The organism is Pedobacter sp. KH_004, assembly GCF_057840755.1.
This window is the reverse complement of record NZ_CM174519.1, coordinates 748640-979325: the sequence shown is the minus strand read 5'-3', so window position 1 is coordinate 979325 and position 230686 is coordinate 748640. Positions and strand designations below refer to the sequence as shown.

The following is a 230686-nucleotide window of genomic DNA, read 5'->3' as shown; positions in this document are numbered from 1 at the left end:
GTACCGGTGTCGTTGGATTGCACAAAGGTCCGATTGCTATCTGTGAAATAGCATTGAATTTCTCCCGATGGAAGTTGCAAAAGATAAGGTTCCCAATTGACCCCCTGGTAAATCTGAAGCGGTTCACCCCAGGTATTGCCATTATCCTTGCTTCGTCTTATTACCAGCCCTGCATCTTTGGTCAGTTGGGTATAACGGTTCTCCGCGCGATAAGAAGCTATTGCTAGAATATCTCCATTGGCTAACACCAGGGCATCACAAGTCGAGAAGGCGCGTCTATTTGAAGCGCCGCCTCCGTCAACAATGGCAAATGGTTCGAAAATCTTACCCTTCGGATTCCATTTTTTAAGGTCTTCGCTTACTGCATAATCACATGAAGCTCCAACGGTGGATGATGAGTTGTGATAAAAAATAATATAACTCCCATTCGCCATCCTCTTGATCCTGGGATATCTCGGATTGTCAACTCCAAGGTCGGTTTTCCCTAATCCTATAAAGCTTCTAAAGTCCATTTTTAAGGATGAGCGTGACAGAACATCAGCGTGTGAATTAACTGATGATGACCCCTGATTGAGTTCGCCTATTGGAGTAAGCTGAAGAATAGCGGATTCCACAGGGGGTTCTTCCTTTTCCGGAATCTTTATACTTTCTTTTTTCTTGCAGGCTGAGATGATACCTATTGCCACCACCATTATCGCTATGGCTTTGGCCGCATTGTTCGTTTTCAATTTCATCTTGTAATTTTATATTTGGTTTTATCTGTATTCTTAAAAGTATATTGTTGTATCAAGGATATTTTGACTAATATTTCCTTTTTGATTTTAGCTTGATGGAACGGACTATGGGATCCACCTTCAGTTTATTATTTATTCACCAACTGAACTCAGCTATAACGTCATGAGTCGGCTGACCCTTTTCGGACATTTTTGAAGATGGTCAGCGTTCTTATTTGTGTTTGACCATATAACCAGGCTTGTCAAATCAAAAATCCCATAAATTACTGCAGAAAAGCTTTGTGAAGTCCATGTCCTGCTCAACTCAAGCTCATAAAACTTCCTTTTAACCAAAAAGGAGTACAGTTTAGATCTGGTGATACAATAAAGTAAGTTATTCTATTGATAAAAATCTGATCAACTTTTTGACTATTCGTCTCAAAAGAGTCCTTAAGGAATGTTCTGACCTTATAAAATCAAAGTGAATACTGCATGATCGAAACTGTGGCGGTTAACCAAGATGGGACGATGGATTGAATTTTGAAATGCGACAGAGGCTGTATTTGTTCTACAGCGGGCATAGTCATTAAACAGCTGTCAATGATCCTTTGGAAAACAATAAGAGTGCCTATGATAAAATCGCAACGTGCTTTGTTGGTGATTGGAGAATCGATCACCTGATATCAGAATGAGAAGGTAGTTTTTTATTTGGATTGTGCTTTTTAAAATGACTTCATATTGTAATGAGATGACGGGCTTTCCGAAGAAATGCTGGATAACTGACATTTTTTAACAGATTTATTATTCTAGCCCAATGCCGCTGACGAAATGAGTCCGCGATTACTTTTTGGTGTGTATTGAATACGACTTTTTCTCTACAACCAAACGCCCCCAGTCAACCAAATATTTCAGTAAAGGAATAAGTGTTCTGCCAAAATCTGTTAAGGAATATTCGACTTTTAAGGGAGGCTTTATATTAAAAACCTCTTTTTTTATAATCCCGTCCTCTTCTAAGCTCTTCAGTTGAATTGAAAGCATCTTTTCAGTAATATTTGGGATAAGTTTTTTTATTTCATTAAATCTTTTTTTATCTTCTATAAGGTACCAAAGCACCACGGTTTTCCATTTTCCGCCCACATAATGCATTGCCACATCCATTTCACAATGAAACTTTAATTCGCTAATTACAGAAGTTGATATGGATATTTTGTCATTCATCTTAAATTATTCTAAACTGTCAAGTTTGACAGTTATTGATCGAGTACAAATTTAGGAATAGTTTTGCAACTGTAAATTATATAGTTTAAAAATGACAACAAAAAACTCGACTACTCACGTCAACTTTTCAAATGGTTATGACAGGAAATTCTTGGTAATACTCTCGCATCCAGACTTGGAGCATTCAATAGCCAATAAAACAATCATTGAACAGATTAAAAAAACCATTCCGGAATCTCATCTAGAGGTGCGTCATCTTGAATCGTTATACCCTGATTATAAAATTGACATACAGGCAGAGCAGACCGCATTGCTCAATGCAAATTTTCTGATTTTTCAACATCCTATGTATTGGTACTCTACACCGTCTATCTTAAAAAAATATTTGGATGATGTGCTGAGTTGGGGATTCGCTCACGGTTCGGGCGGAGATAAACTTAGGGGCAAACATTTTTTACAAAGTATTACTTTAGGAGGTCCAAAAGATTCTTTTTCACCTGTTGGTTATAATCGTTTCAGTGTTGAAGATATTGTAAAACCAATGCAACAGACTGCCTATCATACAAAAATGATTTACAATCTACCATTGTATTCTTATCAAAATAATTACGTTCCTGGAGTATTCAACTCCATATCGGCAGTAAAAGAAAATGCGATTGCTCATGCAGAGAAACTCATTGAAAAAATTCAGGATTTCTCTAAAGGGAATAAGGAAAAGGTAGAAACTTTTCTTCACAAATGGTTTAGTCATTTTGACAGACTGGATGAGAACGGTTACTTTATTCAATACCTTGATAAAGATATTGAATTCACATTTCCCGAATATGGCAGCATGAAAGGACACGCCCAGTTTAATGGCTGGTATGACTCAATAAGATCAAAATTAAAAGCACCAACAAAACATAAAGTTATAAATTTGATAATTGACGAAACGGAGAGAAATCGATTTGACATACGTTTTCAGGTCCATTTTCAGGCTCAAGAAAAGGAAAGTCAAAAAGAAGTTAATGTTGTTGAAACAGAAAGCTGGAAATTAATCTGGGATGAAATTAGCGACAGACCAGTAATCACAAGGTATTTCGTAAGCAATTGAAAATCAAAACACATAAAAACAAAAAAAAGTATTGATTCTGGTATTTTGGTGTTCAAGTTTAATATTGCTCAGAGACAGAAATATTTTGCCACGGACTATAATCCACCAATATATGAAAGCAGAGAAAATTCTGCTTTCATAAAGGTTATTTTACCATTTTACTTCAAAAGAAGATTTCGTTTAATCCGGCTTAAAGTATCTTTTGTAATGCCAAGATAAGATGCGATAAAGTGCTGTGGAAACCTGAGAACGAACTTAGGATATCTGGCTGCATAGTCAACATACCGCTTTTCGGCACTTAAACTTATTGAGGAGGCAATACGCTTTTGATTGGCCACATTGTTGTTTTCATCCAACTGGCGCAGCATTTCACACCACACCGGTATTGCTCTGAGTATAAGAGAATCGGGTCTGTTTAAGGTGAGTATTTCAGTGGCTTCGAACGCCTCAATGTTGTAGATGCTTGGTGTTGACATGACATAACTCTCGCGGTCTCCCATCCACCAATCTTCAATAGCAAGCATATCAATGTGTTCCACACTTTTCTCATCTACGGTGTAGCGCCTCATGGCACCTTTGATAATGAAAGCAAAATTTTTACACTCATCTCCCGCCTGCAGAAAGTATTGTCTTTTTCTTAACCTGGAGGGTATCAGAACGGATTTAAATACCGATTTCTCCTCCTCGGTCAATGGTTCAGAATTAAATTTTTTTAAATAGTCAAAGAATGACTCGTGCATATCTCCCCCAAAGTTTAACTGATAATTGATAATTATTGTTCATGAATAATTTGATGCAAAAATAATGTTTTATGATTACATAAGCTAACAAAGAAACCAAAGCTCCAAATGCTGAACGGAACATCCCGATGCGAGGTACACACATAACACACTTATAGTTAGCAAGTTAATATTCAACACCATAAACTTGTAAAAAGGATCACAATATCTACAATGTTATATGAAGAAAGGCGATTTTAGTCTTGCTTCTCATCGTTAAACCAAGCGGTCGCTGCGCTATTTACCGTTCCAGAAGGTATAGTTTCTTCCCTTCAAAATCCCATATGGTCTTATACTGAGATAGAAAACCATGACCCAATGAAAGTATATTCTGTGTTTTAAAACCGATTACTTTTCTGATACCGGCACTTTCATTTGGAGAAAGTACGTGGATCTGGGTGCTAAAACCCTTATATCCATTTGAGAATTCAATACCGATCAAACGTGCTTCCTGTTCTTTATTTTTTTCACTCAAGATGCCTTTTCCGTTGATTTCCTTTTTAAAATCCTCTGTTGGATATAATACTCCAGGGGTGCCTGTATCGAAACTGGCCTCCAGCATAGTACCATTGATGTTCACGTCTGTAAGGGGATGGTTAGGAAGTAGACTGGCTTTGAGATCTAAGACAGTTATTACTTTTTCACCTGTCAAAAAATCCTGGCTTTCCTTTCTTTTAATGGTATTTTTGTAGAACGCTATCCTGTGATTTTTATAATCGACCTCAATCAAATATCCTTTAAAGAAATCATACCCGATGAGGCCTAGAAAATCAGGCATCAAGTTTTCTTGTATACCTTTTTGCTCATGAAGGGATACAGGGCCGACCAGTGGAAATAAAAGTTGTTTGCCTACTCGGATATCTCGAACTGTATCCAGTTTAAAGACATCAAAGTGTTCTCCCGATCCATTGAAACCTGCACCATTTTTGTTTCCACCGGAGAGATTGGTATATAAGCTATTAATTGCCAAACTATGTCTTGCACCGGTATCGAACATAAATTTACCCTTGATTTTGCCGATGCTGCCTTCTATAAAAATATAGCGGGGATCTTCAATAAATGGTATCACGCAAGAATCGCCATCCAGGTGAAATTCTGGTATTGAGTCCAGTACTTTTTCCTTCACTATTTGGGCGTGAACAGTGATATTTAAAATCAGCGCCATTATCAGTTGTGTTGATATTTGTTTATTTTTTTTCATGCTATATTTATTGTGATGGTTAACTTCATGGTCAACACGTCTTGGTATTTATTCTTCCTTAAACAAGACTCTCCTATTGTCCAGTCTCCAAACTGTTTACACCTGAATAAGAAACGGTTTGATTTGGATGCAACAAATGTCAGATTCCAGAATTCTTTTCCTGGTTAATGAAGGGTTAATGAAATGTTAATGGCGGGTACTTAACCTTTGCCCTGATTATTTATCTTTAAATTTGTATATGAAAAATAAAAGAGGGTACGGATTATTGCTATATATCTGCATAGCAATCCTCACTTGTTTAGCATCTATTCAGTGCTACCTACTTGTTAAAACCTACGAACTTAATTTGACCAACTATCAAAGTCAGGTACAGTCATCAGTTTTGAAATCCTATGGATCCCCATCAGTTCAGAAAATCAATAAAAGGTATCTGAATAATCTGGTAGAGCTTGCCGGACAATTATATGCCGGAAAGATTGATCGTTCTGAATTTAAACGCATCCTGGATCAAAAGGACAAGAAAGTTATGAATAGCCTGGATAGCATTTTAAAGATTAATTTAGCAGTAAATGGACTGGGTGGTCATGTTTCTTTTAAAACAGGATATTCGGAGATTGAGATAAGGTCTGCGAAAAAACCACCGATAATCCTAAGATTTACCGATCAGGAAAAAATACTGAGCCAACCTAAAACGAAAGGCTTTAAAGTTATTTCTTTGGGTCAGAATAACGGTATCACTGACCATATCGGCACAGATACCCTGGCAATCACCTACAACAACTTGATTTTTTTTGAAATGCCATCAACAGCGATATCAGCATTTGAGCAAATGGCTCTGGTTGGAATGCTTTCACTGACACTATTATTTGCAGTAGTGGCAGTATTTTATAGGGTATTTCGTTCAGCTCAGCGGCAGCAAAAAATCACAGAATTGCGTGAAGATCTTGTCAACAATATCACCCATGAACTCAAAACGCCTTTGACCTCTATGGCTATTGTATTTAAAACCCTCGAATTAAATACTTACGAAAATGATAGGCCTAAACAATTGGAACTGATCAATAATTTAGAAAGGCAGCACCGAAAGCTTACACTCACTGTAGAAAGAGTTTTTGAAAGTGCAGTCAAAATATCAGATCAAGAATTGGAGAGAATTGACATCACAACCTTACTTTCCGAGTATAGAATAAACATATTATCAAACAGCCATCAGATTAAAATTGTCTTCGATGATATTCCACAGTACGTACATGGCAGAAGGGATTTGATTGAGGCCGTTTTAGATAACCTCCTTGAGAATGCAAAAAAATATTCTCCTGAAGGTTCTTTGATTCAGCTCACTGGTTTAAAAGACAAGGACGGTTACCGGATCGATGTCATCGACCACGGGGTTGGAATTGATCCAGGTTATCACAAATATTTATTTGAAAAATTCTTTCGTGTACCCCAAAACCTGTTACACTCGGTCAAAGGGCTGGGGCTTGGATTATATTTAAGTAGAAAGTCGTTAAGAAGTATAGGAGGCGAACTAAAGCTTACTAATTCTAACGAATATGGTAGTATATTTTCTGTTTATTTAACGTTAGCATGAGTCAAAAAATACTTATTGTAGAAGATGATCAGGATCTGGGGCCGCTTTTGAAACAGTATCTTGAACTCAATGGGTTTTTGGTGGAGCTTAGAACCAATGGCAAGCTTGCCAGGTTAGCACTTCAAATATCAACTTTCGATATTATACTCACTGATGTAATGATGCCGGTTGAGGATGGATTTACCTTTGCAATGGAAATTGCTAAAACCCACCCGAAAATACCCTTCCTTTTCATCACCGCCCGCAAATTGAAAAGTGATATCATAACAGGCCTCGATATTGGAGCAGACGATTACATTACCAAGCCATTTGATGCAGATGAACTGGTTCTCAGGATTAGAAATATACTCAAAAGGGCGACTAATCATGTGCCGGAGACTATGTCCTATAAATTAGGAACCTACATCCTTGTCCCAAAGGAGCTTTTATTGATTGGTCCGAGTGAGCGCAAGAAACTCACCGAACGGGAATGTCAGTTGTTAACGCTATTATTAACGAATTTGGGCAAGCTCGTCCGCAAAGAGGATATCTTAAGTCAAATATGGAAGGAATCCGACTTTTTTACAGCGCGAAGTATGGATGTTTTCGTATCAAGATTGAGAAAATATCTGGCTGAAGATCCTGCAATTCAGATTGAAAGTATTCGATCTGCCGGCCTGCGGATGTTGATACACAGGCAATAGAGGGATTTATTGATGCGTTATAAAGGAGTAGAAGCTGAAACGACAATCGCAAATGGATAATACCATGCAATAAGGCGGCGAATAAGATGTCAATCAGGTCTAAAATAGAAAGCACATGCTTACCGGAACACCCTTATATATTTGTTGCGGATTAAAATTTATTTTAGTTACCTAAAATAATAACATTCGAAACCGTATCGGAATTGAAGGAAAGATAATTTAAGGCTATCCAAACCTTTCAGCGAAATAACTACCAGATATACAATACCCTGCTCCACCTGAGCACACTTCATCAACTAAGTCCGGCTTAACAATTGAAAGCTTGTAAAGATAAACTTAGGAATGGTATTAAGGGGCAACATTGGTCTGACAATCCGGTATCAAAAGGCTTAACCACCCTGAGTGGTCTTCATTGCTTTTTCAGCGCTTCCAGGTCCCGCCTCACTGGTAACTTGCATCATATTAGAGTTACACGTTCCATATTTGCAGTACAGGGAGCTATGTTTTCCGCAATCTGTTCCTCAATACGGCATAAAGCCGGTATTTGCCGATATCCAGACGGGATATTCGCTAACTGTACTGCTGTTTGAACTATTTATTAGACCTTTGCTTTTCATAATCAATGGTTCCGTACCGTCCATTGTAGTAGTCTTTATATGCCTCGGCGATTTCAAGTTTTGAGTTCATAACAAATGGCCCCTCTGCAAAAATAGGCTCCTGATAGGTGTCACCGCCAAAGACGATAAAATCGCAGGGTTCAGGGTTGTTGTTGCTGAGCTCAATGGTTCCGGCATTTCGGTCAAATTCGACGAAATCTCCAGCTTTGAATTGTTCATCGTTTATGTTTGCCGACATTATGGGCATGTAAGCGGCAACTTCGGTTTTATCCTCAAAATCCAGGGTAAACGAGGCGCCCGGCATCAAGTGAATATGATAAAGAAACTGGGTGGAGAAATTTGGAATCGATGATCGCAACTCTTGAAATTCTCCAACAATGACCTTAATCCAGCCTGCTCCCTCACCTATTTCCTTAAATGGAACTTTTTCTGCTTCAATAGCCATATACTGAGGTTTTTTAGCTTTTATTTCGGCAGGCAAATTGATCCAGAACTGAAATGCATGCATTAGTTTTGATTCTGTTCTGGAATCAAAATTAAGCGTTTCATCATGTATGATCCCATTGCCTGCATTCATCCACTGAACACCTCCTGAATGAACTTTTGCATAATTTTCAGCACTATCGAAATGTTCATCTTCTCCATTGAGAATATAGGATAGGGTGGCAATTCCTCGATGTGGGTGTGCGCCGGTTCCTTCTTTATTTATTTTTGTCTGAATCATCGGCTTGATGTGATCCAAAAAAACAAATGGGCCTACCGCATCGGCATATCTATTGGCCAGTATTCGGAATATAACCAGGTCGCCAATGTCAGCTCTTTGGCCTTGAGTGGAAAAACTGCTTTTCTTTTTCATATCGGATGTTAGTTCTCTTGAATAGATTTTATATAACAATTCATTTCTTAGTCTTGGTTTTTTTTCAAAATAGGCATCACCTCAGTTCCGATAAGCTCGATGGAACGGGTCAGCTGCTGATGGTTTAGTCCTGCAATATCCATCTGGAAGGTAAACCGGTCTACACCACCCAGAGCTCTACTATGCCGAAGGAGTTTCTTGGCTACAGTCTCAGGTCCGCCTACAATCAATACCCCCTGAGGTGCTATCATCTCATCAAACTGGTTCTTGGTAACCGGCGGCCAACCCCGTTCACGCCCAGCCTTTGTCCATGTTTCCATAAAGCCCGGGTAGTATTCCTGAATAGCTGTTTTATCGTTTTTGCTTACGTATCCCGGAGAATGTAAACCAACTTTGAGCTCCTGCGGGGCAAATCCAGCTTCTTGACCTGACTTTCTGTAGAGGTCAATAAGCGGCGCGAAGCGTTCGGTCTCCCCCCCAATCACTGCTACCATGAGTGGTAAGCCTAAGGTACCAGCTCTCACAAATGATTGTGGTGTTCCACCTACACCGACCCAAACGGGTAGCTTTTTCTGCAGGGGGCGGGGATAAACGGGTTGGTTATTCAGCTCTGGTCTGAATTTTCCAGACCAGGTAACAAATTCTTCCTCACGAATCTTTAGCAGGAGATTAAGTTTTTCTTTAAATAAAGCATCATAGTCATTAAGTTGATATCCAAACAGTGGATATGCTTCAACTGCCGAACCACGACCTACCACAATTTCTGCCCGGCCATTCGAAATAATATCAAGGGTGGCAAAGTTCTGAAATACTCTGACCGGGTCGGAAGTACTTAAAACAGTCACCGCGCTGGTTAAGCGAATCTTTTTTGTCCTGGCTGCAGCTGCTGCAAGAATAACCGCAGGAACAGAATCCAGAAACTCTTTTTTATGGTGTTCACCAATGCCAAAAACGTCAAGCCCGGCCTTGTCTGCAATTACTATCCGCTCCAGCAACTGTTCCATCGCCTGTTGACTACCCAACTCATGACTTCCATACATTGCCGAAGCAAAACTATCAATTCCTATTTCCATGTTTGCTTTGTTTGTTACTTACTATAAAACTTTTCAGAAGTACCCGTTTTTGATGAACTAAGAGAGCGTGTTGGGAGGTGGTCCTTCTGAAGGCCTCGAGTGTGTCTCGGGTAAGGGAACAAATTCGGTATTATCTGTTGGTGGTAGCGCTATACGCCCCTGCAGCCAGTCTTCCTTGGCTTGCTCGATTCGTTCTTTACGGCTAGAGACAAAATTCCACCAGATATATCGGTGTCCCAAATGTTCTCCACCCAGCATCATCAGCGTGGTTGCTTCGTCCGCCTGAATTACCGGATCTACGCCATTGTTGAAAACCAATAGCTGGCCCTGCAAGTATCTGGAACCATTGACAACAACGCTGCCCTTTACGATGTATACACCCCGCTCACTATGGCCTCTGGGAATACCGAAGCGGGATCCCTTAGCCAACTCAATATGAAGATAAAATAAAGGGGAGGTAATCTCAAGATTGCTTTTAAGCCCAAAAGCTTCTCCTGCTATCAGGCGCATCCATATCCCTTTATCTGTAAAAACGGGCAGCTCTTCTGCTTTCATATTCCTGAAAGAAGGCGCTGATTCTTCGTCTTTCTCTGGTAGGGCGACCCAAGTTTGAAGCATTTCCAATTTTCCTCCCGCTCTGAGGGCTGGATCTTCGAAACGTTCACTGTGGGAGATACCGCTGCCGGCAGTCATCCAGTTTACTTCCCCGGGTTTAATTGCTTGCTCTACGCCGAGGGAGTCACGGTGCATGATTTCACCACTAAATAAATAGCTTACCGTTGAAAGGCCTATGTGAGGATGTGGCAAAACATCCATTTTACTAGGTGCGGTTTTTGGCATATCGAGTGGTCCTCCATGATCTAAAAAAATAAAAGGTCCGACCATCCGCCTTAATTGATAGGGTAAGATCCGTCTCACGGCAAAACCATCTGAGATTTCTGCAAGTCTTGATGAAATAACAATATCCAGCATATTCTTTATAATTATAAACCATCTATTCAATAACTGGCGTTAAATACGGATTAATTAATCCATCAGAGCTTAAGGTTGTCACCCATTATTATGCCCTGATATAGATTATTCCTTTGTTGGCGCCATTTACTAAACAGTCAGGCCGGTTTTCGTTCAGCTAAACAAATAGCTTAAATTTTGATCTCTACTATAGAAGGTGTGGCCAGCGGGACCAAGGCTCGAATTTAAACAGTTTTCAAAATCAGCATCACCAATACAACCCTCCTATTTATATTCCCATCAGCATATAAAGATGATTAAAATATGAGTCCGGCAGGATCAGTGTCTAGTATCTTCTTTGAAGTTTAGTTTGCATTTCGGGCATGAGTTAGCTGATTACGAGTAGTATAACAACTTTATCTTGGCCGATTCTATCAGTAAGAAAACTACCTCCTGATAAGCATCAGGAGGCAGATTGTTGACTATACTTATTTTTGGGGTATTGGTGTATTAAGCAGTTGCAGTTCCCAGTTGAATGCGACGCCGGTTGCGCCAACATGTTCGGTCATCAGTCCGCCCATTTGGTTTGCTGTTTCGACACGGGCCCAGTCTCGTTGCCACTCGGAGTTAACAGCAAGCCAGTTAATCGGCGTAATGCCATGTTGGACCATACGGCGGACTGCCATATCGTGAGCTTCAACGGATACCCCGCCACAGGCATCGGTTACCACGAAGACATCATATCCTTCTGCGGCAGCCTGAATCGCCGGCATGGCCACGCATACTTCTGTCCACAATCCGGCAATGATTAACTGCTTACGGCCACTTGCTGCAACAAGGTCTGTAACAGCAGGATCCTGCCATGTGTTTATCCAGGTACGGTTAATGGGTTTTTGTTCTGGAAATACATCCTGAATCTGTTTGATAAGCAATCCTCCCCTTTCCTCGAGCACGGTAGTAAGAATGGTTGGCACATTGAAAATCTTTGCCGCCTTGGCCAAGCCGGTCACTGCGTTGATAATCATTGTCGGTTCGTGACTGTTCAGATTACTAAACTGAAATGGCTGATGATCGATGAGTACAAGAATACTGTCTTCAGGGCGTAACAATGCTTCCAGCCCTTTTTTTTGATTGTTTGACATGTTATTGTAGATTTAAGTGATTATTTATTAGCTTTTAAATTGGTTTTTTACAGTCTCACCGTCATACCCTAAGCCTTTGCCGATTGCAAGGCTTAAAAGAGCTCATATAGCAATCTCGCAATCGAATAAAGAATAGCTATTGGTCGTCTGCATAACGGGCTTGATGTTTAACGAATCCAAAGTTCAGCATCATCAAAAAAGCAAAAGATGATTTAGGTCTAAAAAAAAAATAGATATATATCTACATTATTAGGTGATACATTTTTTCCGGGATAATGGCCGGCATTGAATGCAAGCATTTTCCTTTCATTGTCACAGGTGCGATGAGGAAAATATGCTGGATAACAAAGTTTTCTAACACATTGTACTTTCAGGAAGAGAAACAGCTCAATGGTATAGCGCCCATTTCTACACCACCTTAGCTAGCCTTTACCTCAACAATCAATTCCAGTGCGCAGCAGCGATACGGTGAGTTTGCCGATTTTTATCGTGAACTTCTGCCAGGTTTCCAGAACATGTTATCGCTTTTTATGTCTTGTTTCCAAAGATGTCCTGGATCGCATCGGGCGACATTTATCTTATAGGTAAGTCAGTACAGCACCATACCTGTAGGTAGACTAATGTCTACTTTTTTTTTAGGCATAGATCATCCTTTGCTGTTAGGATATTAAAGACCTTTATCAAAATGAACAGAGGTATGTTTAATCGGAAGCGCATGTTTGCGCCCTTTCGACCCACTCATTTGATATGTTTGTTAAGGAAATATGGAAAAAATTAATTATTCTAACGGGGAAATCACCATTCTTTGGCAGCCCAAATTATGTATTCATTCGGCCATATGTGTAAAAACTTTACCGGCCGTTTATGATCCAACCAGACGACCCTGGGTTCAGGCACAGAATGCATCAACAAGGGAGCTCATCGAACAAGTGAATAAGTGTCCTTCCGGAGCATTGAGTATTCTAGAAAAGGTTACCAATTAAAATAATTATTCAATAATGGAAAATACAAAAGTTGTACTGAGAAAAGCCCCTTATGGGGAGGTTCAGTTGTTTTCGGACGGGATCAAAGCCGGCCGGATGACCATGGCGATCTCAACAGAAAAACTTACTGTTTACCACACCGAAGTTAAACCTGAATTCAAGGGTCACGGCTTTGCAAAATTATTGCTCGATGAACTGGTGGCTTACGCGAGGGCTAATAATTTAAAAATCGTACCGCTTTGCCCCTACGTGCATTTACAGTTCAGGCGTTATCCTGAAACATACAAAGAGATTTGGTCGAACTGATTTTGAGGATCAATTTGACAGATCCATCATCAGTCAGTTTACGGTTGTGACCGGCAAAAAGTCCACTGTTAACTTCTGGAAAATTAAGAAACGATTATAAATGAAATATATTCTCGAGCACCCTATAAAGGGAACTGCAGGAAATCAAAAATATGAGACGGTAATTGAATGGAGAAACGGTGTGCTTACTACTGACGAACCCGAAAAAATCGGCGGGAAAGATATAGGACCTGATCCTTACACTCTGCTGTTATCCTCATTGGTTACCTGCACGATAGCCACCCTACGGATGTATCTGGAACTTAAAGCTATACCACTACCTACGATAGTTGTGGAAGCTAATATGTTCCAAAGACTACTTCCTGATGGATTGGTTATGCATATTGAACGAAAGATAAATTTTGGCCAGTCATTGGACAAAGAGATGGAAGCCCGGCTGCTACGGATTGCTGAGAACTGCCCAGTGTCCAAGATCTTAAAAGGCAACATCAAAATCAACACAGCCTTTTTATAATACTTAGCGGGATTGCCGGACATTTCTCTAACACATCGAAAAGCGCGATTCCAGTTTATAATGACTTATTTTATTTATCTAAGAAGACTGCGACGGAAAATCTCTGACGCTGGTACCTATCAGAACACTGGATGGCAGAAATGAAAAGCTGACTTGAATTGTATAAAAAAAAGCCACATGTACTTGGGACATCATATCTGAGAGATGATAAAACCAATGATGTCTTAATCATCTATACAATGGTAGCTTTGTAAAAAAAAGCGTATTGCGTAACATCGTAAATTTTTCAGGATATTAATCCGTTAAACTCAACTATGTGATAAGAAGGCACTATTTTCAGTATTCCAGCACATAAATCTTCCTGTTATCATAATCCCAGACCGTTTTATATTGCGAAAAAAACCGATAACCGATAGTCATTAAATTTGCAGCAGTTAAATTACCTGCTTTCCTGATTACATTGGTATCTTGCAGGGATGAACGCTCCAGTCCTTTTAGGGAGGTATGAAGCTTGCTGTTGAATCTGATATTCCTGACAGTTAGCAGTACATCTCCTGCGCTGTCTTTTCCTGAAGCAGTGACGGTGCGGCTCTTCAACAGTCTTTGCTCGGAAATGCTGTCTAATTGTAAGAATCCATTCTGGCCTGTATCAAAAGTACCCAGCACGTTTACATTGTCTATCTTGATATTAATGATTGGCATATTGGGCATTTTTTTTATTTCGAACTCAATGACAGCCAAAATCTTTTCATTCGCTAAATAGTCCTTAGAAAGACTACGTGCTTTGCTATTTTTGTAAAAGGTCACATTTTTGTGTAAATAGTCGAGTTTAAATAAGTAGCCGCTAAAAAAATCATGACCAACAAATCCAAGGAAGTCTGTTGCGATATGTTGCTGCAGAAAGTCATAGTTCGCACTTCGAACGTTTATCAAATTTCTAAAGGTAAGTCCATTGGTAAACTTGAGTTCCTGAAGCGTGTCCGTTAAACTTGTGTTAAAGGACTGTCCGCTCCCGGCCTGGCCGCTGCCTTGTATTTTTTTGTTCGCAACCACCACGAAATTATCGTTAAGACTAATTGCAGGCTTGAGGCCTGTATCAAACATGAATTTCCCCGAAACACCGTTAACGCTTCCAGGAATGAACGGATAAACATTGATTATCATGATAGGCATGACCACAATATCCCCATGCAGTTCGGTTTTTTTTTCAAAGACCTGCGCCATAGCTGCATTCGGATGCCCCTGCAATAGAACGAGAAGCAGAAAAAAAGACAAGATCGATCTTAACATAAATTATGATTTAATGATTGTTTAATCTGTGATAACTGATTATCATCCGGCACCTGTTATTTGCCTGAGCCAGCTGCCATTGGCCTCAACACTCCAGTTTGAATCGAATCTTTGAGGGGGATAAGCGCAAAGGCTTGCTTTGGCGTTGATCAGGTAATTTGATAATATGAGTGGAATAAGTCCGGGCAAAGACGGTAATTAACATAAAAAACGGGGCTGTCAAAAATGAAATTTTCATGAGTTGATGAGTTTGGTTGTGTTTATTTGAATTCAGGCTCGCAATGTAAAGGTGAGCGCAGCAAAAAAACTTCTGTTTAAAATGTCCTGCTAGCTGAAGGATAAATTTCGTTTATTTTAGACTAAAAAATAATGATTTTTATCGCAAAAAGCAGTAGATAAAAGTCTACAGAGTAGTGAGCTTTCTAATTTAATGTGCAGAGGACTTAAATGAGGCTGGCTGTGGATGATCTGAAGGTCGGCACGATAACGTCTTGTAAATTATTCATCAGCCCATGTCAACAATAAGATTCGCTCCTAGTACTGCTGAATTATTGATGCGAAACAGAACTGAAGTCCAAAAATGCTTTAAGCGCCCTTGAAAGAAAATTTTTCCGATAAACCAAAACAGTATTCATGGTTGAAAGTTGTTTGCTCAATGGATACACGAAAAGTTTCCGGCCCGAGTAGTGTTGTAATATGACTTCCTCCGGCAGTAATGTGATCCCCAGGCCAGCTTCCACAAAATTTATAATTCCATCTATAGAATTCAATACTATGCTTTTATAGTGGATAATTCCTTTGGAGCTCAACCACGATTCCAGTCTGGCCCTAAAAACGCAACCTTCATCAAAAACGATTATTTTAAGGGGTCTTTCCGACAAGTTATCAATCAGTTTAGGATCGGCGGAAGCACTGACTAAAACCAGTTTCTCCTGTGAAAAATATTTCTGGTCCAGGCCGGCAACGTTTACCGGCGCGGGGACGAAAGCGGCATCAAGGTTGTAGTTCAGCACCTTGTTGATCAAATCACCACGCAATCCTGAACTAAATTCAAGATCGATCATCGGATACTTTTCCTCAAAAGAAATGAGCATTTGCGGTGCTTTGAGTGCCATTGTGGTTTCAACACACCCTACTTTTAGAAAACCGTTCAGTTCGTTGCTGCTTTTAATATTATTTTTTGCCTCCTCGACAAGCTGAATGATCTGCCTGGAATATTGCATCATGATCTGCCCCGCCTGGCTGAGTTCTACTTTGCGGGAGGAGCGAATAAATAACGCTGCGCCAAATTCCTCTTCAAGACTTCTTATCCTGGCTGTCACATTAGACTGAACGGTAAAAGTGGTTGCTGCCGCCTTTGTAAAACTACCTGTACAGGCAACTGCTTCAAAAATTTTCAGATCATTTAAGTTCATTTTAAGCATCATTAATAGTGATAGATAGAATCATTTTTAATCGTTTTTAATAATCAAATATCATCAGTAATTTTGATTATTCAATAGAGAAAATGAAATATTATTTCATATGCAATGAACTTGGTTGATACCCAAATTGCAGCCGGCATCGGCAATAACACTCATAATTTAATTCAACAAATGGAAAACACTACCATTCACCACCGTTATATCGAGGTGGATAATCTCAGGTTATTTTACCGGGAAGCTGGCCCAATTGATGCACCAATACTTTTACTTTTACATGGTTATCCTACATCCTCGCATATGTTTAGGACCCTGATTCCAATTTTATCCGTGAAATATCACATTATAGCACCGGACCTGCCCGGCTTCGGCTTCACAAGTGCACCGGATCATCTGCATTTCAGTTATACCTTTGACAATCTTGCAAGCACAATGCAGGGTTTCATTGATAAACTAAAAATTGATCGATTTGCAATGTACGTATTTGATTATGGTGCACCAACGGGCTATAGATTGGCGATCTCAAATCCCGAAAAAATTACAGGCATCATATCCCAGAATGGAAATGCATATGAAGAAGGCTTAAGTGAGGAATGGAATCCTATCAGGAAATATTGGGAAAGCCCATCACAAGAAAACAGGGATTCGCTGAAAGATTTTGTGTCGAAGGAAGCAACATGGTTTCAATATCACCAAGGTGTTTCGGATGATACTCTGATTGCGCCCGAGACTTACGTTTTGGATCAATTTTTTTTAGATAGACCTGGCAACATGGATATTCAATTGGATCTGGTCAAAGATTATAAAAGCAATGTGACACTCTACCCAGAATTTCAGAAATATTTCAGAACTCAACAGCCCAGATTACTGGCCGTGTGGGGAAATAAGGATCCATTCTTTTTGCCATCGGGGGCGGAGGCATACAGGAATGACATTCCGGGTGCAACCGTAAAGTTTTATGATACGGGTCACTTCGCATTGGAAACACATGTAAAAGAAATAGGTGCTGATATATTAAGCTTCCTGGACTCCCTTTCAGCATAAGCATCCGGAAGAATTCAAGGAAGCTGAGCAGTAAAGTTTTATTGTATTAATTTGTAGTCAGAGTTATGATGGTATCTTCCTGAATATGACCGGGGCTGATCCTGCTGGAACAGCGGATATTTACAGATACTGTGAAAATGGATATCCATCATCTCGCTGACTTTCTGGATTTACTTAATTATAAAAACACTGATGTGTGCTAGATATGATTTGAGAAAGGGCAATAAGCAGTCTCTATCAGGAATAATGGTTAACACTCAGCAAAAATGCCAATATTCTTTAAAAAAAACAAGGAAATGAAAATCACTATCCCTTACCTGTTATGTTTAGTCTGTTCCGTTATGGTGTTCGTGATCTTGGGCATAAATCTCTTTGCAGTGTATCAGTTGCTACCAATAGCTATTTTTCTGATCTTTCACAAAAAGGTTTTTCTTGCCTCCAAAGGAAGATACCTGCAATTTTGTTACTGGCTGACCATTCTGGGTTTCTTGCTATACCCCCTGACCATGCAGCTTGCCTGGCGTTTAGATCTTTTTCATATCGCTACGGGATCCTCGACCAGTGGTTTATTATTTGTGTATCTTCCGATATACGCTGTTTCGATTGGCCTGGTTCCTGCTTTAATCGGAGCGATATTAAAAAAGCGCCAACGATCGAAGGGCTGATATTTGCTATTGAAATCAATATATCCGAAAAGATTTATCCCTTTTCCACTTTTCCAAAAAGAAAGAAGAATCGAGATAAATCGGAACAGATCACTTAAGGGACAACTATAAAAGCAACCAAATTATCCAGGCACTCTTTTAGTTGAATAGTTTCATTTCGGCCAGATGTTGATGTATTTGACTGATGGCCATTGACCCTTCACCCACTGCAGAGGCAACCCTTTTCACAGAGCCTTTTCTCACATCCCCCACAGCAAAAAAACCAGGTATACTCGATTCAAGTGTTTGCGGTTTCCGTTGTTTGAAGATCGCGCTATCTGACAATGAAGACTCTTCAACATCACTTCCCGTAAAAATAAATCCTTTCTCATCCATCGATACAATCCCGTTCAGCCATTCGGTACATGGCTTGGCCCCTATAAATGTAAATAAATTTGATATTCCTATTGTTTGGAGCTGTCCTTCGGTTTCCAATACTACAGATTGTAAATAATGGCTCCCATTGAGTTTGATTATATTGCTGTTCTTGTGCACTGTGATATTAGCAGTAGTGTAAATCCTCTGTACCAAATAGTCACTCATTTTGTCTCCCAGGTCATTTCCACGAATGATTACATGAACCTGATGGGCATGATCGGCCAGAAATAAGGCAGCCTGCCCCGCCGAATTACCTCCCCCTACCACTCCTACCAGTTCATTTTTACAACTGGATGCATTCATTCCGGTAGCGGAATAGAACACTCCGTTGCCTTCAAATTTTTCCGTATTTTCCAGCGGCAAACGTCTATATTCTGCGCCGGTTGCCGCGATCACGGACTTAGCCCGAATGTTTTTATCATTTGAAGCACAGAGGGTAAAAAATTCACCATTATATTCCAATTTCACTGCCTTCCGCGGAATGGAGATATTACAGCCAAACTTCTGTGCTTGCATATACGCTTTATTGGCAAGATCGTTACCGGATATTCCTGTGGGGAATCCCAGGTAGTTTTCGATTTTTGAGCTTTTCCCGGCCTGTCCACCTGGAGCATTCCCATCTATTGTGACTACGGTCAGCCCTTCCGAGGCAGCATAAACACTGGCGGCAAGGCCTGCAGGTCCGGCGCCGACTACTAGGACATCATACAGTTCGTCCTCAAATCCGACAAGCACGCCAGTGAGTTTGGCCAGTTCAGTAATTGTAGGTTTTTTATATATTTCACCAGACATATTCAGAAGAATCGGTAAATCTTCTTCTGCAAGGTTGAAGCTTTGCAACAATTCTTTTGCCTTCAGGGAAGTATCGGTATTTAAGAATGAGTGCCAGATATGGTTTTTCTCCATAAAGTCGCGCAGATCATAGGTTTCCTTGGACCGTTCTGAGCCGATAACTTTTATGCCTCCTGAAAATTCCTTCAGCATCACTTCCTGCCGATGGAGAAAAGCACTCAGCAGGACATCACTTATCCCACTATGCTTTGAAATCACATCCTTTAAGACTTTGGGTTCTATTTTAAGTACGGTTGTATTCTTCGCCGCCACAGCATCGAAGGGAATGCTCCGGTTGGATAACATGCTATTGTCACCGGTAAATTCATTGATTTGATGCGTACCCATAATTTCTTTATTCATTGAATCTTTCACACATATTTCGCCTTGCAGCACAACATAGAAATCATAGTCACTATCTCCGACTTTGAACAGTTGTGTTTCCTTCTGATAAGTGATGATGGTACCAAATTCTTTGAGTGTATTAATTTGTGTCTGGGTTAAAACCGGAAATCTTGGATCAGTCATTTTTAACTTTGCTATTTTTTGAATGGATTTTATCTAAAAAGTTTCTTATCATTTGAATCAAGTTAATTTTTGCCATTAAATGTTATTGATCTTAATGTAAATACTCCATACAAAACTATGGGAATCAACAAAAAAAACAGATGATAAAACACGATATCGAACGTAGACATTTGTCGATTTTATATATACACAAAAATCGCTTTTACCCTACTCAACGCTATATTGGGACAGTTGGAAGATTATCGCTAACGAATAAGTCACTCAAGTTATCGATGGGGACATGGAAATTCCTGGGTGACTAGCAACACCCTTCTGAAAACGCTGAACTGAACATTCTGTTATAGATCAGTTCGAAACAGGGAGTTAACGGATTACCTTTCCCAGCGTCCGGAATTTAAGGGTGAAGTTTACTGCTGCCCTGAAGAAACACCAACGGAAAACAGTGGTTCAGAAGACGATTAAGTTTACTGTAGTCAAATGACTATACATTTATCCGACAAATATCATCTTTTTAAAGTTTCCCACCCCCTTAATTTGCACAAAACATACTTCCGATTATCAATGGGCTTTAGACAAATCCCGCTAAGCCGGGGAGAATTGAATAATATGGAAGGAATTGAAATGACATTTGCACTTTGAATAGGCAATCAAGTTCGTCAAAAAAAAATGATAAAATACAAAAAAAATGAAAGCAACTATTGGTATTACTGAGAACAACCTGGCAGAGGTTGCGCAATTATTAAGCAAAATACTGGCCGATGAGTATGTTTTACTCACTAAAACAAAAAGAGCACACTGGAATGTTGAGGGTACTGATTTTTACAGTAGCCATAAATTCTTTGAGCACCAATATGGTCAACTGGAAATTATAACCGATCAAACAGCAGAGCGTATCCGCAAAATTGGCCATTATGCTCCGGCAACGCTTAAGCAATTTCTGGAGCTCACTCATTTGAGCGAAGATTTCAGGGGCAAAAATGATTCAATGTCTCATTTGGGGGCGCTTCTTGCTGACCATGAAAGCATAATCATTAATCTGCGGGGAAATATCGGTAATTTTGGCGGAATCCATAAGGACGCGGGCACAAGTGATTACCTGACCCGTCTGATAGAGACACATGAGACGATGGCTTGGATGCTACGCGCTCATCTGGCTTAATCCGAATTTTTCTGTGTTTATTTGGACAACAGAGCGCCCGAGACCAGGATAGTCCAATCAGAAAAATTAAATTTAAACAGTATCTGTTAAACAGGACCTCGGTTTTGGCGAAGACAAGCACTAGTCTCAACCGGCGTTGTAACCGACTATTTGCCATGCAGGATAATAAATATACCATTATCAACAATGAATTCAATCAACAATTTGAAATAGAACTGGAAGGGGAAATTGCCTATCTCACATACCGGTTTTATAAAAAAAACATCGCATTCATGCACACGGTTGTACCGCCCACATTAACAGGGAAGGGTTTGGCAACTGCGCTGGCGATTTATGCATTTGATTATGCCAGAACCAGCCGGAAACTGGTTATGGTATATTGCCCTTTTGTCGGCAGATTTTTAAATAAAAACCCGCAATACCTTCCATTTTTGGATCCTTTGTACCTGGGGAGAAAAAATTAGCAGGCGTGATAAAGATAGCTTAAACCTCCTTGAGTGATAAATTCAGATAAAGATACAATATCATTAACTGACCACCATGGATTGTTGACGATAAAACCGTAAAAAAAAACGTAAAAAAATGGCAATAGTAAAATTAAATATTGGAGAAAATGAGGCGAGTTCATTTGAACTTTTCGATGAAGACGGAAAAGCTGGAGAGATGATTTTTGCAATAAATGAATCAGACTTAACAGTATATCATACAGAGGTTGAACCAGAGAAGGAAGGCCTTGGATATGCCAAAATGCTTTTGGAGGCAATGGTTGATTATGTAAGAATAAACAACTTGATGGTCATTCCGATGTGTCCTTATGTCCACCTTCAATTTCGCAGGCATGAGTCAATGTATCAGGATATCTGGAATAAGGTCAATGAAGACTGACGGTCAATGCGCTTATTATGATTTAATCTACAATCTGCTCTTCAGAATTAAAATGTTGTCATTGAAATTGTCTGCATTGAATGTTAAAAGGCAGCGGTTTTTCTTTGATCATCTCATTTCTGCAATAACAGAATCAAAGTCGTTTATAAAAATACTTCTGCCTTTGGCATTTGTATTTTGTGATAGCCAGGTTTATGCACAGCAAGGTGTTTATCATGTTAAGATTGACCTGCTGCATATGAAGAATGAACAGATTGATATCAGTATTGCTCCCCCAAAAAACAACTTGGATAAAGGCGTGTTCATCCTTCCAAAACTTATCCCGGGCTATTATGGGGCAATGGATTTTGGACGATACATTTCATCGTTCCAGGCCTTTGATGCAAAGGGATTTATGAAGCCTGTACATAGAATAGATGTGAATTCCTGGAGAATAGAAGACTTGAAAAATGTTGCCAAAATTACCTATAAGGTGGCTCCAGGCTGGAAATCCATGACCGAGCGCCAAGGTGGAGCGAAGTCGGCAGGGAGCCACTTCGTGAGGGATAGTGTTTTCGTGATCAACTACAATTCGCTTGTTGGCCACTTTAAAGAGTTGAGCCGGCCTGGTTTTAATGTGGAAGTTACCAGAAATAAGGGTTTCTATGCATCCTCCGCATTGCTTTATCATAAAAAAAATGATATTACAGACTTCGCGGTGGCTGAAAGCTACCGGCATCTGGTTGATGCCCCTGTAATGTACTGTATTCCTGACACCACCACTCTTCATGTGGGCGAAACTGAAGTGTTAGTTTCGTTTTACTCAAAACACGCCGGGAACTATTCTCCGGTACTTGCTGCAAAATTGAAAGACATTTTAGAAAACCAAAGAAGCTACCTTGGCGGAAAGCTGCCGGTGAGTAAGTACGCGTTTTTAATATACCACGAAAATTTTCCGGGCTCAGGACTAATCGGAGACGGCCTCGAACATGCTCAGTCCACGCTCTGCCTGTATGCCAGTCATTCTCTTGAAAGTCTGCCCAAAGCCCTTGAGGTTGTGGCTTCCCATGAATTTTTTCATATTTTGACGCCACTGAACATTCACTCCGAAGAGATTCAGCATTTTGATTTTCTCAACCCTAAACTCTCCAGACACCTATGGTTATATGAGGGCATGACCGAGTATGCAACTATTCACATGCCTGTTAAACAAGGGATGATCAGTCTGAAAGAATTCTGCCAGATCATTGAAGAGAAAATGAAAAACATGAAGGCTTTTGACAATTCACTTGCGCTGACAGAAATGAGCATTAACGCCATTGAGCGACAGGATCAGTATATGAACTTTTATCAAAAGGGCGCACTTGTAAATATGTGTCTAGATCTCTATTTAAGACAACTTTCCAAGGGGAAAACAGGGACTCAGGACCTTATGGATAAACTGGCAAAAAAGTATGGTCCAGATGCTGCGTTTGAGGATGATAAATTGTTTGATGTCATCACGGCAATGACCTTTCCGGAGCTGCGCACGTTTTTTAAACAATATGTCGAAGGAGGCGGAACACTACCTTTGGAGGAGTATCTACTTTCTGCAGGAATCAGCTTCGATAGGGTAAATGGCCACCTCAGTCCGATCGAAAATCCGACAGCAAAGCAGCTTTCGGTAAGAAAAAGCTGGATAAACCAGTAAAACTTAAATGGCAGGACTGAACCGGGTTAAGCACCACCTGTTTATGCGCTATTTCTTGCGCGCTAATATTTAAGTGAATGCGGCAGCTGAAGACCAAGACTCCTTAAAAAATTTACCATACAAGGAGAAAAAACAATTGGTCAGGATTGAAACGATAGGTTTAATCCTGACCAGTTATCATTTCACTGGGCCTTATTCAGCATATGGGCTATTCGCCTACGGGTATTGCGATATTGGTATTAACTGGCGCAGCAACGCCAAAATTTGGTGAGCCGTCTGTGTTCCAGGTAAATTTTTGCATTCTTGGCGTGCGGGTTCCTCCAGGGTTTGCTGCCGTTCCGCGTGCATGGTAAACCACCCAGTTTTCTGAGCGAAGTACTCCGTTTCCGTCTGTGTAACTGCTCGTGAAAAAACCGTTGTGACCTGGCCCATATACACCTCCGGCATCATTTCTGCTTAAAACCTGTTTTTTGTTAATCCAGTCTGCTGCCACAGTCGGGTTTCCTCCGGATTTCAGCTGAATCTGTCCGAGGCAATAATTATCACTGCCATACCGGCTACCAGAATAAATGATAAATACGGGACTGGCCGCATCTTTGCGCAACATTATAGGTCCTTCATTGACACCTAAACCTGTACCCGAAGATTCATATTTTTCCCAGGTATTTGTTGGCGAGGATATTTTCACCCTGGGTCCGTTAATTGTCCAGGGATTGGACATAGGCGCAATGTAAAGGTGCTGCTTCCATTTTGTTGCAACATCCTCCCACCCCGACCAGACGAAATAATTGGCGCCTCCAACAGTGAGCACGGTTCCATCAATGGCCCACTGGTCTGATGGGTCAGAAATCTTTCCCTTGAACGTCCATGTACCCACTGTTGGGTCAGCATTTGCATTCTCCAAAACATACATACGGTGATTGGCATCCGCACCATCATCCGCAGCAAAATAGATATACCATTTACCCGATATGAAAAAAAGTTCAGGCGCCCAGATGGCATGAGAATAAGCTGTTCCTGTTGGTGGGGTATAAACAGTGGTCACCTGATAATTATTGAGCAATGCCATTGATGGTGTTTTGATAATCGATATTTTACTGCCCTGGGTAAACAGGAAATAATAAAATCCGTCTTTTTGTGCTACGTAAGGATCCGCCCTGCTGCCGGAGGCGAGCGGATTCTGGAAGTTGAGATTGGTAAACCGGAACATATTTTGAGTTCCACTTACGCCACCTATTTGTTTTATTTTTGTACCCGAACCTGAATTCTCGGGATCAACAACCATGGTCAATCCGGTTGCTTTATTAACCAATGTATAAGCATCATGGGTGCTTGAATAATTTATTGACCAACGCTGAGCATCACTGCCATCATCGGTGCGCTGAAGGAGCTGGTCTCCAGAAGTTGTTGAAGGTGACCAAAGACACTTGTTGCTGGTTAGATTGATCACTTTATAATAAGTTGCATCCACTTTAATCAAACGCCATTTTTGGCCGTTGTTGGGAAACCATGGCCATTGCTGAATCTTTGCATTCTCGGCGGTGGTGTTTCCAGCGACTTCAACAGCCGGGCCAGCTGGAAGAGAGGATATACCTCGTATTCTGTAAATACCACTATCCACCAGTGTTCCAGCCTGGGGCGCGATGAACGCACTTATCTGATGTTTATCGGACAGGCCGAGGGTTTCGGTTGGATAAATTTCTGGAATAATTTTTTGACATGCGGCAAAAAACAGGATACAGTACGATGTTGATAAAAGATAAAAAACTTTACTTCTCATAATTTCTTCTTTGATTTCAGACTTATTTGGTTAAAATGCGCAGGATGACTCTTATTTAAGTCAGATGTTGACGCCCTGTTGCGTTCGGTAATTTTATTTCATGTGTGAGACTTTTGATCTCAGAAAAATATATTGTCCCTCCTTTCAAATTAAAGTGTTGATTTGTAAATGCCCTAAGCAGCTCCCTTGCGTTCGACTAATCAACGCACTACTGTATGTTAGTGGATTTTAGCGAATTGCCAAATTGTAAGCTTATTTGCAATTCTGTACGGGGAGTTAAATTAGAGACCATAAATAAAGTTAAACACAGAAGCTGAGCTGCGGTGCTCATTCACTTGTCTAATCGTCTCAAATGAAATGCTTTATGGTAAAAAAAACGGAATTGATAACATTACTCCATACATCCACATTATGGGTTATAAGCTTTGATTAATGTGCTGAAAACATTAATAGAAACCTTGTAAAGCGTTATAAGCGCAGCTTCAGTCCAGGACTGATAATAAGCTTGGAAGCACCAAAGTGATGAAGTAGTTAAATGTTCTTTCGGCAAACGAAATTCCAAGGGTGATAGCAAAAAAAACCACCCTGAATTTCAGCGTGCGGCGAATTCTATCGCTAGGGGCGTTAAATCCGAAGCACCCCGTATTCTTTCTGGCGAGATCTCTCCTATCGCTTGAGCTGGCGGGAAAGTTTGTGGGGCCTGGGTGGATAAATGTTCTAAATCAGAATATCTTTGGGTAACGTATCGATATATTCTACAGCACTCATCTTAAAGTATTTTTGAAAATTCCGGCTAAACAAACTTTGAGAACTATAACCTACCATCATGCTTATCTCATACAGGGAATAGCGGTTTTCGGCGATAAGGGATGCCGCTTTTTTCAATCTAGTGATGTCGATGAGTTCCTTAGGCGTTAAAGAGGATAAGGCCTTAACCTTTCGGTAGAAGGTTGGTCTGCTCATGAACATATGTTCGGCCAGGGTAATCATGTCAATGTTTGGGTTTTTAATGTTTTTCTTAATAAAGTCATCAAGTTTTTTCAGAAACAGCTCATCAGATTTAGAATGTGCCATTACCCTGGCATCCTCAAAAGGGGTACTTGCGAGATGGTCCTTGATTTTTGACCGATTTAAAAGCAGACTGGAAACCTGAATTTTCAAAAGCTCTTCTGAGAACGGTTTGGGCACATAAGCGTCGGCACCATTCTCCAGTCCCTGAATGTGCGCACGTATACCGTTCATGGAGGTGAGCAGCAAGATGGGTATATGACAATATTCAACATTTGATTTAATCATCCTACAGAGCTCAAACCCATCCATTCCCGGCATCATCACATCAGAGATAATGAGATGAACAACTTGCTGTTCCAACATCAATTTTGCTATTTCTGCATTCTGAGCAAGATGGACGGTATAATCATTGCTCAGAATTTCCCCGAGCAGGTTAAGTAAATCGGGATGGTCATCAATAACCAAGATACTATTATTCATGCGGCTAAATTTTTTTCCAGGTACTTAAATTGAATTCATACTGCTGACGGAGGGGCAAAGCCAGCACAAATACAATCTGATCTGCTTTTCCAGACGATAGTATCAGCGTTCCATGATGTAATTCTGTCAATGATCTTGCCAGAGAAAGACCAATTCCAGTTCCGGGTTTTTCTATGTTCTTAAGCCTAAAAAAAGGCTGAAATATTTTCTCCTGATACTCCTCTGGAATCGCCTTTCCATCGTTTCCGATCTGAATCGAAAACTCGCCGGGCGAGGATAAGTATAGGCTGAGTCTAACATCAGAACGGGCATATTTAACGGCATTACTTAGCAGATTGCTACAGATTTTAATAAACGCTTCGCGGTCAACAAATGCGATGATGGCTTGCTCGGGAAGCTCAAGCCTGAGGTGTATGTTACCCTCTATGGCCAGCTCCCGGTAAGAATCAACAAGGTCCATCAACAGTTGGTTAATATCTACGTTAACGAAATTCAATCCAAACTCTTCCTTTTCAGTCTGCCGAAAATCTAATAGCTGACCGGTTAACTCGACTAGGCGGGAAGTGTATTTGCCAATCATCAGAAGGCTTTTCCTGAGAGCAGGGTAATCATCTGCCTGTTTTAAAACCCGTGTGACCGGTACGCTGATTAGCGTGAGCGGAGTTTGAATCTCATGGGCAATGTGGGTAAAGAACTCTATTTTGGCCTGATATATTTCCTTTTGTTTCTGATGTTCGAAAAGTTTCAGTTCAGCCAGACTTTTCTTCTTTTGAAAAACATGATATTGTCGAAATAGTAGGCCGATGATCAGAACAAAAAGTAAAAGGTAAAGGAAATAAGCGGCTGTGGTTCTCCAGACAGGCGGCAAAACTTCGATATAAAGGCTTCTTTCCCTGCTCACCCAGGTGCCTACATTGCTGGAGGCTTTAACGGTAAAGGTATAGCGTCCGGGAGATAGGTCTGTGAAGTAAGCTTTCCGGCTGGTATTGGAGTAGGTCCAGGACCGGTCCAGCCCCTGCATGCGGTATTGGTAGCGGGTTGCCTTCGCTGAGCTAAAATTTAAGGCTGCAAATTCAATGCTGAAATTCCGTTGGTCGGGTCCCAATATCAGGGTATCCGTATGCGTGATCGATCGGATCAGGGGGCTGTTTGGATCTGCAGGACTTACCTCGGAGTTATTGATCTGCAAACTTGTGAAATAGGTTCCGGGTGCTTGCTCTTTGCGGTTCAGTGTGCTGGGGTTAAAACCGATAAGCCCTTTAACAGTACCGAAAAACAGTTTCCCCTGTGTGCTTCTACAGGCTGAGTTGAAATTGAACTGATTGGTTACAAGGCCATTGGCCTGAGTATAAACTTTAATCTTTTCTGTTTTTAAGTCCATGCACACCAGGCCATTGCTCGAACCCACCCAGAGCTGGTTATTGTCGTCCTCTAACATACCAAAAAGTACATCACTGGGCAAACCCTCTCTGACTGTAAATTTCTTAAAGGTCTTACGATCAGGCGAGAGCCTGATGAGACCTGCTCCAACGGTGGAAAACCAAAGGGCATGTGAGTTATCCTCGAGGATGTAATGTACTGAGGATTCATTGGCCGGATCGCCGAAAACAATTTTACTGTAGCGTCCTGTCCGGGGATCAATGCAGGTAACTGTCTGGGATTTGAGTCCTGCCCAAATCCGGCCCTGGTGATCTTCAAGAACATGGTAGATGGTAGATCCAAGGCGGATTTGTTTAAATCTGTTGAATATTTTCTTTTCAGGCAGGTAACGATAAAGACCTCCATGATCACCTGTAGTACCGACAATCAAATTTTTTCCGCGGGTGGAGCACATGCTCAAAACAAAATCACTTCCAGGTTCACCGGGCTCATTGATGACCTTAAAAACATCGGTTACTTTACCCTTTCTGCGGTCCATGATCTGTAGCCCATGAAAATACGATCCGATGAAAAGTTGATTGTCAAATCCGGCCAGACTATGGATATTGGAGTAAAAACCGACATTATGCTTGCGATTGGATATGTAGTTCACAATTTCATTTGTTTTTTTATCGAGGCGATTTAATCCCGCATCTTCGGTTCCAACATACAAATAGCGTTGTCGATCATCCCAAACCTCACTCACCGCATTTCCGGATAGGCTGTTTTTCAGGGGAATGGGGTAAAATTTCTCGAACCTGGCATTTTGTTTAGAATGGTAATTGAGGCCGCCGAAATATGTACCTACCCACATATCTCCATGTTTATCTTTGAAAAGTGCATAAATTGAGTTATCTGATATTGCATAGGGATCGCCTTGTCTTTTTGTAAGCCTTAGCAAAGAAGCTTTTTTCAGGTCATATATGTACAGGCCATTTTCCGTTGCTATCCAATACTCCTGGCCTTTGCTATGGCAAATGTCACGCACCAACACACCCAGATCGGTTTCGCTTTTTAGGGGAACTATATTCGTTTCTCCTGTTTTGAGGTTATAGGTCATCAGCCCCTTTTTATAACCTATAAAGGCAACATCATTATTGATGGAATGGATTTTTGTGATTGCCCGGAGGTTGGGTGCGACACTGCGGTCAATAACCCTGGTCCGGGTAATGACCTTGGTACGTGTATCACATCTAAAAAGTACACCATCATAATTTCCAAGGAGTAAATTCCCGTCGGAATGCCGGGCAATTCTGGATACATGTATCTTGAGATCCTGTAATTTACTATTGGCCTGACTGTACAGATACAAGCGGTTCTGGCCCAGCAGCCAGAGGTTGTCCCGGTCATCAATGACAAACCCGTTAATATAGACCTGCGGTCCGGCTGACAGCGGCGTAAGGATTTCATTAAGAGGATTGTACGAAAATATACCCCGACCAGTACCAATCCAGATCAGCCCTTTACTGTCCTGTGCAATGGAAGTAATAAAATTGTTCCAAAGGTTGCCGCGCTCGCTATTGTGGTTATTGATGGATTTAAAAAGGTAACCATCAAAGCGGGTCAACCCTCCCCGTGTACCTATCCAGATAAAACCGTTTTTATCCTGGGTGATGACGTTAACTGAATTGTTGATCAGCCCATCATCTGTTTCGAAGTGCTTAAAATAGTAGGGTTGTCCCTTGGCTAAAAATGGGGCAAAATAAAACCACAAGGTTATCAAAGGGAGTAATCGGGCTCGGAACATAATTGGTTAATTCAAATATAATTGGAATTTCATTTAATTGAATGCTTAAGCAGTATAAAATACACTTAAATAATGTACCGGGATTGAAGAAAGTGCCTGGGAATAACTATCCGAACGGGTCGGCCATCTACCATTGAAAAAAATGAGACGATTAGTCAAACTTTTGAGCAATTAAGCGACAAGTCTGTACTCTATATTTGGCTCCGTCAATATTTATTAGAAGTCTAGAAAATGAAATTTAAAACGGCACTGCTTATATTTACCTTATCTCTCGGTCTATTTGCATCCAAAGCCCAGACACCAGGTGAATCCTCAGCGGCATTGATAAAGAGAGTACTTCCTAAACACTTTACGTTTTTCAAGGTTGAGCTGTTAAATGAATCAAACCGGCCCGACCGATTCGAGCTTGAGAGTCTGGGTGGCAAAATCATATTGCGGGGTAATAATGGAGGTTCTATCGCTGCTGCACTATATCACTACCTAACCGAGTACGCACATTGCCAGGTAACCTGGAATGGCAGCAATTTAAACCTTCCCGCTGAGCTACCGGTTTTAAAACAAAAAATAACCAAAGAAACACCATATAAGTTTCGTTATTACCTGAATTACTGCACTTTCAATTATTCAATGAGCTGGTGGGATTGGGCCCGGTGGGAAAAGGAGATCGACTGGATGGCTTTGCACGGCATCAATATGCCTCTTGCCATCACCGGACAGGAATACACCTGGTATCTGGTCTACAAAGAACTTGGTTTCAGTGATGAGGATTTAAAAGAGTTTTTCACGGGACCTGCCTATTTTGCGTGGTTCTGGATGGGAAATATGGATGCATGGGGAGGTCCCCTTCCTATAGAATGGATGAAGAGCCATATGATTCTGCAACAAAAGATTCTTGCCCGTCAGCGTTCCCTGGGCATGACTCCTGTGCTGCCGGCATTCACCGGACACGTGCCGCCCGCTTTCAAAAAGAGATTCCCGAATTCGAAACTCAGGACGACCAACTGGAACAACGGATTTGCTGACAACTACATTCTGGATTCAGAAGACCCTCTTTTCAGCCGGATAGGTAAAATGTTTTTGGCTAAGCAGACCGAATTACTTGGCACGGACCATTATTACTCTGCTGATACATTTAATGAGAACGAGCCGCCTTCGAAGGAACCTGATTATCTTGGCAAACTGAGTGCCAGGGTATATGATGCGATGTACCAGGCCGACAGCAACGCTGTTTGGGTGATGCAGGGTTGGTTATTTTATGCAGACCGGAAATTTTGGGGGAAGCCCCAGACAGAAGCGCTACTTAAGGCTGTTCCCGACGACAGGATGATTATTTTAGATCTGGCGGCTGAGGTTGAACCCATCTGGAAGCGAACACAAGCCTTCTATGGGAAACCCTGGATATGGTCAATGGTCAACAACTTTGGGGGTAATACCAATTTGTTCGGACGGATGGACAATGCGGCCAGCGGACCCGCAGAGGCTTTGAAAAGCGAGCATTCCGGCAAGATGACCGGCATCGGTCTGACTATGGAAGGGATTGAACAAAACCCTGTCATTTATGAACTCTTTACAGCGAACACCTGGCAAAGCGATCCCATAAATCTGGATCAGTGGCTTCCCAAGTATGTTCGCAATCGATATGGCAAAACCAATAGCAAGGCATTAAGCGCCTGGGAGGTACTGCGGCGGACTGTTTACCAGGTACCTAAAGATAAATATATACGCGACGGTGCGGAATCGATCTTACAGGCCAGACCTACCCTGGATAGTACTACTCAATGGGCAAAAACAAAATTGAATTATCGTGCTGAAGAAATTTTACCGGCGTGGCAAGCTTTGGTGTCCGCGGCTGCTGAACTTAAAGACAGTAAAGGCTACCAGTTTGACCTGGTAGATGTCAGCAGACAGGTGCTCGCAAATTATGCGCTTGTGCTGCAAAGGAAATGGGTAGAAGCCTATCGGTCAAAAGATGAAAGGAAGTTCAGGATTTACAGTCAGCAGTATATTCAACTTATTGAAGACCTTGATAAACTTCTGGCATCCCACCAGGACTTCCTGCTTGGTAAATGGGTGGCTGATGCGCGGGGATGCGGCACTACCAAAGCGGAGAAGAATCTATATGAAAAGAATGCAAAAAACCTCATTACCTTATGGGGAGATCAGGATGCAATTTTACATGAATATGCTTGTAGGCAATGGAGCGGCCTGCTTATGGATTTTTACAAACCACGTTGGCAACAGTTTTTCGCCATCCTTAGCCTAGATATCCAGGGAAAAAAAACCTTTGATCCCATAGCGTTCGCTACCGATATAAAAGCCTGGGAATGGAAATGGGTGAACACCAGGAAAGATTATCCTGCAAGCCCAGATGGAGATCCGGTCGAGTCGGTCAGAAAAATATTCCTAAAGTATAATAGGGTTATCAGTCAGAGTTATAACTGACGGAATCAAAGGGGCCATCTGGATGAATTTCAGATGGCCCTTTGATTTAAATGAGACGATTAGGAAAAAGATTGAGCAAAATAAATGACTGCCACTTCCTTAATTTGATTTTATCAAACCAAATGCGCTTATGTCTGAACCTAATCTTCACTTCTGCCTTGCCTACGCAGGTCCCAATTATCTTAAACCGGGAACACCAGAAGCAACCGGAACATCATTCCCTGTCAGCTGATTCAGGAAACACAGGATTTTAACATTATCACCAACCCAAAACTGAAGGCCAATGAGATAAACATCTACTATCACTTCCAGGAGATTGCCTTTTCAGGCTCCTGCGCCCAGAAAAAGTGAAAGCGCTATGGGCACTAACCAAATAACTAACCTAAAAGAAATTAAATTATGAAGAAAGGACTTACTTATCCAGTCCATTTTGTGAAGCCGGGCCTTCATTTCCACCGATGGCCGATGGCTGTAATCATCCTGCTGAGTTTATTCTGCAGCTCATTGCCTTTGTACAGTAGCATATTAAAACCCCACTCACTTGTGGCCCTGAGCAGCAGAGAAACTTTTCCCACTAGCCCTGAGGATGAACGGGGTCACGCAAAGGCAGATATCATTGTAAAGGGGAAGGTTGTTGATGAGAAAGGCGAAGCCATTCCCGGAGTGACCATCAAGGTCAAAGGTACAGCTCGTGGAGTGATGACCGCTACGGATGGAACTTTCAGCCTTTCTGTTCCACAGGGCGCAATACTCGTCGTTTCTTATATCGGTTATTCCACTGTAGAAGTCGCCGCTGGTGCTGATATGACCATAAAAATGACGAGCCTGAACAGCAATCTGGATGAGGTGGTTGTATTGGGTTTTGGCTCAACGCAAAAGCGTAGCGAACAAACGGCAGCCTACAGCACACTTTCAGGAAAAGAGCTGGTTAAGACCCCGGTTCCCGATCTGACGAATGCGCTGATCGGCAGAATACCGGGCGTGGTCACCCGTCAGGGGAGCGGAGTGCCGGGAGAAAATGCCGCAGACATTTTCATCCGTGGACGCTCGTCAACAAATTCTGCCGCATTAATTATTGTAGACGGAGTTGAGCGGACTTCTTTCGGGAATATCGATGCTAACGAAATTGAATCCATCAGTGTTTTGAAAGATGCATCTGCAACTGCACTATATGGGATTAAAGCTGGTAATGGAGTGATTGTGGTAACAACCAAAGTGGGAAAAGAAGGCGCTTTCAGGATATCCTACTCCGGTGGAGCGGGTTTAGTCAGCTTAACAGGTTTACCCAATACGGTAAATGCTTTCGATGCCGCCAGTTACCATACTGAAGGCGAGAACAATTTAATAGCTGCCGGACTGTTCACCCAGGCGCAACGCACTTTTCAGGATGAGGAGCTTATCAAATTTAAGGATGGCTCTGACCCGCTCCGCTATCCTGATGTGAACTGGTATAAAGCGGTTACAAAAGAGAACTGGCTCAGAACACAACACAACCTCAATTTCAGTGGTGGAAGTAAGTTTGCCACCTTTTTCATCTCTCTTGGTTATCTTTTTGAAGATGGCATGTTCAAGAACTTCCAGCCCATTCATGGTTACCGGACCTCAAATTCTTTTACGCGTTATAATTTTAGAAGTAATCTCGATTTCAACTTAACCAAATCGACGGTTTTCAGTATTAAATTTGGCGGCCGCGTAGAGGATACCTTCGGAATAAGGGGAGGCACTGCGGGTACGGGGGATACTGGTGGGACAAGTGCAATAATCAGCAGACTTTTGGCCATACCAGCCTGGGGAGTTCCGTTTTTTCCCGAATATACAAGCAGAGCGACACCTGAACTGGCCGCATTGGATGATTTGTACAACAACATTGAAAATCCCAGAATCGGTGTAAATACATTCAATCCCTATTCCCAGTTAACCCGGAACGGCTATTTCAACAGGATAAACAATACGATAGAGAGTGTATTTGTGCTGAATCAGAAACTTGATTTTATCACAAAGGGTTTGTCATTTAGAGGAACTCTGGGTCTGGATGCCTTTATAATCGGTGTCAGGGCACAATCTGGAAGCTACGCAAAATATCAGGTAGACCCCTCAACGGGAACCCTCATTCCATTTTCTGGCTTTTTCAATGACAATCTTGGTGGCGTAAATACCAGCCGTGATGGTTATAACAAAACGAATATCCAGTTGGGATTCAATTATGACCGGGTTTTTGGCCAGCACAGGTTTTCTGTGCTTTCGCTTGCCCAGAGGGAAGTACGCGGTGTTCAGCGGAACGTGGCTAATGCACCTTTTGCAAATCAAGGGCTTGTGCTAAGTACTAAATATAATTACGCAGGAAAATATTTTGTTGAATTCAACGGCGCATACAATGGTTCCGAGAATTTTGCCGCAGGAAAGCGTTACGGATTTTTCCCTTCCGTTGGGGCCTCCTACAATATTAGTGAAGAAAAGTTCATGAAAGAGATCAGGTGGCTTTCATTTTTGAAAATCAGGGGTACTTGGGGAAAAATCGGATATTCCAATCCGGCGGTTACCGGAGAGACCAGATTTTTATACAACAGCAATTTTACCAATGGCGGAAATGGGGTAAATGCCAGCGGGGGAATTTCAGGAGCCAATACAATTGTATATTTTGGAAACGGAACCAGTGCGAGTGCGAACCCGGTGGTGTTTCAGAGTCAGTTTGGAAACCCAGACATTACCTGGGAGAATTCGGTGAAGCGGGATGTAGGGATCGAAGCGGCCTTTTTTAAAAGCCGCTTAAAGTTAACGGCCTCTGTTTATGACGAAGACCGTACGCTGATTGCTTTACGCCGCACAAACTCGGCACCCCTGATTTATGGCGCTACCCTGCCCATTGTAAACTATGGCGCAAACTACAACAGAGGTTTTGATTCAGAACTATCCTATAACAGCCAGAACGCTGCTTTTAATTATGGTATAAACATTCAGTATTCACGTTACCAGAATAAAATAGTCATCAATGACGAGGCCTTTAATTTACCGGCTTACCAAAGCCTTCTTGGTACACGTCTTGGGCAGTTTATTGGTTATCAGACGATCGGTTTCTACCAGGACGCTGCTGACATCGCCAGCAGTCCGGTAAATAATGCTACCGGAGTGAAGGTCATTCCGGGCGATCTAAAGTATCAGGATACAAATGGGGATGGCACAGTGGATTCCCAGGACAGGGTTGCTATTGGCGGAACGGATATTCCTCAGGGCATCTTGGGATTAGAACCTTCATTAAGTTATAAAGGGTTGTCTTTGTCTGCACTTTTCCAAGGCGCCTTTGAGGTTAACTCTGCGGTTTTACCTTATGACCCGGGACGTGCACAGGTTTACACACCTATGCTGGGCAGGTGGAAATCGCCGGCTGACAACCTTACCGCCTCCTGGCCGGTTGCAAAGCCGACAAATTATCCAAACAACCCCAGTTATGTCCTCAACTCTTTTCTGCTTCAAAATTCCAGTTATGTCAAGCTACGAAACGTAGAACTAGCCTATCAGTTCCCTGCTGTTTTTTCAAAGCGGTTGCGGGTTGCAAACATTCGGGTGGCTTTGACTGGTCAAAACCTCTACACCTGGACCAAGTTTAAAGGAGGCCTAGATCCGGAAATAGCAAATGGGGCAACTGGTGTCGGTTTATCAAATTCGAACGTCTATCCCTTATCAAAGGTTTATAACCTCAACATTAATGTACAATTCTAATTTGAAAGTGATGAATAAGAAAATATTTACCTGTTGTTTGTTCGTGGTTTTGCTCGGACAGGCAGGTTGCAAAAAAGATTTTTTACAACTGGATCTGGGCACAACGCTTCCGGAAGAAAAAGTCTTTTCAGATCCGCTTTTAACAACGCGGTTTGCGGATAATGCCTATAATTTTATGATCGATGATTATGGTCGTTTACAGGACACCTATAAAGGCACAACAGGTCAGCTTACAGATGAGGCAACGGGAGTAGTCAATAGTCTATCGGCCATCTGGGCGGGGAATTACCTTGTTGCCAATACAGAGATAGCCAATACCTACACCCGAATGTATCAGGGCATACGTATAGTAAACACGGTATTGACCAACCTCGATCAGGTGCCATGGGCGGGTAGTTTGTACAACCCAAAAATTGTCAGAGCGCAGATGCTTTTCCTGCGTGGAATGTTTTATTTTGAACTCATCAAGCGATATGGCGGCGTAATCATCGCAGAAAGGCCTTTCACCCCTACAGAAGATATTGATCTTCCCCGAAGCAGCTACGGGCAAACATTATCATTTATCTTAAAAGATCTTAAAGACGCTGAAGACATCCTGAAGGTTGAGTCTTCTCCAAACTACTCTCCTGCCACGGATTGGGATGCGGGGAACTATGGGCGCCCGACGGTTGGAGCGGTGAAAGCACTGCGGGCTAAACTTTTAATGCTTGATGCAAGCCCATTGCACAACCCATCCGGGGATCCGGCTAAATGGACGCTTGCCGCTTCAGCATCCAAGGAAATTATTGACATGAATAAATACGCGCTTCATGGAGACTACAATACGTTACTCAATGTTGACACATCTCCGGAATACATCCTTATCAAAATAAGGGCACCGCGACAGCTCACGGGCACCTCGTTTCTTGGCGATTTTGTAATGTCTCCGGGCTCGGGCGGCGCGCAGGGACTCTTAAATCCAACGCAAAACCATGTTGACCTTTATGAGGCCGTTAAAAGGCAGAATGCCAACGGACCGATTTTAAGTAGCGCGCCAATTAATACCCCAGGTTCAGGATATGATCCTCAGAATCCATATGCAAACCGGGATCCACGTTTTTACGCCAATATCATTTACAATAATATGGCATGGCAGGGTCGCCAGATTCAGATGTATGAAGGTGGTGCTGATTTTCGGATAGGTACCAACACTTTTACCAGGACCCGATATTATTGTAAAAAATTATGGCCGGAAATCTACCGGGCCGGAGCCACAGCAAGGAGTTTAATTAATTTTGTTTACTTCCGTTATGCAGAAGTGTTGCTCAATTATGCAGAAGCAGTAAATGAGGCCAATGGTCCGGGTGCAGACGTGTACCAGAATATAAATCTGGTGAGGGCGCGGGCCGGGATGCCAGCTTTGCCGGCAGGATTGAGCAAAGAGGACATGCGTACCCGGATTCAAAATGAAAGGGCGGTTGAATTTGCATTTGAGGATATTCGCTGGTGGGACATTATGAGGTGGAAAAAAGGTGCGGAGCTCGTGTCTAAACCTTTGACGGCCATGAACGTGGCCAGAAACGGCACCGGCTTTATTTACTCAATCGTACCTGTAGAAGCGGCCTATCAGCGAATGCCTTTTCAGGAACGTCAGTATCTGTATCCGATCCCACTTACCGAGGTAAATAAATCCAAGGGTATTTTAGTGCAAAATCCTGGCTGGTAAATCATGAATGGTCATTGCTTAAACAATAAACCGATTAATTTTATGAATTTTTTTTATAAGTATATATTGCTTCTTTCTTTTTTATTTCCGGTGACGTGGCAGGCTTACGCACAAGGAGGAAAGACAGACAAGCAAGCTGTTTTTGTTAATGGCACAGTCGTTAACACGGACAATAAGCCTCTTTCGGGGGTTTCAGTTTTTATTCAGGAGAAAGCCGGTAAATCCCTCTCCGGCCCGGATGGCGTATTCAGGCTAAAGGCCAGCACCGGAGATGTCCTGATCTTTCAACATGCAGGATACTTGACCGCTCAGCAGGTTTTGGGAAGCGAACAACAGGTGAAGATTACTTTGCAGGCTGAAGAAGTTGATGCCGGAGAAGAGGATAACATCACTACCCCATACGGCGTTTTTAAAAAACGGATAGTTTCCGGGGCAGTCACCAGCCTAAACAGCAGCAATATCCCACAGTTGCCGACAAACGACCTGAGAAATCTTTTTTCAGGTCGTTTATCCGGATTATATCAGTCTCAGGTAGGTACGGCGCCTGGCACAACAGTTACCAGTATTTTCATGAGAAGCATCAACTCTTTTGATGCAGCGACCGCGCGGATCTTTGTAGATGGTACCGAGCGCGATTTCGGAGATATGGACATCAGTGAAATAGAAAATATCACTGTGCTGAAAGATGCGTCTACGTTGGCCTGGTATGGTCTGAGGGGAGGAAATGGGGTGGTGTTGGTAACTACAAAAAAAGGAAATCCATTGAAGTCATATATTCATTTTGATACGCAGATCGGCATTCAGAATGCAGTCAACCTGATTCGTCCACTCAATGCATATGACTATGCTTCGCTTTATAACGAAGCATCAGTAAACGACGGAGCCGCAGCCCCGTACAACCAGGCAGCTCTTGCAGCTTACCGGGATGGATCCTCACCCTACTTATTTCCGGACAACAACTATGTTTCAGAATACCTTAGAAAAGTTGCACCAATTCAACGCTATGCATTCTCAATGGGTGGGGGAAAAAGTAGCGTGCGGTATTTTGCCTCAGTTAGCTATTTAAACCAGCAGGGGTTTCTCAAAAATACCCAGACCCCCAGTTTCGATTCCAATGTCGGGTTTAGAAAACTAAATTTCCGCGGAAATATCGATTTTGAAGCAAGCAGATACCTGACTGTGAGCCTCAATGCAGGTGTCCGTACTGAGAACAGGCGATCACCTGGGACAGGCCTGGGGGATGTGATGGGCAATATCTATAATACACCACCTAACGCCTACCCTATCTTAAATGAAGATGGAAGTCTTGGCGGAAATTCGCAGTATACCAAAAACCTGACAGGCTTACTCCAGCAGAGTGGATATATAAGCGACCAGAACAGGGTCTTGCTGGCCACCTTGAGCATCAGGCAGAAACTTGACTTTTGGGTACCCGGCCTTTCCTTTAGTGCGGTAGGTTCATATGACGGGGTGGGAAATTACATTTCCGGACTCACTCAGCAATATTCCGTTATCGACCAGACACGCACTCCTGCTGTGAGCTATCTGACTGCAAGCCCGGTAGCATACCGGACAACTACCTATGGCAACAATGCGTTACAAAATGAGTTCTGGGCGGGTTTTGATTACCAAAAGAAATTCGGAAGCCATAGTCTGGATTTATCATTAAAGGGTCAGCGCTTTGCAGATAAGGCACCTGAGCGACTTGATTATCGCAACCAGGGATTGGCCGGACGTATAGATTACAATTATAAAACCAAATATTTCCTGGGATTTACCGCCGGATATTCGGGGTCAGAAAACTTTGCCCCTGGAAGACGTTACGGATTTTTTCCCGCTGTTTCAGCTGGTTGGATTATTTCAGAGGAAGCTTTCCTGAGAAACGTTTCTGCAATTGATTACTTAAAATTCAGGGCCTCCTATGGTTCGGCTGGAAACGGCGACATAGGTGGCTCGCGTTTCCCTTTCGAAAGCTTTTACAGCAGAAATCTAAGTAGCGGAGGTTACAGTTTTGGATCAACCCCGACCGCCACTAATTCGGCATCGGAGTCCAACTTAGGCAATCCAAATATTACCTGGGAAACGGTTAGAATGCTGAATACCGGATTTGATATCCGCTTATTCAACAATGCTTTGGGCTTATCGGCAGATTTTTTCCAAACACGTAGAAGCGACATTCTAACAGGTAATGTATTTCCCAACATTATCGGTCAGGAAGCTGGGTTAGTGAATGGAGGGATCGTGGAAAGCCGGGGACTGGAAACTTCGGTATCCTACAGCAAAGCATTTGGAAAACTGCATATACAATTCAATGGTAATCTATTGTTATCCAAGAGCAAGATTTTAGCTCAAAACGGTCAGGTGGGGCTACCAGCATATCAGCAAAGCATCGGCCATATCGCAGGCGCCCAGCTTGTATTTCTCTCTGACGGACTTTTTCAGTCGCAGGCAGAAATCAACAGCAGCCCGGTACAGACCCTTGCCGGGAAGGTCGTACCCGGAGACATCAAATATAAAGATGTAGGCGGGCCTCTGGGTGTGCCTGACGGCATTATCGATAATAACGATCAGGTGCGTCTTGATAAAACCGGCGTCCCGGACACCTACTACGGGTTCGGTGGAAGCTTTCGCTATGGCTTATTAGATCTGGTCTTTCAGTTCCAGGGAGTATTCGGGCGGACGTTGAACATACAGGGTTTGGTGAACAGCGGTCCAAGTTCGTTCAATGAGCTGAGTCTAGACCGTTATACTCCGCTGAGTGCCCAAACGGCCAAGTACCCCCGTCTCGGCATTGCAGACAGGGGAAACAATACCGCCTTATCTGACTTCTGGCTGCGATCTGCGGACTATCTTCGATTAAAGTCGGTAGAAATCGGGGTCCACCTCCCTGGGTCGATGACTGGGAAATTAGGGATAAATAATGCACGGCTATACCTGGGAGGACTGAACCTGTTTACCACCAATGACCTTGGTATAGGTGTTGACCCGGAAGTAAACATTGCTGGGCGGGGGACGACCTATCCTTATTCGAAGACCTACACTTTGGGCCTAAGTGTCGGCTTTTAACTGATCATAAATAAACGAACAATGAAAAATCACAACAAATATTCAAAATGTCTGTTCATAATACTGCTGCTTTCCTTGGGTTGCAAGAAGGATTATCTGAGTTTTGATTACACAGATGGGAGTATCAGAGAAGAAGACGTATGGAACTCGGACCGAAACTCAAGAGGATTCCTGAATACAACTTACTCTGGGCTTATCAACGGTTACAATATAGACGGTGAAGGCGCACTGCTGGCATCAGCATCTGATGAGGCTGTCAATTCGAATGTCAACTCGAGGATAAATATCATCAACAATGGTACATGGGGGGCGTTGCGTACGATCGATGACCAGTATACCAATATGTACAATAACATACGAAAGACTAATCTATTTCTGGAGAAAAGTGTTACCAGTGCCATTACACCAGCGAGCGATATTCCCAGACTAAAGGGAGAAGCCTATTTCCTCAGAGCGATGTATCATTTTGAGCTTATGAAAAGATACGGACAGATTATCCTTGCAACCCGATCTTTTACTACGACAGATAACCTGGATTTACCAAGAAATTCGGTAGAAGAGGTAGTAGGACAAATCACTGCGGACTGTGATGAGGCGATAAAAGTGTTACCGGCATCCCAGTCGGATTTAGGCTCAGCCGACAAAGGCCGGGCAACAGCTGGTGCCGCCATGGCCCTGAAGTCGCGGGTTTTGCTTTATGCAGCCAGCCCGTTGTACAATACCGGGGGTGAGCCAGGTAAATGGGCTGCTGCTGCTACGGCCGCCAAGCAGCTGATCGATGTGAATAAAAATTCGCTTTTACCCCTGGCCCAGTTAGGCAATTTATGGGATTTCTCGGTTGCAGCGTCCAACTATAGTCCGGAGGTTATTTTCGCCACCAATGTTAGCGCGACAAATTCCATTGAGAGCAACAACGCGCCGATAAGCTATGAAGGAAGAGGAAGAACCAATCCTACGCAGGATTTAGTGAATGCATTTGAGATGAGGGTTAGCGGTAAACCTATTACCGACAATACTTCGGGATATTCAGCCACAGACCCTTACTCGACTACGGGCCTGACTGCACGGGACCCCAGACTTGCCTTGTTTGTGATTTACAATGGGCAATCCTTCAAATCCAGGGCGGTAGAGACCTTTACCGGCGGAAGGGATAATACCCCGATCAATACCAATAATACCAAGACCGGGTATTACCTTCGTAAGTTCCTCTCTGAAAGCGCAGCATGGGCCAGTGGGACAACAGCGGTTAACCGAAACCGGGCCTGGATACTCTTCAGATATTCTGAGATCCTTTTAAACTATGCAGAGGCTTTGAACGAAGCGAACGGTCCGGTAAATGAAGTATATCTTTACCTCAACCAGGTTCGATTGCGTGCCGGGATGCCGGCCCTTCCCCAAGGCTTAACGCAATCGCAGATGAGGGAGCGGATTCACAATGAACGCCGGATAGAGTTATGTTTTGAGGGGCACCGTTTCTTTGACGTACGACGTTGGAAAAGAGGCGTTGAATTTTTCAATAAGCCGGTATTGGGTATACAGATCACAAAAAGCGGAGCGGCATTGTCGTACGCAACATTCGTTGTAGAAAACAGGGTCTTTACAGAAAAAAACTATTTGTTTCCCATACCGCAAACTGAGCTGAACAGAACTACTGAATTGACGCAGAACCCAGGCTATTAAATTCAACTTTAGCATTCTTAAATTTGATCACAGGCAGGTGGCTTGCTTCACGTCTGATATTTGATTCAGCAAGTTAACATTCCATTTTTTCACCCCAACGGCCCCGATAAAACATCAGGGCCGTTGGGTTTAAAGGCTAGTTGTCCGGAAACCGGGCACCTGGGCAACCTGATAACATGTCCATATCAATCTGCAGGAAGGAGGCTTAGCGCTCTATCCACTTCAAAAAAGCCTGAGCCTTGGTGCGGCTAACGATGATTTTCTCCGGCGATTGAACTTTTGTAAAAAGTATAAGCTTCCGGTTGAAATAATATTCAATATTTTTGATATGCTCTCGGTTAACGATAAATTGTCGGTTGGCACGAAAAAATTGCCCGGGATCAAGCATGCCCTCCAGCTGCTCAAGGGTGTAAGGGAGAAGGAAAACGGGCTGAGCGTCCATATGCAAAGAAACTGTTCCGCCAGAAGAATAGAAAAAGCCAACTTCAACTAATTTCACCGGCAACAATTTCTCGCGGTAACTGACAAGTAAGGTCTGTTTGTAGTTGTTCTCCAATTGGTTGATAGCCATTTTAAGGTTCTGAGCACTCTTTGTAGCGGAGAGCATGTGATTCTTTAGTCCCAGGTATTTTTCCAGGCTTTTCTGTAGCATCAATTTATCGATGGGTTTCAGCAGATAGTCTATACTATTTGATTCAAATGCGCGAATGGCATATTCATCGAATGCGGTACAGAAAATTATCGGCGAGTGGACATCAATCTCCTGGAAGATTTCAAAGCTGAGTCCATCACCGAGCTCAATATCGGAGAATATCAGTTCAGGCAGCGGATTTTCGCCCAGCCATTGCCTGGCCTGGGCAACTGAGGAGAGTATTGCGCTAATTTCAATATCGAATCCGGTGTGAACGAGCATTTCCCGCAGCTCATTTGCCGTTCTGGGTTCATCTTCTATTATGATAACTTTCATGTTCTAATAATGGGATGGTTACGGAAAATTTTTCATTATCCTGAGTCACCTCAACGGATCTTCCTGCCAGCAGTTTATACCGTTCAACAATATTTTTCAGTCCTGTCCCCGGCTGTCCTGCCCTAGCCTTTTTGGGCTGAAAATTATTCACAACCATCAAGTTACCGGAGTCGGTAGTGAATATGGAAATATATAGTGGCCGTTGGGTGGAACAAATATTATGTTTGATTGCATTTTCAATCAACAGCTGCAGCGCAAGTGAAGGCAAGACGGAGTTTTTGTATTGGGGCAGGATATTGATGTTAACCTGTAAAGCATCCTGAAATCTTTCCCGCAATATATGAAGATAAGAATTGATGAATTTGATTTCATCCTCCAGAGCAGTCAGGTATCGTTCATTAAAACTAAGCACATAACGGTATACACCGGCAAGCTCCACAATATAATCTTTGGCAGCCTCGTCATTCACCATCGTTTTAAGGGTGCTTAATGAGTTAAATAGGAAGTGGGGGCTTATCTGCTGCTGCAGGGACACCAGTTGTGCTTTTAAATGTGCCTTTTCAAGCAGATCCTTTTCTGCATTTGACTTTTTTAAAGCGAAGCTGGTATGCCTGTTAGAAAAAACAATGAAAAGTAATAAGCTTAATAAGGTATTTCCAATAATATGGGCAGATATATCACTGGCTTTATCGTACCTGATTTCTTTGGAGAACAAATAATTGGGGGGCAGAATTAAATCAAGTATTAAACCAATAATCAATAAAGCTGTCAGGCCGGAGAGGATACTGAGCAATGGCTTGATGTAGGAGGGAACGCGCTCAAAATTATTGGTCAGGAAAAACCCGTGTATAAGCCAGCAAGCCGCCATTGGAAGGAAGACTTTAAGCGTATGGTTTAAGAAATACCACCACTTTGCGCTATTGAGATCGACCTGTGCTAACAGAATAGTACCTAATATCATCCCTAATGAGAGTATCAAAAGCCAATTGATCTGGTATTTTCTGTACATGTACAAAGGTAGCACAAATTCTCCCGTAGTTGAACTACCAAGCGGAATGAATATGGTTTCAATGGAATGAAAGGTTGTCATATTTTTTTAGTGCACCTTGCTAATCTTAAAATCATCCTGAATTACAGATCCAATCGAAAGGCAAAAAGATCAAAAAGTTCTGGGTAATCCGTATGCTATCAACAGCAAGTTAGTAAAGTCGTTTTTATCGGAGCTCACCTTCCAGATGGATTTGCCAATATTGATGTTCAAGTGTACAAATTAGCATTTGAAGATTGCGAGGTGCGTATATACTTGTGGATTAACGCCTTTTTTTTGCCCTCAACAGCCGGGCAACCCAATGAGCGTTGCTGCCAGATATGCTTGACCGAGTCACCTTGGTTATGGAGAGTGGTGGTCCTGTCAATTCAGGACACGGATTGTTTGTTTCACAGGCGAATATGTACAAGTGGTCTTCCCAAGTTGATTTCCATTTTGCAATGTTCTTACATTTGCAAAAAGAAATGGTTTAAAATTAAATAAGAACATTATGAAAAAGACGATTTTAATAATACTTCTTGCCGCACTGGCCTTTAACAACGGATTTGCGCAAAAGTATTTCGGCAAAAGTTATACCCCTACCCAGAATGTAGATGAATATTTCGATGCCGCAGATGTTACTAAGCCGCATACTGTAATGGGAAAAACGGATCTGGACAAAGGGTTTCGCTCGCTGGAAAAGACCCAGGCGAAAATACTGGCACTGGCCAGACAAAAAGGAGCAGACGGAGTGATATTTTCAATGGAAGAGGAAGTCTATGCGACATCTAGTTCCGGTGGAGGTACTGTCAACCAGAAAAAGGACAAACAGGCAACAGTTTCGTCCAATAGTACGACCACCGACCTGAAACAGAAGAAAATCAGGGCAACCTTTATCAAATATAAATAATTATGATTTCCAGTATTGCTGTTCGCAAGAACAGCAATACTACCTTATATGTCCTCCGTTCATAAGATCCGTCATTTAGTATTGGATTTAACCGGGATTTCTTTGGTGGGATTGTTAGAAGGAACTTTTCCAGCAGGTCAAAATATTGCCCTGCGATGGCTCCTGCCCCATGAAATGAGGTGTTCAATTAAGGGGTATATCGATTGGCAGTAGTCGGTCAATGTATATTCAACCTGCCTGGAAAAATCAGGGTCCTCTTTCCTATTCACTAATTTATTGAGTTCCATAACTTTGAGTTCTTTGGACAGCATGGCGAAAGTAATGCCTGGAACATTTTGTGCGATTTCCCGATAGCGGTGATGTCCATTATAAATCGCGATAATTACTAACATCCTCCATTTACCATTCAGCACATACAGCGCATCCTGGGCATATTTAATTTCGCTCTGATCTCTTTCGGTACAGAGGTAAGTGCTTTTTACGGTTTCCTGGTCCATGGTGATATTGTCAAGTATAGCATCTTCGATAGATAAAAATGTACAATTTAAATTTGCATAAAAATACAACGATAATTATTGACTTCAAATCAGAAATATATGAATTCTACACACAACGGCACATATTATGAACTGCTTGGCATTTCTTTGGCAAAAGGCGTGGCCAACATTACTATCAATAACCCTCCGGTAAATGTACTGAGTGGTAGCATGATAAAGGAGCTGAAGAAGCTACTTGGCGATTTAGCAACAGACCCGGTGGTGAAGGTGATTGTTTTCGATAGCTCGAACCCTGATTTTTTTATTGCGCATGTGGATATTAATATCCTTGATGAAAAAGAGACTTTGGATGAGTTGGGGCGGTCGGTTCCGAGCGGTTTGAACATTTTCCAGGCAGTTGGCGAAATGTTGAGAAAACAGCCTCAGATCACCATCGTCAAACTCAAAGGTATCGCACGCGGCGGCGGCGCGGAATTTGTTACTGCGGCCGATATGTGTTTCGCATCCAAAAATACCGGCAAACTAGGCCAGATTGAGGCCTTGATGGGGATTATCCCTGGTGGGGGTGCGACGCAATACCTTTCCGCGAAGATGAGCCGTAACCGGGTACTGGAAATTATCCTTGGTGCGGGTTTGTTCGATGCCGACACTGCCGAGCAATATGGATGGATAAACCGGGCCATACCAGATGCGCATATCGATAGTTATGTAGAGGTTTTGGCAGAACAAATTGCCGCCCTTCCAGGGGGGGTTATTGAAGCTGCAAAATCGGTATTAACACCTGAAGTAGGTTTAGAGGGTTTTAAGGCAGAGCACGATGCCTGGGCTAAACTTGCCTTTCAGCCGCGGACTGCTCAGATTATGAAGGCAGGAATGGAAAATGGGGCTCAGACCGTTGAAGGGGAAATGAATGCGGAGTTCCTCTTTAGAAATCTCCCGCTTTAAAGAAAATCAAGACTCAACCGGCAGTCTTAACTTTGACGTGCAACGCGTCACCCTGATCAGCATAGACGTGGGCGGTAAAGTCTTTGGCGGAGACCCTAAAGCTCCATATTTCGGCGTGATTATCAATAGTCTGAGGGAGTACTTTTGATCCTGAACCCCTTATGGGCGCATTTTTAACAATTAAAATTGCGCCTATTTTAAATGAGTGTTAAGAACCTATGATAATCAAATGCTTCAGCTGGCTCAGTCAGGAGAATGAATACGCATCAGCTCTGTAAATCAATGGGCGTTCCTTCTCATCTGAGGTTTACTTCGCTTGACTGATGACAGAGGTAGACTTCAACCTGGCAAACTGCCGCCTCCCAGCTGATGACATCGACTATGCAGGATTGTTGGTATCCTCAATTACAAAAGCTTTTAGTTCTGACATCTTACCATCGTGGAACTTCCAGATATCGCAATAGTCATAAGTTTTCCAGCCACCATCGGCCTGCTTAATGGATATTCTGCCTGTGGCCACCACATGATCATCCCGGTCAAGGATCTTTTGGACATCGAATTTTGGCGGCGCAATGTATTCACTTTGAATGTAGTGGCGTATCTCCTGGATACCCTTAAGGGTCTGTTCTCCGACGAAGGTCCACACTGAATCCTCAGCACAAAATGAAATAAATCCTTCATAATCCCCCTGACTGATTGCCTGGTTTGCGCTTTGAAGAATCTCTTTATTGGAAACACTCATGAGATCAATTTTTTAGGTTTGTCGTTCAGCACTATAAAGGCCGTTGGATCAATATTGTTATTTCTTAAACGAAAATGATTTAAAATGGTTTTCCAGAAGCAAACCAACTAACGCGGATATCTTACAAATCTTGTTGGTGCCTGACATACTATCCATTATAGCGAAAACGAGATAAAGCGTGTAAAACTGGATATCCCTTTTTTGCAACATATGCCTGAAATTGTGCGGGCATCTGGTTAACAGTTGTTTTTTCTATTCAAATCATCACCCGTAATGCTGGCAACGTGATAGATTTTTATCTACTTTTTTTTTAGATATAGATCATCTTAAGAAATTTCTGGGATGTTGAAATTTGTTGTATAAGCGACTGGTTATAAGCTTGAAATTATTACAAAAAAAGTGAGAGCACTAATGGGTCCATGTAAGCGCTGAGAGACCATTCTTTTTAATCTGATGGTCTCTCAGCGGCGGTCGGTACTGCAGCACATCGGCTCAGCGATGCCTGAGCTGTAGTATTTGGTTGATGGTTTATGGAGCTGAAGACTTGATTAAATAACACCTCCGGTTTATTTCCGGTACAATATCAAACAACATGAAAAAAAAGAAAGAACAAGCTAAATACCTGACAAAGAATTTTAATTCAATATTGAAAAATTTCAGCAAGCGCGGCAAAAAGGAAAAGCGTCAGGCATCCTTCGAATTTATCAGTGCGAGAATCAATGAAATCAACCGCTACTTAAGTGGAGATGGAGAAGTGAACGCCGCAGAAACAAAGCATCCGGAAGTAGTCAGCCAGCTCACTGTGGAAGACCCATCCGTTTCTGCGGTACAGCCTTCACCAGAATTATTTGAGGAACTCCGATCAGAACATCAAAATAGCCAGCACTGAAATGGAGAACGTGCTAAATATTTACGAGCGTGCAATGGGTTACCTGAGCAGCTACTATGGTTCTTTTCCTGATGGGAATTTTAATTTTGGCTTATCTTGTTGCAAACGCATCGCAAATGAATGCCTTAAAATAGCCGCTGAAGAAAAACTTACCGGTTTTGAGCTGGGAAACGCGTTACTAGCCTGCAGTTTTCGGTATGCCGGGATAACCAACATTATGGCCAATGAGGATACGGGGCGAAAATTACTTGATGATTTTACCAGGCAGGTCGAATATCCACAGGAGGAGGTCAGGATTGTGCATGAACTGATCAGCAAACATATCGCGAGGGAGGCACCGGAGCGCCTGCTTGAAAAAGTAGTCTGGGATGCACTTGACTATCGTTTGGCCATGGAGGATTTTTTCTTGCACATTCTGTACCTGAAAGATGAAATGAACAGGATTAATCACGAAAAATATGAAGAAATTGTTATCCTGAACCAACTTCATGATGAATTTTCGGGTGAACACTGCTATACGGATTATGCCAAGAAGAAATATTCGGCAGAACTCATCCGCAATCAGACTAAATTGATCAAAAGAATACAGCGTCTTACTGAAAGCAGCAGTACAGGAAAAAACAACAACACGGCAATGAGCGACAGGGAAACCGAAGATCTGTTCAAGATCGCATTCAGAAATTACGTGAAGCTGGTTGATGTTGCTGATTCCAAGGCCGGATTACTGATTCATGTCAATTCTATTCTTATTTCCGTTGTGATAGGTTTTGTGATCAGCCGCACGGAAAAATACCCGATGCTCATTGTTCCCTCATTCCTGATCCTGGGTGTTTCCTTCCTCACAATTTTATTGAGTATACTGGCCAGCCGGCCGCAACGGAATTCCTATATACAGGATAAAGCTTCCAAAAGTTATCAGACATTTTTTTTTGGAAGTTTCGATCTAATTGGCTCGGAATTCCGGGATGCAGATTTTGATAGCTATTCGGTGGAGTTGGCGAATTTTCTCAAAAGCGGAAAAGACAATGTCTACAACGAAATTTATAAAGAAGTTTTTAACGTGCGTAAAGTTCTGAGCAAGAAATTTACCTTTTTATCCTATGCATACATTGTTTTTATCGGGGGGCTGGCAGTTTCAATTATTGCTTTTTTTATTGCAACTCATTAAGTTCAGTATTGGCTGGCAATAGCTTACCTGAAACCAATACCACTGATTATTAAAACATTACAAACACTTTAATTATTTGACCAAATGAAAAAGAAAATATCTCTGAGTACTTTCCTTGCCCTTGTAGTATTCAGTGGAAATCTTTTAGCGCAAGGCCAAAATTATCTACAAGACAGCATATGGGTCAGTGTGCTTCCGAAATATGACAGCGTATCTAAATTTCACCGATGGGTATTCGGTGAAAACTACAGAAAAGAATACGCTATGAAGGCTAAGCTACCGTTGATATCAATTTCCAGGTTTGCCGGGGGGCTGAAGGTAGTTCAGTTGGGCGGTGGAAATCAGTCAAAATCTTTGAGGCTGATCGATTCAAACGGAAATGAATGGACATTGAGGAGTGTGGAGAAGTTCCCTGAAGTATTGTTGCCGAGAGCTCTCCAGGAAACATTTTTAAGAGATGTTATCAAAGACAATATGTCTGCCCAGCATCCTTTTTCTGCCTTGGTTGTCCCTACCCTTGCTCAGGCAATTGGGACGGCCCACTCCCGCCCTGTGATCGGAGTAGTTGCAGATGACATCAACTTAGGCATACACGCAAAGGAATTTGTCAACACCGTAGCGCTTCTGGAACTGCGGGAACCATGGGGCAAGACGGACAATAGTCAAAAGATGTATAAAAAACTTGTAGAAAACAGTGATAACAAGGTTGATGCCCCCGCGCTGTTACAGCTGAAATGCCTCGATGTATTGATTGGGGATTGGGACAGACACGACGATCAATGGAGGTGGTTACCGCGAAAAGAAGCAAACGGGATTCGTTATATTCCGGTACCGCGTGACCGTGACCAGGTTTTTTTCAGTTCACAAGGAAAAATTCAGCGCTTATCTCAATCTTCCTGGTCTTTACCGATGATGCAGGGCTACGAACGGGGTGTGCAAAATATTAACTGGTTTCTTTGGGAAGGCCGGGAAATCAATAGCCGATGGTTTAATGAAATGGATCTGAGTGTTTGGAATGTTATCGTTCAGGATTTCTGCAAAAAAATGACGGACAGCCTTTTCGAACAGGCGCTGCTGAATCTTCCTGAGCCGGGGTATAGTTTAAGACGTGAAAAACTTCTAAAAGAGCTGAAATCAAGGCGAACCCTCCTACCTGGTTTAATGGAAGAATATTACCGGTTTTTTAACAGGATTATAGATATCGAACTCAGTGACAAAGATGAGTGGGTAAATATAAGGGACACATTGAACGGCAGGTTGGTGGTGGATATAGCCAAGCTAAATAGATCCATGCCGGAAAAAAGGTTTTTTTTCAGGGTTTTAGATCCGGAAGTAACCAAAGAAATCCGAATTTATCTACATCGGGGTGATGACAGGATAGTTATCAACTATAAAAACCCGGGCATTCGTACACGAATTATAGGTGGAGAGGGAGACAAAGTCTATACTGCCGAAATGGTAGGCGCTAAAACAAATTTATATGATCTTCAGGGAAGAAGTATTACTGGTGAAAATGCACACAGGATCCGCAAAACACTGCAAAATGATTCCCTTAACCTCAGTTACCAGCCAAAGGAGATTTACGGCAGACACTACATCCTGCCGAACCTGGGATTTAATAATGACGATGGAATTGCTATAGGTATAATGGGCAAATTTTCCCGTCCAGGGTTCCGAAAGAAGCCGTATTCCAGTGTACATACTGTCTCGGCGTTATACTCTGCGGCAACTCACGCAGTTAATCTGACTTATAGGGGCGAATGGTTAAAAGTTTTGGGGAAAGCTGATTTTGTATTGGACATGAAAATATATGGACCCAGCAATACTCAGAATTTTTTTGGTACAGGAAACCAGACCGTTTACGATAGGGATCGCGAGCTTTCTTATTATAGGGCCCGTTTTGATTTATATGAATTCAGTCCAGGATTGAGATGGCAGAGCAAAGCCTCTTCTTTTTATGCAGGCGGGGCCGTTCAGCTTTATCAATATCATCCAGATGATAATATTGGAAGGCTGGTCAGCAATCCCGCCCTTAGACACTCTTCAGACAGTAGCAACATTGAGGCGACGAAAGCTTTCGCAGGGGTATCACTTGCTTATCAACATAATACCAGGAAGGGCAATATTTTACCTACGGCAGGGATTCTTCTAGACTTAAAGATGAATGCCTATACAGGCCTTAATGTTCACTCAAGATCGCTGATACAAATCTTGTCCGCCTTCTCGATCTATCAAAAAATTGACCGGGGAGGAAACCTTATCCTATCTGACCGGATTGGTGGAGGGGTTACGTTAGGTCAACCAGCCTTTTACCAGTCCCAGTTTCTGGGCGGACAGGGAAATCTGTCTGGCTACAGGCTTTTCCGATTTGCAGGAAACCACAGCCTATACAATAATTTTGAAGCCAGGCTCAGGCTGGGCAGATTTGCAAAATACATTTTCGCAGGTGAAGTTGGTATACTGGGCTTATACGATGTCGGGCGTGTGTGGGCGAGCAACGAAAAATCTAAACTTTTACATCATGGTTTTGGCGCGGGTGTGTATTTATCCCCTGCCTCGATGACGGTCATCCGGTTCAATGCCAATTTTTCAAGAGAAGGCTTTTTTCCCTTGTTAGCAATGGCATGGCGATATTAAATATGAAAGCTGATCTGTTTCATTATCAAAAACCACGTCCGGATCTTTTGCGAATTGTAGATCAACTCAAAAACCCTTTTTATGTGTGTTCAGTTAAACTTTCATAAACATCCGGCATTTCCTGAGCCGCTGAAAATGCCGGGAAATGAATATTGTGAGTATTGCATTCAGCTTGGGGAGCAATGGGAAAGTCTGCTCACCTGCCAGGCATGTGGCATTACGCTCTGTTGTGACTTTTCAACTAACCGGCACATGAGCAATCATGCCCATAATTGCGGTCACGCGGTTGCAATAACGGCAGCGCCCGTTGAAAATTGGGGCTGGTACTACATTGGCAAGCCGGATGTTAAACTGGTTGAATTGATAACAGATGATGCACCTTAGCCCTATATTGATGCCCAGAATGCAATTTGCAGGCGTTGAGTATAAGCACATTAATAGACCGTCCGTATTGTCTCAATTACTTAAAATCAAACTCTATAAGGATATGAATTACAGTTGTCCTAACTGGTTAAATGACTCGTTGACGAAGTTGTCTGCCCCGTCCAATCACCCCTTCGAGATACGTTGCAGCCTGAGAAATGAACTCACTCAACAGTATCTCATCTCTCAGGAACTCGCATCCATACTTGGAGACTGCTCTAATTTGATCGCGGTATACGTAAAGAAAGGTCAATATCTTCGGGAAAGACTGAATTACTACAAATCGGATAAAAGGTACCTCGCTTTGAGAGGATGGGATATATCTACACAATTATTATGTAAAATGAAGCTTATTTGCAATTCCAGTGTATTTGATCTACACTCCGAACAGGCGATGGGGCTGACTGTTGGAGTTATTTCAAGGTTACAAAAGAATGGTTTTTTTGACGTAAGGATTATTGATGAGCGCTTATACAAAGATCTTCAATTGAAATTGAGCCTCTATCACACACATGATCTTGTTCACCTTATCGCTTTAAAAGGGCTTACTGAAGACAAATAAGAAAAGTCTTAACATGACAATCCCAACGCGCTAAAACCTCAATCATTCTACTATTCTCTATTAACATCATAGCAAAGCATGGAACGGTAGCCTTTAGATTAAATACAGGCTACGATTCTGCATTTCTGATGAATAACCCAGTCAGCTCAGTAAAATAAAATTTATTGAGCTGACTTAGTTATTGGACATCTTCGGTCGGGTTATTTAAAGACAGCAGAAGGCTGAGCCTCAAAAGTTGGATTGAACTTTCAAGGCTCAGCCTTCTGCTGTTGAGATTATGGAAAAATATAAGATATACAAATAGAAGACAATCTATCTGGCTAAAGCGCTGCGGCAAAGCTTATTTTTCAAAATGATAACCTCCAAAATATTTTATTGGCGACCATGAAGGAAGCACTTCCCCAAGTTTAGGAGAAAGTTCGCTGTATTTATCGGCGCCATAAACTACTCTCCCACCAACAACGGTTAACACAGACTGAAGATACTGGATCCGGTCATCAGAGACGGAAAAATAATCCTCACTCAAAAGTGCAAAGTCTGCCAGATTGCCCGGAGCGATTCGTCCTTTATCACTTTCCTGGTTTTCAAACCAGGCAGCACCGGTTGTGTAAAGCTTAAGGGCTTCTTCCCTTGTCAGGCGGTTGTCTTCCGCCAGGATCACCTTTCCTGATACCGATCTGCCGGTCACTGCCCAGCTTATGCCTGTCCAGGGATTTGCTGGAGATACGCGAAAGGCATCCGTGGTCAACGATAAAGGAATGCCGCTATTCATCAGTGCCCTGAATCTTGGCGTGTAGAGGGCTTTCTCAATACCATACGTTTTAGCAAAGCCCTCTCCGTGTAAGGCCATTTTATTATCAAGTGCGATACCGCCCCCTAATTTTTTGATTCTGGCAATATTCTCATCACTAATTGTTTCTGCATGTTCTACAGCCCATCGCATTCCATCAAGCGGCGTTGTTTTAACCACTTCTTCAAATGCGTCCATGAAAGGTGTCAAATTCTCGTTATAGGTCATATGGACCCGAAAAGGAATGCGTTTTTGAATTAGTTTACGAGTATATTCCTCAGCATATTTATACATTTTTTCTCTTGGGATAATGATAGCCGGCTTATCAAAATTCTCATGATCATGAACCTCTGGACTGAGCACCTCACCGGTACCCTCATACTCATGGCCGTGTTCCATGTTAGGATTAAGATTTTGCCCGGGGCTAATAGGCGAAATTTTGGTGACACGCTCTATTTCGGTATCTACCCAGCTTTTGTTGGGGTCATATGTAAAACCAAGGTCAACAAAAGGAAAACGGATATTCATTTTATTGGCTTTGATGAGGGTTTCAATTGGCAGATGGCCCTGCGGGTATGGGACCACGCTTGAGTTCTCAATTACGGTGGTGAGGCCGAATCGGTTTAGATCCCGGATCAGGTATTCCATCGAACTGACTTCCTCTTCCGGGGTTGCTGTGGGCAACATTGCATCCAGCGCCACGAACACGAACGTATTTGCGTCGATCACACCTGAATAATTTCCTTTACTGTCTTTGTGAAGAACAGTCCCGGGTTCTGCTTTGAATTTTGGGGTCCCTATTCCAAAAAACTTCATCGCTGGTTTATTCAGCCATAATCTATTGTAAGCATACTGTATCCAAAGCGGTTTGTTTGGCACCGCTTTATTCAACTCTTCAATTGTAGGTTCACGGTTCTCCTTAAACTGATAGGGAGACCAGGCTCCGGTTACTTTTACCCATTGGCCTTCCGGGGTTCTGGCTGCTTGTTCAGTCAGCATTTCCAGGGCGCGTTTTAGTGTCGGCACCCCGTCCCATTTAACCTTTTGCGTGAAGTTCCTTTCATTCAAGGGATGCATATGGGAGTCTTCGAGTCCGGGAATAAGGCGTCTGCCGTCTGCATCAATAAGGCGGGTATGGCTATCTTTGAAGGCAAGAATTTCCGCGTCATTACCAACGGCATAGATCCTACCGCCACTAACAGCTAGCGCGGTAGCCTGAGGCTGCGCAGCGGTAAGGGTGGTGATTTTAGCGTGATAAACAATCAGATCAGCACCGGCTGACGGGTTTTTGGTTTGTGCCATTGATCCTAAACTGATAAACGCTGCAGTGAGCACTGTAATAGTTTTTTTCATAATTAATTTTAAGTTTATATATATGCATTCAGTGTTACCCACGCTTGTCATTGCATCACACGTGGGTTGATTGCGGGCAGCTTTTCCTTTCTTCAAATCGCCCTTTTGTTCATTTCATTGAATTTCACCGTGAAACCTGATGATCACAACCGTTGGGTAGATGATGGCATTCAGGACACTAAGAGCGTATAAATTTTTCCAGTTCCTGATTGAACTTTTCTGATTCTTCAAGAAAAAGCGCATGTCCGCTTTGCTCGAAGGGAATGAGAACTGAACCTCTAATTCCCTGATGCAATTGTTCCCCGAGTTGAAAATTGCAGATCTTATCATAGCGACCGTGAAAAATTACCGTCGGAATATCGATCTCCGATAGCTGTGCCCTCAGATCGGCATCCTTTAAAGCGATAAGACATTGCGTCGCGGCTAACGGCGAGGCTTCCCAGTTGATGGTGCCGAGCCAGGCTGCCATTCCTGATGATATAGATTTCTCGCTTATCCCAAATAGGTTACCAAAATCCTCGTACAACTTAGGCCGGTCAATACGGCTAAGGTCGATCAGCTCCTGGGCATCCTCGCGTGTCAGGTTGAAGGGAAAGTCAGGGCGTACTGTCCAGATGGGTGCCGCCGCACCAAAAAGCGCTAATTTGCTGATGCGCTCATTTTTGTAATGACTGGCAAAGTAAACGGAGATGGCGCCGCCCATTGAGAAGCCGCCAAGCACAGCGTCATTGATCTCCAGTTTTTCCAGTACAACTTTGATATCGGCAGCAAAAACGCCATAGTCATATTTACCGTAGGGTTTACTTGACTTACCAAATCCACGCAAGGTGATCCCCACCACCCTTACACCGCGATCAACGAAATACTGGTATTGGTATTCATACATTGCATCGCTGAGCGGCCAGCCGTGGATCAATACCAATGGTTTTCCCTCACCAATGTCAGTGACATGTAGGCGAACGTTCGGAGCTACTTTTATAAACTCCTTTCTGAAAGAGGGTAATGTTTCTGAATTTTCTTGTTTATCTTGCATATCTTTTGTGTATCATACTTTTGAAATACTGCCCGGGCTAACCAACACCATTACTCCGCGCCCCTAAATATAAAATGGTCGAAAATTTGGATATTGTCTATCAGATTGAGCTGATTCAAAGCCAGGACATTTGGCGTTCTGAAAAAAAACGGATCCCTTGTTACATACCGATGGTTGCCCGGTGCCTGATTCTGGATAAAAATATTCGCGAAAGCCTTGTCAGGGGTGCCCGGATAGCGACACAGTCCAGCTCTACAGCGGCATATAAGGTCTCTGAAGTTGTAATTGCATGTTTCCATATCTTTGAAATTCAATCGTCACAGTTTACAACTGTTTTCAACGAGCGGGCAGTTTGGGCTGTTGAGAACTGTGATAAGCTGCTACACAAATCTCCAAAATGGCAAGGCATGCGAAAGATGATATTTATATAAATAAAAAATAGATAAATATCTACTTCTTTCAATCTATTTTAAAGAATCTAAACCAGAGATGGCTAACCAGCGACGGGGTTCGTCGGATACGTGAAGTTAATTTGAGTATTTCAGGGTCGAGATGCGATTAACATCCAAAATCGTGAGGGTAAAAAAATCCAGATCAATATATGTCCATCTGAAATATCAACTTCAATGATATGTTCAAATACCGGCATGTCCGCTTTACATATACCGAAAAATACTTTTTATGCTGTCATAAGGATTATATACTTATGATTTTGATCTATATCGGCGTTTTACACGGCTTAATGTATCTTTGTTTATACCAAGGTAAGAAGCAAGGATATGCTGAGGAAAGCGAACTGCAAGCTGCGGGTAACACTCAATAAATTCCATATAGCGTTTCTCTGCAGTCAGACTTATTGCAGATGTGAGCCGTCGTTCATTGGCCATGTTGTTACGAGCGTCGAGCTTGGTCATCATTTGGCGAAATGCGGGAATCTTTATTTCCAGTTCCTTTGCGCTATCTAAAGTAAGGTAAAGAAGTTCGCAGCGCTCTAAAGCGTCGATATGGTATCTGCTGGGGGTATTATTCATCCAACTTTCCCGATCCCCCATCCACCAGTCTTCTATACCAAGCCTGACAATATGCTCAATCCCTTTGTCATCTACGGTATACATCCGCATCGCACCCTTGACAATAAATGCGAATTTTTTGCACACATCTCCCACTTGTAAAATATATTGTTTTCTCTTCAATCTCCCCGGCGTGAAGTTCTGCCTTATCAATTCTTTTTCGTCGTCTGTTAAGGGTCTGGAGCTAAATGTCCTCAAATAGTCTATATAAGCATCATGCATATATGCCACATTTTTTTATTAATATCAAAGAGTTTACAAGCGAAGATACGAACAATTACCTATCCCTACTGCGCATGTTCCGGATGTTTAATCAATGTTTTGAATTATGACCGATAAAAAACACCAGACGTTGATGCCTCTAATACTAAAATGCACACTATAGACAAATGTCAACGTAATTTTACTACAAATATCATCTTCTGCATTTTGAATATTAATGATATTCGTTTTAAAGAGAACTGGTAATCACGGATAAAAATTGATGATTATATGATCGAGTAAATCACCACAGGAACCCCGCGAATACCATAGCCGGGCTTGAGCAAAATATGATCTCTGGTTACGTGCAGATGGCACCTCTTTAATTTAAATAAACAAAAACTATATTTATGAAAATCGGATTTATTGGTGCCGGCCATATTGGCAAGGCACTTGCGAAAAAATTTGTAACTGCGGGATATCCTGTTATCCTTTCGAATTCAAGAGGAGTTGAATCTTTAAGACCGCTAATTGAAGAATTAGGAGACCTCGCCTCGGCTGGCACGAGCGAAGAGGCCGCGAATGCAGATCTTGTTGTGCTTGCAGTGATGTGGGATCAAACATTTGGTGCACTTGAGAAGATAAAAAAACAGCTTTCGGGAAAAATAGTCATCGACGCCACAAATAACATGAACAGCAGTCCTTTAGACAAACCGACAAGTATCGTGATTTCTGAATTAATACCAGATAGCACAGTCGTGAAATCTTTTAATACCCTTATTGCGGCAACGCTTGACGCAGATCCGGCAGTGAACAATGGTAAACGTGTGATTTTCTATTCTGGTGATCACCAGCCTGCAAAAGAAACTGTTGGAAAACTCATTACGCAACTGGGGTTTGAAGGAGTTGATTTAGGGGACCTGAAACAAGGCTCACCGATTACAGAATTCGGAAAAGCGGTTTCTGCTTTAAACCTTATTAGTTATCCAAACTAACGTTTATCATCTTCAGTTAGCAGAGAATAAAATAATAGGGTGCGGGTAGGATCTCTAATGTTGCTTGGGCAATGTAGAGATTGGCCCATAATTTCTGGTCTGAGATAGCTCAGGCCAGAAATTTTATTCACTGCACTGAACCTTAAAAATTACAGCAGAATGTTCTGCTTTTAACTGCAGGCAGTTATTCCCAGCATTAGCGCAAGATAAATTGAGGCAGCATCGGCAAGACCTCGTCCGCTGAAAATGCAAAGGATTTTTTATAAAAAACACCAAGATAAATAATTTTGCAATCATCGAAAAAGTAATGTGCTGGGATCGATAGCAGATAATAAGTTGATTACCTTATTGATGTTTGAATAAAGATTGCGGGATTATTGACTATCAGAATTATTTATGCTAGCGATCAGCGATTAGCATATTAACGAATGGCAGATTGATGCATTGCCTTTGTTAAACGAAGTTGATGTTTGCGAAGGCTGATAGCTGTTTTTCGCAAATTGCTTGTCTGTTTCGGGGACAAGGATATCCGGCTGAATCAATGCAATCAGCTACACCATAGCCCAGGCACTTGAACAGGTTATCCAACACGTCTGGATTTTGAGCTGAGCTACAGGAGAAAGGCCAGACCACCGTCAATTCACTTTTTTTGGGAAGTAATCCAAAAACCTATAAGCGTTTTGATTTTTCGCTCAGCGCAGGGACGAAACCTGATAATATCGACAAATGCCTACTATTTTTTTAGCTAAAGATCATCTTCCTTATCCTCGTGGAAAATGAAATTTGTCTTGATTTTATTTCTGCTTAAGCACCCGAAAAGAAGGAAGAATGATTGAGTGCAGGCTGTTAATTTTTACAATCAGATCAATGCAAAAGAAGATCTACTTAAATGGCGATGAATAATCACTACAGTTTACCGGTACCTGATTCGTCTACGGATGCAACGTAATGGAAGCGATGTTCTTCCTGCTGATAAATCCGTATTGATGGATGATTCGGAAGCTGGAAGAGAATTATAGAAGTAGCATCAGTCCATCATAATAAAGGGGTTTCAAACACTGCAGGAAGCTTTGCTGAAAAACGGTCACTGCAGCGAGATTAGACCAGACAATTAAACACTGAATACATTGAGTGATCATATGAGCAAGGAAACCACTGTTAATATCCCTAAGTACCTAATACCATCAAAAAACAATTTTCAAAGATGAGAACAAGATATTTTATAATTTTGCTGTTCTGCTTCTCTTGGCAGTTTTGCGAAGCACAAAACTTCAAACTGATGCGATATGATGAGGACTATTCCCATCTGAAAGATAGCGCCAGAACGTTTTATAACACTTTAAAGTTTATCCCGATATCTGCAAGCGGAAGCACTTTCCTTTCTCTGGGCGGAGAGGCAAGACTCGAAGTGGACAGGGTTCAGAATGAAGACTGGGGGGCAAGGGGCATTGGCAGAAATATCTTTATGCTTCAACGATATAATCTTCACGCGGATCTTCATATTGGAAAAAAGGTTCGGTTTTTTTCACAACTTCGAAGCGGTCTGGAAAACGGACGTAAGAACGGCCCCCGGCCAATTGACGAAGACCAGTTAAATATACAAAATCTCTTTGTAGATGTTACAGCTATCAAAACTTCCGATAAGCTGCTTAATCTGCGCCTGGGCAGACAAGAACTGCAGTATGGAAGTGGCCGCTTAATAGATGTTAGAGAAGGCCCCAACCTGCGAAATTATTTTGACGGAGTTAAACTAGCCTATTCATCACCAAAATTAACGATTGATGGTCTTCTGATGGCAGATGGCAAAACCAGACCCGGTGTAATGGATAATCTCCGGGCTAGGAAGCCAAATTTATGGGGAATTTACAGTACGATATCACCTTTGAAGTTTTTGAATGTAGACCTTTACTATTTGGGCAGCAGACGGGACCAATTCCTATATGATGAAGGATTCAGGCCTGAACGCAGGCACACCTTCGGTACCCGGCTATGGAAGAATAACAAGGGGCTAATTTATAATTTTGAAATCGGCGTACAGCGAGGGGAATTTGGCGTCGACCGGATTAAGGCCTGGGGTGGGTCTTCCGAACTGGGTTACCGGTTTGGGTCGGTCAAGGGGTTTCCGACGCTGAAGTTAAGAAGTGACTTTATTTCAGGCGATGATGAAAAGGGTGATGGAAAACTGGGAACTTTTAGTCCGCTTTATCCTAACGGAGGATATTTCGGGATGAACCCGCAGGCCGGACCGGCTAACTTGCTGTCTCTGCATCCAAGCCTGGCCTGGAGCCCACTAACAGATATTGTGGTCACCATGGAACTCGTTATGGCATGGCGCGAGTCTGCAAATGACGGCATTTATCGTCCTGATGGCTCGCTTAACCTTTCCTCATCGGGATCCGAGGAAAAGTATATCGGGACCACCTACCTGACCAGTCTTTCCTGGGGTGTGAACAGATATCTTAATGTTAACGTAGGAGTACAGTATTTTAGAACCGGAAGCTTCTTAAATGATGTAATTCCCGGACACAAGGATGGATTCTTTGCGACCACTGTCGTAGGATTCAAATTTTAACTTCACCTGCGATAATCGATTTCCCCCATGCATGAAAAACTGCTTTTAATTCTTGGACTGCTTTTTATGGTTCTGATGTTGGTTATGCTTGCACGAAAACTAGGTGTGGCATATCCGATTTTCCTTGTGATTGCTGGTTTGGCGATTGGTCTTATCCCTGGTATGCCCATACTCAAGCTTGATCCGGATATCATTTTTTTAATATTTCTGCCGCCTTTATTATACGAGGCTGCCTGGTATACCTCCTGGAAGGAATTTATAAAATGGAAATACCCAATTGCACTACTGGCATTCGGACTTGTATTTTTAACTTCCCTTGTTGTCGCTTTTGCCGCAGGATCGATCATTCCCGGCTTTACCCTTAGCCTTGGTTTTTTACTGGGTGGCATCATTTCTCCACCTGACGCAGTTGCTGCAACTACTGTGCTCAAAGGACTCAAAGTACCCCATAGAACGGTGACCATATTGGAAGGAGAAAGTTTAGTGAATGATGCCTCATCATTAATTGTATTCCGTTTTGCACTTGCCGCTATACTCACAGGAACATTTTCCCTTCAGCAGGCCGTTGGACAATTTTTTCTGGTTTCACTGATGGGTGTAGGTATTGGTTTGGCAGGTGCACACCTTATGTATGCTATTCACCGTTTTTTACCGACAACTCCCGCCATTGATGCCGCTTTAACGGTTATGACCCCGTATATCTTGTTTTTGTCGGCGGAACATTTTCATTATTCTGGGGTGATGGCGGTAGTAAGCGGGGGTTTGTTCATGTCATTCAGAGCACACGAGGTTTTTAAAACGGGCAGTACCAGGATGAATATGGTTGCAGTATGGCATACCCTGATATTCGTCATGAATGCTCTTGTTTTTATCCTCATTGGACTGGAGTTGCCAGAAATTATCCTGGGGCTGGGAGACATCTCCATCGCCCAGGCCATCATGTACGGTGTTTACGTCAGTATAATCGCAATTCTTGTCAGGATGTTATGGGTTTATTCAGCAAGCTACATTCCCCGCTGGATCAGTAAAAAATTCCGCGAGAGACCTGTACCCGATTGGAGGCACCTGCTGATTATTGGCTGGGCAGGCATGCGTGGGGTGGTATCTTTGTCCACGGCGCTATCCATTCCAGTTCTATTGAAAACAGGAGAGGCTTTTCCGAACCGGTCGCTTATCATTTTCATCACTTTCACATTGATATTCATAACCCTGGTATTTCAGGGTTTAACATTACCATTGATGATCAAAGCTACCAAAATCAGCGAAATAGACCCTATACTTCCCGATCATGAGCAACATGCAGGAATAAGGCTCCGGCTGGACATCATATCCCTTCACCAGCTTAATGTAAAACATGAGCATGCTTTAAGGAATAATAACCTGATCAAAATATTTGCTGAAAAGTTAAAAGGCGATATCGAGGGACATCAGAAGTTTCTAACCTCGAGCGAAGTATGCACAGGAAGGGCTCATGAGCGGGAGGAGTTCCAGCTGATCATGGCAAATATATATGAGCTGCAACGGCTGGAGATAGCCAGAATGAAAAGAGAAAAAACCTTTACAGATGAAGCACTCCGGAATGCAGAACAGCTGTTGGATATAAATGACCTTAAATTATCCAAGACAATGTATAAGTAACTGGTTACTGTGGGATCTAAATGGATTGTTGTTTTTTAACCTTTTATTTGAATTCTTCCTATCAGTCATCAACGATTGAATAGCTTTTGTTTCCAAGGTGCTTTACTCCAAAAAAAATGAGCAGGTAAGCTTCCCGGATAATTACATGAATCACTTATCGGAACAACGTGGGTCTCACGGACATGATCTATCCAGAATCTGATTCTAATTTCAATTATAAAGGCGCGGACCTTATTTAAGATTAGTGAAGCCTATAAAAAAAATAGCCAGATATTTATTCCTGTAACGAAGCGGGTATCTGGCTATATTCAAGATTTGAAAACATTGTTTCCTTTGCAATCTGTCGAGAGGCTAATTTTAAATCTGAAAAGACTTGCCCGACCTTTTTTGGCGGCCTTGGCCAGCCGGTGGCTTTCGTTGAATATGTTTTATTTCGGCTCGATGAGTTCACCCAAACCAAAGGCGGTCAATACATTTGCATATTCAGCTTCTACCGCACTGTTAGCTGCCTGGACTATATGACCGGTTGCCCTATCAACGTTTGTTCTCAACGGTCTCTGTCCTTTTGGCAAGTTAACCAACTTAACTATCGCATCTGCAACCTCCTGGGGGTTGGGGTCAGTAGCTTCGAACATTTTTCCAATTGCTGCGCCCATTTTATTTGGAAAATCAGCAAGCGTTTTATATTCATCAGCCACCGATGCATCGGAACCAAACTGTACTTTCTGGGACATTTCTGTCGGAAAGGCCCCTGGCTGGATAATTGCTACATCCACGCCCAGGTGACGTACTTCATAATGCAATCCTTCACTAAGTGCTTCCAAAGCAAATTTTGAGGCGGCATAGATGGCTGAAAATGGAGCTGAAAATCGCCCCCACCCACTCGATATATTGATAATTAATCCATCCGACTGTTTACGCATGTAAGGCAGGGTCAACTTCATTAATCTCCATGGCGCTACAGCATTTACCTCAAGCATACGCTGTAGATCCTCCGCGGTGGCACTTTCCGCTACCCCAAACATACCTGCACCTGCATTATTTACCAAAACGTCGATTCTACCTTCATTTTTTATGACTGTATCCACAGCATTTTTCACACTTTCTTCATCGGTTAAGGATACATCAAGTACGGTTACATTTTCTATCTGCTCCAGTTCCCTTTTTTTATCGGCGTTTTTGCCTTTGGTGTCTCTTATTGTCGCATAAACGGTATGCCCCGACTCTGCTAACGATTTAGTCGCAAGCCATCCGAATCCACTATTTGTTCCGGTAATTAAAACAATTTTCTTTTCCATATCAAAAATTTATTTGTGTTCACAAAGATTGGCATCAAATGAAAAAGAACATTTACCATTTGGTAAAAAGTAATCTACCGGATTGTTTTTCTTATTCTGCTAAATGATTGTTGGGTTATCCCTAGATAGGAAGCAATATAAGAAAGCGGGACACGGTTAACCAGGCCTGGAAACTGTTCAATAAATGACTTATAACGTGTTGTGGCATTTTCTGAAACAAGGGGGCTTCTTCGCTCTATGGTCTTGAGCAGACAGTGTTTCAAAATGAGAACAGTGATGTTGTGCCAGCCAACAATTGTATTTCCGATCTCATCCCAGTCTTTCTTTGAAAAAACAAGCAATTTACAATCTGTAACGGCTTGTATATACTCAGAAGCAACTACTTCTGCTTCAAACCTCTGCTGGTCTGAGACGAAATTATTTTCATCAATAAAGTATTGGGTGATATCTTCCCCTTTATTGTTGTAATAACAAAAGCGAACCACACCTTCAAGAATAAACCCAACAAATCTAGGGATCTTTCCGGCTTCCGAAAAATATTCATCTTTAGAAAGTTCAATGGTTTTTGCCTTACTGATGATGAGATCTATTTGTTGTTTGTTTAGATTTCCAAATTTCAATATGTAATCAATAAATTCTTTCATGGGCTTAAATTTCGTCTTTATTTGGTGCTATTTTTTTACCATATGGTAAAAAAATCGGAAAAAGGCTGCTTCCTTGATAGAAACCCCTTTGTAAACAGGTGACTAAACAAATCCCGCCTTCTTAGATTAAAACCCGGTAATGGAGTCATGAAGAAACAACTTCCTGGTAAAGATAAAAATTCGATAAAAGGTATATTATCAGGGTGTTGTCAAAAATTTACAACATATCTGAAAATTCCTGTTCTATGAAGTGATCTCTATTTTATTTATTAAATTTAAATGGCGAATAAAGATCAGAATGGGACTGGTGCAGCATAAGCTGTAAGAAAGCGAATGATAAATTAAAATTATAAGTATGCTATTAATCACTGGAGCTACGGGCCGTTTAGGCACAATAGTAATCACAGAACTTTTAAAAAATATCGATCCTTCAGAAATAGCGATCTATACCAGGGAAGAAAAGAAGGCACAAAAGTGGAAAGATTCAGGCCTTACTGTCCGGGTTGGAGATTTCAGCGATCATGACAATCTTAAAAGAGCCTATCAGGGAATAGACCGTCTACTTCTTATTCCCATTGCAACACCAAATGCTTTTAGCGAGCATAAAAATGTAATAGATACAGCTGTCGAGCACGGAGTAAGGCATTTATGGTTTGCGGGGCAGGCATTCAATCACCACATTAAAGATAGTAAATTGGGATCAGTTGGTAACAGCTATATCCTTACCGAGGATTATATCAAAAAGAGCGGACTTGAATATACTATTTTTCAGAACGGGCTATATGCCGATACGATTCCGCTTTTTATTGGTCAGCAACTTCCAATAAATGGAATAAACTTCCCTGGTGGGCAGGGCAGGTCTTCATTTGTAACAAGAGAAGATGTGGGAGAAGCAATGGCTAAAATCATGCTTCAAAAAAATAAAGGCAACGTCACCTATATGCTCAGCGGAGCAGAATCCTATTCGTTTATAGATATTGCGAATTTCTTAAGTGATCTCTCCGGGCATGAAATACCTTTTATCAATGCTGATCAGGAGTTTTTCGAGACTACATTGCAAAGAAATGGAAAAGAGGAAGATGGAATTTCATTCAGGTCACTATATGCAAAGGCTATAGAGAATGGGGAATTTGAGGTTTGTGATGGTACGATTGAAAAAGTATTAGCCAGGAAACCAACTTCACTGGAGGAATATCTTAAAGATACTTATCTTCCCTAGCGAATATCATGTCGACGCGCTGCAATTATAAAGCGTCTCCACTACAGCAGTATACAATTGTGTTTAATTTTCAACGCTATTGATGCAAGGGTATGTTGATCAGACACGAATCAGATAGCCTGATTATAAAGTTTAACCCAGGTAATCCGGCCCTACTCTTCAGCCGAAATTCCTCTGGGTTCATTCCCTTTTTTCTTAAAATTTTATTGAGGCGGCTATCCTCATTAAAACAGGATTCTTCCACAATCTCGACCAAAGGCTTATGGTTGCTGGAGAAGCGTTATTCAATCCATGTCTGCCTGTATTGAGGAGGTAAAAACTAGTCAACCCAAAATGATTCAAAATAACGAAGTTTTGAATCATTTTTCGATCATGGACTGCTTGGCAAATTGAAAAAAAGTGATTTCCAGCGCTTGCTATCCCCTATTGCTCCAATATTTACACAGGGGTAATCTCTACTCTACAGCTGACCGGCCAGATAACTCAACGTATAATTGATATATTTATGCCATGTTGAATGAGCTACCGAAAAACAATTGATTACCTGGAATAGACCACACTGAGATCGATCTTTGTTGTGCGCTAAAGGTATCGGTGTGGTTTGTGTGGGTTAGTTACCAGGAATATATTAATATCGCAGATAAATTAAAACATCTCAGCCATCTCTGAAACCCAGAAGAAGTATTCGAAGACCAGCTGTGCTGAGAAGGATCCATTTTCGGTCATGAACGGATCGGATAAGAAAAACTGGCCACTAATTACCGAACTGCCTGAAATGAAAGGTCCTCTGAAAAGATGCCTCATGATTTCAGAACGTAAGTATTTCCCAACACATAGTGGTGAAAACAATGCTTGGCAGAAGGAAGAGACAAGCCTACTGAGCCTGCATGGCATGATTGAATTCACAGATTGATCAAGAAGGGTGTTGAATTCATACGGCGCACTGGTTGGAAGCGTAATGAGTTAGGCTTCGGGGGAAATGTGTTTTTTTAGGGTCCACGAAGTCATCCTTTTTAGAAAAAAAACAAGGCCCGGGCTACTAAAGCCGTGGTTCAAGGATAAAGTTATCGTATGAAATCTATATTTTTATTTTTACTCGCAGGAATCTTTTTACAAGTTCAGCAGACCTGCGGACAACAGGATGTAAAATATCCAGTGCTGGAATCTCTCAACCGATCCCATGACATACACCTTGGAGACTGGGGACCCTATTCAAAAAAATATGCTGGCATATCCCATATTCCGGATATCACATCGGGCATGCGCTTTGATTTCTTTGTCGCACCGGGCTATTACCGCAATAAGGTTCTGATTCCAAATGTGAATTTTGAATCCGGATACTTTCCCTGGAATGCTGATTCAAGGTTAGGCATATATAGCTACCGTTATCAACTGGAATGGAAAGACCAGGTATATGTAGAGGTCAGGTATCAGGTGCTGGATAAAAACAGAGTTCTGGCTAACATAAAATGCGTAAACAAAACCCAGCTTCCACAAAGCGTCGCCCTTAACTTACTTGGCAATATAAATTACCCTGATCTTTGGCCTAGGCAGAAACTCAAAAAACCTGTGGAAAGCTATTGGGTAAATGCAGTAGACTACAAAAATATATATTATACTGATTCACAGCCCAAGGACAATCTGGTTACTGATGGATTAATGGGCGGGGAGATGAGAAGTGAAGCATTCATCGATGGTTCAGCTCTTGGAAAAAGATTTGTTCAAACCATAGGAAATCAGGTGACCTATCCTATCCCCGCTCAAATAAAGAAAGGATTTGTAAGGATATTTTTTACTGGTGCACCTGGGGCGATCGCAAGATTAGTTGCTTCGGGAAGCAAAAAGGAAATCCTGCTGAAAGGCACTGGGAAGATAAATTCCATAGCGCTAGCTTTCGAGGCTGCAACAGGTTCTGTCCTGGACCTGAAATCGCTTAAAGGTGAAGGCATTGAAATTAATGGTATGTTATTCTCCGAGCACGAAAGCGCTGATTTCTTACTGGTAGATAACGACAAATCGGTCATTCCGGAAATAAAGGCCATGCCCAAAAAGCGTCAGGTTATTTTAAAATACCGAGATGTAGCAGGGTATTATGGCATCACCTGGGAGGATGCACCGTTTAAGATCCGTGAAATCCGCAACGATGAACTGGATGTTTATTTTCGCAAGGTCGTGCATAACCATGTAGATAGTATTCTCCGGGGGAACAGCCTGGGGCATTACGAAAATATTTTCATCAGACCTATTGTTTTAGCACCTGAAACCGAAAAAAACCTCCGTTGTCTGATCACCTATCAGCCCGATTTTAGGGGCACTGAAATAAGCCTTGACAAGCTAGGTTTAATAAAATCCGATGCGGATGTGGACAGTTCAGCTTCTTCCTATCTCCCATCTGGAAATCAGTACGTCTTTAGCCAGAACATGATTCAGGCTGCATTGCAGCATAACATAGTCTATCCCATTTACACCCAAAGAAAATACATTCGTCATTATACCCCGGGTAAATGGTGGAACAGCCTTTATACCTGGGATTCGGGATTCATAGCGATGGGATTAAACGAGTCAGATATCGACCGCGCAATAGAATGTATTAACGCTTATACGACGGAAGTGGGAAGTCAGTCCGCATTCATTCATCATGGCTCTCCTGTACCTGTTCAGGTTTACGCTTTTTTGGATTTACTGAACAAAACGCAGTCTGTACAACTTAGAGATTATTTTTATCCGAGGCTCAAGCAGTACTATCTTTTTCTTGCAGGGAGGCTTGGCAGTTCATCGACCAATAAGTTTAAATCCGGAATGCTGGCTACCTGGGATTATTTTTATAATTCTGGCGGATGGGATGATTACCCTGCGCAGATGGGCGTGCATGCGCAAAGGCTCGAATCTTCGGTAGCGCCCGTTATTACAACAGCCCATTGCATTCGCTTTGCAAAAATACTGCGTATGGTAGCAAAAATGACCGGACATACGGCTGATATTAAACGATATGACAAAGACATTAAAACGTTCTCTGAGGGTCTCCAGATATATAGCTGGAATGAAACCAGTGGCTATTTCAGCTATGTCAAACATAACAGCTCAGGTATGCCGACAGGATCCTTCAGAGATCGGGACGGTAGCGAGTTCAATATGGGCATGGATGGTGCCTACCCGATCATCGCCGGAATCTGCAGCCCTAAGCAGCAGTCTGTTTTGATCGAAAAACTTTTCTCCTCTAACCATATGTGGACAGACTATGGTATGGGCGTGGTAGATCAATCAGCGCCGTATTATCTTAAAGATGGGTACTGGAACGGGGCGGTGTGGATGCCACACCAGTGGTTTATATGGAAAACTATGCTTGATTTGGGCCGGCCTGAACTTGCTATGAAAATTGTACAGACCGGACTGGAGGTATTTAAAAAGGAAACGGACAACTCCTATTATACGTTCGAACACTATCTATCTCAAAGCGGACGTGGCGCAGGGTGGCACCAGTTTTCAGGTCTTTCCACACCCCTTATCAGCTGGTACAACGCTGCTTATAAAATAGGAGCGGTCACTACCGGATTTGAAATCGTCATAAGGAAAAGCGTTTTCAACAAAGCATTTTCCAGTTACCAGGCGCAGATTAGTTTTGATGATTCTACTCCTGCGCATATACGCAGCTTATTGGTGTGCCTAAATCCTGCCTATAAATATCAGGCCTTTTTCAACAGTAAACCGGTAAAAGTTATCCATCCTTATCCCGGACATCTGCAGGTTAGCCTTCCTGCTACCAATATATCCGGAACACTTGTGATTCTTACTAAAAAGCAAAAGATCTCCAAATAATGGGCTGATGAGTTTGAAAACGGATATACCGGATGGTGGGAACTTCACGGCGTGAAACGGGAAGATCGAAAACTAGCGGGATCTCGCAACTTTGATGCTTGCGCTGCAGCGAGCAGACCTCATTAAAGGGATAAAACCCAAGTGCATGGCCTGACAAACCACCAAAACTAAAACTCAAGTAAACTTTCCAGGTCAAGGGGCTTACTGTACATATTGACTTTACCGTGGCTGTCCAACCACATCTCCCGTGGACGATCCCAATAGAGCTCAACACCATTTTTGTCGGGATCGTCTAAGTAAATTGCTTCTGATACGCCATGGTCTGAAGCACCTGTAATCGGGTACTTCGCTTTTATTATTTTACGGAAAATATCTGCCAGATCTTTTCTCTGAGGATAAAGGATAGCGGTATGATACAAACCAGGGGCGTTTAGTGGTGCAGGACCGCTGGCTTTGCTGTGCCAGGTATTTAATCCGATATGATGATGGTAACCCCCTGCGGAAATGAACGCAGCTTCCTCGCCATAGGTATTTACGAGTTCGAAGCCCAATAGGCCGCAATAGAACTCAAGGGATCGTTGTAAGTTACTGACTTTTAAATGTACATGACCTATACGGGTCTGAGGTGGTATCTTGTAATTGTCCATGAGTAATATATAAGTTTTAGCTATCTGATTTTATTTGCATAATAGTTGTCCACGTCGCTGAACGTAACAAAGTTCAATTATCCGGAAAAAGTTTAAGATGATGTAGGTCGAAAAACAACGTAGACTAAAATCTATTATTATTTCTAATTCAACTATTACCTTCAACGTATGGTCTTATTGATCAGCTATTAAAACCTCTTTCGACATGTTGCATCAAAAACGATTATAAATCGGTCCTTCTTAAAGCTGAAATCGTACGGTTGACTTCGTTGCTTAAATTCTAACAAAGACTCTATGTCAGGAAATCTGCCATTTGCTTAGTCTGCTGAGGGCATTAAAGCATCCGGAACTTTCCGTACATCATTAAAGATAAAAATGCACATAAAGGGGTCAATCTCGAAGATTGCCAATATTAGCATTTATAATCTCCTTCAATGACAGGATTTTCAAGGGGCAAAGGAAAAAGTTTTTATCAGGCGGATCAAGGAATAAAAAAAAGGGCTTGAAGTTACGATAAGCACGTTAAATCAAATGATCTGCAGACTACCCCGTTGATCGTCTGGGCTGGGATTGATCAAACCAACACTACTGCAGGCCGTTGAATTAGCATAAATACAGTAGCGTTGGATTGAATTTTTAGACCGTTACCGGGTTATGGGCACTTTAGTGCAGCACATATAAAACATAAATAGCATTATTTTTTGATGATATCGGTTAATGCCTGGTCAAAGAGTTTTGCAAACCTGCCGGCTGATAAAATATTAGGGTATTTATGGCTGTCTTTGGCGAGGTTATGTCCCCACTGCGTGGCCGCTTTGCGCTGATCAGGGGTACCGTGATGCGAATCAACTGTAAAATCGCAATCACCGGTATTAAAAAATACCTCAGCTACCTGTTGCACATCCTTTAGCTTCATTGCTGCTCCCCGGGCGTGAGATAAAAAATAGGCGGCATATGCATCTGCCATCAATTCGATCCGTCGCGATGTTTTCGGAACGAGTTTCATTCCTGTTTTCAGAATCCCCAAATCATATTGAAGTTGGTGCCCAAACTCATGGGCCAAAATTGCCTGCGGTGCATTTTCTCCATACCCAAGAACGTCGAATCCCTTCAATAGTCCGTCCCCGATAATTATTTTGGCGGGAATCGGGCCAACATTGGCAACAGTTGTATCAGGGATTGCAAATTGATTAAAAGTAAAAGCGGGGTGATCTCCTTTAACAAACTGCGGATAGGTTTTAAATAAAATCGCTATCGAATCGGCGTATTGATTGGCTTTACTATCGGTGTAGCCGAATACCTGCTTATACATTTTTAAAACTTTGCTCCTGTCCTGCATCATCGAACCGTGAGCGGCAACGTTGATAACTTTTATCGAAGGGGTATTCCAAAAGCGTTTCAGTTCTACAGATGTTTTATTGACCTGGTTGGTATATTCTCCATCCACTCCAAAATACTGGCTATCGGGATTATTTTCAAAATGTATGGCATAAAAATTAGCCATGTTCGACATTTGGAGCTCCTCACTTGCGGCGATCAGTGCAGGTTCCTTTCCCCATTTCACAAATTGCTCAAAAAGCCAGAGGCGTAGAGGGGGTGTAGTGCAGGGACCCGGTTCGACTTCAGCTAAATCAGGGACAGTGGGCTGTTCAGCTGTTTTTCTGCATCCGTAAAATAAAATAAAACAGGTTGCAACGGTTGCAGTAAGGATTTTTACTTTTTTCATAAGGCAATGGTTATTTATAAGGGTTATTGAAATACATAAGCCTGGAGAGGTTGATGGCTATTCGACATTAAAAACGAATTTCAAAAGCCTGTCCCGTGGTCATGTGATTTTGTTCGCGGGTTACCGGAATACTCCAGCAGAGCAGCTTATTTTTAATACATGTTCACCTTCTAGGTATTCTGCAAATGTAATTGCTCATTGAATTGCCGCCCTCAGCAATTCGACGAAGTGCTCAAAATCTGATCTGAAGCAGCCAAACATTACGCTGAGCACTAAATTCTGCTCGGGTCCGACCACATTTCTTTCCGTATTTTCAATGATTGATATTTAGCTTAATGTTACGTTGAATCTCTGTTGTGTTAGTGAATTTCCAGTTCAAAGACAATTTTGGACCTCTTTTGATATTACCGGAGTGCGTCCGCTGTTGACCACCGTCCAGATCAGACCAAGCGAGTGATTAATCAGTCGTTGATAGAGGATCCTCTTCAATCACACAGCTTCACTTTACAATCTAATAAATACCGGCATAAAGTTGGTACAACGAAACGGTATCAATAACCGCATGAGCCAAAATAATGGCATAGATGTTCCTGCCAGTTCGGATAAACACAATATAAAAGCAGGTTGAGATGATAAATATATTGATAACGCCCGACATCCCCTGAGTGTAGTGTGCCGATGTAAACAACAGGGAACCTACCACGACCATAATTGCCTTTGAAAATTGTGATGTTCCGATATAGGATTCAACAAGGGAACAGAAATAGCCCCTGAAGATCACCTCTTCGGCAAAAGCACCGCTAATCATTCCATAGATCCAAAGCTTGAGGACCAATGATCTATTTCCTTTTAAAGCGCCGTAAGCAGTATAATCAGTTTCGCCAAATAAGCTTTCCAAAAATGGAGTCCATAGCAATACAGCAACTGTCGCTATAAAAATAATTGAGGAGGCCCATAAAATTGTTTTAGGCAGTGAAGCCCTGGGCAAAAAACCTAACTGGTGTAAATTTTTATTCTTATAGAAAGTTACCACCATGATAAGTAATGCACTTAATGGCAGCTTAAAAGGAAATTGGATCCAGTTGGTAAAGTAAAGCAGCAGGATAACTAAAAGAAGTACTGCATCTAAAATTGCACTTTTGTTCTTGTTCAATGGTATCATCGTATGAATCTTATGGTTTGTATGAAATCAGTAGTATATTCTTTATCGAAGCTCTGCCAGGAATAGAAAAACGCTGCAATGCATTTTTATTTTCACCGGTTGATTGACATTTATAAGTTTTTAAGATTGGATTACCTCATTTTCTTTCAGCAAATTTCATTAACTGTAAGGATGATCAAGATGATATAGATCAAAAAAAAATGTAGACCTATGCCTATGGCTGGTCATAGCCAAAGCTTCGACCTCAGGTTTTGCGAGATCAGAAAGTGGCTGGATAACTGTGTTCCTTGGATAAGCTTTGAAAAAATATTCTAAACTTCCTGTTGATGGAAATATTCCATAGGAAGTGAATCACGTGTTGAGTATATATATCAGGCTCTGCTTGCAAAAAGCGCAGTGTAGTTTTGACCGGCAGAGGGTGACCTGGTTTTATTTGCAAACAGGCCGGCGAGATGGGAAGAGCCAACCCGGACGTACTGACCGAACAGAAGTAGAAACAGAGCGATCCTGAGGATGTGAAAATTGCTGTCTATGCCTGAACGGATGTGAGAGATTCCCTGTCCGGATTCCGGAGAAAAAATCGTCCAGCGCTACCTTTTCTAACAAATTCACATACTGTATTGGCTATCTACTATTAAGAAAATATTTTCCTTCATCAGTTCTTTGTTCTTTTGAGTTATAACAGTGAAGCAGGTGGTCAGCTGCCACAGTGATCGGAGAAATTACGATAGGTAAGAGCCAAACATGCCTACACATATAACATCTGTTTGCCGCATCGTAAGCTAAACTGATAATGATGGTGCGTTCTAGATGGAGATCTAAAGCGGAGCACCCCGGATATAAAAATAGAGTTATCGGTTTATTGAATACCCTTTCATCCTTGATCGGATGAAAGGATTTTAGCAATCTCCGGATATCCATAGTATTTTGCGAGCAGATAAGGGGTCATACCGGAATGGTTGGTAAGATCCAAACGCGCACCAGAAGCTATCAATGCCTTGGATGCATTTAGATGTCCGTGCCAGACCGAATCATGTAGGGCGGTAAATCCGTTGTATGGCCCCTGTGCATTCACATCGGATGGTAAGTTTTTCAACCTGGACATCTCGCAGAGTATCCCGATAACATTTGAATGACCTGCAAAAGAAGCTTCATGCAGGGGTGTTCCCCTCATAAGCCCTGTGGGTTTCCAGGGATCTGCTCCAGCTTCAAGAAGCAGGCGAACAATTTCAGCATAGCCCTCCCTGGCTGCAATCCCCAACGCACTGTAGTCATCATCCACATCACCTACAATGGGATAGCGTTCCTCAATCCATGCATCATTTGCCAGGGCATTTTTTACATTTACAATGTTTCCGGATTTTACGGCTGGAATAAGTTTCAACGCTGCAATCTTCTTTTGGCGCTTGTTTTTAAAATCCTGCAAGGCGTCCAGAAGATCAGAAATTTTTTCATGCGAGGCGAGATCCTGTGCAGTCTGGTTCCAATAATTACGGATTTCCGTCCTCGCCCCAGAGTCAAGAAGTAAATGAACAACCTCGATCTGTTTGTATAGTATCGCATCCATAAGTGCAGTATTGCCTAAAACTGCAGACTGCTGATCAATGAAAATACCATGGTCCAGGAGTATCCTTACCACTTCAGCATTACCAGATTGAGCCGCTTTGTGCAAGGCGGTTGCACCCATGACAAAATCCACGATATGAACGTTAGCGCCTTCTTCGAGCAAAATCTTCACGATTGATGAATGTCCATATCCGGAGGCGATCATGAGCGGCGTTAACCCATCGGGGTCATAATTGTTGATTTGGACTCCACCTTGCAGTGAGCGCTTCACATTCTGGGCATTCCCTTCCCGGACAGCTGCAAAAAGGGACTGGACTGAGTTTCTGTTATAATGTTCATTTCTCATAACTGCTTAAATATTATTATCATCAATAAAAAATCCGGCCAAGAAATTCAATGAGTTCATCACTGACCTGTTCGGGCGCTTCAAGATGAGGAAAATGACCTATTCTTTCAAGTTTGACAACCTTGATGAGTCCTGGATGAACGCCACTGAGCTCATCTACCGTAGGCGCTTTAGGGTGAAAGAAATTGCACAGGCCGTCACGCTCGCCCCATATATATATCGAGGGCTGGCGTATCAACGCATCTTTAAAGGCCGGCATCAGTTCAAAAGTCAGTTGTGCACCCCGATAGTGGTTTAACCCCCCAAGAAATCCGCTTTTTTCAAAAGCACGAATGGTATCTTTTATGTAATCATCATCAGCCCATTTCATTTCCGCATTGCCAATTGGACGTAACATGTGGTGGGCAGGATCTATGGGATTCCACCCGGTCCCTTCATCAGGGCTACCGGAAAGCCAGTATAATATCCTGGGTATCGATAACTCAGGAGGTAAAAAGCGGGCCTCTGCCCCTTCCCTCATCATTTCGAACGCATAATATAAACTGCCCAAGCCACGGGCACTTAGGTCATCCCATGTGCTTATTTCTTCACGTGGCGCGAAAGGAATACTCAGACTTGCTAATCCTACGAAGCGGTCCGGCCTCATGAGCATTGCTCGCTGGGCATGATCTGCGCCCCAGTCATGACCAACCAATACAGCCTTGGAAATTTCCAGGGCATCCAAAACGCCCACCAAATCACCGACAATCTGCAAGGCTGAGTATTCTGATACCTGAACGGGGGCGTAACTGCTACCAAAGCCTCTCATGTCAAGGGCAATGGTGTGGTACCCGGCTTCTGCCAGGCTGGCCATCTGGGACCGCCAGCCCCGCGCAGTGTCGGGAAAGCCGTGGCAGAAAAGAACTGCAGGGCCTTTGCCCTGTTCGAGGATACGAAATTTTTCACCATTGATGATAACATCCCTGCTCCTCAATGTCATATATAAATCTGAAGTTGTTTTCATATAAAGATACTAGCATTTATAAAAATTTCCGCACCGTTAAAATCTCACTGAATTTTGTTTGATCATATAAGTGAATGTTTCTCTGGAAGCTGATCTGTAATTAAAGGATCAACCATAGTTGTAAAATATTTGAAAGTAATGACTGCAGCTTTAAGCGATGGCGGGAAAGCTCCAATTTGCCTGAAATTATTACTCCGTTTTGTTCAGTTCGAAAATACTCCTGCTTACCTGCTGGACTTCTTACAACCTGGCCACTTCAACATCTGAAGACACAGAGTGGAGCGTTTAGAGAGGAGAAGCGCCTGCGTCTGGATAATAACCTTGTTTAATGTTATGGAAAGCATATTCGAACATTAATTATGCAACATCCCATAGCTGGTTGTCAACTGGTTTAATGAACCTCCTTTATCGCGCAAAAACGGAGCCGTTTTATGCTGTTTTAAAACTTTTTATATACCCGGTTTTTTTTATCCTTAGTTATTGAGCGTTGTCTCCAGTATATATTCCAGTTCGAGCCCACGAACGTCTGCAGCAATGATTTTTCCCCTGGGATCGATCAGAAAATTACTCGGGATAGCAGTTACTCCGTACATTTTTGCCGGCAAGTTCTCCATCGCTTTGAGATCACTCAGTTGAAGCCAGGAAAGCTTATCTTCCTTGATTGCTTTGACCCATGACGATTTGTCTGCATCGAGGGAGACACTGATAACAGTGAAGTTTTTATCCTTAAACCGGTTATAGGCGTCTTTGACATTAGGATTTTCAGTTCGGCATGGGACGCACCAGCTTGCCCAGAAATCCACGAAAACGTATTTCCCCTTAAAATCAGACAATCGATAAGCTACTCCGGAAGTGTCAGGCTGAGAAAAATCTAGAGCCGGTTTTCCCGGCTGGCGACTGAGCTTTGAATTTAAGAGGCCTCGCAGGCGCTTCGCAGTTGGATATTCCCCTGCAGGCGTTTGCTCGATAAGTTGCATTAAGCTATCGGCTTCGTTTACAGACCTCTCGCTGATCAGATTGTTCATGATATAAACCGAAACTGCACTTCCGGGATATTTCCTCAAAAAAGCCTCATAGACCTTGCTCAGGGAATCCATTAGTTTTTGACGGTTGACCTGCAATAATGCTTTCATCTCCTGGGCACCTGTCTTTGTATTGCCAGTCATAGATAAATTTAGCTTTTCCTGATAAGTGAGCAATTGCCGGTTCAAGTTATTGTATTGATCAAAAATAATCTGGTCATTGGTACCCACTGCTTTTGATTCGTTGATTTTTTTGGTGTCCCCTGTCAGGTTAATAGTGCTGTTGTCTACGAAGAAATTGTAAACTGTTGGCTGATCTGCAAATTTTAAGGCAAAAGGCTGAGGTTCTGCCACCTGCCCCCTGAACACAAAATGTCCTTTATTGTTGGTAACCGTGCTATCGCTGAATCTGGAATAATTGCTTTTGGCCTTGATAAAAACCTTAACACGGGAGGCATTTTCGAATTGGCCTATGATTAAATAATCCATTCCGGACTTTTTTTGTGCCTTCAGCGTATTAATAGACAGAAGGGTTAATAAAAACATCAGTATTTTTTTCATCATCTTGGATTTAACAGAAGCAAGGAGCTTCATCTGTGTACTTGATAGGTTAGCGGGTTTTGGTGAAAACTGCATCTTCAACTGCTTTCTGCAGTTCGGTTCCACGGAGGTTCATTCCAATAATTTTGCCCTTGGGGTCGATCAGAAAATTCATGGGCAGTCCGGTAACCCCGTAAAGCCTTGATGCTACATTCTTTGCCTTTAAATCACTTAGCTGTTTCCATGGAAGACCGTCCTGGAGCACGGCTTTGATCCACTGGTCTCTATTGACATCTATAGAGACGGCGAGAACGGTGAAGTTTTCATTCTTGTGTTGATTATAAACCTTTAAAACATTGGGATTTTCTTTTCTGCAGGGTGAACACCAGCTTGCCCAAAAATCCAGCAGTACGTATTTGCCGCGTAGCTCGGAGAGCGAAACCTGTTTACCTGATGTATCTGGCTGGGTAAACTCCGGTGCCTTTGAGCCTATAACAATATTAAAGCGGGAATTAATTAATTTTCGGATCTCTAGTGCCGATGGATAGCGGGCAACGGCAGTATTCTCTATTAACTGCATCAGGCTATCCAGGGTTGAAGTACCTACATCACTTGCGGTGAGACGCTTCATTACATAAAGAGAGACAGCGCTGGATGGATTGGAGGAGACAAATTCAATTTGCCTGGTTAAAAGCGAATCCCGCCAGAGAAGTGTGGAAGCATACACAAAAGAATTGAGCCCTGAAGTGTCTTTCTTTTTGAGATTATAATGAATAGGCGTCTGCATATCCTTATTGAACCTATCCAGTTCAGATAGTAACGCACTGTATTTGTTATAGACTGACTGTTCAGCGCCACCATTAATTTGCGTTTTACTTATGTTTTTCAAATCGCCATTGAGTGTATAAATGGTATTTTCAAGGAAAAACCTATAAATGGCGGGCTGGCGTTTTAGGATCAAAAGGGCAATTAATGGCTCGGGGACTTTTCCTCTGAAGCTGAAGTGTCCATTCTGATCTGATCTCACGCTATCTATCTGGGTTTTACCTTCAAAAGAGTATTCCAAAAAGACCATTGTATTAGACAGGTTTTCAAATTGTCCGTTGAGTTGAAAAGAATTATCTTTTTGTTGTCCCTTTCCGCTCAGCGAGAAAAGGCTGATCAATATTGCGATTAAGTATCTCATAGGATTTTAGTTATAACCTGGATTCTGATCCAGGCTACGGTTGGTGTTTATTTCATTTACGGGAACCGGAAATAATTGTTTAAAGGCATTCCAGGTTATCCCCTTTGCCGGTGCAACGACATTCATTACCTCATCAATGCGACCGGTACGTTTGAGATCAAACCAGCGGTGTCCCTGTTCACAAAACAACTCTACCTGACGCTCTTTTAGTACTGCATTCATAATTTCTGACTGTGTTGAGGCTCCGGAAGCAGACAGACCGGCTCTTGAACGGATGACATTGACATCTGACAATGCACCAGCCATGTTATTCTGCTGCAATCTGGCCTCTGCACGGATAAGGTATTGTTCCGCAAGGCGAAGTATCGTCAGGTATTCGGGTTTGGAGGCAGCCAGGGTAGCATTGTTTGCACGGTATTTATAAGGAAATAAATAGGGGGTGCCACCAATGGACACACTACCAACCCAGTTCGCACGTCTTTGATCATTGGTTTCAAAGGCCTGTGAAAGTTGTGAACTTAGCGCCATGGGAAAAGAGGCTGTACCAATAGCAGTGCTGAGTACAAAAATTCTTGCATCGAATAAGGAATAATTGATGGCGGAGACTGTTTGCAGCTGAAATATAGATTCTCTGGAGTTTTTCAAAAACACCTGGGCGGGCGGCGCAAGAGAGAACATGGCCGTATTTTCAAGAACGGTGGTAGCTTCGGCCTCTGCATTTGCCCATTTCCTGTCATAAAGATAGATTCTTGCCAAGAGCGCAGATGCCGCCCAAAAAGTAGGCCTTACCCTTTCAGCACTGGCAATAGGGTATGGCTTCGCTGCATCACCGTTCAGAAACTCCTTGCTGAGTTTGGACTTCGCATCGTTCAGGTCGCTGACCATTTGTGCGTATACCTCAGAAATCTCTGCACGGGGGGCGACACTGGTGATACGGTAATCGGAGGTGATGAGCAAGGGAACCTTTCCGTAGGTATTGACCAGGTAATAATAACACAAAGCCCTCATAAATTTCGCTTCTCCCAAAAGCTGCTGTTTAATTGCCAGGCTGAGCGTGGTACTGGCTTCAATCCCTTCAATTGCGACATTGCAGTGGTAGACGAGTGAATAAGTACTGTTCCAGTAAAAATCAGTAGTGGGAAGCAGTTCATTTCTGTAGAGCATGGAATAATTTGATGTCGAATTGGAAAAATAGTTTCTGGTTTCATCCGCTGAAGGTGCAAGGTAAGTGGTAGAATAGGTGGAGATTACATTGGCCGTTTCCATAATCCTGATATACAACCCATTGATTACCGAGGTAGCAGAAGCATTGGTAGCGTAGGCAGTTGAATAGTTGAGCCTGTCATCTGGCGGATCAAGCTGCACGAACTTTTTACAGGCGCACAGCACCGCTACACTAAACAACACGAGTGATATTGAAATTAACTTTTTCATAATAGTTCATTTATAATGTAAACTGTAAGCCAAGCACGACAACCTTCAATGGTGGAAGCGTTGAGAAGAGCTGCGTTTCAGGATCGCGTCCCTTGTAGGAGGTGATGGTGAACAGGTTCTGTGCGGAAAGGTTTATACTTGAGTTTTTCAGTTTCAGTCTATCCTTGAACTTCGCTGGCAATTGATAGGACAGCGAAATATTCTTAATGCGGATGTATGAGGCGTCAACATATGTCGCTGTGCTTTGTGACCAGGCGCGATAGGCCTGCTGTCCGGCTGCCGACTGTGTGAATCTTTGGTAAGGAGCCTGATCCCCGGGCTTTTGCCACCTGTCAAGAAACTGAACAGGAACATTGCTTGATCCGGTACCGCTGCTACCAAGCTCGAAGAAGAAGTATCCCGGGGCATTTTGAACGAGGCTTAGCCGCCCGGTCTGTTTAACAAACTGCAGGAATACATCCAGCTGAAAATTCTTGTATTGCAGCGTGTTGTTGAAGCCGCCAAAGAATTTCGGTAGTGTATTCATCCAGGTCGTCTGGTAAATAGGATCTGAAATACTGACACTGCTACCCGCTGTAGATCCGGAAGTACCGTCTCTTTTTAGTGTGGTGTAAAGGCCTGTTACCGGGTCTACTCCTGTGGATATCCAGGCGAGGGTCCTGCCATCTGTAGGCTGACCAATTTCGAGTGAATTGGCGTAGCTTGAACTGCCCAGGTTATCAAATTTTTTGAGCTTATTCGCATTAAAGGAAATATTGAATGAAGTGCTCCAGCGAAAATCTGTGGAGACTATGTTTTGAGTGTTCAGGATTCCCTCCCATCCGGAATTTTCAACTGTTGCAGGAAAGTTGTAATTGTTAATAGCTGTAAAACCCGTCATTCCCGGCAATCGGTAGCTTAATAACTGATTGGAACTGGTATTTCTATAGTAGGAGCCGGATATGCTGATCCGGTCCTTAAAAAACCCCAGATCGAGGCCAATTTCCATTTTAGCGTTTCTTTCCCAGGAGACATCGGGGTTTGCGAGTGCTGTGGGCACAAAGCCGGTAAGTCCCTGATAGGTATTTGTTCTTCTGGAATAAAGGTCATAGTATGCATAATTTGAAATCCCGTCATTACCTGTCACTCCGAAACTGGAGCGAAGTTTTCCAAAACTCAGGATCCCCAGATTTTCGCTCACAAACTTTTCCGAAGAGAATATCCAGGCAGCGCCGAGGGAATAAAAATTCCCGAACTGATTTCCTGGTCCAAATTTGGAAGAGCCATCTCTTCTACCTGTCAGGTTAAGTACATATTTATCTGCCAGATTTGCATTTAGGCGACCATAGACTGCGTTATAGTTGTATTGATAAGAACCGGCATCGGCAGTGAGGAGTGCCCCTGCGTTGGCAATATTGCCAATGAGCTGGTCACTTACAAAATTTGATCCGGCTGTATAAGTGCCCTGATTATCGGATTTTTGAAACGTTGTGCCTACGAGCGCTGATAATTTTAGTTTATTAATCGTGTAATCATAACTCAGCTGAGGTTCCACTATCCAGGTTTTCTGACGATTCTTTGTCGCTACAATATTGTAAACTGGAGCAAGCGAAAGATACAATGGAGAATAGCTTGCTGAGGGCTGAAGAATTTTAATATCAGAATTCAGGTCTGTGTAGCCGATGTTGGCAGTAGCCATGAGTCCTTTGGTGATGGTATAAGAAGGGCGCAGGCTCAGGATGGTGTTATTGGTTTTATTGTTGTAGGTCCTTAAAGTATAGCTATAAGGATTGTTCTCATTATCTGACCGTTCGCCACCAAAGTTGAGGGCACCGTCTTCTTTGAAGGATCTGGGTGCATTCGGTGCTGCAAGGGTAAAGGGCGTCAGGTCACTCTGGGCGTTGCGATTAAAATCATTGAGCATATTTGCAGAAAAATCAAGTTTAAGTTTGCGATTGGTGGAATAGGCAGTCAGACTAAAATTCAGTGCCCCTCTTTTATCATCGAAAGTCCCTGGAAAAAGGCTTCCCTGGCGGTTAAAGGTCCCTCTTAAGCTGTATTGCACGGCCTCGGTCCCGCCCGAAACTGACAGATTCAGATTCGTATAGGAGGCTGTTTGTCCAATGAGGTCCTTTTGCCAGTCGGTGTAGCGGGTAGTGTCCCATGTTCCGTTAAGATCAAAATTGGCATCACTTGGTGTGGTGATCATACTTGGAAGGGCAAGTCCGTCATTGATAAATGCTTCGCGTCTCATTTGGAGGTACTGCCGGGTATTCATCAATTCTAAAGGGGCCGGTGCCTGCATGATTCCGTGACTTAGATTAGCACTCAGGGTCATATTTCCAGCTTTCCCTTTTTTTGTGGTAATCAGTATTACCCCGTTTCCTCCCCTTGAACCATAAATTGCTGTGGCATCTGCATCTTTCAAAACATCAATGCTGGCGATATCATTTGGATTAAGATAATTAAGGGGATTGCCCTGCGGACTGGCCGCATTCGCCCCTGTGCCCCCATTGTTTCCCAGCACATCAGCTAGCAGGAGTGATTGGAAAGGAACGCCATCGATAACATAGAGCGGATTGTTGGCTACCGCAGCATTCAGAGAAGATCTTCCCCTGATGAGTATGTTCACCGAAGTATTGGCAACCCCGCTGTTCTGGGTGATCTGCAGGCCGGCAACTCTTCCCTGCAAAGCCAGCAAGGGATTGACAACCGGCTGTTTTTCGATATCCTTTGATGAGATGGAGGTAATATTGCCGGTGGAAAGCTGCTGCGATTCTTTATAATAACCCTTATTCACGATCACCTCAGACAATTCTTTGGTATTGAGCGACAACGATATGGACATGTCCGGCTGTGCCCTGAGTGTAACCGTTTTATATCCTATATAACTGATGTCGAGAACTGCATCGGATTCAAGTCCGGAAATAACAAATGTTCCGCGGTTATCGGTTATCGCGTATTTTGTTGTTCCCACGACTTTTATCGTTGCACCGAAGAGCGGGAATCCCTTTTCATCCAGGACCTTTCCCCTGATCGTAATGAACTTAAGTGCATCTGTAAGTAAGGTGAGGATAGTCTTCTTCTTTTCCTTGATAAAAATTGTTTTGTTTTCGATGGAAAACTCCAGTCCCTGATTACTGAGACAACGAATTAATGCTTGCTCAATCGTATAGTCAACAATATTGATGGTTACCGGCTTCTTGCTGTCCAATAGATCTTTATCATACAAAAAATCATAACCCGTTTGTTTGTAGATTTCCCGGAATATTTTCTCCAACGGAGCTTGCTTATGATTAAGGGTAACTTTCTGGGCAAGAGCTGCCGCACTTACCTGCAGGAATGTAACCAACAGTATTACGGTAGTTAGTCGCATAATGAGCCATATTTTAATGATATGCCGACTGGACACACCAATATTGATAATATATTTTTTATACATTTGAATGGTTTTGGTTCAGCAGTTGCCTTATTGGGTCCAAGCATCGGGCAGCTGCACAAGAAGTTGATTTTATTGACGGTACCAAATATCAACCAATCCCGATCCATATCGGGATTTGGTTTTTTAGCCTTAGCTTTTCTGTCGTAAATATCTTTTCATTTGGTTCGGTTGCTTTTTTAGTTAGTTGATTTGTTTTTTTTTATTTGCTTACATAGACTTTGCGTCCCTTCCGGCGAAAGTGTACTTTATCTGTCTTTTCCAAAAGGCTGAGTACCTCTGAGAGATTTCTGGATCTTGACAGGAAACCTCCCAGCATGAAATTGTCCGGTGCGTCGGATTCATATAAAACTTCGATATCATACCAACGCGCAATTTTGCGCATGTTGGTCCTGAAATCATCGCCCCTAAAGATGAACTCGTTGTTTTTCCATGCGACAATTTGTTCGATATCGGCTTTTCTGATGTCAACTTTACTGTTCTTTAGCACCGCCTGTTCTCCGGGAAGCAGTGTTCTGTTAATTTTCCCTGCAGTCAGCCTGACACTCCCCTCTAATAAGGTTGTCTTTAAGTCTGCCTCATCGCCGTATGAATTAAGGTTGAAATGGGTTCCAAGAACTTCCACTTTTTGCAGATCAGCTTTGACGATAAAAGGATGATTCTTATCCTTTGCAATTTCGAAATAACCTTCGCCTGAAAGTTCCACTTCTCGCCTGTCCATATTTGCAAATGATGCAGGAAACCTTAAAGATGATGCAGCATTCAAATAAACGAGGGAACCATCGGGCAAAAGGACCTTTGCCTGTTCACCCCGGGAAGTTTGGAGTGTATTGTACTCTATTCTATCAGCCCTATTTCCCGAAACCTGATAAACGATCTCCCCTTTATCCAGTTTATTGATCACGACTCCAGACTGTGCCGCTATTCTTCCGGTCAGGTTATCAGCCAGGCGTATTTTTTCTCCATTCCCCAGTGTGAGCGTTCCACCACTTCTCCCTGCTTTAATATCCCCGATCGCGGCAATATTTTGCAGGGTGCCTTTATTTTGATAAAACCAGAGTGTGGAAACAAAAATCACTATCAACACCGCAGCTGCGATGGCAATACGGGGCCAGAGCCTGTAAACTTTTGGGGAATCCTGAACTGCATCGACCTGGATTCTATTGCTGATGATCTGATATATCCTTGTTCTATGTTGTTCTTCATTTTCAATTTCAGTATCGGACAAATCCAGTTCTTTCTCTAACTGCAAATCATACCAGGCATCAAAATCTGCCCGTTCCTGGGGTGATAATGAGCCCTCTTTAAAATTATGCGCTAAATATTCTATATATTCTTGTGTAAATTTGTTGTCCATAATTTACTGTTTCAGATAATAGTCAGATAAATTAAAAAGATACCTAGTCAAAATAAAAATATTTTCAGCACCCCGGATAAAAGTGCATGTCAGGCAGTGATATGTAAAAAGAAGGATGGATTTACCAGCCCTTTTGGACGCATATCCTGACAGCAGCTTTTGCTGCAACGCACCTTCATCCAATCTGAACCTCAACACAAGAACTTTATTTTCTGAAAAAGCGGAACGTTTAAGACTGCGGGATCCACTTCATGACCGATAAACTATAGCATATTTCAGGCATTGGTTAAACGGTCGATTATTACGATAACCACATTGATTCAATGTACTGTATGGAGCAGCGGAACCAAAATTTACGACAAACAGAAATCAGGGAAGATACAGTGTAGAGTGATCTAAAGTGGAAATAAGTATCTGCTTTCAATTCTTTTCTATCATATCCCTAATGAATTCTGTAACGACTATAAATTGAAGGCCTCCCTTCAGGTTAGCAGAGATATCCTTAAGCGCTTTTGTAATGTGATTATTGACGGTTTTTTCTGATATGGTAAGTTCCTGTGCAATCTGACGATGGGTCATCCCTTCTTCTCGGCTCATTCTATAAACGATACGGCATTTCTCAGGTAAACTGGCTACAGATGCTTCGAGCTGTGCCATCAGCTCCTTTTCCAACAGGCCAACGTCCGCAGGCTCTGCAAATCCAGGAAGCTGGTGCGGTAACAGGGCAGCGATTTTCTGGCGCTTTCTGTAGCGTTTATCGAGGGCGTTGATTACGCGGTACTTGACCGCGACAGCCAGATAAGTATATAGTGAAAATTTTAGAAAAAGTGTTTCTCTCCTTTGCCATATACTACAAAAAATATCCTGAACGCATTCCTCCCCTTCCTCAACGCTGCCCAGGGAATTGGTAGCAAGGAGGAAGATCTTTTTCCAGTATCGTTGATAAATTTCATTAAATGCCGATTCATCACCCGATCGCAAAAGCGCAAGGAGCTTATCTTCGTCGTATTTATCATAAGCCGGCATAGTCAAATTTGTATGGCTAATATACGAAAATGTTATTTGATCCGAGGTCTTCAGCCTTATTCATCATCATGTGTTGCAAAGAGACAGGTTTCAATTTTGAATATCTAATTCTCACTGGTCAACTCATCCAAGTATTTCTCACCAGCATATTGCCGAGGTAAACTTGATTGAAACCATTTCTATCCTTAATAAATTTTGACATTAAAAGTTAAGATAAAATCTCACTTAATCCTGTTTGATGTTGTATGTTGTCCATACTCCAATAGCCGAAAGATGCCATGGTCATTTCCTGTCAGATGTTAAATCGTTCAAGCATTAAATCACTATTGAATAAAGTTTATTACCAACCATATTTATCCATCATGTCAGCGCAAAACCCCGGGGAGGTCAATACCTTAAAAGCCCTACCAACATTCTCTACAAGCCCTGATATCTGGAATTCCGGATCCTGCTAAGGGTCTCCTTTTGAACACCGATAAATGATGCGAGGATATGTGAGGGAAAGCGTTGGAATAACAGCGGGTATCGTTCCTCAAAAGCCTGGTACCGTTGTTCTGCATTGAGAAAATTGTAAGCGTCAAGCCTGAACTGTGCGGAGATTGCATTTTTCTCCTCCATAAGACGTAGCGTTAAGGCAAAGGCTGGCGAATTTGCGATCAGAAAGTCAGCCTGTGGCTTATTGATAATATTAAGCTCGGTGTCTTCTCTTGCATCGATATTATAGCTAGACGGTTTTTGGGATGAAAAGCTACCCAAATCTCCTATCCAATAATTCTCAACGGCTAATTTTACCGCGTGTTCCATACCTTTATCACAGACTTTGTAGGTACGCATCGATCCCTTAACGATAAATCCGCAATATCGACTGACGTCCCCGGTACGTAAAAAAATTTCCTTTTTCTTCAGTTTTTTTACTTGGAATGAGGAATTGATCAATTCAGTTTCGGAAGGGCTTAACACCAAATTAGAATATTCATTGATATAGGCCAAAAGTGCTTTAAGCATAGACTATAGGTTTTATTGTTTATCAGGTCGTTTACAAACCAGGATTCGGTATGGTGATTAGTACTGTATATCGTTCTGCGCAATCACCTCCGGGACCTGACGAGTTATTAACCAAATTTAACCCAGAAGAGACAGTTATAAAGATGATTTATACCTATAATTCGCGTAGACAAATGTATATGTAGCTGGCGCTATCAATCGATCGGAAGCAGTTGTTTGAATTTGGGCACATGAAAATAATGCTCACTGGAATTTAAGGTGGTCAATTAGCGGGACCAAATAGCATAAGAGACTCCGTGTTCAGGATTGAAATTTAGCGTAGACGGGTGATTTCTTTTACCCTTGAAAGCTTAAAGGTCTTTCATTACAACCACGCCACATCCTGTTGGTGTTGCCTTGAATGTGGCCCGCTGGTGCTGGATATAAATTTAAGCGAAGAATATACTTCGCATCAGATCCCAAAATAGACTGAAGTTATTTAAAAGGCAGATAAAAATCTTGCTATCAGACCTATCTACGGCTTCACTTTCCTTCGTATCCTTAAAGTAGCCCGGTCTCGTAATCCACAAAGGATATTCTAAAATCGTTATAAATTCATCAGGAGAAACGCAGGCAGGTGTTCCTGTCCCCTGGAATTCAGCAGTTCATCAGGTATATTATCTAAAACACACACAGCCTACCTAAAAGAAGATCGAAAGATCCGTTATCTTTGAAGCCAATTACGTTTGATCCGGCTCAAAGTGTCTTTTGTTATCCCAAGATAAGAAGCGATAATATGCTGAGGAAATCTGCGAACAAGCTCGGGGTAAGCTTGTACGAAATCATTGTAACGCTGCTCTGCAGTCAGGCTGATCGAAGAGGCAATCCTTTGCTGATTTGCTGCATTATTATTATAATTGAGCGCATTTACCATTTCCGCAAAAGGCTTTACTTTCATAAGCTCCAAATTTTCTTCCCTGTTCATAACGAGCAATTCACTATCCTCACAGGCCTCAATGTAGTAGATACTGGGTGTTGAGAGCACAAAACTTTCACGATCACAAGCCCACCAGTTTTCAACCCCCAAGCTTGCGGTAAGTTCAATTCCTTTATCGTCTACCCTGTATTGGCGCATGGCACCCTTAGTGATAAAAGCAAGATACTTGCAGTGTTCCCCTGCTAATAAAAAGTGTTGTCTCTTCCTTAATTTAAGTGGTGAAAGTGCCTTGGTGATCATTAACTTATCCCCATCTGATAATGGAGCAGAAGTGTATTTTCTCAAGTAGGCAAAAAACAACTCGTGCATAATTCCCCTCGGATTCTAAAATTTAAACTGAAACTGAAATTTAAGATAAATATTTTGCAAAATAAATGATATTTCACGTCTCAAACAAACTTAAAATGCTAACCGCCTGGTTCGCAGGAGAACAGATGATCGTGCTCAGGCGAAAATCATTCGAATTATATCCTGGAAAGAAAAAACGGCCATAAAACAATAGATATTTATCTACTTCATTTCTAGATATGCATCAACCTTAACGCGATTACATATGCTGACATTTGTTATAGATGGGTATAAAACCCATAAACAACAGACGAGAAATATTTACGGATAGCCCCAAAAGAGGGTTCAATATGAATTAAATCTGGAGTTGTCAGGAGTTGAATTGGAAATGATGACACCCGGAAAGGTAAATCTTAAAATCATTAAAATAAATGGAAATAGGCATTGATAGTTTTGCATCGGCAATGTATAGCAGCGCTGAGCTCAAGAGTGTAGAAACAATGGAACAGTTGCTGGATAGAATTGTTGCCGCTGATATTGCCGGACTAGATGTTTTTGGCATTGGTGAGCATCATAAGAAAGAATTTCTGGATTCTGCACCAACGGTGATTTTAGCAGCAGCAGCGGCGCGTACCGAAAACATTCGCTTAATGAGTGCGGTGAGCGTGTTGAGTGCATCAGATCCGGTCCGATTGTTTCAGGAATTCGCAACACTTGATATTATTTCCAAAGGACGTGCAGAGATTGTTGCCGGCCGCGGGTCTTCGGTTGAAGCCTTTCCCCTGTTTGGATATAGCCTGAATGATTATGATGCGCTGTTCAAGGAAAAATTAGACCTTTTGCTTCGGATACGCGATGAAGAGTTTGTTACCTGGTCGGGAAAGTTTCGGCCGGAACTGAAAAATCAGCCTGTTTATCCCCGACCGCTTCAAGAGAAATTACCGGTATGGGTGGGTGTAGGTGGTACAGCCAAGTCATTTATCCGTGCCGGTTCATTGGGACTTCCTTTGATGGTGGCAGTTATAGGAGGTGAAACTGATCATTTCCGTCCCTTAGTTGATCTTTACAGAAAGGCTGGAGAAGAGGCAGGGTTTAAACCGGAGGAGTTGAAGGTTGGACTACACTCACCGGGTTACGTTGGTGAGAATGATCAGTCAGCAATCGAAGATTATTATCCGGGGTACCAGGAGTCATGGACAAAAATCGGACTTGAAAGGGGATGGCCTCCTGTTACCAGAAGCCATTTTGACTCCTTGATATCCGAAAAAGGTGCACTAGTCGTTGGCAGCGCAGAAACGGTTGCTAAAAAACTCATTCGCCATAGTGAATCCCTTGGAGGTATAGACCGTTTCATGTTCCAGATGGATATTGCAGGCCTCACCCATCAGCAGTCAATGAAGGCAATTGATCTCATTGGCTCGAAGGTAATTCCGCTACTGAGAAGAAATGGCTGAAGCCCAATACATTACACACATTTTTCAAGAATCTGACCGTAAAAAATGGAAAAATGATTCCTTGAAACAGAAACTGGCGGTGAATGCTCACCTGTAAAAAGAATTTAATAAATAAAAAACGCAGTTTAGTATGCGGCATCCCGGTATTATTGAAAAAGCGCAGACTGCAGGTTTCATCCACCAAAACCAACAATTAGTGACCTTATTGCAACAGCTTATGTAACATTCATTTATCGCTTAGGCGCCTGATAGGCAGCTATTTTAAATGATCCTTTCAGCCCTATAGAAGCCCTTTGATGTGAGTACAGATTGGAAACTCCACTAACTTTGAAAGATAAGAACCGTTGGGGGGATCCCGGTACAGGGGCTAGGATTGTTAAGGGGCAAATGGGGACACCTGCTGAGGGTCGGATCAGGAGTGCTTCCTGACTGGCGGCCATGTCTGCAAAGAGAACATCGGGAAGTCTGGTGGCCGAAAGACGCTGGGCCATCCCTCATCAGCCCACCGGAGGCCTGATGAGAAATGCCTCGATTTCCCTGTTAGTATGAGTGCAGGAAGCTATCCAGACTAGAATGAGTCAGTCAGATATGCCCGGCACCGGTGATTATAACTGAACTCCGGAGGGAAGCGCCCTATTTGCAAACCGTAAACTGCTCTGGAACAGCACATATCTCCTGCTCGTTTTAGATGCTATTGATTTTGGCGAGAAATCATCAACATTATTACTGATTCTCATCAGAAATAAAGTGGGGAAATTCAGTTCTTACGGAGATGCCGCTCACCCCTTCTTCGACAAGCCGTTTATGCCAGCATAAAAACCGTCCGGAAATCTTCGCAATCACCAGGGGTGTATCACTAACCTGCAACCATTGCAGCTGTTCTAAAACAATTATGCTTCTTTTTTCTTTATAAACCTGTTTTATATAGCACTTATCGGAGAGCCTTTAAGCGTGATCGTCTTTGGCCTAAACCCTGCTGAATTTTTGGTCAGGACAAGTCGAGGATGCATTTCGCAGGCTTTTGGATACTTTGCCTGCGACCTCCAGAAATTCTCAAGCGTTAGGACACAGCAAAACAACTGATCGGCTTTTGAGTATAAAAAACGTATTTTTTCCATTCTGGGTAACTTACTGTAACTGAAGTTCAGTATCAACTATAATAGAAACTTTATCACCTACTAATTTATCAGGGAACTTATTACCGATTTGGAAATCAGAGCGGTTGATCGCACCGGTTACCTGAAAACCCGCTGTTCTTTTTTTCGTCACTGCATTATTTATTGTTCCATTGTAAACCATCGTTAAGGTTACATTTCTGGTGATGTTATGCATCGTTAACATTCCGGTTACCAAATATACATTTTTCACCCTTTTGGATATAGATTTGCTTTTAAATTGAATGGTCGGATAATTTTTCACATCAAAAAAATCCTCCCCTTTCAAATGAGTATCACGTGCTTCAACCTCGGTATCAATAGAGCCGATTTTGGCCTGTAATTCCACCTGAGCATCACTAAAATCCGGCCTGCGGGCACTAACTTTTATCTCAAAGTCTTTAAATATGCCGTTGACCTCAGAAATAAGCATATGCTTTATTTTAAAACCAAGCCTTGAATGCTCAGGGTCGCTTTTCCAGGTCTGAGCTGTCGCGCAAAGGCTTGTCATTGCAAGAAAGAAAAATATTCTCAGTGTTTTCATGTTTCAGATTTTTAGTTTTACAACAGTGCCACCTTGAGCTGGCACTGTTGTAAAAACTTAGTGAAATGTGGCTTATCATTTAATTGGAAAAGCATAAAGCTTTTCAAGTCTCAATTTTAGTTTTTCGTGTTGGTATACCCGCCAAAATATTTAAATGGGGACCAGGCAGGAAGTGTTTCAGGTAACTTTGGGGACAGGCTACTAAACTCGTCCGCACCAAAAACCACTCTACCGTCTACTACCGTCAGTGAGGACGATATTGTCTTGATTTCTTCTTCCGGTATGGTAAAATAATCCTTATTGAGTAAAACGAAATCTGCAAAGTAACCTGGAATAATTTTTCCCATTTCCCGCTCCTGATCCTCAAACCATGTAGGTGCCACTGTAAATAACCTTAGCGCTTCTTCCCTTGTTAACCGGTTATTTTTGGCCAATATTTCAGCACCTGATACTGATTTTCCAGTAGTCATCCAGCTTATGCCGATCCATGGGTTAAAGGAAGCAACCCTGAATGCGTCTGAGGTCATCACAAGCGGAACACCACTGTCGAGCAATTCACGCAGTCTCGGGGTTTGCTGCGCTTTCTGCAGGCCGTACGTTTTTATAAATCCGTCACCGTGCATGGCCATTTTAGTGTCCAGTGCAATGCCTCCACCCAGTCTTTTGACCCTAGCAGCATTTTCAAGGGATATTGTTTCTGCATGCTCGATACTCCAGCGCAGACCATCTAAAGGCGTCTTTTGATTAATAGCCTCCAGCGCATCCAGGAATGGTGAGATGTTTTCATTATAACTGATGTGCATGCGGAAAGGAATACCTTTCTCCACCAACTTGGTTACATCCTCTGTTATATAACGGCGCATCACCTCCTGATCAATTACAACTGCTGGCCGGTCGAAATTTTCATGGTCATGGAGCTCCATCCTGAGTAACTCACCAGCACCTTCATATTCATGACCATGGGCCATAGTCGGGTGCAGATTCTCTCCGGGACTGATGGGAGATTTCTTAATAACCGCGTTAATTTCCGCATCTACCAGGCTAGCGCTGTTGGCATCACCATATTGGAGGTCAATAAAGGGCATTCTAACATTTAAACGGTTTTCTTTCGTCAGCTGCCGTATTTGGGTGTGTCCGTTAGGATGGCCTACCAATGCGGCGCCATCAACAGCCGAGGTGATACCAAACCGGTTCAAACTGTTTACCACATTTGTGATGGAGCTAAGCTGCTCCTCACTTGAAGGTTGAGGAACCATGGCTTCGAGAGAAATAAAAGTAAATGTATACCCATCAACAACTCCGGTATAATTTCCCTTTTTATCTTTTTCAAATACCGTACCGGGCAGCGCTGGAAAACGGCTTGTACCTACCCCGAATGCTTTCATGGCCAAATCATTTAGAAATGCACGGTTATAGGCATACTGGACAATAGCAGGTCTGTTTGGAACCGCTTTGCGAACTTCCTCAATAGTCGGCAATCGATTTTCTTTGAACTGGTATGGCGACCACCCGCCAATAACTTTTACCCACTGTCCCTCAGGGGTTCGTTTCGCCTGTTCGGTCAACATCTCCAGTGCTTGCTTCAATGTTGGCACACCGTCCCATCTGACCGTGTAATTATAGCTCCTTTCATTTAAAATATGGATGTGGGCATCATTGATCCCGGGAATCAAGCGCTTACCGCCTGCATCGATGAGCTTCGTTCCCTGATCTTTCAATTTCAGGATCTCTGCATCAGTGCCTAATGCATAAAATCTACCCCTTTTTACCGCGAGTGCAGAAGCTTGGGGCTTGGACAGGCTTCCGGTAGTGATTTTTGCATTAAACACGATCATATCTGCACCGATAGATTGTTCAGTAGATTGGGCCCTACTGTTTAAAATGCTGATTGTAGCTGCTGCTAGAAAGATTAGTTTCTTCATAATTTACAATTAAAAATAAATTTTAGTTCTCCGTTAATTCATTAAATGGCACTTAGGATTCTCAACTCAAAATTGATTTTTAACGAAGTGTTAAACAATGATATTTGACTAAAAAATACATCCACAAATGTCTACGGATTTGAAAATTTTATGAAGTTGTCTTTTGTATTGATCAGTTCAATCTTTCCTGATATATAAGGCTTGAATGGCTCAGATCAGGTCATAACAGGATATAATTTTTCAATAAATTAGTAATCTTAAAGTGTTTTCGATTTACTAAGGGAAGCAAAAAGATTTGTTGCATCCATGGTAAATGCATCGTAATTAATCGACCTTGCGTCACCCTTTTATGAACCTGTCGATATTGAACCTGGAGAACAGCTTAAGTTCCATCTATACAAGTTTCATTTTTCTAAAAGGGACTTCTAATTTTACTTAAAGGGGATATCGCTTATTGATGCCAGAACCGTCCATCACTTTGATAGAATTGCAGAAACGCAACAGTTGTCAACTTAGCATTCATTATCCATACCGGAAACCGAAATAAAAGCTCAATATCGGGCATAGCGAGTATGCGCCATTAGAATTTCGTTTTAAAGATCGCAGATGAATTTCCTTCAGCACATTAGGGGAATGAATCGGTTTAGCATTTAAATTGGTGCAAAGGAAATCAAGGGAACTTGCTGTACATGATCACAAAAACTAAATTCGCCGAACATCCATCGTTTCTAAAACCATAGTAACCCGTGTTAGGTTACTTTGTAATGAAGTATAATATCAGATTAACATTTTGTGAATAATAAAGGCATATTTGTGTTGTAATATTTGGTTAATATTACAAGTTTAGGTTAGTTGATATAAAAGCCCTGATGTATGTCAGGGCTTTTCTCCTTTTTGGATTTTTTCAGAAAACATATCAGCAAGAAAGATCGCCGTAATTCTCATAGTGCGCTCTTCCCAGAAAAAAATATGCTTTACCTTAACAAAAAATAACCGTATAATTTTCCTATCAGCGATAAATTCTGCGTTGTCATTGCGGAAAAGGAAGCTAGCTAATCTTCGCACGCAATCTTAGGGGTAAGAACTTATTAATAATCCACACCCAATGCTCGGCAATCTTATTATCTTCAAATCTGAAAATAACCAGTAGCATGACTGGTCTACGTAATCCTTTGATCTGACTGTGAGATATTACAAGATCGTTCGATTCAATAGAGATGTCCGGAAGCCAACGGAATTTACTTTTTTTATTCCGTGTTAGCATATCTGTCAAACACTGATGTCCGTTTATACTTGAGGGACTTTGTTGAAGGTAATTCTCATTACAATATTTGTCAATTGCATGGATGTTCCCTAGTGTGAAGATTTCGTTCAGTATTTTAATTCCAATTTCCTTGTTTGTCATTAGATATGGTGTTAATTTTTGAACCTGGGTGCGACATTTGATGTCGTTCATTCAGCCAAAGCTATTTATAGTGTCATTGATTAGAGGCCTTGTAACCGTTTACTTTTCATGAAAAAGAATCAAGGAAACTTGTGATAAACATCGTTTCCATCCTGCAGATCCAACAAGACCAACTAATAACTTAATCGGGAGGCTTAAAGAGACCTGTTCATGAACGGATCCGGTCGAATGCCGGATTTTTGAGGATAATTTTTGAAAAATCTTTAATTTATGTTCCATAGACCTATTGGCTAACGTTAAATAAAGGTCGAAAAGGATTACAACAGTTTAGATGATGCAAGCCGAAAAAAAAAGTAGATAAATGTCGACGGTAGATATAATTAGACTGTTTGGTTAGGGCTTACCGGGCCACTGGACAAGGGCATAGGATTTGTGTTTCTTTATCACAATTAAAAACTGGTATTTCCGCTCCGAGGTAAGTTAGAAAGCCAGCGAGGTGAATAAATGTAAGCTCCCCCGTTTTTCAGACCATTCAAAAGTATAATTTTGTCCTCAAATTTCCTGTAATAAATCTACCGGAGATTTGAAGTCTAATGCCTGGTGTGGTCGATGGTAATTGTAATCCACCATCCATTCCTCCACTTTCTCCCTTACATCATCCAGGGAGTGAAATATGTAAGCATTTAATAATTCTCTTCTTATGCTTCCATTCAATCTTTCAATATATGCGTTCTGTGTTGGCTCTCCTGGCTGGATAAAAACTAGTTCAACATTGTTTTCCTTTGCCCATTCATCCAACTTATGCGAGATGAACTCCGGCCCATTATCCATTCTTATTTTTTTTGGAAGCTCCCTATATTGTTTTAGTTCATCCAAGGCTCTTATAACTCGCAATGCCGGAAGTGAGTAATCTATCTCCATATTAAGCATCTCTCTGTTGTAATCATCAGCGATGTTTAACAGCCTAAATTTCCGTCCATTCCAAAGTGCATCACTCATAAAATCCATAGACCATACCTCATTTATCGTCTCTGGCACGAATAAAGGTTTTTTGACTCTTTCTGGTAGCCTCTTCTTAGCCCTGCGGCGGATATTAAGCCTCATTGAGGTATAAATCCTATAAATCTTTTTATGGTTCCATTTAAGCCCTTTTCGACGCAATCGGTAGTAGCACGGCCAGAAGCCTATGGAAACGTGCTTTTCAACAAGAAGTGAAAGCGCATCAACTACTTCACTGTCATCGCGTCGTTTATGTTGATAATAATGCTTGCTTCGGTTTAATCGAACGCATTTACAGGCCTGACGATGGCTTATCATTTTTACCATTTCATCCACTAGACCCCTTTTCTCGTCAGGCGTTAAAGCTTTTTTTCTACAGCCTCCTTGAAAACTTCATGCACAAGGCTAAGATTCGCATACATTTTTTTTAAACGTGCATTTTCTTCTTCCAGCGCCTTTAATTTCGATAGTTCTTTAACTTCCATTCCGCCATACCTTTGGCGCCATTTGTAAAAGGCTGCAGTGCTAATTCCTAACTCTCTGCAGAGATCATGCACGTTTTTGCCGCTCTCATGTTCCTTGATTGCTTTTACAATCTGGGATTCCGTAAACTTGATTCTTTTCATATTACCAATTAAAATTAATAGTTTTTCTAATAGCCTCGCTGCGCTCGGTCTAGAATTCTACTTTTAAATGGTCTGAATTTTGGGAAGTGCACAAAGCTCTAATAAGCGAAACGATGTTCTTTAACGTTCAAGACATTTTGAATGGAAGAAAGAAAGAATTTGGACAACCAATTGCTACCCGACAGGAACTACTTTTAAGAGGGTTTCTAAAATGTCCCAATTGCGAAAGAACACTAAGCGGCAGCGCCTCAAAAGGCAGAAATAAATATCACACTTATTACCATTGCTCTTCATCTTGTGGCGTGCGTTTTAAATCGGAAGTAGTTAATGAAGCATTTTCGACAGAATTAATGGAGTATTTACCGCGAAACGGATTTGAAGAGATCTTTGTGGAGACAATATCAGCTTATAATAACCAGATCGGATCAATTCTGGATGAAAGGAAATTATATACTACTCAAATAAGAGATCTAAACAAAAAAATAGACCGAGCAAGAGAGTTGCTATTAGATGATGAAATTGAAGCTACTGATTTTAGAGTAATCAAGAATGATTGCAATGTTAAAATTTCAATCGTTGAATCTAAACTAAACGAAATAAACAGGATCAAGCAAAAAAGTTGGGGAGTAATCTTAAGCATAAATTTTAGATAACCTGAATAGAAAGAATTTCACATTTCTCACACCTCTGAACTGTGCTCTAAAAGCCTTTATCTTTGCATTGAAAGATTCTGCCGAGGCATTGGTTGATCTGTTATCAAAGTAGTTTAGTATCGTTTCGTAGTTGTTCTGGATTGTTCTTGAAATTGTGTTAAACGATTTAAATTCAGCGGATTCTACTTGATTATACCAAATGGCCAGCTTTTTAAAAGCAATTATCCTGTCCTTGGATGTACTGAGTAGAGTGGACAAGCCCTGACTCAGTTTATAGGCCTGTTCAAGATCGGGATACAAACCAAATAAAAGCTCAGCCCGATGTGATTGTGAAGGTGTCCAGTTGACCTCCCGCTTGAATAGCAGATATCTGCTTCTTGCCAGCAATTGTTTTACAGTGTCACCATTTTCCAGCAATTCCGGTACCCAGCGTTTTTTTACAGCCTTGGCCAGCTCCATTTCCTTATTTTCCTGTTCTATGGCCTCCCATCTATGTCTTATCCTTATTTCCTGGACGCCTTCGGTAGCCAGTTGCTGTACGTGAAAGCGATCAGAAACCAGTTTGGCCTGAGGGAAGCATCTTTTAACTATACGCGACATTGTTGGAGCAAGATCAAGAGTAACTTCTTTCACTTTTCTGCGCAGGCCCACCTTGATCTGAGAGAGGACCTGGATCACAGATTCGCTTTCAGTTCCTTTAATAATGGCAACAAGGGCACCTTTTTTACCTTTTGCAGCCTTATTGGTCAGAACGGTATACAACTCTCCCTGGGACAGGCTGGTTTCATCTATGGAAAGATATTCTCCCATATTTTCAGGAAATAGAAGCCAGTCCCCAGCATGTTCCAACTGATCCCAAACGGTAAATCCACTCAGATGGCTAGCATACTGCTCCTCAAGACGTTTGCCGTCAACACCAAAGAAATGACCTAGCGTTTTACAGCTTATTGGGCTTGAATCCAAATAGCTTTTCAAAAAAAAATGCAAACTCGGTAGTCATCTTGGTACCATCGGCAACCAGGTTCCAATCCCTGAAAACAATCTGTTTTGTATTGAGATTTTGCCACTTGCGCCGCTTTAACTTCAAAAAACAAGGTTTTCCACGCAAAGGAAAATCTCGAACGGTGATTTCATCGAAAAAGCCTTTAGAAATCAACTTCTCACCTGAATACTCTTCGGGATGAATGTTTTTCTCTAAAAGATAAATATGGTAAGAGCCTTCAGAAAGTTCGAACTTATCAAGTTCAAAGTATTCAGTTAACCCTTCTGGTAGTATAAATGATAATATTGAGCTGTCCAAAATAATAATGTTGAACAAAATTAAATAAACTTCTCAACTCCCCAACTTTTTTGCTTGATCCAATAAACACGAAGAATAAAGAAATTTTAAACATTAAACCTATAGCAGAGCGCGCTATTAACAATTTAAAGCAATTAGATCTTTTTTATGAAAATTCTAGTGTAGAAGGGAAGAGATACTTGATAAGTACACTTTTTATTGAAAAATTGGTCTACGATGGAGACCGTTTTCGAACCACTTTAGTCAACGAAACTGCCCAGCATATCTACCTGAAAAACAAACAGTTAAAGGTAAAAAAATGGGGCAAAAATTTTCGAAAAAATCTTTGCCCCATTGGGGTGGCTGATGGGGCTCGAACCCACGACCCTCGGCACCACAAACCAATACTCTAACCAACTGAGCTACAGCCACCGTGTTTTTTAGTGTCACAAAAGTACGACTTTTAATATTCCTTGCAAATATTTTTTTCAAAGATTTAACAACAAATTTTTAATTAGTTATTATTCAATTATTTGAAACGAAATATTTTTTTCAATCTTGAACTAAACAGCACTTATCAAAACCAAAAACATAACTTTACAGTCTTTATGATCGAAATTTATACAGACGGAGCAGCAAGTGGAAACCCAGGACCTGGGGGTTACGGCACCATATTACGGGCAGGCAAACATTATAAGGAGTTAAGTGGTGGTTACCGCATGACTACAAATAACCGCATGGAATTACTTGCCGTTATTAAGGGCTTAGAAGCGTTAAAAAGCCTTAACCAGGAAGTGACCGTTTACTCCGATTCGAAATATGTGGTGGATGCAGTGGAAAAAAAATGGGTTTTTGGCTGGGTAACTAAAAACTTCAAAGACAAAAAAAACAAAGATCTGTGGATTCGATTTCTCGAATTATACAAACTTCATAAAGTAAAATTCATTTGGATAAAAGGCCACAACGATCATCCAGAAAATGAACGCTGTGACAGATTAGCGGTTTTTGCTTCTCAAGACAAACAAAACTTAGCCATTGATACTTTTTTCGAAGCAGAACGAAAGAAAGCAACGCTTCTCTAAACAGCACACGGAAAAATTAATCTATTCCACCTACAACACCCATATCCTCCAATTTGGCTTCCACCTGTGTATGAGGAGTTGTAGTTTTATCGGCATAAATTAACATCATTTCCTCTGCTTTCTGTACCATTTTTACCGATCCGATAAATACCGGCACACGTTGGTGCACTTCTGTAGGCTGTATATCCAGTATTCGCTCAAAACCGGTACTCGCCTTTCCCCCAGCCTGCTCGATAATAAAGGCCATTGGGTTACATTCGTAAAGTAAGCGCAATTTCCCTTCCGGTGAACGAGCTGTTGTTGGATAAATGTAAATCCCTCCGTTTATTAAACTTCTGTGGATGTCTCCAACCATAGAACCAATATATCTTGAAGTATACGGACGATCAGAAGCTTCATCTTCTACCTGACAATATTTAATGTATTTTTTTACCCCTTCAGGAAAGTGAACATAATTTCCTTCATTAATGGAATAAGTTACACCAGTTTCCGGAATTTTCATATCCGGATGTGACAAACAAAACTCTCCAATCGATGGATCTAATGTAAAACCATTAACCCCCTTACCCGTGGTGTAAACCAACATAGTAGATGATCCATAAATAATGTATCCGGCTGCTACCTGCTCAGTACCCTTTTGTAAAACATCATCAATACCAGCTCTTCCTTCTAAAGATTTCCTGCGATAAATAGAAAAAACGGTTCCTACCGCAACATTAACATCCGTATTTGACGAACCGTCCATTGGATCGATACAAACAATATACTTTGCATTTTGTGAAACGGGAGATTCGATATGAATGATTTCCTCTTCTTCTTCACTGGCGATAATACAACACTCACCTCCACTGGTTAGTGCAGCAATAAATTGTTGATCAGCATAAACATCAAGCTTTTTTTGCTTTTCGCCCTGAATGTTTGTTGTTCCTACGTGACCGATCATGTCAACCAAACCAGCTTTGTTAATCTCTCGATTTACAATTTTTGCAGCAATCGCAATGTCCCTTAATAACCTCGAAAGTTCACCTTTGGCATAAGGGAAATCTGCTTGTTTTTCTATAATAAATTGTCCTAATGTTTTCACGCCGCAAACCATACTTAGTGTAAATTTTACATTATCTACCTGATAACTCTATAACCTCTAAGGTATGAATATTTTCGTCAGTTATGCAAAAACGAACCAATGTTCTCACTTTATGCCAACCGTGCTTTCCCGCTGCACCTGGGTTAATATGCAAACATTTGATCTTTCCATCTAACATCACTTTTAATATATGTGAGTGGCCGGTAATAAATAATTTTGGCGGGTTAGTGTATATCTCTGGCTTAACAAAGGTAGAGTAACGTCCGGGATAACCGCCGATATGTGTCATCCACACATCTACCTGTTCGCACTGAAACCTATTATGTTCCGGAAATTCATTCCGGATCACAGCATCATCTATATTGCCAAATACACCACGAAGCGGTTTAAACGAAGATAGTTCTGTTGCGACATGAGAACCAAAATCGCCAGCATGCCATATTTCATCCACCTGATCAAAGTGCTTAAATACCGCGTCATCTAAAAATCCATGTGTATCAGAAATTAAACCGATCTTTTTCATTATATAAAGTAAATTGTAAAGCAGTGTGTAAACTTTTGCTCATATCTATTGAAGATTTTTAAAAATTCAGCCTAAATTTTATTTCCGCAATCTATTAAACAACAAATTTGAATTTTATTTTTTGACACAGATATCTCTCGTCATCGACTTATTTCTTTTGTACGATATTATCATTAAATGACATCAAAATGCCAGGAAAAAATCTTTAAGTAATCTCTGATATTCCAGGGTGTGACTTCCTCGCGATTCGTAAATGTAAAAATTGCTTTCATGAAGCAAATCGCCTTCCTTACTTAAACATATGATTTGCCTAAATGGCAATTTGTCTCTATCAGAGCAAATATTAATTCGGGTTTTGAGTTTCATCTGGTATTTCATGGCCTCAACGATCACCTCTTCTGCCTGTTTCAAAGGAAGAATTAACCACAGAGAGCCCTTGGCATCTAAAAGCTGACTTGATTTTTCGACCAATAACCTAAAAAAATTATCGCTTGCGTGTCTTGCCATTCCTTTCCTTACCTCCTCATTTTTCAAATCATTAACAAAAAAGGGTGGATTAGACACAATCAGGTCGAATTTTTCGCTACTTTGATATTCTTCAATGGCCACATGATCAAGATACAATCGACTGTTAAATATGGAGTTTTTAAAATTTTTTTCAGCGGTTTCAGCAGCTTGCAAATCGATTTCTACAGCATAAACATCAGCTTCTGTGAAGCGCTGAGCTAGCATCATCGCGATCACACCTGTGCCTGCTCCTATATCTAATATTTTTTCTGGCCTGTTATGATTAGCCTTCGCAGCAACCAGAACCCCATCGGTATTGATTCGCATAGCACAGCCCGTTTGATCTACTTCGAATTGTTTGAATTTAAAAATGCTCATGGTAGAATATTACTCCTTTAGCGATTGACCCCTACAAAAAAATAAACAATGAGGTGCTTCTAATTAAGCCTCGTACAATTCTAAAGGCAAGCCATCTGGATCCGCAAAAAAGGTAAATCTTTTACCCGTAAATTCATCAATCCGGATAGCTTCGCTAACAATACCTTGATCACTCAATCTTCCAGTTTCTAGTTTAATATTATCCACTTCAAAAGCCAGGTGCCGTAAACCTTGAGCTTCTGGTCCGGAAGGACGAGCGGGCGGATTTTCAAAAGAAAAAAGCTCAATTTGATAAAAGCCGTTTACCGCTAGATCTAATTTGTAAGATTTTCGTTCCGCCCGATAAACCTCAGCCAGAATGGTAAAACCCAGTTTGTTTACATAAAAGTCTTTTGATTTTTCGTAATCAGAACAAATAATAGCAATGTGATGAATTCGGTTGAACATTTGAAGTGGTGTAGAATGAGTGAATTTTGAATGACAGAATGTAGCAAAGTTGCAGAAAATGATTGAAATTTAAATAGCTCAGGCGCTCTAAATGATTCGCAGTTTTAGCAACTATAATTATTTTACATTTAACCGTCCAAAATTCTCTCATTCAACCCTTCATTCCTTCACTCATTAAATTTAAAAAAGCTATTTTTGCACTTTCAAAAAAAAAGCATGATTCATTTCTTCCTTAGTCAATCGCAAGCGATTTTTGTACTTCAAACAGATAAAGCGCTTTCCCCAGATGATATTACTAAACTTGAATGGTTATTCGGCGGCGCCAAAATTTCGCAAGATGCAGCTTTAAGCGGCTTTTTCGTTGGACCAAGAGCTGCAATGATTACACCTTGGAGTACCAATGCTGTTGAGATTACTCAAAATATGGATATTCAAGGCATCATCCGTATAGAAGAATTTAAAGCAGTTGCTGAAGATTTTTCTGATTACGACCCCATGCTTTCTCAGAAATACGACAACCTTGATCAAAACATTTATACCATCAATATCAAGCCTGAACCTATTTTAGAAATCACTGATATTGCTGCTTACAACAAACAAGAAGGTTTATCATTAAGTGATGAGGAAGTTGAATACCTAAATAATCTGGCAAAAAACCTGGAACGACCACTTACTGATTCAGAGGTTTTCGGTTTCTCGCAGGTGAATTCGGAACATTGCCGCCACAAAATTTTCAACGGTAAATTTGTAATTGATGGTGTAGAACAACCAACTTCACTTTTTAAGTTGATTCGCAAAACTTCGGAAGAAAATCCTAACGATATTGTTTCTGCATATAAAGATAACGTGGCTTTTATCAAAGGGCCGCGAGTGCAACAATTTGCACCTAAACGTGCTGATGTCCCTGAGTATTACGCTACAAGTAATTTTGATTCGGTAATATCTCTAAAAGCCGAAACGCACAATTTCCCTACAACTGTAGAGCCTTTTAATGGTGCTGCAACAGGTTCTGGTGGCGAAATCAGAGATCGTTTAGCTGGCGGACAAGGCTCATTACCTCTAGCCGGAACTGCGGTTTACATGACAGCGCTTTCGCGTTTGGAAGCAAATCGTCCCTGGGAAAATGGTGTTGAAGAAAGACAGTGGCTGTATCAAACGCCGATGGACATTCTGATCAAAGCATCAAATGGTGCGACAGATTTTGGAAACAAATTCGGTCAGCCACTTATTACTGGCTCGGTTTTAACTTTCGAGCATGAAGAAGATTCACGCAAATTAGGTTTCGATAAAGTAATCATGCTTGCCGGTGGTATCGGTTATGGCAAGGCTAGTCAGGCACAAAAACAAAAACCACAGGAAGGAGATAACATTGTTGTTCTCGGTGGTGAAAATTATAGAATTGGAATGGGTGGTGCAGCCGTATCATCAGCTGATACCGGCCAGCATGGATCAGGCATCGAATTAAACGCCATTCAACGTTCCAACCCGGAAATGCAAAAACGTGCTGCAAACGCTGTACGTGGCATGGTAGAAAGCGGAGAGAACTTCATTGTTTCTATTCACGATCACGGTGCAGGCGGACACTTAAACTGTTTATCAGAATTGGTGGAAGAAACAGGTGGTTTGATCGATCTTGATAAATTACCTGTTGGCGACCCTACCCTATCTGCTAAAGAAATTATCGGCAACGAATCTCAGGAAAGAATGGGATTGGTAATCGGCAACGAACATATTGAAACTTTACAGAAAATTGCCGATCGCGAACGTTCTCCAATGTACAACGTTGGAAAAGTAACTGGCGATCATCGCTTTACTTTTAAATCGGAAACCACAGGTGCTAAACCAATGGATTTTGAGCTTAAGGATATGTTTGGCAGCTCCCCGAAAATTGTAATGGAAGATCAAACGATCGACCGTAAATATGAATATCTAAGTTATCAAAAAGCGGAACTGAACACTTATTTAGAGCAAGTTTTACAATTGGAGGCTGTGGCATCGAAAGATTGGTTAACCAACAAAGTTGACCGTTGTGTGGGTGGCCGCGTAGCAAAACAACAAACTGCAGGTCCATTACAATTGCCTTTAAACAACTGCGGGGTAATGGCATTGGATTTTCAGGGCAAGGAAGGAATTGCAACTTCGGTTGGTCATGCTCCACTTTCGGCTTTAATTGATCCGGCTGCTGGTAGTCGCAATGCGATCGCAGAATCACTATCAAACATCGTTTGGGCTCCATTAAAAGATGGTTTAAAAAGCGTTTCGCTTTCTGCCAACTGGATGTGGGCCTGTAAAAATGAAGGTGAGGATGCCCGTTTATATGCTGCCGTTAAGGCATGTTCGGAATTTGCTATTGATTTAGGAATCAACATCCCGACAGGGAAAGATTCACTTTCAATGAAACAGAAATACAAGGATGGTGATGTAATTGCACCAGGAACAGTAATTATTTCTGCAGGCGCAAACTGTGATGATATCACTAAAGTGGTGGAGCCAGTACTTCAAAAAGATGGCGGTTCAATTTATTATATCAACCTTTCTAATGATACTTATAAACTAGGTGGGTCATCCTTCGCACAGATATTAAACAAAATCGGCACTGAAACACCGGATATCAAAGATGCGGGTCAATTCTCAAAAGCATTTAACGCCATTCAACAGCTAATTAAAGAATGTAAAGTGCAATCCGGACATGATATTGGCAGCGGTGGTTTAATTACTACCTTACTGGAAATGTGTTTTGCAGATCGCGATTTAGGTGCATCAATTGATTTAACCGCCTTAAACGAGCAAGATATTATCAAGTTACTATTTGCGGAAAATATCGCGATTGTTTTTCAAGCGGATTCATCAGTAGAAAGCACTTTAACAACCGCCGGTGTAACTTTCCATAAAATCGGGGAAGTGAATTCATCAGCTACGCTGGAAGTAAAAAATAAAGCTGATAGTTTCAGTTTTGATATTGATCATCTACGTGATGTTTGGTTTAAAACATCTTACTTATTAGATAGCAAGCAGACAGGAAATGGATTAGCGAAAGAACGTTACGATAATTATAAAAATCACGTTTTAAAATACAGTTTTCCATTACAGTTTGATGGAAAGAAACCGGTAATTGATTCCTCTAAACCTCGTCCAAAAGCGGCGATTATCCGCGAAAAAGGAAGTAATTCTGAGCGTGAATTAGCCAATGCAATGTATTTAGCTGGTTTTGATGTAAAAGATGTGCACATGACGGATTTAATTACTGGCAGGGAAACATTAGAAGATATTCAGTTTATTGGTGCCGTTGGTGGTTTCTCTAACTCTGATGTTTTAGGATCGGCAAAGGGCTGGGCAGGCGCATTTTTATACAATGAAAAAGCGAGAGTAGCACTGGAGAAATTTTTCGCCCGCCCTGATACTTTATCTGTTGGTATTTGCAATGGTTGCCAATTATTTGTAGAGCTTGGTTTAATTAACAAAGATCATGAAGACAAGCCAAAAATGTTGCACAACAAAAGTGGCAAACACGAAAGTATTTTCACTTCATTAACGTTACAAGAAAACAATTCGGTGATGTTATCAACTTTGGCCGGCAGCACCTTAGGCGTTTGGGTATCGCATGGCGAAGGAAGATTCTCTTTACCATATGCAGAAGAAAAATATAAAATTGTAGCTAAATATGCTTACGAAACGTATCCGGCAAGCCCCAACGGTTCGGATTATAACACCGCGATGATGTGTGATGAAACAGGTCGCCATTTGGTGATGATGCCACACATTGAACGTTCTTTATTCCAATGGCATTGGGCAAACTATCCGGCTGGCAGAAAAGACGAGGTTTCGCCATGGATGGAAGCTTTCGTAAATGCCAGAAAATGGATTGAAGAAAAGGCATAGGGTTAGCCATATTTATTTATACAAAAAGCTTGGGTTTTACTCAAGCTTTTTGCGTTTATGCTATTTTGATACGGCTATTTTGTTCGTCATTCCCGCGAAGGCGGGAATCGTAAAGCGTGAGAAAGAAAAACGTAGTAAGATCCCCAGTCAAGCTGAGGATGACGACCGTTCCTGGTTATCCTAATGGTTGGTGTCCTCAACAAACATAATGCTATTACTACACTTCCCGTCATTCCCGCGAAGGCGGGAATCGTAAAGCGTGAGAAAGGAAAGCGTAGTAAGATCCCCAGTCAAGCTGAGGATGACGACCGTTTATAGTTGGTTTTCAAATTCAACGGCCACTAATTGCTATCGTTAATCTTCTGCCCTTCCCGTCATTCCCGCGAAGGCGGGAATCGTAAAGCGAAAGTAAAATCTTTAAACGCAGTATTTATACAGAACAAAGGCCTGAATCTTCATCCAGGCCTTTAACCAATCATCCATCACACCTTCCCTATTTTGAGCGTTAAATATTTAACTGATCCCACTGCCTTACATTAAATTAAAATTAATCGGCATGTTATATCTCACCCTAACTGGAATGCCCTTATTTTTGCCGGGTTTCCACATAGGTGATTTCTTGATTACTTTCATGGCTTCTTCATCGCGGCCAAAACCAATGCCTCTAAGCACCTTCACATCAGTTATCGAACCATCCTTCTCTACAACGAAACTTAAAAACACCTTACCTTGAATACCATCCTCCTGCGCTTGTGATGGATAGCGCAGATTACGCTCCATGTATTTTGTAAAAGCTTTCATACCGCCGGCAAACTCTGGATATTCATCTACCCCACCTCCTGTATAAATCTCTTTATCTTCTCCAGTTCCAGCAACCTCTTTTTCTAATCCGCTGCCATTACCATTCAAAGAAGAGGTTACCAGGGTTAAATTCGGTTTGATTTCACCATCCTGAGTTACATTGCCCACTACAGCATTCTGAATCTCTTTAATAGTTGGTGGATCTTTAATTTCAGTTTTATCAACCACAACAATGTTCGAAGTCATTTTAACTGTTTTTACTTTCACTGGCTCTGATTTCGCCGGCTCCACTTTTTTTTCTGGCTCTGGCTTCTTCATCTCATGAATCACATCACTTAAATCAATAACTTTTGGAGGGACAATAACTTCTACCACCGTTGGAAATATTTTGCTATACACTAAAGGAGCAAAGACAAGCAATAAAAAAAGACTTACGGATAGCAATAATGCCCGGGTCATGATTTTTGACGATTTAGACCTTAACTCATAAGCACCATAAGTTTTGTTTCGGTTTGCGAATACAAGATCGAGCCACTCGGTTTTGTACACATTGATTGAGGAGTTGAACATAGCTATTGATTTTTATAGCATGATGTAGCAAATTTCACAATTCCATAAACCAGCTGAAAATTCCACTTTCTTTACGAATAATGAAAAATTCCATTTGAAAAACATTTTTTTATTTCATTTTCAATAAAATTGCTCTAAAACTTACGATTGTTTTATAAAAAACAATAAAATATACTATTTTTGACAAAAAACATAACAAATTAATGAAAAGCTTAAGAACCATCGCATTAAAAGAGGCTCAAAACAGAATTTCGCCAGAAGTAAAATCACCATCTGCAAAAATTTCTGATTTTTTTGGCGCTAATGTATTTGATAAGAAAAAAATGAGAGATTTCTTATCTAAGGACGTGTATGAAAAATTAATCTCATCTATTAATCAAGGTGAATTAATTAATTCTGACGATGCTAACCAGATCGCAAATGCAATGAAAGCATGGGCTATGGCTGCTGGAGCAACGCATTACACTCACTGGTTCCAACCATTAACAGGTACAACTGCTGAAAAACACGATTCATTTTTTGAGCCAAGTGGCGAAGGTGCTATAGAAAAATTTGCTGGAAGTGCTTTGGTTCAACAAGAACCGGATGCATCAAGTTTCCCTAACGGGGGTATCCGTAATACTTTCGAAGCTCGTGGTTACACTGCATGGGATCCATCTTCTCCAGCATTCATTATGGAAAGCAAAGCAGGTAAAACACTTTGTATTCCTACCGTTTTCGTATCCTACACTGGTGAGGCTTTAGATTATAAAGCTCCATTATTAAAAGCATTAGCTGCACTTGATAAAGCCGCTGTTGATGTTTGCCAGTATTTTGATAAAAGCATCACTAAAGTAAATGCATCTTTAGGTATTGAGCAAGAATATTTCCTGGTTGATGAATCATTGTTTAATGCCCGCCCGGATTTATTGTTAACTGGTCGTGCTTTATTCGGACACATGTCTGCTAAAGGCCAACAGTTAGAAGATCATTATTTCGGATCAATTCCTGAGCGTGTTTTCACCTACATGGTCGATTTCGAAAATGAAGCCCTAAAATTAGGTATTCCTTTAAAAACCCGTCACAATGAGGTTGCACCTTCTCAATTCGAATGTGCTCCTATTTATGAAGAAATAAACCTGGCCATTGATCACAATCAATTATTGATGGATTTGATGGAAAAAGTTGCTCGTCGTCACCATTTCCGTGTTTTATTACACGAAAAACCATACGCTGGCATCAACGGTTCAGGTAAACACAACAACTGGTCGTTAATTACTGATACTGGTAAAAACTTATTGGCTCCAGGCAAAACGCCTAAAAACAACTTAATGTTTTTAACTTTCTTCGTAAACACGATTAAAGCAGTAAGCGAACATGCAGATTTATTACGTGCGAGTATTGCTTCAGTAAGTAATGATCACCGTTTAGGTGCTAACGAAGCGCCGCCAGCAATTATCTCAATCTTCTTAGGTTCTCAATTAAACGATGTTTTAGATGAAATTGAGCACTCACGCATCAGCAAAAAAATTAAAGAAGATAACGCACTTTGGTTAGGTATCCCTAAAATTCCACAAATTTTGTTGGATAATACCGACCGTAACCGTACTTCACCTTTTGCATTTACAGGTAACAAATTCGAGTTAAGAGCAGTTGGTTCTTCAGCTAACTCTTCGGCTCCAATGACGATCTTAAACGCAATTATGGCTGAGCAATTGGTTAAATTCAAAGCTGAAGTTGATAAATTGATCAAAAAAGGCGATAAAAAAGACATCGCTTTATTAACGGTAATCAAAAAATACATCAAAGAATCCAAATCAATTCGTTTTGAAGGTAATGGCTACAGCCAGGAGTGGGAAGATGAAGCTGCAACACGTGGTTTATCAAACATCAAAACTACACCGAAAGCTTTAGATGCTTATTTAACTGAGAAATCTGCAAGTTTATTTGAAAGTACCGGAATTTATAGCAAACGTGAAATCCATGCCCGTCATGAAATCATGTTAGAGAATTTCTACAAAAAACTACAAATTGAAGCTCGTGTAATGGGCGAAGTGGCAAATACTGCCATCATTCCTGCTGCAATTGCTTACCAAAATTCTTTAATCGAGAATGTAAAAGGGTTAAAAGAACTTGGTGTAGAAAGCAAATCTTCTCTTGACATCGTTAAAAAACTTTCTGAGCATTTAGACATCGTTAAAACCAATATCGACGCGATGTTAGAAGAACGTAAAGTAACCAACAAAATTGAAGACACTCGTGAGAAAGCAATTGCTTACGATGAGAAAGTTAAATCTTACTTCGATACTATCCGTTACCATGCTGATAAATTAGAGCAAATTGTTGACGATAGCGTTTGGCCTTTACCAAAATTCAGAGAATTGTTATTCATGAAATAGATTTTAAGCCGGAAGGTTTAAGGTATAGGGCGTAAGGTGTAAACTTTACGCCCTTTTTTTTGATCATGATTTTTTGGATTTAAGGATTTTATGATCGTTCTCTTTAACATTGGCGTTTTGTTTAGCCCCACGTATTGCTGAACTTGATTCAGCATCTTTCATGTCTTATGCCCAACGCTTGTTCGTGCTATCAAGTTCCTGAAACAAGTTCAGGATGACGGCCGTTTATAGTTAGTTAATATAAACGAACAAAACTAAAATTTTAACCACCAAAAACTTCTGACTCCCGACTTCTGACTCCCGACTTTTTCCCTTATCTTTGCGCCAACATGAGTGATAACAGGTACAATCAACGTGGCGTTTCTGCCTCAAAAGAAGATGTGCATAATGCCATCAAAAATATCGACAAAGGAATTTTCCCGAAAGCATTCTGCAAAATCATTCCTGACGTTTTAAGTGGCGATGAAGATTTTTGTAATATCATGCATGCCGATGGTGCCGGAACAAAATCATCTCTGGCTTATGTTTATTGGAAAGAAACAGGAGATATCTCCATCTGGAAAGGCATTGCCCAAGATGCAATCATCATGAATATTGATGATTTGATTTGCGTGGGCGCCACTGATCAGATCCTCTTATCATCTACCATCGGACGAAATAAAAATTTAATACCTGGAGAAGTAATTGCTGCTGTAATTAACGGTACAGAAGAAATTCTGGCTGATTTAAGGGAACAGGGAATTTCTATTTATTCTACCGGCGGCGAAACTGCCGATGTTGGCGATTTAGTAAGAACGATTATCGTAGATTCTACGGTAACCTGCCGCATGAAGCGTGAAGATGTAATCAGTAACGATAACATCAAACCAGGTGATGTAATTGTGGCTTTAGCTTCTTACGGACAAGCAACCTACGAAACAGAATACAATGGAGGAATGGGTTCTAACGGATTAACCTCTGCTCGTCACGATGTTTTTGAGAAATCTGTTGCCAATAAATATCCTGAAAGTTTCGATCCTGCTGTACCTTTTGATTTGGTTTTTTCAGGTCAAAAGCAGCTAACTGATGAGATTGAAATTGAAGGTTTCGGTAAAACTACTGTTGGCAAACTCGTTTTATCTCCTACACGAACTTACGCACCGGTGATTAAGAAAATATTATCACAATACCGCAAACAAATTAATGGAATTGTTCATTGCAGTGGTGGTGCTCAAACAAAAGTACTCCATTTTATCAATGATGATATCCATGTGATTAAGGACAATTTATTTCCTATTCCACCCCTATTTAAACTCATCCAAGAACAATCTGGTACAGATTGGAAAGAGATGTATAAAGTTTTTAATATGGGTCATCGCATGGAATTATATGTTCCACAAGAAATTGCAAAAGATATTATAGAGATTTCAAAAAGCTTTAACATTGATGCGCAAATTATTGGTCGCGTTGAAAAAGGTAACCAAAAACAGGTTACCATCGAAAGTGAAAAAGGAACTTTTATCTATAATTAAGAAATAGCTAACCATGGCGCTTGAAAAATCAAGCGTCATTTTTGTTTTCTTTAAAATTGTAATTTTACAGCCATTGATAAATTATAATTTTTATCAAGATTTAAATTAAACTTCGAATTCAAATCCAGCCTCAAATTTTGCATCGTAAACTTTAAAACAAATCAACCATTCGTCTTTAACAAGTTGAGGAATAAAATCACGGAAAATCTTTTCAAAGAATGAAATTCGATATTGGGTTTAGCAACAATAAGATACATAGATTCTGATTGAACAATAACCTCTTCTACCCACATTGGCCAACGATCTTTAATCAGTTTGGGTAATTTTAGAAACTGTTGTCCTTTTAAAAATTTGCCGATTGATTGTACAAATTGTTCATCAAGTTTTTGGTCGCTCAGGTTTCGCCAATATCCGTTAATCAATTCTATCTGACCCAATATTTCATCATCATTTAAAATTATAAATGATTGCTGGTTTTCTTCCTGTAGCAAGAGATAGGCACAGAAACCTAAACTTTCAGTTGGGTCTTCATGAATATAATGAAGCTTAATCATAATGAAGGGTTAATAATATTTCTAAAGGTGAGGTTAATTCTGGGTTTCATATATAGTTTAGATTTCGCAATCCGATGATCCCACTTTTGCTGTAAATCACCTTTCATCAAAAGCAATGAGCCATGTTCTAATTTAATAGAATATTTTTCTGAGTGGTTTGCTTTTAGGCGAATATCAAAAGACCTAACCTGTCCAAAAGACAAAGATGCAATCACAGGATGAGAGCCCATTACGGTTTCATTATCACTGTGCCAGGTTACAGAATCCTGCCCATCTCTATAATAATTAAGCAATACCGAATTAAAGGTGATGCCGGCAGCAGGTTCTACCATAGATTTTAGCTGCAATAGTTCATCAGTCCAACACAAAGGAATCGATTTACCTAATGCTGTATAATCCAACTGCTCTGCATCCCCATACCAGGCAGATAACCTTGGCGTAGTAATCTCTTTATCGTAATACCGCACTACTTTTTGTCTCCATGGTGTATTCTCTATTAAATGAATTAAAAGTGAATCGCTTTCCGTTTTCCCAATAAAGTTGTTTTTATAGGTTAAAATATCCGATGGCAAGCCAATGGATTGTCCTGCTTCAGCAAAAAAACTTAACTGTTCCATAACGCCTACAAAGGTGCAAAACTTTTTATAAATTACTAATATTTTTAGCATTATATTTGCCTTTACTAAATTCAAAACAGGAGGTTGATTATGGTAAAGGAATCTAAACGGCACTTAATTGAAGATTTAAAGAAACAAATTTTAGGTTTGCAGGGCTATAGCGCATTAAGCATTCAAGAAAATAGTTTACCTAAATTGAGTTTGTTTGCAAATGCATTTCCGAATAAAAATTTTCCATTGGAGGGCATTCATGAATTTATTGCTATTGAAACCGAAGATACAGCGGCAAGTGTTGGCTTTATAAACGCATTACTCTCTGCATTAATGGAAACCGGTAGTCCATCCATCTGGATTAGCAGTTCCAGAAATCTTTTTCCTCCTGCTATGCAGCGTTTTGCATTAAAACCCGATCAAATTATTTTTATCGATCTCAATCATCAAAAAGAAATATTATGGGTTTTAGAAGAAGCCTTAAAATGTGAAAATTTAAGCGCTGTGGTCGCAGAAATTTCTGAGCTTAGTTTTAGCCAATCTCGAAGGCTACAATTGGTAATTGAAAAAAGTAAAGTACCCGCTTTTATTTTACGAAATAACCCGCAGCAAGTTAGCAACACCACTTGTTTGGCCCGATGGCAAATTAAGCATTTACCCAGTTTGTTGCCCGATGGCATGCCTGGTGTAGGTCATCCTTCCTGGTCGGTAAATTTACTTAAAGTTAGAAATGCACAGCCTGCAAGTTTTGAGGTGGCCTGGAACGGTACTACATTTCAACACCTCAACCAGGTTCAAAAAGTTCTTCAACCTCTTAAAAAACTTCAGGCAAGTTAGTATGGAAAAGCGTTTTGCAAGTATATGGTTTCCGTTTTTACTAACGGACTGGCTTTGTATCCGCCGTCCGGAGCTAAAAAAATGCGCTTTCGTTTTTACGGCGCCGGTACACGGTCGCGTTATAATTACCGCCTGTAACGCTTTAGCAGCAAGACAGGGCATACAAGTGGGCATGCCTTTGGCTGATGCCCGGGCACTGGTACATGAGATTGAGGTTTTTGATGATAAACCTGACCGGAATATCAAACTTTTAAAAGGACTGGCAGAGTGGTTCATCAGGTTTACGCCCTGGGTAGCCATTGATGCTCCAGATGGAATTGTGCTTGATATTACCGGATGTGCGCATTTATGGAACAATGAAGCGCATTATCTTGCCCAGATCAGTAATCGCATGCTTGAAATTGGATACACTACCAAATTGGCCATTGCCGATACCATTGGAACTAGCTGGGCAGTTGCTCGTTTTTCGAGCCAGGAAAACATCGTTCCCGCCAGGAAACAATATTATGCTTTATTGCCACTGCCAGCGGCATCCCTCCGGCTGGAGCAACCTACCATAGAGCGTTTGAATAAACTTGGCCTGCAAAAAATAGCGCAATTTATTCAAATGCCGCGAAGTGTGTTGCGTCGCCGATTTGGAGAAAATTTATTAAATCGCATTGGCCAGGCCATTGGTGATTTACCTGAAGTTTTTGATCCTGTAATAATTATCCCTGAATATGAAGAAAGATTGCCTTGCCTTGAACCCATAAGAACTGCTACCGCAATAGAAATAGCCATTAAAAAGCTACTGGAACAAATTTGTACCCGATTAAAAAACGATGGACTCGGTTTACGCAAGGCAGAATTAAAAGGTTTCCGTATAGATGGAAAAATTATCCGTACAGCAATCGGAACCCATCAAAGCAGCAACGAAGCTGATCATTTATTTAAGCTGTTTGCTTTAAATATTGACAAACTAGCGCCAGGTTTAGGCGTAGAACTTTTTACCTTATCAGCAAGTAAAACTGAACCTGTTGAACTGCCACAGGAAAAATTATGGCTTACTAAATCCGGACTCCAAAATCCATCACTTTCTGCTTTACTCGATCGTGTAGCCGGAAAAGTGGGACCGAAAGCTATTCGCCGCTTTATTCCTGAAGCCAATTATTGGCCGGAACGTGCTATAAAAAAAGCAGATTCTCTTACTGAAAACAATGATTTACCCTGGCATAATCCATTAGGAAGACCAATCCAATTGCTGCATCAACCAGAACATATCCAGGTTACTGCACCAATTCCAGATTATCATCCTTTGTTATTTATTTACAAAGGGAAACTTCATCCCATTAAAAAAGCAGATGGACCAGAGCGGATAGAGCGTTCTTGGTGGGTTGAAAGCGGAGAGCACCGCGATTATTATATTGTAGAAGATGATCAGGGTTGCCGTTATTGGCTATTTAGGGCCGGTCATTATTCCGCCCAGAATTCGCGTTGGTTTATTCATGGTTTTTTTGCTTAAATAGTTATGGAATATGCAGAACTTCAAATCACCAGCAATTTTAGCTTTTTAAAAGGTGCTTCACATCCTGAGGAATTGGTAGAAGAGGCCGCAAAAATGGGCTATTCTAAAATTGCCATTACCGACCATAATACCCTGGCCGGTATAGTTAGAGCACATGCCGCCGCTAGAAAACATGAAATCAATATTATTCCGGCTTGCCGGTTGAACCTACAGGATGGCCCAAGTTTGCTTGCGTACCCTACAAACCAGGCAGCCTATGCTAAATTATCAGCATTGCTGAGTCTTGGCAACCTCCGTACCGAAAAAGGAAGCTGTTTGCTTTACAGGGAGGATGTATATCAACATTCATCCGGCATTTTATTTATCGCCATTCCTCCTGATACTTTATCTGCAAATTTTGATTTTGAAACCGATTTCCAAAATTCTTTGGCAGAATATAAACACAACCTTAATGATCAGCTTTATTTAGCTATTTCCAGGAATTATCAGGGCGAAGATCAAAAGCGGATGTTTCGTTTAACATCGCTTGCTAATCAATTGAGGATTCCTTTAGTGGCAACCAACGATGTGTATTACCATACGCCAGAAAGACGCGAGCTGCAGGATGTGCTAACTTGTGTTCGTGAGAAATGCACCATTCATGCCGCCGGTTTTCATTTGTTTAAAAATGCAGAACGCCATCTTAAAACTCCAGAAGAGATGTTAAGGCTTTACCGGCAATATCCACAAGCGCTTCAAAATGCCGTACATATTGCGCAAACATGTCAGTTTAGTTTAGATAGCCTCAAATACGTATATCCGGAGGAGATAACCAACGGAGAGCGCTCTCCTTTTGAAGAATTAACCCATTTAGCGTGGAAAGGTGCACATGAAATTTTCGGTGAAAATTTGCCGCAAAAAATTGTAGACAACATTAACTATGAACTGAATTTTGTAAAGGAAATGGAATATGCTTCTTATTTTCTTACCGTTTATGACATTGTGAGTTTCGCCCGAAGGCAAAAAATTCTTTGCCAGGGTCGCGGTTCTGCTGCAAATTCTACCATTTGTTATTGCCTGGGCATAACCTCGGTAGACCCAACAAAATTTGATTTACTTTTTGAACGTTTCGTTTCTTCAGCCAGGAATGAGCCACCCGATATAGATGTAGATTTTGAGCATGAACGCCGTGAGGAAGTGATTCAATACATCTATAATAAATATGGCAGAGATCGGGCCGCGATTGTTGCAACCGTTACCCAACAGCGACAAAAAGGAGCCATTAGAGATGTTGGCAAAGTGATGGGCTTATCTGTTGATACCATTAACAGGCTATCGGCATCCATTTGGGAGTTTACCGATGAATGGTTTGAGGGGAACAGGTTAACAGAGCAAGGGCTTAATCCTAATGATCCACTATTAAGAAAAGTACTTTCACTTACTGCACAAATGATGGGCTTCCCTCGTCAGCTGGGGCAACATACAGGCGGCTTTGTGATTACGCAGGGTAAACTGACCGATCTTTGCCCGATATTGAATGCCCGCATGGCTGATCGAACCAATATTGAATGTAACAAGGATGATATTGATACACTGGGTTTTTTAAAAATAGATATTTTGGCTTTAGGTATGTTAACCTGCATTAGAAAAGGTTTCGATTTAGCAAAACAACACTACAATCTCGATCTTTCTATGGCTAAAATTAACGAATATGATGATCCGGAAGTATATAAAATGATTAGCCATGCAGATACCATTGGCGTATTTCAGATAGAAAGCCGGGCCCAACAATCTATGTTACCCAGATTGAAACCAGAATGCTTTTACGATCTGGTAATTGAAGTGGCAATTGTACGTCCTGGTCCTATTCAGGGCGACATGGTTCATCCTTATTTGCGCAGAAGAAACAAAGAAGAAGTGATAGAATATCCTTCAAAAGAACTGGAAGAAATTTTAAATAAAACTTTGGGAGTTCCACTTTTTCAGGAGCAGGCGATGAAAATTGCCATCGTAGCTGCCGGTTTTACACCTACTGAAGCCGATGAATTGCGTAGAAGCATGGCAACCTTTAAACTGAAAGGTATGGTTACGCAGTTCGAGAAAAAATTAATCTCTGGAATGGTAGCTAAAGGTTACGATGAAGAATTTGCAAAACGAATTTTTAAGCAACTGGAGGGTTTTGGAAGTTATGGATTTCCAGAAAGTCATGCTGCAAGTTTTGCGCTCCTGGTGTATGTTTCCTGCTGGTTAAAATGCTATTACCCCGATGTATTTGCAGCGGCTTTATTAAATAGTATGCCCATGGGATTTTATCAGCCAGCGCAAATAGTAATCGATGCCCGAAAGCACAATGTTGAGGTTCGCCCGATTGATATCAACTACTCTTATTTCGATAATACCTTGGAAGAACTGGTTGGGAAATATCACGCTTTGCGTTTAGGTTTCAGACAAATTAAAGGCATTAGAACAGAAGATATTGAAGCGCTAACCACGTATCGGATAAAGCATTATCAGAATATTCATGAACTATTGGATGTGGGTGTATCATTAGCCACAATGGAACGTTTGGCAGACGCTGATGCTTTTCGTTCTTTAGGTTTTGATCGGCGCCAGGCTTTATGGGAAGTTTCTGCCCTGGCCGATAGACCAATTGCACTCTTTAAAGATCAGGCAGCAGAAAGTCAGCTAGAAAAACAAACGTCCCTCCCGCTCATGTCTACCTCCGAACATGTGATTCAAGATTATGCTTCTACTTCACTTTCATTAAAAGCACATCCGGTAAGCTTTGTACGGGAGCAATTGAATTTGTTGAGGGTATCAGCCAATAAAGATTTAACAGAAATTAAGGATGGAACAACATTAAAGGTAGCCGGACTCGTATTGGTGAGGCAAAGACCTGGAACAGCTGGTGGAGTTTGTTTTATTACTATAGAAGATGAATCAGGATTTTCAAACCTGGTTGTTTTTGAAAGCTTATTTATAAAATATAGAAAAGAAATTTTGCAGGCCAGGTTACTCATGGTAGAGGGAAAACTACAAAGAGAAGGCGAAGTGATCCATGTTATTGTAAAACGTTGCTTCGATCTTACTCCGCTATTAAGAAAATTAAGCAAGGAAGAGAATGATCATTCCTCTTTGTTAACACTTTCCCGTTCTGATGAAAAAACGGCTCCTTTCCCTGTCGAAAATAAAAGAACTCAGGTACGCAAAACAGACCAGGAAATTTCCATTCCGCAAGCCCGTAATTTTAGATAAGAATAAATGCTCAAAATTTAAGTCATAAAAAACCTCTATTGGATGATAGAGGCTTTTACTTACGTTTATTCTCTTTCTACAAACTTATGGAAAGTACTTTCTTCTCCATCAGCCTTCTTTTCCTGATAAAGAAAGTCGAGCTCGTTATCATCAAATACTTTAAAGAAATTATCCCAGTCGGTTTCTTCCAAATCACTACTCTTACTATTTTTAGGGAAATGAATTCTTAAAAGTCCTCCGCCTTTTCCATCAGCTGTATCTGCAACTACTGCAGGTACGCCATCATGTTTTTCTACCCACTTTTTAATGGTATCGTGGTCATGGGTTTGTTTTGAACTGCTCATATCGTTGTATTTTAGTTTTACAGTATATGTATATACAATTCTATCGGATAGAAAAGGTTTTGACTTTTTAAAAATCTTTAAAAAACAAAGCCCCGACTTTTCAGTCGGGGCTTTGTTTTATTTAGTTAATTAAGTATTAGTTAAAGTTATAACGAATACCAAATTGCATGTAGTAAGTAGAAGAAATCGTTTGAGAAGTACCAAATGTTTCGCGAACAACATCTCCACTTGAACTCGCTAACCTAAATGTTGGCCTTGTAGTGTTGTTTACAGCACCAGTATTTGTTGGAACTAAAACTGCTGCGTTATTCACGAAATTAACATTACCCCATTTACGGTTTAATAAGTTACCCACATTGAAAATATCAGCGGTAAATTGTACTGAATTTTTTGTTTTACCTACGTTTTTAAAAACTTCTTGAACTAAACGAAGATCAAACTGATTTCTCCAAGGTGAAGTAGCAGCATTACGTTTTGCATACTCACCTCTGTGTGCGCTTAAATATTTATCTTGAGCGATATAGGCTTCAAAAATTTCACTTTGTTGAGCAGCGGTGTAGGTTTTTGCACTTGGTCCACTTCCTACAGTTTGCGCCACGAAAGTAATTTCGCTTGCATCTCTTGGAATATAGATTAAATCATTACCATTAACACCATCACGGTTAATATCTGCACCATAAGTATAAGAGAATCTACCTTGTTGCGCTCCTTCATAAAATACAGAAACAGATGTAGCTAAATTTTTCAAAAATTCTTTACGGTAAGATACACTTGCAATGATACGATCAGGGGTTAAGTTATTCGAATAACTTAATGTAGGCTCATTTGGGTTACCAGATGTTTGTGGAATAGACCATAAGTTACCCAACTGATCACCTGCTCCATCACCATAATTACGTTGATCTGAACGGGTATAAGCAATCATTGCTGATACTCCACTGCTAAATTGTTTTGTTAATTGTGCAGTTGCTTGCCAGGTATAACCACCTTTTGCATTAGTCATTTGGTAAACATTTAATGCACCTGAACCATTAGTAGTTGGAATACCTCCAGCGTTAATATCTACAACTTGTCTTGCTGATACCGAATTCGCATATATTGGTCTAGTATCAGGATATCCCGAAATCGCAAGATTTATAGGGTTTTCTAAATTGATGTTTTTAGCTACAGCAACATTCAAATCTCTTCCATAAATACCTTCTAATGTACCTACGATACCCCATGGTAATTTAGCATCAATTGCAAAACTTGATTTCCAAGTTTGGGGGAATTTTAAATCTGGAGACATTACACTAATTGTTCCAGGAATAGTTGTTCCAGCTGGAGGCCTTGTTGTGGTTAACAAATTAGGTGCAATGTTAGGATTAAACAAAGGCACTGTACCACCATTTAGACTTGAATAAACTTGAGAATATTGTAATAATCCAGCATCACTAGATTGAGAAACAATCCATACAAATGGCACACGACCAGTAAATATACCAGTTCCACCACGTAATTGTAATGAACGATCTCCCAATACATCCCAGTTAAATCCGAAACGTGGGGAGTATGAAAGTCTGTTTTCAGGTAAAACACCAGTATCTACTTTCTGACCGCCTGCAAATGTTTGAGCAGCCACTAAAGGGTGAGTACGAATTTCATCAGCCTCAGGATAAGTAGCCTGTTCAATACGCAAACCAGCTGTTAATTTTAAACGGTCTGTAACCGAAAACTCATCTTGTAAATAAGCTGAATATTGAGCAAATTTAAAGCTCGGGAAAGCTTGTGAACCATCGGCAGTTAATGGATAAGTAACTGAATACTGTAGTGGCATTCTGTTATTCACGAAATCATCCCAAGTTCTGAAAGTATAGAAACCTGTACCAAAACGTTGAAAACCATTTTTTGTGGTACTAAACTCAGCTTGTAAACCTAAAGTAATGTTATGTTTACCTAAAGCTAAACTTAAATCATCACTGTAAGTATAACCCTTCACATCACGTAAGTTTCCGTAAGTAAATGGTTCATAACCAAAAGTTGTTAACACATTACCTCCTGTACTTCCTGTTTGCGTTCCATCCAAAATATCAACCAAAGGGAATGGAGAACTATCAGAATTTCTAGGATCGTTTTGATGAGAGTAAGTTACACGAGCTACGTTTGTAATTTTACTTCCAAAGTTTGAATTTAATTCAGCTACTGCAGAATATAAGTTAGCCGCTTGGTAGTAATTTGAGTTTTCAAATGGCAAACCAGCCTCACGCTGATTTCCAGATCTTGAATTTAGATAGCCTAAGTTACCCGTTGCACCAGAATTGGTAACTGAAGTACTTGCTGAAAATGGTGATTGACTTTCTACTTGGTTATAACGCACACTGAAACGGTGGCTTTTAGAAATATTCCAATCTAATCGGGCGAACATTTTTTCGTTATCACTGATGTTTGAGTAACCTTCATAACCGCCAGTTTGATATCCATATCTTGTATTCAAATACGAAGAAACTTCATTTAAAAACGATGCATCGGCTCTAACTACGTTAGGGTTAGCCGGATCGTAAGGATTAGAAGGAGTAGCAGCTAAACGCTGTGTTCCAGGCTGTTCAGTTCTTTTCTTCTCGTAGTTAACGAAAAAGAATAATTTATCTTTAACAATTGGACCACCTAAACTAAATCCATAATTTTTCTCATCTAAAGGTTGAAGATTTTGAATTCTAAAGCTTTCGCCAATTCTTTTTCCTTGTTGTTCTTCACCACGCATGGTGTAAAAGGCATTACCAGAAAATGAGTTAGTTCCTGAACGAGTTACAGCTGTAACTGAACCACCAGTAAAACCAGTCTGGCGAACATCAAATGGTGTAACATTGATTGAGATTTGCTCTAATGCATCAATTGAGATTGGCGAACCACCTGCAGGAATATTCTGACCGATACCAAATTGGTTGTTAAAGTTCGCACCATCAACCGTAAAGTTGTTCGAACGGTAATTACCACCACCAATTGATTGTCCATTAGCCTGCGGCGTTAAACGAGTTAAATCGTTTACACTACGCGAAATGGTAGGCAATGCTTGAATTTGTTGCTTTCCGATTACAGTTGATGTTCCATTTCTATTTGAATTTAATATGCTGTTCGTGCTTTGACCAACCACTTTAACTTCAGCTAATGTTGAACTATTATCAACTAACACTAAGTTAAGTAAGTAAGGCTCACCTAATTTCAAATAAATGTCTGATAATTTTGCAGGCTTATAACCCACGAAACTAATTTCAACCGTGTACGGACCACCAACACGCATACCGCCTATGGTAAATCTACCATCAGCGTTTGTAGAAACCGTGTAAACGGAACCTGTTGGCGTGTGTGTAGCTTTAACGCTTGCACCTGGCAAGGCACCACTAGCATCCTTAATTGTTCCTGTCATTGATGATGTGGTTACCTGTGCACTAGCACCGAAAGTAAGACCTACAACTGCAACAATAACGAGTACTAATCTTAAAAGTAAAGATTTGTTCATACTTTGTTTTTTTAAATGTTTTTTGTTTGTTGAATAATAATCGGGGGTGATTTATTGGCGCAAATGTACTTAATAATATTTAACACATTTTAACATCCAATGTTAAATTATCGTTAAGCATTCCAAAACTTTTCAACAATTAACATCATTAATAAGTCCTTTAACTTTCACTTTATCAATCGTTTGTAAGCAATATTGAATTTTCCTTAAAAAATCACATATAATCTTGCCATTATCGAATCAAAAAAAGATCTATTGCTGAATTTCACAAAAAAAGTATGTAAACATTTACACCTTTAGCCCTCTAAATCTTACAAATTGTTGACTAATACTGAATGAAGCGATTAAATTATCCTAAAAAATAATATTCGGACAATGGATTTATTACTTAACCTTCAAAAGCTCGTTTTTATATGATGATTTAGCATTTCAGAAATCTTTTTTAACGATAATTAAAACAGCTAATGAAAGTAATATGTCAAATTCAGAATTTTGACATGGGATCTCATATTCATCAGTGCCAATTAACATTTTTTTTTTAGTTTTGGGGATTATAAGAAACAAAAGTTTTTTAACTGTAATGCTGATATAATTTATTAAAGCGAGGGAAATCTGTTTCAAAGAGCCTTCTCCCAACCCGGGAGATTACCAACATAAAAAAACAACTTAAAAGAAGTCTTTTTTAGATATGAACCGTCCATAATTAAATTGCAAAACGTCACTAACTGATGTTTTAATTATGGAAAGTTCCATCTGACAGATAAAAAATAAACTAGAAAAAACAGATGAATTACGACGTTATTGTTTTAGGCAGCGGCCCAGGTGGCTACGTAGCTGCAATCAGAGCTTCACAATTAGGAATGAAAGTTGCCATTGTAGAGCGTGAATCATTAGGTGGTATTTGTTTAAACTGGGGTTGTATCCCAACAAAAGCATTATTAAAAAGCGCTCAGGTTTTCGAATATATTAACCATGCTGCAGATTACGGTATTACTACAGCGGGTGCTACAGCAGATTTCGCAGCAGTTGTAAAACGTAGCCGCGGCGTAGCCGATGGTATGAGTAAAGGCGTTCAATTTTTAATGAAGAAAAATAAAATTGACGTAGTGATGGGTACCGGTAAAGTGAAACCGGGAAATAAATTAGAAGTTAAAGGTGCAGATGGTTCTCAAAAAGAACTTACAGCAAAAAATATCATTATCGCAACTGGTGCTCGCTCAAGAGAATTGCCAAACTTGAAACAAGACGGTAAAAAAATTATCGGCTACCGCCAGGCAATGGTTTTGCCAGAATTACCAAAAAGCATGGTTGTGGTAGGTTCAGGCGCTATCGGTGTGGAGTTTGCTTATTTCTATGCTACAATGGGCACAAAAGTAACTATCGTAGAATTTATGGAAAACGTAGTTCCGGTAGAAGACGAAGATGTATCTAAACAATTATTGCGTAGCTTGAAAAAAGTGGGTATCGATGTAATGACCTCAGCTTCGGTTGAATCAGTTGATACTGCTGGTGCTGGCTGTAAAGTTTCTGTTAAAACGGCATCAGGCATGCAAACTATTGAAGCTGATATTGTACTTTCTGCAGCTGGTATTTTAGCAAACATTGAGAATATCGGTTTAGAAGAAACTGGAATCAAAACTGAAAAAGGTAAAATTGTTACTGATGAATTCTATAACACTTCTGTAAAAGGATATTATGCTATTGGCGATGTAGTTGGTGGCCAGGCATTGGCACACGTTGCATCTGCAGAAGGCATTATCTGTGTGGAGAAAATTGCTGGTCAGCATGTAGAAGCCTTGGATTACAACAACATTCCGGGTTGTACTTATTGCACTCCAGAAATCGCTTCAGTGGGTTATACTGAGAAAGCAGCGAAAGCAGCTGGATACGAATTGAAAATTGGTAAATTCCCATTCTCAGCTTCCGGTAAAGCAAGTGCTGCTGGTGCAAAAGATGGTTTTGTAAAATTAATTTTTGACGCCAAATATGGTGAATTATTAGGCGCACACATGATTGGTGCTAACGTTACTGAAATGATCGCAGAAATTGTGGTTGCACGTAAATTAGAAACCACTGGTCATGAAATGATAAAATCTGTACATCCTCACCCAACAATGAGTGAGGCCATTATGGAAGCTGCTGCAGATGCTTACGGTGAAGTTATCCACTTGTAAGTCGGGACTCTTTAGTCTTTAGTCAAAACACGAAAACCCTTTAGTTAGTTCTAAAGGGTTTTTGTATTTTTAAAACTTGATAGCCAACTCACATTTTGATACGAAATACTTGATATTAAATACTAGCAAATGAAACTCCATACTATAAACACAGGCCTATTTAAACTGGATGGTGGCGCCATGTTCGGTGTCGTTCCGAAAGCAATCTGGCAAAAAGCCAATCCGGCAGATTCGAACAACCTTTGCACATGGGCCATGCGCTGCCTTTTAATTGAGGACGGAAATAGGCTTACCTTGGTTGATACCGGAATTGGCGATAAACAGGATGACAAATTTTTTAGTCATTATTATTTGCATGGAGATGATTCAATCACAACATCACTGGCTAAATTGGGTTTCGGATTGGATGATATCACCGATGTATTTTTAACACATCTGCACTTTGATCATGTTGGCGGGGCCATTAAGCGGGAGAATGACAAGCTATCCCCTACTTTCAAAAATGCCCGGTATTGGAGTAACGAAAAACATTGGCAATGGGCTGTAGAGCCAAATGCCCGCGAAAAAGCGTCATTTTTAAAAGAAAACATTCTACCTATTCAAGAAAGTGGGCAACTTCAGTTTGTAGAAGAAAAAGAAAATATCGAATGGCAACCCAACATTAATATCTCTTTTGCTTACGGCCATACCGATGCGATGATGTTGCCGAAAATAAAATACAAAGGAAAAACCATCGTTTACATGGCCGATCTTTTACCATCTGTTGGTCATTTACCCCTGCCCTATGTAATGGCTTATGATATGTTTCCACTGCAAACATTAACCGAAAAACAGGCCTTTTTAAATGAAGCTGTCGATAACGACTACATTCTTTATTTAGAACATGATCCTTTGAACGAGTGCTGTACTTTACAAAGAACTGAAAAAGGGATACGGGTGGATCAAACATTTAAATTGAGTGAATTTAGATGATTAGGCCAGCAAAACCAGGTGATGCAGATGCGGTAGTTCCATTAATTGTTTTAGCGATGGATGAACTGGCTGCTAAGTTTGCCAACTCTGGTGATTCAGTAGTGATATTCGAATTATTCAAACATTTCTTTCAGCAGAACGGCAATCAATACAGTTACGAAAACACAATAGTATATGTGGAGGAATACAAAGTTCTTGGTGCATTAAATGCCTACAATGGCGGCGATTTACTTGCATTGCGAAAAGGTTTCCTGGAATATGTGGCAGAGAAGCACAATTTAAAAAACTTTGAACCGGAGCCGGAAACTCAATCAGGAGAATTTTATTTCGATACCTTGAGCGTTGCTCCAGAAGCACAGGGCAAAGGAATTGGCAAAGCATTAATTCAGGCTGGTATAGACTGGGCCTCAGCGCTTGGACATCAGAAGGTTGGTTTACTGGTAGAAAAAGATAACCTGATTGCACAAAACCTTTATAAAAAGTCTGGCTTTAAAAAGCAAAATACTCAGAAATTTATGGGTGGAGAATACGATCATCTTATCTACGATATTTAAATGAACAGCTTGATGTCAATTCGAAAATTTATTTTCGTTTTTATTTGTATTTAATCTAAATAATGCCAATTTTTGCAATACATGGAAAAAGCTTGTATTGATATCAATGAACTGGTTAACGTATTCTCAAATGCACATGGCTCTGTTTATCAATCAGATAAATTAAATTGCTTCTATGTTGATTTTGGTGGAAAGTTTGCCAAATACAATTGTATTTCGCTACAAAAATTAAAAAAGGTAGTGGAGCAAATCGACATCGAAGAGCTTTTACTAAATACACACCGGGCTGATTTCGAGTTGGTAACTTTTAATGGTTGCGAGCATATTTACCTCTTAAGTGCCTTGGAAATCGTTGCTTTAAAAGATTTATTACAAGGCGCATTTACCATGTTCAAACTCAACCACCTCCTTAGCGATTGTCTTTATAGATTAGTTTATTAGATCATTGGTTTAATCGCCGGTAGTTCATTTGTTTTTTATTCATTGAATCAACCGTCTTTAGTATATTTCTGATTAATCAATTGGTGCTTTAGATCTATTATACAGTAGTCGATTTTCTTCTTTATCCCTAGCAATTACCTATTCACATTCTTGCTTAGCTAGTCAATCTCTAATATTCCGACCTTCATTTTTGCTCCTTCATCCTTAACTTTGTTCGTTGCGCTATCGGGCTTTGCTCAAAATAAAAGTACTATCTCACTGTCTTCCAATCGGTATCCGTTAAACGTTATTCAGCAAAACACACCAACAATTGTCATTATTTAAACTCATTACAAATAACTTATTATCAGCAATTTAGACTAATTTCATATAGCAAATAAATAGTGTAATTGAACAATTTCGTTTTACATTTGTATTGTTATTAAAGCACAGAAATTATGAAAGATCTAATGCGTATAAAGTGTTTAATATCTCAGGATATCGAAACACTTTTAAATCAGCAAATAAAAAAAGAAGCTCACTCTTCATCACTATATTTATCAATGGCGTCTTGGTGTAACCAACAAGGCTACGATTTCTCGGCAGATTATTTCACAAAACAATCTGAAGAAGAAAGAATGCACCAATTAAAATTGTTCAAATACGTTTTAGATATGGGTGGAAATGCAATCTCTCCGGAAGTTACAGGAATTAAAACTGACTTTGCAGGTTTTAGAGAAGTATTTGAAGATGCACTTGAGGCAGAAATTGCAATTACGCAAAGCTTTAAAAATTTAGCGGCCAGATGCCATAAAGAACAAGATTTCGTGACAATGGAATTCTTGAACTGGTTCTTAAAAGAGCAACGTGAAGAAGAATATAAAGCACGTAGAGCGCTTGAACTATTCGAAGTGATTGGTGAAGAAGGAACTGGAAGATGGGAAATAGACAAACATGTGAACAAAATCACCTATTCGGAAGATTAATAATAACAATCAACAAAACATATCTTTAAAAGACTATCTTGATTAACCTCAAGATGGTCTTTTTTTTTGTGCATTATTATTCCCAGAACCAAAAACTTATTAAAAAAGAAAGCTCCCAAGTGATCACTTGAAAGCTTCTTTTAGTTTAGTTTGTTTGGTTTTATGTTGATTATGAATAAGTCTGAAGAGTTTTATAAAAAAAGCGCCGTTGCCAGCGCTTTTTTTAAACCAAATATATAATAATAATTAACGAGCATCACAAAAGTACAAACTTTATTCATATAAGCAAGCAATATTTATAAATAAATTAAAATATTTAATAAAAAAAATAAAATATTAGCAAAAAATAGATAAAATCACTACCAAAAAACATCAAAAAAGCATTTAAGTACATTTTTTTTATAACAAAGTCACATTTTTTACTTTCAAAATCATACTTTAACAAAATATTTAAGTCAAATGATAGAAAATTTCATAAAAAATTACTTAAATCATCCCCAAACTTATGATGAAATGTTTTTAAATAGTGACAATTACAGAAATCACTATTCAAGCTTCATCAATAATTTCTCTAAAGAATCTCTCGAAAACCTAAACAAAAAAGAAGAGTTGGCAAAAAAACTCTTCATGAGCCAGGGTATTACTTTCACCGTTTACGACAGTGGTGAAGGAATTGAAAAGATTTTTCCTTTCGATATCATCCCCCGTATCATCACCTCGAGTGAATGGTCGTTTATTGAAAAAGGAATTAAACAGCGTTTAAAGGCTTTGAATCTTTTCTTAAAAGATGTGTATAGCAATCAATTTATCATCAAGGATCAAATTGTGCCTATTAATGTAATTTATTCGTGCCCACACTTTTTAAGAGAGATGCACAATGTGAATGTACTTCACGACATTTATATTCACATTGCTGGCATTGATCTGATCCGGGATCACGACGGCACTTTCTATGTACTCGAAGATAATCTGCGCACGCCATCTGGCGTGAGTTATATGCTGGAAAATAGGGAAATAACGAAGAGATTATTCCCTGATTTGATTCCGCAATGCGGCGTAAGAAGTGTAACCGAATACCCAGCCATCCTTTACAAAAACCTAATGGCGCTTTCACCAAGAGCGGTATCAAACCCTACAATTGTGCTTTTAAGCCCGGGCATGTACAATTCTGCTTACTACGAACACACTACCCTAGCCCGATTGATGGGTGTTGAATTGGTAGAAGGCCGGGATTTAGTGGTTAAAAACCAGAAAGTTTTCATGAAAACCACCACAGGACTGCAACAGGTTGATGTAATTTATCGCCGGGTAGATGATGATTACCTCGATCCGCTGGTATTTAACCCCAACAGTGTTTTAGGCGTAGCAGGATTAATGGGCGCTTATCGAAAAGGCAATGTAGCCATCGTAAATGCTGTTGGAAATGGCGTTGCTGACGATAAAGCAGTTTATACCTACGTGCCGGATATGATTAAATATTATTTGAACGAAGAACCCATACTAAAAAATGTACCGACCTACCAGCTGAGCAACCGCGATGAATTGGATTATGTTTTTCAAAACATAAACACGATGGTGATTAAAAAAACCAATGGAAGTGGCGGCTATGGCATGTTAATGGGGCATGCAGCCTCCGAGCGGGAAACGGATGATTATAAATTAGAAATCTTAAAAGATCCCCGCAATTTCATCGCTCAGCCAACAATAAGCCTCTCATCTGCCCCCTGCTTTATTAATGGAAAACTTGCACCAAGAAGAATCGATTTACGCCCTTTTGCACTAAACGGACCGGATGGAATTTCGATTGTTCCCGGTGGATTAACCCGGGTGGCCCTGAAAGAAGGCTCTTTGGTGGTAAATAGTTCGCAAGGTGGCGGCAGTAAAGATACATGGGTTTTAACTTCTTAGAATAAAAATATGTTAAGTAGAGTAGCATCAAGCTTATATTGGTTGAGCAGGTATGTGGAGCGTAGTGATGGTATGCTTCGCATGCTAAAAATAAATTATGCCTCATCGCAAGATACCATCCAGGAATTTACCTGGAAACCCGTGATCAGGATTTTTTCTGCTGATGATGAAAACGAACTGTTAAATATTCAGCACGATAGCAGAGCCGTGATTGAATATTTACTGTTGAACCGTGAAAACCCAAATTCGATTTTAAATATTGTAACGCTGGCCAGAGAAAATGCAAGAAGCGTACAAGAGCATATCCCGAAAGATTTATGGCAATGTCTAAATGAATATTATCACACTGTAAAAGACGAAAAGTTGTTGTGGTATGTACAAAAAGATGATCCAATTACAGCTTTGGATATTTTGATTAAGCAGGTAATGCTTTACCACGGAACGGCAGATAGCGCTATGGAACGTGGCGAAAGCCGAAGCTTTATGAAAATTGGGAAACATTTGGAAAGAAGTATTCAATCTATTGATATTTTAGATATTAAATTTAGTTCCATTAGCGACAATCCGGATTTGTTAACTGATATCGCCTACTGGAAACATTTACTTTTGTCGTTAGGTGGTTATGAGCTTTATTTGAAAACCTATAGACAAGGATTTGACGCTAAAAATATCATCGAACTGGTGATGTTAAATAACGATTTCCCTCGATCGGCGCTTTACTCAATGCATAATATCGAGCGTTATTTTAACAGATTGAAAAGCGAAAGTAACATTGAACATTACAATAACTTGTCGTTTAAAATAGGCCGGTTGAAAAGTATGATTACCTATAGTTCGGTTAACACAATGGAAGAAGAGCAACTGCATGATTATTTAACTGAAATCCGGGCTGAACTATTTGGCATCGGAAACCTTTTAAACGAATATTATTTCGCAAATTCATAGTATTAAATAATCATCCCGATAGATAATAATAACAAATATCACTATGCCAATTTTTAAAATTAAACATATTACCAATTATAAATACGAGTCGCCAGTTCGGGATAGCGCTAATCAGATTATTTTGTTTCCTATAAAAGACGATTTTCAGAAGGTGGTTAAACACGACCTTAACATTTCAGGTAGTCCCGAGATTGAAATTTTCATAGATTATTATGGAAACGAGGTAGGAACTTTTACTCAAAATGAACCCCACACACAGTTGAAAATATTTTCAAAGGTTAGTGTAGAAACTTTCCCTAAACCACTGCCTCAAGATGATATGTTCAGCAGTGAGCAATGGAATAGTTTAGCGGCCATCAGATACGAAGTGCCTTATATTGATTATCTGAGGCAAGAATCTTTTACGGGAATAACTCAACTTAAAGAAACCGCGTTATCCATTAAAGTAGCAGAAGATACGCCATATCAAACAGCAGTTAAATACTGTGCGCACGTCTTCAGCAATTTCGAATACATTAAAGGAATTACTGCAGTAGATACCACCATTGAAGAAATTTTGAAATTAAAGGCCGGTGTTTGCCAGGATTTTGCACATGTGCTTACTGCTATGCTAAGGTTAACGGGTATCCCATCGCGATATGTAAGTGGATACATTTGCCCGAACAGAGACGGTATGCGTGGTGAAGGCGCAACCCATGCCTGGGCAGAAGCCTATTTACCAGAATATGGGTGGCTAGGTCTCGACCCTACCAACAACTGCATCGCCAATGAAAATCATGTTCGTTTGGCAGTTGGCCGAAATTTTGCCGATTGCTCACCTGTAAAAGGCGTTTATAAAGGTGGTTTTGAGCATATTATGGAGGTAAATGTATCGGTAGGTTATAACGATGAAGATTTTAATGACAATGAGAATTACTTCCAAGCCAAAGAAGTAAATTACACCAAACCATCAGGATTAGCGACTACCGTTAGAAAGCAAAACAGCTACCAGCAATATATGGAAGCCATGCAGCAACAGCAGCAACAATAGAGATCAGGATTTTCAAGATTTAAGGACAAGGCAGGATCGACGGCATAAAATAATTTGTTCATTTGATTAAAATCTGCGTTTTGACGTATTGATCAAAGGACTTCGTATGAGTTAAATCCCTATTTGCTTGCATTGAAACACCATCATTAATGAGTCATTGGAGGAATATCTGCAATTCGCTTATATTCATCCGATGACTTTTTTATTAATCGAAAAATAATATGAGTACAATTAAATTAGAAGTTTAGCTACATTGGGAATTGCTCTCATCTTCGGCTGTAAAGAAGAGAAAAAATCTATAAGCTTAGGCTCCATAAATCCAGAAACAATAAAACGATACATTGCTGTTTTAGCTGATGATTCACTGCAAGGCAGGCGCCCATTTACGGTCGCAGAAACTAAAACTGTAAATTATATTTCGTCGACACTAAAAACCGAGGGGGTAGAACCTGGCAAAAATGGCAGTTACATTCAAAAAGTGCCAATGGTCGAAATCACTTCTACCCCATCAGAAAAAATGGAAATAAATGGCGGGAAAGAAAAACTGAAATTTAAAGCAGTTGATGATTTCGTTGCATTTACCAGACGAGAACAGGATACCATTCAATTGAAAAATTCGCCGCTTGTTTTTGCAGGTTTCGGTATTGTGGCACCAGAATTTAACTGGAACGACTACAAAAACCTGGATATAAAGGGTAAAACAGTCGTGGTATTAATCAGTGATCCTGGTTTTAACGCAAAAGATAAAATGTATTTCAGAAGCGACACCATGACTTATTATGGTCGCTGGATGTACAAATATGAGGAAGCAGCCAGACAAGGCGCTGCTGGAGTAATCATTATACATCAAACGGAACCTGCTAGCTACTGCTGGTCGGTAATTACCAATAGCAATACGGGTGCAAGGTTATACCTCCAGGCTGCTGACAAACACAAATCGAGATATACACTTGAAGGCTGGATGACGGAGCAAGCGGCAGCAAAGTTACTTGCTAACGCTGGAATCACCGGAGATATTCGTGAGTATGCCCGACGAAAGGATTTTAAAACTGTTCCGCTAAACCAAACGGTAACTGTAACTTTAAACAATAAATGCAAATATTCCACTTCGCAAAATGTGATTGGAATTATTAAAGGAAGTAAACGACCGGAAGAAACGATTATTTACTCTGCACACTGGGATCAATTCGGCATCGGACCGAAAATCAATGCCGATTCTATTTACAATGGCGCTGTAGATAATGCAAGCGGTGTTGCAGCAATGCTGTCCATTGCCAAAGCTTTTCAGGAGTCAAAAGAAAAGCCAAAAAGATCTATTGTATTTTTAGCAGTAACCGGTGAAGAACAAGTTTTACTAGGTTCAGAATATTATGCCTTAAACCCAATCTATCCATTAAATAAAACGGTAGCCAACTTAAATATGGATGCGCTAGGTTTCTATGGCGAAACAAAAGACATTTCTATCAAAGGTAAAGGCCAAAACGAAGTGGAAGATTATCGTTAGCCTACTCAAGGATAATAATTTGGAAGCAGTTGGCGACACCCGTCCAAGTGCCGGAAGCTATTATCGTTCTGATCATTTCAATTTTGCAAAAGTGGGCGTACCCGCAATCGATATCGTGAATGGTTTCAACAGCAAGGAACATGGCGCTAAATGGGGACAAGAACAGAGACTGAGCTATAATGAAAAACATTACCACCAACCTTCAGATGCTTACTCGCCACAAATGAACACGAAAGGCTTCGCGCAAATTGCAAATATCCTATTTACCGTAGGTTACAAATTAAGCAACGAAACTACTTTTCCGCAATGGAAAGCCGGATCAGAGTTTAAAACAGCAAGAGATAAATCAAACAACAGTTTGTAGTTCGCAGTTTCAATAACCGAAAATTGGATACTGCTAATTGTTAACCGATGCATTTTTTTTCCTAAATTTGCGCCTTTTACAAATAACAATATGATTAAGAGACAGCAAATTAAAGATTTATTAAAGTCGACAGCATTTGACACAGAAGTAACGGTTATGGGATGGGTTAGAACCTTCCGGAATAATCAATTCATTGCCTTAAATGATGGATCTTGCATGGGCAATATCCAGGTTGTAGTTGATTTTAATAATTTACCAGAAGAGCTGTTAAAAAGAATAACTACTGGTGCAGCTATCTCTGCAACTGGTAAATTGGTCGAGTCGTTAGGAAAGGGCCAATCAGTTGAAATTAAAGCAACAACGGTTGAGATTTTGGGCGACAGTGATCCTGAAAAATTCCCATTGCAACCAAAAAAACACAGCTTGGAGTTTTTGCGTGAAATTGCCCACTTGCGTTTCCGTACCAATACTTTTAATGCCGTATTTAAAGTCCGTCATGCTTTGGCTTTCGCGATACACCAGTTTTACAACGAGCGCGGCTTTGTTTATATGCACACGCCAGTTATTACTGCGAGTGATGCCGAAGGAGCCGGAGAAATGTTTAAAGTAACCACTTTAGATTTCGACAATACCCCTCGTACTGACGATGGGAAGGTCGATTTTTCACAGGATTTCTTCGCCCGTGCTACCAACTTAACCGTTTCTGGTCAGCTGGAAGGCGAATTAGCGGCCATGGCATTCGGACAGATTTACACCTTCGGTCCTACTTTTAGAGCAGAAAACTCAAATACTACCCGCCACCTGGCTGAGTTTTGGATGATTGAGCCAGAAGTGGCTTTTGCTGATTTGGAAGATAACATGCAACTTGCGGAAGACATGATGAAGTATGTAATTAACTATGCTTTGGATAACTGCAAAGAAGAACTGGAATTTTTAAACACACGTTTGGCTGAAGAAGATAAACAAAAACCTCAGAATGAGCGGAGTGAATTTAGTTTGTTAGAAAAATTGGATTTCTGTTTAGCTAACGAGTTCGAACGTTTAACTTATACAGAAGCGATTAGAATTTTAAAATCATCTAAACCAAACCAGAAGAAACAATTCAAATATTTAATTGATGAGTGGGGAGCAGATTTACAAAGTGAACACGAAAGATATTTGGTAGAAAAACACTTCAAAAAACCAGTGATCTTAACCGATTACCCGGCTGATATTAAATCTTTCTACATGCGTCAGAATGAGCCAGATGCCGAAGGCAGACAGACTGTAGCGGCTATGGATATCTTGTTCCCGGGCATTGGAGAAATGATTGGTGGTTCTCAACGTGAAGAACGTTTAGATCGTTTAACGAAACGCATGGGAGATATGAATATCCCACAGGATGAGTTGTGGTGGTATTTGGATACCCGTCGTTTTGGATCGGCACCACATGCAGGTTTCGGTTTAGGCTTCGAACGTTTGGTATTGTTCGTTACCGGGATGACAAACATCCGCGATGTGATCGCATTCCCTCGTTTCCCTAAAAACGCAGAGTTTTAACTGAAGCAAAAAGGATAAAAGCGAAATCCATTTGATATGAAAAATCCGTTTGAATTAATCAAACGGATTTTTTTTACTAACGAGTCGTCATTTAGAATAGAGCGCAGCAGAAGGGAAAAACCTTTTTACCTGGCAACTCTTCTTCAAAAGATTTCTCCGCTTCGCTTGAAATTACGGATAGCATTCTAATTTATCTTCATCCATCAGAACGCTATTCGACAAAAACCATCAAAAACAAAAAAAGCCAAGTTTTAAAACTTGACTCCTTAAAAAATTTCAAAAAATAGCTCAACTATATTCCTTCCTCACTCATGGTATCATTATAAGAATTGGCATGTTGATAATCAACAGCAGATACTTTATAATCGGTTGGCGCAAAACTTTTTGCTGTGCTCAGTGCCATACCCAATTCGAACCTTGTAGGATAAGGGGTTTGCAATAAACTTCCTGCAGGAATATAGGGGAATGTTTCCAGATAAGACTGCATCACATTCTGGCTTACCCTCCTGTTAATATAAGCACGACTCAACTGTGAAGGTTCGCGGAGTCCTGCCGCACCTAATAATTCAACCGCACTGGCTACGGTTAAATTATGAAAGTTTTTCACCCTCACAGTTTTATCTTCCACAACCAAACCTTTCATTAAACTTTGATCTTGCGTGGCCACACCCGTTGGGCAAGTATTGCTGTTACACTCCAAAGCCTGAATGCAACCCAAGGCAAACATCATTCCACGGGCAGCATTACACATATCAGCTCCTAATGCGATGTTCTTAACCAAATCAAATCCAGAAGACACCTTACCAGAGGCTATAATTTTAATGTGTTTTTTAAGGTCAAAACCATTCAACACATCATAAACAAAAGCTACACCCTCTCTCAACGGCATACCCACCGAGTTAGAAAACTCTTGTGGCGCGGCACCTGTTCCCCCTTCACCCCCATCAACGGTAATAAAATCAGGATAGATACCCGTTTCAATCATCGCTTTGCAAATGGAATAAAATTCGCTCTTGCGCCCGATACACAATTTAAATCCAACAGGCTTTCCGCCAGAAAGATCTCTTAACGTTTTTACGAATTCCAAGAGCCCGATTGGCGTATTGAATGCGGAGTGAGCTGGCGGTGATAAGATGTCTTTACCCTGTGGAACCAAACGAATCCGTGCCACCTCTGGTGTAACCTTTTTTGCGGGCAACATCCCGCCATGCCCTGGCTTTGCACCTTGTGATAATTTAATCTCTACCATTTTTACCTGTTCGGTTACCGCTCTTTCTGCATAGGCTTCATAATTAAAAGTCCCATCCTCATGGCGACAGCCAAAATATCCGGTTCCTATTTGCCAGATCAGATCGCCACCGGGCTGACGGTGGTAGTCGCTGATTCCACCTTCACCTGTATTATGAGCAAAGTTGCCCATTTTGGCTCCTCCATTCAATGCTAAAATGGCATTCTGACTTAAAGAGCCGAAACTCATCGCTGAAATATTATAGATACTGGCAGAATATGGTTTCTTACAATCTGGCCCACCCACCAACACACGTGGATCAGAATCAAGCTCGTGATGGGAAATGGCAGCAATACTATGGCTTAACCATTCGTAACCATTATCATAAACGTTAAGCTGCGTTCCAAATGGAATAGTATCGTTATCTTTTTTAGCACGTTGATAAATCAAAGACCTGTTTAGCCTGTTATAAGGTGTACCGTTCGTATCACTTTCCACAAAGTATTGATAAACTTTTGGCCTTAATTCCTCCATGAAATACCTCAACCGCCCAAAAACCGGGTAATTTCTTACAATACTATGTTTGGGTTGATATAAATCATAAATGCCGAGGATTACAAAAGGACCGGTGAAAAGGAAAGTCCACCATAAAAACGGATGATAAAGGCCCAACATAATGGTAAGGGCAACTAAAAATGCTGCAATAGCAACGAAAGCTTTTCTCATGTTTTGTTCAAATTAGGTATGATATCTACATTGCAAAATAATAATAGCTGAATTTTCTACCTTGTAAACCAGTCTGTGTTCTAAATTTATTCTTCGAGACCACCAACTCGAGTAATGATGTTTTAATGGTTCAGGCTTTCCTGTTCCTTCAAATGGTGTACATTCAATTTCTTTTAATAATGCATTGATTTTTTCCAGAATAGCTTTATCAACCTTTTGCCAATACAGATAATCCTCCCATGCAAGATCAAGAAATAATTTATTCATTATCAAGCAATTCTTGTGGCTTAGCTAAGCCCTTTTCATAGTCTTTTAAACCCTGCTCTAATCGCAAAGCATTTTTTGGACTCCTTAATAAGTAAAAAGTTTCCTGCATGCTATCATAATCTGCTTTTGATAATACCACCACATCTTCGCCCTTTGCACGTGTTACAAACAAAGGTGTGTGATCAGAAAAAACTTTATCGAGGTAGGTTTTTAAACTTTGCCTGAATGAGGTATAGTTTGTGATTTCCATTTTTATTCTTTTATACATCAAAATTAAAAATAATAAAACGGCTGTACAAATTTTTGTACATATTTAGAATTTTTATGATTAGACCATCTCGTAAACAACTAACGTCATTATTTGTTATTTTTACGCTATGCTTATTAAGATCTATCCAGAAAACCCAAATGAAAAGGCCATTGAACAGGTGGTTGAAGTGCTTAAAAAAGGTGGTTTGATTATTTATCCTACGGATACCATTTACGGTTTAGGTTGCGATATTACCAATCCCAAGGCGATCGAAAAAATCGCCCGGATTAGAGGAATCAAACCAGAGAAAGCTAATTTTTCTTTTATTTGCCACGACCTGAAACACATTTCTGATTACATTAAACCGATTGACAACACGACGTTTAGGGTATTGAAAAAAGCGTTACCTGGTCCCTTTACATTTATTTTCAATGCCAATAATAATGTACCCAAGTTATTAAGCTCTAACAAAAAAACTGTTGGTATTCGGGTGCCAGATAATAATATCGCCCGCTGCATTGTAAAGGAACTTGGCAACCCCATTTTATCAACTTCAATCAAAGATGATGACGACGTGGTTGAATATTCGACAGATCCTGAATTGATTCATGAGAAATATGAAAACTTAGTTGATTTGGTAATTGATGGAGGCTTTGGAGACAACGAAGCTTCAACAGTAATTGATTGTACCAATGGCGAATTTGAAGTTATCCGTGAAGGCAAAGGCAACATTGAAGATTTTTTATAAACACCATCGTTGATGTGAGCGCAACGTATTAAGTAAACATAAATTATTCCATATAAAATCTATTTTTCCACATTCTGGCGAATTAACATTAAGTTAAACTGACTATTAGGCTTTTGCATATACATTGTTCTAAACAAAACAAACTATATGAAAAGACCTTTACTTCTCATTTTATTCCTTTTATTTTCCTTTCCAATTTTCGCTCAGGTAACTTTGACAACATCTCCGTATGTTGAAAATTTTAATGGAATTGGAACTGGATTACCTAATGGTTTCAGCATTAGATTAAGTTCAAATGCAACGAGTTTAGGTACAGCAGCAGCGTTAACAACCGCTCCGACTGCCTGGAACAACGCAACAGGAGCCTTTAAAAACTTCGCTTCAGCAACTGGCTTAACCTCAGCAAGTAGCACCACAGATCAAAATGCTGCAACAAACCGCAGCCTGGGAGTCAGGCAAACAGGTGCTATTGGTGACCCGGGAGCAGCTTTTGTATTTCAGATTGCAAACACAACAGGGAAATCGGCACTTAAATTAAGTTTCGATTTACAATCTTTAGATAGTTCTTCGCCAAGAGCTGCAGCCTGGGTGGTAGATTACGGTTTTGGAGCAAGCCCAACAACCTTCACCCCTGTTACGAGTACCGGAACACTAGTTACCGGCGGAAGTACATTTTCAAGCAATGCCATTACGGTAGATTTTGGTGCAGCTTTAGACAATAATGCCGGGCCAGTTTGGATCAGGATTGTTACCCTTAACGCAACAACAGGGTCTGGAAACAGACCTTCCTCGGCAATAGATAATTTTAACCTTACATTTACTTCGGGTAGTGCGGTAGTGCCAACCCTTGCCGCTAATCCAAATAACCTTTCATTCGGAAATCAAAACGTAGGTTCAGTTTCTGCATCGCAATCTTATACCTTAAGCGGAGCCAATTTAACAGGAAACGTGAGTGTGAGTGCGACTGCCCCGTTCTCCATCTCTAAGGATAATAGCACATTTAGTAATTCGCTTAGCTATACCGCTGCAGAACTTACCTCATCTCCATTAGTTTATGCCAGATACAGCCCCACTGTGGGCGGTAGTACAACTGGTAATATCGTAAATACAAGTGCTGGCGCATCAACCGCAAATGTTGCGGTAACCGGAACTGGCCAGACATCAATTTTAACCGTTGATAAAACCTCATTAGATTTTGGCAATCAGAATGCAGGTACAAATTCTGCTCCTAAAACCTTTGTTTTAAGCGCTACAGGCTTGACTGATGCAGTAAATCTGACTGCAACTGCACCTTTCACCTTATCAAAAGACAATGTAAGTTTTAGCGCTGCCATTAGTTATTCGGTAGCAGAATTAACTACAAGTAAAACAGTTTATGCTCGTTTTAGTCCTACAGCAGCAGTGCTTTCAAATGATAATATTTCGGTTTCAAGCACAGGTGCTGGCACACAAACTATCTCGGTAACCGGAACGGGAACAACACCGCCCGCCGCCCCCACTCATGTAGTGATTTCGGAGGTATATGGTGGCGGAGGAAACACAGGTGCAACTTATAAAAATGATTTTATCGAACTCTATAATCCAGGCAATACTTCAGTAAGCTTGACAGGGTGGAGCATTCAATATGGCGCTGCAACTGGAACATCGTGGCAGGTTACGCCATTAACAGGCAGTATTCCAGCTAAAGGGTTTTTCTTAATTCAACAGGCAGCTGGTGCTGGTGGAACAATTAATTTGCCAAGCCCCGATGTAACCGGAACCATCAATGTGGCTGGAGCGGCGTTCAAAGTAATTTTGAGTAACGCGACTGCTCCTTTAACAGGTGCAAATCCATCCGGCGCAGCCGTTGTAGATAAAATTGGTGTCGGCCCAACTGCAACCGGATTTGAAACCACGCCAACTGCTGTATTGACTAACACAACATCAGCAGAAAGAAAAGCTACCGCAACTTCTACTACAACTACTTTAGCCGTTGGTGGCCCTGAAGAATTTGATGGAAACGGATTTGACTCAGACAACAACAGCACAGATTTTGTAATTACAGCACCAAATCCTCAAAACTCAAGTGTAAAAGAACCAACGGGTGCAAACCATGTGGTAGTTTCCGAAGTTTACGGTGGTGGAGGCAATTCAGGTGCCATTTACAAGAACGACTTTATCGAACTGTATAATCCAACGCTCTCAGCAGTAAATTTAACTGGCTGGTCCGTTCAATATGCAAGTTCAACAGGTACGAGCTGGCAGGTAACCACACTTGCAGGAAGCATTGCTGCGAAAAGTTTTTATCTCATCCAGCAAGGTGCCGGAAGTGGCGGCACCACGAATTTGCCCACACCTGACCGGATTGGTTCCATAAACATGGCTGGTGCGGCTGGCAAGGTTTTATTAAGCAATGTATCCACTGCACAAACTGGCGCAAGCCCCACCGGAACACAAATTATTGATTTTGTAGGTTTTGGAACGGCAAATGCCTTTGAAGGTTCAGGGCCAACAACTGCTCCATCAAATACTTCATCCATTGAACGTAAAGCAACGGCAACTTCTGATGCGACAACATTGGGCATTGGAGGAACTGAAGAATTTGCTGGTAACGGGTTTGATAGTGATGATAATACCTTTGATTTTGTGGCTAAAGTGGCGAATCCTCAAAATTCGACCGTAACCGAACCCGCTTCAACTGCTGGCCCTTACTTAATCACTACACCTAAAACCCTTGCATTTAGTAATCAGGCGATCAACACCATTTCAGCATCAAAAAGCTATGTTTTATCTGCCGGAAATTTAACTGCCGCAACTACACTTACCACAAGCGCACCTTATGCGATCTCAAAAAACAACATCACTTTTACGAATACCTTATCTTACACTGCGGCTGAATTAACTGCCAACCAAACGGTTTATGTGAGCTTTAGCCCAACGGTTGCCGGCAATACCACTGGGACAATTTTGCATACCAGTCCTGGGGCAACCGCTGTTTCTTTGGCACTTTCAGGACCTGCGATTGATCCAAATCAAACCGTTTTTAATTTCGAAAATTGTACAACAGTTGGAAGTGCTGCATTATCTGACGGCTTTTACCAATATAGCGTTACCGGACCTCAAACCTGGGGCTGTACAACTACTTTCGGTCACGATGCAAATGATGCTACCGGTACAGCCAGCGCTGGAAATGCCTTGCAAATAAATGGTTTTGCCAGTGGAAATATCTTGAATGAAGATTGGTTGATCTCTCCGGCGCTTAATTTATCAACCATGAATTATGCGGTGCTTTCCTTCTGGACAAGATCTGCCTTCGCAGGAGATAAATTGCAGCTAAAAGTTTCTACCAATTACACCGGAAGTGGGAATCCTGCTTTAACAACGTGGATTAATTTAGATGGCAAGTTCCCGGAAACAGGTTCTGATATCTGGACAAAATCAGGAAACATCGATCTTTCAGCCTACAAAGCTACTCCGGTATATGTAGCTTTTGTTTACAATTCTACCACTTCATCGGCAAGCCGCTGGACAGTTGATGATTTTGCGGTGGTCAGTTCAAATACTCCACCACCAGTAGATATCACCACTTCTACAACGAGTGTTAATTTTGGTTTCCAGGCTGCAGGCACCACCTCGACAGAGAAATCATTTACATTTTCTGCAGGTAACTTAACGGGAGATGTTACGGTTACTGCTCCGGCCAACTTTAGTATTGCAAACAGCAGTAATGGTACTTTCGGCTCAACACTAACCTATAACAGGGCCGCAATTAACAATACCTCCCCTACTGTTTACGCCAAATTTTCGCCTACAGCAGTTAACACCACTTATTCTGCAAATCTAAATATCGCTACAGCAGGTTCGGCTACGAAAATGGTCAACCTGGCTGGAAATACTTTTGATGTGGCAAATACTTTAGAAGTGGTGAACTGGAACATAGAATGGTTCGGTAGTCCGGCACAAGATCCGGCAAACGATACACAACAGGCAGCGAATGTGAAGACAATAGTCAATAACATCAATGCAGATATTTATGGCTTCGCCGAAGTGGTGGATACCACTTTATTTAGAAATACCGTTTTGCCTGCGGGATATAATGTTGTTTTCAGCTCCTTCGGTTCTTATGCTGATGATAAACAAGATATTGATTATCCGCTGGCACAGAAGCTGGCTTTTATGTACCGTACCGATCTGGTAAAACCGATTAGAACTTTTGGCGTACTGGAAGACACCTATAATCCTTCCATTCCATCAACGAGTGTAGATGGAACACCTTACAAAAACTGGTCATCGGGTCGTTTTCCTTTCGCAATAGAAGCAGAGGTAACCCTTAACGGCAAAAAGGAAACGGTTTATTTTATTGAAATCCATGCAAAGGCGAACACAGGAACTCCAGCCGAACAAATCGATTCTTACAATAGAAGAAAAGGTGGAAACCTGCAATTGAAAAACTGGATCGACGCTAATTTGGCTGGCAAAAAGGTAATCATTTTAGGTGATTTTAATGATATACTTAATCCGGATAAAACCATTGCACCGATGCCGGCTGGAACAGGAACTTCGTATGCTGATTTTACCCTGGATGCTGCTAATTATTCCCCTATTACCTTGCCTTTGAGTTTAGCCGGCAAACAATCTACCACAGGTTTCAATACCGTGATAGATAATGTAATCCTCACGAAAAGCTTGAATTTGAATTACATACAAGGAACGGCAGAAGTTTTGGATGCCGTTAAAAATCTGGTAACCAATTATAGTTCAACCACAACCGATCATTATCCAATCAAATCAAGGTATCTTTTCGGAAACGGCGCTCCTACCCTGAGCCCAATTGCCAACCAATCATCTTGTTTCACCACAAGGAACAAAACTATTGAGTTAAGCGGAATATCTGCTGGTCCGGAGACTACGCAAACCACCACGCTAAGCATCACTTCTGATAATCCGAATTTATTCGATGTGTTAAGTATTGCGGCCAGTGGAATGGATAAAGGAACCATCACTTATCGTTTTAAAAATAATGTAAATGGTTCGGGAAACATTACAGTAACCGTAACAGATAATGGAGGAACCGACTATGACGGCATCAATACAGTAAGCAGAACGTTTAAGTTGACGGAGCTTTCTGCAGCTACGGCTACCATTTCTGGCAATACTGCCGTTTGTTTAAATGGTACTTTACCTGCAATCACATTTACAGGTGCAAATGGTACGGCACCTTACACCTTTACTTATAATGTAAACGGTGGCGCAAGCAGAACAATAAGTACTACAGGAACAAATGCTTCTGTTGCGGTATCGGTTCCAGTGAATACAGCTGGAAGCTTTGCCTATAATTTATTAAATGTTACAGATGTAAACTGTGGTCAATCGCAAACGGGAACAGCTACCGTAGTGGTAAATCCGCTCCCAGTTGTTGCCATTACCGCGAATAAAGCGCTTTCTATTTCAAAAGGTGATGCTTTAATTCTTAGCGCAACTGGCGGAAACCAGTACAGCTGGACGGGTGCCGATATCATCAACGGTCAGGTGAGTTCATCCGTAACGGTACGCCCTAGGCAAACGGGAATTTACAAAGTAACCGTTACCAATTCAAGCGGTTGTGTGAGTGAGCAAACGATCACCATTACGGTTGCGGATGATTATAAACTGGAAGCCAGCACAGTAGTTACCCCTAATGGCGATGGGTATAACGATAAGTTTATCGTGAAAAACATCGATTATTATCCAAATAACACGGTTAAGATTTTTGATAAAGCTGGTCGTATTTTATACACTAAACAAGCTTATGCCAATGATTGGGATGGAATGGTAAATGGAAGTCCGCTGGAGGAAGGAACTTATTACTACATTATTGATTTAGGTTCTGGAATCGGCACTTTTAAAGGTTACATTAATATTATTAGAGACTAATTACAGACATGAAAGCAATTACAAAAAACTTAAAGCAAATGCGTCGCGTAACGTTTCTATTTGCAACTGGGTTATTTATTTTCAGCACAGCGAAGGCGCAGATCTTACCTTTAAATGCTCAGTATTTTCAAAACCGCTATTTAGTAAACCCATCAATGGCAGGTATTAACGAAGGATTCAATATCAATGGAAGTTTCCGCAAACAGTGGTCGAATATTCCCGGTGCACCCCTCACGCCGAGCGTAACTTTAGATCAGCAAGTTGGAAAAGTAGGTTGGGGCGTTAATGTTTATAACGAAAAATCTGGCGATTTACAACGCACAAAGGCCGTAGGAACTTTTGCCTACCATTTGCCTTTAAGTGATAAGGAACAGCAACTGAATTTCGGCGTTTCCTTTGGAGTAAGCAGAGATCGATTAGATTTAAGCAGCATCAGAAACAGCGATATTAACGATCCATCAATTGCCCGTTTCAACGATCGTGGATCTTATCTTGATGGAGATTTTGGCGTTTCTTATACCTCCAAAGGATTAACAATAGAAGGCGCCGTTCCAAATATGCGCTCTGTTTTTAGAAAGGATGATTTAAACTATGCCAATAAACCTACTTTTTATTCGGCTATAGGATATAAATTTAGCCTTGGTGAAGGAATGAACGGTATAAGCCTGGAGCCAAAAGGGGTTTTCAGAGGAATTAAAAACTATAAGAACTTGTGGGATGCGGGTGTAAATGCCAACTTCGCCAACGATAAACTGTATGTAATGGCCATGTATCATAACACGCAAAATGCAACGGTCGGCTTCGGCGTAAACTACAAATCGTCTCTATATTTTATGGCCTACTACAACACAGCAACTTCAGCCATTAGCGGCTATACAGATGGCGATTTTGAGGTGAACATTCGGGTGAATATCGGAAAGAAAAAATAACTAGAGTAGCATAAACAAAAAATTTAGCCACAGATTCGCAGATTGAAATCTATGATTCTGTGGCTTTATTAGTTTATTCTTTGCCAGTGAAAGGTAGAAGGCACTAGAAACTTTTCGCTAAAAGGAACCCTTACAAAGCAGAGTCCTCCACTCCTCGCTAAAGCCATCCTGCTTTCCGGCATAGGAAGTGATGGAAAGAGAAGCAGGTGAAACTTTTGCCCAAACTTTCAAAATCCGAATGACTAAAACTGCGGTCAGTTCGATTCTTCATCGAACCTAATCCGCTGTTGCAATTAAAGTTTCGCATGGCTTATCCGACATCAGTTCCAAGCCTTGATTTTTTTGTTACTTTTTTGATCAAGCAAAAAAGTAAGAGACTTCGGTTTCAAACCGAAGAAAGATTAGTAAGAGCAAGCTTCAATCACCTTGTCAACCCTTTATCGCTATGAGATCACTCGTACTTCTTATAGGTGTTATATTCTCATTTGCAGCTGTCGATAAGTTTTACTCTTTGAAAAATAAGTTTCCTAATCATTAGATCATATTGTTTTATGATTTTGTCGAAGTAACCAACATTTTCAAATTAAAATTGTTCGGGTTTTAATAGTATCTCTGTTAACATAGATGCTATTTTTTTCAAATAAACCGAAAACTACTCATTCAATAATTAGCTTTGCTATTACAGCACCACTATGGCAAAGAATAGAAATACAATACCCCTTGAAAATATAACTTTTAAAGAACGCCTTTCATCGTTAAAAAATCTGCCCAGTTTGTTTAAGCTGGTTTGGGAAAGCAGTCCGAGCAAGACAATCATCAGTTTCATCCTTCGGATAATACGTTCGGCCATGCCGGTTGCCCTGCTTTATGTGGGCAAACTCATTATCGATGAGGTGGTTGACTTGAGTACCGGCGCCACGAATGGTAATATGCAACTGCTTTGGGAACTGGTAGGATTACAATTTTTACTGGCGATTTTGAACGATGCACTGGGCAGAATGATTAATCTAACAGATAGCTTGCTCGGCGACCAGTTTTCGAATTATACTTCTATTAAAATAATGGAGCATGCAGCTACGCTCGATCTGGATCAATTCGAAGATTCGGTATTTTACGATAAACTTGAACGGGCAAGGCAGCAAACAGTGGGGCGAAGTGTGATGCTTTCTCAAGTGATGAGCCAGATACAGGATTTGATCTCTATGGCCTTTCTTTTGACTGGTTTAATTGCTTTTAACCCGTGGTTAATTCTCCTTTTAGTGCTTGCAATCATCCCTTCTTTTTTGGGTGAATCTTATTTTAATAGCAAGAACTATGCATTATCTCGGAGTCAGACACCAGAGCGCAGGGAACTCGATTATGTACGTTACCTGGGTGCAAGCGATGAAACGGCAAAGGAAGTAAAGATTTTTGGCCTCGCTGATTTCATTATCGACAGATTCAAAACTTTGTCTGATAAATTTTATCAAGACAACAGCAAGTTAGCGGTGCGCAGATCTATTTGGGGTACATTCTTCTCCATCTTAGGCACTATTGGTTATTATGCGGCCTATGGATTTATTGTTTACGAAACAGTTACCGGAAAATCGACGGTGGGCAACCTTACTTTCCTTGCTGGGTCATTTCGTCAACTGAGCAGCTTGATGGAAACAATGCTTTCAAGGTTTACGATGGTTTCTCAAGGCGCCATTTATTTACAGGATTTCATTGATTTTTTTGAGATCAAGCCGAAAATCACCAAACCAAAAGCGGCGCTGCCTTTTCCAAACCCCATAAAATCAGGTTTTGTATTTGAAAATGTGGGGTTTCAATACCACAATAGCGACAGGTGGGCGAATAGAAATTTAAGCTTTGAGCTCAAACCCGGCGAAAAATTGGCCCTGGTTGGAGAAAACGGTGCAGGAAAAACGACCTTGGTTAAACTCCTGGCCAGACTGTACGATCCAAGCGAAGGTCGTATTTTATTAGACGGAAAGGATTTAACGGCTTATGATTTAGACGACCTAAGGCATAACCTCGGCATCATTTTCCAGGATTACATCCGCTATCAAATGACTTTTTATCAAAACATTGCGGTCGGCAATATTAAGGAAATTGAAAATGAACAGTTGGTCAAAAATGCTGCGCAACTTAGTTTGGCAGATGAGCTTGCACAGAAGCTGCCGGGAGCTTATCAGCAATGGCTAGGCAGGAAATTTAACGATGGAGTTGAACTTTCGGGCGGCGAATGGCAAAAGGTTGCGCTTGCCCGGGCATACATGAAAGATGCGCAAGTATTAATTTTAGATGAGCCTACCTCTTCATTGGATGCACGGGCAGAATATGAGGTCTTCCAACGTTTTGCACAACTCACTACAGGAAAATCAGCAGTTTTAATTTCACATCGTTTCTCTACAGCAAGGTTAGCCGACCGGATTTTAGTGTTAGAGAAGGGAACGCTGCTCGAGTCAGGAACACATGAACAACTCTTGAAAGCGGGAGGCAAGTATGCTGAGCTGTTTAATTTACAGGCCTCAGGTTATAAATAAATTCAAAGCGTTTGCCAATAAAACAAGAACTTATTTTTCCATTTAAATCAAATTAATTCCTAGCCGAAACTAAGTTTTCCTTATTTTTGCCATCATGCCGAAACTAATCAACCTAGCCGTATTTCAACGTTTTTTCCGCTCCGGACAAGTTGGCGGTTTCTTACTGCTAATTTGTGTAGCCATCTCCTTACTGATCGCCAACACAGCATCGAAAGAAAGTTTTGAAGCTTTTTTAGAAACCAAGCTCGGGTTTGGCCACGTTAATTATAGCATTCTTGCCTGGATTAATGATGCTTTAATGGCCATATTCTTTTTACTTGTGGGGCTGGAAATTAAACGTGAACTCGTAGAAGGCGAACTATCTTCATTAAAAAACGCAGCACTTCCGGTAATTGCTGCGTTAGGTGGCATGCTGGTTCCCGCCGCAATTTATGCAATATTTAACAAAGGAGCCGAAACTGCTAGCGGTTGGGGCATCCCTATGGCCACGGACATTGCTTTTGCGCTGGCCATAATTGCCATGCTTGGCAAAAATGTACCCGCTAGCTTGAAGATATTTTTAGCAGCTTTGGCTATTGTTGATGATTTAGGCGCAATCTTAGTAATCGCTATATTTTACACCAACCAAATTCATTTTGAATATTTGGCAATGGCCGGCGGAATTTTAGTATTATTAAGCTTAATGAACTATTTCGGTGTAAAAAGCCTGATCTTCTATCTTATCCCAGGAATCTTTCTTTGGTACTTTATTCACCACTCCGGCATTCATGCCACCATTGCAGGTGTACTTTTAGCATTCACCATCCCTACAAACGAAACGGATGTTTTATCTCCTTTAGAAAAGTTGGAGCACGCCTTAAGCGTTCCGGTAAATTACCTGATCATGCCAATCTTTGCCCTGGCGAACACCAACATCACTTTCGAAAAAGAAATGATTAAAGGACTAGTTTCGCCTTTAGGCCTGGGAATTATAGTGGGTTTATTTGCGGGAAAAACCATCGGCGTGACGTTATTTTCCTGGTTGGCCGTTAAACTTAAATTTGCCGATTTACCGACTGGTGCCGGCTGGAAACATGTTTTAGGTTTAGGCATGTTGGCAGGCATCGGTTTTACAATGTCGATATTTATTGCACTATTATCTTTTAGCGATGCCTTGCATGTTTCCGAAGCGAAGTTCGCCATATTAACCGCTTCGGTTTTATCGGGTGTGGTGGGTTTTGTGTTTTTGAAATCGTTGAAGAAAAGTGAAGACTAAACCGAAGGAAATAATCAGCCTTTACATCGCTTTAGGATCCCCGCCTACGCGAGGATGACGATGAGTGGACAGATTTCTCAATCGCGAAAAGCTCATTTCGAAATGACGAGTGAGCGAGTAAAATACCTAAGAACTTTGATGTCTGCTATTGATCTTCCACCCTGCTATCCGGCATAGGAGACAATGAAAGAGCCTGTCCCGATTTACCTTCGGGGAGAAAACGTCAAAGCCTTTACATCGCTTTAGGATCCCAGCCTACGAGAGGATGACGATGAATGAACAAATTTCTCAATCGCGAAAAGCTCATTTCGAAATGACGACCTAATTTATTACAAACCTGTGCTGTAGCACGGAGGGTTTAATTCCACCCCCCGCCTAAAGCATGATAAATATTCACCACCGCATTTAGCTGCTGTTTTTTGGTTTCTATTAATTCCAATTTAGATTGCAACGCATCCCTTTGTGTCATTAAAACCTCGAAATAATCAGCTCTCGCCGCTCTAAACAAATCATTTGAAATTTCTATGGATTGCGTCAACGCCACAACCTGTTTTGATTTTAGATCGTAACTCTTTTGGAGATTCGAAATATTCGAAATTTGATTTGCAACCTCGATATATCCATTTAAGATGGTTTTTTCATAATTGAAAACGGCTTGTAACTGTTTAGCGTTTGCTGTTAAATACTCTGCCTTAATCGCATTGCGATTGATTAGTGGACCGGCCAAATCTCCGGCAAGGGAGTAAATCAACGACTCTGGTGTACGTAATAAATAAGAAGGATTAAATGCTTGATAACCGATGCTGGCAGAAATCCCCAATGAAGGATAGAATTGTGCCTTCGCCACTTTAACATCTAATTTTGCTGCTTCCAAATCGTATTCGGCTTGTTTAATATCAGGTCGGTTTGCCAGTAACTGAGCAGGCAATCCGGCCTGAATAGCAGGTGGAACCAATAAACTAAAAGCATTTCGATCTCTAACAATTGGTTGTGGAAAACGGCCCAATAGGTAATTGATTTTATTTTCACTTTCGGTAATGTCTTGCTGAATGTCGAATTCTAAACTTTTTGAACTCAACACTTCGGCTTCAAATTTACGTACGGCAAGTTCAGTAACTCTTGTAGCTTGTTTTTGAATTTTCATCAGTTCAAGCGCATTGCTTTGAAGGGCGATATTTTGCTTAACGATTTCCAGCTGATTATCCTGTGCCAGCAATTCGTAATAGGTATTGGCAATTTCTGCGATCAAATTGGTGATGACGAAATTTTTTCCTTCAACCGAAGACAGATAGCGGTCGACTGCGGCTTTCTTGGAATTGCGAAGCTTATGCCAGATGTCGGCCTCCCAATTGGCCTGCAAACCAAATGCATAATCGGGCAGCACTTCTGGTACACCTTTACCCGGAGTAATTTCCGTTGAGGCATCGCCGGCACCCGAACTGGTGTATCGGCCAACTTTATCTAAACCAGCACCTACCCGATAATCAACTGTAGGAAGCAATTCACCTTTTTTTGCCTTAATTTCATTTTTAGCCACTTCAATCTCCTGCAGGGTGATGTTTAGTTCCTGGTTATTTTTAAGGGCCGTATCGATCAGGCTTACCAGATTTGGATCGGTAAAAAAACTACGCCACTGTACCGCACCTGTATTGGTACTATCTACTGAGGTATTAAAACTAGCCGGTGTATTTTTATTCTCATTACGTTGGGCAAAATCTGGCACTTTACAAGCATTGTAAGTGGCAACAATGATAGCTAACCCAAGTATTTTATAAATTTTTTGCTTAAACATTATCTTCAATTTCTTCAGTTAACGGATGTTCTTCTTCAATTTTAATCAACTTGTGTTTGGCTGCGATGGTACCGAAAATGTAGTATAATCCTGGAATTACGATCACGCCGAATATGGTCCCGAACAACATCCCTCCCGCTGCTGCTGAACCAATGGTTCTGTTTCCAATTTTACCAGGTCCGGAAGCAATCATCAAAGGAATTAAACCTGCAATAAATGCAAAAGAAGTCATTAAAATAGGTCTGAAACGTACGCTTGCACCTTCCAAAGCGGCTTTTAAAACTGTGGCACCCTGACTATGCCGCTGCGTAGCAAACTCTACAATCAAGACAGCATTTTTCCCCAGCAATCCGATCAGCATCACCATGGCTACCTGAGCATAAATGTTATTTTCTAACCCCAACAATTGCAGGAACAGAAACGCTCCGAAAATACCAGCAGGCAAAGATAAAATCACCGAAAGTGGCAAAATGAAGCTTTCGTATTGTGCAGCAAGGACAAGGTAAACAAAGCCCAAACAGATCAAAAAGATATACACCGCTTCATTGCCTCTGGAAACCTGATCTTTAGAAATCCCAGCCCAGTCGATACCGAAGCCCCTTGGAAGTGTTTTGGCGGCAACTTCAGTGATGGCGTTAATCGCCTGACCCGAACTGTAGCCGGGTGCAGATTGGCCACTAATTTCCGAAGCATTGTACATATTGTGACGTGTAATTTCAGATAGTCCATACACTTTTTCCATCTTCATGAAAGCCGAAAACGGAACCATTTCATCATGATCGTTTTTCACAGATAGCTTTAATATATCTGCTGGCAACGCTCTGTATTGTGGCAAAGCCTGAACCATTACTTTATATTGGCGGTCATATTTAATGAAACTGGTTTCGTAATTACTCCCCACGAAAGTAGAAAGGGTATTCATTGCATTATCAATCGTTACGCCCTTTTGCTGCGCTATTTCATTATCAATATTCAACATGTATTGAGGGAAACTTGCGCTGTAAAAGGTAAATACTGATGATAATTCTTTCTTTTTATTAAGCTCTTTTACAAAATCATTTCCAACCTTTTCCATGCGTTTGTAATCGCCACTACCCGCTTTATCTAATAAGCGAAGTTCGAAACCTCCTGCGGCACCATATCCTGGAACTGCCGGTGGTTGGAAAAATTCAATAGTGGCACCGGGAATAGACTTTGCTTTTTCTTCCAGTTCTTTTATAATTTCTGATGCAGAATGTTTACGGTCGTTCCAATCTTTAAGGTTGATTAAACAGGTTCCTGAATTGGAGCCGGTACCTTCTGTTAAAATTTCGTAGCCTGCTAACGATGAAACTGATTTTACGCCATCTATATCTTCACATAGTTTTTGCAGGCGTTCTGCAATCTGGTCGGTACGTTCAAGCGTTGATCCTGGTGGTGTTTGAATAATCGCATAAACCATCCCCTGATCTTCATTTGGAATAAATCCTGAAGGTACGGTTCCGCTTAATCCCCAAATCCCGAAGCAAAAAGCTACAAGAATTCCGAAGGTTAACAACCGGCGACCCACCACTTTGCTCAGTACAATTTCATACTTACCAGATAACTTATTGAAAGCATTATTAAAGCCATCTAAAAATCGGTCAACAGCTGTTTTCTTTTTCGGTTTCCCATGGTTGTTTTTCAACATAATGGCGCACAAAGCTGGCGTTAATGTTAGCGCAACAATACCCGAAAGAATAATTGCTGTCGCCATAGTGATGGAGAACTGACGATAGAAAATACCAACCGGACCCGACATGAAAGTTACCGGAATAAACACAGAAGCCATTAAGAAAGTAATGGCAATAATAGCACCACTGATTTCTTTCATGGCTTGTTGCGTGGCTTTCAATACCGATAAACGCCTGTCGTTTTCCATCTTCGCATGCACAGCCTCAATCACCACAATGGCATCATCTACGACCACACCAATGGCCAAAACCAAAGCAAATAGGGTAATTAAATTGAGCGTAATACCAAACATAGACATGAAAACAAAGGTTCCAATTAGGGATACCGGCACCGCAATGGCTGGAATAACAGTAGAACGCCAGTCTCCAAGGAATAAAAATACCACCAAACCCACTAAAATAAAGGCTTCAATTAAGGTGTGAATTACTTTTTCGATAGATGCATCAAGAAACTTGGAAACATCATAGCTGATTTCATAATTCAATCCCTTTGGAAAAGAAGTTGACTTAATTTCAGCCATTTTGGCTTTCACATCTTTGATTACCTGACTGGCATTACTTCCATACGATTGTTTTAAAACAATCGCCGCAGATGGCCTTCCGTTTAAATTAGAATACAAATTATAGGCTGCACTGCTGAAATCAACATCAGCCACATCTTTTAAACGCAACATTTCTCCATTCGGATTTGCCCGTAAAATGATGTTTTCGTAACCCTCTTTCGTATTAAAACGGCCAGAATATTTTAACACATATTCAAAAGCTTGTGAACGCTTGCCAGAACTTTCTCCCGTTTTACCAGGTGAGGCTTCCAAACTTTGCTCATCAAGCGATTTCATCACTTCATCGACAGAGATTTTATAAGCCTGCATTCTATCGGGCTTTAACCAAATGCGCATGGCATAATCCCGATCGCCCAAAATATCAGCAAAACCTACCCCATCAATCCTCTTTAATTCGGAAAGTAAGTTGATATCGGCGAAGTTGTACAGAAAATTCTCATTCAACTTTGGATCTGTGCTATACAAATTAATGTACATCAACATATTCGATTCTTCACGACTGATCTTTACTCCTTCACGAACCACCAATGGCGGAAGTTTGTTGGTTACCGCAGCCACCCTGTTCTGTACATTTAAGGAAGCCTGATTGGGATCAGTTCCTAAATTAAATACCACCTGGATGGAAGCTTCACCATCATTACCCGCATCTGAAGCGATATATTTCATCCCCGGAACACCATTTAAGGCTCGCTCCAACGGGATAACTACTGATTTAATTAATAACTCGTTATTTGCTCCAGGATATTCTGCCGTGATATTAACCTTTGGTGGCGAAATAGATGGAAATTGGGTAACGGGAAGATAGGAAACCGATAATGCGCCTAAAAATAAAATAATAAGCGATACGACTATAGAAAGGACGGGCCTTTGTATGAACTTGCTAAACATAAAAAATTTTTGCTGGAGTTATTCGGTTTTTAATCTTAACTGTTTGATTACCTCTTGAGGATTTTGAAATTTGAAAGTGATTTTATCATCATCTTTCACTTTTTGTACGCCTTCGAGTAAAATCTTATCTCCTATTGATAATCCGCTGCCTACCACATATAAATCGGGCATTTCGCCGCTAATCGTGATGTTGCGTGAGTGTACCATATTGCGGTTATCAACGACAAAAACGTAAGTTTTATCCTGGATTTCGTAAGTGGCTTTTTGAGGGATAACAAACGCCTTTTTCAGAGGAACAACCATTTGAATTTTTCCGGTTTCCCCGTTCCGAAGCAAATTATCGACATTGTTAAAACGAGCCCTGAAAGCGATATTCCCCGTTTCATTATTAAACTCACTCTCGATGACTTCTACTTTCCCTTTTGACTTTAGTAGCTCGTTATTGGCTAAAAGCAAACTCACTTCTTGCTGCGTTTTTGCTTTGGCAGCCGCCTGATAATTTAAATATTCGGGTTCGGAAACATTGAAATACGCAAATACCTGACTGTTATCAGACAGGCTGGTTAACAGTGCACCTTCATCTACAAGGCTTCCCAACTTCAAGGGAATCCGATCGATGGTGCCATTAAACGGCGCCCTGATTTCGGTATTAGATAAATGATATTTCGCTAAAGAAGTTTCTGCATTAGCTTGTTGCAGTTTGGCTTTAGCCATGGCAAGCTCATTTTTCGAAACCACATTTTTATCAGAAAGCAATTTGGTATTTTCTACCTCTAATTCTGCTGCTTTCGTTTCGGCCTGGGCTTTCAAAACTTCTGCCTGTGCCATTCGAGGCATAATTTTAAATAAAACTTGCCCCGCATGTACCTGCTGCCCTTCATCAACATAAATATTTTGAAGATATCCCTTTTCCTGAGCACGTACTTCAATGTTGCGAACGGATTTGATTTGCGATACATATTCCTTTGTGAAGGAGGTATCGATGGTTACCGGAGAGGTCACCGCATAAGTAATTGCTTCTTCTTTTTCTTCCTTTTGCTGACTACAACCTGCTGCAGAGAGCAAAGCACACAGGCCAAAATACATGAAACTTCTGTTCATCTTTTTACTGAATTTATCTGATTTAATTCTTTCAATAGAATTAGAAGTGGAAAATCGATATATTCAGCAATCATTACATTTACTAAATAAAGCCGGCTTCCCCCTAATTCCGATGCGAAATAAGGGTAGAATTATGAAGTTATAATGAAGTTGATTTCATGACAGATAATTTCAGCATTTAGAAGATTATTGCTGATCAGTTTAATTTAAAAACATTTTTATCTTCATGCTGTTTAATCCTCAAATCGGAACAACCATTTATGATGAATAATATACCTCTAACTGTAAAGCGATCAATAGAATTACTTGGTTTAATGGCACTTGTAGCCGTTTTAGTAATTGGTCGCGATATTATTATGCCTATACTGATGGCATTTTTTATCAGCATTATGCTGTTACCTATTTATCGGTTCCTAAAAAGAAAAAAAGTTCCGGAAACCTTTTCAATCATCCTGCCCATTTTACTGGTTGCCATATTCGTGGCGCTTATTGTATGGTTTTTCTCCAATCAAATCGGAATATTGGTTAAAGATTTCCCTCAAATTAAAAGTAACGTTACGCAGCATATTAATTCTTTAAGCGATTGGATTAGTAGAATTTCGCAATATGACGCTAAAGAACAAAAAGCCTTTATTCAGGATAAAAGTGATGACATGATGAATATGGGTACCTCTTTGGCAGGTGGTGCAGCGGTTACTTTGAGCGGCATTTTCGTGTTTATCGGTCTTTTACCCATCTACATTTATCTAATGCTTTTTTATAAAGATATTTTATTGCGTTTTATATTTATGTGGTTCAAGCCAGATCATCATCCAAAGGTGAAAGAGGCTATTTACGAAACCGAATCGATCATTAAAAGCTATCTGGTTGGTTTGTTAATCCAGGTGACCTATATGACGGTTTTATTGGGTGGAATTTTAATGCTAATTGGTATTGAACACGCACTGCTCATTGGAGTAGTTTTCGCAATATTAAACCTTATTCCTTATGTGGGTGCTTTAATTGGGAATGTAATCGGTGTGTTGTTAACCTTGGCTTCTTCGCAAGAATTGTGGCCTGTAATTACAGTATTGGGTGTTATCGCTGGGGTTCAGTTTTTAGATAACAATATTTTAATGCCACGAATTGTGGGTTCAAAAGTAAAAATTAATGCCTTGTTCTCTATTCTTGGTGTATTTATTGGAGGTAGCGTTGCTGGAATCTCAGGGATGTTCTTAGCTTTACCAATTGTTGCGGTATTGAAAATTATTTTCGATCGTACAGAAATGTTTAAACAATGGGGTGTTTTATTAGGCGATGAACGTCCGGCCAGAAGCCCAATGACGTTTCCATCTTTCAGAAAAAAGAAACCCGTTCCTATAAAAAGCGGCACAGAAAAAGAATAGTTAACAATTATTATAAATGAGAAAATTAAGCACAATCCTATTCGTGAGCACTATTATTTTAGCCGCTTGCAGTTCTTCCAATCAACAGTCTGATCAGAAGAAAACCGACTCAATGACTGTAAATGAAACATTCAATACGCCGGTAGATGCGATAACCGGAAAAATGGCACTTTTATCGACACCAAAAATCGGTCAGCCGATTAATATAAAATTTACCGTTTACAACAATGCAGATACCGCTGCAAAATTCTGTAAATGGCATACCCCTTTCGAAAACCTGATGAGTAAATATGTTGATGTTACCATGGAAGATGGAACGGAGGCAGCTTATAAAGGTGCGATGGCCAAAAGGGTAATGCCACCTCCGGCAGATAGTTACATCACTTTAAAACCTGGTGACAGTACAAGTGTCGATTTCGACTTAAATAATGCTTTTACCATTGACAAAAGCGGTAAGTACACCGTTAAATATAATTCGGCTAATATCAGTGGGATAGTGATTAAAGACAGTTTACAACTCAACATTGTAAAATAATTTTAATTCGTTGTAGTTAAAACCATTACTGTTAGTCAAATGTTATATTGATAAATTAAATCGAAAATAAAATGGGACTATTAAAAACAGCAATAATTGGTGCCGCAGTATATGCAGGCTTTAAATATGTGACGAAAAAGGATCCAATTACAGGTAAATCTATTGTAGATGACTTGAAAGATCAGGCACCTGAATGGGTAGAAAAAGCAAAAGGCTACAAACGTGAATTCGAAACACGTGCAGATTATGCTAAAGAAGATCTTGGGATCTAGTTATTAGTCATTAGTCATTAGGATGAAATGCAAAAAGCACCGCTGGTTTAACCAAGCGGTGCTTTTTTTAAATCTTCTTTTTATTAGCAGGTTTCCGCTCCTCCAGATAGTAATGCCAAATCATCATTAATCCTACGGTGCGAAAAGGTTTCCAGTCTGCTACCACATTTAACAACTCATCTTTAGTTGTATCTTTTGGGAGTTTCTTTAAACTTTTCAAAGCATTAACTGCAGCTAAATCGCCAGTAGGAAAAACATCAGTATGGTGCAAAATGAAAATCAAATAAATATCTACAGTCCAATCGCCTATACCTTTTACTTTTTTCAGTTGATCTCTAATTTCATGATCAGGAAGTATTTCTAATTGTGAAAGATCCAACTGGCCGCTGCCAATCTTTTCGGCAAGATCACGAACATAAGCGGTCTTCTGCCTACTGAAATAACAAGCCTTCAATTCCTCATCGTTGAGTTTAAGGAAATTCGAGGGAGTGATTGCCCCTATTTTAGCTTTAAGCTTTTGCATAGCCGCGAGCGCCGACGCCAAAGATACCTGCTGCTCTAAAATAATATGAACCAACGATTCAAAAGTGTTGGGCCTCGTCCAAAAGGGTGGATAACCATATTTTGCTAAAACGCTGGCCAATTCCTCATCTTTGCTGGCCAGGTAGTCGCACAACTCATAAAAATTATGTTGATTAAAAGTTTCGAACATAAAGCAAATTACCGCAAAAGAATATCATACGCAAACCTCAATATCGTCCCGAAAACTACAATTAAGAAAAATATACGTACAAATTTATTTCCTTTTAGCAACGCGAGCTTTGTGCCAAAATAAGCACCACCCAAATTAAAAATAGCCATTGGTATGGCATATTGAAAGAGGATATGACCGGTAGAACTAAAATAAATTATAGCCGCCAAATTGGTTGCAATATTTACAATCTTAGCATGAGCACTGGCGCCAATGAAATCAAAACCTAAAACTGCAATAAAAACCAAAATCAAGAAAGAACCTGTGCCAGGGCCAATTAAACCATCATAGAAACCGATAAGCAAACCAAAAATAGCGGCCATTAAAACCTGTTGTTTAACAGTATGGTTTTTCTCCTGATGGATACCAAATTGTTTGTTAAAATAGGTATACAGTGCAACAAGAACCAGCACCACGAAAATAATGGGTTTAATGACTAGATCATCAATCCGGCTAACTAAAAAGGCTCCAAGCAGTGCGGCAAAAAAAGCAGTACTGGCACAGGCCGCCAATACTTTCAAATTAAATTTTACTTGTTTTGAATACTTGAAAGCTGCTAAAGTGGTGCCTGCTATCGACGGGATTTTTGTCGTTCCGAGTAATGTAGCTACGGGATAATGTGGTAAAATTAATAAGGTGGCAGGAGTTTGTAATAACCCACCGCCACCTACAATAGCATCTATAAACCCTGCTGCAAAAGCAACCAAGCAAAGCAATACCAGTTCATTAATCATTGATCAGGATAAAGGGATTTAAGGATTTTAAGATCATAATGCCCGTTGATTCTTCCACCTCAATTTCCAATTCCCTATTTTCTATTTCTTAATTTTATTCCCTATTTCCCATTCCTTATTTCCCATCCCCAATCCACCCTACATTCTTTCCGGCGAAGTAATCCCTAAAATCAGCATCCCTGAATGAATGATATCAGCTGTTTTCTTGCTTAAGTTTAAACGGAATTGTTTAGTTTCTCCTGCGTCAGTTTTAACAATTGGAGGCACTTCGTGGTAAAACTTGTTAAATAACTTCGCCAACTCATATAAATAATTAGCCAAACTTGCCGGACTATAAGCTTTAGCAGCAATCTCAATTTCTGCCGGATATTTTGCCAACAAAAGAATCATTTCCAATTCCACAGGCAACATTTCTCCATCCTCCGGACTTGCAGACTTAGCCGTATATTCCGCTTTAGCTAGTAAAGATTTAATCCTCGCATGCGTGTATTGAATAAATGGACCCGTATTTCCTTGAAAATCGATACTTTCTGCAGGATTAAATAATAAACGCTTTTTAGGTTCTACTTTCAAAAGGAAATATTTTAAGGCGCCTAAACCAATATTCTGATATAAAGCAGCCTTATCTTCTTCGCTGAAGTCATTTGTTTTACCCAGCTCTTCGGTTTTTTCACGGGCAGTAGTCACCATGCTTTCAATTAATTCATCAGCATCCACCACCGTTCCCTCACGACTTTTCATTTTACCGTTTGGTAAATCGACCATACCGTACGATAGGTGATAAAGTCCTTTAGCCCAGCTTTTACCTAATTTCTCCAAGATTAAAAATAACACCTTAAAGTGATAATCCTGCTCATTACCAACTACATAAATCGACTCATCCATATTGAAATCGTCGTGTTTCATCTCTGCTGTTCCTAAATCCTGGGTAATGTATACAGAAGTCCCATCAGCACGTAAAACCAACTTCTGGTCTAAACCATCAGCCGTTAAATCAATCCAAACTGAACCGTCTTCTTTCTTGAAGAAAACACCCTTTGCTAGTCCTTCATCAACGGTATCTTTCCCTAATAAATAGGTATTGCTTTCGTAATAAAACTTGTCGAAATCTACGCCAAGGTTTTTATAAGTTACGTTGAAGCCTGCATAAACCCACTCGTTCATGGTTTTCCAAAGTGAAACCACCGCCTCATCGCCTTGCTCCCATTTTAAAAGCATTTGTTGTGCTTCTTTAATCAATGGTGCATTTTTCTTCGCCTCTTCCTCGGTTTGTCCTTCTACTTTTAAAGCTTCAATTTCTTTTTTGTATTCCTTATCGAAAATCACATAGTATTTTCCAACTAAATGATCACCCTTTAAACCAGAACTTTCAGGCGTTTCTCCATCGCCCCATTTTTGCCAGGCCAGCATTGATTTGCAGATGTGAATGCCCCGATCGTTAACCAGGTTAACCTTTACTATATCGTAACCATAGGCTTTTAGCAATTCGGAAACCGAGTAACCCAATAAATTATTACGAACATGCCCCAGGTGAAGTGGCTTATTGGTATTTGGCGAAGAATATTCTATCATCACCTTTTTCCCGTTGGATGGATAAACACCGAAATCAGAAGCTAAAATTTCATCATTAAACTGATTTAAAAAGTAGCTTTCAGAGATGCTTAAATTTAGAAAACCCTTCACCACGTTAAATTTGGTTACGTTTTCTACGTTAGCCACCAGATATTCACCAATTTCGTTAGCAGTTTGCTCAGGCGATTTTTTAGATATCTTAGTAATCGGAAAAACAACTATGGTTACCTGGCCTTCAAATTCTTTGCGGGTTTCTTGTATATTGATCAGGCTTTCAGCAACTTCTTCCTTGTAAAGTTCAAGGATGGCTTTCTGCGCTTCGGAAATAATAAAATTCATGGCGCAAAAATAAGAAAAAAGTCCGAAGTCAGGAGGCGGAAGTCCGAAGTTCAAAAGCAGATTAAATTCTATTTTTCGGAGAGGTGCTGTTGTGCTCATCGGTTTCTATGGCCTTGCTTTCCCTGACCGTCCGGCAGGCGGGCGCTGTAGTCCCGATTGATTTCGATAAAAAATCGAAAATCGGGAGCTGCCGCTGCAATGAGGTTTAAGCTGTCAGGTTTTCGCAAGAAACAATGTTCTCTTATGCAAGCGGCTACCAAATCTCTCCTCACCATTCTCATATCTAAATTTTTCTAATAGATTTGCAATAACTAACTTATTTATGAGCGAGCAGAATCCAAATTTTAAAGTGAGCGTAAACACCGAAATCGGCAGATTGCGTAAGTTGTTAATTCATAGTCCGGATAGCGGATTGGGGAAAGTGGTTCCATCAAAAGCGCAAGATTGGCTTTTTGAAGATATTGTCCACCTCGATACTATCCGAAAGGGAGAATACGATTACTACATTAAACTCCTGATGTATTTCTTAGATCCTGAAAAAATCAAGGGAAAGCTCGCTCTAATAGATTCGGAAGAAGGAAACAGAAATTTTTACAAACCCAACCATCCCGATTTTCACAACTCAAATTCAGTAATAGAAATTCAAAATCTATTAAGTGAAATGTTGGAAAACGAATCTATCCGCAAAAAATTGGTGGCTGCTGTTTGTGCCATTGAAGGTTGTACTTACAAGGTGCAAATGCAATTGACCAATACCGATCCGAAAGAATTAGCGGAGATTTTTATTTCAGGAACTTTAGCCAACGATACAATGATTTTTGCGCCTATTCCGAATTTGATTTTCACTCGTGATGTGGGCACAACCATCAATAATCATATTTTATTAAACAAACCGGCAAAAAAAGCCCGCGTTCGCGAAACGCTTTTGATGCGTTATATTTTCTTCAACCATCCGTTATTTGTCGACTATCAAAATAAGGTACTCGAGATTCCTGATGTTACCATGCATTTCCTGCGTCCAGGCGATGAACCCGCTTTTAGCACTACCCTGGAGGGTGGAGATGTGATGATGGTGAGTGAAAACCATGTGTTGATCGGTTGCAGTGAGCGTACCTCTGAGCATGGTGCAAACGAGGCGATAAAACTGTTGTTTGATAATGATGTAGTAGAAAAAGTGACGGTGGTGAAAATCCCGAGCAAACGCGACTACATGCACCTGGACACGGTTTTTACACAGGTTAAACGCAATACCTGGGTAATTCTGAACTCTATTGCCCATTCACCTAAATACAATCCATACGAACCTATAAATTTTTTAAAGGAGCCTGAAAAGCTGGAGGCCACAACTGCTATTCAATTTACAAAGGCAAATCCACAAGAGCCAAAACACTTTGAACACGTAGAGGCTTTGTTGAATGATATTAGTCAGAACGATTTAAAGAGCATTGAGCCAACCAAAATCATTTACAGCGGAAATAACCAATTCCCATACGATTCCAGAGAGCAATGGACGGATTCCTGTAACTTGCTGGCAATAAAAGAAGGTGTTGTTTTGGGTTACGATAGAAACGATAAAACTGTAGAAGCATTTAAAGCAGCTGGTTTTGACGTAGTTGATGTAAAAGATCTGATTCAGGATTTGGAAACTGGAAAAGTAAATGCAGAAACCATCACTGATACCTTAATTTTAATGCCATCTGCAGAACTTTCTCGTGCCCGTGGAGGTTTCCACTGTATGAGTTTACCGATATTGAGAGACAGTTTAAGTTGAAAGTAAAAAGTTCAAAGTAAAAACACCACGTCAAGAATCTTTAAACTTTTAACTTTACACTTTTAACTCCTATGCAGACAACCAATCACCTCCTAATGATTCGCCCGGTTGATTTTAAATTCAACGAGCAAACTGCAGGCAATAATAAATTCCAGGTAGCCTCAACCGAAAGTGATGTACAAAGCCAGGCTTTAAAAGAGTTTGATGGTTTTGTAGATCTGTTGAGAAAAAACGATGTTGATGTTACCGTTGTAGATGATACTTTGCAACCTGAAACACCTGATTCTATCTTCCCTAATAATTGGGTTTCTTTTCATGATGATGGTACGATTTACCTCTACCCGATGTTTTCTGAAAACCGAAGATTAGAGCGCAGAAAAGAAATATTAGATGGCTTGACTGAAAAATTTCAGGTCAATAATGTAAATGATTTAAGTTTTTACGAAACTGCGAACATTTTTCTTGAGGGCACTGGTAGCATGGTTTTGGATCGTGCTAACAAAATTGCATACGCTTGCCTGAGCATTCGTACAGAAGTAGAAGCATTTAACAATTTCTGTCAGTTAGCTGGGTATAAATCAGTTATATTTAACGCTCTTGATTCGAGCGGGTTTCCAATATACCATACCAACGTGATGATGTGCATCGGAGATCGTTTCGCCGTTATTTGCTTTGAATCAATTTCAAATTTGTATGAACGCGATTTTGTGCGCAAAGTACTTACATTAACTAATAAGGAAATTGTTACCATTAGTTATGATCAAATGAATCACTTTGCTGGAAACATGTTACAGGTATCTAACGCACAAGGTGAAAGTCTATTGGTGATGTCAGAGCAGGCATATTTATCACTAACAAAGGATCAAATCAGTGCCTTAGAAAAATATTCCCGAATTATTTATGCACCGATTTACACCATTGAAAAAAACGGTGGTGGCAGCGCAAGGTGTATGTTAGCAGAAATACATCTACCAGAAAAATCAAATAAGGTTTTTCGCTTAATTATTTCCCGCTGATTTCGGAGATTTACGCAGATCTATATCTTATCTTCGTGAATCATTTTAATCTGCGGGCAACTTTTTCTTCATCGGCTGGTTTTCTGATCAGCTTTAACGTAGATAATTGTTATCTCTTAAAGAAGTGAACAATGTTAACTTGCCAACACATCATTCATTAACATTCTATTAATAAAACAATATTTAAACAACTTCTAAATGTTAAAAGATTTACAAGAAAAAGAGTTGAAATTAGCAGAGTTCATGAGTGAAATTTCAGAATATAGCTATTCAGCCGGCTGGATGTTGAACTTAGAATATGCACTGTGGGATGCCTTACTAAGTGGAGAAAGAAAATATGGACAATCCATTATCTCGGAAATTGATATTGAAAACCTTATAAAACTTTCAACTGATGCTGATGCTTGGATCATATTTGACTACGAAAAAGAGGAAACGGCAATAAGTTTAAGAGAATGGAAAGCAAAGTTTGAAATCGATGTCGAAAAAAACAAAAAAATCACTGATGGATAAGATTTCCTAAACAATTTTATCATTAGCTATTGCATCAAACGAATTAAACTGGTCGGTCTGCCACCATATACGGATTAAACAAAACTCATTGCCCGACACAGTTATAAATTAATTCTTTAATGTAGGGTCAAACTAAAATGTCCATACCCGCTCCACATCATTGCGAGGCACGAAGCAATCTTAATGCGAAAAAAGGCAAACCCTTAGTTGTAGGATTGCTTCGTACCTCGCAATAACGAACGCATTCAAAACGCTATCGGCTGGTGTCCTCACCAATGCTATTAACTTAGCGTTATAAGTATTTGATATTCAAATATTTATGGCTATATTTGAATATCAAAACAACAGTAATAAGATGAGTATAATTTCTTCAAATCACAAAAGGGAGCAACATAAAGTCGCTCCTAAAAAAAACATTTGATTTCATTCAGGATAAAAATAATTTTTCTCAATATCTTAAAGAGCCAATCTTTTTTACGCGCAAGCGAAGTTTAAGCTTTCCAGTTGTGGTTTCTACAATATTGAATCTTTTTAAAGAATCTGTAGAGTACAACATTTTTACAATTTTGCCCAGTATATCATCAAAAGTGGTTACAGGAGCAGCCTTTTCTAAGGCTCGATATAAAATATCCCTTTCTTTTTTCAAGGATCTCAACGAGATACTGGCAGATCATCACAAATATCATCCATCACAACTTTGGAGGGGATATCAATTGATTGCCGGTGATGGCTCTACAGTTGGGCTACCACCTTCCCGACAGATAAAAGATTTTTTTGGAATATATTCACAAAAAGGTGAAAGTATAAAGAGTTGCCTGGCACAGATTTTTATGTTTTATGATGTTTTTAGTGGCGCAATTCTTTCCAAAAGGATATCAAAGATGGAGAACGTAGAGAAAACACTTTTTAATGCATGCCTTGAAGAACTACCATCCCGTAAATCCGTAGTTATTTTAGACCGGGGATTCGGATATTTTCATATTTTCAAAAAACTTTGCACACTCAAACAGGATTTCTGTATTCGTATAAGCAGTGCGCAGTCCTGTTTTGCAAAACGGATAGTTCAGGAGTGCGAAAATGATTTTATAACAGAGTGGCACCCCAGTCCAAAAGAAATGGAATCCTGCTTAAAGCATGGGTTAGATACTAAAACAATTACGGTCAGGGTTACCAAAATCGAGTTAAATACTTGGGAGATCGAAATTCTCGTATCCTCTTTATTAGACATGAATGATGTATGCACAGTGAATATGAAAGCTCTTTATGGGCAGAGATGGCCAGTAGAAGAAGGTTTTAAGAAATTAAAACCAAAGATGAAATTAGAACAGTTTGGTACTCGGAAACCCGATGGAATATTCCAGGAGTTTGAAGCCCATGTATTCATGATGAATCTGGTTGCATTATTTGGTATCCAGGCACAGCAGAAAATCGATAAGAACAAGAAACGAAAACTAAAATATAAATACAATTGGCAAAATGCTTACAGGTTTGTCAGAAAAGCAATTATTCAAATACTAAATACAGAACACCCGGAAGATATAATTCAATCTCTTATTAAGCTAATAGCATCATCTAAAATACCTATAAAACCGGACAGAAGCCTTCCTAGAATAACATTTAAAAAAAGAAAAAACAGAACGCATCAGACATATAAATAGCTTAAGTTAATAGCATTGGTGTCCTCACCTGCCGAGATTACCTGTCAACCTCATTTCCCGAATAAGTACCCCACCATTTATTACGGATAGTTTTAGTACTTTCGCCGAAAATTTAAAATAAATATGTCTTTAGTACAAGAATTACAAACCCGCTCGGGAAACAAATGCGAACTTTGCACATCAGAGAACAGTCTAAGTGTTTATGAAGTTCCTCCAACGAGCAACGCCAATAGCGATAACAGCATTTTAGTTTGTAAAACCTGTCTAAATCAAATTGAAAAAACAGAACAGTTAGATGCCAACCATTGGAAAATACTCACAGAAACCATGTGGTCAGAATTTGTACCTGTGCAAGTAGTGGCCTGGAGAATGCTAAGCAGATTAAGAAATGACGGTTGGGCATCAGATAGTTTGGATATCTTATACCTGGAAGATGAGGCGTTGGAGTGGGCGAAAAAAACAGGCGATCATGAAATGGATGGAACTGTCGAATTTCATCAGGATAGCAATGGAACTCGTTTACACGAAGGTGATACCGTTGTCTTGGTTAAAACATTGGATGTTAAAGGCTCGACTTTAAGTGCAAAATTAGGCACAGTGGTGAAGAACATTCGTTTGGTTCATGATAATACTGAACAAATTGAAGGGAAAGTTGAAGGCCAAACCATTGTAATTTTGACGAAATACTTAAGAAAAGGCTAGTCAATCGTCATCAAATTACAATGATGAGTTCGCTATAAACTCAACAATGTATTTGTACAAATCATTGCCCCCAAATATCATCTGACTAATCATTGGAACGTGGCTTTTGCCTTTAATTTCCTTCATTTCTACAGAAACATTGTTGGCTTTTAATTTTTGGCAAAGTCTCGGGGTTTGAATCTTTATGGCATTATAAGTTTTTCCGCCGTATAAAAGCAAATGTGGGTTTTTGATATTATTCACGTAGTTTAAGGGAGACGCCGACTTCCAAACCGCGGGTTTGTCGGTAAATGTTCTCAAAAAATCGAAGTAATAATTATCCTTTTCAGCTTCGGTTAAATATTCAAAAATATCGAGTCCAAAGGGATCATTCAAAACCACACCCTTAATAGGATTTTTGATTCCAGCATGTAGAAAATATTGCGGATCTGAATTAATCAGTTCGCCTAAGTGGGCACCAGCGGAATGGCCCATTACAAAAATATTCTCTGCACTCGCGGAATATTGCGATATGTTTTGCTTCACCCATTTCACTGCTAAAGCACAATCATTAGCCATTTTTTGATATTGCGCTTCAGGTGCTAATGGATAATTAATAATAACCGTAACCACTCCTTTTCTAGCGAAATTTCTACCAAGCCACCAATATGTTTCCTTTTTTCCACTGCTCCAAGATCCGCCGTGTATGAATATCAAAACATGCTTATTTTTAACATTGTCATTTTTGTAAAAGACATTTAGCGTATTATTTTCTTCGGCATTGCCAGCATAATTAATGTTTTTGGCTGTTTTTATTTGTGCTGAAGCTATAAGGGCTTGAAACAAGAACATTAGTAAAATGAAGTATTTTGTCATGCCGAAAATGATCTAACATTCAATGGTGAATAAACGAAATTGTTGTTCATACAGATTTATTCTTGATAGAAAAAGGGAATAAGGAAATGGGGAATAGATTAGGTTTTCAAGCGAGTTGTGCGCTATTTTGGAGCCATTAACTATTTCCTTTTAGCTATTTCTTATTAACTATTTCCTATTATCCATTTTCCCTTGATCTATTTCCTATTACTTGTTATCTATTTCCTATTCCCTTTGCTCCCATCCGCGATTAAGCCTTAATCAACGGATTCTTCTCTTTAGCAAACAAATCAAAAACCTTTTTATCTACGAAAGCCGGGAACAACTTGTTCATCCAAACCGCTAACTTACCTTGACCAGTCATTACCAATGTTCGTTTGCGTTTTTCAATTCCATCAGCAATTATGCTTGCTACTTCTTCAGAAGTCATCATTTTGCCTTCATCCATGCTCGTTTCACCATGTACGGCTCCATCTTTTGATAAGGCAGTTACACGAATATTGGAAGCTGTAAATCCCGGGCAGGCCACTAAAACATTTACACCGGTTTTTAAAAGTTCGGTACGCAAAGATTCCATGAAACCATTCATAGCGAATTTTGATGCCGAATAACCTGTTCTCCCTGGTAAACCGCGATAGCCTGCTATTGATGAGATGCCAACAACGGTTCCTTTCGTTTTCAAAATCTCTGGCAGGGCATATTTTGTACAATAAACCGTACCCCAAAAATTAACATCCATTAAATTTTTCAGTACTGATAAATCTAAATCATTAAATAAGGCACGCATAGATAAGCCAGCATTGTTTACCAAAATATCGATTCTTTGAAAAGAAACCAGCGTTTGTTTAATAATCAGTTCGCAATCAGCTTCTTTACTTACATCCGCCTGAACGGCAACCGCTCTAATGCCATATTTTTTTTCTAGCTCTGCTGTGATTTCGCATAGCGTAACATATTGGCGGGCTGCTAAAACTAAGTTTGCACCACGTTTAGCAAATTCTTCAGCACAAGCCTTTCCAATTCCGCTCGATGCGCCTGTAATGATGATTACTTTATCTTTTAGGTTCATATTAGTTCCAGTATAGGAAATCAAGTATCAAGACTTGACACCTTCTAATTCATTTTAAAATAATGGATTGCCTCGGCCACTTTATCGGTGTTGATGATCTCTGCACCCAATTCACGAAGCACTTTCCAGGAAGTTTCATTGTCTGGAGCGCCCCAAAAGCGAAAAGGTAATCCTAATTTATGAGCATTATCAATCGATAATTTCAATTTCGCTTTGTCTGTTTCTGAATTCTCTCCTTCCCCTTTCCACTTCGAATATTTCGCAAAATTATCGCTGATCATTACCAGTTTCTTTAAATCTGCGGCCGAGTAGTCAACATTTGGTAATCCATCAAAATATAAATTGGCCCAGTCGAAATTACTTTCCGGACGATTACCTGTGATGACCACAACTGAATTTTTTCTCTGCCTGCCGAAATCTTTTTGATATTTTTTTAGTGTCTTCAGTAATGCTTTGGAGGTTAAATTCCAGTCATCTTTAATATCAATTACCAGATGGATCGTGTAATAATCTTTCGTTTTTGAAAACCTGGAAAGCGGCTTGAGATATAAATTTTCTAAAGTATTACCAGCTCTGATTTCTTTCTTGCTATGCGCCACCATTAATGAATCGCCTATCAGGAATACATCAGCTTCAATTGAGAACGCTTTATTTTCAATGGCCTCAAAAAAAGGACGTTTGTGCGTGTAATCATTATGAGAATGGATTTTAACTTGTGCCATAACAGCAAAATTGAATCCGATCGCTACCAATAAAATAATAAACTGTTTCGCCATTATTTCATCATTGCAGTTTCATAAGGCACACGGGTAATAATCGATCGGCCTAAGGTAATCTCATCTGTATATTCTAATTCCCCACCAAAAGCAATTCCTCTGGCAATTGTAGTTACAGGGACGTTAAAGTCCTTTAATCTTTTGTAAAGATAAAAAAGTGTCGTATCGCCTTCCATATTCGGACTCAGCGCCAATATCACCTCCTTAATATCACCAGCTGAAACTCTTTGCACTAAACCGTCAATATATAAATCTGTAGGTCCGATACCATCCATGGGAGAAATTAAACCGCCCAAAACATGGTAAACACCGAAATATTGCCCGGTATTTTCAATTGCCATTACATCCCTGGTGTCCTCTACAACACAAATCGTTTCCTTATCACGCTTGTGCGAGGTACAAATTTCGCAAATCGTATGATCGGAAATGTTATAGCAAATGCTGCAGTTTTTAATTTCCTGCTTAAGCTTAATTAATGTGTTTCCAAACTGGTTAACCTCCTCCTGTTCCTTATTTAAAAGGTGCAAAACCAATCTCAACGCCGTCTTTTGCCCAACACCCGGTAATTTCGAGAATTCGTTTACCGCATCTTCAAGCAGTTTGGATGAAAAATTCATGCACAAAAATATACAAAATGGTTGATAAAAATTGTTCTCAAAAACAAGACAAATTTATTTTTTTGGAAAGCAATACCAGTAGTTGTTAGGCTTCATCAGTCCTGCCATTTGCTGCAATCTTTTTCTTGCAAAGTTACTAACTCTAAATATCTAGTTGCTTAGTAGAGTTAGTAACTTTAAAAGCAACCAAAAGGATTTCCGCTCCTGTCAGGTTTGAAATAGTAAGGTAAACCTAGTTAATTTAAACCCGGCCGCAGCGGGCATGAAACCTGATTTTCGGGTGAGTAAAGCGAAGTACGGGGCTAATTAGCCGATGAAAACTGAAACCTGATTTCGAAATCAAAATATTGATTATAAAAATCGTTTTCTTTACATTTAACACCTTAAAACAAAACTATGTCGCCAACCATCCTATTGTGCTTTTTAATTGGTTATTTTTTAGTACTGATTGTTATTTCTTTCGTCACCTCCAAAGATTCATCTGATAATAATTCCTTTTTTGTTGCCAACAGAAACTCGAAATGGTACCTGGTTGCCTTTGGAATGATTGGAACAGCACTTTCGGGAGTAACCTTTATTTCAGTACCTGGTGAAGTTGGTGCACCTGCGGGAAATCAGTTCCAATATTTCCAGTTCGTTTTGGGTAACGCAGTCGGTTTCATTATCATTTGTACGGTACTTTTGCCGCTCTATTATCGAATGAACCTAACTTCAATTTACAGTTATATTGAGCAACGTTTAGGTCATTACAGCTATAAAACAGCAGCTTCTATATTTCTTTTGAGCCGTACGTTGGGTTCGGCAACAAGGTTATACCTGGTGGTAATTGTTTTACAGCGCTTCATTTTCGACAATTACGGCGTTCCATTTTGGTTAACAGTATTAATTTCATTGGCCTTAATATGGTCTTACACGTTTAAAGGCGGTTTAAAAACCATCATTATTACCGATACTTTGCAAACGTTTTTCTTAGTATTATCTGTTTTTTTAACCATCTATTTTATATGCAGCAGCTTAAATTTAAGTATCCCGCAAGCCTTTGAAACGATAAAAGACAGCAGTTATTCGAAGATATTTTTCTGGGATGATTTCCTAACCAATAAGTGGTATTTCAGCAAACAGTTTATCGGAGGTATTTTCGTTACCATCGCCATGACGGGTTTAGATCAGGATTTAATGCAGAAAAACCTAAGCATGAGCACCATAAAAGAAGCGCAAAAAAACATGTTCACTTTTACAGGTGTGTTTGTAATTTTAAATGTTTTCTTCTTAAGCGTGGGTGCTTTGTTGTACATCTTCGCCGCTAAAAATGGCATTGAGATTCCTCTTGATCACATTACGGGGAAACCGCGTACCGATTTGTTATTTCCTGAAATTGCATTGAACAACCTGGGCGCCGTACCGGCCATTATATTTATGTTAGGGTTAACCGCAGCGACTTTTGCCACCACCGATTCGGCACTGACTGCTTTAACTACCTCGTTTTGTGTAGACTTTTTAGGGATGGCAAAAGTCGAAAATGTAAACGCAAAAGATGCTGTAAAAAAACGCCACACTGTTCACGTGGCTTTTTCAATTTTAATGTTTCTGGTTATCATCGTAATCAATGCACTAAATAGTTCATCAGTAGTCAGTTTAATTTTCACTATTGCCTCCTACACTTACGGGCCACTTTTGGGCCTTTACAGTTTTGGTTTGTTTGTAAAAAAACGTGGCTTGCACGATAAATTAGTACCAATAGTTTGCATTTTATCCCCTTTTTTATGTTACTTGCTTTCAAGCTATTCAAAAGAGATTTTAGGAGGCTATGTTTTTAGTGTTGAACTGATTTTGATTAACGGTTTAATCACATTTATCGGCTTGCTTTTCATCAGCAAAAAAACTGATGCGCAAACCAAATTTTAATATTAGAATACAGTATATATGACGAGTGAAGAAAAAATTAGAAGCGCTTTTGAAAATAAAGATTGGCAGGAAATAAAGGTAACCGACTCCTGGCAAATTTTTAAAATAATGGCCGAGTTTGTAGATGGTTTTGAGAAGCTGGCTAAAATTGGCCCTTGTGTTACCATTTACGGATCTGCCCGTACTGCAGAAACGAACAGATATTATCAGCTTGCCGAACAATGTGGTAAACTACTTACCGATCGCGGTTATGGAGTAATTACCGGCGGTGGCCCAGGCATTATGGAAGCTGGTAACAAAGGTGCACATACAAACGGCGGAAAATCTGTAGGTTTAAATATTGAGCTGCCGTTTGAGCAATTCCACAATAAATATATCGACCACAATAAGTTATTAGAATTCGATTATTTCTTCGTTCGTAAGGTAATGTTTATGAAGTACAGTCAGGGTTTTGTGGTTTTACCCGGTGGTTTTGGAACCATGGATGAGCTTTTCGAAGCATTAACGCTGATTCAAACGGGTAAAATAGCCCGCTTCCCAATTGTATTATTGGGTAAGGATTATTGGAGCGGATTAATTGACTGGATTAAAGGAACAATGCTGCAGAAGGAACACAATATTCACGAGGAAGATTTGAATTTATTCCGCCTTGTTGATACTGCCGAAGAAGCTGCCGAACACATTTTTAGGTTCTATGATAAGTATGTGCTTAAACCGAATTTTTAACCGGGATTAAGGATTATTGACCAGAATTAAAGGGATATAAGATTTCCAAGATTTTGGAGGTTAAAAAATTTAAACGAGAATTATAAGATTTTACTATGGGGTTTTATTCAATGATTTAATCATTCAAAATTCAGTAATTACAAAAAGTGCTTGTTCTGCAGGCACTTTTTTTATGTTTAACATTTTGGTGTAACAACTTAGAATAACTTTAATCTAAATCGAAACATATTTCAAATGGCGAAGTTTATTGATTGGAAAAGCAATTGGTTTAACTCAAATTTCGAATTGTTTATTGAAGGAGTACAAAAAGGTGCAATTACTTTTAGCACCTGGAAAAGTGATGCAAAAGCTACATTGGAAAACGAAAACTATTTTTTCAAAAGTGTGGGGTTCTGGAAACCGAAAACAAATATAATTGACCAGAAAACGAATAAGGTTGTTGGGGTGATTACTTACGGTAATTGGAAATTCGAAGCAATAGTTAATATGGAATCCGGAGCCCAATATGCCTGGAACCCGACTACTTTTTGGAAATCACAATGGTTGTTATCCAACAATAACAATACAAACATCATGTATAGTGCTGGCAAAAGAATGGGTTCAATAACAGCTGACACTGACAATAAATTGTTAATTGTTGCAGGATTATTCATTAAACAAATTTACAATAGACGAGCGGCAGCAGCTGTGTGATAAATCGTAAATAGCAAGTTAGGATATAGGAAATAATAGCACCCTGTGGAAATGGAAAGGATATTAAATTGGAGAAAAGGGTTATTTGATAGTAATTATCAGGTATTTGAGGGTACTTACCTGAAATTTTCGATCAATTTTAGTTCATTAAAAAATTCGGCAATTGCCACCACTCAAAAAGGGATTTATTTATTGAGGAGTGATGGTTATAGCAATCCCGAAACCAGAATTTTAAATAGTAATCACGAGCTTCTAGCAACCATTAGATACGATTGGCTTGCATTTAAGGCGAGAGTAACGTTTGCAAATGGCGAAAATTTTGATTGGAGCTATCAAAACAGTTGGTTAAGCAGGTGGTCGCTAAATAACCATACCGATACACAGATTATTTATAATTCATCTACAAGCAATGGCTTAATTCACGGCAATACCGACGATGACATGCTTTTTTTTATCGGGTTATTTATTCGAGAATATTATTCCAGAATTCTTTATGCGATGGTTTTAATTGTGATTTTCATGTCTTTTGTCCGTAATGTTTTTTACTAAAATTTCTTTGATTCGCTCTGTTGGGTGGGCAATCACGGCCTTATCTCCTGAAACTACAATCGGTCTTTCGATGAGAACAGGATTTTTCACCATGGCATCAACCCATTCTAAATCGGTTAAGTTTTTACCCTTATAATTTCCGATGTAGATTTTCTCTGTTTTGCGAATCAATTCAAATGGCTTAATAGCTAGTTTCTTGATTAATTCAGTTAATTGCGCCCGATTTGGTGGGGTTTCCAGATAATAGATTACTTCAAAATCTCTATAACTATTTTCCAGTTCCCGTAAAGCCAGGCGGCTTTTGGTGCATCTGTTATTATGATAAATCTGAATCATTCTTACTCGAATTATAAACCGCTAACACCACCGCTCACTACCAATTTCATGGCATCTCCAGCGCTCATTTTTAAATCCTTAACCTTATCTCTTTTCACAATACAAAGCTGACCAGCAAACGAATAAGACAACGGAAAGTAAACGGCGACATCGTCAGGAAGATCGAGTTTATGTAGATCATTTTGGGTTAGAAACCCAATTTTTTTCATTCCGCCTTCTACTTCAACCAATACCGGATGATTAAATTTTTTCTCATCACCAACAAAAGCTTCGGTTAAATCTTTAATAGATGAATAAATGAAATTAAGCAAAGGCAGTCGATGCATCATGCGCTGAAACCAGTTATACATCGGCTCGGTTACCAAATTGGTTACGAAGATACCAGCCAATAAAATAATGGTTACAACAGTTAATAAACCCAGGCCCGGAATGTTTCTGCTTTCGCCTGTACGGGGATTTACGCCCAGAATATTGTTTACGTTTAGCCAGCTATCAACAGTTGTAACTGCCCAAACTACAATGAAAATGCTCACAGCAATGGGCACAACAATTAATAAACCTTTAATTAAATAGTTTAAAATGGCTTTCCCTACTCTGTTCATGCTGCAAATTTATTCAAAAATGTTCAATAGTTCATTAGTTAGCATGATTGATAAAATTTAAATGTTCATTAGTCATTCGTCATTTGTTCATTAGTTAGCATGGTGGATAAGTTTAGATGGTTATTGGTTCAATAGCCATTTGTTCATTAGTTAGCATGGTGGATAAATTTAAATGTTCATTAGTCATTCGTCACTGGTTCATTAAATAGCATGGTTAGATAAATTTCAATGTGTATTGGCACACATGCAATTATGCATCCAGATTAATGAACTAGTGAACAAATGACCAATGAACTAATTACTAGTGAACTAATGACTAATAAACCAACCTATTCATAAAAATAAACCCTCTTTACCCGCTGTGAAATATTTGTAAGGATTTCATAAGGTATAGTGTTGATATCGTCTGCAAGCCGCATAATAGTATGTTCCTGATTAAAAACAATGGCTTCATCGCCAGCTTTTACATCAAGGCCAGTAACATCCAGCATCGTCATATCCATGCAAATGGAACCTATAGTCGGCACCAAATGTCCATTGATGAGCATTTTACCTATGCCGTTACCATAAGAACGGGTATAGCCATCGGCATAACCAATTTTAACCGTCGCTATTTTGCCACCATTTGGCATCACTCCTCTCCTGCTATATCCAACCGTTTCGCCCGCCGTTAAGGTTTTAACCTGCGTTACGGTTGTTTTAAGTACCATCACCGTTTGTAAGCCGCGATTATTAGCTAAAGCAGCGTCGAAACCATATAAGCCGATTCCTAAACGAACCATATCCATTTGTCCGTTTGGCCAGCGGCTAATTCCCGATGTATTGGCAATATGAAGTAAAGGTTTGTAGCCTAAAACTGCTATCAGTTGTGTAGCAATGGAATTGAATTTTTCGATTTGTTGTTCAGTAAAACCATCGTGGATGGCTTCACCACTTGCTACCAAATGAGAAAATATACTTTTAACGCTTAGCTTCTGTGAATTTTGTAAGCACATTGCTAAATCCTCAATATCCGCAGATTCAAATCCCAATCGATGCATACCACTATCGATCTTAACATGAATGGGGTAATCGAAATCATAATCAGAAAGTGCATTCAAGAAGCTATTCAAAATTTCGAGACTATAAATCTCAGGTTCTAAATGATGGTTAATGATGGCTTCAAAAGCAGATTCTTCAGGACTCATCACCATAATTGGAAGCGTTATTCCCGCTTTGCGAAGGGCGATTCCTTCGTCGGCATAGGCCACAGCCAAATAATCAACCTTGTGAAACTGCAATAAATTGGCAATTTCAAAACTTCCACTTCCGTAAGAGAACGCCTTAACCATGGCCATAATTTTAACGCCAGGTTTTATTTTCGAACGATAGAACTGCAGGTTGCCAACCATGGCATTCAAATCAATCTCTAACACCGTATCATGGATTTTTTGAGTGAGCAATTTACTAATCCTTCCAAATTCATATCGCCGAGCGCCTTTTACTAAAATGGTTTCATGACTGAACTGTAAACCTGGAAATGCTTCGATAAATGCATTTGTCGTTTCGAAAAACTGGGCTTCGGACTTAAAGAGGCTTTCATATTTTGCAATGTGTGGGCCGATCCCGATCAACCGATTCACTTTCTTCTGGACCAATAAATCAGCAATTTCGGTATATAAATCCAGATCGTCCTGACCCGTTTCAAATAAGTCAGAAAGAATTACGGTTTTCTTAGGATGTTGATTCTGTTGATTGAGGAAATCCAGTGCAATTGCTAACGATGAAATATCTGCACTGTAAGAATCGTCGATGATGGAGCACTGGTTAATGCCATTCTTAAGTTCCAAGCGCATACTCACATGACTTAATTTTTCCAAACGAAGATCAGCCTGTTCTGCAGAATAGCCTAAAGCGAGCAAGGTTGCCCAACAAATCATGCCATTTTCTATGGATGCCTTATCCTTAAAAGGTAACATACATTCAATTTCCTGATTTTGATAAATTGCTCTTAAATAGCAATTCCCTTCAATCGGTTCAACAGCAGTAATCCGCAAATCGGCCATTTGGTTAGTACTCCAACTAAAATGTTTCTTACCCGGTAAATCTTTTTCGTTGATTTCTGTCGTGTATTCTGGCGAATAGATCAGCAGATCCGTATTTGTAAATAACTTTAACTTTTCGGTCAGCTTTTCTTTTCTCGAACTAAAACCCTCTGCATGAGCTTCTCTAACATTGGTTAAAATTCCGATTTCAGGTTGGATCATTGCCGCTAATGTTTCCATCTCGTTCACTGCAGAAATACCTGCCTCAAAAATTCCTAAATTATTATCTGCGTTGATTTGCCAAACAGAAAGTGGAACACCGATTTGTGAGTTGTAACTTTTCGGACTACGAACAATACTGTAATCGCTAGCCAAAAGTTGATACAACCACTCTTTCACAATGGTTTTTCCGTTACTACCGGTGACGCCGATACAGGTTAAATCAAAATTATTTCGATGATAAATAGCGAGTTTTTGTAATGCACTTAATGCGTTATCAACCACCAGGAAATTACAATCAGGATATTGTTGTAAATAGCTCGTATCGGTAATCACAAAATTTCTGATCTCTTTGCTATAAGCATCCTTTATAAATTCGTGTCCATCCCGATGGGATAACAAAGCAAAAAACAAGGAATTTTCAGGAACCAAAACCGATCTACTATCAATTACCAAATGCGTAATTCGTGCTTCTGTATTGAATAAATTTGCATCAGCATTTAAAATTTCAGCTACGGTAGAAATGGTATATATCGGATTCAACATGATATTATATTCAGGAAATTATGGTAATCGTTTTTATTTTTACGAAGTTCACCAATTAATTATGAAAACGGGTAAACAAGAAGCAGCAATATTAGATAAAAAACAGGCATTGGCCAAAGCTGAAAACTTTTGCGCTTACCAGGAACGTTCGCAAAAAGAAGTAAGATATAAATTGGTGGAATGGGGAATGCGTGGCGATGAATTGGAAGAAATTTTATCAGAATTAATTACCAACAATTTTTTAAACGAAGAACGATTTGCAAAGCAATATGCCTCGGGAAAATTCAACATTAAAAAGTGGGGAAGAATTAAAATTAAGCAGGGTTTGAAACTAAAAGGCGTTCCGGATAGAATTTTACAAAAAGCGCTATATAGTTTAGATGACGATGATTATATGCAAACCATAGAGAGTTTAGTCCTAAAAAAAGCAAGAACTTTAAATGAAGTTAATCCTTTAAAACGAAAAATGAAGCTAATGACTTATCTTCAAGGCAGAGGATTTGAAACTGATTTAATTTTAGTGGCACTGAAAGCCAGCAATTTAAACTAAATATTAAATTTTTAATAAAAAATCCCTTGACAGAAATATAAATCTGTCTATATTTGCAACACCAAAACGAAACAGCATGTCGGTTTTGTTTAATGCGAAAGTAGCTCAGTTGGTAGAGCACGACCTTGCCAAGGTCGGGGTCGCGAGTTCGAATCTCGTCTTTCGCTCTAAATGCCTTCCTACCAGAGGGCATTTATTTTAAAAGGTTAATCGCCTGCTCGGGTGGTGGAACTGGTAGACACGCAGGACTTAAAATCCTGTGCTTTCAAAGGCGTGCGGGTTCGATTCCCGCCCCGAGTACTTCAAAAACAATCGAAGCTAAAGCCATCAACAATGATGGCTTTTTTTGTTGATTCAACTCCTGAAGATGGATAAACGAAGAATTATCAATCAACAAAAAATAATTTTTAATAATTTTTGAATCTGAAATTTATATTTCTATATTTGCAACCCCAAAGGGAATACAGCGATTGTATTATTCATGCGAAAGTAGCTCAGTTGGTAGAGCACGACCTTGCCAAGGTCGGGGTCGCGAGTTCGAATCTCGTCTTTCGCTCTAAATGCCTTTCCTACCGGAAGGCATTTATTTTAAAACATTAATCAGCTCGATTTATCGGGATTGACTAATGCTCGGGTGGTGGAACTGGTAGACACGCAGGACTTAAAATCCTGTGCTTTCAAAGGCGTGCGGGTTCGATTCCCGCCCCGAGTACAATAAACAAATCGAAACTAAAGCCATCAGCAATGATGGCTTTTTTTATGCCTACATTTTTTTGAACTCACCCTGCTCACTTAAATAAGTTAGTCCATAAAAAAAGGCTTTCTTGTTAGGAAAGCCTTGAACTTTTATACAATTTGATAATTTACGTTTACTCTTTTGGGGTAGTTACTTTCTGATTCATTTAAGGATATAAAAGCAGCTTGATTATGAACTTCATTCTTTAGTGCATGTTCATAATGAAATTGAATAGTTTCTTGATTATTTTTTGGTAAGTTTCTTGTCGCTTCGATTAAAAGGTTCCTATCATTTAAATTCTCTGGCAATAAAGTGATATCGCAATTTCCTTCACTTATTTCTTTAACTAGATATTTCATTTGTTTTTAACATTCGGCTCTTGTGTTAGTCTATTTCAAGAACAGGGCAAAATTAACGCTAGTGAATGTTTTATATGTAATCTAAAAGTTAATTTTAAGCAAAGCATTGTTACGTCTGTTCCAACCAAGTTCATCGTATAAAAAAAACTCCAGATGGTAGATCTGAAGTTTTCAAATGTTTTTCGGTAAATGTTTTTTATTTAAGCAAATATTTTATACTTCTTTCTGAACCTTAGGCTCTTCTGTACCCTCTTGTCCGTTTTTGAATTCTTTAATGCCTTTTCCTAAGCCTCTCATTAATTCTGGAATTTTCTTGCCTCCGAATAATAAAAGGATAGCAACTCCAAGAATTATCATTTCTGGACCGCCAAGTATTGCTGCAATGGTTGAATGTGTCATGTTTTATGGTTTAAGGTTTTTTGAATGAATCTGTTTATATATACGTTGATTAAGCCACTACGGTTTCCAACAAAAATTAGGATGGAAGATTTAATTGGTAATCCACACGCTTCAACAAATCATAAATATCAAAGGGCTTGGAAATAAATCCCTGAGCATTACATGTCTTATTAATTTCTCCAATTTTTGCATGAGCACTCATCATCAGAACCGGAATATTTTTAGTGCTATCGGCCGTCTTTAAACCACTACAAATATCAATACCACTTCCATCAGGAAGCATTACATCGAGTAAAAATAGATCTGGTTTAAGATTTTTAGCATTTAAATTGAAGTCTTCTATACTTGCGAAACCTGTTACATCGTAATTTTCTTCTTGTAATAAAAGAATAATTACATCCCTAATTCCCTCATCATCTTCTAGCACACACACACTTTTTCCCATCTCCTTAATTTTATTCTGACCTGATCAATTTTAAATATTTAGAAACCAATTAATTAACCAACAATGAAATGAATTGTTTTTAAAATTTTAGCGCCTATTAGAATAGAATAAGAAAACTGCAGATGAAGGCACTACTTTTTGTTCTTTAATTTCTCTTCGAACATTTTAATAAAGAATCCGCCAATTACACTTCGGGCAGTAAAATTTTGCCTTTTGGCATCTTTGGTTTCATGCCAATCACTCATTGGTACCCTATCTGGCGTTTCAATAGCATAAGTGAACACTGGCTCAATTATAGCTTCAAAATCCTTTCTATCCGATGCTAAGGTAGCTGTCCAGGTGATCCAGTCAGATTTCGTATAAGTTTTACGACTATCCAATGGCAAGCCGTATTTTGTCTGTTTTGTTAAATAGAATTTAATTTCTTTATCATAAACCGATTGCGGGAATAAGCCAAGATTTAACACTTTATCCCAAACCAGATTATATTTCTGGCTCCATGTATTTTTGTCGTTAAAAGTTAACGCATAATGATCACCCGCATCCGCTAACTCCATCCACTTTTTAGCCATATTTTTGGCCATTTCAGTATATTTATTCCCTGTTGCCGTTTCTCCAAGCATGGTGGCCAACATCCCATATCCGCCTAATGCAACGATTGCTTTAACCGATAAATTTGCATTTCTGGCAAGGTGACCAGCAAAATCATCGGTTGATAATTGGTTCGCCGGATCTAAACCTTCTTTGCTTAAATACTCTGCCCAAATGCTTAGGGTTTTCCAATGCCTTTTCGCATAACTGGCATTACCTTCTGTTTTAGCTATAGCCGCCATTAAGATTAACATGTTTCCCGATTCCTCGATTGGCATATCTTCTCCATAAGTTTGGCCATTTGCCAGTGGATAAGTCCCTAAATCATGTGCTGAATAAGGTTTGGTCCATTTGCCGCTTTCGCTGAAATAAAATATTCCGTTCATCATGCCTTTAACCAATTCGGGATTATAAATTAAAAACAAAGGTGCTGAAGGATAAGTAATGTCAACCGTTCCGATAGATCCATTGCTAAAATTTTCTTTAGATAGAAACAGTAACTCGCCACTTGGGCTTTGCACCAATTTGTGGGCAGAAACCGCTTGCCTGTAAGCCAAAATGCATAGCTGTGCATATTTCTCTCCTCCACTTTTTACAGCATTCTGATGTAATTTCTGATCAAAAGCCTTGCATTTTTGCGTCACTTCCGAATATTGAGCACTGGCCTTTTGCAGCTGGTTCTCTATCTTTTCCTTACCGGTGGTATTCCACCATGGTCTTAAATTGGCATGGAAGTATTGTAAAGAATAGAGGTCATCGTAGCCCAACATCACATAATTTTCCCTTTCTGTAGCCCCCACTTTTCCTAATGGAATGATAGTATTCAAAACCAATTGTTTGCCCTGTAATTCATTTTGTTTGAATTGTTTACCCGTTAAAAATGTGGTTAATGCATTGCTGACACTTGAAATGTTTTGAATGCTTTTATAACTAGCTGGCGTAGCAACGTACATATAACCCCAATCTATCCTCACGTCATCGCCCGCTCTTTTTAGTATAGGTTGCTCAATGGTACCCGCCCTTAATATAGAAAGGGTTGCAGTGCCATATTTATTTGCTTCAACCTTCTGGAAAGCACTATGTATTGCGATATTGGTTGATGCCCCGTAATACAGTTTTACCTCATGTTGTTTTCCATCATTGGCTTTAACTTTACTGGTGATGTAGGAAACTGGCCTCGAAAGAAGATCCAGATCGTTCATTAGAAGTGGAGATGTGAATGTTAAAGTTAAATCAATTTTACCACACTTAAATGTATAAATGGTTTGCGTGGCATTAAAGGTTAAGCTTTGTTGTATTGCTTCTTCGATCTTTGTGGCATTGACATCCGTCGGCTCCTCTACTAAACCATAATCTAAAAAAGATGGCCCTCCGGTATTTTTGGCATAAACAGCCAGCACATTTTTCCCAGTTTTCAAAAGTGCTTTATCCAACGGGATATAAACAAATTTGCCCTCCACCTTTGGTACATTGTAAATTTCCTGACCATTTAGGTAAGCTATGGCATTGTCATCATGTTTTATTCTAAAAAAAAGCTTGTCGCTGTTCATATTTTTTAGGGTAAAAACACGTCTTGTCCAAACCTCATCTTTGCTCCATAATGTTCTTACCTGCGATTTTTCACTACCAACTGGCCCCATTCCCTTCTCCCATTTACTATCGTTAAAACCTACATTAAACCAATCTGCATCTGGCTTGCTTTCTGTAAATGATAATTCCATTGATTTTTCATCTGCGGTAGGTAAAATAGAGCGATATACTTTTTCTGATTGACCCAGGAAATTATAAACTTTTCCATCAACGTTAATCATCCCAGTGAGTGATTGGTTGGCACCAGTCCAATGTTTGGTGGTACTTTTGTTCAAAGAATCTGATGAGGACCAAATGCTAAAATAAGGATCGTGGGTAATTAAAGGATAAGCTGGTGCCGATCTTTGTTGTGCAAACACAGCTGTATAGCTTACTAGAAGTAGCACTAAAATTTTTCTCATAATATATTTGGTAAAACGTTTAACTAGCATCCAAAGTAAGTAATCAAAGTTTACTTTTGCATTTGTTTTCAATTTGTTACGAAAGAAAAAATTGTTCAAGAAAATTACACCGGTAATTTGTCGCATCCGCCCTTGCCAGAATGTGATTACTTCAATTAGCTTTACATAAAAATTAAATCTCAAGAAATGGAAACTAAAACACCAATAACAATAGAAGCAGTTATTAATGCGCCAGTAGAAAAAGTTTGGCAATATTGGTCGGAACCAGCGCACATTACAAAATGGACTTTCGCAGCGAGTGACTGGCATGCGCCTTATGCCGAAAACGATTTAAAAACAGACGGGAAATTCAAGACCCGAATGGAAGCAAAAGATGGCAGTATGGGTTTTGACTTCGAAGGAATTTACAGCAAAGTTGAAGAGCATAAAGTTATTGAGTATGGCTTGGGCGATGGAAGGCAAGTGAAAATCACTTTTGAAGAAACAGATGGTAAAACAAAAGTTATTGAAACATTCGACCCAGAAAATCAGAACCCGATAGAAATGCAGCGAGACGGCTGGCAGTCCATTTTAGATAATTTTAAAAAATATACGGAAGAGAACTAACATAAAGAGCGCTTTCAAACCTAGAAAGCGCTTTTTGTTTACCTATTTTTAGCCAGCCGGTAATGCTCATCCTTTGTTTGTTGGTTGCTAAAACCTCATGAGCCAAATCGGCACTTTTAAAAAAAACACCTTTGCCGCTAACTGGAGAAATATTCTGCTGTGCATCATTTTGGTAAATGCGTAGCTCTCCCCCATCCTCAATTTTCCAATCTGCATTTAAATACAGAATTAGTGAATATTGTCGGCTGCCATTGTTTTGAAACTGATCTATATGTTTCTTGTAAAATGCTCCTGGTTGATAAAGCGTATAGTGAAATTCGTAGCCAGTAATGCCCGTGTAACAAGTATTATTTAAGTGAAGCACAAATTTATCCATCAAATCGAAAAACTCATTTTCGTATGGGTTATTATGTTTCCTATCCAGCCAATAAATTACATCACTCCTAACGAGTTTGTCCTGAACAACAATTTTATTGTTACCAATGCCAGCGCTGAGAAGTTCATTGTTTTGAAAAAGATGAATTAAATTGGTCTTTAAATGAGCAGCGAGAGCGATACTAAGAAAATTTTCTACAACACCAACCTTATCTTCGATATAACTATCTATAAGGCAATCGAATATCTCTGTCAATAAGTCAACGTTAATTAGAACAACACGTTCAAAACATTACAAGGTAGTCTAATTAAAGTATTGCCACGATTTTAATCTTATATATTTGATTGATTTTTAATTCAGCAGTAATGACTTCTATTTTCCCGGCTCAATATTCTACCTTATCGGCAACGGCCTTAAATAAATATCTCATTGACGTTTATCAATTAGAACAGGATACAACTTGTAGCTTACTAATTAGAAATGTGAGCGATACTTACCTGGTAGAAAACACAAAAGAGCGGTACATATTTAAAATTTATCGTGATTCGCATCGTAAGATAAGTGAGATAGAAGCCGAAGTGGAGTTATTAAATATTTTAAAGGAAAATGGAAATTCTGTTTCTCATCCATTAAAAGATAGAAGTGGGAAACAAATACAACAATTTAATGCCATTGAAGGGACAAGAAATGGCATATTATTTTCTTGGGCTGAAGGAAACGTAATCATTGACTTGAATGAAGATCAGTTAATTACACTTGGTAGAGACATTGCCAAATTACATCAAACCACGGTAAATCTAAAACTTAAGCATCATCGACAACAATTCAACGTCGAAACCACGCTATTAGCGCCATTGAGAATTTTAAAGCCTCATTTTAGAGAAATGGTTGATGAATATGAATATCTGAATGCACTATCTAAAAAGGTAATAGATAAATTTTCATCATTTAATACCTCAAATTTTTCTTATGGTTATTGCCACTACGACTTCTTTCCGAAAAATTTTCATTTTGACAAGAATGGTAAAATCACGTTTTTTGATTTTGATTTTGCAGGAGAAGGTTATTTAGTTAACGATTTGATGTCGTTTTTGAATCACCTTTTTTTCCATCAATTAAATAATCGGATTAACAAAGAGCAGGCGGAAGCAGATTTCAAGATTTTTTTAAAAGCTTATCAAGAAATTAGGACGTTGACCGATGATGAAATATTGGCAATTCCCTATTTAGGAATTAGTTTCCATATCTTTTTTTTAAAATTCTTTTACGATAATTACGACGATTGGTCTAACACATTCTTAACGCCAAGGTATGTAAAGCATCGGGTAGAATTGATAAAAAAATGGGTAGCGCTTTATTGTAACTTTTAGCAAAAAATGTATTAAATATCACAAGGCTTGGTTATCTTGTGTATAAAAAATCAACCCAAAATGGATCAGAAAATCATTACCCTTTACGACGAATATACCCACAGCCAGGTAAGCAGAAAAGATTTCATGAAAAAGCTTGCGCTTCTTGCTGGTAGTACGGCATTAGCGTTGACTATTTTACCTATGTTAGAAAATAATTATGCTGCTGCAGCTGATTTTAATAGTGATGACATTGACGTAGAAAATATTACTTATGCTGGTGTTGATGGTGATATGAAAGCAGTTTTAGCAAAACCAAAAGGCAAAAAGAAGTTGGGTTGTGTTTTGGTTATTCACGAAAACAGGGGCTTAAACCCACATATCATTGATGTAACTAAACGCATTGCAGCCGAAGGTTTCTTAGCGCTTGGTGTAGATGCACTTTCTCCGCTTGGAGGAACACCAGCAGATGAAGATAAAGGGCGGGAACTAATTGGCAAGCTTGATCCACAAAAGAACCTTCAAAATTATTTGAAAGGCCTGGAGTATCTGCGCAACAGGAAAGATGGAAATGGCAAAGTAGGTTGTGTAGGTTTTTGCTGGGGCGGTGGAATGGCCAATAAACTGGCTGTTAACGATCCGAAATTGCAAGTCGCTGTAGCTTATTATGGCGCACAAGCCAATGCAGTCGATGTACCGAAAATAAAAGCCAGTTTGATGTTGCATTATGGTGGCTTGGATGAGCGCATAAACGCTGGGATTCCTGTCTATGAGCAAGCATTGAAAGAAAATAAAATAGACTATAAAATTTATATTTACGATGGCGTGAACCACGCTTTTAATAACAATACTTCGCCAACTAGGTACAATGAAGCCGCAGCTAAATTGGCTTGGCAACGAACTATCGATTTGTTTAAAAGTAAACTCTCTATTTTAACCCGATAGCGGTTTAAAAAAGATCTGTACGTAGCATTTCTTTCAGAATATTCGATTGTACATCGAAATTATTGAGGTGATTTAGAAAGTTGATATCAGAAATTTTCTGGTAGCTGCTTTCTAATAAATCTTGCACATCTTTAGACATGGCCGTTTTCATCACCGCAGCATTACTTTTCAACTTATCATTTTTGTATTCTAATTCCTGAACAATTCTTTCTCGTTCTGAAAGATTGTTGGACGTATCGAGATCTTTAAAAACTGATAAATCACATATCAGGAACAGATTTCTGCTGGGATAAAACAGAAAATAAGTCTTGTTATCCAAAAACTTATATACCTCGATAATTAATTCGCTAGATTTTAAACCCAGATGAAACTCTGTTCTAAAATCGAACTTACAAAGTCTTCCCATTAATTTCTTTTCAATCACGGCATATGCATTCGAATAAACATTTTTGCCCTGATAATCCACCAATTGTGATAACTGTTCGGCTGTTAGATCGAAATAATAATCGTTTGCGTACTTGGCACTGAATACGTTAATATTTTTTGAGAATGGAAAATCGGTGCTTAAATCAGAGAGATTGTTATAGAGTCGCCTAAGCGACTGGTTTACTTTTAATGTTTGCTTCTGTTTATCTTGCGTGAATTTATTTTTATCATAGAGCGAGCCTGATATTTTATCGATCAGGGCTTCATTCAGGTCAATTTCATCATAAATTAAGGCCACATTTTTCTCGTTGCTTTTCTTAATTTTCCGTAGTAAGGCAATAACACTATCCGTAAATTGTAAATGAAAAAGATCGAGTTTTTCTATTTCCAAATCTTCATTATTGGAAAATAGTTGATGAATAACCTGCGTTCTTAAGAAGATTTTATAAATAATTTCATCATCAAAAAACGCAGAGAGCAACTGTAAACGGTTGATCTCTGCGTTTGATTTATTTAAAATATTTAAACGGTATTCATCCATAGTTTAGTTTAGCTCACCCTCGTCACGTTCTTTTTCAACTCTGCTTCTAAAGTTTTCAATTCACCATCAAGCACTTTTCTGCTTTGTGCCCCAGCTTCATGAATCTGTTTCACTTCGTTTAATGTTTCAATTAAAGAAGAGGTTGTCATTTTTAAGGTCTCCAAAGAAACAACAGTTTTTTCATTTTCTTTAGCAACATCGATACTATTTTGTTTTAACATCTCTGCATTCTTCTGCAAAATGGTATTTGTTGTATCCGAAACCTTCTTTTGCATCTCTACATTGGCTTTTTGCCTTTGTAGTGCAACTGCAATGGTTAACTGGTTTTTCCAAACCGGAATAGTTGTAGAAACAATAGATTGTGCTTTCTCTGCAATCGATGTATTGTTATTTTGTACTACCCTAATCTGAGCCAGAGACTGCAACATAATGAAACGAACAATTTTCATATCCGCCAACCGTTTATCCAGGCGGCTGGTAAAATCTCTCAAATCAGCTATCTCATAATCTTGGTAATCTGCAGGTCTGCCTTCCATTTCGGCAAGTTTAAGCTGTAGTTCGTTGTATCGCAACTGACCAGAAATAATCAAATCTTCCATTTGTTTGATGTAGCTTACATTGCTATCAAACATGGTTTGTAAAGCGGTATTGTCTTTAATTGAGTTTAATCGACCAGCTTTGATTTTGTTGGTGATCTTATCAATATTATTAACAACCACATCATATTTCTGAAACAATTTTTTCACATCAACAACCAGATTTTTTAAAAATGGAATGCGAGAGATAAAACTTTTGAAGCCACTTTTTTCCAGTTCAGAAACATCAATATAGTTCAGTTCGGTAAGCAGTTCGTTAATAAGACCGCCCACTTCACCACTGTTGTAAGTTCTTACCGATGCTAAGAAATCGTTACTGTATTTCTCCATCGAATTTTGTGCTTCACTTCCATAATTTAAAATGGAATTGACATCAGATGGTTCTAAAGATTTTGCAATCTCTCTATATTTTGCGGTTTCTTCAGTGGTGATTACTTCGAGATTTACATTGCCATCTTTATCTAGTTTAACTGGCGTTAAATTCGGGATCGCATCGTTTGGGTTGGTTTCCATAGTTATATTTAAGCTGTAAACTATAAATAGTTTTGAGTTACAGTTTTAACCGTTTCTTCTAATTTTTTATCGCGGGTTGGTTCTCCAATGGCATTGAATTTCCATTCGCCATTTTTTTTGTAGAAAACGCCCATAACCATAGATACTGAGCCTTTAAAGGCTGCATCATTTGCAATATCGTAAGTAGCGAAGACCTCATTTACACGTTTGCTGGTACCTTCGTAAATACGGATAGAAGCAAATGGAATGGTACCAAAGTCATGTCCTCTAAAGCTATTTAAAACAAAAGCTACGTAATTAACATTGGCATCCAATTGAGCTAAATCTAAAGTAATTACTTCGTTATCCAGGCCATCGTCGCCACCCATGTCGCCAGTTAAATCATCGCCACTGTGCTTTACCGATCCGTTTTTAGATTTTAAGTTACCGAAATAAACCACCTCTAGAAGTTGCTTACTGTGGTTATACAAAACACAGCTGGCATCTAAATCTACGGCTTCTTTTGATGAACCGAAACCAAACATTCCTTTCTTTTCGATAGCGCCCCAGTTAATACCAACACAAACATTTTGCAGCTTGCTTCCGTTTGATTTTTCTAAATTGATTCGCTGACCTTTTTGAAGATTGATTGCCATAATTTTATTGATATTTGTTTAAATAATCCTGTAAACCACCTTTCATTCCCATTCCAACCGCTTCAAATTTCCATTTGCCTTCGCGTTTGTAAATTCTGCCAAACTCAACTGCTGTTTCGATTGAAAAATCTTCTTCTAATTCATACTTCAAAATCACCTCATTGGTTGTGGCATCGAATATTCTTACAAAAGAGTTTCTTACCTGACCAAAGTTTTGTTTTCTGGTTTCAGCGTCGTGGATGGTAACCACCACACAAATTTCGCTTACTCTTGGATCTATTTTAGTCAAATCTACTTTCACTTGTTCATCATCACCATCGCCGTCACCAGTTAAGTTATCGCCTGTATGTTCCACTGCTCCATCAGGAGAGGTTAAGTTGTTGTAAAAAACAAAATTTTCGTCAGAAACTAATTTTTTCTGATCGTTTAAAATAAAAATCGAGGCATCTAAATCGAATGCAGCACCAGTTGAAGAGCTGTTGGTATCCCAGCCTAAACCGATTGTAAATTTAGGTGCATCAATGTTTTCTCTTTGTCCTTTTTGCAAGTTAATAGCCATATCTTAAATTAATTTATAGTTGTTATTTTTGATGTAATTTTTAATTTGATGTAAATTTTTGGCGTAAGCTTCTATGGTATGATAGCCGTTTCCTAGTGCCAAATCGTACAATTCATTTATAAAATCGCCATTTCTACGTTCGAGGAAGATGCTAAAACTTTCTGAAGCGGTATTGAGAATGTATTTAACAATTCTGGTATTGAAACAAAAATCCCCTCCATCGATAATGTCCTCTAAATCGAAAATTGATTTGATTTGGTGGTAATTTAAGAAATTCTCTACGTTTGGATGAATGTTTTTATTCACCAGCTCGGCAAAGTAGAGCATATGCATTTCATTTGATAAGCCATACGCTTTAGCCATTTTCAAAATCATTCGCTCATGGCTACCCGTTATTCTGATATCATCGAGAAATAATAAGGTTTTCCCAACCAGAAAATCTTTATCAATGTGAAAAGAATCATTTCCTATAAGGCTTAAACGTTCTTCAGCACTTAATTCGCCGTAATCTTCCTTGTAAGTTACAGTTCTGTGCACTTTGGTTTCCTGTACCTGTAAGCCGCCGTTTTCTACCAACCAGCGATTTAGCTGAGAAACGAAATAGTTTTTCATCGCAAAGGTAGCTGTGGGAATAAAGCTATACGGACTTGAAATAACCACGATTTGATCAGTAATCAAATTATCAGCCAGGTAGTATTTAATAAATCCGTCTGCCAAATCTTTACCAAATGATTTTGCTATGAGGTTATCACCAAATTTAAAGCGACTGTAGTGATCGGGATTGAAGCCAAAATCGGCTGTGTTATCAATTTTGTGAAGTGAGTAGGTGTAAGGAATCATGAAAGTAACGTTAAAATAGATTGATTATTGGAGTTGATCAACATACTTTGTATACCCATTGCATTAGCGCCCCGAATATCAGCATGTGGATTATCCCCAACATGAATAATATGTTGTAAATCAAGCTCGGGATGTTTGCATCTATCAATGTTGTTTAACATCAATTCGAAAAATTTAGGGTTTGGTTTTGATAGCCGTACATCATCAGAATACAATTGAAAATCGATGAATTGATCTATTTGTAAATGATGGAGCACTTTTTTTAAGGTGTTACCCTTAATGAATCCGGTATTACTTAAAATATTGGTAGAACTTAAATTGCTTTCTTTTATTTGAGAAAGAACGGGTAGACAATTTTCACAATATACAAGCGGCATGTGTTCAAAAAGCAGCTCTTCCATATCATTGTAAATCTTCTCTAAATCTACCTCGTTAAAAGCAAAACTAAAATCGTTGATCATGCTAATCACCATGAGGTACATTTCATCAGCATCAACATTTTTACCGGTTTTTTCGTTAATGGCATTTACCATCAAATCTACCTGGCGAAAAATAGCACCCACCTCATCCACACTTTTTTGCTTAGCATTAAACTTAGCATGAAAGTATTTGGTTCTTTCGAGTTTAAACGCTGGGTTTGATTTAATCAACGTTAACCAAAGATCGAATGAATAATGTTTGTAAAAAGCCATTGCGCCTATTTCCTAATCTGTGTTATAAAATTCTAATATTACAAAATTGATTGTAGAACAAGAAATATTTGATTGTAAGTTTTATCACAGATAAGCTTTGTTTTTGATATTTAGATAGAGCAAAGAAACAAAATTATTGAACTTAAATGCACTTAACCAAAAATTTATTATACCGTTTAGAACGAAGATTGGCCCTTCTGTTACAGATTAATAATAATTTAATTTAGGCTTAACTGATAGACAGATCCTTTTTCTCCAGCCAAAATGATAGCGTTGCCTTTTTTACCTTTTTGAACAGCGTTGAAACTTTGATCAGAAATATGTTTCCAATTCTTGCCGCCATCAACGGATAAATCGGTACCTGATGTGCCTGTAGCTACCAGCGTTTTTGCATTAATGTAAGTTACGCCAGATCGATAACCCAAAACCGGTGTAATAGGCTTTTCCCAAGTTTGGCCACCATCACTGGTAAGCAGCACATTGTTAGTGTTTATTTTATCCTGAACATAATCGCCGCCTACAACAACTCCTACTTTTGAATTATAGAAATCCATAGAAAATGGACCTGTAGTTTCTTTGCCTTGCCAAATCGGGCATTTAAATACGCTCCAATTTTGACCGTAATCATCAGAATAATAAATATTAGAGACCATTCCACCTGTAGAGATCCAAACTTTGCCACCCGATAAGGTTTTAATGGTGCTTCCACTCGCAGCAAAGCCAGCCTCACCTTTTGCTAAGGATACTTTTAAGTTTGGAGAGATATCCTCCCAGGTTTTACCAGCATCTACAGTTTTGAGTAGCTGCATTTTATCCTTGATCGGATCGCCGAAGATAATGCCTTTGTTTTTTTCCCAAAATCCTAATCCATCCAAAAAAATCGCCGAATCTACGTTTTTGTAATGTTCAGTCCAATTTGTGCCACCATCAATCGTTTTCAAAACGTAAGCCGGTGAACCGGCGTTGACAATAATAGCTTGTTTATCGTCAAAGGCTTCGATATCTCTAAAATCGAGTTTTTCGTAACCCTTGGGTTTAATCCATTGCCAGCTTTTACCACCATCAATAGTTTTTCCAACTGATCCATTGCTTCCACTTACCCAAATTACCTTATCACTTACCACACTTAAGCCACGTAAACTGGTTTTGGTGTTTTCGTTCAGTGGTTTTAACGAAACCGATTGTGCAGTGCAAAAAAAAGGTGCCACTAAAAGGCACCATAATATTTTTTTCATCTTAACTATTTTACTCTTCTGAAGGTTTCCGAACGTCCAAGGAGTGAAATCCCTACGTACCCCCGAACGTTTAAAACATCATTTCCTTTTAAACTCATGTTACAGCTATAAGTTTTACCACTTTTTGGATCGTATATTGTACCATCGGTCCACTTGCCATCCTCATAAACAAAGTTCTTCAAAATCTCTAAATTAAGCAGTGATCTTTTTTGCAAACCAGCATCTGGATTTCTGGCATCTAACTTTGGTTTTCCATTTAGATTTGGTTCTTTCATCCAGGCTAACTTTCCATAATATTTATCTCCTTTTTTGAAGATCTCTATTTGTCCTTCGCCAGATGAATTAAGCCATTTACCAACTATAGCATCTTTGCTTTGCGCCAATGCCGAAAATGAAACAGCCACAAAAAGCAGCAGCAAAAAGGGAAATTTTCTCATATTTTTATTATCAGTTAGTTTTTAAAGATAATTAATCATCTTTTATATTGAAACAATAAATAAAGCAAAAAAGTATGAGAAAGTTTTAATAAGGGAAAATATTATTTAGAAATGATAGGCAAATATTTTTGGCGGTAAGCGTAAAATAAAAACAAATTAAATAATAACATTACACCAACCATAGGTAATTCTTTAGGGCCTAAAAAAGCATGATACAAGAAAATATTTAAGGTTATTGGAAAAATAACTATTGCTGCTAATGGTGCCGTTCTTCCTATCAATAACATCAGGCCAGCTATCAACTCTGTAACTTTAATTAAAGGAAATAAGTACTTGGCTACCATAATTCCCGACATAAAGGTGGTTTGATCAGCCGTCATTTTGGGCATTTCGCCCATCGAAATATTAAAAAGAACTGGTACTGAAGCAAAAATATACATGCCTCCTAATAATACGCGGATAATAATTACTGCAATTTTCATGTTTTAGTTTATTAAGTTTTATGTTGTCTGTTTTATAAACTTAGCCAGTTATTTACAAACTGCTCCAATGCAGATTGCTTCATTTTGATGTCTTCCACACCGTAAAACCGAGCTTCTCTTCTATCTTTCCAACTTCCTTGTAAAAACGATGAATCTTCAAGCATTTTGCCATCATAAAAGATAAATATAATTTGAACATATCCCTTGGCCCTAAGATTAAACGCAGCCATATCATTTTTGCTATAAAAGCTTGGTGCATTCCATTTTACCCTTTCCGTTATATCACTGTTAGCATTGATAATGATGGAACGCAACAGCAATATCTCCTCCTTATAAGGATGATTCAACTGGTTGATAAATTCATCAACTTCGGCTTTGCCATTTAAACTAAGTTTCTTCAACGGCATGATGTCTTTGTTAGTTGAATATCCATCCACTGTTGCCACTCTCCATTAATTCTTTGTTCCCAAGTACCTTCTATTTTATTAAGCTTAAATTTACCTTGAAAACGCTCACTATCAGCAAAAATGAGAATGATGTCATCCAATATTTTTATTGTAGATATTGATATTGAACCATCGCTTCCAAAGGCTTGTGTTCTGAAAACATCTTCTAAATCATCATAATGAATAATTTCTATCGAGCTAGACTTCATATCCGCAAAACAGACATCCACATAATGTATCATAAAAAAAGCGCCGTCTATCCATTTATACACATCGGTACCTATAATGCTCTTTCCATCAACTGTATGTCCTTGGGTAGTCCAATTTCCTACAAAGGGTTGTAAAAGCTCCAGTTTTTTGTTCCTCATTAACGTTTATCTTTTGAATTCAATTGATGCAAACAAGTGCAAATTTAGTTAACGATTACATATAACTCATTCCTGCGTAGCCCAGCAACCTTCTCCACAGTGCAATTTGTCCGATGCAATTGGCTTCGCGATAGCTGGTAAAACTAACCATATCAAACAAAGTCATTTCCATGCCTGGCATTTCTATTTTTTGATTTAATTTTTCTTCTGATGCATTACTCAATGCCTCCTGCAGCGAGGGTGAAATCGACTCCCAATCTTTTTTAAAATCAGCTAATGAAGGATAATTAGCGTCATCAATTATTCCATGGTTATCTTTAAAAAGTTCACCTGTTAAAAATTCAGCATCAATACCCAATAAGCTTGCAAGATAATAGCGACCAGAAACCACACTCCCGGTTATCCAAGCGATGTGGTTTGCTTTCGTATCCAATCGTTTTTGTGCATCTGCTTCCTTAATCTCGTCTAGCGCTCTTACGAGAAAATCGGTCTGCATATCATATAGCACCATAAAACCATAAAGTTTGCTGCATTTTGGCTGTACACTCATATTTAATTGGTTTATTAAAGACAAAATAAAATTAGCCAATACTATAAAATTGATGTGTTGCTATTTAGGTCATATTGAGGGGGTAAATCAGACAGACAAACTCCTACATAAGAGCAATTACGACGAAAATTTAAGCAGGCGCCAAAATGATAAACCAACTAAGTAAATAGTTTTCAACACTATTTTTGAAAATGTTGATAATTATTGAAATCATTCAGCGTTTCTACTATAATATTTATGATAACTTAATGTTATAATTACACTAACCAAATAATCAACATTATGAGCACTTTCCTAATTATCACCGCAGTATTTTACATATTATCTTTTGGTCTTATGTTATATTGTTATTTCTCAGCTGAACAAATTCCCAGCGACGACGAAAAATTTTAATACATTCCAATCTAAATTAACGCTCATCAAGTATTCATTTAAAATTGAATAGCAATATCTGTATTCCAGCTATTCGAAAATCAGATCTACTACTTCCCATCAATCCACTTTAAAATACTTGTGGTTGTTCCTGTATAGTACAGAATTAGAAATACTACAAGGAGTACAATTAAAAACCCAAAGAATTGGCCAACCTTCAAATTTTCGTTTTGAGGTTGATTGATAATAATCATCAAAATTCTTATGCTCATTTTCTACCCTATTTACCCCATTTTCAAATTTTGGATCAGACAGGTTGCTCCTAAGATATATTCGGTTAGTGTACAAAACTAACTTTTAAACTCAACATTAAAAAATATGTCGCAATATCAATGAGATTTTGCTGCCTAAAAATTTAAATGGATAATCTCATCATACATTTGAACTTTGCATAAATGCCTCTATATTTTAAATCTCACAAAAAACTTAGATAATTATTAAATGAGCATTTATCATATAATCTTTATAAATGCAAAAACCCATTTAACAGATTGTTAAATGGGTTTTAGATATGTACTAGATGGAATTAAGCTCTGAATCCACCAGATACTTCAATTCTTTGTGCATTAATCCATTTAGCATCATCTGAGCAAAGAAATGCAACAACGCTTCCAATATCATCAGGCAAACCCACTCTTCCTAGGGCAGTTTGTGAAGAAATAAGCTGGTTATATTCTGCACTGTCACGAACGGCACCGCCCCCAAAATCTGTTTCGATAGCTCCAGGAGCAATAGAATTCACTCTGATTTTTCTGCTTCCCAATTCTACAGCCTGGTATCTTGATAATGAATCTATGGCTGCTTTCATTGCGCCATAGGCTGAATAACCTGCAAAAGAGAATCTTGCCAACCCGGAAGAAGTGTTCACCACGCTGCTTCCATCATTTAATAAAGGCAATAACTTTTGCGTTAAGAAATAAGGTCCTTTAAAATGGATATTTGTCATTGCATCCAATGTTTCTTCAGTTGTAGTTTCGAAACTCTCGTTAATTCCGATTCCGGCATTATTTACTAACGCATCTAATTTTGCTGAAGAAAATTGGGTATCTAAAAGATTTTTTACCTCCGAAACAAACTGATTAAATCCAGCAGTTGAGGAGATATCCAAATGTAATGCAAATGCGTTTTGCCCTAATGCTTCGATTTCTTTTACTACTTCGTCAGCAGATTCTTTCTTTGTTTGGTAGGTTAGAATAATATCAAATCCTCTATTTGCTAATGCGATAACCGAATCTTTACCCAACCCGCGGCTGGCACCTGTTACTAAAGCTATTTTACTTGTCATTATTTTTCGTTTTAATTACTAAAACAAAGATCATCAACAAAGCTAACGAGGCGTTTGTACAAATCAAACGAAAATTTGCGAAAATCAAACAATAGCTAGTTCTCTGAAATGTTGTGGCGACTGATTTCCATATTTCTTAAAAAAATTTGAGAAATGCGCTACCTCTTCAAATCCTAATGTGAAGGCAATTTCAGAAACATTCCAGGAAGTTTGTGTAAGCAAAATTTTGGCTTCTCTAAAAATGCGGCTGCCGATAATTTCGCCCGTGGTTTTGCCTGTGGTATCTTTCAAAACTCTGTTAAGGTGGTTGATATGAACGCCTAAAATCCCGGCGAAATCTGCTGGGGTTTTTAGTTTTAAGATTTGACTAATATTTTCAATCGGAAACTGTCTTTCCAATAGCTCGATAAATAAGGTTGTGGTTCTCGAAGCGGCAGTTTTAATGTTTTCAACCGGCAGAATAGGCTTTAATTTTTGCCCAAAATGAATCAGCTCCATCAAATAGTTCCTTAATAAATCGTACTTATAAATATAATCAGATTGTATTTCCTCATGCATTTTTAAGAAAACCATTTCAAATTTTTGATACTGTTCTGTTGATATTTGATAGACGAAATCGCTTTGTGGTGAAAAAACAGGCAGATTGTCGACTTCTAACCCAATCTTTGAGGCAGGAAGAAAATCTTTGGTAAAAACGCAAAAATGTCCAGATTGCTCGGTACAGAGATGGGTGTAGTTATAAGGGATTTTAGGAGAAGCAAACAGCACAGCGCAATCGTCAATCACCACCGTTTTATCTGCATATTCCACTCTATTTTGCCCGCTAATTAAGCTTATCTTGTAATAAGTTCTCTTATTGTAAGGCATACCTGTTTTCGAGGTGCAGGTCTTGGCAATTTCTGAAATATCAAAAACATTGAAATGGCCAACATCTTTATGAATGTTATCCGTTAGAAATTGATTTATATCAGGACAGCTTTCTCCCAATATATCCTGATAAAATTCTTTGATCGTGATGGAGTTCATTTTATTTGTAAAAATCAAAGATAAGTCTTTGAAATATAAAATCAAGATTAATATTCACGACCAGAAGCAAGTCTCACACCCGGTTCATTTTAATCAACTGACAAGGGCTGGAACTTCCTTTCAAAGAAGAACCATAATGTTTTTCTTACAATTTCTGATCGGTTGTAAAAGGTTCTGCCATATAGCATTCCATTGCCTACACCTTCACCGTAATTATCACTTTCTTTAAGGTGTCGTTGTAATTGATTGATGAAACTCTTAATATTTTTATCTAGAGTTTTTGAGATTACCCGAAGGCTTAGGTTCTCAAGTTCACTCTCTGATACCCGCCCTCCTCGCACTGCGATGGCATGGATGCAAAAAACATCGTCAAAGATATCCGTATCACGATGTTTCTGGAATTCTACAGAAGTCAAATAAACTGCAGAGTAGACCTCACCATGACTCAACGAAAGGTCTTCTTTCTTTTTAACTGTTTTTGCAAAATCTTTTTTCCAGTTCGCTTTTCTATATAAACGTGTATTTCCGATTTTTTTTATCAGTACCTCAAACTCACCGTAAAAAGTTGTTAAAGGAATAATAATATTGATAAGACTTGCATAACTGCTAAAGTAATAATAAGTGATTAAACTTCTAAAAATGGAAGTAAGGTAATTTTGCTATCCTATTTGTATGTGATAAATCGGGAAGAATAAGCTTACAAATTGATTAGTTAAAAGAAACGATGATCTTTCAAGATTTATCTATCAAGCAGTAAGAGTGACAAACATATCTATTGACCAAATGGAGTAATTGCCTAGGTCAAAGTGGTTAGACTATTTATTTCAAGCAGAAGAATATAACTGTTCCTAAAACGTATTTGCGCAAAAAAAGCCCTGTAGATATTTAATTTACAGGGCTTTAACATTCACGAAAGTACTCGAGAGGAGATTCGAACTCCCACACCCGTACGGGCGCCAGCCCCTCAAGCTGGTGCGTCTACCAATTTCGCCACCCGAGTAAGTGGAGTGCAAATATAATTTTTTTTTAGGTTTTGGAAACAGAGATTTACAATTGAATTTTCAATCCATCGTAAGCCAACCTGATGTTAGTTGGCAAATGCTTTTCTACGGATTCATGCAAACCCAAATTGTGACTGATATGCGTTAAGTAAGTAATCTCTGCACCAACCTTTTGCGAAAATTTCATCGCTTCGTTTAAGGTGAAGTGAGAAATATGTGGTTCATGCTGCAAGGCATTTAGCACCAATATTTTTGTTCCCTTTATTTTTTCAAAACTAGCTTCGGGAATAGTTTTCGCATCAGTGATATAAGTAAAATCGCCAATCCGATAACCCGTGATCGGCAATAAATGATGCATGACTTCAAATGGTATGATCGTATTCTCCCCTATTTTAAAATCTTCGCCGTTGTTAATGGTGTGAAGATTAATTTGCGGCAAACCGTGATATTTAGTTTCTGCAAAAATGTAATAAAATTCTCTTTTTAAAGCAGCTTGAACACGTTCTGTAGCATAAACATCTATAACCTTATGGAGTAAATAATTAAAAGGCCGAATATCATCTAAACCAGCAATATGATCTTTATGCTCGTGGGTAAATAAAACCGCATCCAAATTCTTCACTTTTTCACGCAAGAGCTGATAACGAAAATCAGGACCACTGTCGACAACAATAGTTTTGTCGTTAGTTTCAATTAAAATTGATGTTCTTAACCTGTTGTTTTTTTTGTCGGTAGATGTACAAACTTCGCAGTTACATGCAATTACAGGAACCCCTTGTGATGTACCGGTGCCTAAAAAAGTAATTTTCATCGTAATGAAACTTCCTTTCTACATCTATAATCTGCTACCTGCGCTTGCATTAAAATAATTCGATTTGTTGTAAAGAATGAAAAAAATGTCGTTGCTTTTCGTCTAATATATTTTCATTAGGATTGGTTTGCTTAACCAAAGCAACTAAAGCTGCTATTTTTCCTTCCAAATTGGAGAATTTATTAACCACGATAATCTTATTATGCTCCAGAAGACAAGAACCCGTTTTAAAGTTACCCTTTTCATAGCGAACCTTAAAACCCATCGCAAAAAGCAATTGCTCTAGCTTCTCTAAAGTATGGTTTGTTAGTGGCAACGACATTGCAACAAACTTAGAGAAATCTATGCAGCATTCATAAAGACAGGCATGATTTTTTTAATCGCTTTTGTTAAGGCTTATTTTAAAGATTAGAGAGACTCAGATGACCTGCGACCATAGAAGAGATTCCTCACCGCGTTTAGAGCAACAAAAGTCGATTGGTACATCTTGCAACAGAAAAAGGTTCAGCTGTTTCCAACTGAACCTTCTAAAATTATGTCCCGCAAAGCGGAAAAAAAATTATCTTAAATCTACTACTTCAACACCTGGATATTTTTTTGCATCGAATGCAAAAGTAGCTTCCGGGATATTTACGTTAGGAGAAAAAGTTTTCACATTGTAAGTGTATTTGTTTCCATTTTTATCAAACAACACCACATTCGCAATTTGCTTAGCAGCCTTATCAATACTTAAACGAACTTTAAAAATTGATTTCTTTGCATCTACCGGAGTCAAATCTATCATTTGATAGGTTTTCGCTCCAACTTTTTCTTCGCCCGTATAAATGTATTTAAAACCTTTTTCGTAAACGGTAAAGATTTTTGCAGGATTAATGGCATCGCCGCTGTTATCTACATTGCTCACTTGCACTTCTTTGTCCTTTTTAAGGTAAGTCCATTGGCTTTTACCATCGCTAAATAATTCTTGATTTGTCATTGCGACTTTGTACTTATTGGAATTGGCTTTCACATACAAAGTACCTTGCTGTGTTTCTTTTACCTTAGCTTTCGGATTATCCAAAGTGAAAGAGAAATCTGTTTTCACAATGTTATACGATTTGTATTTTTTACTTACTTCTGCTAAAATCGCCTTCGCCTTTGCATCAGTTTGAGCATAAGTTGATGTTGTAAAAGCAACTACAACCATTAATGCTGAAATTAATTTCTTCATCTTATATTAAATTTTTTCTTTGAAATGTTAGAGCGATTTTTTTAGTATTGGTTTAATCTAGCTCTTGTCATCCATACTATTCAAGAACTGTTCCAAAGAATATTCATCTGGATATAAAACTTCCCGAGCTTTACTTCCTTCAAACGGACCAACAATTCCGGCAGCTTCCAACTGGTCGATAATTCTACCAGCACGGTTGTAACCCAACTTCAGCTTACGTTGAATTAATGATGTAGAGCCTTGCTGATGCATCACTATCAATCTGGCAGCATCCTCAAAAAACTTATCACGCTCGTTCGGATCGAAGTCGGCCTTACTACCTTCTCCAGCCTCGTCTATGTATTCTGGCAATTGGTAGGCATCCGAATAGCCGCGTTGATTACCAATAAATTCAGAAATCCGATCTACTTCCGGTGTATCAACAAAAGCACACTGTAGCCTGATTAAGTCGCTTCCGGTAGATAAAAGCATATCTCCACGGCCAATTAACTGATCTGCACCGCCACTGTCTAAAATTGTTCTTGAGTCAATTTTCGAAAGCACCCTAAATGCTAACCTTGCAGGGAAATTGGCCTTAATGGTACCGGTTATAATATTTACCGATGGACGTTGGGTGGCTAAAACTAGGTGAATACCAATGGCACGGGCCAACTGCGCTAAACGGGCTATGGGCGCCTCTACTTCTTTACCAGCCGTCATCATTAAATCGGCAAACTCATCAACAACTAAAACGATGAAAGGTAAAAAACGGTGCCCGTTGTTTGGGTTCAGCTTCCGCTTGATAAATTTATCGTTATACTCTTTTAAATTTCTAACCTGCGCATCTTTCAGTAAATCGTAACGCTGATCCATTTCAATACAAAGCGAATTCAGTGTATTAACCACTTTCTTAGTATCGGTAATAATCGCATCGGCTTCTCCAGGTAGTTTAGCCAAAAAATGGCGCTCAATTCTGTTAAATAAAGTTAACTCCACCTTTTTAGGATCGACCAATACAAACTTTAATTGTGCAGGGTGTTTTTTGAATAACAGCGAAACCAAAATGGAGTTAATCCCAACCGACTTACCCTGACCCGTAGCCCCGGCCACTAATAAATGGGGCATTTTAGCCAAATCAGCTATAAAAACTTCATTGCTGATGGTTTTACCTAAAGCTATCGGCAAATCCATGGTGTTGGAAGTCCATTTTTCGGTGTTCAAAATGCTACGCATCGGCACCATTTCTGGATGTTGATTTGGAACCTCGATACCTATTGTTCCCTTTCCAGGCATTGGCGCAATAATACGAATACCCAGCGCAGCTAATGAAAGCGCAATATCATCTTCCAGGTTTTTAATTTTCGAAATCCTTACGCCTGGCGCTGGAATAATTTCATAAAGTGTAACCGTTGGACCAATTGTAGCCTTAATCTTATCAATTTCAATATTATAATGATTAAGCGTTTCTACAATTTTATTTTTATTGGCTTCCAGCTCTTCGGCGTTGACAGAAATTTTATTGGTACCATAATTCTCTAGCAAATCAACTGTCGGGTATTTATAACCCGCTAAATCTAGCTTCTCATCATAATTACCAAATTGTTCAACTAAATCTTCCGATTTTTTCTCTTCTTCCGTTTTTTCAATTGTAAATGCAGGTTCCTTTTCTTCCTCCTGAATAGTTGGCTCCACTGTTAAAGGCATAGAGGTGGCTGCTGTTGCTGCTGTTGATAATGGCAAATTCGTAGCCAGCGGCGATAAAGTTACAGGGGCAATTACCTCTTCTTCTTGCTCTTTTGCTTCGTAACGGTTGGGCTGTATCACTACATTTTGCTGTCTGCGTTCGGTGCTTACGGACGGTTTATCACGCAAAGGAAACTCGATCGGTGCCGATGCCTCCTCCACCTCTTTATTTTGAGAAAATTTTTCCCTCACCTCATTTACATAATCAGGCGTTTCGTTATCCAGATAAACTTCTTTTTCCTTACGCTCTGGAAATTTAAAATCGATGTTATAAGCGATGATCAAAATTGTTAAACCGGCGAAAGCAATTAAGCCAGCTACACCAGCTGCCCCTATTTGCGCCGCCAATAACTTATTGCTCCAATAACCGAATTCCCCCTCAACATAATGTGGCGACTCCGACCAAAAGCCGTGAGCAAAACCTAAGGTAAGCGAGATGAACAATAAGAAGAAAAAACTGTATCCTAAAGTTTTAGAAATGGAAAGAATCTTAACCTTGAATAACAATCTGTATCCGATAATGAAGAAAGCCAATACAAATAAAAACGAAGCAATACCGAACCATTCGTAAATAAATTGATGAGATAATAAGGCACCAAATTTACCTAACCAGTTTTGTACAACCGGAATAGTAACGCCCGAATCTTTAAGTTCCTCAGCTGTTTTAAACAAATTTCCCCAGCCGCCGTTGGCATCAATAACATAACTCTGGTCATCTTGCCAGGTAAATAAATAAGATGTAAAAGCTATTAAAAAGTAAAGTGAAAGGATAACAAAAAACAGGCCTACAATTTTTATTGCGCGTCCATCCTGCAAGTCGAAACTTGGTAAATATTCTCTTTTTTCTTTCGGCTGGCGATTTGACGATGGCCTACCTGACGCATTTTCTGCACCTTTATCTCTGAATGTGTTGGTTTTAAACTGGTTTCCCCTTACCGCCATTTTCTGTACTAATGTTAATATTGAACAAATATAAAATATATAGTTGTATCTCTTGCGTTTTTAAATCAGCCTTAAAATAAATAAAATTATTAAACCAGTATTAAACCTTAAACAGAAAAACTTGTCTATTATTTTAACAACACACAAGTTGTACGTTTTGTCAAATGAAACGGATTTTGTTTTAGGTTTTATCCCGTTTTGCCTGGAGAGGTTAAACGGGATTTTTATTTTAAAAAAGCATGTTCGGTTTTTTATCGCAGCTGTAGCCCTGCCATCCGCTACAATTTTTATCAAACTTCTGTTATTGTGAGGGGTAATTTATTTCATGAAAATCAATATAAATGACGTTAAGAACGGTCTTGCCTGCCTGCGGCAGGCAGGCGAGGCACCAGGCAATCTCCTTTAATAAAAGAATACAACAAGGGAGATTGTGTCAAAGGCATTCCTCTGGAGCTTCTATCGATGAAAAATCGATTTCGCAAAGACGGAAAGTTAGAAACGTCAATGGTAGGCACGAAGAATCTGTTTCATAGCTTGCAGATTCTTCGTGCCTCAGAATGACAACGTATTCAAGATTGTAACAACGAAAAAGTATTTCCGCTTTTATCGGGTTTATTTAACCAACGTTCTAAACTCTATCAAAACCCTGCTCCTGCAAAATCGTATGTCTTGTGCTTTGCCTCTACGCTTCTATATATTTTAAGCTGAGGTTTCAAACTCCATTATTTTTTTGTTAATTTAAATCGATTATTTGTACTAAAATCAATAACATGAGTATATCGGAACTCGAAGAACAAATTGAAGCAGGAAATTTGGAGGCGGTAAAAAAGATTTTGATTCAAAATCCACAACTGGCAAATACGAATACTTCTCATCACATTTCTCCATTGCTACTAGCCTGTTATTATAAAAAGCAAAGCATAGCAGATATAATTGCAGAATTTTCTAATCAGCTGACTTTGTTTGAAGCTTGCGCTGTTGGCAAATTCGATATCGCTACCCTACTTATTTTCCAAAACCCTGATGATGTTAATAAATTCTCTGAAGATGGATTTACGCCATTGGGTCTAGCCTGTTACTTTGGTCATGAAGAATTAGCAAGATTTCTGGTACTCAAAGGTGCAGATGTGAACTTAGCATCTAAGAATGGATTTAATGTTTTTCCGATTCATTCCGCAGTTGCGGCTAATAACATTAACATCACGAAGATGCTTTTAGATGCCGGTGCTTATCCTAACGTTTGTCAGAAAGCTGGCTTAGCACCTTTACATACCGCAGCACAATTGGGGAACATTGAATTAATCATCGTGCTTTTAGAACATGGAGCAGAAGTAGGCTTACGCATGGAAGGGGGGAAATTGCCAGCAGATTTAGCCGCAGAAAAGGGATTTAATGAAATTGCAGAGATTTTGAGGGAGGAGTAGCCCCCTAAAGTGGGAATGAAAAGCAAGAAGTATAAGGTTGAAGATACCTGTTTTAAAATGAAGAGGTATAACTGAGGCGCATTAATCAAACACTAGAAAGGGAAAACTCTTCAGGGGTTTGGGATTCTACTCCCAAATTCTTAACCTAATCTTTTTCATGTAGGTTCTAATATCCAAAACAACCGCTGCCAGGAAATAAAACAGAATCGGAAAACCTACAGCCAGGAAAGAGGAATAAATAAAAAACAAACGTACTTTCGCCGTACTCATATTTAGTTTATTGGCCAGGTATGTAGATACGCCAAAACTTTGTTGCTCGAAATAGGTGATGATTCTTTGAAACATGGTTAGCTCATTTTATTTATTGTTTATCAATATCAAAAAAGAAAGGTGAAGTATCAGCACTAATTTAACAATTATTTCGGTTAGACTCGGAGTTGCACTATTCTAAAATGAGCTTTTCGAAGTCTTGCCTGTTTTCATGTTTAATGAACAAAATTTGTTGTTCTTCTAAACCTGAATACTTTTTCTTCAAATCATTTTTAAATTTTTCTATATCAACATCGGCATTCAATATCACTGTCAAAGCATCAGCATTGCCTCTCACTTCGATAATTTTGTCGGGATAAAGCTCTTTAAGTTCGTGTGGAAATTCCATAATGGATAAACCAATTTATAAGGTAGAAAGTTTGGTTAAATTTAAGTAGTTATGCCTGCTTTAAAATTTTTATATCAATACCACAAGATAGACATTTTTTCTGATCGCAATATTGTTTTTTCAATTGCAAAATCCCTTGCGATGCAAAAGCGTTATCTATTATTACACCTGCAGCGGTAAATTTTTCAGTAATTGCATTTCGCTCTGAGGGTAACCTTTCTAATAACTTAATCGCCCTGCTCACATAGAATTGTGTCCCGGTATGTTTGCCATAAGCAAATAGAAACAAAGCGACAGTGTTAAGCAAAATATTATCAATTGATGTTTTACCTATTTGAATACTTACTTCCTGCGTTTCTTTTTTAAAATGGTAGTGTGTTTTCCAAAAGTCATTTACAGGAAGGTTTTCGAACAACCCACGAAGCTCAGCAACACCACTGATCTCCATCACTCTCGAAAATAGATGATTTGCTTTTACAATTAATGTAGCAAATTGCGCTAAACGAATGGTGGGGAAATTTTGTGGCCGCATCCGCATAAATTTCCAAACGGAAACCTCAATGGGTTGTATTTTATATTTCTTTTGGATAAACTGGAATCTCGTTAAGCGTTGCAGGATATTCTTCTTTAAAATTATCATTTAAAAAGCCGGCTGAACCGAACACTAAAGCCTCAATTAATAGTAAATTATCTTTATGCTTGCTTTAGATTCGCTGTGGTATCGCCTTCGCGAAGAGTTCGAAAGGTAAAGCATTTACCTTGAAACCAAAGTTTCGGGCCATGAACCGGTAGGAAATTTCATCCCAATTGCCATTTAACTCGCTGAGTGTTTCTATTACCGTATGTGTTTTCTGCTCAAATCTCTCGATTAATGTTCTTGATAAAAATGAATCGACAATTAATTTATCTACAGTTCTAATTTGAGCGATGAAGGGAAAATCAGTCAGTGTTAGAAACAGATTTTGGTACTTCTCAATTAATTCATTCGCAATGCGATTTTTTAATTCAAAGACAGGCAGAACAGACCCATCCATTCGTTTAATTTCTATATCATTCTCATAAACCACATGCAGTATTACGTTATCTAAACCGCATCGGTTTGATGATTGTGCTTTAACCAATCTGAAGCCTTGATATGAATTTCAATATTCCCTGCCAAATCGTTTCACCAAGATGTATTTTACTGTTACTAAAATCAGCACCAGCGTTCTTATTTAGAAGACCTTGATGAATGATTTTCAGATTTTCTCCATTAGCCGTTTTCAAATCATTATTGTCAAACGATCTAAATTGCCAAACATAATGAAGAAAATCCTCAGGAAAATTTATTATTGAAGATAATGAAATATTCCTTAAAGTTTTGGTTTAATTTATTCGGCGCCGTGAATATAGTTCAGTTTTCGTTTGAAGATGTCTCCACTATGGTGGAAATAACGAAAAGAATATTAAACTACTTCCGCTTTCTTCTTATAATTCGTGATAAAAACACCAGCAATAATCAAAACAGTTGCAACAATTAAATCTATACCAACATGTTCATTTAAAATTAACCATCCCAAAAATATTGCGATAACTGTATTAAAATAAGTTAGGATAGATACCTCGGATGCAGAAACCTTTTTCAATGCATAGTGATAGCAGAAATAGCCTAGCACCGAGCCAAATACTGCAAGGTAAACCGCAGCAAAGATACTTTCGGTTTTCCAGGAGCTTACCTCAGCCTTGCCAGAAAAAATCAAGGCTAAACCCAGTTGAACAATTGCAGAGAATACAAATTGATAAAAAAGATTTAAAAATATGTACTGCGGTTTCCCGCTATGTTTTTTCGAGTAAATGGTACCGATTGTCCACCCGGAAACGGCGATCACTAATGACAAAATCCCATTTCTGTAGCCCGGTTCTAGCAAGTCGCTAATACCATCCCGAAAAATGAAGACGATTCCAAGGAAACCAACAAACACACCAACACCCCCCTTTAAACTCGGTTTTTGAATCCCCAGGAAAACGCAACCCAGAAAAACCAGAAGAGGCGAAGTGGCGTTTATCAAAGAAGTCAATCCACTTGGAATCGTTTTTTCGGCGACAGTGGTCATACCATTCGCTATTACAACCATCAAAATAGAAAGCAATATTTGCCTTTTAAAACTTGCCCATCCTATCCACTTTAATTCTTTCTGTTTGATAAGGATGATTAGAATAATTAAAGATGCAATTGTTTGGCGAATGGCTGTTACATACCAGGCAGGAATACTTTCTACGGCAACACGGATACCCAAATAGGTTGTTCCCCAAATTAAGGCAACGCCAGTTAAGGCAAGGATAAGTTTTAAATCTATTTTGGATTTCATGGTTGGTTAGAAGTTTGCCACGGAAACACAGAAAACACGGAAATAAATTTAAGTTGCCGTTTTCGTGGCCAATAAAAATTTTGATTGGAACAATCTGTGAAGCTGTAGCTAAGCAATATTTGCGTTCACCAATATCTGTTCCATTTCCTGCTGCAATTTTAAAGCCTCTTCTCTTGCCCTTTCTGCAAAATCTTCGCCATTACTGGCATAAATAATTCCCCGTGAAGAATTAATTAATAATCCGCATTGCGCATTTAAGCCGTACTTGCAAACCTCCTGCAAATCTCCTCCCTGTGCACCAACACCCGGAACCAAAAGAAAATGATTTGGAGCCAATTTGCGTACATCTGCAAAAGCAGAACCACGGGTTGCGCCAACAACGTACATCATTTGTTCATCGCTTGCCCATTGTTGTGAGGTTTTTAATACCTTTTCAAAAAGTCTATCCTCGCCAATTTGCTGTAATTGGAAATCGGCATGACCAGAATTTGAGGTTAAGGCTAAAAGAATAACCCATTTGTCCTTAAAAGTTAGAAATGGTGTAACCGAATCGCTGCCCATATACGGTGCAACGGTAACCGAATCGAAACTCATTTCGGATGATTGCTCATTAAAAAAAGTTTCTGCGTACATGGCAGAAGTATTACCAATATCGCCACGTTTTGCATCAGCAATAGAAAAAATATCTTGTGGGATATACTTCCATGTTTCGATTAAAGTTTCCCAACCTTTCTTACCATAACACTCATAAAATGCAGTGTTTGGTTTATAAGCAACACACAAATCTTTTGTCGCATCTATGATCTGTCTATTGAATTCCAAAATTGGATTTTCGTATTTCAGCAAGTGTTTTGGAATTTTATCCAATGAAGAATCCAATCCGACACATAAAAATGAACGCTTTTTTTGTATCTGCTCGAAAAGTTGTTGCTTAGTCATATAAGTGCTTATTTGCTGCAAATATGAGGTTTTTTAAGTTTTTAGAGCTACAAAAATATTTTCACATACATTATTTTTATAAACATTTTAAACTTTTTCTTGCGGATTACGTTTCAAATACATACAATTGCAACATAATTCTCAACCGTTTATCTGAATATCCCAGAAAAATTTTATCAAGACTTGTTTTTTGTTACCATTTTTTAAAAGCGAAAATCGTTTTTATTCAGCTCGTAAACATTTATGAAACATTTTGAGTATATCTATTAGCCAGCTCATCACAGTTTTATAGCCTTAAGAATTTATACACAAAAAAACCGCTGGGCTTACGCAATCACAAGAGAAGCCTTTGCACATTTTATGACAGGAAGCATCCGTTGTAAACAAATGAAAAATTTCTTGAAACATATATATTTAGAATGTTTAGTAAAACAGAATTAAATGATAAGCTCACACCAGAATTACGTGAGCTTGCAAAATCTTATGGCATTGAAGGTGCCGAATCCCTTAGAAAAATTGACCTTGTTGAAGTACTGTTACACCAGCAAGAAATCATAAATGCAGCTAAAGCAGGCACAGGAGCAGATCCATACAGCGAAAGCGAACCGGTTGCAGTTGCTCCTGCTCCAAAAACTAAAGCAGCCAAAGCAGAAAAAACTACAAAAGTTGCTGCATCAGCCACTGCTGCTCCTTCTACTCTAGAAAAACCAGAAAAACCGGTTAAAAAAAGAGCAAGATTAAGTAAAGATGAACCTGCAGCTCCAATTGAAAGAAGAAGAGATTCGGTTACTTTGTTTGATGAGCCGCAACACCAACAACAACCAGAAAGACAACCAGACAGAATTGTTGAATCGGAAGACGGTGGAAGCAAACCAATTTCTGCTTTAATTGAAGAATCGGCGGAAGTGATTCCTGCGGCTCCGAGACAAAAACAAGAGCCAAGAGAAAAGCAAGAAAAACCTCAACGTGAAGATAACCGCCAGCAGAAACAACCTGGAGGCGGTAACCACCACAAAAACGAAAACAGTTACTCTAACTTAGATTTCGATAACGTAATTACAAACGAGGGCGTTTTAGAAATTATGCCTGATGGTTACGGTTTCTTACGCTCTGCAGATTACAACTACTTAACCTCTCCTGATGATATTTATGTATCTCAATCACAAATTAAACTTTTTGGCTTAAAAACTGGCGATACCGTTAAAGGAAGTATTCGTCCGCCGAAAGAAGGCGAAAAATATTTCCCATTAGTTCGTGTAGAAACCATTAATGGTAGAATTCCTGCCGAAGTTCGTGACCGCGTACCTTTCGATTATTTAACACCACTCTTTCCAACCGAAAAATTAAATCTTTTTACGGATAACAGCAACTACTCTACCCGTATTATGGATTTGTTTACACCAATTGGTAAAGGACAACGTGGGTTAATTGTAGCTCAACCAAAAACCGGAAAAACCAATTTATTAAAAGAGGTTGCAAATGCAATTGCTAAAAATCATCCAGAAGTTTATTTAATTATCCTTTTAATTGATGAGCGCCCGGAAGAGGTTACCGATATGGCTCGTAGCGTAAGGGCTGAGGTTATTGCCTCTACTTTCGATGAGCCAGCTGAACGACACGTAAAAATTGCCAACATTGTTTTAGAAAAATCCAAGCGTTTGGTAGAAAGCGGACACGATGTGGTTATCCTTTTAGATTCGATTACACGTTTAGCACGTGCTTACAACACCACTGCTCCTGCATCGGGTAAAATTTTATCTGGTGGTGTTGATGCTAATGCATTACATAAACCAAAACGTTTCTTTGGTGCTGCCCGGAACATCGAAAACGGAGGTTCATTAACGATTTTAGCCACTGCATTAACCGATACAGGTTCTAAAATGGACGAAGTGATCTTCGAAGAATTTAAAGGAACTGGTAACATGGAATTACAATTAGACCGTAAATTATCGAATAAACGTATCTTCCCTGCTATTGATATAACAGCTTCGAGTACTCGTAGAGATGATTTGTTGCTAGACAGAGATATTCTACAACGTGTTTGGATTTTACGTAACCACCTGGCAGATATGAATAGCCAAGAGGCGATGGAATTTGTACAAGCTCAGATAAAAGGTACAAAAAGCAATGAAGAATTTTTAATTTCGATGAACAGCTAGTAGAGTGTTAAAAGTTAAAGGTTTAAAGTTGAAAGTTTTCGAAATGCGAATCCAGCCACTTTAAACTTTTAACTTTATACTTTCAACTCAAAATAAATGAAAAGGCATATCCCTAATGCGATTACCTGTGCAAATCTGTTTTCTGGTTGTATCGGAATCGTTTTTGCTTTTAAAGGCGATTTACAAACCGCTGCCTATTTCGTCATTCTTTCGGGCATTTTCGATTTTTTTGATGGAATGGCTGCCCGATTGTTGAATGTAAAGTCGGCGATTGGAAAAGATTTGGATTCGTTGGCAGACATGGTAAGTTTTGGTTTTTTACCAGGCGTGATTATGTTTCAGCTGCTAAAAGCCAGTGATTATACTTCTGAATATTTACCCTATTTAGGTTTCTTTATTACTGTTTTTTCAGCCTTGCGATTAGCAAAATTTAATAATGATGAGCGCCAAACCGAAGATTTTATTGGCTTAAATACGCCAATGAATACGCTGTTTATCTGTTCGTTACCGTTTATTTCGATGGATTATCCTCAGGTAATTGGTTCTACGATGCTATTAGTTGCCATCACTGCAATTAGTAGTTTTCTCTTGATTAGTGAGATCAAGATTTTCTCTTTGAAGTTTAGTGATTTGAGCTGGGCAAAAAATAAATTAAAATTCATTTTTCTAATGATATCAGCAGTGCTAATTGCTGTCTTACACTTCGCCGCCCTTCCTTTTGTTTTGGTACTCTATATCAGTTTATCAATCCTACATTTTAGAGGTGCTGGCCGCAGCAATATAATAAGTTCGAAATAGTTGCAAGTAATTTTTTACTTCATCCTCATGCTGAATTTGTTTCAGCATCTCTTTCATTAAATAGCCTGAAATAAATTCAGGGCAACGCCTGCTTTAACGTAATCCTGAATAATAATTTAAACTAAAGCCAAACTTGAGCTTTTCAAAAAATCAGTTATCAGTTAGATTGAATCTCATTTTTAGCGACTTCCAATTGAGCATAGATCTCGACTAACAAGGCTTTCAAGCATTCAACATCTGCGGGAATTTGCTCCACCGCGATCTGATTTCGGGCATTGTCTTCGATAGACTGAACAAAATCTTTAACATCGCTCCGTCCCACATAGCTAAATGTTGGCTTAATTTTATGCGCACAATTGCCTACGTTATCCCAATTTTCACTTGATAAAGCATCTTCCAACTCGGCCAGATAGAAAGGCGTTTGTTCAATAAACGTGTCAAAAACTTCGATCATAAATTCTGGATTATGACCAACCATTTCTTTAAGATATGATAAATCTAAGGGATGATTATCATGATTCTCTTGCATATAACAAAGCTAGATATTTACAATTTCTTAACGTCTAATTTATCTGTAATATTTTCAAAAATATCCAAAAGAGTTTTCCCCAAAATGGGATGTACAACAGCTGGGGCAATTTCAGCCAGGGGCGCCATTACAAATCTTCTTTCTTGCATATGCGGATGAGGTACCTGAAGTTTATTTTTGATATCAATAACCTCATTTCCATATAGAATTAAATCAATATCAATTAAACGCTCTCCCCATTTATCTTTCCTAACTCTGCCTAATTTTTTTTCAATCTCTAGTGCCTTGTCTAAAACTTCAATAGCAGGAAAGTTAGTCTCAACGGCTACGGCTTGATTTAAAAATGAGGGTTGATCAGTTTTGCCCCATGCTGCAGTTTCATACAAAGCGGAAATTGAAACTACTGAGCCTATATTTTCTGCTATGAGTGCAATTGCTTTACGCAAATTATCTTCTCTATCACCCAAATTTCCACCCAGTAACAAATAAGCGGTTTGGTACTCTAAAGCCGTATTAAGCATCATGTATTTTTATATCTTTACGGCACAAAATTAACATTTAAATGAAAGATTTTTTCAAGTATCTATTTGCCTCAATGCTAGGATTTTTCCTATCAGCAGTTATTGTTTTCATCATCATCTTTGTAATTATCGTTGGAGCTATTTCTTCCATCGATAGTGATAAAACCGTTAATGTATCAAACAACTCGGTACTATTTTTAAACTTAGACCAACCCATTACAGAACGTACTCCAAAAAATCCGTTTGGAAATCTGCCCATTGTTGGGGGTACCGAAAAAGACGGAATTGGATTAAATGATTTGTTAAAATCTATTCAAAGGGCTAAAACTGATGACAATATTAAATGTATTTATTTGAATGTGAGCAGTCCGAATGCTGGTTTTGCCACTATGCGTGAGGTAAGAAATGCTTTAATTGATTTCAAAAAATCACATAAAAAAATTATTGCTTACAGTGAGGTTTTTACCCAAGGCGCATATTATCTGGCATCTGCTGCTGATAAAGTTTATTTAAATCCCGAAGGAGCTTTGGAATTTAAAGGTTTTAGTTCTGAACTCACATTTTTTAAAGGTACGCTGGAAAAAGTAGGCGTAGAAATGCAGGTGATTCGTGTTGGTAATTACAAAAGTGCGGTAGAACCTTTCATTTTAGATAAAATGAGTGATTATAACCGTAAACAAGTTACCGCTTATGTGGGTGGTTTGTACAATACATTTTTAACTGATATTGCTAAAAGCAGAGATATTCAAAAAGATAGTTTGTACAAAATTGCTGATGATTATAGAGTTAGAGAACCTCAGGATGCGGTTAACTTTAAAATGGTTGATGCACTAAAATATAAAGATCAAATTTTAGAAGAATTAAAGGGATTATCAGGCAGAACCAGAGGCGAAAATGTACGTACTGTGTCTATTAATGATTATGTTAAGAACAATATCGAAACGGGTTCTGGAAAGGATAAAGTTGCAGTAATCTATGCCAATGGCGAAATTAGTGGCGGCGAGGGCAACGATAACCAAATTGGTTCAGAACGCATTTCGAGAACAATTCGTAAAGCTCGTTTAGATGATGACATTAAAGCAGTTGTAATCCGTGTAAATTCTCCGGGCGGTAGTGCATTAGCATCGGATGTGATTTGGAGAGAAATCGTATTAACAAAAAAGGAAAAACCTGTTATCGCTTCATTTGGCGATGTTGCGGCATCTGGGGGGTATTACATCGGTTGTGCTGCCGATAGCATTTTTGTTCAGCCAAACACTATTACCGGATCTATTGGTGTATTTGGCCTCATTCCAAATTTTCAAAACTTGATGACCAACAAATTGGGAATTACTTTCGATGGTGTCAAAACCGGCAAATACGCTGATATTATGGCAACAAACCGCCCGATGACTGCTGGAGAAAGATTCATTATTCAAAATGAACTAAACAGAATTTATAGTGGCTTTGTAAGTCGCGTGGCAGATGGCAGAAAGAAAAGCAAAGCTTATATTGATAGCATTGGTGGTGGCCACGTTTGGATTGGAACCGACGCCGTTCAAATTGGTTTGGCTGATAGAATTGGAAGTTTCAACGACGCGATTAAGGCTGCAGCAAAAAAAGCAAAAATAAAGGAATACAAAGTGGTGGAATACCCTGATGTTGTCGATCCTTTGAAATCGTTTATGGATGAAAGTACAGACAGGATCAAGACTTACTACACCAAACAAGAGTTGGGCGATAATTATATGCTTTATCAGCAAATGAAAAAAGTTATTGCCAGTTCAGGAATTCAGGCAAGGATGCCTTTTGAAGCAGTTATAAAGTAATACTTAATGGAAAAAGTAAGAGAGATTATGGCATCGACCAACTCCGCTCTTACTTTTTCCCTTTTTCCTATTCCCCTTTTCAATTCTCTATCCCCTGTTCCCTATTCCAACTTATTCAATCATTTTCCACTCCGGATGTAAAGTCAAATAAGTTCCATTAACCGATTGATTCATCGGATGAACAGTTAGAGAAATACTTTTTCCTTTCAAAAAATCAAATCCAATCCCGTCTTGCTTGGCATCGTAAACGGTCACGGTATCTTTTCGCTCATTTAAATAAGTAGAAATTCGTTCCATAGCAGGGAATTTCAATTTCGTGTGCGATTCATTTAATCCAACAGTGAAACCATCCTGGGTTTTGTACTTCGGTGAAGTAATTCTAATTTGTTTCACATCTTTCACTCGCATGGACGAATCTCGATAAGATGAATAAACAGCAATTTCACCTCCTTGTTCACCTACAGAATCTTTGCTAAACCAAATACCCCAGGCCTTGCCCATTGCCGCATCGCCAGCATCGGGTTTACCAAGCAACGCTCCTACTTTTTCCATATTCTCACCCAGAGAAATTTCACCCACTGAGCGACCTGGAACAATCAAATAGCGAGAATCGACTATGCGGCCTGGGCCCGACTCAATACTTTCGATTGAATCGGTTTTATGCTGCGAGTTTTCCGAAGATTGACAAGCTGCCATACTAATGGTCAAGCCAAGAAGGATGATTTTTGAGGATTTCATGACTCTAGAACAACACATTAATTAATTCTGTTTGAAAAAATACCGCTCCCAAAAGTTTTAACGCTTTATTTCATAATTTTACAGCTTATGGAAAACAAAACCATCGCCCGTACCTTACGCCTCTTATCGCAGTTAATGGAATTACATGAAGTAAATCCATTCAAAATAAAATCAATAGCCAATGCTTATTTTAAGGTTGATAAACTCCCTTTTGCACTTAAAGACAAACCTTTGGATGAGATCGATAAAATTGATGGTATTGGTAAAAGTTTGGCAGGAAAAATCATCGAATTATTGCAAACCGGCAAACTTAAAGAACTAAATGATATTATAGGAGAAACACCCGAAGGCGTTGTAGAAATGCTCAGTATCAAAGGGATTGGTCCAAAGAAAATTTTAATTATTTGGCGAACCTTAGGCATTGAAAGTATGGGCGAACTTTATTATGCCTGCAACGAAAACCGATTAATTGAAGCGAAAGGTTTTGGCTTAAAAACACAAGAAGAGATTAAAAATGCTATTGAGTTTAAGCTGGCAGCAAACGGTAGATTCCTTTACGCTCAAGTGGAAGGCTTTGCAAACACCGTATACGCACAAATATCCGAATGGTTAATTAAAGTTGATAACCATTCTTCCTTAGCCTTTGCGGGTCAATTTCGCCGTGCTTGCGAAATTATTGATGAGTTGGAATTTGTAATCGGTGCTGAACAGGTAGAGGAAGTACAAACCAGACTGGAGACTTTTGAACCGCTTTCGTTAATTGCTGGCGAAGATTGTTTCATTACTACAACGGAAGCTGGTTTGAGAATTAAAGTTTTTGTTGTTGATAAATCTGATTTTTATTTAGAATGGTTTAAACTGACGGGAAATACCGAACACGTTGAACAGGTTTTAAAATTGACTGGCGATGGTCCTTTTAAAAGTGAAGAGGCTGTTTACAATAAAGCTGGATTAGCATTTATTGAGCCTGAACTGCGTGAAGGTTTAGATGAAATAGCATTAGCCAAAGAAAACAATCTACCCAAACTTATCACGGACGAAGACTTAAAAGGAAGTTTGCATAATCATTCTACGTGGAGCGATGGAGTTCATACGCTTGAGCAGATGGCGGTCTATTGCAAAGACACACTGAACTTAAAATATTTAGGCATCTGCGACCACTCGAAAACAGCAGTTTATGCAAAAGGGTTAAATGAGCAACGTGTTTTTGCACAACATCTCGAAATTGATGAGTTGAACAAGAAATTATCACCTCTTAAAATTTTTAAAGGTATTGAAAGTGATATACTAAGCGATGGTTCTTTGGATTATTCCGACGAAGTACTTAAAACTTTCGATTTCGTGGTGGCATCTGTGCACAGCAACCTTCGAATGGATGAATCCAAAGCGACTGCCCGGTTATTAAAAGCAATTGAAAATCCCTACACCACTATTTTGGGGCACCCAACAGGGCGTTTGTTGTTAAGCAGAGCAGGTTACTCGATTGATTATAAAAAAGTAATTGATGCCTGTGCCGCAAATAAGGTCGTTATCGAAATTAATGCAAATCCTTTACGTTTGGATTTAGATTGGCGTTGGCATCGTTATGCTTTGGAAAAAGGCGTTTTGCTGTCAGTAAACCCCGATGCTCACAGAACTGAGGGATTCCACGACATGCGTTACGGAATTTTAGTGGCCCGCAAAGGTGGATTAAGCGCCGATAAATGTCTAAATGCTTTTTCTTTAGAGGAAATAACGGAATATTTTAACGCTAAAAGAGGTTAGCCGCAGATTTGCAGATTAAATGTTGTTTCATAAATAACCACAGATAGACAGGATCAACACAGATTTTCTTTTAGGATTTAACGATTCCTCAATCGGTGTTCACCTGTGAAAATCTGTTGTAAAAAACCCTAACTTTGCCTCATGATCAGTGAAATTGCCAACCGCATCTTTAATGAAGTAATTACAGATTACCATAAGTTTGATGATATTGACCATCCGGTTGAAAATCCTTATGATGCCGAGACTTTAGAACATCTTTTCTATATTAAAAATTGGATTGACACAGCCCAGTGGCATATGGAAGATGTGGTTCGTAACCCGCAGATCGACCCTGTTGACGGTTTGAAATGGAAGAGACGTATTGATGCCCAAAACCAGGTGCGTACCGACATGGTAGAGTTTATAGATGGATATTTCTTGAATCTTTATCGCGGGATTTCGGCTTTTCCAAATGCGAAAATCAACACGGAAAGCCCGGCTTGGGCTATAGACAGGCTTTCCATTTTGGCTTTAAAAATATACCACATGCAGGAAGAAGCAGAACGAGAAAGTGCATCAGCTGAACACCGTGAGCAATGTCAAACAAAACTCAATGTTTTATTAACGCAACGCGAAGATTTATCGACAAGCATAAATGAACTATTGGCTGATATTGAGGCTGGCAAAAAATACATGAAAGTTTATAAACAAATGAAAATGTATAACGACCCTAGCCTAAATCCGGTGTTGTATAACAGTAAAGTATAACTGCGGGTATATGATTAAAAAATCATTTTTCTGGATATTTGTTTTAGTATTGCTGTTTACGAGTTGCCAAAGTGGCACCAGTTTGGAGATAGAAAAAGATGAGTATCCGGAAATACCCTGTTTCCCAAAAATAACAGGTAAGAAACTTTACTTAAAACCAATTGAAGTTGATAGTTTAAATTTAGATTCTTCCAGCTTGTCTGGTGCGTTTAAAAGCTATGATGATTCATTCATAAATCATAATGACTCAACTTTTAATACGTATTATTCTATCGTTATAGCCAAAACGAAATCTGCAACTTTTAAGGATGGTTTCCCACAAAGTGATGTCGATTCCCCTATTCGAATGCATTATTACACAATAGCTTTTGAAGGTTTAACTGCGAAAACGAAAATCGATTTTACTAAACAGCTTTGTCCTAAAATAATAAGAAAAAAACATAGCGTGTATTTTCTTTATCAACCGAGAAACGGCAAAATGCTGCAGGCTTATCAGTTATCATTTATAAGAGACAATGGTTAAAACGAGCAGAATTATCGTTTTACGTTTTTCAGCCATGGGCGATGTGGCAATGGTAGCTTCTGTTTTGAAAGAATTTTCTCAGCAAAATCCATCAGTAGAAATTATATTGGTCAGTCGTGATGCCTTTGAACCATTTTTTGATGGCATTGAAAATTTAACTTTTCATGCCATTCAACCCAAAACCATCCACAGAGGCATTTCCGGGCTGTATAAACTTTACAAGGCGCTCCGAAAATATAAACCAACAGCCATTGCAGATTTGCATGATAATTTGAGAAGCAGAGCGATTGCAACTTTTTTTCGATTAACTGGTATCAAAATTAAGCGAATTGATAAAGGCAGAGTAGAGAAAAAAGCTTTAACGCGGTCTGTTAATAAAATTTTTCAACCCTTACGACAAACTGTAGAACGTTATGCTGATGTATTCCGCGAATTAGGTTTTGAGATTAATCTGAGCCATAAGCTTAAAAAAAAGCCGGAGAAATTACCGGTAAAAGCTGAATATTTATTTAAAGATGAAACGAAAAAGAAACTAGGGATCTCCCCTTTTGCACAGCACATTTATAAGGTTTATCCGTTAGAAAAAATGGAGGTAGTGATTGCTGGCTTATCTGCTTCGGGCTATAAAATTTTTATTTTCGGCGGCGGCAGAACCGAACAGGCAACTGCTGAACAATGGGCCAAAATTTATCCAAACACGCATAATTTAATTGGCAATTTTAACCTTACAGAAGAACTTGCAATTATTTCCAATTTGGATTTGATGCTCAGTATGGATTCGTCAGGTATGCACATGGCCTCATTGGTGGGTATTCCTGTAGTTTCTGTTTGGGGCCCGACACATCCTTATGCGGGGTTTTTAGGCTATGGTCAGTTGGAAAGCGATTGTATCCAAATTGACCATCCTAATCGGCCAAATTCTATTTATGGAAACAAACCATGTATGTGTGGTGTTGAGAGCTGTATGGATTTAATAAATCCTGAAACGATTTTAAAGAAAATTAAAAAAAAACTAAATGGCTAAGCAATTATTATTGGTTCGTCACGGAAAATCAGACTGGGCAAATTTAGATTTAAAAGATTTTGATCGTCCGTTGAACAAACGTGGTAAAGAGAATGCACCAGAAATGGCAGAACGCTTAATCAATAAGGGGTTCAAATTCGATTTGATGGTAAGCAGTCCGGCAAAGCGAGCTAAATCTACAGCAAAATTCTTTGCTGAAGCTTATCAAATTGATGATATTCAATACGAAGAAGAGATTTACGAGGCAAATACAGCTACACTTTTGAAAGTTGTAAACGGTTTGAATGATGAGGCAGATACCGTTATTATGTTTGGTCATAACCCTGGGTTTACTGATTTAGCGAATGAATTAAGCGGTGCTGATATTGCCAATATCCCAACAGCAGGAATGGTGTTAATATCTTTTCCTTTCAATTCATGGAAGATGCTGAGCAGAGGAACGGGGGATTTGGTGTTTTTTGATTATCCAAAGAATACGGATGAAGTGTAGTTTTTTGCCACGGAAACACGGAAGACACGGAAAATCGAGAAGTCGTTCTTCTCCGACCTAAGCGGAGAATCTTTGTAATTTAAAGTATAGATTTTCGCCATAGATGTAATTAAAAATATTGTAGTATGAGCGAGAGTTTTATTGATTTGATTGGTAAAGTTTTTTGGTATTTGATTTTTTTAACTCCTATAATTACGCTACCAGTAACTTTTAGATTAAATAGATTAAAAAATGTTGATAAAATTTATAAAATCATTATTGGAATCACTCTAGCCTTTATTCTGTCATTCTTCTTTTATATTTTCAGCATACTAATAATTTTTAGAAACGGCGTGGGACCGAGCTAAATTTTTTATCCTAAAAGCACAATACTTTATTAAATAAACCTGATTGCAATGAGAAGCCACAATTTTTTAGGGCTTGTAATGTAAAGCAGGGCTGAAAACCTAAAAGAACCACAACCCTTCATTTACAAATAAAATCTAAAATCGTAACCCTAAAATCGTAATTTTAATTATCTTTGAACTATAAATAACGAAAGTCCGGCAATAGACATTTCGGTGAATTCATAACCTCATCTCCTCTGGTTATTTCATAATTCGTATCGCCGGAAGATTTATCCATTAAATTATCTGTACATGAATTTTGATTATAATACTACGCGTAGCCATTTGATTTTATCAGAATATGGCCGTAACGTTCAGAATATGGTGAAGTATATTTGCGAATTACCAACTATTGAAGAACGTAATAAATATGCCCAGGCGGTTATCGACCTGATGGGATTTTTGCAACCGCACTTACGTGATGTTGCCGATTTTAAACATAAACTTTGGGATCACTTGCACATTATTTCTGGCTATCAGATTGATGTAGAAAGCCCTTATCCAAAACCTTTACCGGAAAATGCTTTTAAAAAACCAGAGCCACTTCCTTATCCTCAGCAGCGGATTACCTACAAACATTACGGTAAAACGGTTGAGAATTTGATTGAAAAAGCTATGCGGGAGGAAAATCCGGAGCATAAAAAAGCTATGGTGCAGGGAATCGCGAACTTTATGAAAATGGCTTACGTTACCTGGAACAAGGATAATGTAAGTGATGACACGATAATCAAAGATTTGAAATATCTTTCTGGCGGATTATTATCTCTTGATGAGGGTGTGAACTTGGCTAAAGTTGAGTTTAGAGCTCAGAATCCTCGTCAAAATACTAATAATAATAACCGCGGAAGAACGAATAACAACAATAATAATAATAACGGAAAGAATCGTCAAAACAATAACAACAATAATAATCGCGGACGAAACAATAATAATAAACCTAAATACTAATAACTACAGCGTCATTCTGAACTTGATTCAGAATCATCGACATAGATGCTGAAATAAATTCAGCATGACGAATGGGTTAGCAAAAGAAAAATATATGAATGCATTTGAGATAACAGGCGGAATTAAATTAAAAGGCGAAATCACTCCTCAAGGTGCCAAAAACGAGGCCTTACAGATTCTATCTGCAGTTTTACTTACACAAGAGAAAGTAACCATCAGCAATATTCCTGATATTAAAGATGTAAATAAACTGATTGAGCTTTTGGGCGATTTGGGTGTCGCTGTTGAGCGCATCGACAAAGATACTTATACCTTCGAAGCAAAAGACATTAATTTAAATTTCTTTGAATCAGACACTTTTAAAGCTAAGGGTGGTGGTTTACGTGGTTCAATTATGATTGTTGGTCCGTTGTTGGCACGTTTTGGTAAAGCTGCAATTCCTAAACCTGGTGGCGATAAAATCGGTAGAAGAAGATTGGATACGCACTTTATCGGTTTCGAAAAGTTGGGTGCAAAATTCATTTATGATAGTAAAAAAGCTTTCTTCAATGTTGATGCTACTGATTTAAAAGGTGCTTATATCCTGTTAGATGAGGCTTCGGTTACCGGAACAGCTAATATTGTAATGGCTGCCGTTTTGGCTAAAGGCACCACAACGATTTACAATGCTGCATGCGAACCTTATCTACAGCAGCTTTGTAAAATGCTAAACCGCATGGGTGCAAAAATCTCTGGTATTGGTTCGAATTTGTTAACCATTGAGGGTGTTAAGGTTCTAGGTGGAACAGAACACAGAATGTTACCTGACATGATTGAGATTGGCTCTTTCATCGGCATGGCAGCAATGACTGAATCTGAAATCACTATTAAAAACGTTTGTTATGATGAGCTGGGCGTAATACCTGAAGTATTTAAGAAACTGGGTATTAAATTAGAACGCAGAGGTGATGATATTTATGTGCCATCGCAAAAGCATTATGAAATTGATACCTTTATAGATGGTTCGATTTTAACGATTGCTGATTCTCCTTGGCCAGGATTCACTCCTGATTTATTGAGTATCGTTTTGGTTGTGGCTACACAAGCAAAAGGAAACGTTTTAATTCACCAAAAAATGTTTGAAAGTCGTTTATTCTTTGTGGATAAATTGATTGACATGGGCGCTCAAATTATTCTTTGTGATCCACACCGTGCTACTGTTAACGGTATTGATAAAAAATACAAACTTCGGGGTATCAGCATGACCTCTCCAGATATTAGAGCAGGAGTTTCGTTGTTAATCGCCGCCCTTTCTGCTGAAGGTAAATCAACTATTTACAACATTGAGCAAATTGAGCGTGGTTACCAGGATATTGATACGCGTTTAAGAGCTTTAGGTGCGCAGATTAAGCGTGTAAACGCTGATGCGCCAAGCCATTAAAGATTTTTAGAGTTCAAAGTTGAAGGTTTAAAGTTGAAAGACTAATGCTGATAGCCTGATAGACTAAAGAGAAATAGCATAATGCAAAAACGCCCGGGTAAAATTGAGGGCACTGAAAAAGTAGACATAAATTGGTCTTCAAACTCAACAGCGGATGAATAGCTTTTAAAAGTTGTTCATCCGCTTTCTTTTTTGAGACATTTCAGTTTCTTATTTGATAACGTACATTCCATTCGATATGGAGAGCTGGAGCAAACTGTTAGTTTGATCTATAGAATTATATAGATTATTATCCTTTTTTTCAAAATTTGAGAATTCTCTTAAGATTAACCACAAATATCGCAAGTGCACCTTGCATTCTCATGTTTTCCAGGCCATAGGAATTTGCTCTGTCATATCCATGAACATTTTTCAATTCACTATTTTTTGCTTCAATTTTATATCTATGTCTTGATTTTCCCTGAAGTACTCGCTTTGCTGGAATATTTCCTGTTCTTTATGCTCATCTGGCTTTATTGTAACCGAGTACGTTCTGCTTTTAGCTTCTGCCTTGTAGCAGCCATCTCTTAGCGGGCATGTTTTACATTTTTCGACGTCGAAATAATAGGTCATTGCCTGGTTTTTCCTGTCTACCTTTCTGCCCTGTACCCGTTTGTACATAGCCAGGTGCCCTGCAGGACATACGAACATATCGGCATCTTTGTTATAATCAAACTTTTCTTCCTCTTTTCTTGCGCCATGGGTAATGGCAGGGTTCATCCTGGCAACTATCCTTAACTTATTTCCCTTCACATCACAGAGCTTGAGATTGTTCTTCCCGGCATAAGCTGCATCGCCTATGATGGTATCCACCTCCATTCCGTTTGCCTGGGCCTGGTTCAACAGTTTTGGTAGTTCAGGCCCATCTCCTTTCTCTGCTGATGTGACAACAGCAGCCGTTATAATACGCTCCTCTGTCATTGCCAAATGAGTTTTGTAGCCAAAAAAGCTGCTGTCGGCTGTTTTGTGGCCAGTCCTAGCATCCATATCTTTGGATATTGTATAATTCTCCCGGGTGTCTTCAACTGTTTCCTTTAACAGGTTCAGTTTCTCCTTTACTGCAGGGATCTCACTTAGTGTTTCATCAGACTCGATAAGTTTTTGCAGTTCGCTAGAGTATTCTATTTCCCTTAGGATATCGTTTGATTCATTCTTCTGGGGCATCCGGGTTTTGAAATCATCATCCATTGAATATACTGCTCTTCGAAGCAACTTCGAACGTTGTCTTAATACCTCAATAGGTGAATATGGGTTGGATCTGGAAAGTGAATGCGTAGCATCGACAATGATGGATTTGGATTTTATAATACCCTTCTCTAGGGCTAAAGAAACGGTTTTTCCAATCAACAGGTTTAAGAGATCCATATCCTTAAGACGAAGCTTTCGGAACTTGGTCAGCGAGCTTGGATTGATCACGTCTTCTTCAGGGGACATCTCCAGAAAATATTTAAAGGACATATCATAGCGGGAACGATCCACGACATCAACATCAGAAATGGTATAGATCGTCTTCAATAACAAATATTTGAACATGCGCACCGGACTCTCAGCATTACGGCCATTGTCCGGGCAGTATTTGCCTATTAGCTCATCATAGATAAAGCTAAAATCTATTAGCTCATTAATCTTGCGAAGTAAATTCTCCTTAGGAATAATCAGGTCATAAAGCCTGGAAAACTCGCTAAACTGGATTTTTTGTTGTTGAAGAAGCATCTTAAAGGCAGTAATTATATAACTTTAAAATACAAAAAAAGGAGCAGAAAAACTAATTTTCTACTCCTTTTATCCTTTTTAAAAAGGGACTTTTTCAGTGCCCTCGTAAAATTATCCGGGCATTTTTTTTGTGATTTCTCGTTCACGTAACAAGCAATATATCTGCCGCTAGTTGATCACTCAAGCATTAAGATTGCTTCGTACCTCGCAATGACGACCGACTTAAGAATGATTCGAATTAATTGCAAACATTTTCCATTCTCTATTTCCTATTCTCTATGTCCCATTCGCTATTTCTACTCCTCAACCAGCATCCTTACCCCGATATCGCATTTATAATGTCATATTGAGTAATAATTTCAATATTCCCTGATTCATCTTCAACTAAAACAGCAGAATTTTCTTTGTTAATTAGCGATGAAATTTTATCAATAGAAGTATTCAAATCAACGAAAGGAAAAGTTGCCGTCATGATTTCTGATATCGGTGCAGATTTCAGTCCCGGGTTTTCAAGCAAAGCAGTTAAGATATCGCTCTCCGCAATTTTACCCACAATCATTCCTTGTTGCGTTACCGGAATTTGCGAAATATTCATCGATTTGATCGTATTGATCGCTTCTAAAACAGTCTTTGTTGCATCAAGGGTTACAATTTCTGTAGCTTCCTTTTTAGCTAGAATTGATTTTGCTGTTAGTTTTTCATCCTGTAAAAAGCCTCGTTCGCGTAACCAATCTTCATTGTACATCTTGCCCATATAACGGCTCCCGTGGTCATGAAAAATAACCACTACAACATCTTCTGGTTTTAACTTATCTTTCAATTGGATTAACCCGCCAATTGCTGCGCCGGCAGAGTTTCCAACGAAAATACCTTCCTTCCGGGCAATATCGCGGGTCATTAAAGCGGCATCTTTATCGGTTACTTTTTCAAATAAATCAATTACATCGAAATTTACATTGGCTGGTAAAAAATCTTCGCCAATTCCTTCGGTGATGTAGGGATAGATTTCATCCTTATCAAAAATTCCGGTTTCCTTATATTTTTTGAAAACTGAACCGTAAGTGTCGATCCCCCAAACCTGGATATTCGGATTTTTCTCTTTCAGATACTTACCAGTTCCAGAAATTGTTCCCCCGGTTCCTACACCTACAACCAGGTGAGTAATTTTGCCCTCAGTTTGTTCCCAAATTTCAGGACCAGTTTGTTCATAGTGAGCGGCAGTATTTGCCAAATTATCATATTGATTTGGCTTCCACGAATTAGGAACTTCACGCTCTAAACGAGAAGAAACAGAATAATAAGAACGCGGATCTTCTGGCTCTACATTTGTTGGACAAACAATAACCTCAGCACCAAAAGCACGTAAAGCATCTACTTTTTCTTTAGATTGTTTGTCAGTTGTAGTGAAAATACATTTGTAACCTTTGATAATGGCAGCCATCGCCAAGCCCATACCTGTATTTCCTGATGTTCCCTCAATAATGGTTCCGCCAGGTTTTAACTTACCACTCTTCTCTGCATCTTCAATCATTTTTACCGCCATACGATCTTTGATTGAATTACCTGGATTGGTAGTTTCTATTTTTGCCAAAATTGTTCCAGGAACACCTTTCGTAATTGTATTTAATTTCACCAATGGCGTATTACCAATGGTTTCTAATATGTTATTGTACCACATGATACAAAATTAAGCAAAGCTATTAACTATTTTATAAACTATATTTTATTTAAAATATAATTTTAATAAAATAATTTTAACGAAATTTTATTCTATAATCTATCAATAAGATAGGTATTATAGATTGATTATTAGGCAAAATGCAATATTGGTTCTAGGTTAGCGGCAGATTCGCAGATTAGAAATCACTTATAACATCTAATAAATTACAAATACTAAGACGCTGAAATGAATTCAGCATGACGACAGCATAAAAATTTGCGAATCTGCGGCTAACTTACGCCAGTTTATAAACCTTGCCAGGCAATGAAACAATTATCCCTTGCATTTCTTAGGTGAGTATAACTATGGCCAATTTGCTTTGCTGAACAGCTAATGAAATACAAAGTTCATCAATAGAAAGTTGACCGCTTTGTAAAGCATCAACCACTTTCTGCTCATTTGCAGTAAGATTGAGCTGCAACGTAGTTTGCGCTTGTTTCTTCTTTTCTTTCACTTCATCATCCCACCCTAAATAATAAATCAAATCATTTGCATTGTTAATCAACCCTGCCCGATTGGTTTTTATTAAAAAGTTGCAACCTTCAGAAAAAGCATCGTTTGTTCTACCTGGAAAAGCATAAACATCTTTATTGTAAGAGTTTGCAATTTCTGCTGTAATTAACGCCCCACCTCTAATGGATGCCTCAACAACTATTGTGGCATCGGCAATGCCAGCAATAATTCTATTTCTCTGTGGAAAATTTTGTCTGTCGGGATTTGTCAATGTTGGAAACTCGGAAAGTAGGCCCCCGTTTAAAACCATTTTTTGAGAAACTGGTTTATGAATTTGTGGATATAATCGATCTAATCCATTCCCTAATACACCAACGGTGGGTATATCATTGGCAATACATTCGTTGTGAGCGGTAACATCGATACCATAAGCGAGACCACTAACAATTAAAACATTATAAGCCCCTAACACTTCGCAAAGCTGCTTACATAGAGTTTTGCCATACTCAGTTGCATTACGTGTACCTACAATACTAATAATTCTAGAGTGATTCAAATCCGCTTTACCTTTAAAGTAAAGTAAAATTGGAGAATCAAAACAGTTTTTTAAGCGTTTTGGATAATTCTCAACTGTAAAAAACAGAACTTCAATTCCATGCTTTTCAATAAATTTTAACTTTTCATCTGCTCGTTTTAAAGCATCAGTATTTAAAATTGCTTCAACGGTTTTCTCGCCAATACCCGGAATTTGAAGCAATTGATTTTTTGTAGCAGAAAAAACAGCTCAGCGCTGCCGCTATAGGTTAATAAATTTTTGGCATTTACCGGACCAATGGATTTAATGAAATTTAAAGCAATTTTGTGAAGCGTACTCATTAATTTTCAGGCTAAGGTGAATAAATGCGGGATGATTTATTTCCTTAAAAAGACAACCTAAAAATCAATATCAATTAAACTTTTAATTGGGATATGAATATTATTTTTCAGTTGAATGTATTTTTCTGTCACTGCCCAAACCGTAGTGTCTACGCGTTTAGGGCCAATTGTTGTGTTAAAAGTAATCACCGCTTTGGATTTGAACTCATTTCCAAGTCTTTGAGCTTCATCAAGTTTAGTTTTTAGTTCTTCTGTGTGATCTTCTTTTGCATTGATGATATTCAAATAGCTTAAATGTTCTTTTTCTACAATTTCTATTGGCATAGCTTCTCTTTAACGATTAATGTTAAACAAGCTTATCAATTTTTTCGAAGAAAAACAACCGCAAACACTCATTTTATGTAATAATTAACAAAAAAAAACCTCGATTTTCATCGAGGCTAAATTTTAATTTTCTGTTATTTGAACTTCAGTTTTCGAGTTTCGATCATTCCTTTAAATTCGTGGTCAAGTTTTTCGTTGTTGCTATCGATTACCTGCCTAGATACGCCAGAAGTGCTACTTAATGTGCTTTCTTTTAAATATGAGGTGAATGCACCTGTAGCAGAATAATTTAAAGCCTGGGCTAATAATTTTTCTGATGGGTCTCCGAAGTCTTTAGTCAAATCATCAACTACATCTTTATCTACTGCCATTCCATCGAAATAATCGCCGAAGCCTGATTGATTTTTGGTTTGAAACTGAGGGATGTACAAGTCTTTTTTATCGATTCTGAGAGAGAAAAACCCAACAGGTTTGCCGTAGGTTTTTCTTCCAATTAACTTTACATCCATTACTGGTTTTAAATTGTTAATCAACAACTCGCTTGCAGATGCTGTTCCGCCAGCAACTAAAAAATAAACCCTGGTTAGTCCATTTAAACTTCCGCGTTTAGCGAAGACTTCTTGATTTCCAGCAGCTGGAGTAGGTTTATAAGAATAATCGAAGAATGAATACAATCTTGTTACCCCATCATTACCTTTGCCATAAAATTTCTGGTTTTCTAAAATTGTAGCCTGACCATCTTGCATAGTTTTTGTCCAATAAGTGGTATACATTATTTTTCCGTTTTGCGATGCCGGAGCTATTAAATTCGTAAAAGCTTCTGATGTTGCAACTGAACCTCCGCCATTGTAACGCAAATCAACTACTAATTCGGTAATTCCATCCGTTGTAAACTTAGTAAAGGCAGCATCCAATAAAGGAACAGAATTGGTGGTGAAGCTGTTAAAAACAATATAACCAACTTTTTTCGACCCTACGGTATATGTATTTGTGTATAGAATAGGATTAATATTATAACTGCCTCTGTTGATTACCAAATCTTGTGAAGTACCATCAGGTTTTACAACAGTCATCGATATACCGGGATTACTACCAAAAATACCATCGTTTAAATTGTCGATATCGCTTTGGCTGGTTCTTAAGGTTGTTCTACCATTCACTCGGGTGATCTGATAGCCCCTTTTTAAACCGGCAAGAGCCGCAGGAGAGGTAGCGTAAACAGATTTAACCCGTAATAAATTATTAGCATCGTAATTTGCTGAAAACCCATAATCACCACTTACACCGCCCAATTGCCCAGCAACTGCACCGTTATCAATAAACGAATACTTATCTTTTCCACCTGTGCTTGGCAAAGCCGCAAGCGCTGCTAATACTTGATCATCGTTCGCATACTTGCGTGGATTAAAGGTATCATAATCAGGCATGCCCACATTCCAGAAGTAAGTTTGTTTCGCATATAAAAAGATAGAATCGCGGGTTAAATAATCACGGTTTGAAGTTGGGGTTTGCAGTGTATTTTTTTCTACTACAGGAGTAGATGAATCTGAATCAGGTTCAGTATTGTTCTTTTTACAAGAAGCTAAAAAACCAGCCGACCCAACTAAAAAGAACAAAATGCTCTTCTTCACATTAACTTTTCTAAACATATCTATTTGTAAATTTCCAGTGACACAATATACGGCAAATTCATTAACTTGGATTGTTGTTCATCAAAATTATTTGCCCCCACAACTAACGCATCATTTGGCGATAAATTGTTGTCGTTTAGTATCTTCTGAAATATTCCTGCCTTCTCTACGCCCATTTCATCTGCAAAGTATACCGTTAAGTAATTTTCCAGTCCGTTCCATTCTGTTTGTTTAATTTTGTTAAGCTGCTGATCTGGATTTCCAGCCGTCACGATAAATATTTTTTTTCTTTCAATGACCAACTCTTGCATAAACTCTAGCAGGTTTTTGAACAATAAAAGTTTTAAAGGCAATCGGGCATTTTGATGCAGCAAATCAAAATTGTATTGGTATTTGGCGTCAATTTCAAAAGCCTTCGCTGTTTTTACGAATAAGTCCTCCACTCCTGATTGCTCGAATTCACCTCTCATGAAATCTAAGATAGCTTGCGCATTTTTTTGCTCGCTATATTCGATAAACTGGACAAATAAATAATAAACCTGAAGCAGATAATCCTTTTCAGGGTAAAGCACATTATCAAGTTCAAAAATGACGATCTGCTTATCTTTCACTAGCTCGTATGCATCCATCTTAAATTGTAAGGAGTTTTAAATCATCGTTTGAATTGTTGTAACCGAAAACGCCGTTAAGTTCCTCGTTCTGTTTTATAAAAATCTCATCTCCGCTAGCGAAAATACATTCACCTTGAATGAATACCGCATAGTTTCCATAGTTGGTCTTTTCAAGCGAAATATAATTCAGTAACGAATCTGCTGGTGGAGTTAACACCTGAATGCCATATTCACCAAACAAAACGGCTGATTTTGCGAGAGGTTCTATCTCATAATTGTGTAACGGGATGATGCAATCAATAGCTTCAGTGATGCAAAAATTCAATAATAAATGTGCAATACTATCTTGATTGAGCTTGCCCAATGAAGTAAAAGCATAATTTTCGGTAACAATGCCCGGAACGTCTCCATAGTCGGCTAGCAGGACAAAATGACTAGGAAATGCCTTCATTAACTTTAAGGCTTTGGCATTATTTCCGCCAGTAATTAATATTTTCAATGTTTAATTGTTATTTGATACTCAGTGTTGAATGGGAAATGGGAAATTGATAGTAGATAACCGGCAATTGATAACTGGTAATTAATAAATGGCAACTTCCTAAACGATCAAACCATCTTTCATCGTTACAACGCGATCGCTTGTTTTAGCCAGGTGTTCGTTATGCGTTACAATTACAAACGTTTGCTGAAAATTATCTCTAAGTGTTACAAATAGCTGGTGTAAGGCTGATGCATTTTCTGAATCAAGATTTCCGGAGGGTTCGTCAGCCAGAATAATTGATGGATTGTTAATTAGTGCTCTTGCAATGGCTACCCGTTGTTGTTCTCCACCCGATAATTGGTTGGGTTTATGGTGGGCTCTGTCTTTCAAACCGAATAAATCAAGCAATTCCAAACCTCGGGTTTCGGCCTGTTTTTTATTCGTTTTAGCAATAAAAGCCGGGATACATACATTTTCCAATGCACTAAATTCAGGCAATAAATGATGAAATTGGAATACAAAACCAATATTTTGGTTGCGAAAAGCGCTTAATAATTCTCCACTTAATTTATTTATGATGGTTCCTTTAAGCTCCACTGCCCCGTCATCAGGTTTATCTAGCGTACCTAAAATATGAAGTAAAGTACTTTTTCCCGCACCAGACGGGCCAATAATACTTACGATCTCCCCTTTCTGAACTTCAAAATTAACACCTTTTAATATTTGCAGATTTCCGTATGATTTTCTTATTCCAGTGGCTTTTAGCATGGCGTAAAAATAGTTAAATTTTTGCTTTCTGAGTGATAAGTTACAGGTTGTAAGCATAAGGCTAGATGTATGACACCCCATTTACATTTTTATTATTTTTCAATCTGTGTAACTCGTTAATCTTTGTAATCGACCCGATAATAATCTGTAAAATCAATTTATTAAAAAAAAGTTTGGAGTTATAAGAATCTTATTTAACTTTGAAAAACAAAGCACTTTCAAAATGAGCAATTCTGAGGAACAACTAAACGCATTAAAAGATATCAGACAAATGATGGATAGATCTTCAAGATTTATCTCATTGAGTGGTTTATCTGGCGTATTTGCTGGAGTTATAGCTTTAATGGGTGCCTACTTTGCAAACGATGAAATTGAAAAATTCATCAACAACAGAGGTTACGGTTATGGAATAGAAGGCGAAATGGACCTGGAATTTAACTTAATCAAACTGGGTGTTTTTGTGTTGGTAATTGCTTTAGCGGGTGGAATTTTGTTTACTTATCGAAAAAGTCAACGGAATAATTTACCAATCTGGGACAAAACGTCCAAATCATTGTTAATTAATTTAGCTATTCCATTGGTAACTGGAGGATTATTTATCATCGCGTTGCTGATTAATCATGCTCATACTTATGCTATTATTGCGCCTTCTTGCCTCATTTTTTATGGACTTTCACTTATTAACGCAAGTAAATATACCTATAGCGATATTCGCTATTTGGGCTTCCTGGAAATCATTTTAGGATTAATTTGTATGTTTTAT

The 230686-nt window shown here is 39.5% G+C and carries 187 protein-coding genes, 6 tRNA genes and 3 pseudogenes (2 of these 196 cut by a window edge); 86 read left to right on the top strand and 110 right to left on the bottom strand.

The features are described 5' to 3' along the window. Both AC3ITD_RS04400 and AC3ITD_RS04395 read right to left on the bottom strand, forming a co-directional pair. On the bottom strand, positions 1-734 hold the 5' portion of the coding sequence (locus AC3ITD_RS04400) for a hypothetical protein (protein ID WP_489364327.1). 1063 nt of this gene lie to the left of the window's left edge; 734 of the gene's 1797 nt are visible here — the first part of the coding sequence; the start codon lies at positions 732-734; its stop codon lies off the left edge, out of view. Between the two features lie 819 nt (positions 735-1553). Further along, positions 1554-1931 carry a winged helix-turn-helix transcriptional regulator gene (locus AC3ITD_RS04395; RefSeq protein WP_489364325.1) on the bottom strand — a complete coding sequence of 126 codons (378 nt, stop codon included), beginning with the start codon at positions 1929-1931 and terminating at the stop codon, positions 1554-1556. Positions 1932-2022: 91 nt separating this feature from the next. On the opposite strand from AC3ITD_RS04395, the gene AC3ITD_RS04390 reads away from it, so the two are divergent. Beyond that, complete coding sequence (locus AC3ITD_RS04390) at positions 2023-3024, top strand: NAD(P)H-dependent oxidoreductase (RefSeq protein ID WP_489364323.1); 1002 nt, start codon at positions 2023-2025, stop codon at positions 3022-3024. Between the two features lie 158 nt (positions 3025-3182). Here AC3ITD_RS04390 and AC3ITD_RS04385 read toward each other — a convergent pair whose 3' ends face one another. Next, on the bottom strand, positions 3183-3764 hold the full coding sequence (locus AC3ITD_RS04385) for a Crp/Fnr family transcriptional regulator (protein ID WP_489364321.1): 582 nt from the start codon (positions 3762-3764) through the stop codon (positions 3183-3185). A 280-nt stretch (positions 3765-4044) separates the two neighbouring features. Continuing rightward, on the bottom strand, positions 4045-5004 hold the full coding sequence (locus tag AC3ITD_RS04380; RefSeq protein ID WP_489364319.1) for a pepsin/retropepsin-like aspartic protease family protein: 960 nt from the start codon (positions 5002-5004) through the stop codon (positions 4045-4047). Positions 5005-5242: 238 nt separating this feature from the next. Between AC3ITD_RS04380 and AC3ITD_RS04375 the strand changes: the two genes are divergently transcribed. Next, complete coding sequence (locus AC3ITD_RS04375) at positions 5243-6595, top strand: sensor histidine kinase (RefSeq protein WP_489364317.1); 1353 nt, start codon at positions 5243-5245, stop codon at positions 6593-6595. Then, the gene (locus AC3ITD_RS04370; protein WP_489364315.1) at positions 6592-7278 is read left to right on the top strand and encodes a response regulator transcription factor; all 687 of its coding nucleotides are present in this window, start codon (positions 6592-6594) and stop codon (positions 7276-7278) included. Before AC3ITD_RS04375 ends, AC3ITD_RS04370 begins: the two co-directional genes overlap by 4 nt. A 591-nt stretch (positions 7279-7869) precedes the next feature. On the opposite strand, the gene AC3ITD_RS04365 is transcribed toward AC3ITD_RS04370, so the two are convergent. The 4 genes from AC3ITD_RS04365 to AC3ITD_RS04350 all read right to left on the bottom strand — a co-directional run bounded on the left by AC3ITD_RS04365 (position 7870) and on the right by AC3ITD_RS04350 (position 11917). Beyond that, the gene (locus AC3ITD_RS04365; protein ID WP_489364313.1) at positions 7870-8751 is read right to left on the bottom strand and encodes a pirin family protein; all 882 of its coding nucleotides are present in this window, start codon (positions 8749-8751) and stop codon (positions 7870-7872) included. 47 nt (positions 8752-8798) lie between these two features. Continuing rightward, positions 8799-9824 carry an LLM class flavin-dependent oxidoreductase gene (locus AC3ITD_RS04360; RefSeq protein WP_489364311.1) on the bottom strand — a complete coding sequence of 342 codons (1026 nt, stop codon included), beginning with the start codon at positions 9822-9824 and terminating at the stop codon, positions 8799-8801. Positions 9825-9881: 57 nt separating this feature from the next. Continuing rightward, positions 9882-10796, bottom strand: a complete 915-nt coding sequence (locus tag AC3ITD_RS04355) for a pirin family protein (RefSeq protein ID WP_489364309.1) — start codon at positions 10794-10796, stop codon at positions 9882-9884. A 467-nt stretch (positions 10797-11263) separates the two neighbouring features. After that, positions 11264-11917: a hydrolase gene (locus AC3ITD_RS04350; protein WP_489364307.1), complete on the bottom strand. Its 654-nt coding sequence runs from the start codon at positions 11915-11917 to the stop codon at positions 11264-11266. A 764-nt stretch (positions 11918-12681) separates the two neighbouring features. Between AC3ITD_RS04350 and AC3ITD_RS04345 the strand changes: the two genes are divergently transcribed. From AC3ITD_RS04345 to AC3ITD_RS04335, 3 genes are all read left to right on the top strand, one after another. Further along, entirely contained in the window at positions 12682-12900 is a 219-nt protein-coding gene (locus AC3ITD_RS04345) for a (4Fe-4S)-binding protein (protein WP_489364305.1), read from the top strand. 15 nt (positions 12901-12915) lie between these two features. Continuing rightward, positions 12916-13206 (top strand): GNAT family N-acetyltransferase, encoded by a 291-nt coding sequence (locus tag AC3ITD_RS04340; RefSeq protein ID WP_489364303.1) that lies wholly within the window; start codon positions 12916-12918, stop codon positions 13204-13206. 100 nt (positions 13207-13306) lie between these two features. Next, on the top strand, positions 13307-13720 hold the full coding sequence (locus AC3ITD_RS04335) for an OsmC family protein (protein ID WP_489364301.1): 414 nt from the start codon (positions 13307-13309) through the stop codon (positions 13718-13720). 336 nt (positions 13721-14056) lie between these two features. Here the strand turns inward: AC3ITD_RS04335 and AC3ITD_RS04330 are convergent, their stop codons facing one another. Both AC3ITD_RS04330 and AC3ITD_RS04325 read right to left on the bottom strand, forming a co-directional pair. After that, the gene (locus tag AC3ITD_RS04330) at positions 14057-15010 is read right to left on the bottom strand and encodes a hypothetical protein (RefSeq protein WP_489364299.1); all 954 of its coding nucleotides are present in this window, start codon (positions 15008-15010) and stop codon (positions 14057-14059) included. Positions 15011-15558: 548 nt separating this feature from the next. Next, entirely contained in the window at positions 15559-16425 is an 867-nt protein-coding gene (locus AC3ITD_RS04325; protein WP_489364297.1) for a LysR family transcriptional regulator, read from the bottom strand. 114 nt (positions 16426-16539) lie between these two features. On the opposite strand from AC3ITD_RS04325, the gene AC3ITD_RS04320 reads away from it, so the two are divergent. Both AC3ITD_RS04320 and AC3ITD_RS04315 read left to right on the top strand, forming a co-directional pair. Then, positions 16540-17475, top strand: a complete 936-nt coding sequence (locus AC3ITD_RS04320; RefSeq protein ID WP_489364295.1) for an alpha/beta fold hydrolase — start codon at positions 16540-16542, stop codon at positions 17473-17475. 322 nt (positions 17476-17797) lie between these two features. Continuing rightward, positions 17798-18238 (top strand): hypothetical protein, encoded by a 441-nt coding sequence (locus AC3ITD_RS04315; protein WP_489364293.1) that lies wholly within the window; start codon positions 17798-17800, stop codon positions 18236-18238. A 40-nt stretch (positions 18239-18278) separates the two neighbouring features. Here the strand turns inward: AC3ITD_RS04315 and AC3ITD_RS04310 are convergent, their stop codons facing one another. After that, the gene (locus tag AC3ITD_RS04310) at positions 18279-19916 is read right to left on the bottom strand and encodes an FAD-dependent oxidoreductase (RefSeq protein WP_489364291.1); all 1638 of its coding nucleotides are present in this window, start codon (positions 19914-19916) and stop codon (positions 18279-18281) included. 685 nt (positions 19917-20601) lie between these two features. On the opposite strand from AC3ITD_RS04310, the gene AC3ITD_RS04305 reads away from it, so the two are divergent. The 4 genes from AC3ITD_RS04305 (at position 20602) to AC3ITD_RS04290 (ending at position 23629) form a co-directional block, all read left to right on the top strand. Then, the gene (locus AC3ITD_RS04305; protein ID WP_489364289.1) at positions 20602-21075 is read left to right on the top strand and encodes a Dps family protein; all 474 of its coding nucleotides are present in this window, start codon (positions 20602-20604) and stop codon (positions 21073-21075) included. A gap of 155 nt (positions 21076-21230) precedes the next feature. Then, the gene (locus AC3ITD_RS04300; RefSeq protein ID WP_489364287.1) at positions 21231-21539 is read left to right on the top strand and encodes a GNAT family N-acetyltransferase; all 309 of its coding nucleotides are present in this window, start codon (positions 21231-21233) and stop codon (positions 21537-21539) included. A 118-nt stretch (positions 21540-21657) separates the two neighbouring features. Beyond that, on the top strand, positions 21658-21960 hold the full coding sequence (locus AC3ITD_RS04295) for a GNAT family N-acetyltransferase (RefSeq protein ID WP_489364284.1): 303 nt from the start codon (positions 21658-21660) through the stop codon (positions 21958-21960). Between the two features lie 163 nt (positions 21961-22123). Then, the gene (locus AC3ITD_RS04290) at positions 22124-23629 is read left to right on the top strand and encodes a M61 family metallopeptidase (RefSeq protein ID WP_489364282.1); all 1506 of its coding nucleotides are present in this window, start codon (positions 22124-22126) and stop codon (positions 23627-23629) included. A 208-nt stretch (positions 23630-23837) separates the two neighbouring features. On the opposite strand, the gene AC3ITD_RS04285 is transcribed toward AC3ITD_RS04290, so the two are convergent. From AC3ITD_RS04285 to AC3ITD_RS04275, 3 genes are all read right to left on the bottom strand, one after another. After that, positions 23838-25409: a family 43 glycosylhydrolase gene (locus tag AC3ITD_RS04285; protein WP_489364280.1), complete on the bottom strand. Its 1572-nt coding sequence runs from the start codon at positions 25407-25409 to the stop codon at positions 23838-23840. Between the two features lie 717 nt (positions 25410-26126). Beyond that, positions 26127-26900 (bottom strand): response regulator transcription factor, encoded by a 774-nt coding sequence (locus AC3ITD_RS04280; RefSeq protein ID WP_489364277.1) that lies wholly within the window; start codon positions 26898-26900, stop codon positions 26127-26129. A 4-nt stretch (positions 26901-26904) separates the two neighbouring features. Next, a complete protein-coding gene (locus AC3ITD_RS04275) occupies positions 26905-30066 on the bottom strand; it encodes a ligand-binding sensor domain-containing protein (RefSeq protein WP_489364275.1) in 3162 nt (1053 codons plus the stop codon). Between the two features lie 231 nt (positions 30067-30297). Between AC3ITD_RS04275 and AC3ITD_RS04270 the strand changes: the two genes are divergently transcribed. The 5 genes from AC3ITD_RS04270 (at position 30298) to AC3ITD_RS04250 (ending at position 42676) form a co-directional block, all read left to right on the top strand. Further along, positions 30298-32508 (top strand): alpha-N-acetylglucosaminidase, encoded by a 2211-nt coding sequence (locus AC3ITD_RS04270; RefSeq protein ID WP_489364273.1) that lies wholly within the window; start codon positions 30298-30300, stop codon positions 32506-32508. A gap of 399 nt (positions 32509-32907) precedes the next feature. Then, positions 32908-36225: a SusC/RagA family TonB-linked outer membrane protein gene (locus tag AC3ITD_RS04265; RefSeq protein WP_489364271.1), complete on the top strand. Its 3318-nt coding sequence runs from the start codon at positions 32908-32910 to the stop codon at positions 36223-36225. Next, on the top strand, positions 36140-37930 hold the full coding sequence (locus tag AC3ITD_RS04260; RefSeq protein WP_489364269.1) for a RagB/SusD family nutrient uptake outer membrane protein: 1791 nt from the start codon (positions 36140-36142) through the stop codon (positions 37928-37930). Before AC3ITD_RS04265 ends, AC3ITD_RS04260 begins: the two co-directional genes overlap by 86 nt. A 42-nt stretch (positions 37931-37972) precedes the next feature. Further along, positions 37973-40996, top strand: a complete 3024-nt coding sequence (locus AC3ITD_RS04255; RefSeq protein ID WP_489364267.1) for a SusC/RagA family TonB-linked outer membrane protein — start codon at positions 37973-37975, stop codon at positions 40994-40996. A 21-nt stretch (positions 40997-41017) separates the two neighbouring features. After that, a complete protein-coding gene (locus AC3ITD_RS04250) occupies positions 41018-42676 on the top strand; it encodes a RagB/SusD family nutrient uptake outer membrane protein (RefSeq protein ID WP_489364265.1) in 1659 nt (552 codons plus the stop codon). 205 nt (positions 42677-42881) lie between these two features. Here the strand turns inward: AC3ITD_RS04250 and AC3ITD_RS04245 are convergent, their stop codons facing one another. Both AC3ITD_RS04245 and AC3ITD_RS04240 read right to left on the bottom strand, forming a co-directional pair. Then, positions 42882-43643 carry a LytR/AlgR family response regulator transcription factor gene (locus tag AC3ITD_RS04245; RefSeq protein ID WP_489364262.1) on the bottom strand — a complete coding sequence of 254 codons (762 nt, stop codon included), beginning with the start codon at positions 43641-43643 and terminating at the stop codon, positions 42882-42884. Next, positions 43618-44652 (bottom strand): sensor histidine kinase, encoded by a 1035-nt coding sequence (locus AC3ITD_RS04240; protein ID WP_489364260.1) that lies wholly within the window; start codon positions 44650-44652, stop codon positions 43618-43620. Before AC3ITD_RS04240 ends, AC3ITD_RS04245 begins: the two co-directional genes overlap by 26 nt. A gap of 529 nt (positions 44653-45181) precedes the next feature. On the opposite strand from AC3ITD_RS04240, the gene AC3ITD_RS04235 reads away from it, so the two are divergent. Then, on the top strand, positions 45182-45580 hold the full coding sequence (locus AC3ITD_RS04235) for a hypothetical protein (RefSeq protein ID WP_489364258.1): 399 nt from the start codon (positions 45182-45184) through the stop codon (positions 45578-45580). A gap of 137 nt (positions 45581-45717) precedes the next feature. Here AC3ITD_RS04235 and AC3ITD_RS04230 read toward each other — a convergent pair whose 3' ends face one another. Then, complete coding sequence (locus tag AC3ITD_RS04230) at positions 45718-46077, bottom strand: winged helix-turn-helix transcriptional regulator (protein WP_489364256.1); 360 nt, start codon at positions 46075-46077, stop codon at positions 45718-45720. 99 nt (positions 46078-46176) lie between these two features. On the opposite strand from AC3ITD_RS04230, the gene AC3ITD_RS04225 reads away from it, so the two are divergent. Further along, the gene (locus AC3ITD_RS04225) at positions 46177-47022 is read left to right on the top strand and encodes an enoyl-CoA hydratase/isomerase family protein (protein ID WP_489364254.1); all 846 of its coding nucleotides are present in this window, start codon (positions 46177-46179) and stop codon (positions 47020-47022) included. Positions 47023-47401: 379 nt separating this feature from the next. Here AC3ITD_RS04225 and AC3ITD_RS04220 read toward each other — a convergent pair whose 3' ends face one another. Then, on the bottom strand, positions 47402-47764 hold the full coding sequence (locus AC3ITD_RS04220) for a nuclear transport factor 2 family protein (RefSeq protein WP_489364252.1): 363 nt from the start codon (positions 47762-47764) through the stop codon (positions 47402-47404). A 592-nt stretch (positions 47765-48356) separates the two neighbouring features. On the opposite strand from AC3ITD_RS04220, the gene AC3ITD_RS04215 reads away from it, so the two are divergent. The 4 genes from AC3ITD_RS04215 (at position 48357) to AC3ITD_RS04200 (ending at position 52842) form a co-directional block, all read left to right on the top strand. Further along, a complete protein-coding gene (locus AC3ITD_RS04215) occupies positions 48357-48653 on the top strand; it encodes a hypothetical protein (protein WP_489364250.1) in 297 nt (98 codons plus the stop codon). A 1-nt stretch (position 48654) separates the two neighbouring features. Then, the gene (locus tag AC3ITD_RS04210; RefSeq protein ID WP_489364248.1) at positions 48655-49821 is read left to right on the top strand and encodes a Pycsar system effector family protein; all 1167 of its coding nucleotides are present in this window, start codon (positions 48655-48657) and stop codon (positions 49819-49821) included. An 84-nt stretch (positions 49822-49905) separates the two neighbouring features. Continuing rightward, on the top strand, positions 49906-52458 hold the full coding sequence (locus AC3ITD_RS04205; protein ID WP_489364246.1) for a BamA/TamA family outer membrane protein: 2553 nt from the start codon (positions 49906-49908) through the stop codon (positions 52456-52458). Between the two features lie 252 nt (positions 52459-52710). Continuing rightward, a complete protein-coding gene (locus AC3ITD_RS04200) occupies positions 52711-52842 on the top strand; it encodes a hypothetical protein (protein WP_489364244.1) in 132 nt (43 codons plus the stop codon). A gap of 941 nt (positions 52843-53783) precedes the next feature. On the opposite strand, the gene AC3ITD_RS04195 is transcribed toward AC3ITD_RS04200, so the two are convergent. The 3 genes from AC3ITD_RS04195 to AC3ITD_RS04185 form a co-directional block, all read right to left on the bottom strand. Then, positions 53784-55586: an amidohydrolase gene (locus AC3ITD_RS04195; protein WP_489364242.1), complete on the bottom strand. Its 1803-nt coding sequence runs from the start codon at positions 55584-55586 to the stop codon at positions 53784-53786. A 178-nt stretch (positions 55587-55764) separates the two neighbouring features. After that, the gene (locus AC3ITD_RS04190) at positions 55765-56619 is read right to left on the bottom strand and encodes an alpha/beta fold hydrolase (protein ID WP_489364240.1); all 855 of its coding nucleotides are present in this window, start codon (positions 56617-56619) and stop codon (positions 55765-55767) included. Positions 56620-57323: 704 nt separating this feature from the next. Then, positions 57324-57911 (bottom strand): Crp/Fnr family transcriptional regulator, encoded by a 588-nt coding sequence (locus tag AC3ITD_RS04185; RefSeq protein ID WP_489364238.1) that lies wholly within the window; start codon positions 57909-57911, stop codon positions 57324-57326. Positions 57912-58300: 389 nt separating this feature from the next. Here AC3ITD_RS04185 and AC3ITD_RS04180 point away from each other — a divergent pair, with 389 nt between their 5' ends. The 3 genes from AC3ITD_RS04180 to AC3ITD_RS04170 all read left to right on the top strand — a co-directional run bounded on the left by AC3ITD_RS04180 (position 58301) and on the right by AC3ITD_RS04170 (position 63095). Continuing rightward, positions 58301-58885, top strand: coding sequence for an NADPH-dependent F420 reductase (locus AC3ITD_RS04180; protein ID WP_489364236.1), 585 nt, complete (start codon positions 58301-58303; stop codon positions 58883-58885). Positions 58886-60089: 1204 nt separating this feature from the next. Continuing rightward, the gene (locus AC3ITD_RS04175) at positions 60090-61457 is read left to right on the top strand and encodes an alginate export family protein (RefSeq protein WP_489364234.1); all 1368 of its coding nucleotides are present in this window, start codon (positions 60090-60092) and stop codon (positions 61455-61457) included. A gap of 27 nt (positions 61458-61484) precedes the next feature. Next, entirely contained in the window at positions 61485-63095 is a 1611-nt protein-coding gene (locus tag AC3ITD_RS04170) for a Na+/H+ antiporter (protein ID WP_489364232.1), read from the top strand. 428 nt (positions 63096-63523) lie between these two features. Here the strand turns inward: AC3ITD_RS04170 and AC3ITD_RS04165 are convergent, their stop codons facing one another. Together AC3ITD_RS04165 and AC3ITD_RS04160 are read right to left on the bottom strand one after the other, a co-directional pair. Then, positions 63524-64393: an SDR family oxidoreductase gene (locus tag AC3ITD_RS04165; RefSeq protein WP_489364230.1), complete on the bottom strand. Its 870-nt coding sequence runs from the start codon at positions 64391-64393 to the stop codon at positions 63524-63526. Between the two features lie 74 nt (positions 64394-64467). Beyond that, positions 64468-65037, bottom strand: coding sequence for a Crp/Fnr family transcriptional regulator (locus AC3ITD_RS04160; RefSeq protein ID WP_489364228.1), 570 nt, complete (start codon positions 65035-65037; stop codon positions 64468-64470). Between the two features lie 355 nt (positions 65038-65392). On the opposite strand from AC3ITD_RS04160, the gene AC3ITD_RS04155 reads away from it, so the two are divergent. Both AC3ITD_RS04155 and AC3ITD_RS04150 read left to right on the top strand, forming a co-directional pair. Continuing rightward, positions 65393-66256, top strand: a complete 864-nt coding sequence (locus tag AC3ITD_RS04155; RefSeq protein WP_489364226.1) for an NmrA family NAD(P)-binding protein — start codon at positions 65393-65395, stop codon at positions 66254-66256. A gap of 1071 nt (positions 66257-67327) precedes the next feature. After that, entirely contained in the window at positions 67328-70072 is a 2745-nt protein-coding gene (locus AC3ITD_RS04150; RefSeq protein WP_489364224.1) for an MGH1-like glycoside hydrolase domain-containing protein, read from the top strand. A 167-nt stretch (positions 70073-70239) separates the two neighbouring features. On the opposite strand, the gene AC3ITD_RS04145 is transcribed toward AC3ITD_RS04150, so the two are convergent. The 5 genes from AC3ITD_RS04145 to AC3ITD_RS04125 form a co-directional block, all read right to left on the bottom strand. Continuing rightward, positions 70240-70719: a VOC family protein gene (locus tag AC3ITD_RS04145; protein WP_489364222.1), complete on the bottom strand. Its 480-nt coding sequence runs from the start codon at positions 70717-70719 to the stop codon at positions 70240-70242. 694 nt (positions 70720-71413) lie between these two features. Beyond that, entirely contained in the window at positions 71414-72445 is a 1032-nt protein-coding gene (locus tag AC3ITD_RS04140) for a hypothetical protein (protein WP_489364220.1), read from the bottom strand. A 511-nt stretch (positions 72446-72956) separates the two neighbouring features. Further along, complete coding sequence (locus AC3ITD_RS04135; RefSeq protein ID WP_489364218.1) at positions 72957-73607, bottom strand: CPBP family intramembrane glutamic endopeptidase; 651 nt, start codon at positions 73605-73607, stop codon at positions 72957-72959. An 874-nt stretch (positions 73608-74481) separates the two neighbouring features. Next, complete coding sequence (locus tag AC3ITD_RS04130; RefSeq protein ID WP_489364216.1) at positions 74482-75519, bottom strand: ankyrin repeat domain-containing protein; 1038 nt, start codon at positions 75517-75519, stop codon at positions 74482-74484. 22 nt (positions 75520-75541) lie between these two features. After that, positions 75542-76522 (bottom strand): alpha/beta fold hydrolase, encoded by a 981-nt coding sequence (locus tag AC3ITD_RS04125; RefSeq protein ID WP_489364214.1) that lies wholly within the window; start codon positions 76520-76522, stop codon positions 75542-75544. A gap of 138 nt (positions 76523-76660) precedes the next feature. Here AC3ITD_RS04125 and AC3ITD_RS04120 point away from each other — a divergent pair, with 138 nt between their 5' ends. Then, positions 76661-76789 (top strand): hypothetical protein, encoded by a 129-nt coding sequence (locus AC3ITD_RS04120; RefSeq protein ID WP_489364212.1) that lies wholly within the window; start codon positions 76661-76663, stop codon positions 76787-76789. 206 nt (positions 76790-76995) lie between these two features. Here AC3ITD_RS04120 and AC3ITD_RS04115 read toward each other — a convergent pair whose 3' ends face one another. The 8 genes from AC3ITD_RS04115 to AC3ITD_RS04080 form a co-directional block, all read right to left on the bottom strand. After that, positions 76996-78033: a redoxin domain-containing protein gene (locus AC3ITD_RS04115; RefSeq protein WP_489364210.1), complete on the bottom strand. Its 1038-nt coding sequence runs from the start codon at positions 78031-78033 to the stop codon at positions 76996-76998. 121 nt (positions 78034-78154) lie between these two features. Beyond that, entirely contained in the window at positions 78155-79270 is a 1116-nt protein-coding gene (locus tag AC3ITD_RS04110) for a redoxin domain-containing protein (RefSeq protein WP_489364208.1), read from the bottom strand. Between the two features lie 6 nt (positions 79271-79276). After that, a complete protein-coding gene (locus AC3ITD_RS04105; RefSeq protein ID WP_489364206.1) occupies positions 79277-80704 on the bottom strand; it encodes a RagB/SusD family nutrient uptake outer membrane protein in 1428 nt (475 codons plus the stop codon). Positions 80705-80714: 10 nt separating this feature from the next. Next, positions 80715-84125, bottom strand: a complete 3411-nt coding sequence (locus AC3ITD_RS04100; protein WP_489364204.1) for a SusC/RagA family TonB-linked outer membrane protein — start codon at positions 84123-84125, stop codon at positions 80715-80717. A gap of 199 nt (positions 84126-84324) precedes the next feature. Continuing rightward, a complete protein-coding gene (locus tag AC3ITD_RS04095; RefSeq protein ID WP_489364202.1) occupies positions 84325-85479 on the bottom strand; it encodes a FecR family protein in 1155 nt (384 codons plus the stop codon). A gap of 420 nt (positions 85480-85899) precedes the next feature. After that, complete coding sequence (locus tag AC3ITD_RS04090; RefSeq protein ID WP_489364200.1) at positions 85900-86505, bottom strand: RNA polymerase sigma-70 factor; 606 nt, start codon at positions 86503-86505, stop codon at positions 85900-85902. Positions 86506-86922: 417 nt separating this feature from the next. Next, entirely contained in the window at positions 86923-87510 is a 588-nt protein-coding gene (locus AC3ITD_RS04085) for a Crp/Fnr family transcriptional regulator (RefSeq protein WP_489364198.1), read from the bottom strand. Between the two features lie 703 nt (positions 87511-88213). Beyond that, the gene (locus tag AC3ITD_RS04080; RefSeq protein ID WP_489364196.1) at positions 88214-88795 is read right to left on the bottom strand and encodes a Crp/Fnr family transcriptional regulator; all 582 of its coding nucleotides are present in this window, start codon (positions 88793-88795) and stop codon (positions 88214-88216) included. 410 nt (positions 88796-89205) lie between these two features. Between AC3ITD_RS04080 and AC3ITD_RS04075 the strand changes: the two genes are divergently transcribed. Beyond that, positions 89206-90228, top strand: a complete 1023-nt coding sequence (locus AC3ITD_RS04075; protein ID WP_489364194.1) for an LLM class flavin-dependent oxidoreductase — start codon at positions 89206-89208, stop codon at positions 90226-90228. A 1128-nt stretch (positions 90229-91356) separates the two neighbouring features. On the opposite strand, the gene AC3ITD_RS04070 is transcribed toward AC3ITD_RS04075, so the two are convergent. The 3 genes from AC3ITD_RS04070 to AC3ITD_RS04060 form a co-directional block, all read right to left on the bottom strand. Then, on the bottom strand, positions 91357-91926 hold the full coding sequence (locus AC3ITD_RS04070; protein WP_489364192.1) for a YceI family protein: 570 nt from the start codon (positions 91924-91926) through the stop codon (positions 91357-91359). A gap of 116 nt (positions 91927-92042) precedes the next feature. After that, positions 92043-93848, bottom strand: coding sequence for an amidohydrolase (locus AC3ITD_RS04065; protein ID WP_489364190.1), 1806 nt, complete (start codon positions 93846-93848; stop codon positions 92043-92045). A gap of 1957 nt (positions 93849-95805) precedes the next feature. Further along, positions 95806-96878, bottom strand: a protein-coding gene (locus AC3ITD_RS04060; protein WP_489364188.1) for an IS3 family transposase whose coding sequence is annotated in 2 segments (ribosomal slippage) — positions 95806-96617 and positions 96617-96878 — 1074 coding nt in all. Because the reading frame shifts where the segments join, the coding sequence is not laid out codon by codon here. A gap of 113 nt (positions 96879-96991) precedes the next feature. Between AC3ITD_RS04060 and AC3ITD_RS04055 the strand changes: the two genes are divergently transcribed. Continuing rightward, entirely contained in the window at positions 96992-97531 is a 540-nt protein-coding gene (locus AC3ITD_RS04055; RefSeq protein ID WP_489364186.1) for a recombinase zinc ribbon domain-containing protein, read from the top strand. Here AC3ITD_RS04055 and AC3ITD_RS04050 read toward each other — a convergent pair. The 3 genes from AC3ITD_RS04050 to AC3ITD_RS04040 form a co-directional block, all read right to left on the bottom strand. Then, complete coding sequence (locus AC3ITD_RS04050; protein WP_489364184.1) at positions 97511-98494, bottom strand: ISAon1 family transposase; 984 nt, start codon at positions 98492-98494, stop codon at positions 97511-97513. The two genes, AC3ITD_RS04055 and AC3ITD_RS04050, sit on opposite strands and share 21 nt — an antisense overlap. Then, positions 98469-98831 (bottom strand): ISAon1 family transposase N-terminal region protein, encoded by a 363-nt coding sequence (locus AC3ITD_RS04045; RefSeq protein ID WP_265802123.1) that lies wholly within the window; start codon positions 98829-98831, stop codon positions 98469-98471. The genes AC3ITD_RS04050 and AC3ITD_RS04045 overlap by 26 nt, the downstream gene beginning before the upstream one ends. A gap of 334 nt (positions 98832-99165) precedes the next feature. Then, a tRNA-His gene (locus AC3ITD_RS04040) sits at positions 99166-99242 on the bottom strand. A 176-nt stretch (positions 99243-99418) separates the two neighbouring features. Between AC3ITD_RS04040 and rnhA the strand changes: the two genes are divergently transcribed. Next, positions 99419-99892: a ribonuclease HI gene (gene rnhA / locus AC3ITD_RS04035; RefSeq protein WP_265799135.1), complete on the top strand. Its 474-nt coding sequence runs from the start codon at positions 99419-99421 to the stop codon at positions 99890-99892. A 16-nt stretch (positions 99893-99908) separates the two neighbouring features. Here rnhA and fbp read toward each other — a convergent pair whose 3' ends face one another. From fbp to gloA2, 4 genes are all read right to left on the bottom strand, one after another. Further along, positions 99909-100988, bottom strand: coding sequence for a class 1 fructose-bisphosphatase (gene fbp / locus AC3ITD_RS04030; protein WP_489364181.1), 1080 nt, complete (start codon positions 100986-100988; stop codon positions 99909-99911). 19 nt (positions 100989-101007) lie between these two features. Then, the gene (locus AC3ITD_RS04025) at positions 101008-101499 is read right to left on the bottom strand and encodes a metallophosphoesterase family protein (protein ID WP_265799133.1); all 492 of its coding nucleotides are present in this window, start codon (positions 101497-101499) and stop codon (positions 101008-101010) included. A 183-nt stretch (positions 101500-101682) separates the two neighbouring features. Beyond that, on the bottom strand, positions 101683-102384 hold the full coding sequence (locus tag AC3ITD_RS04020; protein WP_265799132.1) for a tRNA1(Val) (adenine(37)-N6)-methyltransferase: 702 nt from the start codon (positions 102382-102384) through the stop codon (positions 101683-101685). Between the two features lie 63 nt (positions 102385-102447). After that, positions 102448-102831: an SMU1112c/YaeR family gloxylase I-like metalloprotein gene (gene gloA2, locus AC3ITD_RS04015; RefSeq protein WP_265799131.1), complete on the bottom strand. Its 384-nt coding sequence runs from the start codon at positions 102829-102831 to the stop codon at positions 102448-102450. 141 nt (positions 102832-102972) lie between these two features. Here gloA2 and purL point away from each other — a divergent pair, with 141 nt between their 5' ends. Next, the gene (purL, locus tag AC3ITD_RS04010) at positions 102973-106710 is read left to right on the top strand and encodes a phosphoribosylformylglycinamidine synthase (RefSeq protein WP_489366627.1); all 3738 of its coding nucleotides are present in this window, start codon (positions 102973-102975) and stop codon (positions 106708-106710) included. A gap of 531 nt (positions 106711-107241) precedes the next feature. Here the strand turns inward: purL and AC3ITD_RS04005 are convergent. Continuing rightward, positions 107242-108081, bottom strand: a complete 840-nt coding sequence (locus AC3ITD_RS04005; RefSeq protein WP_489364178.1) for an energy transducer TonB — start codon at positions 108079-108081, stop codon at positions 107242-107244. Positions 108082-108284: 203 nt separating this feature from the next. Here AC3ITD_RS04005 and AC3ITD_RS04000 point away from each other — a divergent pair, with 203 nt between their 5' ends. Beyond that, on the top strand, positions 108285-110459 hold the full coding sequence (locus AC3ITD_RS04000; protein WP_265799129.1) for a glutamine synthetase III family protein: 2175 nt from the start codon (positions 108285-108287) through the stop codon (positions 110457-110459). A 329-nt stretch (positions 110460-110788) separates the two neighbouring features. After that, entirely contained in the window at positions 110789-111970 is a 1182-nt protein-coding gene (locus tag AC3ITD_RS03995) for an AIR synthase related protein (RefSeq protein ID WP_489364175.1), read from the top strand. Between the two features lie 161 nt (positions 111971-112131). On the opposite strand, the gene AC3ITD_RS03990 is transcribed toward AC3ITD_RS03995, so the two are convergent. Together AC3ITD_RS03990 and AC3ITD_RS03985 are read right to left on the bottom strand one after the other, a co-directional pair. Beyond that, positions 112132-112524, bottom strand: coding sequence for a hypothetical protein (locus AC3ITD_RS03990; RefSeq protein ID WP_489364173.1), 393 nt, complete (start codon positions 112522-112524; stop codon positions 112132-112134). Then, positions 112521-113192, bottom strand: a complete 672-nt coding sequence (locus tag AC3ITD_RS03985; protein WP_489364171.1) for an alpha-ketoglutarate-dependent dioxygenase AlkB family protein — start codon at positions 113190-113192, stop codon at positions 112521-112523. Before AC3ITD_RS03985 ends, AC3ITD_RS03990 begins: the two co-directional genes overlap by 4 nt. Positions 113193-113231: 39 nt before the next feature. Between AC3ITD_RS03985 and AC3ITD_RS03980 the strand changes: the two genes are divergently transcribed. From AC3ITD_RS03980 to AC3ITD_RS03970, 3 genes are read left to right on the top strand one after another with little or no spacing between them, the layout of a single operon-like run. After that, positions 113232-113969: an ImuA family protein gene (locus AC3ITD_RS03980; protein WP_489364169.1), complete on the top strand. Its 738-nt coding sequence runs from the start codon at positions 113232-113234 to the stop codon at positions 113967-113969. 1 nt (position 113970) lies between these two features. Continuing rightward, complete coding sequence (locus AC3ITD_RS03975; protein ID WP_489364167.1) at positions 113971-115470, top strand: Y-family DNA polymerase; 1500 nt, start codon at positions 113971-113973, stop codon at positions 115468-115470. A 6-nt stretch (positions 115471-115476) separates the two neighbouring features. After that, positions 115477-118707, top strand: a complete 3231-nt coding sequence (locus AC3ITD_RS03970; RefSeq protein WP_489364165.1) for an error-prone DNA polymerase — start codon at positions 115477-115479, stop codon at positions 118705-118707. A 65-nt stretch (positions 118708-118772) separates the two neighbouring features. Here AC3ITD_RS03970 and AC3ITD_RS03965 read toward each other — a convergent pair whose 3' ends face one another. Together AC3ITD_RS03965 and AC3ITD_RS03960 are read right to left on the bottom strand one after the other, a co-directional pair. Further along, the gene (locus tag AC3ITD_RS03965; RefSeq protein ID WP_489364163.1) at positions 118773-119051 is read right to left on the bottom strand and encodes a hypothetical protein; all 279 of its coding nucleotides are present in this window, start codon (positions 119049-119051) and stop codon (positions 118773-118775) included. Between the two features lie 136 nt (positions 119052-119187). Beyond that, the gene (locus AC3ITD_RS03960; protein ID WP_489364161.1) at positions 119188-122547 is read right to left on the bottom strand and encodes a TonB-dependent receptor; all 3360 of its coding nucleotides are present in this window, start codon (positions 122545-122547) and stop codon (positions 119188-119190) included. Positions 122548-123332: 785 nt separating this feature from the next. Between AC3ITD_RS03960 and lpdA the strand changes: the two genes are divergently transcribed. The 11 genes from lpdA (at position 123333) to asnS (ending at position 134943) form a co-directional block, all read left to right on the top strand. Next, on the top strand, positions 123333-124721 hold the full coding sequence (lpdA, locus tag AC3ITD_RS03955; RefSeq protein WP_489364160.1) for a dihydrolipoyl dehydrogenase: 1389 nt from the start codon (positions 123333-123335) through the stop codon (positions 124719-124721). Between the two features lie 129 nt (positions 124722-124850). Beyond that, the gene (locus tag AC3ITD_RS03950) at positions 124851-125693 is read left to right on the top strand and encodes an MBL fold metallo-hydrolase (protein ID WP_489364158.1); all 843 of its coding nucleotides are present in this window, start codon (positions 124851-124853) and stop codon (positions 125691-125693) included. After that, positions 125690-126247, top strand: a complete 558-nt coding sequence (locus tag AC3ITD_RS03945) for a GNAT family N-acetyltransferase (protein WP_489364156.1) — start codon at positions 125690-125692, stop codon at positions 126245-126247. Before AC3ITD_RS03950 ends, AC3ITD_RS03945 begins: the two co-directional genes overlap by 4 nt. 81 nt (positions 126248-126328) lie before the next feature. Beyond that, positions 126329-126688, top strand: coding sequence for a hypothetical protein (locus AC3ITD_RS03940; protein WP_489364154.1), 360 nt, complete (start codon positions 126329-126331; stop codon positions 126686-126688). Between the two features lie 437 nt (positions 126689-127125). After that, a complete protein-coding gene (locus tag AC3ITD_RS03935; RefSeq protein WP_056849867.1) occupies positions 127126-127653 on the top strand; it encodes a ferritin in 528 nt (175 codons plus the stop codon). Positions 127654-128112: 459 nt separating this feature from the next. Next, positions 128113-129561: a circularly permuted type 2 ATP-grasp protein gene (locus AC3ITD_RS03930; RefSeq protein ID WP_489364151.1), complete on the top strand. Its 1449-nt coding sequence runs from the start codon at positions 128113-128115 to the stop codon at positions 129559-129561. 9 nt (positions 129562-129570) lie between these two features. Continuing rightward, positions 129571-130506 carry an alpha-E domain-containing protein gene (locus tag AC3ITD_RS03925; protein WP_489364149.1) on the top strand — a complete coding sequence of 312 codons (936 nt, stop codon included), beginning with the start codon at positions 129571-129573 and terminating at the stop codon, positions 130504-130506. Between the two features lie 43 nt (positions 130507-130549). Beyond that, a complete protein-coding gene (locus tag AC3ITD_RS03920) occupies positions 130550-131536 on the top strand; it encodes a transglutaminase family protein (RefSeq protein ID WP_489364147.1) in 987 nt (328 codons plus the stop codon). A gap of 253 nt (positions 131537-131789) precedes the next feature. After that, on the top strand, positions 131790-133040 hold the full coding sequence (locus tag AC3ITD_RS03915; RefSeq protein ID WP_489364145.1) for a M28 family metallopeptidase: 1251 nt from the start codon (positions 131790-131792) through the stop codon (positions 133038-133040). Continuing rightward, entirely contained in the window at positions 132976-133404 is a 429-nt protein-coding gene (locus tag AC3ITD_RS03910; RefSeq protein ID WP_489364143.1) for a M28 family peptidase, read from the top strand. The genes AC3ITD_RS03915 and AC3ITD_RS03910 overlap by 65 nt, the downstream gene beginning before the upstream one ends. A 90-nt stretch (positions 133405-133494) precedes the next feature. Beyond that, entirely contained in the window at positions 133495-134943 is a 1449-nt protein-coding gene (asnS, locus tag AC3ITD_RS03905) for an asparagine--tRNA ligase (RefSeq protein ID WP_489364141.1), read from the top strand. Between the two features lie 292 nt (positions 134944-135235). On the opposite strand, the gene AC3ITD_RS03900 is transcribed toward asnS, so the two are convergent. The 3 genes from AC3ITD_RS03900 to AC3ITD_RS03890 are packed head-to-tail and all read right to left on the bottom strand — an operon-like array spanning position 135236 to position 137414. Then, the gene (locus AC3ITD_RS03900) at positions 135236-136897 is read right to left on the bottom strand and encodes an FMN-binding glutamate synthase family protein (RefSeq protein ID WP_489364139.1); all 1662 of its coding nucleotides are present in this window, start codon (positions 136895-136897) and stop codon (positions 135236-135238) included. 12 nt (positions 136898-136909) lie between these two features. Next, positions 136910-137164: a Txe/YoeB family addiction module toxin gene (locus AC3ITD_RS03895; RefSeq protein ID WP_489364137.1), complete on the bottom strand. Its 255-nt coding sequence runs from the start codon at positions 137162-137164 to the stop codon at positions 136910-136912. After that, positions 137157-137414: a type II toxin-antitoxin system Phd/YefM family antitoxin gene (locus tag AC3ITD_RS03890; protein WP_489364135.1), complete on the bottom strand. Its 258-nt coding sequence runs from the start codon at positions 137412-137414 to the stop codon at positions 137157-137159. Before AC3ITD_RS03890 ends, AC3ITD_RS03895 begins: the two co-directional genes overlap by 8 nt. A gap of 127 nt (positions 137415-137541) precedes the next feature. Between AC3ITD_RS03890 and AC3ITD_RS03885 the strand changes: the two genes are divergently transcribed. The 5 genes from AC3ITD_RS03885 (at position 137542) to nhaA (ending at position 148766) form a co-directional block, all read left to right on the top strand. After that, positions 137542-138162, top strand: a complete 621-nt coding sequence (locus tag AC3ITD_RS03885; protein WP_265799104.1) for an L-threonylcarbamoyladenylate synthase — start codon at positions 137542-137544, stop codon at positions 138160-138162. 147 nt (positions 138163-138309) lie between these two features. Further along, a complete protein-coding gene (locus AC3ITD_RS03880) occupies positions 138310-144054 on the top strand; it encodes a lamin tail domain-containing protein (protein ID WP_489364132.1) in 5745 nt (1914 codons plus the stop codon). An 8-nt stretch (positions 144055-144062) separates the two neighbouring features. Next, a complete protein-coding gene (locus AC3ITD_RS03875; RefSeq protein ID WP_489364130.1) occupies positions 144063-144983 on the top strand; it encodes a PorP/SprF family type IX secretion system membrane protein in 921 nt (306 codons plus the stop codon). A gap of 692 nt (positions 144984-145675) precedes the next feature. Next, positions 145676-147511 carry an ABC transporter ATP-binding protein gene (locus tag AC3ITD_RS03870; protein WP_489364128.1) on the top strand — a complete coding sequence of 612 codons (1836 nt, stop codon included), beginning with the start codon at positions 145676-145678 and terminating at the stop codon, positions 147509-147511. Positions 147512-147605: 94 nt separating this feature from the next. Then, complete coding sequence (gene nhaA / locus AC3ITD_RS03865; RefSeq protein ID WP_265799100.1) at positions 147606-148766, top strand: Na+/H+ antiporter NhaA; 1161 nt, start codon at positions 147606-147608, stop codon at positions 148764-148766. A 358-nt stretch (positions 148767-149124) separates the two neighbouring features. Here nhaA and AC3ITD_RS03860 read toward each other — a convergent pair whose 3' ends face one another. From AC3ITD_RS03860 to AC3ITD_RS03850, 3 genes are read right to left on the bottom strand one after another with little or no spacing between them, the layout of a single operon-like run. Further along, positions 149125-150558, bottom strand: coding sequence for a TolC family protein (locus tag AC3ITD_RS03860; protein ID WP_489364125.1), 1434 nt, complete (start codon positions 150556-150558; stop codon positions 149125-149127). Then, positions 150551-153721 (bottom strand): efflux RND transporter permease subunit, encoded by a 3171-nt coding sequence (locus AC3ITD_RS03855; RefSeq protein WP_489364123.1) that lies wholly within the window; start codon positions 153719-153721, stop codon positions 150551-150553. The genes AC3ITD_RS03860 and AC3ITD_RS03855 overlap by 8 nt, the downstream gene beginning before the upstream one ends. 18 nt (positions 153722-153739) lie before the next feature. Further along, positions 153740-154822: an efflux RND transporter periplasmic adaptor subunit gene (locus AC3ITD_RS03850; RefSeq protein ID WP_489364121.1), complete on the bottom strand. Its 1083-nt coding sequence runs from the start codon at positions 154820-154822 to the stop codon at positions 153740-153742. 260 nt (positions 154823-155082) lie between these two features. Here AC3ITD_RS03850 and AC3ITD_RS03845 point away from each other — a divergent pair, with 260 nt between their 5' ends. From AC3ITD_RS03845 to AC3ITD_RS03835, 3 genes are all read left to right on the top strand, one after another. Continuing rightward, positions 155083-156207, top strand: coding sequence for an AI-2E family transporter (locus tag AC3ITD_RS03845; RefSeq protein ID WP_489364119.1), 1125 nt, complete (start codon positions 155083-155085; stop codon positions 156205-156207). Between the two features lie 16 nt (positions 156208-156223). Next, the gene (locus AC3ITD_RS03840) at positions 156224-156742 is read left to right on the top strand and encodes a protease (RefSeq protein WP_489364117.1); all 519 of its coding nucleotides are present in this window, start codon (positions 156224-156226) and stop codon (positions 156740-156742) included. A gap of 71 nt (positions 156743-156813) precedes the next feature. Beyond that, positions 156814-157014, top strand: coding sequence for a hypothetical protein (locus AC3ITD_RS03835; RefSeq protein ID WP_056849847.1), 201 nt, complete (start codon positions 156814-156816; stop codon positions 157012-157014). A 67-nt stretch (positions 157015-157081) separates the two neighbouring features. On the opposite strand, the gene AC3ITD_RS03830 is transcribed toward AC3ITD_RS03835, so the two are convergent. The 3 genes from AC3ITD_RS03830 to argS all read right to left on the bottom strand — a co-directional run bounded on the left by AC3ITD_RS03830 (position 157082) and on the right by argS (position 160410). Then, positions 157082-157726 carry a DNA-3-methyladenine glycosylase family protein gene (locus AC3ITD_RS03830; protein WP_489364114.1) on the bottom strand — a complete coding sequence of 215 codons (645 nt, stop codon included), beginning with the start codon at positions 157724-157726 and terminating at the stop codon, positions 157082-157084. Positions 157727-157734: 8 nt separating this feature from the next. Then, positions 157735-158499: a sulfite exporter TauE/SafE family protein gene (locus tag AC3ITD_RS03825; protein WP_489364112.1), complete on the bottom strand. Its 765-nt coding sequence runs from the start codon at positions 158497-158499 to the stop codon at positions 157735-157737. 138 nt (positions 158500-158637) lie between these two features. Next, on the bottom strand, positions 158638-160410 hold the full coding sequence (gene argS, locus AC3ITD_RS03820) for an arginine--tRNA ligase (protein ID WP_489364110.1): 1773 nt from the start codon (positions 160408-160410) through the stop codon (positions 158638-158640). 322 nt (positions 160411-160732) lie between these two features. Here argS and AC3ITD_RS03815 point away from each other — a divergent pair, with 322 nt between their 5' ends. From AC3ITD_RS03815 to AC3ITD_RS03795, 5 genes are all read left to right on the top strand, one after another. Further along, positions 160733-162181, top strand: a complete 1449-nt coding sequence (locus AC3ITD_RS03815) for an arginine deiminase family protein (RefSeq protein WP_489364108.1) — start codon at positions 160733-160735, stop codon at positions 162179-162181. Between the two features lie 71 nt (positions 162182-162252). Continuing rightward, a complete protein-coding gene (gene ctlX / locus AC3ITD_RS03810) occupies positions 162253-163197 on the top strand; it encodes a citrulline utilization hydrolase CtlX (protein ID WP_489364106.1) in 945 nt (314 codons plus the stop codon). A 198-nt stretch (positions 163198-163395) separates the two neighbouring features. After that, entirely contained in the window at positions 163396-163710 is a 315-nt protein-coding gene (locus AC3ITD_RS03805) for a hypothetical protein (protein ID WP_489364104.1), read from the top strand. A 374-nt stretch (positions 163711-164084) separates the two neighbouring features. Continuing rightward, the gene (locus tag AC3ITD_RS03800; RefSeq protein WP_489366625.1) at positions 164085-165368 is read left to right on the top strand and encodes an IS4 family transposase; all 1284 of its coding nucleotides are present in this window, start codon (positions 164085-164087) and stop codon (positions 165366-165368) included. Between the two features lie 123 nt (positions 165369-165491). Then, positions 165492-166070, top strand: coding sequence for a PhnA domain-containing protein (locus AC3ITD_RS03795; RefSeq protein ID WP_489364102.1), 579 nt, complete (start codon positions 165492-165494; stop codon positions 166068-166070). A gap of 15 nt (positions 166071-166085) precedes the next feature. On the opposite strand, the gene AC3ITD_RS03790 is transcribed toward AC3ITD_RS03795, so the two are convergent. From AC3ITD_RS03790 to recR, 4 genes are all read right to left on the bottom strand, one after another. Beyond that, complete coding sequence (locus tag AC3ITD_RS03790) at positions 166086-166925, bottom strand: alpha/beta hydrolase (protein WP_489364100.1); 840 nt, start codon at positions 166923-166925, stop codon at positions 166086-166088. A 250-nt stretch (positions 166926-167175) separates the two neighbouring features. Further along, a complete protein-coding gene (locus tag AC3ITD_RS03785) occupies positions 167176-167994 on the bottom strand; it encodes an SDR family oxidoreductase (RefSeq protein ID WP_489364098.1) in 819 nt (272 codons plus the stop codon). Between the two features lie 44 nt (positions 167995-168038). Next, positions 168039-168716, bottom strand: coding sequence for a phosphatidylinositol-specific phospholipase C/glycerophosphodiester phosphodiesterase family protein (locus AC3ITD_RS03780; RefSeq protein WP_489364096.1), 678 nt, complete (start codon positions 168714-168716; stop codon positions 168039-168041). A 53-nt stretch (positions 168717-168769) separates the two neighbouring features. After that, positions 168770-169387: a recombination mediator RecR gene (gene recR, locus AC3ITD_RS03775; protein ID WP_265802055.1), complete on the bottom strand. Its 618-nt coding sequence runs from the start codon at positions 169385-169387 to the stop codon at positions 168770-168772. 396 nt (positions 169388-169783) lie between these two features. Here recR and AC3ITD_RS03770 point away from each other — a divergent pair, with 396 nt between their 5' ends. From AC3ITD_RS03770 to AC3ITD_RS03755, 4 genes are all read left to right on the top strand, one after another. Beyond that, positions 169784-171292: a sodium:solute symporter gene (locus AC3ITD_RS03770; protein WP_489364093.1), complete on the top strand. Its 1509-nt coding sequence runs from the start codon at positions 169784-169786 to the stop codon at positions 171290-171292. A gap of 18 nt (positions 171293-171310) precedes the next feature. Then, entirely contained in the window at positions 171311-172018 is a 708-nt protein-coding gene (locus AC3ITD_RS03765; RefSeq protein WP_029289075.1) for an LOG family protein, read from the top strand. Positions 172019-172252: 234 nt separating this feature from the next. After that, positions 172253-172711: a hypothetical protein gene (locus AC3ITD_RS03760; RefSeq protein ID WP_489364091.1), complete on the top strand. Its 459-nt coding sequence runs from the start codon at positions 172253-172255 to the stop codon at positions 172709-172711. A gap of 51 nt (positions 172712-172762) precedes the next feature. Next, positions 172763-173260 carry a hypothetical protein gene (locus AC3ITD_RS03755; protein ID WP_489364089.1) on the top strand — a complete coding sequence of 166 codons (498 nt, stop codon included), beginning with the start codon at positions 172763-172765 and terminating at the stop codon, positions 173258-173260. On the opposite strand, the gene arsC is transcribed toward AC3ITD_RS03755, so the two are convergent. The 3 genes from arsC to AC3ITD_RS03740 all read right to left on the bottom strand — a co-directional run bounded on the left by arsC (position 173216) and on the right by AC3ITD_RS03740 (position 176987). Continuing rightward, the gene (arsC, locus tag AC3ITD_RS03750; protein WP_489364087.1) at positions 173216-173596 is read right to left on the bottom strand and encodes an arsenate reductase (glutaredoxin); all 381 of its coding nucleotides are present in this window, start codon (positions 173594-173596) and stop codon (positions 173216-173218) included. The two genes, AC3ITD_RS03755 and arsC, sit on opposite strands and share 45 nt — an antisense overlap. Before the next feature lie 11 nt (positions 173597-173607). Beyond that, positions 173608-174198, bottom strand: coding sequence for a DUF502 domain-containing protein (locus AC3ITD_RS03745; RefSeq protein WP_265802049.1), 591 nt, complete (start codon positions 174196-174198; stop codon positions 173608-173610). A 329-nt stretch (positions 174199-174527) separates the two neighbouring features. Then, positions 174528-176987, bottom strand: a complete 2460-nt coding sequence (locus AC3ITD_RS03740; protein WP_489364084.1) for a bifunctional UDP-N-acetylmuramoyl-tripeptide:D-alanyl-D-alanine ligase/alanine racemase — start codon at positions 176985-176987, stop codon at positions 174528-174530. On the opposite strand from AC3ITD_RS03740, the gene AC3ITD_RS03735 reads away from it, so the two are divergent. From AC3ITD_RS03735 to AC3ITD_RS03715, 5 genes are all read left to right on the top strand, one after another. Continuing rightward, the gene (locus tag AC3ITD_RS03735; protein ID WP_489364082.1) at positions 176986-177537 is read left to right on the top strand and encodes a regulatory protein RecX; all 552 of its coding nucleotides are present in this window, start codon (positions 176986-176988) and stop codon (positions 177535-177537) included. The genes AC3ITD_RS03740 and AC3ITD_RS03735 overlap by 2 nt on opposite strands. A gap of 94 nt (positions 177538-177631) precedes the next feature. Then, a tRNA-Gly gene (locus AC3ITD_RS03730) sits at positions 177632-177704 on the top strand. Between the two features lie 49 nt (positions 177705-177753). Next, positions 177754-177837: transfer RNA gene (locus AC3ITD_RS03725), tRNA-Leu, on the top strand. Positions 177838-178020: 183 nt separating this feature from the next. After that, positions 178021-178093: transfer RNA gene (locus AC3ITD_RS03720), tRNA-Gly, on the top strand. A 72-nt stretch (positions 178094-178165) separates the two neighbouring features. Continuing rightward, positions 178166-178249 (top strand) — tRNA-Leu (locus AC3ITD_RS03715). A gap of 134 nt (positions 178250-178383) precedes the next feature. Here the strand turns inward: AC3ITD_RS03715 and AC3ITD_RS03710 are convergent. From AC3ITD_RS03710 to AC3ITD_RS03695, 4 genes are all read right to left on the bottom strand, one after another. Then, positions 178384-178632 (bottom strand): hypothetical protein, encoded by a 249-nt coding sequence (locus tag AC3ITD_RS03710; protein WP_265797569.1) that lies wholly within the window; start codon positions 178630-178632, stop codon positions 178384-178386. Between the two features lie 213 nt (positions 178633-178845). After that, a complete protein-coding gene (locus AC3ITD_RS03705; protein ID WP_056849829.1) occupies positions 178846-179031 on the bottom strand; it encodes a Sec-independent protein translocase subunit TatA/TatB in 186 nt (61 codons plus the stop codon). A 76-nt stretch (positions 179032-179107) separates the two neighbouring features. Next, on the bottom strand, positions 179108-179476 hold the full coding sequence (locus AC3ITD_RS03700) for a response regulator (protein WP_265797572.1): 369 nt from the start codon (positions 179474-179476) through the stop codon (positions 179108-179110). Between the two features lie 131 nt (positions 179477-179607). Then, complete coding sequence (locus AC3ITD_RS03695; protein WP_489364080.1) at positions 179608-182058, bottom strand: glutaminase family protein; 2451 nt, start codon at positions 182056-182058, stop codon at positions 179608-179610. A 186-nt stretch (positions 182059-182244) separates the two neighbouring features. Between AC3ITD_RS03695 and AC3ITD_RS03690 the strand changes: the two genes are divergently transcribed. Continuing rightward, entirely contained in the window at positions 182245-182664 is a 420-nt protein-coding gene (locus tag AC3ITD_RS03690; RefSeq protein ID WP_489364079.1) for an SRPBCC family protein, read from the top strand. On the opposite strand, the gene AC3ITD_RS03685 is transcribed toward AC3ITD_RS03690, so the two are convergent. Beyond that, on the bottom strand, positions 182639-183295 hold the full coding sequence (locus AC3ITD_RS03685) for a 2OG-Fe(II) oxygenase (RefSeq protein ID WP_489364078.1): 657 nt from the start codon (positions 183293-183295) through the stop codon (positions 182639-182641). The two genes, AC3ITD_RS03690 and AC3ITD_RS03685, sit on opposite strands and share 26 nt — an antisense overlap. Before the next feature lie 110 nt (positions 183296-183405). On the opposite strand from AC3ITD_RS03685, the gene AC3ITD_RS03680 reads away from it, so the two are divergent. Both AC3ITD_RS03680 and AC3ITD_RS03675 read left to right on the top strand, forming a co-directional pair. Then, entirely contained in the window at positions 183406-184410 is a 1005-nt protein-coding gene (locus AC3ITD_RS03680; RefSeq protein WP_489364077.1) for a phosphotransferase, read from the top strand. Between the two features lie 60 nt (positions 184411-184470). Further along, positions 184471-185334 (top strand): dienelactone hydrolase family protein, encoded by an 864-nt coding sequence (locus tag AC3ITD_RS03675; RefSeq protein WP_489364075.1) that lies wholly within the window; start codon positions 184471-184473, stop codon positions 185332-185334. Positions 185335-185338: 4 nt separating this feature from the next. On the opposite strand, the gene AC3ITD_RS03670 is transcribed toward AC3ITD_RS03675, so the two are convergent. The 21 genes from AC3ITD_RS03670 to AC3ITD_RS03570 form a co-directional block, all read right to left on the bottom strand. Further along, positions 185339-186301, bottom strand: coding sequence for a hypothetical protein (locus AC3ITD_RS03670; protein WP_489364073.1), 963 nt, complete (start codon positions 186299-186301; stop codon positions 185339-185341). 8 nt (positions 186302-186309) lie between these two features. Further along, positions 186310-187410: a toxic anion resistance protein gene (locus AC3ITD_RS03665; RefSeq protein ID WP_489364071.1), complete on the bottom strand. Its 1101-nt coding sequence runs from the start codon at positions 187408-187410 to the stop codon at positions 186310-186312. A gap of 20 nt (positions 187411-187430) precedes the next feature. Beyond that, a complete protein-coding gene (locus AC3ITD_RS03660; protein ID WP_489364069.1) occupies positions 187431-188045 on the bottom strand; it encodes a TerD family protein in 615 nt (204 codons plus the stop codon). Positions 188046-188049: 4 nt separating this feature from the next. Further along, positions 188050-188604, bottom strand: a complete 555-nt coding sequence (locus tag AC3ITD_RS03655; RefSeq protein WP_265797581.1) for a TerD family protein — start codon at positions 188602-188604, stop codon at positions 188050-188052. Positions 188605-188607: 3 nt separating this feature from the next. After that, positions 188608-189444 (bottom strand): phosphoribosyltransferase family protein, encoded by an 837-nt coding sequence (locus AC3ITD_RS03650; protein WP_489364066.1) that lies wholly within the window; start codon positions 189442-189444, stop codon positions 188608-188610. Beyond that, the gene (locus AC3ITD_RS03645) at positions 189441-190136 is read right to left on the bottom strand and encodes an HAD family hydrolase (RefSeq protein ID WP_489364064.1); all 696 of its coding nucleotides are present in this window, start codon (positions 190134-190136) and stop codon (positions 189441-189443) included. Before AC3ITD_RS03645 ends, AC3ITD_RS03650 begins: the two co-directional genes overlap by 4 nt. 218 nt (positions 190137-190354) lie before the next feature. Next, positions 190355-191371 carry a WD40/YVTN/BNR-like repeat-containing protein gene (locus tag AC3ITD_RS03640; protein ID WP_489364062.1) on the bottom strand — a complete coding sequence of 339 codons (1017 nt, stop codon included), beginning with the start codon at positions 191369-191371 and terminating at the stop codon, positions 190355-190357. Between the two features lie 5 nt (positions 191372-191376). After that, positions 191377-191808 (bottom strand): DUF2147 domain-containing protein, encoded by a 432-nt coding sequence (locus tag AC3ITD_RS03635; RefSeq protein ID WP_489364060.1) that lies wholly within the window; start codon positions 191806-191808, stop codon positions 191377-191379. A gap of 101 nt (positions 191809-191909) precedes the next feature. Beyond that, positions 191910-192290: a DoxX family membrane protein gene (locus tag AC3ITD_RS03630; RefSeq protein WP_265797586.1), complete on the bottom strand. Its 381-nt coding sequence runs from the start codon at positions 192288-192290 to the stop codon at positions 191910-191912. A 32-nt stretch (positions 192291-192322) separates the two neighbouring features. Beyond that, complete coding sequence (locus AC3ITD_RS03625) at positions 192323-192697, bottom strand: DUF1801 domain-containing protein (protein ID WP_265797587.1); 375 nt, start codon at positions 192695-192697, stop codon at positions 192323-192325. Continuing rightward, positions 192688-193104, bottom strand: coding sequence for a hypothetical protein (locus AC3ITD_RS03620; RefSeq protein WP_489364058.1), 417 nt, complete (start codon positions 193102-193104; stop codon positions 192688-192690). The genes AC3ITD_RS03625 and AC3ITD_RS03620 overlap by 10 nt, the downstream gene beginning before the upstream one ends. Before the next feature lie 55 nt (positions 193105-193159). Further along, on the bottom strand, positions 193160-193654 hold the full coding sequence (locus tag AC3ITD_RS03615; protein WP_265797589.1) for a DinB family protein: 495 nt from the start codon (positions 193652-193654) through the stop codon (positions 193160-193162). Between the two features lie 482 nt (positions 193655-194136). Further along, positions 194137-194298 (bottom strand): hypothetical protein, encoded by a 162-nt coding sequence (locus AC3ITD_RS03610; RefSeq protein ID WP_489364055.1) that lies wholly within the window; start codon positions 194296-194298, stop codon positions 194137-194139. A gap of 314 nt (positions 194299-194612) precedes the next feature. Then, positions 194613-195371 carry an SDR family NAD(P)-dependent oxidoreductase gene (locus AC3ITD_RS03605; protein WP_265797590.1) on the bottom strand — a complete coding sequence of 253 codons (759 nt, stop codon included), beginning with the start codon at positions 195369-195371 and terminating at the stop codon, positions 194613-194615. An 84-nt stretch (positions 195372-195455) separates the two neighbouring features. Beyond that, the gene (locus AC3ITD_RS03600; protein WP_489364053.1) at positions 195456-196397 is read right to left on the bottom strand and encodes a helix-turn-helix domain-containing protein; all 942 of its coding nucleotides are present in this window, start codon (positions 196395-196397) and stop codon (positions 195456-195458) included. A gap of 89 nt (positions 196398-196486) precedes the next feature. Then, positions 196487-196846: a hypothetical protein gene (locus AC3ITD_RS03595; RefSeq protein ID WP_489364051.1), complete on the bottom strand. Its 360-nt coding sequence runs from the start codon at positions 196844-196846 to the stop codon at positions 196487-196489. Positions 196847-197313: 467 nt separating this feature from the next. Beyond that, positions 197314-197397, bottom strand: a tRNA-Leu gene (locus tag AC3ITD_RS03590). Positions 197398-197444: 47 nt separating this feature from the next. After that, entirely contained in the window at positions 197445-198209 is a 765-nt protein-coding gene (locus AC3ITD_RS03585) for an MBL fold metallo-hydrolase (protein WP_489364049.1), read from the bottom strand. A gap of 49 nt (positions 198210-198258) precedes the next feature. After that, positions 198259-198531, bottom strand: coding sequence for a hypothetical protein (locus AC3ITD_RS03580; protein ID WP_489364047.1), 273 nt, complete (start codon positions 198529-198531; stop codon positions 198259-198261). Between the two features lie 237 nt (positions 198532-198768). After that, complete coding sequence (gene lolA1, locus AC3ITD_RS03575; RefSeq protein ID WP_463483206.1) at positions 198769-199419, bottom strand: outer membrane lipoprotein periplasmic chaperone LolA1; 651 nt, start codon at positions 199417-199419, stop codon at positions 198769-198771. A gap of 57 nt (positions 199420-199476) precedes the next feature. Then, a complete protein-coding gene (locus AC3ITD_RS03570; protein WP_489364045.1) occupies positions 199477-202083 on the bottom strand; it encodes an FtsK/SpoIIIE family DNA translocase in 2607 nt (868 codons plus the stop codon). A 770-nt stretch (positions 202084-202853) separates the two neighbouring features. Between AC3ITD_RS03570 and AC3ITD_RS03565 the strand changes: the two genes are divergently transcribed. Continuing rightward, positions 202854-203507, top strand: coding sequence for an ankyrin repeat domain-containing protein (locus tag AC3ITD_RS03565; protein ID WP_265797605.1), 654 nt, complete (start codon positions 202854-202856; stop codon positions 203505-203507). Positions 203508-203633: 126 nt separating this feature from the next. Here the strand turns inward: AC3ITD_RS03565 and AC3ITD_RS03560 are convergent, their stop codons facing one another. The 6 genes and pseudogenes from AC3ITD_RS03560 to pyrF all read right to left on the bottom strand — a co-directional run bounded on the left by AC3ITD_RS03560 (position 203634) and on the right by pyrF (position 207452). Further along, complete coding sequence (locus AC3ITD_RS03560; protein WP_056849744.1) at positions 203634-203852, bottom strand: PspC domain-containing protein; 219 nt, start codon at positions 203850-203852, stop codon at positions 203634-203636. 97 nt (positions 203853-203949) lie between these two features. After that, complete coding sequence (locus tag AC3ITD_RS03555; RefSeq protein ID WP_265797606.1) at positions 203950-204165, bottom strand: hypothetical protein; 216 nt, start codon at positions 204163-204165, stop codon at positions 203950-203952. Positions 204166-204214: 49 nt separating this feature from the next. Beyond that, positions 204215-205199, bottom strand: a pseudogene (locus AC3ITD_RS03550) (DUF2851 family protein). Positions 205200-205249: 50 nt separating this feature from the next. Continuing rightward, positions 205250-205431: pseudogene (locus AC3ITD_RS03545) on the bottom strand (DUF2851 family protein). Positions 205432-205610: 179 nt separating this feature from the next. Then, entirely contained in the window at positions 205611-206513 is a 903-nt protein-coding gene (locus tag AC3ITD_RS03540) for a DMT family transporter (protein WP_489364042.1), read from the bottom strand. Positions 206514-206621: 108 nt separating this feature from the next. Continuing rightward, on the bottom strand, positions 206622-207452 hold the full coding sequence (pyrF, locus tag AC3ITD_RS03535) for an orotidine-5'-phosphate decarboxylase (RefSeq protein ID WP_489364040.1): 831 nt from the start codon (positions 207450-207452) through the stop codon (positions 206622-206624). Between the two features lie 419 nt (positions 207453-207871). Between pyrF and rho the strand changes: the two genes are divergently transcribed. Then, on the top strand, positions 207872-209611 hold the full coding sequence (gene rho / locus AC3ITD_RS03530; RefSeq protein WP_489364038.1) for a transcription termination factor Rho: 1740 nt from the start codon (positions 207872-207874) through the stop codon (positions 209609-209611). Between the two features lie 96 nt (positions 209612-209707). After that, the gene (pssA, locus tag AC3ITD_RS03525) at positions 209708-210409 is read left to right on the top strand and encodes a CDP-diacylglycerol--serine O-phosphatidyltransferase (RefSeq protein ID WP_265797612.1); all 702 of its coding nucleotides are present in this window, start codon (positions 209708-209710) and stop codon (positions 210407-210409) included. A 157-nt stretch (positions 210410-210566) separates the two neighbouring features. Here the strand turns inward: pssA and AC3ITD_RS03520 are convergent, their stop codons facing one another. Both AC3ITD_RS03520 and folK read right to left on the bottom strand, forming a co-directional pair. Next, the gene (locus tag AC3ITD_RS03520; RefSeq protein WP_489364035.1) at positions 210567-210938 is read right to left on the bottom strand and encodes an Hpt domain-containing protein; all 372 of its coding nucleotides are present in this window, start codon (positions 210936-210938) and stop codon (positions 210567-210569) included. Between the two features lie 17 nt (positions 210939-210955). Then, a complete protein-coding gene (gene folK, locus AC3ITD_RS03515) occupies positions 210956-211462 on the bottom strand; it encodes a 2-amino-4-hydroxy-6-hydroxymethyldihydropteridine diphosphokinase (protein ID WP_489364033.1) in 507 nt (168 codons plus the stop codon). 38 nt (positions 211463-211500) lie between these two features. Between folK and sppA the strand changes: the two genes are divergently transcribed. Then, on the top strand, positions 211501-213267 hold the full coding sequence (gene sppA / locus AC3ITD_RS03510) for a signal peptide peptidase SppA (RefSeq protein ID WP_489364031.1): 1767 nt from the start codon (positions 211501-211503) through the stop codon (positions 213265-213267). Positions 213268-213378: 111 nt separating this feature from the next. On the opposite strand, the gene AC3ITD_RS03505 is transcribed toward sppA, so the two are convergent. Next, complete coding sequence (locus AC3ITD_RS03505; protein WP_489364029.1) at positions 213379-214005, bottom strand: hypothetical protein; 627 nt, start codon at positions 214003-214005, stop codon at positions 213379-213381. 87 nt (positions 214006-214092) lie between these two features. Here AC3ITD_RS03505 and AC3ITD_RS03500 point away from each other — a divergent pair, with 87 nt between their 5' ends. The 7 genes from AC3ITD_RS03500 (at position 214093) to murA (ending at position 221307) form a co-directional block, all read left to right on the top strand. Continuing rightward, positions 214093-215769: a helix-hairpin-helix domain-containing protein gene (locus tag AC3ITD_RS03500; RefSeq protein ID WP_489364027.1), complete on the top strand. Its 1677-nt coding sequence runs from the start codon at positions 214093-214095 to the stop codon at positions 215767-215769. A gap of 141 nt (positions 215770-215910) precedes the next feature. Continuing rightward, complete coding sequence (locus AC3ITD_RS03495) at positions 215911-216516, top strand: DUF4254 domain-containing protein (RefSeq protein ID WP_265797620.1); 606 nt, start codon at positions 215911-215913, stop codon at positions 216514-216516. A 10-nt stretch (positions 216517-216526) separates the two neighbouring features. Beyond that, on the top strand, positions 216527-217039 hold the full coding sequence (locus AC3ITD_RS03490) for a hypothetical protein (protein WP_265797621.1): 513 nt from the start codon (positions 216527-216529) through the stop codon (positions 217037-217039). Continuing rightward, a complete protein-coding gene (locus AC3ITD_RS03485) occupies positions 217032-218063 on the top strand; it encodes a glycosyltransferase family 9 protein (RefSeq protein WP_489364025.1) in 1032 nt (343 codons plus the stop codon). The genes AC3ITD_RS03490 and AC3ITD_RS03485 overlap by 8 nt, the downstream gene beginning before the upstream one ends. Continuing rightward, the gene (locus AC3ITD_RS03480) at positions 218056-218553 is read left to right on the top strand and encodes a SixA phosphatase family protein (protein WP_489364023.1); all 498 of its coding nucleotides are present in this window, start codon (positions 218056-218058) and stop codon (positions 218551-218553) included. The genes AC3ITD_RS03485 and AC3ITD_RS03480 overlap by 8 nt, the downstream gene beginning before the upstream one ends. A 638-nt stretch (positions 218554-219191) precedes the next feature. Beyond that, the gene (locus tag AC3ITD_RS03475) at positions 219192-219887 is read left to right on the top strand and encodes a DUF4290 domain-containing protein (RefSeq protein WP_265797624.1); all 696 of its coding nucleotides are present in this window, start codon (positions 219192-219194) and stop codon (positions 219885-219887) included. Between the two features lie 94 nt (positions 219888-219981). Beyond that, positions 219982-221307, top strand: a complete 1326-nt coding sequence (murA, locus tag AC3ITD_RS03470; protein ID WP_265798001.1) for a UDP-N-acetylglucosamine 1-carboxyvinyltransferase — start codon at positions 219982-219984, stop codon at positions 221305-221307. Positions 221308-221608: 301 nt separating this feature from the next. Here the strand turns inward: murA and AC3ITD_RS03465 are convergent. The 8 genes and pseudogenes from AC3ITD_RS03465 to AC3ITD_RS03430 all read right to left on the bottom strand — a co-directional run bounded on the left by AC3ITD_RS03465 (position 221609) and on the right by AC3ITD_RS03430 (position 229923). After that, positions 221609-223059, bottom strand: a pseudogene (locus AC3ITD_RS03465) (IS1182 family transposase). A 316-nt stretch (positions 223060-223375) separates the two neighbouring features. After that, entirely contained in the window at positions 223376-224737 is a 1362-nt protein-coding gene (locus tag AC3ITD_RS03460; protein WP_489364021.1) for a pyridoxal-phosphate dependent enzyme, read from the bottom strand. 331 nt (positions 224738-225068) lie between these two features. Further along, positions 225069-225989 carry a DNA-processing protein DprA gene (gene dprA, locus AC3ITD_RS03455; RefSeq protein ID WP_489364019.1) on the bottom strand — a complete coding sequence of 307 codons (921 nt, stop codon included), beginning with the start codon at positions 225987-225989 and terminating at the stop codon, positions 225069-225071. Positions 225990-226165: 176 nt separating this feature from the next. Then, a complete protein-coding gene (locus tag AC3ITD_RS03450; RefSeq protein ID WP_056849724.1) occupies positions 226166-226432 on the bottom strand; it encodes a hypothetical protein in 267 nt (88 codons plus the stop codon). A gap of 134 nt (positions 226433-226566) precedes the next feature. Beyond that, the gene (locus AC3ITD_RS03445; protein WP_489364017.1) at positions 226567-228081 is read right to left on the bottom strand and encodes a S41 family peptidase; all 1515 of its coding nucleotides are present in this window, start codon (positions 228079-228081) and stop codon (positions 226567-226569) included. A gap of 2 nt (positions 228082-228083) precedes the next feature. Then, positions 228084-228692 (bottom strand): HAD hydrolase-like protein, encoded by a 609-nt coding sequence (locus tag AC3ITD_RS03440; protein ID WP_489364015.1) that lies wholly within the window; start codon positions 228690-228692, stop codon positions 228084-228086. A gap of 1 nt (position 228693) precedes the next feature. Beyond that, positions 228694-229173 (bottom strand): hypothetical protein, encoded by a 480-nt coding sequence (locus AC3ITD_RS03435; protein WP_489364013.1) that lies wholly within the window; start codon positions 229171-229173, stop codon positions 228694-228696. 99 nt (positions 229174-229272) lie between these two features. Next, entirely contained in the window at positions 229273-229923 is a 651-nt protein-coding gene (locus AC3ITD_RS03430; protein WP_265798002.1) for an ABC transporter ATP-binding protein, read from the bottom strand. 223 nt (positions 229924-230146) lie between these two features. On the opposite strand from AC3ITD_RS03430, the gene AC3ITD_RS03425 reads away from it, so the two are divergent. Next, positions 230147-230686: the 5' portion of a hypothetical protein gene (locus tag AC3ITD_RS03425; protein ID WP_489364011.1), read on the top strand. It continues 96 nt past the right edge of the window; only the first 540 of its 636 coding nucleotides appear in the window; its start codon is at positions 230147-230149; its stop codon lies off the right edge, out of view.

What these genes read in the sequence shown, in the direction of transcription:
- AC3ITD_RS04395 (WP_489364325.1), bottom strand. Translation starts at nt 1,931, where the DNA reads ATGAATGACAAAATATCCATATCAACTTCTGTAATTAGCGAATTAAAG.
- AC3ITD_RS04390 (WP_489364323.1), top strand. Translation starts at nt 2,023, where the DNA reads ATGACAACAAAAAACTCGACTACTCACGTCAACTTTTCAAATGGTTAT.
- AC3ITD_RS04385 (WP_489364321.1), bottom strand. Translation starts at nt 3,764, where the DNA reads ATGCACGAGTCATTCTTTGACTATTTAAAAAAATTTAATTCTGAACCA.
- AC3ITD_RS04380 (WP_489364319.1), bottom strand. Translation starts at nt 5,004, where the DNA reads ATGAAAAAAAATAAACAAATATCAACACAACTGATAATGGCGCTGATT.
- AC3ITD_RS04375 (WP_489364317.1), top strand. Translation starts at nt 5,243, where the DNA reads ATGAAAAATAAAAGAGGGTACGGATTATTGCTATATATCTGCATAGCA.
- AC3ITD_RS04370 (WP_489364315.1), top strand. Translation starts at nt 6,592, where the DNA reads ATGAGTCAAAAAATACTTATTGTAGAAGATGATCAGGATCTGGGGCCG.
- AC3ITD_RS04365 (WP_489364313.1), bottom strand. Translation starts at nt 8,751, where the DNA reads ATGAAAAAGAAAAGCAGTTTTTCCACTCAAGGCCAAAGAGCTGACATT.
- AC3ITD_RS04360 (WP_489364311.1), bottom strand. Translation starts at nt 9,824, where the DNA reads ATGGAAATAGGAATTGATAGTTTTGCTTCGGCAATGTATGGAAGTCAT.
- AC3ITD_RS04355 (WP_489364309.1), bottom strand. Translation starts at nt 10,796, where the DNA reads ATGCTGGATATTGTTATTTCATCAAGACTTGCAGAAATCTCAGATGGT.
- AC3ITD_RS04350 (WP_489364307.1), bottom strand. Translation starts at nt 11,917, where the DNA reads ATGTCAAACAATCAAAAAAAAGGGCTGGAAGCATTGTTACGCCCTGAA.
- AC3ITD_RS04345 (WP_489364305.1), top strand. Translation starts at nt 12,682, where the DNA reads ATGGAAAAAATTAATTATTCTAACGGGGAAATCACCATTCTTTGGCAG.
- AC3ITD_RS04340 (WP_489364303.1), top strand. Translation starts at nt 12,916, where the DNA reads ATGGAAAATACAAAAGTTGTACTGAGAAAAGCCCCTTATGGGGAGGTT.
- AC3ITD_RS04335 (WP_489364301.1), top strand. Translation starts at nt 13,307, where the DNA reads ATGAAATATATTCTCGAGCACCCTATAAAGGGAACTGCAGGAAATCAA.
- AC3ITD_RS04330 (WP_489364299.1), bottom strand. Translation starts at nt 15,010, where the DNA reads ATGTTAAGATCGATCTTGTCTTTTTTTCTGCTTCTCGTTCTATTGCAG.
- AC3ITD_RS04325 (WP_489364297.1), bottom strand. Translation starts at nt 16,425, where the DNA reads ATGAACTTAAATGATCTGAAAATTTTTGAAGCAGTTGCCTGTACAGGT.
- AC3ITD_RS04320 (WP_489364295.1), top strand. Translation starts at nt 16,540, where the DNA reads ATGAACTTGGTTGATACCCAAATTGCAGCCGGCATCGGCAATAACACT.
- AC3ITD_RS04315 (WP_489364293.1), top strand. Translation starts at nt 17,798, where the DNA reads ATGTTTAGTCTGTTCCGTTATGGTGTTCGTGATCTTGGGCATAAATCT.
- AC3ITD_RS04310 (WP_489364291.1), bottom strand. Translation starts at nt 19,916, where the DNA reads ATGACTGATCCAAGATTTCCGGTTTTAACCCAGACACAAATTAATACA.
- AC3ITD_RS04305 (WP_489364289.1), top strand. Translation starts at nt 20,602, where the DNA reads ATGAAAGCAACTATTGGTATTACTGAGAACAACCTGGCAGAGGTTGCG.
- AC3ITD_RS04300 (WP_489364287.1), top strand. Translation starts at nt 21,231, where the DNA reads ATGCAGGATAATAAATATACCATTATCAACAATGAATTCAATCAACAA.
- AC3ITD_RS04295 (WP_489364284.1), top strand. Translation starts at nt 21,658, where the DNA reads ATGGCAATAGTAAAATTAAATATTGGAGAAAATGAGGCGAGTTCATTT.
- AC3ITD_RS04285 (WP_489364280.1), bottom strand. Translation starts at nt 25,409, where the DNA reads ATGAGAAGTAAAGTTTTTTATCTTTTATCAACATCGTACTGTATCCTG.
- AC3ITD_RS04280 (WP_489364277.1), bottom strand. Translation starts at nt 26,900, where the DNA reads ATGAATAATAGTATCTTGGTTATTGATGACCATCCCGATTTACTTAAC.
- AC3ITD_RS04275 (WP_489364275.1), bottom strand. Translation starts at nt 30,066, where the DNA reads ATGTTCCGAGCCCGATTACTCCCTTTGATAACCTTGTGGTTTTATTTT.
- AC3ITD_RS04270 (WP_489364273.1), top strand. Translation starts at nt 30,298, where the DNA reads ATGAAATTTAAAACGGCACTGCTTATATTTACCTTATCTCTCGGTCTA.
- AC3ITD_RS04265 (WP_489364271.1), top strand. Translation starts at nt 32,908, where the DNA reads ATGAAGAAAGGACTTACTTATCCAGTCCATTTTGTGAAGCCGGGCCTT.
- AC3ITD_RS04260 (WP_489364269.1), top strand. Translation starts at nt 36,140, where the DNA reads ATGGGGCAACTGGTGTCGGTTTATCAAATTCGAACGTCTATCCCTTAT.
- AC3ITD_RS04255 (WP_489364267.1), top strand. Translation starts at nt 37,973, where the DNA reads ATGAATTTTTTTTATAAGTATATATTGCTTCTTTCTTTTTTATTTCCG.
- AC3ITD_RS04250 (WP_489364265.1), top strand. Translation starts at nt 41,018, where the DNA reads ATGAAAAATCACAACAAATATTCAAAATGTCTGTTCATAATACTGCTG.
- AC3ITD_RS04245 (WP_489364262.1), bottom strand. Translation starts at nt 43,643, where the DNA reads ATGAAAGTTATCATAATAGAAGATGAACCCAGAACGGCAAATGAGCTG.
- AC3ITD_RS04240 (WP_489364260.1), bottom strand. Translation starts at nt 44,652, where the DNA reads ATGTACAGAAAATACCAGATCAATTGGCTTTTGATACTCTCATTAGGG.
- AC3ITD_RS04235 (WP_489364258.1), top strand. Translation starts at nt 45,182, where the DNA reads ATGAAAAAGACGATTTTAATAATACTTCTTGCCGCACTGGCCTTTAAC.
- AC3ITD_RS04230 (WP_489364256.1), bottom strand. Translation starts at nt 46,077, where the DNA reads ATGGACCAGGAAACCGTAAAAAGCACTTACCTCTGTACCGAAAGAGAT.
- AC3ITD_RS04225 (WP_489364254.1), top strand. Translation starts at nt 46,177, where the DNA reads ATGAATTCTACACACAACGGCACATATTATGAACTGCTTGGCATTTCT.
- AC3ITD_RS04220 (WP_489364252.1), bottom strand. Translation starts at nt 47,764, where the DNA reads ATGAGTGTTTCCAATAAAGAGATTCTTCAAAGCGCAAACCAGGCAATC.
- AC3ITD_RS04215 (WP_489364250.1), top strand. Translation starts at nt 48,357, where the DNA reads ATGAAAAAAAAGAAAGAACAAGCTAAATACCTGACAAAGAATTTTAAT.
- AC3ITD_RS04210 (WP_489364248.1), top strand. Translation starts at nt 48,655, where the DNA reads ATGGAGAACGTGCTAAATATTTACGAGCGTGCAATGGGTTACCTGAGC.
- AC3ITD_RS04205 (WP_489364246.1), top strand. Translation starts at nt 49,906, where the DNA reads ATGAAAAAGAAAATATCTCTGAGTACTTTCCTTGCCCTTGTAGTATTC.
- AC3ITD_RS04200 (WP_489364244.1), top strand. Translation starts at nt 52,711, where the DNA reads ATGAGCAATCATGCCCATAATTGCGGTCACGCGGTTGCAATAACGGCA.
- AC3ITD_RS04195 (WP_489364242.1), bottom strand. Translation starts at nt 55,586, where the DNA reads ATGAAAAAAACTATTACAGTGCTCACTGCAGCGTTTATCAGTTTAGGA.
- AC3ITD_RS04190 (WP_489364240.1), bottom strand. Translation starts at nt 56,619, where the DNA reads ATGCAAGATAAACAAGAAAATTCAGAAACATTACCCTCTTTCAGAAAG.
- AC3ITD_RS04185 (WP_489364238.1), bottom strand. Translation starts at nt 57,911, where the DNA reads ATGCATGATGCTTATATAGACTATTTGAGGACATTTAGCTCCAGACCC.
- AC3ITD_RS04180 (WP_489364236.1), top strand. Translation starts at nt 58,301, where the DNA reads ATGAAAATCGGATTTATTGGTGCCGGCCATATTGGCAAGGCACTTGCG.
- AC3ITD_RS04175 (WP_489364234.1), top strand. Translation starts at nt 60,090, where the DNA reads ATGAGAACAAGATATTTTATAATTTTGCTGTTCTGCTTCTCTTGGCAG.
- AC3ITD_RS04170 (WP_489364232.1), top strand. Translation starts at nt 61,485, where the DNA reads ATGCATGAAAAACTGCTTTTAATTCTTGGACTGCTTTTTATGGTTCTG.
- AC3ITD_RS04165 (WP_489364230.1), bottom strand. Translation starts at nt 64,393, where the DNA reads ATGGAAAAGAAAATTGTTTTAATTACCGGAACAAATAGTGGATTCGGA.
- AC3ITD_RS04160 (WP_489364228.1), bottom strand. Translation starts at nt 65,037, where the DNA reads ATGAAAGAATTTATTGATTACATATTGAAATTTGGAAATCTAAACAAA.
- AC3ITD_RS04155 (WP_489364226.1), top strand. Translation starts at nt 65,393, where the DNA reads ATGCTATTAATCACTGGAGCTACGGGCCGTTTAGGCACAATAGTAATC.
- AC3ITD_RS04150 (WP_489364224.1), top strand. Translation starts at nt 67,328, where the DNA reads ATGAAATCTATATTTTTATTTTTACTCGCAGGAATCTTTTTACAAGTT.
- AC3ITD_RS04145 (WP_489364222.1), bottom strand. Translation starts at nt 70,719, where the DNA reads ATGGACAATTACAAGATACCACCTCAGACCCGTATAGGTCATGTACAT.
- AC3ITD_RS04140 (WP_489364220.1), bottom strand. Translation starts at nt 72,445, where the DNA reads ATGAAAAAAGTAAAAATCCTTACTGCAACCGTTGCAACCTGTTTTATT.
- AC3ITD_RS04135 (WP_489364218.1), bottom strand. Translation starts at nt 73,607, where the DNA reads ATGATACCATTGAACAAGAACAAAAGTGCAATTTTAGATGCAGTACTT.
- AC3ITD_RS04130 (WP_489364216.1), bottom strand. Translation starts at nt 75,519, where the DNA reads ATGAGAAATGAACATTATAACAGAAACTCAGTCCAGTCCCTTTTTGCA.
- AC3ITD_RS04125 (WP_489364214.1), bottom strand. Translation starts at nt 76,522, where the DNA reads ATGAAAACAACTTCAGATTTATATATGACATTGAGGAGCAGGGATGTT.
- AC3ITD_RS04120 (WP_489364212.1), top strand. Translation starts at nt 76,661, where the DNA reads ATGACTGCAGCTTTAAGCGATGGCGGGAAAGCTCCAATTTGCCTGAAA.
- AC3ITD_RS04115 (WP_489364210.1), bottom strand. Translation starts at nt 78,033, where the DNA reads ATGGATTATTTAATCATAGGCCAATTCGAAAATGCCTCCCGTGTTAAG.
- AC3ITD_RS04110 (WP_489364208.1), bottom strand. Translation starts at nt 79,270, where the DNA reads ATGAGATACTTAATCGCAATATTGATCAGCCTTTTCTCGCTGAGCGGA.
- AC3ITD_RS04105 (WP_489364206.1), bottom strand. Translation starts at nt 80,704, where the DNA reads ATGAAAAAGTTAATTTCAATATCACTCGTGTTGTTTAGTGTAGCGGTG.
- AC3ITD_RS04100 (WP_489364204.1), bottom strand. Translation starts at nt 84,125, where the DNA reads ATGTATAAAAAATATATTATCAATATTGGTGTGTCCAGTCGGCATATC.
- AC3ITD_RS04095 (WP_489364202.1), bottom strand. Translation starts at nt 85,479, where the DNA reads ATGGACAACAAATTTACACAAGAATATATAGAATATTTAGCGCATAAT.
- AC3ITD_RS04090 (WP_489364200.1), bottom strand. Translation starts at nt 86,505, where the DNA reads ATGCCGGCTTATGATAAATACGACGAAGATAAGCTCCTTGCGCTTTTG.
- AC3ITD_RS04085 (WP_489364198.1), bottom strand. Translation starts at nt 87,510, where the DNA reads ATGCTTAAAGCACTTTTGGCCTATATCAATGAATATTCTAATTTGGTG.
- AC3ITD_RS04080 (WP_489364196.1), bottom strand. Translation starts at nt 88,795, where the DNA reads ATGCACGAGTTGTTTTTTGCCTACTTGAGAAAATACACTTCTGCTCCA.
- AC3ITD_RS04075 (WP_489364194.1), top strand. Translation starts at nt 89,206, where the DNA reads ATGGAAATAGGCATTGATAGTTTTGCATCGGCAATGTATAGCAGCGCT.
- AC3ITD_RS04070 (WP_489364192.1), bottom strand. Translation starts at nt 91,926, where the DNA reads ATGAAAACACTGAGAATATTTTTCTTTCTTGCAATGACAAGCCTTTGC.
- AC3ITD_RS04065 (WP_489364190.1), bottom strand. Translation starts at nt 93,848, where the DNA reads ATGAAGAAACTAATCTTTCTAGCAGCAGCTACAATCAGCATTTTAAAC.
- AC3ITD_RS04055 (WP_489364186.1), top strand. Translation starts at nt 96,992, where the DNA reads ATGTTCTTTAACGTTCAAGACATTTTGAATGGAAGAAAGAAAGAATTT.
- rnhA (WP_265799135.1), top strand. Translation starts at nt 99,419, where the DNA reads ATGATCGAAATTTATACAGACGGAGCAGCAAGTGGAAACCCAGGACCT.
- fbp (WP_489364181.1), bottom strand. Translation starts at nt 100,988, where the DNA reads ATGGTTTGCGGCGTGAAAACATTAGGACAATTTATTATAGAAAAACAA.
- AC3ITD_RS04025 (WP_265799133.1), bottom strand. Translation starts at nt 101,499, where the DNA reads ATGAAAAAGATCGGTTTAATTTCTGATACACATGGATTTTTAGATGAC.
- AC3ITD_RS04020 (WP_265799132.1), bottom strand. Translation starts at nt 102,384, where the DNA reads ATGAGCATTTTTAAATTCAAACAATTCGAAGTAGATCAAACGGGCTGT.
- gloA2 (WP_265799131.1), bottom strand. Translation starts at nt 102,831, where the DNA reads ATGTTCAACCGAATTCATCACATTGCTATTATTTGTTCTGATTACGAA.
- AC3ITD_RS04005 (WP_489364178.1), bottom strand. Translation starts at nt 108,081, where the DNA reads ATGTTCAACTCCTCAATCAATGTGTACAAAACCGAGTGGCTCGATCTT.
- AC3ITD_RS04000 (WP_265799129.1), top strand. Translation starts at nt 108,285, where the DNA reads ATGAAAAGCTTAAGAACCATCGCATTAAAAGAGGCTCAAAACAGAATT.
- AC3ITD_RS03995 (WP_489364175.1), top strand. Translation starts at nt 110,789, where the DNA reads ATGAGTGATAACAGGTACAATCAACGTGGCGTTTCTGCCTCAAAAGAA.
- AC3ITD_RS03990 (WP_489364173.1), bottom strand. Translation starts at nt 112,524, where the DNA reads ATGATTAAGCTTCATTATATTCATGAAGACCCAACTGAAAGTTTAGGT.
- AC3ITD_RS03985 (WP_489364171.1), bottom strand. Translation starts at nt 113,192, where the DNA reads ATGCTAAAAATATTAGTAATTTATAAAAAGTTTTGCACCTTTGTAGGC.
- AC3ITD_RS03980 (WP_489364169.1), top strand. Translation starts at nt 113,232, where the DNA reads ATGGTAAAGGAATCTAAACGGCACTTAATTGAAGATTTAAAGAAACAA.
- AC3ITD_RS03975 (WP_489364167.1), top strand. Translation starts at nt 113,971, where the DNA reads ATGGAAAAGCGTTTTGCAAGTATATGGTTTCCGTTTTTACTAACGGAC.
- AC3ITD_RS03970 (WP_489364165.1), top strand. Translation starts at nt 115,477, where the DNA reads ATGGAATATGCAGAACTTCAAATCACCAGCAATTTTAGCTTTTTAAAA.
- AC3ITD_RS03965 (WP_489364163.1), bottom strand. Translation starts at nt 119,051, where the DNA reads ATGAGCAGTTCAAAACAAACCCATGACCACGATACCATTAAAAAGTGG.
- AC3ITD_RS03960 (WP_489364161.1), bottom strand. Translation starts at nt 122,547, where the DNA reads ATGAACAAATCTTTACTTTTAAGATTAGTACTCGTTATTGTTGCAGTT.
- lpdA (WP_489364160.1), top strand. Translation starts at nt 123,333, where the DNA reads ATGAATTACGACGTTATTGTTTTAGGCAGCGGCCCAGGTGGCTACGTA.
- AC3ITD_RS03950 (WP_489364158.1), top strand. Translation starts at nt 124,851, where the DNA reads ATGAAACTCCATACTATAAACACAGGCCTATTTAAACTGGATGGTGGC.
- AC3ITD_RS03945 (WP_489364156.1), top strand. Translation starts at nt 125,690, where the DNA reads ATGATTAGGCCAGCAAAACCAGGTGATGCAGATGCGGTAGTTCCATTA.
- AC3ITD_RS03940 (WP_489364154.1), top strand. Translation starts at nt 126,329, where the DNA reads ATGGAAAAAGCTTGTATTGATATCAATGAACTGGTTAACGTATTCTCA.
- AC3ITD_RS03935 (WP_056849867.1), top strand. Translation starts at nt 127,126, where the DNA reads ATGAAAGATCTAATGCGTATAAAGTGTTTAATATCTCAGGATATCGAA.
- AC3ITD_RS03930 (WP_489364151.1), top strand. Translation starts at nt 128,113, where the DNA reads ATGATAGAAAATTTCATAAAAAATTACTTAAATCATCCCCAAACTTAT.
- AC3ITD_RS03925 (WP_489364149.1), top strand. Translation starts at nt 129,571, where the DNA reads ATGTTAAGTAGAGTAGCATCAAGCTTATATTGGTTGAGCAGGTATGTG.
- AC3ITD_RS03920 (WP_489364147.1), top strand. Translation starts at nt 130,550, where the DNA reads ATGCCAATTTTTAAAATTAAACATATTACCAATTATAAATACGAGTCG.
- AC3ITD_RS03910 (WP_489364143.1), top strand. Translation starts at nt 132,976, where the DNA reads ATGGCGAAACAAAAGACATTTCTATCAAAGGTAAAGGCCAAAACGAAG.
- asnS (WP_489364141.1), top strand. Translation starts at nt 133,495, where the DNA reads ATGATTAAGAGACAGCAAATTAAAGATTTATTAAAGTCGACAGCATTT.
- AC3ITD_RS03900 (WP_489364139.1), bottom strand. Translation starts at nt 136,897, where the DNA reads ATGAGAAAAGCTTTCGTTGCTATTGCAGCATTTTTAGTTGCCCTTACC.
- AC3ITD_RS03895 (WP_489364137.1), bottom strand. Translation starts at nt 137,164, where the DNA reads ATGAATAAATTATTTCTTGATCTTGCATGGGAGGATTATCTGTATTGG.
- AC3ITD_RS03890 (WP_489364135.1), bottom strand. Translation starts at nt 137,414, where the DNA reads ATGGAAATCACAAACTATACCTCATTCAGGCAAAGTTTAAAAACCTAC.
- AC3ITD_RS03885 (WP_265799104.1), top strand. Translation starts at nt 137,542, where the DNA reads ATGCTTATTAAGATCTATCCAGAAAACCCAAATGAAAAGGCCATTGAA.
- AC3ITD_RS03880 (WP_489364132.1), top strand. Translation starts at nt 138,310, where the DNA reads ATGAAAAGACCTTTACTTCTCATTTTATTCCTTTTATTTTCCTTTCCA.
- AC3ITD_RS03875 (WP_489364130.1), top strand. Translation starts at nt 144,063, where the DNA reads ATGAAAGCAATTACAAAAAACTTAAAGCAAATGCGTCGCGTAACGTTT.
- AC3ITD_RS03870 (WP_489364128.1), top strand. Translation starts at nt 145,676, where the DNA reads ATGGCAAAGAATAGAAATACAATACCCCTTGAAAATATAACTTTTAAA.
- nhaA (WP_265799100.1), top strand. Translation starts at nt 147,606, where the DNA reads ATGCCGAAACTAATCAACCTAGCCGTATTTCAACGTTTTTTCCGCTCC.
- AC3ITD_RS03860 (WP_489364125.1), bottom strand. Translation starts at nt 150,558, where the DNA reads ATGTTTAAGCAAAAAATTTATAAAATACTTGGGTTAGCTATCATTGTT.
- AC3ITD_RS03855 (WP_489364123.1), bottom strand. Translation starts at nt 153,721, where the DNA reads ATGTTTAGCAAGTTCATACAAAGGCCCGTCCTTTCTATAGTCGTATCG.
- AC3ITD_RS03850 (WP_489364121.1), bottom strand. Translation starts at nt 154,822, where the DNA reads ATGAACAGAAGTTTCATGTATTTTGGCCTGTGTGCTTTGCTCTCTGCA.
- AC3ITD_RS03845 (WP_489364119.1), top strand. Translation starts at nt 155,083, where the DNA reads ATGATGAATAATATACCTCTAACTGTAAAGCGATCAATAGAATTACTT.
- AC3ITD_RS03840 (WP_489364117.1), top strand. Translation starts at nt 156,224, where the DNA reads ATGAGAAAATTAAGCACAATCCTATTCGTGAGCACTATTATTTTAGCC.
- AC3ITD_RS03835 (WP_056849847.1), top strand. Translation starts at nt 156,814, where the DNA reads ATGGGACTATTAAAAACAGCAATAATTGGTGCCGCAGTATATGCAGGC.
- AC3ITD_RS03830 (WP_489364114.1), bottom strand. Translation starts at nt 157,726, where the DNA reads ATGTTCGAAACTTTTAATCAACATAATTTTTATGAGTTGTGCGACTAC.
- AC3ITD_RS03825 (WP_489364112.1), bottom strand. Translation starts at nt 158,499, where the DNA reads ATGATTAATGAACTGGTATTGCTTTGCTTGGTTGCTTTTGCAGCAGGG.
- argS (WP_489364110.1), bottom strand. Translation starts at nt 160,410, where the DNA reads ATGAATTTTATTATTTCCGAAGCGCAGAAAGCCATCCTTGAACTTTAC.
- AC3ITD_RS03815 (WP_489364108.1), top strand. Translation starts at nt 160,733, where the DNA reads ATGAGCGAGCAGAATCCAAATTTTAAAGTGAGCGTAAACACCGAAATC.
- ctlX (WP_489364106.1), top strand. Translation starts at nt 162,253, where the DNA reads ATGCAGACAACCAATCACCTCCTAATGATTCGCCCGGTTGATTTTAAA.
- AC3ITD_RS03805 (WP_489364104.1), top strand. Translation starts at nt 163,396, where the DNA reads ATGTTAAAAGATTTACAAGAAAAAGAGTTGAAATTAGCAGAGTTCATG.
- AC3ITD_RS03795 (WP_489364102.1), top strand. Translation starts at nt 165,492, where the DNA reads ATGTCTTTAGTACAAGAATTACAAACCCGCTCGGGAAACAAATGCGAA.
- AC3ITD_RS03790 (WP_489364100.1), bottom strand. Translation starts at nt 166,925, where the DNA reads ATGACAAAATACTTCATTTTACTAATGTTCTTGTTTCAAGCCCTTATA.
- AC3ITD_RS03785 (WP_489364098.1), bottom strand. Translation starts at nt 167,994, where the DNA reads ATGAACCTAAAAGATAAAGTAATCATCATTACAGGCGCATCGAGCGGA.
- AC3ITD_RS03780 (WP_489364096.1), bottom strand. Translation starts at nt 168,716, where the DNA reads ATGGCACAAGTTAAAATCCATTCTCATAATGATTACACGCACAAACGT.
- recR (WP_265802055.1), bottom strand. Translation starts at nt 169,387, where the DNA reads ATGAATTTTTCATCCAAACTGCTTGAAGATGCGGTAAACGAATTCTCG.
- AC3ITD_RS03770 (WP_489364093.1), top strand. Translation starts at nt 169,784, where the DNA reads ATGTCGCCAACCATCCTATTGTGCTTTTTAATTGGTTATTTTTTAGTA.
- AC3ITD_RS03765 (WP_029289075.1), top strand. Translation starts at nt 171,311, where the DNA reads ATGACGAGTGAAGAAAAAATTAGAAGCGCTTTTGAAAATAAAGATTGG.
- AC3ITD_RS03760 (WP_489364091.1), top strand. Translation starts at nt 172,253, where the DNA reads ATGGCGAAGTTTATTGATTGGAAAAGCAATTGGTTTAACTCAAATTTC.
- AC3ITD_RS03755 (WP_489364089.1), top strand. Translation starts at nt 172,763, where the DNA reads ATGGAAAGGATATTAAATTGGAGAAAAGGGTTATTTGATAGTAATTAT.
- arsC (WP_489364087.1), bottom strand. Translation starts at nt 173,596, where the DNA reads ATGATTCAGATTTATCATAATAACAGATGCACCAAAAGCCGCCTGGCT.
- AC3ITD_RS03745 (WP_265802049.1), bottom strand. Translation starts at nt 174,198, where the DNA reads ATGAACAGAGTAGGGAAAGCCATTTTAAACTATTTAATTAAAGGTTTA.
- AC3ITD_RS03735 (WP_489364082.1), top strand. Translation starts at nt 176,986, where the DNA reads ATGATATTATATTCAGGAAATTATGGTAATCGTTTTTATTTTTACGAA.
- AC3ITD_RS03740 (WP_489364084.1), bottom strand. Translation starts at nt 176,987, where the DNA reads ATGTTGAATCCGATATATACCATTTCTACCGTAGCTGAAATTTTAAAT.
- AC3ITD_RS03710 (WP_265797569.1), bottom strand. Translation starts at nt 178,632, where the DNA reads ATGAAATATCTAGTTAAAGAAATAAGTGAAGGAAATTGCGATATCACT.
- AC3ITD_RS03705 (WP_056849829.1), bottom strand. Translation starts at nt 179,031, where the DNA reads ATGACACATTCAACCATTGCAGCAATACTTGGCGGTCCAGAAATGATA.
- AC3ITD_RS03700 (WP_265797572.1), bottom strand. Translation starts at nt 179,476, where the DNA reads ATGGGAAAAAGTGTGTGTGTGCTAGAAGATGATGAGGGAATTAGGGAT.
- AC3ITD_RS03695 (WP_489364080.1), bottom strand. Translation starts at nt 182,058, where the DNA reads ATGAGAAAAATTTTAGTGCTACTTCTAGTAAGCTATACAGCTGTGTTT.
- AC3ITD_RS03690 (WP_489364079.1), top strand. Translation starts at nt 182,245, where the DNA reads ATGGAAACTAAAACACCAATAACAATAGAAGCAGTTATTAATGCGCCA.
- AC3ITD_RS03680 (WP_489364077.1), top strand. Translation starts at nt 183,406, where the DNA reads ATGACTTCTATTTTCCCGGCTCAATATTCTACCTTATCGGCAACGGCC.
- AC3ITD_RS03675 (WP_489364075.1), top strand. Translation starts at nt 184,471, where the DNA reads ATGGATCAGAAAATCATTACCCTTTACGACGAATATACCCACAGCCAG.
- AC3ITD_RS03670 (WP_489364073.1), bottom strand. Translation starts at nt 186,301, where the DNA reads ATGGATGAATACCGTTTAAATATTTTAAATAAATCAAACGCAGAGATC.
- AC3ITD_RS03665 (WP_489364071.1), bottom strand. Translation starts at nt 187,410, where the DNA reads ATGGAAACCAACCCAAACGATGCGATCCCGAATTTAACGCCAGTTAAA.
- AC3ITD_RS03660 (WP_489364069.1), bottom strand. Translation starts at nt 188,045, where the DNA reads ATGGCAATCAATCTTCAAAAAGGTCAGCGAATCAATTTAGAAAAATCA.
- AC3ITD_RS03655 (WP_265797581.1), bottom strand. Translation starts at nt 188,604, where the DNA reads ATGGCTATTAACTTGCAAAAAGGACAAAGAGAAAACATTGATGCACCT.
- AC3ITD_RS03650 (WP_489364066.1), bottom strand. Translation starts at nt 189,444, where the DNA reads ATGATTCCTTACACCTACTCACTTCACAAAATTGATAACACAGCCGAT.
- AC3ITD_RS03645 (WP_489364064.1), bottom strand. Translation starts at nt 190,136, where the DNA reads ATGGCTTTTTACAAACATTATTCATTCGATCTTTGGTTAACGTTGATT.
- AC3ITD_RS03640 (WP_489364062.1), bottom strand. Translation starts at nt 191,371, where the DNA reads ATGAAAAAAATATTATGGTGCCTTTTAGTGGCACCTTTTTTTTGCACT.
- AC3ITD_RS03635 (WP_489364060.1), bottom strand. Translation starts at nt 191,808, where the DNA reads ATGAGAAAATTTCCCTTTTTGCTGCTGCTTTTTGTGGCTGTTTCATTT.
- AC3ITD_RS03630 (WP_265797586.1), bottom strand. Translation starts at nt 192,290, where the DNA reads ATGAAAATTGCAGTAATTATTATCCGCGTATTATTAGGAGGCATGTAT.
- AC3ITD_RS03625 (WP_265797587.1), bottom strand. Translation starts at nt 192,697, where the DNA reads ATGCCGTTGAAGAAACTTAGTTTAAATGGCAAAGCCGAAGTTGATGAA.
- AC3ITD_RS03620 (WP_489364058.1), bottom strand. Translation starts at nt 193,104, where the DNA reads ATGAGGAACAAAAAACTGGAGCTTTTACAACCCTTTGTAGGAAATTGG.
- AC3ITD_RS03615 (WP_265797589.1), bottom strand. Translation starts at nt 193,654, where the DNA reads ATGAGTGTACAGCCAAAATGCAGCAAACTTTATGGTTTTATGGTGCTA.
- AC3ITD_RS03610 (WP_489364055.1), bottom strand. Translation starts at nt 194,298, where the DNA reads ATGAGCATAAGAATTTTGATGATTATTATCAATCAACCTCAAAACGAA.
- AC3ITD_RS03605 (WP_265797590.1), bottom strand. Translation starts at nt 195,371, where the DNA reads ATGACAAGTAAAATAGCTTTAGTAACAGGTGCCAGCCGCGGGTTGGGT.
- AC3ITD_RS03600 (WP_489364053.1), bottom strand. Translation starts at nt 196,397, where the DNA reads ATGAACTCCATCACGATCAAAGAATTTTATCAGGATATATTGGGAGAA.
- AC3ITD_RS03585 (WP_489364049.1), bottom strand. Translation starts at nt 198,209, where the DNA reads ATGAAAATTACTTTTTTAGGCACCGGTACATCACAAGGGGTTCCTGTA.
- AC3ITD_RS03580 (WP_489364047.1), bottom strand. Translation starts at nt 198,531, where the DNA reads ATGTCGTTGCCACTAACAAACCATACTTTAGAGAAGCTAGAGCAATTG.
- lolA1 (WP_463483206.1), bottom strand. Translation starts at nt 199,419, where the DNA reads ATGAAGAAATTAATTTCAGCATTAATGGTTGTAGTTGCTTTTACAACA.
- AC3ITD_RS03570 (WP_489364045.1), bottom strand. Translation starts at nt 202,083, where the DNA reads ATGGCGGTAAGGGGAAACCAGTTTAAAACCAACACATTCAGAGATAAA.
- AC3ITD_RS03565 (WP_265797605.1), top strand. Translation starts at nt 202,854, where the DNA reads ATGAGTATATCGGAACTCGAAGAACAAATTGAAGCAGGAAATTTGGAG.
- AC3ITD_RS03560 (WP_056849744.1), bottom strand. Translation starts at nt 203,852, where the DNA reads ATGTTTCAAAGAATCATCACCTATTTCGAGCAACAAAGTTTTGGCGTA.
- AC3ITD_RS03555 (WP_265797606.1), bottom strand. Translation starts at nt 204,165, where the DNA reads ATGGAATTTCCACACGAACTTAAAGAGCTTTATCCCGACAAAATTATC.
- AC3ITD_RS03540 (WP_489364042.1), bottom strand. Translation starts at nt 206,513, where the DNA reads ATGAAATCCAAAATAGATTTAAAACTTATCCTTGCCTTAACTGGCGTT.
- pyrF (WP_489364040.1), bottom strand. Translation starts at nt 207,452, where the DNA reads ATGACTAAGCAACAACTTTTCGAGCAGATACAAAAAAAGCGTTCATTT.
- rho (WP_489364038.1), top strand. Translation starts at nt 207,872, where the DNA reads ATGTTTAGTAAAACAGAATTAAATGATAAGCTCACACCAGAATTACGT.
- pssA (WP_265797612.1), top strand. Translation starts at nt 209,708, where the DNA reads ATGAAAAGGCATATCCCTAATGCGATTACCTGTGCAAATCTGTTTTCT.
- AC3ITD_RS03520 (WP_489364035.1), bottom strand. Translation starts at nt 210,938, where the DNA reads ATGCAAGAGAATCATGATAATCATCCCTTAGATTTATCATATCTTAAA.
- folK (WP_489364033.1), bottom strand. Translation starts at nt 211,462, where the DNA reads ATGATGCTTAATACGGCTTTAGAGTACCAAACCGCTTATTTGTTACTG.
- sppA (WP_489364031.1), top strand. Translation starts at nt 211,501, where the DNA reads ATGAAAGATTTTTTCAAGTATCTATTTGCCTCAATGCTAGGATTTTTC.
- AC3ITD_RS03505 (WP_489364029.1), bottom strand. Translation starts at nt 214,005, where the DNA reads ATGAAATCCTCAAAAATCATCCTTCTTGGCTTGACCATTAGTATGGCA.
- AC3ITD_RS03500 (WP_489364027.1), top strand. Translation starts at nt 214,093, where the DNA reads ATGGAAAACAAAACCATCGCCCGTACCTTACGCCTCTTATCGCAGTTA.
- AC3ITD_RS03495 (WP_265797620.1), top strand. Translation starts at nt 215,911, where the DNA reads ATGATCAGTGAAATTGCCAACCGCATCTTTAATGAAGTAATTACAGAT.
- AC3ITD_RS03490 (WP_265797621.1), top strand. Translation starts at nt 216,527, where the DNA reads ATGATTAAAAAATCATTTTTCTGGATATTTGTTTTAGTATTGCTGTTT.
- AC3ITD_RS03485 (WP_489364025.1), top strand. Translation starts at nt 217,032, where the DNA reads ATGGTTAAAACGAGCAGAATTATCGTTTTACGTTTTTCAGCCATGGGC.
- AC3ITD_RS03480 (WP_489364023.1), top strand. Translation starts at nt 218,056, where the DNA reads ATGGCTAAGCAATTATTATTGGTTCGTCACGGAAAATCAGACTGGGCA.
- AC3ITD_RS03475 (WP_265797624.1), top strand. Translation starts at nt 219,192, where the DNA reads ATGAATTTTGATTATAATACTACGCGTAGCCATTTGATTTTATCAGAA.
- murA (WP_265798001.1), top strand. Translation starts at nt 219,982, where the DNA reads ATGAATGCATTTGAGATAACAGGCGGAATTAAATTAAAAGGCGAAATC.
- AC3ITD_RS03460 (WP_489364021.1), bottom strand. Translation starts at nt 224,737, where the DNA reads ATGTGGTACAATAACATATTAGAAACCATTGGTAATACGCCATTGGTG.
- AC3ITD_RS03450 (WP_056849724.1), bottom strand. Translation starts at nt 226,432, where the DNA reads ATGCCAATAGAAATTGTAGAAAAAGAACATTTAAGCTATTTGAATATC.
- AC3ITD_RS03445 (WP_489364017.1), bottom strand. Translation starts at nt 228,081, where the DNA reads ATGTTTAGAAAAGTTAATGTGAAGAAGAGCATTTTGTTCTTTTTAGTT.
- AC3ITD_RS03440 (WP_489364015.1), bottom strand. Translation starts at nt 228,692, where the DNA reads ATGGATGCATACGAGCTAGTGAAAGATAAGCAGATCGTCATTTTTGAA.
- AC3ITD_RS03430 (WP_265798002.1), bottom strand. Translation starts at nt 229,923, where the DNA reads ATGCTAAAAGCCACTGGAATAAGAAAATCATACGGAAATCTGCAAATA.